This window comes from Pedobacter heparinus (assembly GCF_032678725.1).
Classification (GTDB): domain Bacteria; phylum Bacteroidota; class Bacteroidia; order Sphingobacteriales; family Sphingobacteriaceae; genus Pedobacter; species Pedobacter heparinus_A.
In genome coordinates this window covers 1-230,686 of record NZ_JAVTSC010000003.1, presented here as the reverse complement: position 1 = coordinate 230,686, position 230,686 = coordinate 1, and the positions used below count along the sequence as shown (strand labels likewise).

The 230,686-nt window shown below is 42.6% G+C and carries 206 protein-coding genes, 2 tRNA genes, 1 other RNA gene and 1 pseudogene (1 of these 210 cut by a window edge); 118 read left to right on the top strand and 92 right to left on the bottom strand.

Going from position 1 to position 230,686, the window contains the following annotated elements; all coding sequences use genetic code 11:
* The 4 genes from R2Q85_RS06450 to R2Q85_RS06435 form a co-directional block, all read right to left on the bottom strand.
* Positions 1-367 carry the beginning of an efflux RND transporter permease subunit gene (locus R2Q85_RS06450; RefSeq protein ID WP_316810931.1) on the bottom strand. Its footprint begins 2,912 nt before the window's first position, so 367 of the gene's 3,279 nt are visible here — the first part of the coding sequence; it begins with the start codon at positions 365-367; its stop codon lies beyond the left edge, outside the window.
* An 11-nt stretch (positions 368-378) separates the two neighbouring features.
* Positions 379-1,776 (bottom strand): TolC family protein, encoded by a 1,398-nt coding sequence (locus tag R2Q85_RS06445; RefSeq protein ID WP_316810930.1) that lies wholly within the window; start codon positions 1,774-1,776, stop codon positions 379-381.
* 524 nt (positions 1,777-2,300) lie between these two features.
* Positions 2,301-3,164 (bottom strand): alpha/beta hydrolase, encoded by an 864-nt coding sequence (locus tag R2Q85_RS06440; RefSeq protein ID WP_316810929.1) that lies wholly within the window; start codon positions 3,162-3,164, stop codon positions 2,301-2,303.
* A gap of 126 nt (positions 3,165-3,290) precedes the next feature.
* Positions 3,291-3,812, bottom strand: coding sequence for a GNAT family N-acetyltransferase (locus R2Q85_RS06435; RefSeq protein ID WP_316810928.1), 522 nt, complete (start codon positions 3,810-3,812; stop codon positions 3,291-3,293).
* 187 nt (positions 3,813-3,999) lie between these two features.
* Here R2Q85_RS06435 and R2Q85_RS06430 point away from each other — a divergent pair, with 187 nt between their 5' ends.
* Positions 4,000-4,380, top strand: a complete 381-nt coding sequence (locus tag R2Q85_RS06430) for a PH domain-containing protein (RefSeq protein WP_316810927.1) — start codon at positions 4,000-4,002, stop codon at positions 4,378-4,380.
* 64 nt (positions 4,381-4,444) lie between these two features.
* Here the strand turns inward: R2Q85_RS06430 and R2Q85_RS06425 are convergent, their stop codons facing one another.
* The 5 genes from R2Q85_RS06425 to R2Q85_RS06405 all read right to left on the bottom strand — a co-directional run bounded on the left by R2Q85_RS06425 (position 4,445) and on the right by R2Q85_RS06405 (position 9,922).
* Entirely contained in the window at positions 4,445-6,064 is a 1,620-nt protein-coding gene (locus R2Q85_RS06425) for a sialidase family protein (protein WP_316810926.1), read from the bottom strand.
* Positions 6,065-6,196: 132 nt separating this feature from the next.
* Positions 6,197-7,369 carry a sialidase family protein gene (locus R2Q85_RS06420; RefSeq protein ID WP_316810925.1) on the bottom strand — a complete coding sequence of 391 codons (1,173 nt, stop codon included), beginning with the start codon at positions 7,367-7,369 and terminating at the stop codon, positions 6,197-6,199.
* Positions 7,370-7,375: 6 nt separating this feature from the next.
* On the bottom strand, positions 7,376-8,101 hold the full coding sequence (locus R2Q85_RS06415) for an SGNH/GDSL hydrolase family protein (protein ID WP_316810924.1): 726 nt from the start codon (positions 8,099-8,101) through the stop codon (positions 7,376-7,378).
* 17 nt (positions 8,102-8,118) lie between these two features.
* Positions 8,119-8,979 (bottom strand): dihydrodipicolinate synthase family protein, encoded by an 861-nt coding sequence (locus tag R2Q85_RS06410; protein ID WP_316810923.1) that lies wholly within the window; start codon positions 8,977-8,979, stop codon positions 8,119-8,121.
* Between the two features lie 247 nt (positions 8,980-9,226).
* On the bottom strand, positions 9,227-9,922 hold the full coding sequence (locus R2Q85_RS06405; RefSeq protein WP_316810922.1) for a FadR/GntR family transcriptional regulator: 696 nt from the start codon (positions 9,920-9,922) through the stop codon (positions 9,227-9,229).
* A 146-nt stretch (positions 9,923-10,068) separates the two neighbouring features.
* Here R2Q85_RS06405 and R2Q85_RS06400 point away from each other — a divergent pair, with 146 nt between their 5' ends.
* The 16 genes from R2Q85_RS06400 to R2Q85_RS06325 all read left to right on the top strand — a co-directional run bounded on the left by R2Q85_RS06400 (position 10,069) and on the right by R2Q85_RS06325 (position 28,744).
* Positions 10,069-13,248 carry a TonB-dependent receptor gene (locus tag R2Q85_RS06400; protein WP_316810921.1) on the top strand — a complete coding sequence of 1,060 codons (3,180 nt, stop codon included), beginning with the start codon at positions 10,069-10,071 and terminating at the stop codon, positions 13,246-13,248.
* A gap of 23 nt (positions 13,249-13,271) precedes the next feature.
* Positions 13,272-14,741, top strand: a complete 1,470-nt coding sequence (locus R2Q85_RS06395; protein ID WP_316810920.1) for a RagB/SusD family nutrient uptake outer membrane protein — start codon at positions 13,272-13,274, stop codon at positions 14,739-14,741.
* Between the two features lie 29 nt (positions 14,742-14,770).
* The gene (locus R2Q85_RS06390; protein ID WP_316810919.1) at positions 14,771-15,922 is read left to right on the top strand and encodes a sialidase family protein; all 1,152 of its coding nucleotides are present in this window, start codon (positions 14,771-14,773) and stop codon (positions 15,920-15,922) included.
* Positions 15,912-16,847 (top strand): M14 family metallopeptidase, encoded by a 936-nt coding sequence (locus R2Q85_RS06385; protein ID WP_316810918.1) that lies wholly within the window; start codon positions 15,912-15,914, stop codon positions 16,845-16,847. The genes R2Q85_RS06390 and R2Q85_RS06385 overlap by 11 nt, the downstream gene beginning before the upstream one ends.
* On the top strand, positions 16,837-17,652 hold the full coding sequence (locus R2Q85_RS06380; protein WP_316810917.1) for an SDR family oxidoreductase: 816 nt from the start codon (positions 16,837-16,839) through the stop codon (positions 17,650-17,652). The genes R2Q85_RS06385 and R2Q85_RS06380 overlap by 11 nt, the downstream gene beginning before the upstream one ends.
* Before the next feature lies 1 nt (position 17,653).
* The gene (locus tag R2Q85_RS06375; protein ID WP_316810916.1) at positions 17,654-18,757 is read left to right on the top strand and encodes a pyridoxal-phosphate dependent enzyme; all 1,104 of its coding nucleotides are present in this window, start codon (positions 17,654-17,656) and stop codon (positions 18,755-18,757) included.
* 7 nt (positions 18,758-18,764) lie between these two features.
* A complete protein-coding gene (locus R2Q85_RS06370) occupies positions 18,765-19,679 on the top strand; it encodes a dihydrodipicolinate synthase family protein (protein WP_316810915.1) in 915 nt (304 codons plus the stop codon).
* A gap of 10 nt (positions 19,680-19,689) precedes the next feature.
* Positions 19,690-20,070 (top strand): RidA family protein, encoded by a 381-nt coding sequence (locus R2Q85_RS06365; protein WP_316810914.1) that lies wholly within the window; start codon positions 19,690-19,692, stop codon positions 20,068-20,070.
* A gap of 3 nt (positions 20,071-20,073) precedes the next feature.
* Positions 20,074-21,540, top strand: a complete 1,467-nt coding sequence (locus R2Q85_RS06360; protein WP_316810913.1) for a M81 family metallopeptidase — start codon at positions 20,074-20,076, stop codon at positions 21,538-21,540.
* Between the two features lie 16 nt (positions 21,541-21,556).
* Complete coding sequence (locus tag R2Q85_RS06355) at positions 21,557-22,363, top strand: SMP-30/gluconolactonase/LRE family protein (protein WP_316810912.1); 807 nt, start codon at positions 21,557-21,559, stop codon at positions 22,361-22,363.
* Between the two features lie 66 nt (positions 22,364-22,429).
* A complete protein-coding gene (locus tag R2Q85_RS06350) occupies positions 22,430-23,458 on the top strand; it encodes a hypothetical protein (RefSeq protein WP_316810911.1) in 1,029 nt (342 codons plus the stop codon).
* 10 nt (positions 23,459-23,468) lie between these two features.
* Positions 23,469-24,410 carry an aldo/keto reductase gene (locus tag R2Q85_RS06345; protein WP_316810910.1) on the top strand — a complete coding sequence of 314 codons (942 nt, stop codon included), beginning with the start codon at positions 23,469-23,471 and terminating at the stop codon, positions 24,408-24,410.
* Between the two features lie 11 nt (positions 24,411-24,421).
* The gene (locus R2Q85_RS06340) at positions 24,422-25,210 is read left to right on the top strand and encodes an SDR family oxidoreductase (RefSeq protein WP_316810909.1); all 789 of its coding nucleotides are present in this window, start codon (positions 24,422-24,424) and stop codon (positions 25,208-25,210) included.
* A gap of 32 nt (positions 25,211-25,242) precedes the next feature.
* Positions 25,243-26,505, top strand: a complete 1,263-nt coding sequence (locus R2Q85_RS06335) for an MFS transporter (RefSeq protein WP_316810908.1) — start codon at positions 25,243-25,245, stop codon at positions 26,503-26,505.
* A gap of 33 nt (positions 26,506-26,538) precedes the next feature.
* Positions 26,539-27,849: an aspartate aminotransferase family protein gene (locus tag R2Q85_RS06330; protein WP_316810907.1), complete on the top strand. Its 1,311-nt coding sequence runs from the start codon at positions 26,539-26,541 to the stop codon at positions 27,847-27,849.
* A 10-nt stretch (positions 27,850-27,859) separates the two neighbouring features.
* Positions 27,860-28,744 (top strand): aldo/keto reductase, encoded by an 885-nt coding sequence (locus R2Q85_RS06325; RefSeq protein WP_316810906.1) that lies wholly within the window; start codon positions 27,860-27,862, stop codon positions 28,742-28,744.
* A gap of 161 nt (positions 28,745-28,905) precedes the next feature.
* Here R2Q85_RS06325 and R2Q85_RS06320 read toward each other — a convergent pair whose 3' ends face one another.
* The 4 genes from R2Q85_RS06320 to R2Q85_RS06305 form a co-directional block, all read right to left on the bottom strand.
* A complete protein-coding gene (locus R2Q85_RS06320) occupies positions 28,906-29,727 on the bottom strand; it encodes a glycerophosphodiester phosphodiesterase (RefSeq protein WP_316810905.1) in 822 nt (273 codons plus the stop codon).
* 105 nt (positions 29,728-29,832) lie between these two features.
* Positions 29,833-30,240 carry a VOC family protein gene (locus R2Q85_RS06315; protein WP_316810904.1) on the bottom strand — a complete coding sequence of 136 codons (408 nt, stop codon included), beginning with the start codon at positions 30,238-30,240 and terminating at the stop codon, positions 29,833-29,835.
* Positions 30,241-30,337: 97 nt separating this feature from the next.
* Positions 30,338-31,240, bottom strand: a complete 903-nt coding sequence (locus R2Q85_RS06310; protein ID WP_316810903.1) for a helix-turn-helix domain-containing protein — start codon at positions 31,238-31,240, stop codon at positions 30,338-30,340.
* An 89-nt stretch (positions 31,241-31,329) separates the two neighbouring features.
* Positions 31,330-32,910 (bottom strand): Na+/H+ antiporter, encoded by a 1,581-nt coding sequence (locus R2Q85_RS06305; RefSeq protein WP_316810902.1) that lies wholly within the window; start codon positions 32,908-32,910, stop codon positions 31,330-31,332.
* A 149-nt stretch (positions 32,911-33,059) separates the two neighbouring features.
* Between R2Q85_RS06305 and R2Q85_RS06300 the strand changes: the two genes are divergently transcribed.
* The gene (locus R2Q85_RS06300; protein WP_316810901.1) at positions 33,060-34,001 is read left to right on the top strand and encodes a hypothetical protein; all 942 of its coding nucleotides are present in this window, start codon (positions 33,060-33,062) and stop codon (positions 33,999-34,001) included.
* A gap of 42 nt (positions 34,002-34,043) precedes the next feature.
* On the opposite strand, the gene R2Q85_RS06295 is transcribed toward R2Q85_RS06300, so the two are convergent.
* Both R2Q85_RS06295 and R2Q85_RS06290 read right to left on the bottom strand, forming a co-directional pair.
* On the bottom strand, positions 34,044-34,517 hold the full coding sequence (locus R2Q85_RS06295) for a hypothetical protein (RefSeq protein WP_316810900.1): 474 nt from the start codon (positions 34,515-34,517) through the stop codon (positions 34,044-34,046).
* A 28-nt stretch (positions 34,518-34,545) separates the two neighbouring features.
* The gene (locus R2Q85_RS06290; protein WP_316810899.1) at positions 34,546-35,115 is read right to left on the bottom strand and encodes a ferritin-like domain-containing protein; all 570 of its coding nucleotides are present in this window, start codon (positions 35,113-35,115) and stop codon (positions 34,546-34,548) included.
* A gap of 162 nt (positions 35,116-35,277) precedes the next feature.
* On the opposite strand from R2Q85_RS06290, the gene R2Q85_RS06285 reads away from it, so the two are divergent.
* A complete protein-coding gene (locus R2Q85_RS06285) occupies positions 35,278-35,574 on the top strand; it encodes a hypothetical protein (RefSeq protein ID WP_316810898.1) in 297 nt (98 codons plus the stop codon).
* A 29-nt stretch (positions 35,575-35,603) separates the two neighbouring features.
* Here the strand turns inward: R2Q85_RS06285 and R2Q85_RS06280 are convergent, their stop codons facing one another.
* Both R2Q85_RS06280 and R2Q85_RS06275 read right to left on the bottom strand, forming a co-directional pair.
* Entirely contained in the window at positions 35,604-37,814 is a 2,211-nt protein-coding gene (locus R2Q85_RS06280) for a glycosyl hydrolase 115 family protein (RefSeq protein ID WP_316810897.1), read from the bottom strand.
* Between the two features lie 12 nt (positions 37,815-37,826).
* Positions 37,827-39,182: a hypothetical protein gene (locus R2Q85_RS06275; protein WP_316810896.1), complete on the bottom strand. Its 1,356-nt coding sequence runs from the start codon at positions 39,180-39,182 to the stop codon at positions 37,827-37,829.
* Between the two features lie 183 nt (positions 39,183-39,365).
* Between R2Q85_RS06275 and uxuA the strand changes: the two genes are divergently transcribed.
* Positions 39,366-40,568: a mannonate dehydratase gene (uxuA, locus tag R2Q85_RS06270; RefSeq protein ID WP_316810895.1), complete on the top strand. Its 1,203-nt coding sequence runs from the start codon at positions 39,366-39,368 to the stop codon at positions 40,566-40,568.
* A gap of 64 nt (positions 40,569-40,632) precedes the next feature.
* Positions 40,633-42,729 carry a glycosyl hydrolase 115 family protein gene (locus tag R2Q85_RS06265; protein ID WP_316810894.1) on the top strand — a complete coding sequence of 699 codons (2,097 nt, stop codon included), beginning with the start codon at positions 40,633-40,635 and terminating at the stop codon, positions 42,727-42,729.
* Here the strand turns inward: R2Q85_RS06265 and R2Q85_RS06260 are convergent.
* Positions 42,726-46,853: a two-component regulator propeller domain-containing protein gene (locus R2Q85_RS06260; protein ID WP_316810893.1), complete on the bottom strand. Its 4,128-nt coding sequence runs from the start codon at positions 46,851-46,853 to the stop codon at positions 42,726-42,728. The two genes, R2Q85_RS06265 and R2Q85_RS06260, sit on opposite strands and share 4 nt — an antisense overlap.
* 334 nt (positions 46,854-47,187) lie before the next feature.
* Positions 47,188-47,820 carry a hypothetical protein gene (locus R2Q85_RS06255; protein WP_316810892.1) on the bottom strand — a complete coding sequence of 211 codons (633 nt, stop codon included), beginning with the start codon at positions 47,818-47,820 and terminating at the stop codon, positions 47,188-47,190.
* A gap of 225 nt (positions 47,821-48,045) precedes the next feature.
* On the opposite strand from R2Q85_RS06255, the gene mgtE reads away from it, so the two are divergent.
* Together mgtE and R2Q85_RS06245 are read left to right on the top strand one after the other, a co-directional pair.
* Positions 48,046-49,419 (top strand): magnesium transporter, encoded by a 1,374-nt coding sequence (gene mgtE / locus R2Q85_RS06250; protein WP_316811121.1) that lies wholly within the window; start codon positions 48,046-48,048, stop codon positions 49,417-49,419.
* 127 nt (positions 49,420-49,546) lie between these two features.
* Positions 49,547-50,884, top strand: a complete 1,338-nt coding sequence (locus tag R2Q85_RS06245; protein WP_316810891.1) for a S8 family peptidase — start codon at positions 49,547-49,549, stop codon at positions 50,882-50,884.
* Here the strand turns inward: R2Q85_RS06245 and ychF are convergent.
* Complete coding sequence (gene ychF / locus R2Q85_RS06240) at positions 50,874-51,968, bottom strand: redox-regulated ATPase YchF (protein ID WP_316810890.1); 1,095 nt, start codon at positions 51,966-51,968, stop codon at positions 50,874-50,876. The two genes, R2Q85_RS06245 and ychF, sit on opposite strands and share 11 nt — an antisense overlap.
* Positions 51,969-52,069: 101 nt before the next feature.
* Between ychF and R2Q85_RS06235 the strand changes: the two genes are divergently transcribed.
* Complete coding sequence (locus R2Q85_RS06235; RefSeq protein WP_316810889.1) at positions 52,070-52,549, top strand: hypothetical protein; 480 nt, start codon at positions 52,070-52,072, stop codon at positions 52,547-52,549.
* On the opposite strand, the gene R2Q85_RS06230 is transcribed toward R2Q85_RS06235, so the two are convergent.
* Together R2Q85_RS06230 and R2Q85_RS06225 are read right to left on the bottom strand one after the other, a co-directional pair.
* Positions 52,546-53,259, bottom strand: a complete 714-nt coding sequence (locus R2Q85_RS06230; RefSeq protein WP_316810888.1) for an SRPBCC family protein — start codon at positions 53,257-53,259, stop codon at positions 52,546-52,548. The two genes, R2Q85_RS06235 and R2Q85_RS06230, sit on opposite strands and share 4 nt — an antisense overlap.
* A 23-nt stretch (positions 53,260-53,282) precedes the next feature.
* Entirely contained in the window at positions 53,283-53,534 is a 252-nt protein-coding gene (locus R2Q85_RS06225; RefSeq protein ID WP_316810887.1) for a hypothetical protein, read from the bottom strand.
* Between the two features lie 144 nt (positions 53,535-53,678).
* Between R2Q85_RS06225 and R2Q85_RS06220 the strand changes: the two genes are divergently transcribed.
* The 6 genes and pseudogenes from R2Q85_RS06220 to R2Q85_RS06195 all read left to right on the top strand — a co-directional run bounded on the left by R2Q85_RS06220 (position 53,679) and on the right by R2Q85_RS06195 (position 61,464).
* Positions 53,679-54,134: a hypothetical protein gene (locus R2Q85_RS06220; protein ID WP_316810886.1), complete on the top strand. Its 456-nt coding sequence runs from the start codon at positions 53,679-53,681 to the stop codon at positions 54,132-54,134.
* Positions 54,135-54,407: 273 nt separating this feature from the next.
* Positions 54,408-55,262 carry a sigma-70 family RNA polymerase sigma factor gene (locus R2Q85_RS06215; RefSeq protein WP_316810885.1) on the top strand — a complete coding sequence of 285 codons (855 nt, stop codon included), beginning with the start codon at positions 54,408-54,410 and terminating at the stop codon, positions 55,260-55,262.
* A 52-nt stretch (positions 55,263-55,314) separates the two neighbouring features.
* Positions 55,315-55,767 carry a carboxymuconolactone decarboxylase family protein gene (locus R2Q85_RS06210; protein ID WP_316810884.1) on the top strand — a complete coding sequence of 151 codons (453 nt, stop codon included), beginning with the start codon at positions 55,315-55,317 and terminating at the stop codon, positions 55,765-55,767.
* Between the two features lie 420 nt (positions 55,768-56,187).
* A complete protein-coding gene (locus R2Q85_RS06205) occupies positions 56,188-58,671 on the top strand; it encodes a PAS domain S-box protein (RefSeq protein WP_316810883.1) in 2,484 nt (827 codons plus the stop codon).
* Positions 58,672-58,852: 181 nt separating this feature from the next.
* Positions 58,853-60,498: pseudogene (gene hutH, locus R2Q85_RS06200) on the top strand (histidine ammonia-lyase).
* Positions 60,499-60,570: 72 nt separating this feature from the next.
* Positions 60,571-61,464, top strand: a complete 894-nt coding sequence (locus R2Q85_RS06195; protein WP_316810882.1) for a cation diffusion facilitator family transporter — start codon at positions 60,571-60,573, stop codon at positions 61,462-61,464.
* Here R2Q85_RS06195 and R2Q85_RS06190 read toward each other — a convergent pair.
* The gene (locus R2Q85_RS06190) at positions 61,448-62,314 is read right to left on the bottom strand and encodes a glycerophosphodiester phosphodiesterase (RefSeq protein ID WP_316810881.1); all 867 of its coding nucleotides are present in this window, start codon (positions 62,312-62,314) and stop codon (positions 61,448-61,450) included. The genes R2Q85_RS06195 and R2Q85_RS06190 overlap by 17 nt on opposite strands.
* 199 nt (positions 62,315-62,513) lie before the next feature.
* Between R2Q85_RS06190 and R2Q85_RS06185 the strand changes: the two genes are divergently transcribed.
* Both R2Q85_RS06185 and R2Q85_RS06180 read left to right on the top strand, forming a co-directional pair.
* Entirely contained in the window at positions 62,514-63,326 is an 813-nt protein-coding gene (locus R2Q85_RS06185) for an SDR family NAD(P)-dependent oxidoreductase (RefSeq protein ID WP_316810880.1), read from the top strand.
* Between the two features lie 72 nt (positions 63,327-63,398).
* Entirely contained in the window at positions 63,399-64,145 is a 747-nt protein-coding gene (locus R2Q85_RS06180) for a phosphatase PAP2 family protein (protein ID WP_316810879.1), read from the top strand.
* A 129-nt stretch (positions 64,146-64,274) separates the two neighbouring features.
* Here R2Q85_RS06180 and R2Q85_RS06175 read toward each other — a convergent pair whose 3' ends face one another.
* Positions 64,275-65,180: a sugar phosphate isomerase/epimerase gene (locus tag R2Q85_RS06175; protein ID WP_316810878.1), complete on the bottom strand. Its 906-nt coding sequence runs from the start codon at positions 65,178-65,180 to the stop codon at positions 64,275-64,277.
* 43 nt (positions 65,181-65,223) lie between these two features.
* Here R2Q85_RS06175 and R2Q85_RS06170 point away from each other — a divergent pair, with 43 nt between their 5' ends.
* Together R2Q85_RS06170 and R2Q85_RS06165 are read left to right on the top strand one after the other, a co-directional pair.
* Positions 65,224-65,670, top strand: coding sequence for a KTSC domain-containing protein (locus tag R2Q85_RS06170; protein WP_316810877.1), 447 nt, complete (start codon positions 65,224-65,226; stop codon positions 65,668-65,670).
* Between the two features lie 78 nt (positions 65,671-65,748).
* Positions 65,749-67,278 (top strand): glycoside hydrolase family 10 protein, encoded by a 1,530-nt coding sequence (locus R2Q85_RS06165; RefSeq protein ID WP_316810876.1) that lies wholly within the window; start codon positions 65,749-65,751, stop codon positions 67,276-67,278.
* A 452-nt stretch (positions 67,279-67,730) separates the two neighbouring features.
* Here the strand turns inward: R2Q85_RS06165 and R2Q85_RS06160 are convergent, their stop codons facing one another.
* A complete protein-coding gene (locus R2Q85_RS06160) occupies positions 67,731-68,123 on the bottom strand; it encodes an acyl-CoA thioesterase (RefSeq protein WP_316810875.1) in 393 nt (130 codons plus the stop codon).
* Positions 68,124-68,194: 71 nt separating this feature from the next.
* Between R2Q85_RS06160 and R2Q85_RS06155 the strand changes: the two genes are divergently transcribed.
* Positions 68,195-69,370: an MFS transporter gene (locus tag R2Q85_RS06155; protein ID WP_316810874.1), complete on the top strand. Its 1,176-nt coding sequence runs from the start codon at positions 68,195-68,197 to the stop codon at positions 69,368-69,370.
* Between the two features lie 73 nt (positions 69,371-69,443).
* Here the strand turns inward: R2Q85_RS06155 and R2Q85_RS06150 are convergent, their stop codons facing one another.
* Positions 69,444-69,989 carry a hypothetical protein gene (locus tag R2Q85_RS06150; protein ID WP_316810873.1) on the bottom strand — a complete coding sequence of 182 codons (546 nt, stop codon included), beginning with the start codon at positions 69,987-69,989 and terminating at the stop codon, positions 69,444-69,446.
* Positions 69,990-70,171: 182 nt separating this feature from the next.
* On the opposite strand from R2Q85_RS06150, the gene R2Q85_RS06145 reads away from it, so the two are divergent.
* From R2Q85_RS06145 to dnaE, 4 genes are all read left to right on the top strand, one after another.
* Complete coding sequence (locus tag R2Q85_RS06145; protein ID WP_316810872.1) at positions 70,172-70,363, top strand: hypothetical protein; 192 nt, start codon at positions 70,172-70,174, stop codon at positions 70,361-70,363.
* A 208-nt stretch (positions 70,364-70,571) separates the two neighbouring features.
* Entirely contained in the window at positions 70,572-71,000 is a 429-nt protein-coding gene (locus tag R2Q85_RS06140) for a hypothetical protein (protein ID WP_316810871.1), read from the top strand.
* 85 nt (positions 71,001-71,085) lie between these two features.
* Entirely contained in the window at positions 71,086-72,243 is a 1,158-nt protein-coding gene (dinB, locus tag R2Q85_RS06135; RefSeq protein WP_316810870.1) for a DNA polymerase IV, read from the top strand.
* A 4-nt stretch (positions 72,244-72,247) separates the two neighbouring features.
* On the top strand, positions 72,248-75,217 hold the full coding sequence (dnaE, locus tag R2Q85_RS06130; RefSeq protein WP_316810869.1) for a DNA polymerase III subunit alpha: 2,970 nt from the start codon (positions 72,248-72,250) through the stop codon (positions 75,215-75,217).
* On the opposite strand, the gene R2Q85_RS06125 is transcribed toward dnaE, so the two are convergent.
* Positions 75,214-75,681, bottom strand: coding sequence for an Lrp/AsnC family transcriptional regulator (locus tag R2Q85_RS06125; protein ID WP_316810868.1), 468 nt, complete (start codon positions 75,679-75,681; stop codon positions 75,214-75,216). The two genes, dnaE and R2Q85_RS06125, sit on opposite strands and share 4 nt — an antisense overlap.
* Before the next feature lie 179 nt (positions 75,682-75,860).
* On the opposite strand from R2Q85_RS06125, the gene R2Q85_RS06120 reads away from it, so the two are divergent.
* The 8 genes from R2Q85_RS06120 to R2Q85_RS06085 all read left to right on the top strand — a co-directional run bounded on the left by R2Q85_RS06120 (position 75,861) and on the right by R2Q85_RS06085 (position 83,578).
* Positions 75,861-76,721: an RNA polymerase sigma factor RpoD/SigA gene (locus tag R2Q85_RS06120; RefSeq protein ID WP_316810867.1), complete on the top strand. Its 861-nt coding sequence runs from the start codon at positions 75,861-75,863 to the stop codon at positions 76,719-76,721.
* 12 nt (positions 76,722-76,733) lie between these two features.
* A complete protein-coding gene (locus R2Q85_RS06115; RefSeq protein WP_316810866.1) occupies positions 76,734-77,336 on the top strand; it encodes an alpha-ketoglutarate-dependent dioxygenase AlkB in 603 nt (200 codons plus the stop codon).
* 93 nt (positions 77,337-77,429) lie between these two features.
* A complete protein-coding gene (locus R2Q85_RS06110; protein WP_316810865.1) occupies positions 77,430-78,032 on the top strand; it encodes a TetR/AcrR family transcriptional regulator in 603 nt (200 codons plus the stop codon).
* A 52-nt stretch (positions 78,033-78,084) separates the two neighbouring features.
* Entirely contained in the window at positions 78,085-78,516 is a 432-nt protein-coding gene (locus R2Q85_RS06105; RefSeq protein WP_316810864.1) for a DoxX family protein, read from the top strand.
* A gap of 43 nt (positions 78,517-78,559) precedes the next feature.
* On the top strand, positions 78,560-79,159 hold the full coding sequence (locus R2Q85_RS06100; RefSeq protein ID WP_316810863.1) for an LEA type 2 family protein: 600 nt from the start codon (positions 78,560-78,562) through the stop codon (positions 79,157-79,159).
* 125 nt (positions 79,160-79,284) lie between these two features.
* Positions 79,285-81,723, top strand: coding sequence for a PIG-L family deacetylase (locus R2Q85_RS06095; RefSeq protein WP_316810862.1), 2,439 nt, complete (start codon positions 79,285-79,287; stop codon positions 81,721-81,723).
* Between the two features lie 14 nt (positions 81,724-81,737).
* Positions 81,738-81,884 carry a hypothetical protein gene (locus R2Q85_RS06090; protein ID WP_316810861.1) on the top strand — a complete coding sequence of 49 codons (147 nt, stop codon included), beginning with the start codon at positions 81,738-81,740 and terminating at the stop codon, positions 81,882-81,884.
* Positions 81,881-83,578 carry a sodium:solute symporter gene (locus R2Q85_RS06085; protein WP_316810860.1) on the top strand — a complete coding sequence of 566 codons (1,698 nt, stop codon included), beginning with the start codon at positions 81,881-81,883 and terminating at the stop codon, positions 83,576-83,578. Before R2Q85_RS06090 ends, R2Q85_RS06085 begins: the two co-directional genes overlap by 4 nt.
* 117 nt (positions 83,579-83,695) lie before the next feature.
* On the opposite strand, the gene R2Q85_RS06080 is transcribed toward R2Q85_RS06085, so the two are convergent.
* Together R2Q85_RS06080 and R2Q85_RS06075 are read right to left on the bottom strand one after the other, a co-directional pair.
* On the bottom strand, positions 83,696-84,544 hold the full coding sequence (locus tag R2Q85_RS06080) for a DUF2911 domain-containing protein (RefSeq protein ID WP_316810859.1): 849 nt from the start codon (positions 84,542-84,544) through the stop codon (positions 83,696-83,698).
* 109 nt (positions 84,545-84,653) lie between these two features.
* Complete coding sequence (locus R2Q85_RS06075) at positions 84,654-85,472, bottom strand: hypothetical protein (RefSeq protein ID WP_316810858.1); 819 nt, start codon at positions 85,470-85,472, stop codon at positions 84,654-84,656.
* 213 nt (positions 85,473-85,685) lie between these two features.
* Here R2Q85_RS06075 and R2Q85_RS06070 point away from each other — a divergent pair, with 213 nt between their 5' ends.
* The 6 genes from R2Q85_RS06070 (at position 85,686) to R2Q85_RS06045 (ending at position 93,468) form a co-directional block, all read left to right on the top strand.
* Complete coding sequence (locus R2Q85_RS06070; protein WP_316810857.1) at positions 85,686-86,291, top strand: hypothetical protein; 606 nt, start codon at positions 85,686-85,688, stop codon at positions 86,289-86,291.
* Between the two features lie 109 nt (positions 86,292-86,400).
* Positions 86,401-87,729: a cytochrome ubiquinol oxidase subunit I gene (locus tag R2Q85_RS06065; RefSeq protein ID WP_316810856.1), complete on the top strand. Its 1,329-nt coding sequence runs from the start codon at positions 86,401-86,403 to the stop codon at positions 87,727-87,729.
* Between the two features lie 4 nt (positions 87,730-87,733).
* A complete protein-coding gene (locus tag R2Q85_RS06060; protein WP_316810855.1) occupies positions 87,734-88,753 on the top strand; it encodes a cytochrome d ubiquinol oxidase subunit II in 1,020 nt (339 codons plus the stop codon).
* 20 nt (positions 88,754-88,773) lie between these two features.
* Positions 88,774-89,382 carry an HAD family phosphatase gene (locus R2Q85_RS06055; protein WP_316810854.1) on the top strand — a complete coding sequence of 203 codons (609 nt, stop codon included), beginning with the start codon at positions 88,774-88,776 and terminating at the stop codon, positions 89,380-89,382.
* 174 nt (positions 89,383-89,556) lie between these two features.
* Positions 89,557-90,438, top strand: coding sequence for a hypothetical protein (locus R2Q85_RS06050; protein ID WP_316810853.1), 882 nt, complete (start codon positions 89,557-89,559; stop codon positions 90,436-90,438).
* Positions 90,439-90,489: 51 nt separating this feature from the next.
* The gene (locus R2Q85_RS06045) at positions 90,490-93,468 is read left to right on the top strand and encodes an outer membrane beta-barrel protein (RefSeq protein ID WP_316810852.1); all 2,979 of its coding nucleotides are present in this window, start codon (positions 90,490-90,492) and stop codon (positions 93,466-93,468) included.
* 75 nt (positions 93,469-93,543) lie between these two features.
* On the opposite strand, the gene R2Q85_RS06040 is transcribed toward R2Q85_RS06045, so the two are convergent.
* Together R2Q85_RS06040 and R2Q85_RS06035 are read right to left on the bottom strand one after the other, a co-directional pair.
* On the bottom strand, positions 93,544-93,870 hold the full coding sequence (locus R2Q85_RS06040; RefSeq protein WP_012781556.1) for a DUF3276 family protein: 327 nt from the start codon (positions 93,868-93,870) through the stop codon (positions 93,544-93,546).
* 69 nt (positions 93,871-93,939) lie between these two features.
* Positions 93,940-95,730, bottom strand: a complete 1,791-nt coding sequence (locus R2Q85_RS06035; RefSeq protein ID WP_316810851.1) for an ABC transporter ATP-binding protein — start codon at positions 95,728-95,730, stop codon at positions 93,940-93,942.
* 111 nt (positions 95,731-95,841) lie between these two features.
* Here R2Q85_RS06035 and R2Q85_RS06030 point away from each other — a divergent pair, with 111 nt between their 5' ends.
* The 9 genes from R2Q85_RS06030 to R2Q85_RS05990 all read left to right on the top strand — a co-directional run bounded on the left by R2Q85_RS06030 (position 95,842) and on the right by R2Q85_RS05990 (position 101,895).
* Positions 95,842-96,930, top strand: a complete 1,089-nt coding sequence (locus tag R2Q85_RS06030) for a Glu/Leu/Phe/Val family dehydrogenase (protein ID WP_316810850.1) — start codon at positions 95,842-95,844, stop codon at positions 96,928-96,930.
* A 33-nt stretch (positions 96,931-96,963) separates the two neighbouring features.
* The gene (gene nusB / locus R2Q85_RS06025; protein ID WP_316810849.1) at positions 96,964-97,914 is read left to right on the top strand and encodes a transcription antitermination factor NusB; all 951 of its coding nucleotides are present in this window, start codon (positions 96,964-96,966) and stop codon (positions 97,912-97,914) included.
* 1 nt (position 97,915) lies between these two features.
* The gene (locus R2Q85_RS06020) at positions 97,916-98,365 is read left to right on the top strand and encodes a DUF1573 domain-containing protein (protein ID WP_316810848.1); all 450 of its coding nucleotides are present in this window, start codon (positions 97,916-97,918) and stop codon (positions 98,363-98,365) included.
* 22 nt (positions 98,366-98,387) lie between these two features.
* Positions 98,388-98,717 (top strand): preprotein translocase subunit YajC, encoded by a 330-nt coding sequence (gene yajC, locus R2Q85_RS06015; RefSeq protein WP_316810847.1) that lies wholly within the window; start codon positions 98,388-98,390, stop codon positions 98,715-98,717.
* Positions 98,718-98,851: 134 nt separating this feature from the next.
* Positions 98,852-99,739: a YbbR-like domain-containing protein gene (locus R2Q85_RS06010; protein ID WP_316810846.1), complete on the top strand. Its 888-nt coding sequence runs from the start codon at positions 98,852-98,854 to the stop codon at positions 99,737-99,739.
* Positions 99,739-100,332, top strand: a complete 594-nt coding sequence (gene coaE / locus R2Q85_RS06005; protein WP_316810845.1) for a dephospho-CoA kinase — start codon at positions 99,739-99,741, stop codon at positions 100,330-100,332. Before R2Q85_RS06010 ends, coaE begins: the two co-directional genes overlap by 1 nt.
* Positions 100,332-101,273, top strand: a complete 942-nt coding sequence (locus tag R2Q85_RS06000) for an exonuclease (protein ID WP_316810844.1) — start codon at positions 100,332-100,334, stop codon at positions 101,271-101,273. The genes coaE and R2Q85_RS06000 overlap by 1 nt, the downstream gene beginning before the upstream one ends.
* Positions 101,273-101,434, top strand: a complete 162-nt coding sequence (locus tag R2Q85_RS05995; RefSeq protein ID WP_316810843.1) for a DUF5522 domain-containing protein — start codon at positions 101,273-101,275, stop codon at positions 101,432-101,434. The genes R2Q85_RS06000 and R2Q85_RS05995 overlap by 1 nt, the downstream gene beginning before the upstream one ends.
* Positions 101,435-101,445: 11 nt before the next feature.
* On the top strand, positions 101,446-101,895 hold the full coding sequence (locus tag R2Q85_RS05990; protein WP_316810842.1) for a MarR family winged helix-turn-helix transcriptional regulator: 450 nt from the start codon (positions 101,446-101,448) through the stop codon (positions 101,893-101,895).
* Here R2Q85_RS05990 and R2Q85_RS05985 read toward each other — a convergent pair.
* From R2Q85_RS05985 to R2Q85_RS05975, 3 genes are read right to left on the bottom strand one after another with little or no spacing between them, the layout of a single operon-like run.
* Positions 101,892-102,626 (bottom strand): ZIP family metal transporter, encoded by a 735-nt coding sequence (locus tag R2Q85_RS05985; protein WP_316810841.1) that lies wholly within the window; start codon positions 102,624-102,626, stop codon positions 101,892-101,894. The genes R2Q85_RS05990 and R2Q85_RS05985 overlap by 4 nt on opposite strands.
* Positions 102,626-103,189, bottom strand: coding sequence for a phosphatase PAP2 family protein (locus R2Q85_RS05980; protein ID WP_316810840.1), 564 nt, complete (start codon positions 103,187-103,189; stop codon positions 102,626-102,628). The genes R2Q85_RS05985 and R2Q85_RS05980 overlap by 1 nt, the downstream gene beginning before the upstream one ends.
* Entirely contained in the window at positions 103,186-103,917 is a 732-nt protein-coding gene (locus tag R2Q85_RS05975) for a class I SAM-dependent methyltransferase (RefSeq protein WP_316810839.1), read from the bottom strand. Before R2Q85_RS05975 ends, R2Q85_RS05980 begins: the two co-directional genes overlap by 4 nt.
* A gap of 156 nt (positions 103,918-104,073) precedes the next feature.
* On the opposite strand from R2Q85_RS05975, the gene glmM reads away from it, so the two are divergent.
* Complete coding sequence (glmM, locus tag R2Q85_RS05970) at positions 104,074-105,462, top strand: phosphoglucosamine mutase (RefSeq protein WP_316810838.1); 1,389 nt, start codon at positions 104,074-104,076, stop codon at positions 105,460-105,462.
* Positions 105,463-105,480: 18 nt separating this feature from the next.
* Positions 105,481-106,626, top strand: coding sequence for a cysteine desulfurase family protein (locus R2Q85_RS05965; RefSeq protein WP_316810837.1), 1,146 nt, complete (start codon positions 105,481-105,483; stop codon positions 106,624-106,626).
* A 55-nt stretch (positions 106,627-106,681) separates the two neighbouring features.
* Here the strand turns inward: R2Q85_RS05965 and accD are convergent, their stop codons facing one another.
* Positions 106,682-107,527, bottom strand: a complete 846-nt coding sequence (gene accD / locus R2Q85_RS05960; RefSeq protein WP_316810836.1) for an acetyl-CoA carboxylase, carboxyltransferase subunit beta — start codon at positions 107,525-107,527, stop codon at positions 106,682-106,684.
* 129 nt (positions 107,528-107,656) lie between these two features.
* Here accD and fbaA point away from each other — a divergent pair, with 129 nt between their 5' ends.
* From fbaA to R2Q85_RS05945, 3 genes are all read left to right on the top strand, one after another.
* Positions 107,657-108,736: a class II fructose-bisphosphate aldolase gene (gene fbaA, locus R2Q85_RS05955; protein ID WP_316810835.1), complete on the top strand. Its 1,080-nt coding sequence runs from the start codon at positions 107,657-107,659 to the stop codon at positions 108,734-108,736.
* 148 nt (positions 108,737-108,884) lie between these two features.
* Positions 108,885-109,388 (top strand): low affinity iron permease family protein, encoded by a 504-nt coding sequence (locus R2Q85_RS05950; RefSeq protein ID WP_316810834.1) that lies wholly within the window; start codon positions 108,885-108,887, stop codon positions 109,386-109,388.
* Positions 109,354-109,779, top strand: coding sequence for a GNAT family N-acetyltransferase (locus R2Q85_RS05945; RefSeq protein WP_316810833.1), 426 nt, complete (start codon positions 109,354-109,356; stop codon positions 109,777-109,779). The genes R2Q85_RS05950 and R2Q85_RS05945 overlap by 35 nt, the downstream gene beginning before the upstream one ends.
* A gap of 2 nt (positions 109,780-109,781) precedes the next feature.
* Here R2Q85_RS05945 and R2Q85_RS05940 read toward each other — a convergent pair whose 3' ends face one another.
* From R2Q85_RS05940 to R2Q85_RS05920, 5 genes are all read right to left on the bottom strand, one after another.
* Positions 109,782-110,642, bottom strand: coding sequence for a hydroxymethylglutaryl-CoA lyase (locus tag R2Q85_RS05940; protein ID WP_316810832.1), 861 nt, complete (start codon positions 110,640-110,642; stop codon positions 109,782-109,784).
* On the bottom strand, positions 110,623-111,948 hold the full coding sequence (locus tag R2Q85_RS05935; RefSeq protein WP_316810831.1) for an NAD(P)/FAD-dependent oxidoreductase: 1,326 nt from the start codon (positions 111,946-111,948) through the stop codon (positions 110,623-110,625). Before R2Q85_RS05935 ends, R2Q85_RS05940 begins: the two co-directional genes overlap by 20 nt.
* 102 nt (positions 111,949-112,050) lie before the next feature.
* Positions 112,051-115,023 carry a protein translocase subunit SecDF gene (secDF, locus tag R2Q85_RS05930; protein WP_316810830.1) on the bottom strand — a complete coding sequence of 991 codons (2,973 nt, stop codon included), beginning with the start codon at positions 115,021-115,023 and terminating at the stop codon, positions 112,051-112,053.
* 113 nt (positions 115,024-115,136) lie between these two features.
* A complete protein-coding gene (locus R2Q85_RS05925; RefSeq protein ID WP_316810829.1) occupies positions 115,137-115,622 on the bottom strand; it encodes a dihydrofolate reductase in 486 nt (161 codons plus the stop codon).
* Positions 115,619-116,413 (bottom strand): thymidylate synthase, encoded by a 795-nt coding sequence (locus R2Q85_RS05920; RefSeq protein WP_316810828.1) that lies wholly within the window; start codon positions 116,411-116,413, stop codon positions 115,619-115,621. The genes R2Q85_RS05925 and R2Q85_RS05920 overlap by 4 nt, the downstream gene beginning before the upstream one ends.
* Before the next feature lie 152 nt (positions 116,414-116,565).
* Between R2Q85_RS05920 and R2Q85_RS05915 the strand changes: the two genes are divergently transcribed.
* From R2Q85_RS05915 to R2Q85_RS05905, 3 genes are all read left to right on the top strand, one after another.
* On the top strand, positions 116,566-116,769 hold the full coding sequence (locus R2Q85_RS05915) for a hypothetical protein (protein WP_316810827.1): 204 nt from the start codon (positions 116,566-116,568) through the stop codon (positions 116,767-116,769).
* A 62-nt stretch (positions 116,770-116,831) separates the two neighbouring features.
* Complete coding sequence (ispE, locus tag R2Q85_RS05910) at positions 116,832-117,635, top strand: 4-(cytidine 5'-diphospho)-2-C-methyl-D-erythritol kinase (RefSeq protein WP_316810826.1); 804 nt, start codon at positions 116,832-116,834, stop codon at positions 117,633-117,635.
* A 44-nt stretch (positions 117,636-117,679) separates the two neighbouring features.
* The gene (locus tag R2Q85_RS05905) at positions 117,680-118,846 is read left to right on the top strand and encodes an O-succinylhomoserine sulfhydrylase (protein ID WP_316810825.1); all 1,167 of its coding nucleotides are present in this window, start codon (positions 117,680-117,682) and stop codon (positions 118,844-118,846) included.
* A gap of 60 nt (positions 118,847-118,906) precedes the next feature.
* On the opposite strand, the gene R2Q85_RS05900 is transcribed toward R2Q85_RS05905, so the two are convergent.
* From R2Q85_RS05900 to tgt, 5 genes are all read right to left on the bottom strand, one after another.
* Positions 118,907-119,176: a hypothetical protein gene (locus R2Q85_RS05900; protein ID WP_316810824.1), complete on the bottom strand. Its 270-nt coding sequence runs from the start codon at positions 119,174-119,176 to the stop codon at positions 118,907-118,909.
* Positions 119,177-119,179: 3 nt separating this feature from the next.
* Entirely contained in the window at positions 119,180-121,990 is a 2,811-nt protein-coding gene (locus R2Q85_RS05895) for a hypothetical protein (RefSeq protein WP_316810823.1), read from the bottom strand.
* A gap of 467 nt (positions 121,991-122,457) precedes the next feature.
* Entirely contained in the window at positions 122,458-123,348 is an 891-nt protein-coding gene (locus R2Q85_RS05890; RefSeq protein ID WP_316810822.1) for a DMT family transporter, read from the bottom strand.
* Positions 123,348-124,451 carry an LptF/LptG family permease gene (locus R2Q85_RS05885; RefSeq protein ID WP_316810821.1) on the bottom strand — a complete coding sequence of 368 codons (1,104 nt, stop codon included), beginning with the start codon at positions 124,449-124,451 and terminating at the stop codon, positions 123,348-123,350. The genes R2Q85_RS05890 and R2Q85_RS05885 overlap by 1 nt, the downstream gene beginning before the upstream one ends.
* Complete coding sequence (gene tgt, locus R2Q85_RS05880) at positions 124,452-125,582, bottom strand: tRNA guanosine(34) transglycosylase Tgt (RefSeq protein ID WP_316810820.1); 1,131 nt, start codon at positions 125,580-125,582, stop codon at positions 124,452-124,454.
* 186 nt (positions 125,583-125,768) lie between these two features.
* Here tgt and R2Q85_RS05875 point away from each other — a divergent pair, with 186 nt between their 5' ends.
* The 4 genes from R2Q85_RS05875 (at position 125,769) to R2Q85_RS05860 (ending at position 130,250) form a co-directional block, all read left to right on the top strand.
* A complete protein-coding gene (locus R2Q85_RS05875) occupies positions 125,769-126,899 on the top strand; it encodes a glycosyltransferase (protein WP_316810819.1) in 1,131 nt (376 codons plus the stop codon).
* Complete coding sequence (gene rsmG / locus R2Q85_RS05870; RefSeq protein ID WP_316810818.1) at positions 126,890-127,522, top strand: 16S rRNA (guanine(527)-N(7))-methyltransferase RsmG; 633 nt, start codon at positions 126,890-126,892, stop codon at positions 127,520-127,522. Before R2Q85_RS05875 ends, rsmG begins: the two co-directional genes overlap by 10 nt.
* A 101-nt stretch (positions 127,523-127,623) precedes the next feature.
* A complete protein-coding gene (gene dprA, locus R2Q85_RS05865; RefSeq protein ID WP_316810817.1) occupies positions 127,624-128,715 on the top strand; it encodes a DNA-processing protein DprA in 1,092 nt (363 codons plus the stop codon).
* Positions 128,716-128,888: 173 nt separating this feature from the next.
* The gene (locus R2Q85_RS05860) at positions 128,889-130,250 is read left to right on the top strand and encodes a pyridoxal-phosphate dependent enzyme (protein WP_316810816.1); all 1,362 of its coding nucleotides are present in this window, start codon (positions 128,889-128,891) and stop codon (positions 130,248-130,250) included.
* A gap of 95 nt (positions 130,251-130,345) precedes the next feature.
* On the opposite strand, the gene murA is transcribed toward R2Q85_RS05860, so the two are convergent.
* From murA to R2Q85_RS05835, 5 genes are all read right to left on the bottom strand, one after another.
* Positions 130,346-131,671, bottom strand: a complete 1,326-nt coding sequence (gene murA, locus R2Q85_RS05855) for a UDP-N-acetylglucosamine 1-carboxyvinyltransferase (RefSeq protein ID WP_316810815.1) — start codon at positions 131,669-131,671, stop codon at positions 130,346-130,348.
* A gap of 33 nt (positions 131,672-131,704) precedes the next feature.
* Complete coding sequence (locus R2Q85_RS05850) at positions 131,705-132,376, bottom strand: DUF4290 domain-containing protein (protein ID WP_316810814.1); 672 nt, start codon at positions 132,374-132,376, stop codon at positions 131,705-131,707.
* 132 nt (positions 132,377-132,508) lie between these two features.
* Positions 132,509-134,818 carry an ATP-dependent helicase gene (locus R2Q85_RS05845; protein ID WP_316810813.1) on the bottom strand — a complete coding sequence of 770 codons (2,310 nt, stop codon included), beginning with the start codon at positions 134,816-134,818 and terminating at the stop codon, positions 132,509-132,511.
* Positions 134,819-134,941: 123 nt separating this feature from the next.
* Positions 134,942-136,477 (bottom strand): PH domain-containing protein, encoded by a 1,536-nt coding sequence (locus tag R2Q85_RS05840; RefSeq protein WP_316810812.1) that lies wholly within the window; start codon positions 136,475-136,477, stop codon positions 134,942-134,944.
* Positions 136,477-136,992, bottom strand: coding sequence for a PH domain-containing protein (locus tag R2Q85_RS05835; protein WP_316810811.1), 516 nt, complete (start codon positions 136,990-136,992; stop codon positions 136,477-136,479). The genes R2Q85_RS05840 and R2Q85_RS05835 overlap by 1 nt, the downstream gene beginning before the upstream one ends.
* Positions 136,993-137,124: 132 nt before the next feature.
* Here R2Q85_RS05835 and R2Q85_RS05830 point away from each other — a divergent pair, with 132 nt between their 5' ends.
* The 4 genes from R2Q85_RS05830 (at position 137,125) to R2Q85_RS05815 (ending at position 140,015) form a co-directional block, all read left to right on the top strand.
* Positions 137,125-138,495, top strand: a complete 1,371-nt coding sequence (locus R2Q85_RS05830) for a dipeptidase (protein ID WP_316810810.1) — start codon at positions 137,125-137,127, stop codon at positions 138,493-138,495.
* Between the two features lie 145 nt (positions 138,496-138,640).
* Complete coding sequence (locus tag R2Q85_RS05825) at positions 138,641-139,561, top strand: glycoside hydrolase family 25 protein (protein ID WP_316810809.1); 921 nt, start codon at positions 138,641-138,643, stop codon at positions 139,559-139,561.
* 109 nt (positions 139,562-139,670) lie between these two features.
* Positions 139,671-139,754: transfer RNA gene (locus R2Q85_RS05820), tRNA-Leu, on the top strand.
* Between the two features lie 78 nt (positions 139,755-139,832).
* Positions 139,833-140,015 carry a hypothetical protein gene (locus R2Q85_RS05815; protein WP_316810808.1) on the top strand — a complete coding sequence of 61 codons (183 nt, stop codon included), beginning with the start codon at positions 139,833-139,835 and terminating at the stop codon, positions 140,013-140,015.
* A gap of 3 nt (positions 140,016-140,018) precedes the next feature.
* On the opposite strand, the gene R2Q85_RS05810 is transcribed toward R2Q85_RS05815, so the two are convergent.
* The 3 genes from R2Q85_RS05810 to cls form a co-directional block, all read right to left on the bottom strand.
* Positions 140,019-140,783 (bottom strand): SDR family NAD(P)-dependent oxidoreductase, encoded by a 765-nt coding sequence (locus R2Q85_RS05810; RefSeq protein WP_316810807.1) that lies wholly within the window; start codon positions 140,781-140,783, stop codon positions 140,019-140,021.
* Between the two features lie 127 nt (positions 140,784-140,910).
* Complete coding sequence (locus tag R2Q85_RS05805; RefSeq protein WP_316810806.1) at positions 140,911-141,816, bottom strand: helix-turn-helix transcriptional regulator; 906 nt, start codon at positions 141,814-141,816, stop codon at positions 140,911-140,913.
* Between the two features lie 45 nt (positions 141,817-141,861).
* Entirely contained in the window at positions 141,862-143,376 is a 1,515-nt protein-coding gene (cls, locus tag R2Q85_RS05800; RefSeq protein ID WP_316810805.1) for a cardiolipin synthase, read from the bottom strand.
* A gap of 104 nt (positions 143,377-143,480) precedes the next feature.
* Here cls and R2Q85_RS05795 point away from each other — a divergent pair, with 104 nt between their 5' ends.
* On the top strand, positions 143,481-143,933 hold the full coding sequence (locus tag R2Q85_RS05795) for a hypothetical protein (RefSeq protein WP_316810804.1): 453 nt from the start codon (positions 143,481-143,483) through the stop codon (positions 143,931-143,933).
* 31 nt (positions 143,934-143,964) lie between these two features.
* Here the strand turns inward: R2Q85_RS05795 and R2Q85_RS05790 are convergent, their stop codons facing one another.
* The gene (locus tag R2Q85_RS05790) at positions 143,965-144,240 is read right to left on the bottom strand and encodes a hypothetical protein (protein WP_316810803.1); all 276 of its coding nucleotides are present in this window, start codon (positions 144,238-144,240) and stop codon (positions 143,965-143,967) included.
* Between the two features lie 197 nt (positions 144,241-144,437).
* On the opposite strand from R2Q85_RS05790, the gene R2Q85_RS05785 reads away from it, so the two are divergent.
* Complete coding sequence (locus R2Q85_RS05785; RefSeq protein ID WP_316810802.1) at positions 144,438-144,881, top strand: GNAT family N-acetyltransferase; 444 nt, start codon at positions 144,438-144,440, stop codon at positions 144,879-144,881.
* A gap of 68 nt (positions 144,882-144,949) precedes the next feature.
* Here the strand turns inward: R2Q85_RS05785 and R2Q85_RS05780 are convergent, their stop codons facing one another.
* Both R2Q85_RS05780 and R2Q85_RS05775 read right to left on the bottom strand, forming a co-directional pair.
* Positions 144,950-145,303, bottom strand: a complete 354-nt coding sequence (locus tag R2Q85_RS05780; protein ID WP_316810801.1) for a VOC family protein — start codon at positions 145,301-145,303, stop codon at positions 144,950-144,952.
* Positions 145,304-145,329: 26 nt separating this feature from the next.
* Entirely contained in the window at positions 145,330-146,427 is a 1,098-nt protein-coding gene (locus R2Q85_RS05775) for a dipeptide epimerase (protein WP_316810800.1), read from the bottom strand.
* A gap of 49 nt (positions 146,428-146,476) precedes the next feature.
* Here R2Q85_RS05775 and R2Q85_RS05770 point away from each other — a divergent pair, with 49 nt between their 5' ends.
* Positions 146,477-148,489, top strand: a complete 2,013-nt coding sequence (locus R2Q85_RS05770) for a thioredoxin domain-containing protein (protein ID WP_316810799.1) — start codon at positions 146,477-146,479, stop codon at positions 148,487-148,489.
* A gap of 10 nt (positions 148,490-148,499) precedes the next feature.
* The gene (locus R2Q85_RS05765) at positions 148,500-149,000 is read left to right on the top strand and encodes a peptidylprolyl isomerase (protein ID WP_316810798.1); all 501 of its coding nucleotides are present in this window, start codon (positions 148,500-148,502) and stop codon (positions 148,998-149,000) included.
* Here R2Q85_RS05765 and R2Q85_RS05760 read toward each other — a convergent pair.
* From R2Q85_RS05760 to R2Q85_RS05740, 5 genes are all read right to left on the bottom strand, one after another.
* Positions 148,997-149,410: a Fur family transcriptional regulator gene (locus tag R2Q85_RS05760; protein ID WP_316810797.1), complete on the bottom strand. Its 414-nt coding sequence runs from the start codon at positions 149,408-149,410 to the stop codon at positions 148,997-148,999. The two genes, R2Q85_RS05765 and R2Q85_RS05760, sit on opposite strands and share 4 nt — an antisense overlap.
* Before the next feature lie 15 nt (positions 149,411-149,425).
* The gene (locus R2Q85_RS05755; RefSeq protein WP_316810796.1) at positions 149,426-149,869 is read right to left on the bottom strand and encodes a hypothetical protein; all 444 of its coding nucleotides are present in this window, start codon (positions 149,867-149,869) and stop codon (positions 149,426-149,428) included.
* A 27-nt stretch (positions 149,870-149,896) separates the two neighbouring features.
* Entirely contained in the window at positions 149,897-151,069 is a 1,173-nt protein-coding gene (locus R2Q85_RS05750) for an ABC transporter permease (RefSeq protein WP_316810795.1), read from the bottom strand.
* Positions 151,066-151,695 carry an ABC transporter ATP-binding protein gene (locus R2Q85_RS05745; protein ID WP_316810794.1) on the bottom strand — a complete coding sequence of 210 codons (630 nt, stop codon included), beginning with the start codon at positions 151,693-151,695 and terminating at the stop codon, positions 151,066-151,068. Before R2Q85_RS05745 ends, R2Q85_RS05750 begins: the two co-directional genes overlap by 4 nt.
* A 91-nt stretch (positions 151,696-151,786) precedes the next feature.
* Complete coding sequence (locus tag R2Q85_RS05740) at positions 151,787-153,412, bottom strand: ABC-F family ATP-binding cassette domain-containing protein (RefSeq protein WP_316810793.1); 1,626 nt, start codon at positions 153,410-153,412, stop codon at positions 151,787-151,789.
* Between the two features lie 84 nt (positions 153,413-153,496).
* Between R2Q85_RS05740 and R2Q85_RS05735 the strand changes: the two genes are divergently transcribed.
* Genes R2Q85_RS05735 through R2Q85_RS05725 form a run of 3 tightly spaced genes read left to right on the top strand, consistent with a single transcriptional unit; the run spans position 153,497 to position 155,136 of the window.
* Complete coding sequence (locus tag R2Q85_RS05735) at positions 153,497-154,054, top strand: hypothetical protein (protein WP_316810792.1); 558 nt, start codon at positions 153,497-153,499, stop codon at positions 154,052-154,054.
* 53 nt (positions 154,055-154,107) lie between these two features.
* Positions 154,108-154,686, top strand: a complete 579-nt coding sequence (locus R2Q85_RS05730; protein WP_316810791.1) for a nitroreductase — start codon at positions 154,108-154,110, stop codon at positions 154,684-154,686.
* Positions 154,687-154,689: 3 nt separating this feature from the next.
* Positions 154,690-155,136, top strand: a complete 447-nt coding sequence (locus R2Q85_RS05725; RefSeq protein WP_316810790.1) for a 3-oxoacyl-ACP synthase — start codon at positions 154,690-154,692, stop codon at positions 155,134-155,136.
* A 5-nt stretch (positions 155,137-155,141) separates the two neighbouring features.
* On the opposite strand, the gene R2Q85_RS05720 is transcribed toward R2Q85_RS05725, so the two are convergent.
* Complete coding sequence (locus tag R2Q85_RS05720; RefSeq protein WP_316810789.1) at positions 155,142-156,041, bottom strand: polysaccharide deacetylase family protein; 900 nt, start codon at positions 156,039-156,041, stop codon at positions 155,142-155,144.
* Between the two features lie 153 nt (positions 156,042-156,194).
* On the bottom strand, positions 156,195-156,800 hold the full coding sequence (locus R2Q85_RS05715; protein WP_316810788.1) for an outer membrane beta-barrel protein: 606 nt from the start codon (positions 156,798-156,800) through the stop codon (positions 156,195-156,197).
* 375 nt (positions 156,801-157,175) lie between these two features.
* Between R2Q85_RS05715 and R2Q85_RS05710 the strand changes: the two genes are divergently transcribed.
* Positions 157,176-158,663, top strand: a complete 1,488-nt coding sequence (locus R2Q85_RS05710; protein WP_316810787.1) for a glycoside hydrolase family 130 protein — start codon at positions 157,176-157,178, stop codon at positions 158,661-158,663.
* A gap of 22 nt (positions 158,664-158,685) precedes the next feature.
* Here the strand turns inward: R2Q85_RS05710 and R2Q85_RS05705 are convergent, their stop codons facing one another.
* The 4 genes from R2Q85_RS05705 to R2Q85_RS05690 all read right to left on the bottom strand — a co-directional run bounded on the left by R2Q85_RS05705 (position 158,686) and on the right by R2Q85_RS05690 (position 165,109).
* Positions 158,686-159,687, bottom strand: coding sequence for a glycosyltransferase family 4 protein (locus R2Q85_RS05705; protein WP_316810786.1), 1,002 nt, complete (start codon positions 159,685-159,687; stop codon positions 158,686-158,688).
* A gap of 16 nt (positions 159,688-159,703) precedes the next feature.
* The gene (locus tag R2Q85_RS05700) at positions 159,704-161,986 is read right to left on the bottom strand and encodes a glycosyltransferase family 4 protein (protein WP_316810785.1); all 2,283 of its coding nucleotides are present in this window, start codon (positions 161,984-161,986) and stop codon (positions 159,704-159,706) included.
* 206 nt (positions 161,987-162,192) lie between these two features.
* Positions 162,193-164,787 (bottom strand): ATP-dependent chaperone ClpB, encoded by a 2,595-nt coding sequence (clpB, locus tag R2Q85_RS05695; RefSeq protein WP_316810784.1) that lies wholly within the window; start codon positions 164,785-164,787, stop codon positions 162,193-162,195.
* Positions 164,788-164,983: 196 nt separating this feature from the next.
* Positions 164,984-165,109 carry a hypothetical protein gene (locus R2Q85_RS05690; RefSeq protein ID WP_316810783.1) on the bottom strand — a complete coding sequence of 42 codons (126 nt, stop codon included), beginning with the start codon at positions 165,107-165,109 and terminating at the stop codon, positions 164,984-164,986.
* A 99-nt stretch (positions 165,110-165,208) separates the two neighbouring features.
* On the opposite strand from R2Q85_RS05690, the gene R2Q85_RS05685 reads away from it, so the two are divergent.
* Positions 165,209-165,493 (top strand): DUF1801 domain-containing protein, encoded by a 285-nt coding sequence (locus R2Q85_RS05685; RefSeq protein ID WP_316810782.1) that lies wholly within the window; start codon positions 165,209-165,211, stop codon positions 165,491-165,493.
* A 4-nt stretch (positions 165,494-165,497) separates the two neighbouring features.
* The gene (locus R2Q85_RS05680) at positions 165,498-166,709 is read left to right on the top strand and encodes an MFS transporter (RefSeq protein WP_316810781.1); all 1,212 of its coding nucleotides are present in this window, start codon (positions 165,498-165,500) and stop codon (positions 166,707-166,709) included.
* On the opposite strand, the gene R2Q85_RS05675 is transcribed toward R2Q85_RS05680, so the two are convergent.
* Positions 166,663-168,549 (bottom strand): heparinase II/III family protein, encoded by a 1,887-nt coding sequence (locus tag R2Q85_RS05675; protein ID WP_316810780.1) that lies wholly within the window; start codon positions 168,547-168,549, stop codon positions 166,663-166,665. The two genes, R2Q85_RS05680 and R2Q85_RS05675, sit on opposite strands and share 47 nt — an antisense overlap.
* A gap of 94 nt (positions 168,550-168,643) precedes the next feature.
* On the opposite strand from R2Q85_RS05675, the gene R2Q85_RS05670 reads away from it, so the two are divergent.
* Positions 168,644-168,946, top strand: a complete 303-nt coding sequence (locus R2Q85_RS05670; protein ID WP_316810779.1) for a metalloregulator ArsR/SmtB family transcription factor — start codon at positions 168,644-168,646, stop codon at positions 168,944-168,946.
* Between the two features lie 11 nt (positions 168,947-168,957).
* On the top strand, positions 168,958-170,058 hold the full coding sequence (locus R2Q85_RS05665) for an NADH:flavin oxidoreductase (RefSeq protein ID WP_316810778.1): 1,101 nt from the start codon (positions 168,958-168,960) through the stop codon (positions 170,056-170,058).
* A gap of 54 nt (positions 170,059-170,112) precedes the next feature.
* Here the strand turns inward: R2Q85_RS05665 and R2Q85_RS05660 are convergent, their stop codons facing one another.
* Both R2Q85_RS05660 and pyrE read right to left on the bottom strand, forming a co-directional pair.
* The gene (locus tag R2Q85_RS05660; RefSeq protein WP_316810777.1) at positions 170,113-170,511 is read right to left on the bottom strand and encodes an SRPBCC family protein; all 399 of its coding nucleotides are present in this window, start codon (positions 170,509-170,511) and stop codon (positions 170,113-170,115) included.
* Complete coding sequence (gene pyrE / locus R2Q85_RS05655) at positions 170,511-171,176, bottom strand: orotate phosphoribosyltransferase (RefSeq protein ID WP_316810776.1); 666 nt, start codon at positions 171,174-171,176, stop codon at positions 170,511-170,513. The genes R2Q85_RS05660 and pyrE overlap by 1 nt, the downstream gene beginning before the upstream one ends.
* 333 nt (positions 171,177-171,509) lie before the next feature.
* Between pyrE and R2Q85_RS05650 the strand changes: the two genes are divergently transcribed.
* Entirely contained in the window at positions 171,510-172,373 is an 864-nt protein-coding gene (locus R2Q85_RS05650; protein ID WP_316810775.1) for an RNA polymerase sigma factor RpoD/SigA, read from the top strand.
* Between the two features lie 65 nt (positions 172,374-172,438).
* Positions 172,439-173,062: an NUDIX hydrolase gene (locus R2Q85_RS05645; protein WP_316810774.1), complete on the top strand. Its 624-nt coding sequence runs from the start codon at positions 172,439-172,441 to the stop codon at positions 173,060-173,062.
* Here R2Q85_RS05645 and coaD read toward each other — a convergent pair.
* Genes coaD through R2Q85_RS05630 form a run of 3 tightly spaced genes read right to left on the bottom strand, consistent with a single transcriptional unit; the run spans position 173,057 to position 174,890 of the window.
* Positions 173,057-173,518 (bottom strand): pantetheine-phosphate adenylyltransferase, encoded by a 462-nt coding sequence (gene coaD / locus R2Q85_RS05640; RefSeq protein ID WP_316811120.1) that lies wholly within the window; start codon positions 173,516-173,518, stop codon positions 173,057-173,059. The two genes, R2Q85_RS05645 and coaD, sit on opposite strands and share 6 nt — an antisense overlap.
* A gap of 11 nt (positions 173,519-173,529) precedes the next feature.
* Positions 173,530-174,069 (bottom strand): RsmD family RNA methyltransferase, encoded by a 540-nt coding sequence (locus R2Q85_RS05635; RefSeq protein ID WP_316810773.1) that lies wholly within the window; start codon positions 174,067-174,069, stop codon positions 173,530-173,532.
* On the bottom strand, positions 174,060-174,890 hold the full coding sequence (locus R2Q85_RS05630; RefSeq protein ID WP_316810772.1) for a DUF3822 family protein: 831 nt from the start codon (positions 174,888-174,890) through the stop codon (positions 174,060-174,062). The genes R2Q85_RS05635 and R2Q85_RS05630 overlap by 10 nt, the downstream gene beginning before the upstream one ends.
* A 52-nt stretch (positions 174,891-174,942) precedes the next feature.
* Between R2Q85_RS05630 and R2Q85_RS05625 the strand changes: the two genes are divergently transcribed.
* On the top strand, positions 174,943-176,385 hold the full coding sequence (locus tag R2Q85_RS05625) for an ATP-dependent RecD-like DNA helicase (RefSeq protein WP_316810771.1): 1,443 nt from the start codon (positions 174,943-174,945) through the stop codon (positions 176,383-176,385).
* A gap of 16 nt (positions 176,386-176,401) precedes the next feature.
* Complete coding sequence (locus tag R2Q85_RS05620; protein ID WP_316810770.1) at positions 176,402-177,088, top strand: MCP four helix bundle domain-containing protein; 687 nt, start codon at positions 176,402-176,404, stop codon at positions 177,086-177,088.
* Here the strand turns inward: R2Q85_RS05620 and R2Q85_RS05615 are convergent.
* Positions 177,085-178,407 (bottom strand): ATP-binding protein, encoded by a 1,323-nt coding sequence (locus tag R2Q85_RS05615; RefSeq protein ID WP_316810769.1) that lies wholly within the window; start codon positions 178,405-178,407, stop codon positions 177,085-177,087. The genes R2Q85_RS05620 and R2Q85_RS05615 overlap by 4 nt on opposite strands.
* Before the next feature lie 80 nt (positions 178,408-178,487).
* On the opposite strand from R2Q85_RS05615, the gene R2Q85_RS05610 reads away from it, so the two are divergent.
* Positions 178,488-178,898 carry a GtrA family protein gene (locus tag R2Q85_RS05610; RefSeq protein ID WP_316810768.1) on the top strand — a complete coding sequence of 137 codons (411 nt, stop codon included), beginning with the start codon at positions 178,488-178,490 and terminating at the stop codon, positions 178,896-178,898.
* Between the two features lie 5 nt (positions 178,899-178,903).
* Here R2Q85_RS05610 and R2Q85_RS05605 read toward each other — a convergent pair whose 3' ends face one another.
* Complete coding sequence (locus R2Q85_RS05605; protein ID WP_316810767.1) at positions 178,904-179,812, bottom strand: AraC family transcriptional regulator; 909 nt, start codon at positions 179,810-179,812, stop codon at positions 178,904-178,906.
* Positions 179,813-180,046: 234 nt separating this feature from the next.
* On the opposite strand from R2Q85_RS05605, the gene R2Q85_RS05600 reads away from it, so the two are divergent.
* From R2Q85_RS05600 to R2Q85_RS05540, 13 genes are all read left to right on the top strand, one after another.
* Positions 180,047-182,323 carry an excinuclease ABC subunit UvrA gene (locus R2Q85_RS05600; protein WP_316810766.1) on the top strand — a complete coding sequence of 759 codons (2,277 nt, stop codon included), beginning with the start codon at positions 180,047-180,049 and terminating at the stop codon, positions 182,321-182,323.
* Positions 182,313-183,662: a TolC family protein gene (locus R2Q85_RS05595; RefSeq protein ID WP_316810765.1), complete on the top strand. Its 1,350-nt coding sequence runs from the start codon at positions 182,313-182,315 to the stop codon at positions 183,660-183,662. Before R2Q85_RS05600 ends, R2Q85_RS05595 begins: the two co-directional genes overlap by 11 nt.
* Positions 183,663-183,681: 19 nt before the next feature.
* Complete coding sequence (locus R2Q85_RS05590; protein WP_316810764.1) at positions 183,682-184,782, top strand: efflux RND transporter periplasmic adaptor subunit; 1,101 nt, start codon at positions 183,682-183,684, stop codon at positions 184,780-184,782.
* 31 nt (positions 184,783-184,813) lie between these two features.
* Positions 184,814-188,236 carry an efflux RND transporter permease subunit gene (locus tag R2Q85_RS05585; RefSeq protein ID WP_316810763.1) on the top strand — a complete coding sequence of 1,141 codons (3,423 nt, stop codon included), beginning with the start codon at positions 184,814-184,816 and terminating at the stop codon, positions 188,234-188,236.
* A gap of 120 nt (positions 188,237-188,356) precedes the next feature.
* A complete protein-coding gene (locus R2Q85_RS05580; protein WP_316810762.1) occupies positions 188,357-189,418 on the top strand; it encodes a glycoside hydrolase family protein in 1,062 nt (353 codons plus the stop codon).
* Between the two features lie 219 nt (positions 189,419-189,637).
* A complete protein-coding gene (locus R2Q85_RS05575; RefSeq protein ID WP_410478854.1) occupies positions 189,638-190,600 on the top strand; it encodes an AAA family ATPase in 963 nt (320 codons plus the stop codon).
* Positions 190,601-190,615: 15 nt separating this feature from the next.
* Complete coding sequence (locus tag R2Q85_RS05570) at positions 190,616-191,491, top strand: DUF58 domain-containing protein (protein ID WP_316810760.1); 876 nt, start codon at positions 190,616-190,618, stop codon at positions 191,489-191,491.
* A 4-nt stretch (positions 191,492-191,495) separates the two neighbouring features.
* Entirely contained in the window at positions 191,496-192,479 is a 984-nt protein-coding gene (locus tag R2Q85_RS05565; protein WP_316810759.1) for a hypothetical protein, read from the top strand.
* On the top strand, positions 192,466-193,470 hold the full coding sequence (locus R2Q85_RS05560) for a VWA domain-containing protein (RefSeq protein WP_316810758.1): 1,005 nt from the start codon (positions 192,466-192,468) through the stop codon (positions 193,468-193,470). The genes R2Q85_RS05565 and R2Q85_RS05560 overlap by 14 nt, the downstream gene beginning before the upstream one ends.
* Positions 193,471-193,474: 4 nt before the next feature.
* A complete protein-coding gene (locus R2Q85_RS05555) occupies positions 193,475-194,515 on the top strand; it encodes a VWA domain-containing protein (protein ID WP_316810757.1) in 1,041 nt (346 codons plus the stop codon).
* Complete coding sequence (locus R2Q85_RS05550) at positions 194,512-195,267, top strand: tetratricopeptide repeat protein (RefSeq protein WP_316810756.1); 756 nt, start codon at positions 194,512-194,514, stop codon at positions 195,265-195,267. Before R2Q85_RS05555 ends, R2Q85_RS05550 begins: the two co-directional genes overlap by 4 nt.
* 20 nt (positions 195,268-195,287) lie before the next feature.
* Complete coding sequence (locus R2Q85_RS05545; RefSeq protein WP_316810755.1) at positions 195,288-197,126, top strand: BatD family protein; 1,839 nt, start codon at positions 195,288-195,290, stop codon at positions 197,124-197,126.
* Complete coding sequence (locus R2Q85_RS05540) at positions 197,104-197,892, top strand: SH3 domain-containing protein (RefSeq protein ID WP_316810754.1); 789 nt, start codon at positions 197,104-197,106, stop codon at positions 197,890-197,892. Before R2Q85_RS05545 ends, R2Q85_RS05540 begins: the two co-directional genes overlap by 23 nt.
* A gap of 159 nt (positions 197,893-198,051) precedes the next feature.
* On the opposite strand, the gene R2Q85_RS05535 is transcribed toward R2Q85_RS05540, so the two are convergent.
* A complete protein-coding gene (locus R2Q85_RS05535) occupies positions 198,052-198,918 on the bottom strand; it encodes an AraC family transcriptional regulator (protein WP_316810753.1) in 867 nt (288 codons plus the stop codon).
* A gap of 129 nt (positions 198,919-199,047) precedes the next feature.
* On the opposite strand from R2Q85_RS05535, the gene R2Q85_RS05530 reads away from it, so the two are divergent.
* The 3 genes from R2Q85_RS05530 to R2Q85_RS05520 are packed head-to-tail and all read left to right on the top strand — an operon-like array spanning position 199,048 to position 203,557.
* The gene (locus R2Q85_RS05530; RefSeq protein WP_316810752.1) at positions 199,048-199,863 is read left to right on the top strand and encodes a phytanoyl-CoA dioxygenase family protein; all 816 of its coding nucleotides are present in this window, start codon (positions 199,048-199,050) and stop codon (positions 199,861-199,863) included.
* 2 nt (positions 199,864-199,865) lie between these two features.
* Entirely contained in the window at positions 199,866-200,714 is an 849-nt protein-coding gene (locus R2Q85_RS05525; RefSeq protein WP_316810751.1) for a sugar phosphate isomerase/epimerase, read from the top strand.
* On the top strand, positions 200,711-203,557 hold the full coding sequence (locus R2Q85_RS05520) for a glycosyl hydrolase (protein WP_316810750.1): 2,847 nt from the start codon (positions 200,711-200,713) through the stop codon (positions 203,555-203,557). Before R2Q85_RS05525 ends, R2Q85_RS05520 begins: the two co-directional genes overlap by 4 nt.
* 124 nt (positions 203,558-203,681) lie before the next feature.
* Here R2Q85_RS05520 and R2Q85_RS05515 read toward each other — a convergent pair whose 3' ends face one another.
* From R2Q85_RS05515 to R2Q85_RS05490, 6 genes are all read right to left on the bottom strand, one after another.
* On the bottom strand, positions 203,682-205,193 hold the full coding sequence (locus tag R2Q85_RS05515; protein ID WP_316810749.1) for a metallophosphoesterase: 1,512 nt from the start codon (positions 205,191-205,193) through the stop codon (positions 203,682-203,684).
* On the bottom strand, positions 205,190-206,128 hold the full coding sequence (locus R2Q85_RS05510) for a DUF5017 domain-containing protein (RefSeq protein WP_316810748.1): 939 nt from the start codon (positions 206,126-206,128) through the stop codon (positions 205,190-205,192). The genes R2Q85_RS05515 and R2Q85_RS05510 overlap by 4 nt, the downstream gene beginning before the upstream one ends.
* A 14-nt stretch (positions 206,129-206,142) precedes the next feature.
* On the bottom strand, positions 206,143-207,702 hold the full coding sequence (locus R2Q85_RS05505) for a RagB/SusD family nutrient uptake outer membrane protein (protein WP_316810747.1): 1,560 nt from the start codon (positions 207,700-207,702) through the stop codon (positions 206,143-206,145).
* A 9-nt stretch (positions 207,703-207,711) separates the two neighbouring features.
* Positions 207,712-211,089, bottom strand: coding sequence for a TonB-dependent receptor (locus R2Q85_RS05500; RefSeq protein ID WP_316810746.1), 3,378 nt, complete (start codon positions 211,087-211,089; stop codon positions 207,712-207,714).
* A gap of 239 nt (positions 211,090-211,328) precedes the next feature.
* Positions 211,329-212,456, bottom strand: coding sequence for a FecR family protein (locus R2Q85_RS05495; protein ID WP_316810745.1), 1,128 nt, complete (start codon positions 212,454-212,456; stop codon positions 211,329-211,331).
* Between the two features lie 83 nt (positions 212,457-212,539).
* Positions 212,540-213,121, bottom strand: a complete 582-nt coding sequence (locus R2Q85_RS05490; protein WP_316810744.1) for an RNA polymerase sigma-70 factor — start codon at positions 213,119-213,121, stop codon at positions 212,540-212,542.
* A gap of 231 nt (positions 213,122-213,352) precedes the next feature.
* On the opposite strand from R2Q85_RS05490, the gene R2Q85_RS05485 reads away from it, so the two are divergent.
* From R2Q85_RS05485 to R2Q85_RS05475, 3 genes are read left to right on the top strand one after another with little or no spacing between them, the layout of a single operon-like run.
* Positions 213,353-214,396, top strand: coding sequence for an MBL fold metallo-hydrolase (locus R2Q85_RS05485; RefSeq protein WP_316810743.1), 1,044 nt, complete (start codon positions 213,353-213,355; stop codon positions 214,394-214,396).
* Between the two features lie 4 nt (positions 214,397-214,400).
* On the top strand, positions 214,401-215,489 hold the full coding sequence (locus R2Q85_RS05480; protein ID WP_316810742.1) for an SGNH/GDSL hydrolase family protein: 1,089 nt from the start codon (positions 214,401-214,403) through the stop codon (positions 215,487-215,489).
* Positions 215,490-215,498: 9 nt separating this feature from the next.
* A complete protein-coding gene (locus tag R2Q85_RS05475) occupies positions 215,499-216,575 on the top strand; it encodes an acetylxylan esterase (protein ID WP_316810741.1) in 1,077 nt (358 codons plus the stop codon).
* A 277-nt stretch (positions 216,576-216,852) separates the two neighbouring features.
* Here the strand turns inward: R2Q85_RS05475 and ssrA are convergent.
* The 3 genes from ssrA to R2Q85_RS05460 all read right to left on the bottom strand — a co-directional run bounded on the left by ssrA (position 216,853) and on the right by R2Q85_RS05460 (position 219,013).
* Positions 216,853-217,218, bottom strand: a transfer-messenger RNA (tmRNA) gene (ssrA, locus tag R2Q85_RS05470).
* A gap of 65 nt (positions 217,219-217,283) precedes the next feature.
* Complete coding sequence (locus R2Q85_RS05465; protein ID WP_316810740.1) at positions 217,284-218,486, bottom strand: pyridoxal phosphate-dependent aminotransferase; 1,203 nt, start codon at positions 218,484-218,486, stop codon at positions 217,284-217,286.
* A 134-nt stretch (positions 218,487-218,620) separates the two neighbouring features.
* Positions 218,621-219,013 carry a DUF1573 domain-containing protein gene (locus tag R2Q85_RS05460; protein ID WP_316810739.1) on the bottom strand — a complete coding sequence of 131 codons (393 nt, stop codon included), beginning with the start codon at positions 219,011-219,013 and terminating at the stop codon, positions 218,621-218,623.
* Between the two features lie 131 nt (positions 219,014-219,144).
* Between R2Q85_RS05460 and R2Q85_RS05455 the strand changes: the two genes are divergently transcribed.
* Positions 219,145-221,568: a thiamine pyrophosphate-dependent enzyme gene (locus tag R2Q85_RS05455; RefSeq protein ID WP_316810738.1), complete on the top strand. Its 2,424-nt coding sequence runs from the start codon at positions 219,145-219,147 to the stop codon at positions 221,566-221,568.
* 18 nt (positions 221,569-221,586) lie between these two features.
* Here R2Q85_RS05455 and aroC read toward each other — a convergent pair whose 3' ends face one another.
* From aroC to R2Q85_RS05425, 6 genes are all read right to left on the bottom strand, one after another.
* Complete coding sequence (gene aroC / locus R2Q85_RS05450; RefSeq protein WP_316810737.1) at positions 221,587-222,675, bottom strand: chorismate synthase; 1,089 nt, start codon at positions 222,673-222,675, stop codon at positions 221,587-221,589.
* Between the two features lie 54 nt (positions 222,676-222,729).
* The gene (aroA, locus tag R2Q85_RS05445; RefSeq protein ID WP_316810736.1) at positions 222,730-223,989 is read right to left on the bottom strand and encodes a 3-phosphoshikimate 1-carboxyvinyltransferase; all 1,260 of its coding nucleotides are present in this window, start codon (positions 223,987-223,989) and stop codon (positions 222,730-222,732) included.
* Positions 223,990-223,991: 2 nt separating this feature from the next.
* Positions 223,992-225,131, bottom strand: coding sequence for a chorismate mutase (locus R2Q85_RS05440; RefSeq protein ID WP_316810735.1), 1,140 nt, complete (start codon positions 225,129-225,131; stop codon positions 223,992-223,994).
* Between the two features lie 55 nt (positions 225,132-225,186).
* The gene (locus tag R2Q85_RS05435; RefSeq protein WP_316810734.1) at positions 225,187-226,020 is read right to left on the bottom strand and encodes a prephenate dehydratase; all 834 of its coding nucleotides are present in this window, start codon (positions 226,018-226,020) and stop codon (positions 225,187-225,189) included.
* A gap of 302 nt (positions 226,021-226,322) precedes the next feature.
* Positions 226,323-227,411 (bottom strand): 3-dehydroquinate synthase, encoded by a 1,089-nt coding sequence (gene aroB / locus R2Q85_RS05430; RefSeq protein WP_316810733.1) that lies wholly within the window; start codon positions 227,409-227,411, stop codon positions 226,323-226,325.
* A complete protein-coding gene (locus R2Q85_RS05425) occupies positions 227,411-227,617 on the bottom strand; it encodes an RNA-binding S4 domain-containing protein (RefSeq protein WP_316810732.1) in 207 nt (68 codons plus the stop codon). Before R2Q85_RS05425 ends, aroB begins: the two co-directional genes overlap by 1 nt.
* A gap of 96 nt (positions 227,618-227,713) precedes the next feature.
* Between R2Q85_RS05425 and R2Q85_RS05420 the strand changes: the two genes are divergently transcribed.
* Positions 227,714-228,901 (top strand): proline dehydrogenase family protein, encoded by a 1,188-nt coding sequence (locus tag R2Q85_RS05420; RefSeq protein WP_316810731.1) that lies wholly within the window; start codon positions 227,714-227,716, stop codon positions 228,899-228,901.
* Positions 228,902-228,907: 6 nt separating this feature from the next.
* On the opposite strand, the gene R2Q85_RS05415 is transcribed toward R2Q85_RS05420, so the two are convergent.
* Positions 228,908-229,558 (bottom strand): HAD family phosphatase, encoded by a 651-nt coding sequence (locus tag R2Q85_RS05415; RefSeq protein ID WP_316810730.1) that lies wholly within the window; start codon positions 229,556-229,558, stop codon positions 228,908-228,910.
* Between the two features lie 54 nt (positions 229,559-229,612).
* Between R2Q85_RS05415 and R2Q85_RS05410 the strand changes: the two genes are divergently transcribed.
* Both R2Q85_RS05410 and R2Q85_RS05405 read left to right on the top strand, forming a co-directional pair.
* Positions 229,613-229,686 (top strand) — tRNA-Ile (locus R2Q85_RS05410).
* Between the two features lie 480 nt (positions 229,687-230,166).
* The coding region (locus tag R2Q85_RS05405) for a hypothetical protein (protein ID WP_316810729.1) at positions 230,167-230,686 on the top strand (520 nt) is incomplete at its 3' end.

The following is a 230,686-nucleotide window of genomic DNA, read 5'->3' as shown; positions in this document are numbered from 1 at the left end:
AACCCGGCGGGAAAATGGCCTGGGCACGGTTAGATAAGGCACTAAGCTCTGAAGCCGCCTGGGCCATATTTGTACCTTCATAATAGGTTAGCTTCATCAACATTAAGCCCTGTATATTTTTGGTCTCAATGGTTTTGATCCCATTGGCAAATAGCAGAATGTTGACATATTGCTTGCCAAAATAAGCTTCCATCTGGTTGGGGGTATAACCACCAAAGGGATGGGCAATATAAATTACCGGCAGGTTCATTTTTGGCAAAATATCTACCTTAATACTGGTGATTGCACCAATGCCAAAGAAGAACAGTCCGGCAACCAGGACAAGGATAGAGATAGGTTTTCTAAGCGCGAAGCGGATCAGGTTCATGGATAGGCTAATTAAAATTCATTGATGAAAAGGTCGAAATTTCCAAGTGCGGCAGATTTTAACAGCAGGGCTTGCCATACATTGTTGTAAGCAATATCCCTGTCAGTCTCGGCGCGGTTAAGCGTGTACAAAGCCTGGGTAAGGTCTACGATGGTAGTGAGCCCATTCTTGTATAAAGTACTTTTTTGCCAATAGGCTTCTGAAGCTGCCTTGACCTGTACCGGTGCTTCGTTATAATTATCAAGAGCATTTTTAAGTTTTGCATTGGCAAGTGCCAGTTGGGCCTGAAGCTGCTGACCGGTAAGGTCGTATTCGTTTTGCAGGCCTCTGGTTACAAACTGCTGTGCCCGTACCTGTGGTTGGCTGCGCAGGATACTGGTCAGGTTCCAGACCATACCAACTCCTGCAAGGTAATTGCTCCTGGTGGGGTTTATCCCATCTGTATAGCTACGGGTAAAGGCAGTTTGATCTTGCGCATAGCCGGGGCCAAACCCCGATCCCCGTCCCTGTATCACGCCGAAAAGAGAAAAGCTGGGGTAGTAGGATTTCCGGAAAAGTTTTAGCTGTTCGTTGCCAACATCCACCCTTGCTTTGTAGAATTGCAGAAGCGGATGACTGTGCTCATTGATTAAGCTATCCGGATAGATTTGCGTAGGTATCCTGGTGATGGAGGCGGTGTCCAGTGTGGTATTGATGCTGGTGACCCCCATCAGTATGCCTAAACGGTTCGCTTGTTCCTGTTCCAGATCTATAGCCCTGGTCAGTGCAATTTTTGCGCTGGAAACTTCGGCACCGGCCAGTGAGGAATCCACCCCGGCAATGAGGCCGTTGCGTGCCCTGATGACTGCCGTGTTTTTAAAAGTAAGTGCCCGTTGCAGGTTGTTTTTCTGGGACCTGGTTAATCTTTGAGCGGCCAGGAGGTTCAGGTAAGCTGCCGATACTTTAATCTCGTGCTGAAACTTTTCCTGTTCCAGATCGCTTTGATCCCTTTTCAGGATGCTGCCTGCTACATTGATTTTTTCCCTGATCCTGCCGAAGGTGAAAAAATCCCAGTTCATGTTGGCAAGGTACAAGCCTCCAAATGCGGCATTCCAGTTTTGTTTTTCAAAGGCCGGCCCGCTGGAGGCAGCCCCCAGGCCTCCCAACCCGTAAGAGGGGCCGTTTTGTCCATTAATGGTTCCGTAATCCTGCTGGGCGGATAAACTCAGGTTGGGCAGGTATTCTGTTTTTGCCTGCTGCAGCGTTGCTATTGCAGCATAGGCATAGTTGAGCTTGGCTTTAATAGTGCCATAATTATTAAGCGCAGTATCTACCGCCGCCTTTAGACTCAGTGCTTGCGCACTTGCTGTCCCGGGCCTGGTAATCATAAAACTGAAGAAACAGGTAAAGTAGAGAAGGGTTTTAAACATAGTGTAGTTGTTACACTACAAATTTATTTCTCTGCATGAAGCACAAAGTATGCGCGTCAAATCATTTATTATGAAATTCAAACAATTGTTTGAATTTTATTTTAATGACTTAGCCATTACATTACAATCATAAGCGCAATTGCTATAGAAAAGACAAGGAACTTTGCGGCCCTTGTAAATGTTAGGCATGATCACGGGTAGTTTCACGCATATTATTAAAAAGGTGCTCTTCCAGCGTCTGGTGATGATTTTGTTGGGCGGAATTGAGTTTTTCATTCCGCAGTTTTCTGGATTCACGTCCGGATATTTTGACAAATAACACCGTGATTACAGCACCTGCTGCAAGTCCGGCGAGTAGTGCAAAAGCCGTTAGGCTATTGTCTTGTTGTGTCCGGATAGCATTTTTAAGGTTTTTTTTTTATAATTCACAAGAGTGGGTTTAAATACGCTGCGGTGGGCTGCTTTTTTTAATGCGGTAGGTTCTTTGGGTAGAGCTGGCGTATTCTGTAATTCACTAGTATTTGTTATGAATTTAGAAAATTGCTGATGAGTTCCAACACCTCTTCAAAGTTTGTCTCGAGTACCATGTGGGAACCATCAATGATATGGATTTGGGCATTAGGTAAATCCCTCTTGTAACAATGGGCCTCTTTCACATCATAATATGGATCATGCTTTCCCCATACAACAAGGGCTGGAGGCTGGTGTGTGCGGAAATATTCCTGAAAGACAGGGAACAGCTCAATATTGCTTTTATAGGTGCAGTTCAACTCAAACTGTACGTCGAGATTACCGGGCCTGCTCATCCGCTCCCAGTCCAATATCCAGGTTTCAGGGCTGACGCGGGGAAGGTGCTCTTCAGGTAATCCGGCATAATACTGATCTTTTGTGCCTTCTTTACTTAAAAAAGCATACACCTCTTTCTTCTTTTCTTCGGTAGGATTGTCCCAGTACGACCTAATTTCATCCCAGATAGGTTCGATACCTTCAAGATAGGCATTGCCGTTTTGGACAATGATCCTTTCTATTTTTTCTGGATTACTTACGCAGATGCGAAGCCCGATTGGGCATCCATAATCATGAAGATAGATAGTAAAACGGTTCAACTCTATTGTATCGGTAAATTTATTCATATAAGCAGATACATTCTTAAAGGAATATTCAAACAGGTCTTTGTCTGGAAAAGCACTAAAACCAAATCCGGGGTAATCTGGGGCGACGAGATAAAACCTGTCGGCCAGGACTGTCATCAGATTTTTAAACATGACCGATGAAGTCGGAAACCCATGTAAAAGTAACAAGGCTGGGTTCTTCCTGTCACCAGCTTCCCGATAGAAAATATCAATGCCGTCAACTTTAATTGATTTGTTTGTTATTTGTCTTGTCATATTTGTTGTAATTGATTGATCAAAAAATAGACTTTCAATTATTAAAACGATTTTTTGTTTGATTTGTTCGCAATCAAATTTTACGGTCTCAGCCAGATTTTGACTGGGCATATGACCCGTTGAATTTTATATCAGTACTTTCTCGTATGCCCTGCGGGATGCACCTTGATACAAAACTTCACCACAGTAGGTATACCCAAGTTTATTTAATATTTTAAGCATTGGCTCATTGTCAAAATTTGTATCTATTTTGATGCTGTATATTTTATTGTCAGCAGCCAGCTGCTCAATAAGGGTAAGTAGTCTTGTTGCAACCCCCTTTCCCTTCGCTGAGGCAGAAACGGCAATACGATGTATATTCACGTAATCGCCATCATTGGTAAGCCATTTTCCTTCGATCACTTCGTAGGCAGGCTCTATGTCAAAAATGATGGCTGCATAGGCAACAACAACTTCGTCAATTAAAAAGATATATCCATATCCCTTTTCAATATCATTGATGATTGTGTTTTCGTTTGGATATCCATTTTGCCATTGTGCACTTCCTTCTTGTCGTCTTTGTTCAATTGCCTGCTGGATAATTTCCCAAATAACCGGCAATTGGTTAATATGTGCCTTACGTAAAATCATGGTTTTGTTGTGTATCATATTATTACTTCAGGCCATCAGCCTGATTGCAAATTTACTATAATTTGCTATTTGCAGGGTTATGTGGATTGATTTTAGGGAATGCCAATCGTCTTTGATCAATTGCAGGGTGGGGGAAATGAAGGAGGGACTGTAACTTTATTCCTTCTGTTGACTCTAATCTTAAATTAGAAAAATTATATTCAGTATGGGATTATTTTCAGCTTTAATGGGCAATGCAGGTGCGGTAAGTCAGGATGACCTGAGGAAGAACTACGGGACACTGCTTATAGATAATGAAGAGATTGAACTTGGTTTTAAATTGATCCGGGATACTTTCATCTTTACCAATAAGCGGCTCATCATTGTTGATGTTCAGGGATTGACGGGCAGCAAGACTGAGTATGTTTCTATTGCTTATAAAGCCATTTCCAGGTTTAGTGTGGAAACTGCCGGTACTTTTGACCTTGATGCGGAATTAAAGATCTGGGTGTCAAGTGAAACTACTCCAAGCATCAGGAAGAAGTTCAATAAATCGGTAAATGTGTTTGAGGTACAGAAAGTACTTGCACATCATGTGCTGGGATAGTACCCATTTTATAACTTGGATTTCTCTGATGGTTAGACCGGAAGCTTTAGCATGTCTGCTATTGTCACAAATTGCTTGATCTGGAAGAGGACATTTTTACATCCCTGATCAATAAACCATTGTGGTCCTGTAGGTTTCCTGGTATTCCCAGGCGTAAATAATTAAGGCCAAAATATGGGTTGCGCTCAAATGGTTTTTCGCTTATAAGACGATTGCCTGCATATAGCCTGGATTTTCTTTTTAGCATATCCCATGTCAGTTTAATTTTAAATGGTTTATTTATAGATGGCATGTCTTGTGGTTTTAAGGTATGATAAAGTACCGCGCTTTTGGATGCCAATGAATCGTAAGAAACCGAAAAATTGTCGGTTAACGCCAGTATAATTCCCTTATTTCCGGGTTTACTGATAACATCGATAAGCAGCTTACCTTTTGCGGTTATTGGGAAATTCCAGATGGCATCCTGAGTTCCATTAGTTTTGCGGATCAGCAATCCTTTTTGGCTTAAAGAAAATACAGATCCCATATTTGTCAAACTATCGTTGTTAAAAAACGTCCATTTGGCTAAACCCTCAGAAAAATTATCAGTTTGAGTGCTTTGCTCAAGCCAGTTTGGATCAAACTTAACAATAGCTCTTTCTTCTGCCTGGCCCGAAACAAATACAATTTTTCCATCTGCAGATTGTGTAGCAGATGGATAGGCCGTTCCCCTGTCACCTTTTTCTATCTGTTTTGTAGATGGGCTGGTAAGTACTTCTCTAAATCCTTTCCATGTTTTTCCTTCATCAGATGAGATAGCAGCATGTAGCGTTTCTCTGCCTCCAAGTGCATATGTTCTTTTATTGTCCCATCGCTGGTCACTGTTCAAAAATAGAACAATCCGGTTGTCTGCAAGTCGCAAGGTGGCCGCCGGGGAGTCTGACGAGACCAGCTTTGTAGCTTCCGGTTGTTGCCAGTTTATACCTGAATCATTAGAAAAAGACTGATAGAAAACCCCTTTGTTGGTACGGATCAGCATCCATATTTTACCGTCAGATAGTTCTATAATATTCGGTTCAACACCGCCGTACCGGGTGGTTTGCGATGATTCTATGGGTATCCTTAAGTCATTTTTAGAAGATTGCCAGCTTTTCCCCATATCGTCAGAATAAAGGGCACTAATGTCATGCAAGCCATAATCAGTACTATTGTTACTGGGTTTCTGGCTCCTTTCAGGTATTGCCTTAGCAAAAACCAATAAGAGTCTTTTGTTCTTTAACTGAATGAAACCCCTGATAGACCCCACATAACCATGGTAAATTTCCGTTGGTTCAGACCATTCTTTGCCGTTGTTCCGGGTATGGCAATACCACAAATTGAGATGCCTGCCCCGATAACCATTGTTACCTTCGCCGAAGATGTGGAAGACACAATGCAGGTTGCCTTCAGCATCTTTAATGATGGCATTGGCATAATAAGCCTGTCCTGGCAGGTCAAATTCTTTTCGTGCTGCAGTCCAGGATAATCCATTGTCTGTAGAAGACACCGACATGAGTTTATTAGCATCTCCTGGTCTGTTTACAAAAAAAACCTTAATCTCGTTTTGCGAAGTACGTAATATGGTTGCTTCATTGCCAGGTCCCTTAGCCACAATAACGGGCTGATGAACACTACCTGCTTTTTTAGGCACTTTTCTTACCCGCATTCCAAATGAGTTTTCTTGCGGGAGTGAATCTTTTAATACAGCTATTCCAATATCATAATTTATGTCACTTGAGAATGATATTAATCCAATGGATAATAGAAAGACAGATAGTTTCATAAATTAAATTATTATTCAGTTTCTATTTGCTACAAAGTCCTTTTCATTTAGCCTAACTCTAAGTTCACCAAACATGGTTGTAATCCACAACTCACCAGGACTTCGTTCTAAAAGGTAAGGATAGGATATTTGGGCCCCTTTTTTTGTAGTTTTTGCAAAAACAATAGGTTGCGTCCAGGTTTTTCCGTCATCCTCAGAAAACTTGATGGTCAATTCCTCCCGATGGTTACTTACAGGTACTTCAGACCATTGGTTATCACCACCTCTTAGAGGATATTCGGTTTTACCCTGAGGATAATATCTGTTCCATATGAGTACAAGCCTGCCACTCTTTAATCGCTTTAACATACCTGGAGCAGAACTGGCATCAAAATCCGTTGCTTTATAAGAGCCCCAATTCATACCGTTGTCATTGGAATAGGTTTCCCAGAACTTTCCCCAATTGGTACGCAGTAACATCCAAAGGCGCCCATCACGGAGCTGTTCCAATGTGGATTCTGTTACTCCGCCATGGTTCCCTACGCCACCAAGGTCTATGATATTGCTCCTTTGCCAGGTTTTGCCATCATCACCGCTGGTATAAGTTACCACAGCGTGTCTGCCGGGATTGTGGCGCATCATCATAGAAGTGAAAATAACTTTGCCATCGTTGGTTTCTATAATATCCCGTATGGCTCCGGTCCAATCGTCATGAAGTTTCTGAAGGTTAGTCCAGGTTTTACCTCCATCCAGACTTCTTACTGCGTAGGTTGGCAAGATTGCACCCGGAGAGTCTCTGATATCTTTCCGCCAGTTCCAGTTTGCCTTTTCTTTGTCATTTGCGAAAGCGAGTATGATGGAACCACTTTTGGTATATACCAGCGCTCTTTCAATCCGGATGGCAAATTTATCCGGTTCATTAAAAATAGGGTACGATTTCCATGTTTTTCCATTGTCTTTACTAATGAAACTGGATATGCTGTCTACAGTAAGCAGGCTACCATCGGGTAAATTTATAAAAGGGCCCATCTTTAAGCCACTTATTTCTTTCACATTTTTGGCAATCCATACTCCATTTGTGGTCAGCTTTCCGCCCTTTGTGTTGACGGTATCTGCAAATACGAAGTTGAGGGCAGCATTACTTTTTAGGGGCTTTAAACCGTAAGATGCAATGATCAGAACGGATGCCAGGATAAGTTTTGTTTTCATACCATGTTATTTTTGTTGATTAATGATTTTTATCAATGTGTCAGACATTATTTTCTGCCCGGCATCATTGGGGTGCATGCCATCAAGCAGCAAGGCGTCTACGCCGTTAGATTGATGGTTTGTATTTTTATAAAACAAGGCCCATACGTCCACCAGCGGTATTTCTTGTTGCTTAGCCAGGCGTTTGGTTACCCTCATGTATTTTTTTATCCTTTTGTGGCGCCAGCTTTCATATTTTTTTCCAATTGGGTTGGGTGTCATCAGGATGGACCTGATCTTACTTTTCCTTGCCTGGGCAATAAAATAGGACAAGTTATTGCAGTACTGTTCTATAGATAGTCTGGAAGGACTTTGTTTACCATTATCCTGCCAGGCATCGTTGATCCCAAAACTGATGACCAACCAGTTGGGTACGTTGGCTAATACATCTTTTTCAAATCTATCCATTCCATGAGCTACCTTGTGGAGGTTATTGTCTTTTACGGAACCCGAATGGCTGCCAGGTACACCAGCATTGATTACGCGTGCTGTTATACCCAAATGAGATAAAGTATCCTGAAGTCTGACTGCGTACACTTTGCTGACGGCCTTTCTGGGCGCAGTGGTAGAATTGCCGAAAGCTACAATTTTCAAGGTGTCTTGTGCCTGAGCCTTAGTCCACACAGTAGCTATCAGTAATAATGAGATACTGAAAAGGACTTTTTTTACAAAATGGGATTCAATTCTTACCATCGCTTTGACATTATGGGTTAGCTTAAAAAAGGTGCGGTTACATAGGGATTGGTTATTATATTTTCATCAGCAAGTCGTTTCTTAATATTGTAAACCCAGTTGCGCTGGGGGCTTGGTGACAATAGTTCAAGTAATTGGGTTGTGAAATTATTTTGGTGTTTCATCGCATTTATCCTGTTGCCGGTGGAGCCTGCTGTGTAGAGCTGCTTTAGTAACCTGATAAACGCGACACCTCCGCCAGAAACAATGCCATCAGCACCAAATAGCAGGCTGGAATCGAATACAGATTCATCTCCCTGCATAATGGTCCCTGGTCTTTGGCTTTTGTCAGGATAGTTTCTCAACAACTGGATGAAATTTGAATAGTTACAACTGGAATCTTTAATACCCACCACATTTTTCATGTTCAGGATCTTCTCCAGCAGGTCTGTGCTGACAGGGTTGCCGGTAAATATTGGTGCGTTGTAAAAGATCAAGGGCTTTTCAACAGCGTCGTTAACTCTTTCCATGTGTGATAACAAACTTTCCGGATCTGGATATTTATAATAGAAGGGACTGGTACATACAATGTAGTCTGCGCCACTGCGGTCAATTTCAATGGCTTGCTGAATGGTTTTTCTGGTAGAAACTGCAGAAGCAGTTGCTAAAATGGGGATTCTGCCGCTAACTTGTTCCACTGTGGTATCGATTAAAATCCTTCTTTCCTTATCTAATAAGGCGGCACCTTCCCCCATGGTACCAAGGATCATAATCCCGTTTGCGCCTTCACCTACGCAATATTCCAACAGATTTTTTAAGGAGCTGACATCAATATCTTCTTCTTTTGTGAGCGGGGTAGGAATGGCTATAATTACACCTTCAAGTTTTTCTGATCTCATTTGGTTATGTTGATTATATAATATATGTCGTACAAGTTTGTTTAGCCAGTAATAAATTTCTCTTGTCAGCTTAATTGTTTTTTGAATAAACTTCAATATCAATGTAAATATATAAACTTTAATAAGTAATACATATTTAATTATTAAAATTTATAATTCAATATTATTGTGTACAACAAGATTTACTATGGCATAAAAAAAGGCAGCTAACTTTACTTAGCTGCCTTTTTAAGGTGAGGAGGTAATGTTATACCTTTTCGAAATAATTGTACAGGTGTTTTCGCATTTTGTTTCTAAATTCTTCTGGCGTGCCGTTCTTTAAAACATTTAACAAAACCCTGTGTGATGCATATTCAGCATCCTGAACCTGACTTTTTATGTGTAATCCATTATCTACATATTCAAAAATCGGCAGCAGCATTTTTTGGAAACGCTGGATGGTCTCGTTCTGAGATATTTCATATAACATGGAATGGAATTCTACGTCATATTTCAACCTTTCGATTTTATTGTCTGTTTGTTCTTCTTTAGCCACAATCTCTTCCAGTTTAATCAAGCTTGATTCAGTTTTTCTAAAGAAAAGTATGTCTGCAAGTCCCATTTCAATAACTAATCTCATTTCAAAGATTTCCTTCATGGTTTCACCATCTAGCAATTTAGGGTCCATTACCCTCTGCATGTTGGTCAAAATATCCGGACGCGTAATGATCATGCCCCTGTTTTTACGGGACTCAATTATGCCCAGAATTTTAAACCTGGATAAGGCTTCTCTGATAGCGGTACGGCTAACCCGCATCGCCAGTGCAAGTTCTGTTTCTTTAGGGATGGCATCACCTGGCGAGAAATTTCCATTTTTAAAATACTCCTGTAGATTGATCTCAATCTTATCAACTTGTGTCAGGTTCTCAACGGGTCTTAATTTTGGAGCTACTATCTTTTTCACTTTTCAATTTTTGTCCAAATGTAGTCATTCCTTATGAAAATTAATATGTAATACTTTTTTTAATATCGTTTGTATTTTATGTTATAATTTGTATTATTGTAATATGTAAGACATATTTAAAATATTGAATCACTAAACCAATTATTATGAAAAAGCTTTTACTCTGTTGGTTGCTATTAATTCTCTTTCCTTTTTTTAAAGGATACGCTCAGGTTCCTGTTTCCGGAACCGTTAAAGATACGCAGGGTGGTGTTCTACCCGGTGTAAGTATTAAGCTAAAGGGTACTACTACCGGAGTAACTACGACTTCGTCCGGTACGTACAGTATTAGCGTACCTGATGCCAGTGCTGTGCTGGTATTTACATTTATTGGGATGGAAAGCCAGGAAATCCAGGTGTCTGGAAGGAAAGTTATTGACGTTATACTTGCCGAGCAGATGGCAGCGCTAAAGGAAGTGCTGGTGATTGGTTATGGTTCTCAATCCAGGGAGACGGTTACTACCTCGGTGACAAAGCTGGACAATAAGGTGTTGGAAAATGTGCCTTATGCCAATTTAACATCTGCCATGCAGGGTACCTTGTCGGGTGTTCGCGTACAAAGTACATCTGGGCAGCCTGGAGATGCCTCTCGTGTGGTAATCAGAGGAGGGACCTCTATTAATAATCCGAATGGTGCCGCACCGCTTTATATTGTAGATGGGGTAATCAAACCAAATATAAATGATATCAATTCACAGGATATAGAATCTATGCAGGTGCTGAAGGATGCGGCGGCTACTGCTATTTATGGGGCCAGAGGTTCGAATGGGGTTGTTATCCTGGTAACCAAGTCAGGTAAGTCTGGGATAGCCAGGATCAGTTATAACTATGATCTGACGATTTCTGATCTGGGCAAGGGCTACGATATGCTGTCTGCCAGAGATTATATTTATTTTCAAAGGTTGGGAATCGGGGCGAGGGGTACAGCCGATCCTAGTCAGTTAACAAAGCTGGGGCTTGCGAGTAGTGCGGGTACGGGTAATGATCTGAGCAATAATACAGCATTTACACCACAGTACTTATCTGATGCGAATCGCCATAAACTCGATGAGGGTTGGGAAAGTATGCCCGACCCGATAGATCCTTCTAAGACCATTATTTTTAAAAATACTGATTTCCAGGATGTTGTTTATCAAACTGCGCTTTCCAACAACCATACCCTGTCGGGCTCAGGAGGGACGGACAAAGCTACTTTTAGTGCGAGCCTGGGGTACCAGTCGAATGAAGGAATTGCTATTTATACGGATTACAAAAGGCTTTCATTTAATTTAAATGGTGATTTTAAGGTAAATGAAAAGGTTAAGATTTTTGGCAGGTTAATGTACTCCAATTCCTCCGGAAGAACGGTTACGGATGCCGGAAGTAGTGTGAGTAATGTATTTGCCAGGTCTGCCACTATACCAGCAACTACTAAGTATAAATTTGAGGATGGAACATTGGCTCCTGGTTTAAATTCAAGTTTAGGCAACCTGGAATACTTTTTTGATACACAGGATTTGAAAAACAACCTCGAAAACCTGACTATGGTTACTGGTGCCCATTTTGATATCTTGCCGGGCTTAAGTTTTGACCCGCAAATCTCTTTATATAAAGTTACTTCCGACGGACGGTTTTTCCAAAAAGCGTACCTTAACGGGCCGGGGCAACTCGTGAATTCAAGGAATGCCACGGGTAGCTATGCTAAACAGATTCAGGAACAGGCGGATGCGGTTTTTACCTATAAAAAGACTTTTAAAGATGCTCACCATTTAGAAGCAAAACTTGGGTTTTCTGCTTTCTGGAGAACGACTTCGGGATTAAATGCAAGCGGACGGGGGGCGTCTACAGACTTGATCCCAACTTTAAATGCTTCCGCTTTACCCGTATCGGTTGGCGGGGACGAAACGAAACAATTGATTTTGGGCTACTTTTCCAGAATTAATTATGATTATAAAGAGAAATACCTGCTTTCGCTAAATGCCAGATATGATGGGGCCTCTAACCTGGGGACTACGCATAAATGGGGTTTTTTTCCAGGGGTGTCTGTAGGCTGGAATATTCATAAAGAAGATTTTTGGACCGCATTGCCTGAGCATTTATTGACACTGAAACTTCGTGGAAGCTATGGTGTAAACGGAAATATCAGTGGTTTGGGCCCTTATCAGGCACAAGGGCAGTATAGTGTAGGTGCTCAATACAATGGAATAGCCGCAGTGCAAAATACTACGCTGGCTAATGCAGATCTGCGTTGGGAGCAATCAAAGACCTTCGATCTGGGATTTGATCTGGGGATTTTGAGTAACAGAATTAATGTTTTATTTGATTATTACAGACGCAGAACTGATAACCTGCTGACCAATTTCAGTTTACCACAATCTACGGGCTTTGCCAGTGTGCTAACCAATTTGGGTAGCCTGGAAAACAAAGGTATAGAACTGGAGGTAAGTGCGAAGATCCTTCCGGAGAAGTCTGATTTCCAATGGAGTTTATCTTTGAATGCATCCAGGGTTAAGAATAAAATACTAAAACTTCCAGATAATGGTATCGAGAACAACCGGATTGGGGGTGTATATGTTTGGGATTCCTCCAGAAATGATTACGCCTGGTTAGGAGGATTACAGGAGGGTGGAGAAATTGGTGATTTGTATGCTTATAAGCAGCTAGGTATCTATGCCACCGATGCGGAAGCCCAAAAAGGTCCTAAAGATATGTTGGTGGTGGGAACAGCCAAAACAAAATTCGGTGGTGACGTAAACTGGCAAGATGCAGACAATAATGGGGTAATAGATGAAAGGGACCGTGTGTTTGTGGGTAATATTTATCCAAAATGGACTGGTGGTATGGCTAGTACCATGACTTACAAAAATTTCGATTTATATGTGAGGATGGATTATACTGCTGGGCACACCATTTATAATTATACCCGGGCGATGATGATAGGACAGTTTGTTGGAGAAAATGGTTTTGTTTCTGATGTACTCCGATCCTGGCAAACTCAGGGACAACAGACAGACATTCCAAGAATTTACTGGGCTGACCAACAGGCGCAAAATAATTTATTCAGGGGCAATTCAGCATATTATGAAGCAGGTGACTTCCTTGCTTTAAGAGAAGTAACACTCAGTTATAGTTTCTCTCCTGAATTTTTGAAGAAGATAAAAATAGCGAACCTGAGACTAAATGCTACCGGTAGCAATCTTCATTATTTCACCAAATTTAAAGGACTCAATCCTGAAGAGGGCGGAGATGACCGGGGCCGATACCCAATTCCCAGAAACATCATCTTCGGAGCAAACATCACATTTTAATTCATTCTTTAACTGAGATAATCATGAAAAATTTATATAGAATATCGCTGTTCTCACTAATTATTTCCTGTTCAATGTTATCCTGTACCAAGGATTTGAACCTTGACCCGATTAGTCAGATTTCGAATGCTTCTTTCTGGAAAACAGAAAATGATGCTAACGGAGGGTTGTATGGGATGTATGTAAGGTTTAGGGGGCAGGCGCAAAATAACCTTTTTTTATGGGGAGAAGCGAGAAGCGAGGTGATGAACCGTAGCCTTGCCGCATTAAACGGATACAATTATTATTATGACAATGCTTTGGACAGAACCAATTCTGGCCCAACCTGGCAGGGGATGTATACTGTTGTTCATGACGCCAACTTGTTGCTAAAGTATGTACCTGGAATTAAATTTAGTTCTGAGGCCAGTAAGAATGCTATTTTGGCGCAAGCATATACCATGCGTGCCTATGTGTATTTTGTTATGGTGAAGACCTGGGGAGATTTGCCACTGGTTACGGAGCCTATTGAAGGATTTAGTGCTGACGCTATTCAGAAGGAAAGAACGGCAAAGACTGAGCTGTTTAAATTTATCAAACAGGATCTGGACGCAGCTTTAAACCTCTATCCGGCAAACACATTCAGTACGGGCCGTAGTATCTGGTCAAAGCCGGCCGCAAATGCATTGAAGGCTGATGTTTATTTGTGGACAGCAAAGCGGGAAAATGGAGGCCGGCCCGATTTGACCACCGCTTTAGCTGCACTCAACGATGCTCAAACCGGAGATGTTGGATTGCTGGATAATTACGCCAGCATATTTGATTATGGAAATAAGGGGAACAGGGAAATTCTAATGTCTGTACGCTTTCAGGATGTAGAGGCAACGTCAACCATTTTTTCTGATATGTACATGTCCAGCGCTTTTATGACCAATAATACAGATGCTGCAACCAAAATGCTGATTGGTGCATTTGGGGGCAATCCTTACTGGACGGTTTCTAATGGCGTAAGGGCCCAGTTTACTGTTGATGATTTACGTAAGCAACCCTCATTTGTGGAAATTTACGCTACTACGGGTACTTATTATGGCTCTATAGTTTATAAATTTAAGGGAACGGTGATTGGAGGGGCCAGGCAATTTCTGGATGATGTGATCTTGTATCGGTATGCAGATGTACTGCTGATGAAGGCTGAAGCGAAAAATGCATTGGGACAAGATCCGGGCGAGGAGATCAATTTGGTTAGGAAGCGGGCTTATGGAGCAAAATACAATGATCACATTTTTGTTAATGGAACTGGTGTGCAAAACGATGAAGCCATTTTAAAAGAAAGACTTTTGGAACTCGCATTTGAAGGGAAAAGGTGGTGGGACCTTGTGAGGTTTGGAAAGGCGTTTGAAAAAGTACCTTCACTTGGGGACAGGGCCGGACAGAATGACTTGTTGTTATTCCCAATTTCGGAAACCACCTTAAGTTTGGAACCAAAGGTAAAACAGAATCCAGGTTACAAATAATATTTTTTAATTATTCTAAAACTTAACTCATGAAAAAAGGAAAAAATTACCCGCTTACCAGGTTCAGTTTAAAAACTGTATGGCTGTTATGTATGCTGTTTTGTGGACTGAACGGAAGCCTGCTGGCACAAACCGGTCCGGGAAAGGAAACGGTTCTGACTTTAAATCCGGGAAATGATAATCCCCGAAACAGCGAAGGAGATTTTGTAACGTTAAAGGACGGCCGCATCATGTTTGTATATAGTCATTACACAGGAACATCTTCCAGTGATCATGCCTCAGCTTACCTGGCTGCCCGCTATTCTGCCGATGGTGGTAAAACCTGGACCAAAAGCGACAAGGTGATTGTAGAAAAAGAAGGTACGATGAACGTAATGTCTGTTTCCCTGTTGAGGTTAAAAAATGGAAAAATCGCTTTGTTTTATCTGAAAAAGAATTCTACTTCAGATTGTATTCCTATGGTTCGTTTTTCAAGTGATGAAGCTAAAACCTGGACAGAACCAATAGCCTGTATTACAGATAGGAAGGGCTATTTTGTACTGAACAACAGCAGGGTAATTCAATTAAAAAGCGGAAGAATACTTTTGGCGGTAGCATTACACCAGACGCCTGAACAAGCTAACTGGTCTAACAGTGGTAGCTTATGGAGTTATTACTCAGACGATAACGGGAAAACCTGGAAACCAGGACAACAAGTGGCTAACCCAGATCAGGTGGTAACACAGGAGCCTGGTGTAGTGGAACTGAAAAACGGAAATGTTTTGATGTTCATCAGGACAGACGCCGGAGTTCAATATTTTTCCTATTCAAAAGATAAGGGACAAAGCTGGAGCCCTGCAGCACCTTCTACGATTAAATCCCCCGTTTCTCCGGCTAGTATCAAAAGGATCCCGTCAACCGGTGACCTTATATTGATATGGAATAATAACGGGGGCGATAACCCGCTGATTAAGGGAAAAAGGACGCCGCTTAATGCCGCCATCTCAAAAGATGAGGGGAAGACCTGGCAAAATGTTAAAACAGTAGAAGATGATCCTAATGGATGGTACTGTTATATCGCGATCCATTTTTCGGGTAAGCATGTGCTTTTGAGTTACTGTAGTGGTGTGCAACCCAGGTTTTCGCACCTAACGGTGACAGATATCAAACGTTTAAACCTGGATTGGGTTTATGGAAAATAAAGGGCATAAGCAGATCCTTTTTATTGACTCCGGGCAACCGGGGCCGAGGGTACTGATATCTGCAGGGGTTCATGGTGATGAGTATGAGCCTATGCTTGCGGTTATGGAGCTGGTTGCGGAAGTTTCATCGTTATTGCGATCTGGAAGTGTAACCCTTATTCCGGTAGTAAATGTTACGGCTTATGAGACAAACAGCCGCTATGGAGTAGATGGTCTTGACCTGGCCAGAATTTGTCCAGGCCGGGCAGATGGTAGCAGTTCGGAAACTGCAGCAGCCATGATCAGCAGTTATATAGAAAAGGCCGATTATTATATAGATATGCATACCGGGGGCCGATTGTTTAATATTTATCCATTAGCAGGCTATATGTTACATCCGCTTGCAGCTGTCTTAAAAAAACAGCAGAATATGGCTAAGGCATTTAATTTACCACTGATCTGGGGCACCGAAGGCTCGCCAGGTGGCAGAACCTTATCTATTGCCAGGGATGCAAATGTGCCTGCAATATATGTAGAATATGGGGGCGGAAATGCTGTGAAAAAGGAAATTGTTGCACTGCTTAAGGAAGGATGCCTAAATGTACTGAACACTCTTTCTATGATCAGTTTGAAGGCTCTGAGTTCCTCCTGCCTGAAGTATTGGGTAGAAGATTATACACCAGGTGGCGGATACCTGCAGGGTAAACTTCCCTCCGCGGCAACAGGTATTTTTATTGCAGCAGTTGTACCCGGTGCAAGTGTAAAAAAAGGACAGTTGTGGGGTGTTGTAGTTAATCCGGTTACACATCAGCGAACTGAAATTATAGCCGGTGAGGCCGGAATGGCACTTTTTGTAAGGGATGCTGCCTATGTAAAAGAAGGAGAAGCGCTGGGAGGCATATTGCCTGTTTCAGCATCAGGAAAATTGATCATCCATGAAAAATAAAAGAGTGGTAATTGTAACAGGGGCTTCGCGCGGTATTGGACGTGCAACAGCCTTGAAATTTGCAGAAGAAGGTTGTAGACTGGTCTTGGTTGACCTGGAACATGGGGTTCTGGAAGCTGTGGCCAGGGAGCTCACTGCGCTTTATAATGCGGAATGCCTGATCTGCGCCGGCGATCTGGCAGAAGGAGATTTTTTAAATGCGATCGCAGAACAGACGGTAGCCAAATGGGGACGTGTGGATGTATTGATTAATAATGCTGCCTGGCGAACTTTGGAAACCATGCGCAGCATCAGCAGAGCGGTATGGGAAAAGACCCTGATGGTTTGCCTGACGGCGCCCGCATTTCTGTCGCGCCAGTGTGCAGAAGTTATGGAGCGCATACAAGAGGGGGGGGTAATCGTAAATGTGTCAAGTGTGATGTCTGCCAGGACAGGAGGGAGTAGTCCGGCCTATATTGCAGCAAAAGGTGCATTAGACAGCTTAACCTATGAGCTGGCAGTTACCTACGGAAGAAGTAATATCAGGGTTGTGGGGGTACAGCCGGGATTTATTGAAACCGAATTGAGCAGTGATTATCTGGACCCGGAAGGCGCCAACATCAGCAATACAATGACCGCCGAAATGATAGACATGACGCCATTGGCCAGGGGTGGTACAGCTGCTGAAATAGCAGCGGCTATTTTTTGGTTAAGTTCCGAAAGCGCCGCTTTTATCAGCGGAACAACCTTGCTTATTGATGGTGGATTTAAGCACAATATGAACAGTTATAACATCAAAAAACTTCAATTTCCAAAGGAATATTAACATGTGGAAGTACCAATCTTTTTTGCCTCCGGTAAGTAAGGCCAATCGTATCAGTATGGGCGAGGGGCAAACGCCGCTTGTTAAATCCAGATCTATAGGCCCTGCACTGGGCATACCAGACCTGTATTTTAAATTGGAAAATCTTAATCCAACGGGTTCTTATAAAGATCGTTTTGCTTCCACTTTTGTGAGCATGATGAAAAGCCGGAACCAGGATTTTTGTATAGCAACATCAAGTGGCAATACTGGAGCAGCATTAGCGGCTTATTGTGCCGCTGCCAATATCCGATGCATGATAACTGTGGTTGACGGAGCCCCTGAAGCCAAGATCAAACAGATGCAGGTATATGGCGCATCTATGTTCATGGTAAAAGATTTCGGCAAAGATCCGGAACTGAGTACTGAAGTATTTTCTTTACTGAACAGCTTCGCGCTTTCTGTAGGTCTGCCCTTACCTGTAAGTGCCTATTGCTATTGCCCGGAAGGGATGCAGGGTGTTCAGACCATAGCTTATGAAATATTTGAACAAACTGCCAACACCGTGGATCATATTTTCTGTCCGGCAGGTGGTGGTGGGCTTACCTTGTCATTGGCTAGGGGAGTAAAGGAATATGGACATAAATATCAGCTTTCAGCTTTGCCCAGGGTACATTGTGTCCAGCCGGAAGGCAACGATACAATGGTCAGCCCACTAAGAAATAAAGAGGATGTCGCTGTTCAAAAAGAACGTTCTACCACAATCATCAGTGGCTTGCAGGTGCCAAATGTATTAGATGGCAACGAGGTAATCACAGCTTGTCGCTCGCTTGGCGGAACAGGCTACGCTGTGGCTGATGATGAGGTGTTTAACTGGCATAAAAAAATGGCCCAGCAGGAAGGTATATTTTGTGAGCCGGCTGGGGCCGTAGCACTGGCAGGCCTGGCCCTTGCAATAGAAAAAGGAGAAGTAGCTGGCGGAGAACAAGTCGTTTGTCTGGTTACGGGCAGTGGCTTTAAAGATATGTTAGCGGTAGAAAGGCAATTTGCGCTGCCTGGTTTAGCGGCTATTGATAAAGCCGCTTTTGCCTTGTGGATTGAAAAGATCAAAAATGAAAAATCTAAATGAAAACACTATGATAAATCACGACAATAGTATGTTCGGAGGGGTATGGCCGGCAATGTTCAGTCCTGTAAATGCCAATGGAGAACTGGCCCCGCGGGAACTGGAGAAGTTAATAGAAATGCTTATCTCAGAGGGGGTAGATGGACTTTACTTATTGGGTTCAACAGGACAGGGATTTCTTTTTAATGAGCAGCAAAGAAAAGAAATTGCAGCATTAACGCTTGAAATTAACAATAAACGTTTACCTGTTATTGTTCAGGTAGGTGCACTGAGCACTGACGAGTCAGTCAGGCTAGCAAAACATGCTGCACAGCATGGGGCAGATGGGATTTCTTCGGTTGGCCCTATTTATTATGCAGCATCTGCTGCGATGGGCATTGCGCATTACACAAAAATTGCAGGTGCTACTGACCTTCCCTTCTTTCCTTACCAGATTGGCAATGCCATTATGAATGATGAAGTGGTTAATAAGCTGATGCAGATCCCAAATATCATGGGCTTAAAGCTAACAACAGCCAATTTGCTGGATATCAGTTCCATTCACCATAAGTCGGCTGGTGTATGGAAGCTCTTTAGTGGTGCCGATGAATTGTTGTGCCAGGCAGCGATGTGTGGCACAGCTGGTGCTATTGGCACAACATATAACCTGGCTGGAAGCACTTGTAAATATGTCAGGCAGGAGTTTTTGAATGGTAATGTTGCATTGGGGATCGAGTTTATGCTGTACTTGCAAAACCTGATTGAAAAGATAATCCCGGTAATATGGTCTTTTTTCAACAAAGCAATGCAACTTAAGTATGGCATCACGATTGGTGATCCGAAAGCGCCATTACTGGCTCCGGCTTTGCCATGGAGTGATGATGAAATATTGGCCATGGTAAATGGCCTGGACGATTTTAAAAATAAAGTTAAATCTAATTTATAAAAGCATTATCATGGAAAAAAAAGTAATCAGGGGGGAAAATGTACCTCAGAGCTTTCTGCCTTTTTCGCCCGGCTTAAAGTGCGGTGATTTTGTGTTTATCTCGGGACAGGCATCGGTAGACAGCTCAGGTAATATTGTTAAGGATACCTTTGCTGCTGAATGCAGGAGGTCTTTTGAAAACCTAAGGCTCATTTTACAGGCTGCAGGGCTTGGATTTGAGGATGTAGTTCAGGTAAGGAACTATGTAGGCAAAGAAGAATACCTTGCAGAATTTAATGCCATTTATAAGGAATTTTTTAATGATCCTTATCCCGCAAGGACAACTTTAATCGGATGCCTGGGTGAGCTGTTAAAGTTTGAAGTGGATGTGGTAGCCTACGATAAAAGGTAACAAATGGGATTAAAAGTAGCCGTGCTGGGAATTACCCACGAGTCAAATACGTTTGTAAAGGAGCATACGACGCTTTGTCAGTTTAGAGAAGGGCATTGGATGAAGGGCGAAACTTTGCTGAATGAATACCGTAGTGCGTTTCATGAACTGGGCGGTATGATTGAGGTGCTGGAAGAGGAGGGGATGGAGATTGTTCCGGTGATGTATGCGGAAGCGACACCTGGTGGTATGGTTTCGAAGGTTACTTACGAGACCTTGTTGCAGGAGTTGTTTACAGCATTAGATTCTGCACTTCCGGTGGATGGCTGCCTCGTGGTTCCTCACGGTGCGGGGGTATCCGAATTGTTTCGGGATATGGATGGGCATTGGTTAAGCCTTGTCCGGGAAAAGTTAGGAGATCGTATACCCGTTATTGGAACACTAGATCCCCACGGTAATGTGAGCAACCAGATGGTTACATCGACCAATGCATTGGTTGCTTACAAAACCAATCCGCACATAGACCAGCGCGAAACGGGCCGTTTGGCAGCAAAATTATTGGTAAATACGTTAAAGAAAAAAATAAAACCCCTTCAGCATTTAATTCAGCTTCCGCTGGCCATAAGTATAGAGCAGCAGTTTACGGGCAAAGCGCCGTGTAAAAATTTATATGCTTTGGCTGATGCGCTTAGCCAGCAGCAAGGTGTTTTGTCGATCAGTATCATGTTGGGGTTTCCTTATGCTGATGTAGAAGAAATGGGTTCGTCAGTAATTGTGGTTACTGATGACGAGGAGCAACTGGCCATAAGTACTGGTAAAATGCTGGAAGCTTATATGATGGCACATAAGCAAGAATTTGTAGGGCTTAAGCAGGATATACAGGATTTGTTTCCGACGATTGAAAAGAGTGAAAAACCTGTTTTATTACTCGATATGGGTGATAATGTTGGAGGGGGAGCTCCGGCAAACAGCGCCTATCTGTTGAAAGCACTGGAAGGGTATGGGAGGTTCAGGTCATTCATATGTCTTTATGATCCTGCAGCAGTGCAGCTTGCAATCAGTCATACAGCAGGGGACATTTTCGATATGGTTACAGGAAATCCTGAGGACATCACCATGAGTTATACCGGCAGGGTAAAACTGCTTTATACGGGCGATGGAAAGTTTAAGGAAACGGCCCCCAGGCATGGGGGACAGGTCAATTTCGATATGGGTAAAATTGCCCTGGTGGTTACATCCGGAGGAAATACAATAATGCTCACCTCCTTGCGTGTTCCTCCTTTTAGTTTGAAGCAACTGACCGCTTTTAACGTAATACCCGAGGATTTTGATGTGCTTGTAGCCAAAGGGGTAAATGCACCCATTGCCGCTTATACTACCGTTTGCAAGACCTTGCTGCAGGTTAATACGCCTGGGGTTACCTGTGCAGATATGACCCGTTTTAATTATAACAACAGAAGGAAGCCTATATTTCCTTTTGAAGAGATCTGATAAAAAGATATAAACTATGGAGCTTGTAAAAATTACTGATTTACCCTTTTATACTGAAGGCCCGGTTGTGGACAAGCAGGGAGATTTTTATTGCACCACACTTAACGGAGGATTGGTGCTTAAAGTGGACAGCCGAAACAAGCCTGTTGAATGGGCAAGATGCGCTTGTCCAAATGGCCAGTTTATCTTACCCGATGGTGACCATCTGATTTGTGACAGTGAACTTGGGGCAGTATTAAGGTTTAATGCAGAGGGAACTTTGTTAAGAAATGAAATTGAAGGATTTTGTGCAGATGAACGCATTTTTACACCAAATGATCTGGTAGTGGATAGCCAGGGCAATTTATATTTTACTGATTCTGTAAGGCATACGGGTAAAGTCTTTTTTATTGGTATCGGAGGAGAACAAAAGGTGCTGATCGCTGATCTTGATTATCCCAATGGGTTGGTATTGTCGCACGATGAACGATATTTATATGTTGCAGAAAGTTACCGTAACAGAATTATAAAGCTGAAATTGAAAATGCCTGGTCTGGGAAAGGGGAGTTATGAAGTTTTTGCTGACCTTCCTGTTCATGTTTCGGGAGATCAGCATAAAAACCTGCCGGATGGATTGGCTTTAAGTAAAAATGGTGAACTTCTGGTGGCGCATTACGGAATGCAGGCTGTTCAAATGCTTTCCGCAAAAGGAGTTTTGGAAGTCTCTGTTGAATCGGGAATGCCTTTAACCAGTAACCTCTGTTTTTTAACTGAAGACAGCTTGCTGGTAACCGGAGGCTATGGTGAACCTGGGCCCGGAGGACTGTTTAAAATCTATTTTTAAATTTTTCATATGATCAATTATCAATTGAAACTGCTATCTGTCTGTTTATTCTTATTTGGAAATATCATGTTGATTACTATAAAATCAGAAGGCCAGGTTATGCCGGTATTTACTGAACTTGACTCTTTACCCGATACAGAGGGCTACGCGGGGATGTTTGCCGGGGTCAGCAAAGGCAGGTTATTTTGTTTTGGTGGTGCCAATTTTCCCGGCAAACGACCCTGGGAGGGTGGCAAAAAAAAATGGTATAAGGAAATTTATATGCTTCAGGAAGGTAAAGGCTGGTTAAAGCTGGCAGATACACTCCCTTCAGCACTTGGTTATGGCATAACTGTTAGCTATAAAAACCAATTCATAGTAATTGGTGGCAACAATGAGACTGGATATTCGGATAAGGTGTTTGGGTACGAATGGGCAGGTGGAAGGTTAAAAACGATTCATTATCCTCCGTTACCTGCTCCGATGGCCAATATGGCGGGAGCACTGGTTGGCCAGCTAATCATCCTGGCAGGCGGAAATAGTTCTGCTACAGGACAGGCAGGCAAGCAGTTTTATATGCTGGATCTTGACGCGATTGACAGTGGCTGGTCTGCATTGCCTTCCTGGCCGGGAAGGGAGCGGATGTTACCCATGTGTGCCGTGCATAACGGGATGTTTTATCTGTTTGGTGGGGAAACTACAGAAATTAATTCCTTAAATCAAAATTACCGGCTTATCCTGGATGATGCCTACCGTTTTAAACCAGAGAAGCTGAATGGAAAATGGACCGGCACCTGGACAACGCTTAACCCCATGCCTAAAGGTTTGTCGGCTGCTGGCAGTCCACTACCAGTATTGGAAAATGGTAACCTCCTGTTTTGGGGTGGTGTTGATGCGTTAACCGCTTTGCATGTCGATCCGCTTACGCATCCCGGAATATCGGCAGATGTGCAGTTGTACAACCTTAATGCCGATATGTGGATATATGCTGGTAAAAAACAGGGAATTGCAGCTCCTGTTACCTTGCCTGTTGTAAACTGGAACGGGCGCTGGCTTTACATTAGCGGCGAAATAAAACCTGGCATAAGGACCAATAAAATTTACGAGCTGAAATAGAAGAAAAAACATGGAATACGAGGAACTAAGGGGTTATAGATTTTCGAAACTGGCGTTGGGAACGGTGGCTTTAGGCCTGGATTATGGCATATCCAACCAGAAGGGTAAACCTGGCAAAACAGTGAGTTCAGATATAATCGCAACGGCTTTAAGTTCAGGTATCAATACTTTGGATACAGCCAGGGATTATGGAGATGCGGAGCTATTGATAGGTAACTTCTTAAAACAGAGCGCGAATACAACAAATGTAAACCTGGTAACGAAGTTTAGAATTGGTAAAGAGAATTTGTCAAATCCGGATCGCGTGAGGGTCCAGGTATACGACAGCGTTACCTCATCATTAAATTTCCTTGGGCTTAAGCGTATTCCCATTTGCTTGCTTCATAAAACTATAGACGAGCCAATGGATCAGGTAATGAAGGTGTTGCCCGGGGTTTTTGAAAGTTTAAAAGAGGATGGACTTATTGATCTGGCCGGAATCTCGGTAAATCATCCCGATGAGGCAGAAGAATTCCTTCAGCACCCTGTAATGGATGTCATTCAGGTGCCGGTAAATGTATTTGACCAGCGGATAATTCGTAATGGATTGCTGGCACGTATGCAAAAAGAAAAAAAAATTGTTTTTGCACGCAGTGTGTTTTTACAGGGGTTGTTTTTTATGGAAACAGAAAATTTAAGTGGTAAAATGGCTATTGCCGGCCCTTTTATAGAGAAACTCAGAGAACTGGCCTTGCAGGCAGACAGGAGTGTAGCAGAATTGGCTTTTTCTTATGTTAATGGACTTAATGGGATTACCAGTATGGTGTTTGGAGCGGTAAGCCCTCAACAGGTATTGCAAAATGTTCAGTTTTTAAAGGGAATGCCTGTACCGCATGAGGTTGAAAAATTAATTAATGAATTATTTACAGATGTGCCTGAACTGGTGATTACGCCGGGACTTTGGAACAATTGAAATCATAAATTATGAAAATATTTAAGCTGGATGGTAAAGTAGCCATCGTAACAGGCGGAGCAGGATTGTATGGGAAGCCTATTTCATTAGCACTGGCCGAAGCCGGTGCATTGGTTATTGTGGCTTCCCGTGACCTGGAAAAATGTGAGGCCTATGCAATGGTACTTAAGCAACAAGGCTTTAAAGCGGAGGGAATGTTTCTGGATATGGGGGATGAACAAAGCATTCAGAATTTTACCAGAAAGATTATCGAAAGGCATGGACAAATAGATATTTTGGTGAACAATGCGGTTTCCAGGGAAGGGTTTAAAGATTTAGAGCAAGTCACCAAGACAGAATGGGAACGCTCGCAGCAAATCAACTCTACTGGCCTGATGTTGATAACTCAGGCTGTGGTTTTGGAAATGAAGGTACGGGGCTCTGGTAACATCATCAATATTGGCTCTATACAGGGGGTTGTAGGGCCAAACTTTGGGATTTATGGCGACACTGGAATGACAAGTCCTTTAAATTATACGTATGACAAATGGGGAATGGTTGGTTTTACCAAATGGCTGGCAAATTTTTACGGCAAGTTCAATATTAGGGCCAATTGCATCAGTCCAGGCGGATACGGGCCTGGAGTGGCAGAACTTATTGGTAAAAATGAATTTGTAGATAACTATAAGAAAATGACACCGTTAGGTAGGTTTGCGGAAGATGATGACATCAAAGGTCCTGTCATTTTTCTAGCTTCAGAAGCCTCAGCCTATATCACAGGACATAATTTGCTGGTAGACGGTGGATGGACCAGTTGGTAAGTTTAAACTTTTTAAGAAATAAATACATGAATATGGCAACAGAAATAACAGGCAACGAATCTAAACTGCCACCAAGAGCATGGCTCATTGTAGCATTGCTATGCATAGTTGGATGTTTAAACTATCTGGACCGTACTGTTATTACCACAATGCGTTCTTCCATTATAGATGATCTTCCGATGACTGATGCCCAGTTTGGGCTGTTAACATCCGTGTTTTTATGGGTTTACGGTTTCGCAAGTCCGGTGGCGGGTTACCTGGCAGACCGGTTTAACAGAAGCCTGGTTATTATGCTGAGCCTGTTTGTATGGTCTGCCGTAACCTGGCTTACTTCGCACGCCACTACCTTCGATCAGTTGCTGGCTACAAGGGCCTTAATGGGAATTAGCGAAGCTTGTTACATTCCTGCTGCGTTGGCTTTAATTACCGACTATCACAGGGGCCCAACCAGATCGCTGGCAACAGGTTTTCATATGGCGGGTATTATGATTGGGCAGAGCCTGGGGTTTTTGGGTGGCTGGATTGCTGAAAAATATGCCTGGACCACTGCATTTACTATTTTAGGGGGCGCCGGGATCGTATACACGTTTGTCTTGTTATTTATATTAAGAGATGTGCCAAAGGAAAGCGCGGTGATGCCAAAGCCGCTGGCAGTGATAAATACAAATGTTAATTTCTTTAAGGGAATCAAGGCTTTATTTGCGGGTAGAGCATTTAATATTCTGCTGGCTTACTGGAGTTTGCTGGGTGTGGTTAGCTGGAGCGTTATGGGCTGGCTTCCTACTTATTATAAGGAACATTTTAACTTGTCGCAGGCGGTTGCAGGTCTTTATGCCACTGGTTATTTGTACCCTGCTTCTCTGGTAGGTGTATTGCTTGGTGGCTACCTTGCAGACAAATGGGGCAGGGTAAATCCCCGCGCACGAATTTATGTGCCGCTTATTGGTCTCTGCATATCTGCGCCTTGTATCTTTTTTGCAAGCAGTACTACGGTGTTGTCACTTGCGATTTTATTCTTCGTGTTTTATGCGTTAACCAGGGCATTTTGCGATACCAATATGATGCCGATACTTTGTATGGTTGTAGATGACCGCTACCGCGCAACAGGCTACGGTATCTTTAATATGTTTAGCTGTATTGTTGGCGGTATAGGCTTGTTTGCCGGAGGTGCCTTACGCGATTCGGATGTAAACCTGAGCTCTGTGTATCAATTTGCTGCGTTAACGATGCTGGTATGCGCAGGTCTTTTATTTATGGCAAGGCCAAAGCAGATAAATTCAAGCGAAAATAATTAAATACCTGATCAGATAATTTGAAATTTTAACTCAATGGAAAATAAAAAGTATAGCGAATCTGGCGCATTATTAGCGAGGGCAAAAAAGGTTTTGGCCGGAGGAGTTTCCTCAGAATTCAGAAAGTACAATCATCCACATGCTTTATTTTATACCCATGGAAAGGGGACAAAGGTTTATGATGCAGATGGGAACGAGTATCTTGATTTTACCTTAAGCCAGGGGCCACTTATTTTAGGTCATTCCCATCCGGAGGTACTGCATGCAATAAATGATTATTCGGAGCAAGGGCAGCTTTTCGCGGGTCAGCATATCCGTGAATTAGAACTGGCTGAAAAAATCCAGGAGCTGATACCTTCGGCCGAGTTGATGAGGTTTTGTCTGGATGGTTCGGAAGCAGTTCAGACCGCTTTTCGTGTGGCCAGGGCCAAAACAGGTAAACAAAAATTTTTGCGATTTGAGGGACATTACCATGGCTGGCTGGATAATGTAAGCTGGGGTATATCTGCCGGTCCTGATGGATTTTTAGGCAGTAGGGAAAACCCAGAGGTATATCCCTGGACTGAAGGCTTGCCAGCCCGCAGCCGGGAAGATTTTTTGATCATCCCCTGGAACGATCTTGAATTATTGACAGCAACTGTAGAGGAGCATCAGCATGAACTGGCTGCAATCATCACAGAACCGGTAATGTGTAATAATGGTTGCATCGTTGCAGATGATGGGTTTTTACAGGGTATGCGGGACCTATGTGACAAGTTTGGCCTTGCGCTTATTTTTGATGAAGTAATCACTGGCTTTCGGTTGTCATTAGGTGGGGCGCAGCGTTATTTTAACATCAGCCCGGACCTGTCTATTTTTGCCAAAGCAATGGGTAGCGGTTATCCCATTAGTGTGGTGGCGGGAAAAAGCGAGTGGATGGGATTGGTTGCCGAATCGCGTGTAATACATGCCGGCACCATGAACTCGGGCAATGCCCCTGTAGCCGCTGCCTTAGCTACAATCCAGGTACTGGAACGGGAAAATCCATACGAAAATATGTTTTTTTTAGGGCAGAAATTAATGCAAGGCTTGCGTAAAGTGGCAGATGATACGGGCCATCCCTTACTTGTCCAGGGGCCCGGACCTATGTTTAGCATAGCCTTTACGCAATTGGATCAGATAAAGGATTATCGGGATACACTTCAATCTGACCGCGTAAAATTAGGAAAATTCATTTCGGGTATGCATGATGAAGGAGTAAGAATTATTGGCCGTGGACTATGGTATATCAGCGCAGTTCATCTGGAAGCGGATATAGAATTTGCGTTGAGTAAAGCCCGGAGAGTACTTAAGGAAATACAGTGCTGACTTTTGAAGGATGATTGAGGATAAAAAAGTTGCTATCGGATTAGGGTGTGTAACATTTGGCCGGGAGATTGATCAGCAGTGTGCTTTTAGTATGATGGATTATGCACTGAGTTGTGACATTAAACTTTTTGATACCGCTTCAGCTTATCATCATGGGGCATCTGAATCTATTATAGGAAGCTGGCTGGCATCGCGGCAGCCAGCTCAAAGTCAGGTACTGGTAGCTACGAAAGTTTCTCCACCTTATTCTTCTGAAAGTATTATCGGGTCAATAGACGAAAGCCTCAAGCGTTTAGGAAGAGATACACTCGACATATTTTATCTGCATTCCTGGGATGACTCTGCTAAAAATTTGGAGGTGTTAAGAACACTTGACCGCTGTGTAAAACAAGGGAAAGCAATTGCGCTTGGTGCCAGTAATTTTACTGCTGATCAGCTGGAAGAAGTCATTCAATTACAGCAATTAAATGGGCTGATGTCATTTAAATATATTCAGAATAATCATAATTTTGCCGTTAGCGACATAACTACAAAGTTAATCAATATTTGTAGCATAAATCAAATTGAGATTGTTACGTACAGTCCACTTGGCGCGGGTTTTCTTACCGGGAAATACACGAATGGTGTACCTGAAGACTCCCGTTTCAGTGTAGTTACCGGGCATCAGGATATCTATTTCACTGATCAGGCTTTAAAAAAATGTGAATGGCTTAGAAAAGTTTCTCATCTTACCGGTTATAGTATGGGGTTTCTTGCGATGTCATGGGCTTTGCATCAATCAGAGGTTAAATATGTGCTGGTAGGAGGACGGTCGCCGGAGCAACTTGAAATGGCTGTTATTGCACAAGAATTTTATGATAAGGATATTTTTAAGGCTTTAAATATCTATTTTTAAACAATAAGTAGTGTAGTGGCTTATCTTGGTCAGCCATACCGACGATGCTTCATTCATCATCTTGATCAAACCCCGCTATTAATCCTGCCATTACGGTAATTCTCCGTTTGCGGATCAATATTTACCTTAGTTGGGTACGGTGAGTTCCCGGGTAGACGGAATTAGAGGGATTCCTTATAAAGAAGGATCAGCAGCGCCGGATCGTCGGTATAAATTCTGTCAAGCCCGAGTTTTATCATCTTTAGTAAGGTATCTTTATCACTTACCGTCCAGGTACCCACCTGAAGGCCGGCTGCCTTTACCAAGCGTACTTTTTCGGGTGTGATTCCTTTAAAGTTGATCACGAGCGTTTCGAATCCCATTGCTTTGGCGGTTAAGATATCCTCATTGATGGCTGTCTCTGGTCCTCGATCCCAAAAAACCGGAATTCTGGGCGCGAATTGTTTAACCTGCGACATATACTTAAGGCTGGCATCATTGAATCCGACCCTATTTTCTGCACCCAATTTCCTGACGATACCAATTGCCTCAGCTACACAATCGGCCTTTGGCTGGATAGACAGCTTTGTTGCTTTTTGCTTTAAGATCAGCTTTACTGCTTCTTCTAATAAGGGCATTTTTTCGGCCGGACATTCTTTTTGCGAGAGCCCCCTGGATTTACGAAATGCTGTGGCGACATCCAGTTTTTGAAGTTCCTGGTAGCTTGCCTGGGCTATGATCAGGCTTTTGTCTGCCACTCTGCCAGTTGATGCATCGTGACTCACTACTATTTTTCCGTCCTTTGTTTTATGGATATCAAGTTCCACCCAATCTGCACCAGCGTCAATGCCGGCCTGGAATGCAGTTAAGGTGTTTTCAGGGTATGCTGCTGAAAAACCTCTGTGTGCTGTAACTCCCTTGACAGGTATCGTATGTTGGGAAAATGCAGAAAGGGAAATTGCACAGATCAACAGTAGCGTATTTAAGGACTTAAAAATAATCATATACAAATTTACATTAGCTGTGTTAATTTAATCTTAAATTGAGCAATGAATTTCAATTCGTGATTCAATAGCGTGAAGTAATTATGCGATGAAGAATATAGATGTTTACGAAGCCGGAAACTGGGTAACATCCATGTAGGCCAATTCCCATTGATGTCCGTCCAGATCTGCAAAACTGTGCTGGTACATCCATCCATGATCTGCTGGTTCTTTATAAATGACAGCGCCCAGTTCTTTTGCTTTTGCTACCAGTTGCTGGACCTCTTCCCTGGATGTGGCATCAAGAGCGATCAGTACTTCCGTACTTGTATGTGCGTCGCAAATTTTTTTATTGGTAAACGTGCTGAAATAAGATTCTGTTAACAGCATCGCATAGATCGTCTCGCTAATGATCATGCAAGCTGCATTTTCATCGCTGAACTGAGGATTAAAGCTGAAGCCGAGACCTTCAAAAAATGCTTTTGAACGGTTAAGGTCCTTTACGGGAAGATTTACAAAAATTTTTGTTGCCATTGTTTTCTTTTTAAACGATTAATGATTGATTACTGATACAAAGAAAAGCGATCGGAAACAATCTGACTGGTTAAAAAATTGGATGTAATGGTGAATTTTAGTTCCTTCTGGTTTTCCTGAAAGCTAAAGGAGTTATTTGTTCTTGCTTCTTGAAAAAGTTGCCAAAATTAGCCGGATCGGAAAAACCAAGCTGATACGCGATTTCTGCGATATCGATATCCGTATAAAGTAATAAAGACTTTGCTTCGGTAAGCAGCCGCGCTGATATGTAGGAAAGTGCATTCTGACCAGAGACGGATTTAACCGATTGTGAAAGATGGTTGGGAGTTACCGAAAGCATAGCTGCATATGCTGTTACTGTTCTTTTATCTATATAGTGGTTGTTAACCAAACGTATGTATTTGCTTAGCAGCATTTGCTGAGGTGTGGCAAACCTGGTGATTTTCTTTCTTTCATTGACAAATGTTTTCATGTAATAAAGAAGAGTAAGTAGTCTGGCGCGGGCCTCCATGTGATGTTCCCTGGCGGATCTTTCATAGGCCATTACGACCTCCCCGAATTGTGGCGCAAGCTGTTTAAAAGTTGCCCGGTCTAGTTTAAAGAGGTTGGTATGTAAGCGGCTAAAGAATGGGAATTCTTCATGAAAATCCGGTTTGAAAAACGAAAAACACTCGGGTTTAAAGTAGATCACATATCCTTCCAGGGTTTCATCATGAGAAAAGCTGTAGACTAAATCCGGTGAATGGAAAACCAGATAAGATTCCGGATCTCTGATGGTTTTGTCGTCATAATCGACTTGAACCCTGCCGGGACTGAAGAATAATGCGAAAAAATAAAAGGACCTTTTAAAAGGAGGTTTATAAATCTCCGCCGGATGTTCCAGCTTCTTTAACCGGTTACAATAGAAAAATGGATTTGTGGTGTTGCCTGTTGCAGGGATGGATGCCAGGAAAGCATTGATGTCTGTATAATATGGAATGGTATTTTTTGTCTTTCCCATAGAAAAATTCAGGCAAAATGTCAACGGTCGCCAGCCTGGTGATGATGCTCAAATATACTTATCTGTTTTTATCCAGCCAAACCAGGCACTTACATGATCTTCAATCGCTCCTCTTCAAGGTCGATCTGATACAATTGGTGACGAATTAATTCTTCATCAATTGCTGGATCTTTATTCAGTTCCGAAAGATATTTCCGCTGGCTTTCCAGCAGTTCAATAAAAATTGACTTTGTCTTTTCATTCATCCAGCTGTCATCCGAGGCATCTGTTCTTTCTTCCCAATGCTTCAGAAACTTTTCCATAACTGCATGACCGTTCAGTTCATTGTCGTATTTATTTTTAAGGGTCTTGTACACATGTTGTTTTAAACCATGCTTTATACTTTTCCTGGCTAGTTCTTCTTTTTTTTCACTAAATATATCATCAAAAAAATGTGTACGTTGGATTAAATACGGGAGGGTAAGCCCTTGCACCAGAAGCGTAAGCAATATCACAACAAAAGTGATGAACAATATCAGATCCCGGTGCGGAAACGCTTGTCCACTCAAGCTAACCGGAATAGCCAGTGCAGCAGCCAGCGAAACTACACCACGCATTCCCGTCCAGCCAAGAAGCAGCGGCATCAGCCATCGCCTTCTTTTCGATGAAGCATGAGGCGTAGCAATTGGCCGAAAAATCAGCGTTGCAATTAAGGCAGCGTAAGCGCTGATCATTCTGGCTGCTATCAAAACACCTGTTACGAGTAAGCCGTAGCCAATAGCCGTGGACAGAGGTATACCTTCAGAACGTAATCCTGCTACAATTTCCGGAAGCTGAAGGCCAATGATTAGAAATACAATGCCGTTTAGTATAAATACAAAACTCTCCCATACACTGTAGCCTTTAATCCGGCTGGTACTGTTTAAAAAGATCAGCCGCTTTGCCGACATAAATAACCCACCGCTTACCACTGCCAGAACCCCGGAACTATGCAGCTGTTCCGCTATCCAATACATAAAATACGGTTCTATAAGTGTCAGCGCTATATCAGAAGGCGCATCGGTAGGCAAGCGTTTGTGTGCCTGCACAAATAGCCAGGCCAACAACAAGCCAATACCTGCTCCACCACCTACCATCCATAGAAAATTCAGGGTCGCTTCCTGCCAGATAAACTGCCCTGTGCCTACTGCAACCAGGGCAAAGCGAAAAATGATCAGCGAAGAAGCATCATTCAGCAGGCTTTCTCCTTCCAGGATGGCTGAAGTAGACCTTGGAATTTTCACAAATTTGGTAATGGCGCCAGTACTGACCGCATCTGGGGGTGATACTATGCCTCCCAATAAAAAACCTAAAGCAATGGTAAATCCGGGAATGAAATGATTAGAGACCAATGCCACAGATAGTGCGGTGAAAAACACCACCAGGAAAGCAAAACTGCCAATGATGCGCCACCATTTTTTCATTTCTTTAAAAGAGATAGACCAGGCCGCTTCAAACAACAATGGTGGAAGAAACAGAAAAAAGATCAGGTCAGGATCAATTTTTACGACCGGTAATCCGGGGATAAAGCTGATCAGCAATCCGGCAACAACCAATAGAATAGGGTAGGCAATTTTGAGTTTGACGGCCCACATATTCAGTAATACAATTGCGGCTATCATAGCCAGCAGAAAGGGTAGAAGTGTATGCATCAGTTTAAATATAAGTAAAATTATAAAATGATAAATTATATCTTTATTGATAGCATATTTGGGCTATGGTTTTAGACATTTTTATATTTTTAGGATGATCCGATTATATTTGATAATGGCAATTCTAAAGATGGGAAAGGAGGTTTTAGTTGAAAAAAGTACTTTTATTATTTGTTGTAATAATTGTCGGATTAGCAGCAAACGCGCAGCATTTAGGTAATTCGTATCGCTTAAAAAAAGTGATGCCGGTATCGGGACGCCAGGGAATTGCAATTGATAAGGAGTATTATTACGTCTCAGACACCAGGGCACTTTACAAATACGATAAAGGAGGTAATATGGTGATGAAGAATCTCCAACCTTTCCAGCATCCGGAAATAGCAAACCATTTTGGCGATATTGATATCTTTAACGGTGAAATCTATTGCGGCATTGAAAAGTTTGAGTATGGGCGTGGTCAAAACATAGCCGTTTCGGTTTACGATGCAAAAACATTAGGTTGGAAACGAGACATCAACTGGGAACCAGGTTCTGGACAGGTTGAAGTATCAGGGATTGCAATTGACCGTGAAAAAAAAATGGTTTGGATGTCCGACTGGGTCGATAGTCGCTATGTATATGGCTACAGTCTTGCAACTGGCAAGTATTGCACCAAGATGCAATGCCGTCCTGCACCTTTTTGGTGCCAGGGGATATTCATCACAGATGGAAAGATGCTTTTTGCTGCCGATGATGGTGAAGCTACGTACCAGATTGCCGACAATATTTATATCGCAGATCTATCCGAAGTTCCGTGTTCTGGTTTGAAGGACGGTGAACATATGGCGATGGTAGATCATCAACTGGTCAAAACACCAGGCAAGATTGCCGCCGGAGCTATTGCCGGCCGTTTGACCCTGTTTCGTGAAATGGCCGATTTTCGACGTACTGGAGAAATAGAAGGCCTTTCTATAGATCCTGTTAATAATGATCTGGTTGTTTTGAACAATCGGGGTACGCAAATTATTCTTGGCATGTCCCAGGGCCCGCTAACAGCTGAAGGCTATACAGAAGAAATCCATGAATTATATATTTACGAGAAAGTTAAATAGAAACCGAATTCTTTCGTTCTAAATATGATAATCGCAGCAGAGTTATTGCATATCAGAGACAACATTTTCATAACTGTTTAGATGCTTTACTATAAGTGTGACAATTTCTGATGGTATTTCGTTACCTGCTGTATTTTCAAGATGGTGCTGTGCCTGTGTCTCTTTAGAAATAAATATGCCTTTTTCTGAATCAAACTTCAAGTAACCCAGGTCGAAGAAACGTTCTTCAATTGCATGTGAAGAATCCATTGATTGGAAACGCAGCTCTTTGATAACCGCTGTTTTTTTGTTGATCATCAGCCATTTGAACCTGTCTTTTTTTAGCGCGTAAATGGGTAATTCTGTTCGTTTTATTTCGACAATACAGAACATATCACTATCCAGAAAGTAAAGGCATTCAAAATTGGCTGTCATTATATTGGTTTGTACGAGCCATAAATATGCATGAATATCACGAGCTTTTTTAACATTGTTGAAAAAAAGCTGACAGCTTCTCTGATGAAACACAGGGCTCATCAGAGAAGCTGTTTTTAGGAGCAACGTGTTATTCAGCCGCCGCCTGTTCGTTAATGAAACTTACCGCAATTTCGGTTAAAGCTACATCCGTCGCCTTTTCATTGTCAAGGGTAAATTGCAGTAATTCTGCCACATCGGTATGGCCCATATTCTGTGCAAATACCACCAATGTGCCATAGGTAGCAATTTCATAATGCTCTACTTTTTGTGCAGCCAGGATCAATCCTGCATCACGGATCATCGTACCGGAATCGGTATCTTCAATAATTCCGGTAGCTTCTTCGAGCAGACCAGCCATGGCATCACATTTTTTTGCCTGTGGTTTTTCCTCCAGTAAAGTAAACACCTGCTCCAAAGTGGCAATGTGGGTATTGGTTTCTTCGGTGTGTTTTTCAAAAGCTGCTGCCAGTTCCGGGCTTGTTGCTGCCTTTTTCATTTTAGGCAAAGCTTTTACGAGGTGTTTTTCTGCCCAGTAAATGTCTTTCAGCTCATCTACAAAGAATTCGTGGAACTCCGAGTCTTCCATTTTTCCGGTTTTGATAGAAACACTTGAGGTTTTAGCAGCTGTCTTTGCGCCGCCGGTTTTTGTTGTTGCCATAATGTAGTTTTTAATAGATGTGAATTGTTAGTAGCGAGTAATAAACCTATGGCTTGTGTTTTTGTTTAGAAAATTTTAATAAATAATAAACAAAACATTTTCTGTTCATGCTTGTTATTGCATGTCAGGTACTTATCTATTATTATTAAACGCTAAAAGCAAATGGACGGAGCATTTAACATCAGAATTGGCTATGGCAAAAAAGAGGTCACGCTGACCATTTTGCCGGTAAAAGAAAATTATTATAAGGTAATTTATTATGGAGGTGTGATGGGGGCCGTATGTTATAATGGCGATGAATGGGACCTGATAGAAAAGGAAGACGTGGAGCCTGGCGATTTACCTTTTTATGAGCCGGATCTAAATGGCGAAAGACTGGAACTGATACTCAACGAAACCGCTGTTGATGCCATTGGTGAAGAGATAGAACTCTATTTCTTTCGAGAGGAAACGGGATAATTATCTGCTCAGTAAACTCATATTATAGATCAATAGGTGGATTTTATCCTGGTTGATTCCTCTATAAAATCACTCCATAAGCGGGCACCCTCAATGTTGTGCCCAAAGGTCATTCGGGGCTTGATGGGTGTTTCAGCTCCGTTATTGGTAATGAATTCCCGCAACTGCGTATAAGACCTGTGGATGTTGAATGGGGCTACTGGCGTCCTGATCCAGGTTGGGATATACCATTTGTCAAAAGGTGGGCGTTCTGCCCTGAGGATGTCCACTTCCAGTTTTTCAAGTGGTGTCATTGCTTCGGCAACCAGGTCCCAGGCCCTGGCTTCATCAGGCTCTGCCAATGCTTTTAACAAGAGCAGCGCCGATTGGCCGGGCCGCTGGTCTATTCTTAAACCCAGTTCAACATGTTCAAAAAAGAATTGTTTTTGTTCCCTGTCCAATTGGGGGAGCAGTAAATCAATCCGCTTAAAAACATTCTCATATTGCTCATCCCTACTTTTCAGTTCCTTAATTTTAGCGGGCTCTAAAACACCCGCTTTCTTTTTTGTAAATCTCCTGTACAGCTGGTCCAGAATCAGTTCAAACTGTGTAGCCGCAAAATAAGTTTTCTCAGAACTGTCAATCAGGGCATAATAATCCTGGTAAGCACGCGTCACCGCAGTTGCATTTGCAACCCCAAAATATTCCCGGGCCCACCATTGCAGGTAGTTTTCAGCCGCGTTCTTCTGATTTAGTAGTGCAGGTGCATCCCAGCAAATGTCCGCAATCATCCTCGCTTCCATGACATGTTCCCGCATTTCAGATACATTCACCAGCATAAACTCAGTCGCCCCGGCGGCCACAATGGCCTTAAACTGTTCGGCAACACGGGCAGGTGTAATCACATGCGTTCCCTGTTTGGTAGGTGCGCCGCCAAAATAAGCCAGGTGATAATATACCCCATGCTTCCATTTGTCGGGCCCATTGGGCAGATCGCGCATAGTGCCATCATTGTTGTCCGGCCATACCAGGATTACATCTTCCGGCACATTAAAATCCTCCGGGTGTTTTCTATATTTTTCGAGCATTTCGGTATACAACGTAAAATGAAAAGCAGGATTCTCCTTGTCAGGACTTAATTCCTTCACCATTTTTACCTGGGCATCAATCGCATCCCTGAATACTTTTGCCTGTTCCTTTTCCGGTGTATCTTTTGGAAATTCATAGGCGTGGTCATCTGTTCCACGCAAGCCTACAGGCCATATGGCATTTACCCCTTTGTTATCTTCAATCCCGCCGCGCCAGTATTTAACCATGTTTTCTTTGTGCTTAAACCAATCCCATTCCGTACTTACCCCTCTTTTATCGGCCAGGTGAAAACGTTCAATGCCAAAAGGGTTAGACAGTAAAATGTCATAATGATGCGAGGTATAATACAGCCCCCAGTCGCTAGCACACTTCTGCACCTCATAACGTCTGTGTACACGTACATAAGGTGCCGTCATGTTCATTTTCAGGCGCAGGGCAGTTTCAAAATACCGTTGGTACCATACCAAAGATACATCACCTATCCGCAAAGGGAAGCCGTATTTGTCAAAAGGCCTTGGCAGCACATCTTCATCGTCATGAAAAAAGCCCCGGTATTTTACAGTGGGTGAGCCGGCAAAGAAATCTGTCTGCTTCATGATTAAAGTAGTGTTGCGCAGGGGCTGATAACCCGTCCATAAATAAAGCGGGTCTATGCCAAGACGTTCAGAAAGGGTATATGCTGCATAAGCCGTTCCGCGGAAATCCGAACCAAGCAACCAAACTGTATTTTCCGCTGTCAGTACAGTAAAAGCTTCGCGCTTATTTTTCAGACGGTTTAGTGCTGCTTTTGGTGCAGGGCCATTTCCGGTGGTCAGCAAAACAATATTTACATTGTCCTTTGCGACAGTTTCCTGTATGGGCGGGCGGTAGCCACTGATCTTTTCAATATCGGCAGCCAGGAACAAGGCTGCCTGATGTACCGCTGAATGTTCATTTTTGGCCACTATAATTGTACTTTTCTGTAAGGCAACATCTCCTTTTTGAGCCGTACCCCTTCTTACCCAGGAACCCCTTAATACAGCTGCTCCGTCCTGTTTCTGTGCCTGTCCTTTGTAAAAGGAAGGTTTGCTACCGTGACCAGCCGCTTTTAAATTGTCTAAACCAGCAGCCATTAAGCCGAGTGTGGCGGAAAAGCTTCTTATAAAATTTTTACGGGAGATAGGATACTTCATATATTTCCTGAATTAAAATTCGTAAGCACCTAAGGCCGGTTTTGTTACTTTAACCGGATAACCATCCAGGTCGTAGTTGTAGCCGGTTTTTGTTCCTTTGCCCAGCGCAGGGCTTTTGGCACTTGGCCTGAAATTTCTGTTTGCTACATCAATAAACAAGGGATCGGCTATCAAATCCCCCTTGGCAGCAGTTATCCCTATCGGATTTGCATTGCCGGGCGAATAATACAGGTTTTGCTCCCTTGGCTGTTCGCCAACGGCCACCCGCACATGACCGGTCACTTTTTTTACCGGGCCAAATACGCCCAGGTCTGAAGCAATATAAAAGATATTGTTGCGTACATTAAAAAAAGTAAGCTCCGGATTAAAGGTCCAGAACACATAACGATCCACATTTGGTTCCCGCGTCCGCACTACGGTATTGTTAAATACATTCACTTTATAACCTCCGCCGCCAATAAACTGGTTACGGTCATCACTTAAGTTATAAGCCACCGTAACGCTGTCTACGTTCCGGGCTGCAATTTCCAGGAAACCATGGTTGTTTATCGAGGTATTGTGGTGGATGTGGATGTTGTTCGCCTTAAAATTATCGTCCACTCCATCCAGTTCTATCACGCCGCCATCAGAACCATAGGGCCCGCCGTATGCGCCATAGTTTTCAACTCTGTTGTGCGAGATCTCGTTGTTGCTGGAAACCACCATAATGGCAATTGGGCCCCAGGAATAAGCCATCATGGCCGATGCATCGTGCAGGTAATTCCGGCTGATCAGGCTATGCGTGCTTTTAACTTTAATGCCCACCGGTGTATGGAAAAACTCGCAGTTTTTCACCACCTGGTGATGCGTGCCTAAAGCCAGGTAAACTGCACCCAGCTTCTGTACATTTTTGGTGGTCTTGTCGCTGCCTGGGGGATTGGTGTTGTCGTGGAAATAAAGTCCGTCTATTACCACGTAGCTACCTGCTATCCGGAATATATTTCCGTTCAGTACATTCCAGTCCGGATTGCTGAAAGCAGGAGCAGGGCCTGCCCCGTATTTTTCAAATATAGGACTTAGCTCTGTTCTGGGTGTACTTTTGATCACATCGGCACCCACACTATAATGAGAAATGACAATTGGTTGTGTGGCACTGCCCGAGCTGGTAAATATCACCCCGCCGATATAAGCTGAGCCCCTGGCAAACAAAATGCTGTCACCGGGTATAAATTTGTTTTTACCCAGGTTAACGAGCGTTTTCCAGGCCTGCGCTTTACTATTGCCCGCATTTGTATCGCTGCCGCTATTGCTGTTGATGTAATAATTGGCCGCAGCAGCGGGGACCGCCGCCAGCATAAGGATATAAAAAAGTAAACTTTTAAAATTCATACCTGGTTTTATTTGGTTGGTTCAGGAAAGCTAAGTTAAAGTTTGCTGGTTTGTATTAAACAGGGACATCGTACAAATGTGCAGGCCTATTGTAACATGGCTATATGAAACATCTATCATGGCTGCAATACTGGGGAACTGTCTATCTTGCTGTATTGAAATTACAACCAAATAAAACCTTTGATGAAGAAATTAATGCAAACCTTTAGGTGGTTTGGCCCAAACGATGAAGTTACCTTAGCCGATATCCGGCAAACCGGTGCTACCGGAATTGTTACTGCCCTGCATCATATCCCATGCGGCGAAGAATGGAGTGTGGAGGAGATCAGCCATAGAAAAGACCTGATTGCCAGTTCCGGGCTAAGCTGGGAAGTAGTAGAAAGTGTGAACATCCACGAAAGCATTAAAACCGGGGAACCGGAACGAGACCATTACATTGAACTGTATAAACGTTCCCTGCAAAACCTGGCCACCTGTGGCTTAAAAATAGTATGCTATAACTTTATGCCCGTCCTGGACTGGACACGTACACACCTGGATTTCAGACTGCCGGACAATGCCAGTGCGCTGCGCTACAGTGCCCCCGCACTCGCCGCTTTTGAACTGTTCATTTTACAGCGACAGGAAGCATTTAACGAATACAGTGCCGAACAGCAGGAGGCTGCCAGGCAATACTTTGACGGCATTACGGAAGCCGAAAAGGGCCTGCTCAGCAATACCATAATGGCCGGGCTTCCCGGAACAGATGAAGTGTTCAGCGTAGCAGAATTTCGTCAGCACTTACAGCGTTATGAACAGGTAGGCCCGGCACAGCTAAAAGAAAACCTGGCCTATTTTTTAAGGGCCATCATCCCTGTGGCAGAAACACTGGGCATCAAAATGTGTATTCATCCAGACGATCCACCCTTTCCGATCCTGGGGCTGCCACGTGTGGTATCCACCGAAGAAGACCTGCTGGATGTGGTCAATTTCATCCCTTCAGCAAGCAACGGTATTACCTTCTGTACCGGTTCACTGGGAGCCAATCCTGAAAACAACCTGCCTGCCATGCTGGAGCGCCTGGGACCAGACATCCATTTCATTCACCTCAGAAATGTACAGAGAGAAGCTGATGGCAGCTTTTACGAAGCGGAGCATCTGGATGGAAGTACCGATATGTTTGCTGTGATGCAGCAAATCATCAAAGAACAAAAAAGACGTGAACATGCCGGACGTACAGATATCGCCATTCCGATGCGGCCAGATCATGGGCATAAAATACTGGATGATGTACACCGGAATACCTATCCGGGATATTCCGTAATCGGCCGGATGAAAGGCCTGGCAGAATTAAGGGGGCTGGAACTGGGCATCCGCAGGTCTTTGTATGAACAGATCAATCTTTAAATTCGCAGCATTGATGATAAAGAGATTTACCTTGATAATGATACTTTGTTGTTTAAACATTTCTTTGTTAACAGCAGCGATAGCAACGGTTTCAGAACAGGACAGACCAGCCGTAACAATAAACAACAGTACCGTAATTTTACTGGACCAAACCGAAAATATCGCCATAAAACGTGCCGTCGCAGACCTGCAGCGGGATATGAAAAAAGTATTGGGTACTGCGCCAAAAATTATCTCGTCCCTTGCAGCAGCAGCTAAAAACGAAAACCTGATCGTGGTGAGCTGCAAAGGAACAACTACAAAGGCTTTCCGGGAACAGGGCATTACAGATTTTGAAGCCCACCTTTTAACCACTGCACAATATGCCGGGCACAAAGCCGTCCTGTTACAGGGCGCCGATACCAGGGGCACCATTTATGCTGTATACACCTTTTCAGAAAAGTTTCTGGAAATCCCGCCCTTATGGATCTGGACCTCTTTTGAACCTGTTAAAAAGCAGCTGGTCCAATTGCCTGCAAATACCCGTCTGTATTTTCCGCCGGCCATGGTCAAATACAGGGCCTGGTTTCCCAATGACAAAGACCTGTTAACTCCATGGCAGGCAAAAAACGCCGAAAATTACGATGCCGTTTTTGAGACCATGCTCAGGCTGAAGCTCAATACCCGCGAAGGTTATTTAATCGATTCGGCAGGCTGGACAAACCCTTACCAGGCCAGTAAGGAGGCTCGGTATGCCCGCGACCGGGGCCTGAAACTCAGCTTTACCCATACCGCACCTTTCGGGGCCACCTTTACCAACTGGGAAAGGTACTGGAAAAACATCAGGCATCAGAAAATGCCCCTGCTGCTCAAAAACGTAAACGGTTTAAAAGAATTCTGGACTTACCATATCGAAACCATTAAAAGAGAAAGACTGGATGTCATCTGGCAGATCGGTTTCAGGGGCCTGGGGGACAAACCTTTCTGGCGCCGTACATTTGCCGATGCCAAAGATGAACCGAAGGAAGATAAAGACCGCGCTGCCATCATTAATTCTATGCTGGCCCTGCAGGTAGCCCTGTTAAAAGAAGAAACCGGTGAAAGCCAGCCCTTAATGAAAATCACCATTTACAATGAAGCCTCCGATTTTTTAGCTAAAGGCTTGCTGGTATTGCCCGATGAACCCAACCTGATCCTCAACTACTCCAATGTAAGGGGAGACCATTACCCACCCCGGGAATTGCAGCAATTTAAGCCGGAACTGGCCGCAAGACCCATAGGTTATTATTTAAATTTCCAGTTTACCGGTACAGGCTCGCACCTGGTAGCAGGAGAGGGCCCCTGGAAAATGGAACAGAACTTTCGTTACCTGGCCAAAAAAATTGGAAAGGTACCCACATTTTCGGTGGTAAATACCGGCAATGTGCGCGAACATATTTTAGAGCTCAGCGCCAATGCTGCCATGATGCAGGATTTCAAGACCTATCAAACGGACGAATACTTAAAAAACTATTGCAATACCTATTACGGAAAAGGCCAGGATCTACAGCTGGTTAACCTGTACCGAAACTATTATAATGCCTATTGGCAACCCCGAAAAAGTGATATTCCCGGTTTCGATCGCCAGTACGTTTTTCAGGACCTGCGCTATGCCCGGGGCCTGACACAGATTTACACACTATGGAACAGGCCTTACCTGGAAAACCCTTTTAACGATAAAAATAAAGGCATAGGAGGAGCCATGGCCACAGAAGGCCGGCAGTTTAGCATTGTGCCTGCCGATAACAGCAGCAATAACCAGGTAGATGCCGCCATTAGCGGCCTGCAAAATTCTGAAAGAAATTTTAAGGCCCTTGCGCTGAACGCCGATTCCCTTTACCACCTGTTACCGGCAGCTAAAAAGGCTTTTTTTAACGATGATCTGTATGTACCCATCCGTTTTATGGCCGCTGCAAACCAGGCTTTAGCTCATCTGGTAACAGGTTATAAAGCCAAACATCTGGGTAAAACAGACAAAGCAAAGTTAAATGTTCAAAACACGCTGAAGGCCCTGGTAACCTTAAAAGCAACAAAAGCAGAGGTTAATCATGGGCGTTTTTCCAGCTGGTCGCTGCCGGAAAAGAACTTTGGCATAGATAGCATCCAAAATGATATACAGGACCTGTTGAATAGCATAAATTAACTATTTCTCTCACCTGCATTGCTGGCATATTCTTTTGGTGTATAACCGAACTGCTCCTTAAAACAGCGCCTGAAATAATCGATATCCTGGAAACCCACCATATAAGCCACCTCGTTCACATTGAGCTTGTTCTGTTCCAGCAATTGTGCCGCACGTTTCAGGCGTACACTCCGGATAAATTCAATGGCGGTCTGGTCTGTTAAAGCCTTGATTTTCCGGTATAGCGTAACCCGGCTCATACCTACTTCTTTGCCCAGTTCCTCTACGCTTAACGAAGCCTCGCTGATGTTCTGTTCGATATAGGCCATGGCCCGTTCCAGGAATTTCTCATCCGGCGAGGTAATGGCCACATTTTTAGGTTGTAAACTGATCTCTTTGCGGTAACGCTCGCGCAGTTTTAAGCGTGAATCCAGCAGGTTCCATACCCTGGCTTCCAGCATGTTTAAGTTAAAAGGTTTGGTAATGTAATCGTCCGCGCCTGTTTCATAACCTTCAATTTTATACACCAGAGGCGTACGTGCGGTTAGTAAAATCACCGGAATATGGCTGCTGCGTGTATCCGATTTAATCTTGCTGCACAAAGTGATGCCATCCATTTCCGGCATCATTACGTCACTGATGATGATATCCGGGATAAGTTCAGTGGCCAGTTCCAGCCCTTTCAATCCATTTTCGGCCTGGTGGATCTCGAACTCAGCCTCAAAATGCGACGCAATAAACTGGCGTACATCCAGGTTGTCCTCCACAATCAGCAAGATCAGCCGTTCCTTATCCATAGCCGTCAATACATGCTGCTTCCGCTTTTCAATGGTCTGTTTGGCAATGGCCGAAATCTCGGTATCCTTATAGCCATCAATATTTTCGCTGTCCTTGTAATTGGCAATCATTTCTTCTTCGCTCAGGTGTGCATTGCCCAGTGGCAGCGAAATGGTAAATATGGTCAAACCCTGCTGTTGCGGTGTGGCCACAGTGCTTTGCACAGTGATTTTGCCATGGTGCAGTTCTATAAGGCCCTTAGAGAAAGCCAGGCCAATTCCGGTGCCATTGATATTGGCATTGCTGTCGTCAAAGTGGTTAAACTGTTCAAATATCTTGTCAATATGCTGAGGAGAAATCCCGATCCCGTTGTCTTCGACTTCAATCATCAGGCGTCCGTTATCCGCTTCCGTTTTTTTCAGGCTTACAGTTACCTGCCCACCTTCGGCTGTAAATTTTAAAGAATTGGATAACAGGTTGTACATTACCTTTTCCAGCTTATCGCGGTCAAACCAGGCCCTGATACTTTGCTGCCCGGTAACCAGTTTTAAACGGATGCGGCGGTGGCTGGCATAAGATTCAAAAGCAATCAGGATCTCTTTCATAAAACGGACCACATTGCCCTCGGCCGATTGGAGCTGCATGCTACCCGATTCAAACTTGCGGAAATCCAGCAGCTGGTTAATCAGGCGCAGCAGGCGTTCGCCATTGCGCTGCATCAGCATCAGCTGGTTCTGGATCTTGTTGTTGCCTTCGTTTAAACCCAGTAATTTATCAATAGGTGCCAGGATCAGCGTAAGCGGGGTTTTGATCTCATGCGAGATATTGGTAAAAAAGCTCAGTTTGCGCTGGGCCAGTTCCTGGTCTTTTTCATGGCTCTGGTGCTCAAAGGCGAGGTCGTTTTTCAGCTTGCCCGTTTTTACCGAATAATAATAAAAGGCATACAGCAGCAGCCCGATAATGGAAGCGTAGATCAGGTAGGCCCACCAGGTTTCCCACCATGGCGGCAAAACAGTGATCTGCAGGGTTTTTACCTCATTGTTCCATATCCCATCATTGTTGGCCGCCTTAATCATAAAGGTGTATTTTCCTGCATCCAGGTTGGTATAGGTAGCCGTACGCTGGTTGCCTACAAAGTGCCAGTCGTCATCGTAAAAACCATCCAGCTTGTAGGCATACTGGTTTTTCTCCGGGTTTACAAAGTTAAGTGCGGCAAATTTAAAGGTGATAAAAGCCTGATCGTGCGTCAGGGTGATTTTGTCTGTTTCGCCGATAGCCTTTTTCAGCGGGGAATGATCTTCGTCAATGGCAACCGGGTTATTCTTGATCAGGAAATCAGTGATCACTACCTTAGGCTTAAAGCTGTTCCTGATGATCTTATCGGGAAAAAAAGTAGTTAACCCGTTGATCCCACCGAACAACAATTCTCCGTTGTCACCGGTTTCGGCAGCACCGGAAGCAAACTGGTTGCTTTGTAACCCATCTGCGACTGTATAATTCATCACCTGTATCATTTCAGGCGCTATGGGTAACTTCAGGTTTTTGAGGATGATTTTGGACAAGCCTTTATTGGTACTTACCCAGATGGCTCCAGACTGATCCTCACGAATGCCATGGATCACTGAATTGGCCAACCCGTTTTTATTGCTGATGGCGTAAAATTTCCCAGAAGCTTTGTCGAAAAGGTTTAGCCCTCCACCTTCGGTACCTATCCATAATCTTTGCTGACGATCTGTAAATAGGGCCAGAATGGTGTTATGGCTTAAACTGTTCGGGTTATCGGGCTGGTTTAAAAACTGCCTGAAGGTATTCTTGCTTTTGTCAAAATAACTTAAGCCAGTTTCTGTTCCAATCCAAAGGTTGCCTCCCGGTGCTTTCTGCAGGGCAATGATGATATTCCCGCTAACGCTTTGCTTATTTTTAGGATTGTTTACGTAAGTAGTGATCCTGCCGTTTGCATCCCTGAATTTTAGTCCCCGCCCATCGGTGCCCAGCCACAGGCCATTGTTATCCAGGGCCAGGGCGTATACCTGCTTGTTTTCAGGTTTGGCATCATTTTCCGTAATCTCATAACTGCTAAATTGTCCGGTGCTGGTGTTCAGGTAACTCAGGCCATCATAATTACCAATCCACAGGTTTCCTTTCCCGTCGCCGGCCAGCGATTTAACAATGTTCTGTTGCCTGCTGTTGATCACATAGCTGTTGTAAATACCTTTTTTACGGTCTACATAATTCAGGCCTCCACCCTCAGTGCCAATCCATAATGCGCCATTCTCGGCTTTAAGGATAGAGCTCACCACCCGATGGCTCAGTCCTGGTTTTTTGCCCGCCTGTTCTCCGATGTAGGAGAAATTGTTACTGCTGGAACTGAATAGGTTTAAGCCCCCGGCATAGGTGCCAACCCACATGTTCCCTGCGCGGTCCCGGACGATATCCCTGATAGAATTGTGGCTCAGGGTTTTCGGATCGTAGGGGTCATAACGATAATTGGTAAAGCGGTTGGTTTGCAGGTTTAATACGCTCAGCCCGTCTCGGGTACCTATCCAAAGCTGGTCTTTGGCATAAGCAAACAGCGACCTTACCACATTTACAGGCAAGCTGTTTTCCTCACTGGTATTGTGCCGGTAATTGATTACACTGCTGTTGGCAGGGCTGAATTTGTACAGCCCGGATGATTCTGTTCCAAACCAGTAATTGCCATAGGCATCCTGTTTAATTACCCGTACATTGCTTTTGCGGAGTGCCATATTCTGTTGTATGCCTTCCGGCAGGGGTAAAAACTTTTTTCCGGCCGGATCAAAACATTTCAGGTCATTGCCCATGCTGATCCAGAGCATTTTGTGCTGGTCTTCAAAAATGGTTTGCACCCTGTTTCCGCCATTGGCATTGTTTCCGGATAGTTTGTAGGTCACTATTTTTTTTGTGGCATAATCATAGCGTTTAAGCCCGTCAAAAGTGCCTATCCATAAATTGCCCCTGCTGTCGTACAACAGGGTAGTGACAAAGTCATTAGATTGAAGGTTAAAACTTGCCTTATCGCGGTCAAACAAGTTCAGGCCTTTTGAGGTACCCACCCAAAGATTTTCTTTAGGGTCTTCGCAAAGTGCATTTACCTGGCTATTGCTCAGGCTGTTTTTATTGTTGTTTTCGTGCTTGTAAATCGTGAAATCGTAACCATCATATTTGTTTAAACCATCTTCTGTACCAATCCATATAAAACCGGTCTTGTCCTGCAAAATGCAGAAGGCGGTATTTTGCGACAGGCCTTCGTTTATGGTAAGCCGTTTAAAACTAAGCTCTTGTGCAAGGGTGGCGTTGGTGGTTAAAGCTAGAAAGGTCAGGAAAATCCCGATCAGGGTATTGCGCATTTTTTCTCTGGTTAAAGCAAGATAAGGTTTTCTATTTGGTGGTTTAAAGTTACGAAATTTAAGGAGAAAAAAGAAAGAAAAGGGCTTTGGTATAGCCTTAAGATGATATTTGTAAAATCAATAGCAGAAAGAAATCAACAGCAAGTTTAAGAAGTAGTATGGTATTGAAAATGCCTTCGCACCAGGCAGTATAAATTTTAGGAATTTCATAGGCGTATCATAGGAATATGATAGGAAATAAAAAAGATCAGCAGGCCTGGCTTACTCCTTATAAAGTCAATTGTAGGTCTTGGAGAAAAAATTGTAAAGTACAGGACTGCAGGAGGCTTATTCGTCATTTAAAAAGCTTGCTCAGGTTAGGCTTGATGCCGATCGAAATTGGAACAGCTGCAAAATGTCTGTTCTGAATTTTTCCTAAGCCATTCATGTAACTGCTTTCCAGAAAGAGGTTTGCCCCGCCAATATTGTACTCAATGCCCAGGCCAGGTTCGATAATGCCCAGGTAATTGGTTTTATTACTTAAGGTGGCCTGGTTATTAACCGGGTCTATCACTACTCTTGGGCTAAGGATGAAACCGCCACCGCCACCAAGAAATCCATAAAATGCAAACTTGTTGACGATTTTTCGATAGCCTAAGGCAATATTTAAAAGGTAAGTGGTAGACCTTCCTGTTTTTAAAGCTGAGGGATATCCCGGTTCGGTATCGATTTTATCGTATCCAAAAACGTGCAGACTTACTTTAGGGTAAAGAAACAGGCCACCCTGACCTAAGCCCAGGTTTGCGCCTAGTGTGGTAGAGAATTTTGGCCGCATGAAATCGCTGTTTTCGCCAACAGGGAAGGAAAAACCGGCACCACTCATGGTATAGAATTTGTCTGGCCGGCCGCTCGTCTGCTGGGCAATGCACAGGTTAAAACTGCTCAGCAGACACAGTAATGACAAGAGAGGCAGGGATAGGTTTTTCATGGTTTTTTATATAACAACATTGCCGGGAGATAAATGTTTAACAATGCGCTCAGTTTTTGCCTGTTCCATTTTATATGGGTTCATGTAGTGTATACAATGGTGCCGAAAGTATGGATAATGGAATGTCAATTAATCGCATAAAAAAGCATTATTTTGAAAAATAAAAGGCACTTTTGCAAAACTGAAAATCAATGGGATGATGATGTAAAAACTGAACGCATATTTATGGAAGAGGAAGTTGTTGACGAAATCGTTAAACTGATAGAACAGGATGACGATGCACAATTAAAAGTTTACCTGGATGACTTAAACATTTCGGATGTTGAGCACCTGATAGATGAGCTTCCTCAGCATGCGGTAAGGATCATCGATACACTTTCTGTAAAAAGGGCAGTAAATGTATTCAGGATCCTGGATTTCCCGACCCAGGAAAGGATCATTAAAAAACTTCCCGGAAATAAACTGGCTGAGCTGATTAACCTACTGCCTCCAGATGACCGTACTGCGCTTTTTAGCGAACTGAAAGGTGATGCGGTTAAAAAACTCATCATCCTGTTACCTGCAAAGGACAGGATTGAGGCACTTTCCTTGCTGGGTTACAAAGAGGATAGTGTTGGCCGTTTGATGACACCGGATTATGTGGCGGTAAAAAAAGACTGGACGGTTAGCCGGGTCCTGTCGCACATCAGGCGCTATGGCAAAAACTCGGAAACGATTGATGTGGTTTATGTAATTGACAAAGACGGGGTATTGCTGGATGATATCAGGATCAGGGAGGTCCTGCTGGCAGATCCTGATGCCAAGATCGGAGAACTGACCGATCACCGCCTGATCGCTTTAAAGGTAAACGATCCACAGGAAGAAGCCATCAATGTTTTCCGGATGAACAACAGGGTAGCTTTACCGGTTGTAGATGACCACAATGTGCTGCTGGGTATTGTAACCGTGGATGATATCCTTTGGATTGCGAATGAGGAATATACCGAGGATATGCATAAAATCGGGGGTACCCAGGCATTGGACGAACCTTATCTGGATATGCCCATCTTTGGCTTATTTAGAAGAAGGATTGGCTGGCTGGTGGTTTTATTCCTCGGAGAGATGCTTACAGCTACGGCAATGGCACACTTTGAAGCCGACATTGCAAAAGCCGTTATACTGGCTATGTTTGTGCCCTTAATTATATCAAGCGGTGGTAATAGCGGCTCTCAGGCCTCCACATTGATCATTCAGGCCATGGCGCTTGGCGAGATCACGATTGGAGACTGGTGGCGGGTAATGAGAAGAGAGCTGATTTCGGGTCTGATGCTGGGGATCGTATTGGGCTCCATAGGTTTTTTAAGGATATTTGTGTGGACTTTTTTTACCGATATGTACGGCCCTCACTGGGCATTGATCGGCATAACAGTTGGTGTGGCACTGGTAGGTGTGGTGTTATGGGGCTCTCTGGCCGGATCAATGTTGCCTTTATTATTGAAGAAATTAGGTGCTGACCCTGCAACTTCTTCAGCTCCTTTTGTGGCAACCTTGGTTGATGTGACCGGATTGATCATCTATTTCTCTGTCGCGGTACTGTTCCTGACAGGAGTCTTGCTTTAACAGTTTTTCTTCCTATTTCAATGGGTTTTCTTCCCGGCCGTCTGTCATTTTATGGATAGATAAGCCTGTAGTACTAGTAGATATAGCAGAATATTTGTAAGTTGCAGCCAACTAACTGAAAAATTATATGAAGAAGACGATAGGCTTAATGGCTTGCCTGCTCCTGCCATTTTTAAGTTTTGCGCAACAACAGCCGCAAGCACAAGACTGGCATTTAAAATCTATAGCTGAAGATAAAATTTATGGTACTGGTGTAATAAAAGCCTATGCAGAACTGCTAAAAGGTAAAACGCCCAAAAAAGTAGTGGTAGCTGTTCTGGACGGGGGCATAGATACCCTGCATGAAGACCTGAAGGCGAATTTATGGAGAAATGTAAAGGAACAGCCCGGTGAACTGGATGTGGATGGTAATGGGTATAAAGGTGATGTGCTGGGCTGGAATTTTTTGGGCGGAGCTACCGGACAGGTTACTGCGGAAGCCACAGAGCAGCAACGTATTTATTTTAAATACAAATCCTTGTTCGAAAAGGTGCAAAATGAACACGGGTTAAAAAAGAAAGACAGGCAGCTTTACCAGATATGGTTAAAGAGCAAGAGTTTGCTGACCAAAAAAGACAGCATTGCACCGGTAAATTACCGGGCCCTCCAGGTGAAAGACGATTACCTGAATATCAAAGACCGTTTTTATGGCAATTCTAACTTAATGGGTGATCCTTATTTTCATGGTACACATGTGGCAGGTATCATAGGTGCCGTCCGCGGAAATGATAAAGGAATGGATGGCATCGCTGATGCCGTAGAGCTAATGGGAATCCGCGTAGTACCCAATGGAGATGAATACGATAAGGATGTGGCGCTGGGCATCAGGTATGCAGTGGATAATGGGGCTCAGATCATCAACATGAGCTTTGGTAAAAAGCTTTCACCAGAGCGTAAAATGGTAGAAGATGCCATTAAATATGCTGAAAAGAAGGGCGTGCTGCTGATCAATGCAGCCGGAAATGATGGGGTAGATGTAGATAGCCTGCCACATTATCCAACTCCTTTTTATATCAAGGGCAACAAAAAATTTTCCAATATGATCACCGTAGGTGCCAGCGGTGCAACAGCCGCCGCATTGATTGCTCCTTTCAGTAACTACGGAGATCAGACGGTTGATGTATTTGCACCTGGCGTAGGAGTTTATTCAACTTTACCGGATAACAAATACAAGGCTTTGTCAGGTACCAGTATGGCCACGCCAGTGGTAGCTGGAATAGCAGCGCTGATCAAAAGCTATTATCCTGAACTTTCAGCAAAACGCATTAAATTCATCATTGAACAATCCGTAACCAAAATTGATTTCCCGGTGATCAGGCCGAAATCAAAGGGCCAGAAGGTAGCCATGACCGAACTTTGTACTACAGGTGGCATTGTAAATGCCTATAATGCCCTGCAAATGGCAGCGGGAATGACTAAACATTAAACCTGAAATGCATGATATCCCCATCCTCTACTACATAAGTCTTCCCCTCAACACCCAATTTCCCGGCATCCTTACAAGCATTTTCAGAACCCAAAGTTACAAAGTCATTGTATTTAATCACTTCGGCCCGGATAAATCCTTTCTCAAAATCGGTATGGATCACACCGGCAGCCTGAGGTGCAGTAAAGCCTTTGGTAATTGTCCAGGCCCTTACTTCCTGTACGCCGGCAGTAAAATAAGTATACAGATCGAGTAAACGATAAGCAGCAACAATAAGCTTGTTAACCCCTGATTCGGTCAAACCAAGGTCTGCTAAAAACTCCTGACGTTCTTCATAGCTTTCCAGTTCCGCAATCTCCGATTCTATTTTAGCAGAGATCACCAGTACTTCCGCATTTTCATCCTTTACCGCTTCCTTAACCCGGTCTACATATGCATTGCCGTCAATTACAGAACCTTCATCTACGTTACATACATACATTACCGGTTTTTGTGTCAGCAGGCCCAGGTCTTCGATGTATTCAAAATCTTCCGCAGAAATTGCTGCAGAACGTACCGATTTCCCGCTTTCCAGATGTGTTTTGACTACACTTAAGATGTCGAAAGTTCTTTTGGCATCCTTATCGGTTTTGGCCATTTTTTCTACCTTTTGAATACGTTTAACAACCGTATCCAGGTCTTTCAGCTGTAATTCCGTATCGATGATCTCTTTATCGCGAATGGGATCAACAGAACCATCCACGTGGATCACATTCCCGTCATCAAAACAACGCAATACGTGAATAATTGCATTGGTGGCCCTGATATTGCCCAGAAACTGGTTACCCAGGCCCTCGCCTTTGGAAGCGCCCTTTACCAGGCCGGCAATATCTACAATTTCAATGGTATTTGGAACGATGCGGTTGGGCTTAACCAGTTCGGCTAATTTTGTTAACCTTTCGTCCGGTACGGTAATTACACCTATATTGGGCTCGATAGTACAGAAAGGGAAATTAGCAGCCTGAGCTTTTGCGTTAGATAAACAGTTAAATAATGTAGATTTTCCAACATTTGGTAAACCAACGATACCACATTGTAATGCCATGAATGATTTTATTTCTTGATTTGGCGCAAAGGTATCAATTTTTTAAAAATATTTTTTATGTTTAGGGTAATAAACCCTATTGAACAATTAAGGATTAAACTATGGATAATTTTGAAGATACAACGCCGGTTGAAGAAGCAGGCCAGGAGCAGGAGAGTTTACAGGTAACTGAAGAGATCAGGAGTTATATTTATGAAACGTCAAAATGGACCAGGTTTCTTTCTATTGTAGGTTTAGTTTTTGCTGCTTTTTTGGCCCTGATGGCGCTGAGTGCAAACGGGCTTATGGAAACAATGACTGCTGTTGCACCAGGTAGTCCGCTGGTACAACTCGGAACAGCATTTTTAACAGTATATTTCCTCTGTATCTCGCTGATGTTGTTTTATCCCAGCTTTTTATTATTCAAATATTCCAATGCAGCAAATACTGCCGTATTGTATGCCGATCAGGAGAATTTTACGGTTGCCATGAAGAAGATGAAATCTGTATTTAAGTTCTGGGGCATCGTTACCATCGTTGTATTGGCTATCAATATGATCAGCATTTTGCTGGCAGTGATTGCTAAAGTAGGAACAGCTTAATAATTTGCGGTTCCGTTTATAGCGACAGGTTTACGCTCAATGACATGTTTAAAGCTTTTGATTTCTTTTTTGAGCAGGCTTTCAAAATATGGGTTCAGCAGTTTTGCCAGGCCCAAGCCTATTCCACCTGCAGGAGGGTGATAGGAGAGTACTACCTTTAGCAGGGTGCCCTGTTGATCTGGTGTGGCTTCAAATTCAACCCTGCCTACATGATGTATCATGGTGCCCGGTGCTGAGCGCCATCCTATCAGACGGCCAGGTTCATCTTTAACGATCTCTGCTTCCCAATCGATTGAAAATACATTACCCATTACATTCGATTTCCAGCGGGAAAGATTTTCATCAACCATTTCGACATTGAGCAGGTGTTTAATGCTGCCGGGAAGGTTCTTCAGGTTACGCCAATAGGTATAAACTTCATTTGCGGGCCGGTCGATCACAAATTCTCCCCTTATATTTATCGCGTGCGGCTTGCTGGCATCAATCCCCAGTTGCTCATATAGCAGGCACCTTCCTGTAAAAGCGCGGTAAGCCAGGTATGCACCGTATAGAAATGGTGCCCTGAATGGTCTTGTGATCCCTTTGCTGATGAGTATTCCTCCCAAAAACATAGATACCATGCGCTCGTTTAAGCCAATATTTTCATAATGGTGTTTTTCAATAGAGAATTTACCGGAGCGGAGTTTTAGATTGGTTTGATGTATGCTCATTATATTTTGGTTATTATCCGTAATTACACCTCGATTTTGGCAGTAATGGCTGCGCCAACTGTATTTACTTCTTGTGGGGTAAGATTTCCCCATATTTGTTCCCAGTTGCCATCTTTTTCCTTCCTTACCTGGGTGATGTTTTTATTATTTATGTTACAATTGAAGTATTCTACACCATCGGTAGTCTCTTTAATGCTTATTTTTAGGGTTTTTTTTGCCCCATTCAACTGAATAGTGATTTCAAAATCAGCTTGTTGTAAATTTGTTCTTTTCATTGTGGTAAATTTTCAACATATTGCGTACGTTATCCAATAATTACAGATCAGGGTACAGTGTTGATAGGAGAACAAATTGTAGGATAATTATGTTTTGTTTTTTTAATTTGTTACATCGAACAACCAAATAAATTGATCATTTCTATGGCATATGATAAAAACTATCCGGATGTTTACATGGGATATTTCAATTACAGAGATCCCTTTACCGAAAACCTGGAAAACATTTACCAAAATCCTGTAGTCATCCCTATTTACCACATTGACCAGTTGTTTAACGTTCAGGCAATGTCATCGATCTACAGACTGTGTGAAATAGCGGGAAATCCTGAGTATAAGGATGAGGTGGAGGTTTTAAATGCAGCTTTGCTGGAACGCGACAAGCATATCTTTAAATATTTCCATTTTATTGCAGCCCAGCGTCATGTGCTGGATGAGTTGAAAATGAAGTACCGTGATTTTTATGAACTGGAACACACTCTGAAACAGTTTGAGGCGATCGGTTACGATGTGAGTAAAGCCCGGGAAACGGATCTGGTTAAACGTAAAAGAGAGTTGCTGGAGTTTCAGGCGCGTTTGTGCGTTCATCAATACGCTTAGTATTAAAAATGATCGTTCTCTTCCGATGATGAAAAATGACCATTTTCTTCCGATTGCTGCATAACCGCGTCAGCGCTCTTGAGGTCCAAAATCAATAGGAGCTTCCGAAAAATTTCCTTTTTTCTTTAATAGAAAAAAGGAAAAGACGCTAGGCATCGTCTGAGAAGGTAATTTTTCTGTCAGGCAGGGGTTTTAAGATGATTACTTCCCCCAATTTTATTAGCTTTGCAGGGTAGTTTTCCTGTTATGAAACTGAGCTTTTAGTCTTCTTATATGATGCTTGCCGCATTGCTTGATCAACTCAGGCCAACTTTAAAAACCTATGCCTATAACATTTGCGGCTCTTTGGCAGAGGCGGAAGATGTGGTACAGGATGTATTGCTGAAGTTTCTGGAACTGGATCAGCGAAATATAGCTAATGTTAAGGCTTACCTGATCAGGATGGTGATCAATCATGCCATCAATCAAAAGAAAAAATTAAAGAAAGCGGCATTGAACTACCAGGGAGAGTGGCTTCCTGAACCTGTGGCTACGGAAAGAGCGGATACCGGGATTAACCGGAGAGAGCTGCTTTCCTATTCGATGATGGTGCTTCTGGAAAAATTAAACCCCAGGCAGCGTGCAGTTTTTATTTTAAAAGAAGCATTTGATTATGAGCATACTGAAATTGCAGATCTTTTGGCGATTAAACCTGAGCTTTCCAGGCAGCTGTTAACCAGGGCTAAGAAAAATATAGGCGATCCGAAGCAGTTGCAGGGTAGCCCTGTGCCGGCATCTTTTTTAAACCAGTACTTAAACGTGCTCCAATCCGGAGACATGCAACGTTTGGAGAACTTGCTGAATGAAGATATTGTTTCTGTTTCAGATGGTGGTGGTAAAGCTAAAGCAGCCATTAAACCGGTGTACGGCAAAAAGTCTGTAGCTGCACTTTTATTGGGGCTTTATGCTAAGTTCTATGAAACATCTGTAGTTAAAGAAGGCTATATTAACCAGGAGCCAGCTTTATTTTATTATGTAGCAGGCAGATTGGTTACCTGTATCACCTTTGCTTTTACTGCGGGGCTGATCAGCCGTACGTTCATCATCAGAAATCCGGATAAGCTGCGGGATTTGAATCGATTTCACTAAACTGTCACATCGGATATTGTTTTTTTGTCTGTAAGGAATAAAAAATATCATTATGGAAAGAATTAAAAACAGTGATGTTCCGCAAAGCCTGATGGCGGCATTAAGAGGTGTTCAGGATTATATAGATCATTGCGGTCTTGATCACGGTCTGCTGAGATTGATGGATGTTCGTGTTTCGCAGCTCAATGGCTGTGCATATTGCCTGGATATGCATTCTAAAGAGGCCTTGCATGCCGGAGAAACGGTTCAGCGTTTGATTTCGGTTTCGGCCTGGAGAGAGGCACCTTATTATACACCGCAGGAGCGTGTGGTACTTGAGTTTGCAGAACTGCTGACCATAATGGGGGAAGGGGTGGATATTGATCCGCTGCATAACGAGTTGCTAAAGTATTTTAACAAAGCAGAAATTGCGAACCTTACGGTTGCCATTGCCCAGATCAATTCCTGGAACCGGATCGTTAAATCAACCGGGATTGTTGCGGGGAGTTATCAGATTAAAAAATGACCGTTCTCTTCGGAGGCTGCATAATGGTGAAAAATTACCGTTCTCTTCATCGGCTGCATTAATTCAGATTTTTCTTAACGAAAAATCTAAACAAACGCGAGGCCGTTTCAGAGAAGGTAATTTTTCCTTCAGGCAGGGTGGCCAGGCGTGGGACTACCCTGCTTTTTTGTTGTCAGGTAAATCTTTCTCCAGGAAGGTGATCAGCATGTTGGTCAGCTATGAGGAGGTCATCAGACAGGCAATTGCTATGGTCGGACAGGTGACAAAAAATATTAAACCTATCAAAAATACAACTCTCTTTGGCTGAGTTGCTTATATTTTAATCTAATTGAAGCATATTAAATCAATATCACCAGCTATGTGTTTTTAACGTTAATAGTACTACATTTCGTTATCAAGAAGCGAAAGACAGGAGAAGAAATGAAAAAAGCACATCATAAGGAACAAATTGAAGAGGAGCATTGGTCGAAACTGCTGGAGTCAGTGGTGATCAATACTACGGACGGGGTGCTGATTACAGATGCCAGTTTTAATCCTGGTCCAAATATCATTTATGTAAACGATGCCCTGGTCAGGATGTCTGGCTATTCGAGGCAGGAGCTGATAGGAGTTGAACCAAGTATTTTTCATGGACATGACCTGTTGCAGGAAGGTTTACAAAAAATTGAATACGCCTTAAAGCATAAATTACCTTGTAACCTGGAACTGGTCAATTACACCAAAAATGGTAGGCCTTATGATGTCAGCATCAATATTTGTCCTGTTACCGATCATACCGGAACTGTAACACACTGGGTCTCTATTCAACGAGACATTACCGAAAACAGGAACTACATCAAAGAAATTGAGGGCAAAAATAAAAAACTTACGGATATTGCCTGGATGCATTCGCACCAGGTCAGGGCGCCACTATCCCGTATCATGTCCCTTGTTGATCTGTTGAAGAACCATTGTTCGGATATGGACCAGGATGTATTGCATGAGTATCTTTCGAAATCTGCTGCAGAACTGGATGACGTGATCTCCAATATTACCAATAATGCCGGAAAGATTGGTTTTGCCATGAATGAGCGGAGATTTTATGCCTTTATGGACGAATTGCCAGGACTCTGTTGGATTACCGATGATCAGAATGTGCTGCGGTATGCCAATAAGTGTTTTTTTGATACTTTGCATTTGCCGATGGACGTAGTTGGCAGAAAGCTGGAAGAAATTTTTGGCCAGGATATCGCCCGGAATGCCCATAAGAACAATCATGATGTGCTGCAATCCGGGGCAAACAAAGAATTTCATCAGATGTTGAGGGACCACAATGGGCATGCCCAGTATTATAAAACCTATAAATTCCCGTTTCAGGACGCAGGAGGAGAGGGTAATCTGGTTGGTGCAGTGGCATTTAATGTAACCAAGCGTGTTAAACTGGAAGAAGAACTGTACCAGAGTGAGGCCCAGTTTAAGCAGGCCTTTGAACATTCTTTAATCGGCATGGCACTCATCAGTCCTGAAGGTCGCTGGGAAAAGGTAAATAAAAGCCTGTGCCAGATTTTGGGATATACAGAAGCTGAAATGAAAGCGCTGACGATTCAGGACATTACTTATCCCGAAGATTTAAAAGGCAGTCTTGCTGTTCTAAATGACCTGGCCAAAGGTGAGATTGAAGAAGTGAAATATGAAAAAAGATATGTTCATAAGAACGGATCAGCCATATGGGTAGTTATCGCGGCCACCATGCTTTACGATAGCAATGGCCAACCTTTGCATTACGTGTCGCAGATTGAAGACATTACCAGGAGAAAGGAGATCGAGAATGACCTGGTGCTGAGCGAGAAAAAATACCGTACGATTTTTGAAAACGTACAGGATGTATTTTATCAAACCAATCAGGAAGGCATTGTTACGGAGATCAGTCCTTCAATAGCACAGCATTCCGGCTATTCCCGGACAGAGATCATTGGAATGCCGGTAGATCATTTTTATTATTATACACAGGACCGCGAACGTATCGTAGAGCAGCTGCGCATCAGCGGAGCGGTAATTGATTTTGAGGTACGGCTGAAAACGAAAGATGAAGAGCTGCGGTACGCCTCGGTGAATGCCAGATTAATTGTTGAAAATGGTGTGATTACCGGTACTGAAGGCAGCATGAGAGATGTGACCACCAGGAAATTCCATGAAAATGCCCTGCAGGCCTTAAACACCGAACTTACAGCTTCTAACGAACAGAAAAATAAATTGTTTTCGATTATTGGTCATGACCTGAGAAATCCCATATCGGGAAGCCTGCAATTGCTGGATATGACACTTAAGGATTTTGAATCCAGTTCGGCAGATGAAGTACATACCTATCTTTCTATGATGAAAACGGAATTGTCTAATGCCAATGTATTGCTGGAAGACCTGCTTACCTGGGCTAAATCGCAGTTCGACGCAGTTAGTTTTAACCCGGTTGAAATCATCAACCTGGCTGGCCTTGTTGATAAATGCATTCAGACGGTTTCGCCGATGGCGGTTAAAAAAAATATAGAAATTATTCCTTCTTTAACCGGTGAGCTGTTTTTTCATGCAGATATCAGAATGCTGGAAACGATTATCCGTAACCTCTTGTCTAATGCTGTTAAGTTTACCAATATAGGAGGATTAGTGATGATAAGGGCCAGGGGCAATGACAATGGAATACTTTTTTCAGTAAAAGATAACGGGCTTGGGATTCCTAAGGATAAAATCGCTGAGCTTTTCAATAAAAATTCGAATTACACCACTTATGGTACATTGGGAGAGAAAGGAACTGGTCTTGGCTTGAGCCTTTGTTATGATTTTGTGGCCAAGCACGGCGGAACATTGTGGGCAGAAAGTGAAGAGGGGGCCGGTACTACCTTTTATTTTACCATACCAAGCGAAAAATGACCGTTCTCTTCCGAGTCTGCATAACCGCGTCAGCGCTCTTGAGGTCCAAAATCAATAAGAGCTTCCGAAAAATTTTAGTTTTTTCTTTTGAAAAAACTAAAAAGACGCGATGCCTCGTCGGAGAAGGTAATTTTTCTTTCAAAGCAGGGTACTTATAGCAGTGTGGTTAAATGAGGTGTTGATGGATGGTGTAACTGGTCTTACCACCGGATCAGGTATAGGCGTTATATTTGCGTTAAAGATTGTCGATATGAGTGTTGAACAGGTTTTTAATTACGGAGCAGATTTTCTTACGGCCAGCAAGGCCCTGGCGATCAGCAGCGGAACGCTGAAAGGTATATTGAATGCCGATACCCGGCTGAAAGTGCGGCAAAGCAGTACAGTAGTGGAAAAAATTGCCCTTGCAGACAAAGCGGTCTATGGTATTAATACAGGCTTCGGGCCATTATGCACTACCATGATCTCTGCCGAAGATACCCGTAAACTTCAGGAGAACATATTAAAAAGTCATGCGGTGGGTATTGGTGAGCCCATAGCTGAGGAGATCTCGGGATTAATGCTCGTGCTTAAGTTACAGGCCCTTGCCAAAGGATACTCCGGTATTCAGGAAGCTACACTTGACCGGATGATATGGCACCTGGAAACTGGTGCCATACCCCTGGTGCCCAAACAGGGATCTGTGGGTGCTTCCGGTGATCTGGCACCTTTAGCCCATCTTTTTCTTCCGTTAATCGGGCTGGGAAAAGTGCATTATAAAGGCCACATCATTTCCACTGAAAAACTGTTAAACGACCATGGCATGAAACCCATAGCTTTGGCTGCAAAGGAAGGTCTGGCATTGATCAACGGTACCCAGTTTATTGCTGCGCACGCGGTAAAGGTAGTAGCGCGTTTTTACAATGTGCTGGCTACGGCAGATCTCACCGGGCTATGATGCTGGAAAGCTTACTGGGTTCGGCAAAACCTTTTGATGAGCAGTTGCACTTATTGAGGCCATATAAAGGAAACCAGCATGTTGCGGCAAATATCCGTAATCTGCTGGCAGGTTCTGAGCGCTTAAGTTCCCATCAGGATTGTGCAAAAGTGCAGGACCCCTACTCACTGCGCTGTATCCCGCAGGTACATGGGGCTTCAAGGAATGCCTGGCTGCACCTGAAAGAGACATTGGAAACAGAGATCAATTCGGTAACGGACAACCCGGTTATCTTCAGTGAAGAGCTAACCATAAGTGGTGGTAATTTTCATGGACAACCCATTGCCATGCCGCTGGATTATGTTTGTTTAGCAGCTTCAGAGATTGGAAACATTTCCGATCGCCGGATTTATCTTTCCCTGGAAGGGAATACTGCAGGTGTGCCTAAACTGCTGATGCGGGAAACCGGGCTGAACTCCGGATTTATGATCTTGCAGTATACTTCGGCTGCGTTGGCAAGTGAAAATAAGGGGCTTTGTTTTCCTGCAAGTGCCGATAGCATCCCCACTTCGCTGGGGCAGGAAGACCATGTCAGTATGGGCTCCATCAGCGGCCGTAAAGCTTTGCAGGTGATAGAGAATGTGGAGAAAATATTAGGAATAGAGCTTTTCTGTGCCGCGCAGGCGCTGGATTATCTCGCGCCCCTGAGGTCAGGCAAACTGATTGAGGCCGTACATGGTTTTGTGCGGTCAAAAGTTGCTCACCTGGAGCAGGACCAGATCATGTACGAAATGATGCAAACTGTAGTCGATATGGTGCAATCAGGAAGCATTGTAAAGTTGCTGGCCAAGACAGCGGTTAAAGAAAATGTCCTTTACGAAACTGCATTCCAAACCCAGTTTGAGACCTTTTAATATGGATTTATTGTAGGTGGTTTTTTATCCAAACAATTTTGCCAGGCACCTGTTTAATAGCCATAATAACCGATGGCCAACAATCAAAAATCAATTTATAGTGCGCTCGCTGCTAATCTGCTGATTGCAATAACAAAGTTTATTGCCGGGGCATTTACCAACAGTTCCTCTATGATTTCTGAAGGGATCCATTCTACAGTAGATACCACCAATCAGTTGTTGCTGTTATACGGATTAAAAAGAAGTAAGAAGCCAGCAGATCAATACCACCCCTTCGGCTATGGAAAGGAGCTTTATTTCTGGTCTTTTGTGGTTTCTATTCTCATCTTTGGTCTGGGCGGTGCTTTATCTATTTATCAGGGAATTGCGCACATCAGGGAGCCGGAATTGATGAAAGACCCTGGCTGGAACTATGTTGTCCTGATACTTTCGCTTATTTTTGAAGGAACTTCGTTGTTCATTGCAGTAAAAGAATTTAATAAAACCCGTAATGGAGTGGGCTGGTGGGACGCCATTATAAAAAGCAAGGACCCCTCCAGTTTTCTCGTTGTTTTCGAAGATGGCGCAGCTGTAGCAGGTTTGATTATTGTAATGATACTGATGGGCATCAGCCATGAGCTGCAAATTCCGGAGCTGGATGGATTGGCATCAGTAATCGTAGGTTTGTTGCTGGTTTTTGTTTCTTTTATCCTGGCAAGGGAAAGCAGAAGTTTGCTCATGGGAGAAGGGATAGCTCCTGAAACGAGGCAGAAGATCGCACAGCTGGCAGAAAAAGATGCTGCAGTACTGAAAGTAAAAAATATACTTTCTACTTATCAATCGCCCGAGGAAATCGTGTTAATGCTCATTATAGACTTTGAAGACCATCTGGATACGGAGGAGATCACTGGGGCCATAGAACGCATTCGCGAAAGCATAAAAAAAGAGTTTCAACTGGTTCACTTTGTACTTATTCAGCCGGAATAAGCGGATAAGGATAATCACTGCAAACCCTGGTTACGCCCAGTTTCAACATTGCATCTATCACTTTTTTACTGTTTGTATTTCCGCAGAGCAATTTTATTCCTTTTTGCTTACAAAAATCAATTACTTCCTTGTTGATCAGGTTTGGTGATGGTGCATAATAATCAGGAAGAAAGCTCAGTTTTTTCATATTATCTGTTAAATTACCCTTCACCGTAATGAGCATAACCGGAATTTTCGGATGATCCCTTTTTACGATTTCCAATGTCCGGGGGTCGAAAGATTGGATGATTACCCGATCCTGTACCTTAGCTTGATAAATCACTTTCATCAGACGTTTTACAAATTCTTCTGGTGCAGGCTGATAGATGCCATCTCTGGCCCTGGAAGTTTTGGTTTCTATATTGTAAACCGGTTTTTTATAGCCTTTTTCTGTGGCATAGCGTTCAACCGAATCCAATAATTCTTTTAACAGGGGCATATGGGCCTTATAATTCTTTTGCAGCGGAAAGTCCGGATGTTGCTTAGTCCCAATGTCATAAGTTTTAAGCTCTTTATAGCTCATTTGATAAATTGCCAGGTTTGCTGTTTTGGAAATTTCTTTGCCGTCCTTGTCTAATGTGATGAGGTAGTCGAGCTTTGGATCATGAGAAACTACTGCCTGCTTGTCTTTGGTAAATGTAATGTCGAATTCCAGTACATCTGCTTTAAGATCCATGGCATTTTTCATAGCCGGAATGGTACTCTCTGCCATCAGGCCTCTGAAACCACGATGCGCATGCCACTCTGGCTTCGATTGTCCGTGAGTGCAATACGTTAAAATACAGAAGATAAAGGAAATTAAAAGTTTCATTTTAAACATGACGGTTACATTGTGCGTGTGATAATCTGCTGCAATACTAGCTTTTTTTGGTGTTAAAAAATATTGTGTTTTGTTATTTTTTGTGTAAAATTCTGTTAATTGTCGCGAATCCCCCTCTTATTTGTCATGCTGAGACCGCATGGGCAACGAGGTTTGCACCTAAATTTGTAAGACATATAAAGCGTAATACATGACACTTCACAACAAAAATGCAGTAATTTATGGTGCGGGAGGATCAATAGGAGGAGCTGTTTCCACTGCGCTGGCCGCTGCAGGAGCAAAGGTGTTTCTTACAGGGCACCGGCTGGCGTCTCTTCAAAAGGTGGCAGAAAAGATCAAGGGCTTTGGCGGACAGACAGAAATAGCTGAAGTAAATGCCCTGGATCCGACAGCGGTCCATGATCATATCCTTAGCGTGGCCCGTACTGCGGGTAGTATCGATCTTTCCTTTAACCTGATCAACACCCAGGATACCCAGGATATTCCCCTGACAGAGATGTCACTGGATGATTTTACACGTCCCATCAATATCGCTATGGAAACCCACTTTTTAACCACAACGGCTGCGGCCAGGCTAATGATGAAACAGGGTTCAGGGGTGATCCTTTCTCTTACAGCGACACCTGGAGGGACAGCCTACCCATTGGTTGGTGGCTTTGGCCCTGCCTGCTGTGCGCTTGAAGGCTTTTCCAGAGACCTGGCTGCAGAGCTTGGGCCCTACGGTGTGCGGGTAGTGAACATCAGATCGGCCGGTTCACCGGATTCAAGACCATTCAGGGAAGCGCTTGCCAGCGGTGGAGCAGAAGTAGCTGACTTTATCAAAAAGCTGGAAAACGACACGATGCTTAAAAAGCTGCCCATGATGAATGACATCGCTAACGTAGCTGTATTTCTTGCTTCAGATCTGTCAGGAAAAATAACAGGGGTTACTATAGATGTAACCGCCGGTACCACAAACGCCTTAAATTATAAAGCGGAAAGAATCCCCTTTATTTTTAAATAGTTTTCAGGAGTTTAAAAAGAAACAGATTTCCTTCAAAATTGTATATTAGCTTTGAAATGATTTGTTTTGAAAATGATGAAATTGAAATGTGCCCTGCTGCTTGTGCTGTGCTTTCCCTTATTTACTATAGCCCAGCAATCCAGCGCGGATACCCTGACTAAGAAGCCAGCCTTTAAAATAGCCCCTTTTATTATCCCTGCCATTTTTCTGGGCTATGGAGCAATGGGTGGGGGGAATAATTTCGTACATGATCTTGATGTTACAACCAGGGACGAATTACAGGAAGATCATCCTTTGTTTTCTGTACATGCAGACAATTTTATGCAATACGCCCCGGCAGCAGCGGTTTATGCTTTAAATCTATCGGGCGTAAAAGGAAAGCATAGCCTGGTTGATGCAACAGGCATATATGCCATTTCTTACGGATTAATGAAAGCTTCCACCCTTATCGTTAAGTCGGCAACCGGGCGTATGCGCCCCGACGGGAGCAGCAATGATTCTTTTCCTTCCGGTCATACGGCAACATCATTCGCCGCCGCCGAATTTTTAAAACAGGAATATAAGGATGTTTCTCCATGGATTGGCTATGCCGGTTATGCCGTAGCAGGTGCAACTGGGATTTTCCGACTGTACAACAACAGACATTGGGTAAGCGATGTGGTTGCCGGAGCGGGTTTTGGCATCCTGTCTACAAAATTGAGCTACCTGGCCTATCCACACCTGAAAAAACTGGTCAGCGGTAATAGGACCAATGATTTTTCCCTTGTGCCTGTGTATCAGGACAAGGCCTTAGGCATTTCTTTCGCCAGCCGGTTTTAACGAGGCCAGTCCATCTTAAGGATTACTTCGGGGGATCTTGGGGCTTTTACGGGGTAAAGGGGTCTCCAGCCCGTAAAAGCCCCCGGAAAACCTCGCTAAATTCCCAGTCTGTCCGGTAGAAAGGAGGGTTTAAATCCTGATCTTGAGTTTGCTGGTTAAATAATCTTTGGTGATCTGACCGCTTTGCAATGGTGTCCGTCCTTTTACAGGAACGGCATCCAGTTCAACAATAGCGTATTTATGGTAATTAATTGCTTTTAATGCCGCAAATACTGCAGACAGGTCAACCCGTCCCTGTCCAAGTTCTACAAATATATAGCCTTTGGCATCGTCGGTATGCTTTACATCCTTAATGTGCAGGCACTCCAGGCGGTCTTTATATTTTTTTATTGCCGTCACCGGATCTCCGCCACCTTGCTGATAGTGCGCCACATCTAATAAGAGCTTTACATATTTTGGGTCTGTGTTTTTCAGGATCACCTCTACTTCTTCCGGTGTTTGCCCAAGCTGGCCCATATGGTTGTGGTAAGTTGTTTTTATGCCTATGGCAGCGGTACGTTTACCAATCTCATTTAGCAGGGCAGCATATTTAACCAGATCTTCATTGCTTACCTCACCAGTTTTAGGTCTTGATGAATTGGTAAGCTGGATGCTGGTACCGCCCAGGATTTTTACAAACCGCGCGCTTTCCACGTGTTTGGTAATTTCTGCCTCATCATTTCCAGTGTTGATATTGGCATTTCCGCTCGAATACATGGCCAGCTCCAGTTTTGCTGCTTTTAGCAACCGGATCAGCTCTTCTGGTTTCTGGCCAAACTCGGTAAAGGCATTGGCTCTGAGCTGTATGCCCTTAAAGCCAAGGGCAGATATATCGAGAATAGATTGTTTAATGTCATTGCCCCAGGTAATTGCTGCATAGCCATATTGGATTGCTGAAACGGGCAGGGTTGTAGCAAACAGATCAGCGCTTGCAAGCAATGGGCTGGCAGATAAGAGGCTAAGTTGAGTTAAAAAACTGCGGCGTGATTGTTTCATGCTTTCTAAGGTAAATAAAATACCTTACCTTTGCGCAAATTTTATGAAGAAAATCACTGATTACAGAAAACTATTGGGTGTACAAAAGGATGCCGAATTGAAAGAATTAAAAACCATATACCGGAATTTAATGAAAGACTGGCACCCTGATAAATTTCAGGACAGCGAAGCCGCTAAACTGGAAGCGGAAACCAAAAGCAAGGAGATCATAGAAGCTTATCATTTCCTGGTGAGCATTGCTCCCGAAACGCTGGAACTGTCGATAGAAGAATATACGCAGACCATTACAAATTGTGGTATTGCGGATTTCAACTGGGCTGGCCTGGTACTTACGGTACAATTCCTTGATGGCAGTGCTTACGAATATTTTGGCGTACCTAAGGCTATTTATGTGAAACTGGTAAATGCGGATTCCCCGGGCAGATTTGCACGTCGTCATATTTTTCCTGCTTTCCCCTACAGGAATATAGCGAAGCTGCAAACGGCTTAAATTCGATAGAGAATATTTTAATATAGGTTAGGGTCAATATTTTTTTAGCTTTGCTGTAGCTATAAAAACCAACAAATATTGAAAACGCTTGTTAACTTCTTTGAAAAAGGCTTGCTTGCACTTTGCTGCAGCGGCCTGTTTTTATTTTATTCCTGTGGTACCAGCAAGAAAGTAGTTTCTGCTGCGGATCCTAAAATCCAGTCGGCTAACCCTCAGGCAGCCAAAGAATTCAGGGCGGCTTGGGTGGCCTCCGTAGCCAACATCAACTGGCCTTCCAAACCAGGTTTAAGCACCGCTGAGCAACAAAAAGAAGCCATTTTTTTGCTCGACTTTCTGAAAAAAAACAATTTTAATGCAGTTATATTCCAGGTAAGGCCTCAGGCAGATGCACTTTATAAAAGTGGCCTGGAGCCCTGGTCCGCGTTTTTGACCGGTAAGCAGGGACAGGCTCCTGATCCTTATTATGATCCTTTGCAGTTCTGGGTTGAGGCAGCGCATGATCGCGGTCTGGAATTGCATGTTTGGCTGAACCCTTACCGTGCCCATCACCTGTCTGCCAAAGACATGAGCGAGCAGTCTATCGTTAAAAAGCGGCCCGACCTGGTGGTGAAACTGAAAGATGGACAATACTGGATGGATCCCTCCAACAAAGGAACGCAAGACCACGCTGCTGCTGTAGTTAAAGATATTGTTAAGCGATACGACATTGATGGGGTACATTTCGACGATTATTTCTATCCTTACGAGTCTTACAATGGTGGTGCAGATTTTCCTGACGAAGGCAGCTGGAGTACTTATCAAAAAATTGGCGGCAAGCTTAACCGTGGCGATTGGCGCAGGCAGAGTGTAAACCAGTTCATTGAGCGGGTGTACAAAGAGATCAAGGCTGAAAAGAAATATGTAAAATTTGGCCTGAGCCCTTTTGGTATCTGGAAGCCTGGTTATCCTGCATCCATCGAAGGGATGGATCAGTACAATAAATTGTATGCTGATGCTAAACTTTGGTTAAATAAAGGCTGGATTGATTATTTTACCCCACAGTTGTACTGGGGAGTAAATACGATAAAGCAGAGTTTTCCGGTATTACTCGGTTGGTGGGCCAGCGAGAATACCATGAACAGGCACCTGTGGCCCGGTATGAATGTAGGTTTAGGTGGCGACGATAAAAATGTAGATGAGGTAATTAACCAGATTATGATTACCCGCGGAATGTTGCCGAATAGCATGGGAGCGGTACACTGGAGTATTGCCGGACTGACCAAACACGAAAAAGTGATCAAGGGGATTTTAGAAGGCCCGTACAAAAAACAAGCGCTTGTGCCCCCAAGTTCCTGGCTGGATGATAAAGCGCCGGTAGCACCGGTACTGAGTACTGCTTTGCAGCAGGGACAGTTAAAGGTTAGCTGGAACCATGCTGATGCGAAAGATGTGTTCAGATGGGTAGTGTACTATCAGTACGGAAATACCTGGAGTTATGTGATATTGAACCGTCAGGACAGGTTTTTGGTGAAGCCTACAATGGAAGGCGGACTGAAGCTGAACAAAGTTGCGGTAAGCGCAGTGGATAGAACGGGGAATGAAAGTGAAAAAATGACCGTTCTTCTCTGAGGTGGAAAATTAACCGTTCTCTTCTAAGGCTGCATAATTTCAGTTTTTCTTTAACAGAAAAACTGAAAAGACGCTAAGCCTCTTCAGAGAAGGTAAATTTTCTTTCTAACACTACAATGAGTCGGCTATCAAACAACAAAGCTATAGCCGTATAACACACTATCCTGCTGCGCTGCTGTTGTACTCCTGCCATTGGCCTGCAAGGTTGGAGTTTGGTCGGTTCACGCTCGGTTCATGTTCGGTTCATGTAGGGCATTGCTTCGGCTGCAGCCGAAGGAGATATGACCCTGATGCGGCCAGTATAGGTGATTGAAGAAGAAGCATAGAGTTCTCGCACTGCGTTCGCAGTTGGAAATGTACGGTAAAATTGCCTACAAAATCAGATGTCGGGAAGAAAAACCCGTGCCATGCCTCAGAGAAGAACGGTCATTTTTCCATTTATGATGCAAACATTAAAAGCCTAAAGTATCAAAGATAGCGCCCCTGTTCAGCCGGCCATTGATCTGTGCAATGACTTCGACTTTTGCATTTAAGCAGAGGGCATGGTTTGAAAGGCGGTATATGTCCTGATAAAACAGGAGTTTTAGGCCGTCTCTTTCTGTCCGGAGTTTTACTGCAAAGGTATCTCCACTGGTCAGTGACCTTTTAAAGTCCATCTCTATTCGGGAAACCATAACCAGGATGCCTTTCGACGTTAGCTCTTTAAAGGAGATTGCTTTGGAAAGGAGGTATTCATGGCGCGCATGCTCCAAATAAGACTGGTATATGGCATTATTTACAATGCCCTGGATATCGCATTCGTAATCTCTTACTTTCAGTTCAATTTCAAACAGGTAATCTTGCATATGGTAAAGATCACAATAATATTATTGATGCTAAATAGAAATTGCATTTAGTTGCAATATCTTTGCCTTCAATGCAAGGGATTGAAAAAATAATAAAAGCGAGACGTGCCACAAAGGCCATATTTTTAGTTTGCGGCCTGGGCATATCCAGCTGGGCACCTATGGTTCCATATGCAAAGGAAAGGCTCCGGCTCAATGATGCAAGTTTAGGGCTGTTGCTTTTGTTACTGGGTACAGGGGCCATTTGTATGATGCCCCTAAGTGGCCTGCTGGCCAATAAATATGGCAGCAGGATCGTCATGCTTTGTTCCGGGCTGGTTATGGCCCTTATGCTTCCTTTACTTTTGATCATGAGTAATCCGTTATGGATGGGCCTGGTGCTGTTTGTATTCGGTTCTGCCGTTGGTACGATAGATGTGGCAATGAATTCACATGGGGTACAGGTACAAAACAAATATGGTAAACCCATCATGTCTTCCCTTCACGGGCTTTTTAGTGTGGGTGGATTGCTGGGAGCCTTGGGTTTGGGGTTTCTGATGAAGCTGGGCCTGGATCCGGTTACCGCTGCAATCGGCATTGCCCTCTTACTCATTGGCATTCTTTCCTGGAAATATAGCACATTACTGGATGTGCAGACAGAAAAGGCAATTATTAAGGAATTCGCTTTTGACCATCAAAGCGATAAAACCCGGTCATTCTCCTGGCTAACAGCTGGTGTTCTTTTCCTTGGCTGTATGTGTTTTGCTGTCTTCCTTGCAGAAGGATCCATGCTGGACTGGAGCGCTGTTTTTCTTACAGAGAACAGGAAAACTGATGAAGAACTGGCTGGTGTCGGTTACGCTGCCTTCTCCATAGCCATGGCAGTGATGCGTTTGTTGGGCGATAAACTGCTGGCCCATCTGGACAGCAGGAAGGTGGTCATCGGTGGGAGCCTGATTGCTGCGGCAGGTATGTTTTTAGCCATACTTACACCCTGGCTGCTTACGGCGCTATTGGGTTTTATATTACTGGGATTGGGTGCCGCCAATATTGTTCCGGTGTTTATCAGTGAAGGGGGACGGTTGAAAAATGTGCCTGCTTCGGCAGCTATCCCTGCCATTACTACCATCGGTTATGCAGGTCAGCTTGCGGGGCCGGCCATACTTGGCTTTATTGCGCATCGTTATTCTTTACCACTGGCACTGGGATTTAGTGGGTTTTTGCTGGTGCTGGTGGCTATTGCTTATCAAATGAAACGTAAATTTTAATCAGCAGATGAAGGACGTAAAATGTCGTTAGAATTAACCTGATGTTAAGCAAAAGGAATGATGCTTTGATCCGCTATTTTTCCCTCAGTTCTTTGGCAATTCCTTTAATGAACAGGTAATTTACGGTGCCGCCAATGATACCACCCACAACCGGCACCAAACGTCGGCTGGCTTTGGAACCTAAACTCATGACGATCTTTTCTGCAACTTCTTCCATGATGTTTTTACTGATGGCCAGTTTGGTGTCGGCTTTAACAGAGGAAGCTACGATCTTGAAGAAATCTTCAAAACGGATCTCATATTTACCTGTGTTATGGTATGAAATGGCCATCGTTACCCGGAATTGCTGGGTAATCAGGTTGATCACATCCAGGGGCGTCCCAATCAGCATGGTGCCAATGCCACCTACACCAGTGATGGCACCCGAACCGGCGGCCAGTAAGGCACATTGATTGATAAATTTATCAACACCCATGGTATCAACCCCTTTCTTGATCCCCAACTGGTCAATCTGGTTAAATATCTGCTTAAAGCCACCTTCAGCAAGGCTGGTAAAGCCATTCCTGACATCTTTTCTGATTTTCTTAAAGTTAATCTGCTTCCAGGAAGGTAAGTTCATCTTATTTAAATTTAATAAGAACTGTGCTACTTTCATGCCAGAACCTGGCTGCCGCGCTAAAGCCAGATTTCAACGATCCGATCTGCCTTTATACCGATCCTCCATTACTGGTTTTAATTTATCCCTGTACATTTAATGACCAATGCTAAAGAAGAGCTGTTATCGAAGGAGGAAAAAGGAAAATGAAGAAGTATAATCAATTTGATTGGGAAATCAGCGTGCTTTTTGACCGCTATCCCAATGGCTGTGGAAAAGAGTGTTATTGTACAAGTCCTGCAGACGATTGCGGATGTGAGGATTGCCAGAAAAGACATACCTACAGGGTTTATTACAGCCCCATGCTAAAGTCTTTTAAAGATTACCGCCTGAACTAAATACCGGAACAAAACAGAGGAACGGGTAGGGTATATAATTTGGTATAGACTCTGTTTTGTTGTTTTTTAGCAAATACTATTTTGAATTTATTTCCTGTTTTGATTAAACTTTCGGTATTCCCTGTAGTCCAATGTTATTTGAATGTCGCTCCAGATATTTGCATCCCGCTCCTGTTTTTTGTATAGCATGACATAATTTCATTGCCTTATGGACACAAGTTTTTTGTTGGATATTAAACGCCTTGATGATTATTATCGGAATTTAAGATTTCAAACCGGGATCTGGAGTCGCCTGGTATGGCTGGATAAGGGTAGGCAACTGGTTTTTATTCATTCCGGCATTGACCTGGACCCTCAGCAATTTTCTGAAGAGGGTTGGATTCTATCGTTTAATGAGCTTTTCTTACAGGATTTTTTGCAACGTTATCCAGAGCACTACAACCACAGTTTATTGCTGGAAAAGGGACCTGTTTACGCTACTATACCTTTAACCGAACCGCTGAAGAAGGAATTGAATGAACTTGCCGCCCTGTTAAGTCAGGCCATTAAAAATGGACAGTCCGGACTTTACCTGCAGTCCTATGCAGACCTCATTTTGCTGAATGCCAACAATACCTACGCAAAAGTAGATTCTTAAAGCAGTGCTGAACTAACAAAATTGGTATTTTATTTTGAAATGCTAAATATTTTAGTATAAATTTGTTGTGCTAAAGTTTAATGTTATGTCTTCAGATCAGCAGATTATCCATATGGATCAGGATGCGTTTTTTGTATCAGTAGAGGTGCGAAAAAACAGTGCCCTGGTCGGCAAGCCTGTCATCATTGGGGGTACATCCGATCGTGGGGTGGTGACTTCATGCAGCTATGAAGCCCGGAAGTTTGGCGTCCATTCGGCCATGCCGTCGCGTATGGCCAGGCAGCTGTGTCCGCATGCCGTATTCATCAAAGGCAATATGGATGCTTATTCCAAAGCCTCCCATGAAATTACGGCCATCATCAAAGAAAAGGTCCCGCTTTTTGAAAAAGCAAGCATTGATGAGCATTATATCGACATGACGGGAATGGACAGGTTTTATGGCAGTATGAAATTTGCCCGTGAATTGCGGGATAACATTATAAAAGAACTGCACCTGCCCATTTCATTTGGGCTTTCGGTCAATAAAACGGTTTCTAAAATGGCTACCAACGAGTGTAAACCCAATGGCGAGCTGGATGTAGAGGCTGCCGACGTCCAGTCTTTTTTAAACCCGCTTTCTATCCGGAAAATTCCCGGACTGGGTGAAAAGAGTTTTATCAGGCTAAGCGACATGGGCATTAAAAAGATCTTTACCCTGGCCCAGATTCATCCCGGTCACATGAATGCGCTGATGGGAAAAAGCGGTCTTTTCCTGCTTCGGAAAGCGAAGGGCATAGATTATTCTCCGGTTGTGCCTTATACGGAGCAAAAGAGTATTGGCACACAATGTACTTTTAAAGCCGATACAATTGATATCAATACGATCAACAACCTGCTGACCTCCATGGTGATGGATCTTGCCTTCCAGCTCAGGGATAAAAATAAGCTGGCATCTTGTATCACGGTGACGATCAGGTATTCCAATTTTGAAGATGTGACCAGGCAGGCCGTTATTCCCTATACTTCGCTGGACAGTACACTCATCCAAAAAACTAAGGACCTGTTTAAACAGGTTTATACCAGGCGCATGCTGCTCAGGCTGGTAGGGGTTCGTTTATCGGGCCTGGTCAGTGGTTTTGAGCAGATCGACCTGTATAGTGAATCAGCGGAACAATATAGTCTGGTACAAGCGATGGACAGGATTAAAAAGAAATATGGTGAAAAGTCGATCACGAGGGCCTCTGTTTTGAATCTGGAGATCTAAGCCTATGTACCTCAATGTCCACTCCAGTTACAGCCTGCGTTATGGCACTATGCCGGTCGAAAAACTTGTACAGGAAGCATTGCAGTGTGGTATAGCTCAAATGGCGCTTACAGACATCAACAACACTACGGGTGTGATGGCGTTTATGCGAGAATGTAACAAACAGGGCATTAAGCCGATCGGTGGCATTGAATTCAGAAGGGACAAAAAACTGCTGTATATAGGCATTGCCAAAAATAAAGAAGGCATGAAGGAACTGAATGATTTCCTGACCTGGCACAATTTAAATCAGAGGGAACTTCCGGACCGGCCTTCAGATTTCACAAATGCTGTGGTGATCTTTCCTTTTATTGCCCATGATCAGGTGATTTCTGATGATAAGAACCTAAGTCTTCGTGAAAATGAATTCCTGGGCATCCGTTTTGATGAACTGCATGTCCTGCACGGGAAAGGTATCGGTCTGTTGAAAAACAAGTTGGTTGTACTGCAGCCTGTGTTTGTGGCTGACCGGATTGAATACCGTTTGCATGAATATTTACGCGGAATAGACCTCAATACGCTGCTGACGATGGTAGACAAGGAAGACAAATGCAGCAATACAGATAGGTTTCTGCCGGCAGGAGAGCTGGAAGCCAGGTTTTCCAAATATGCTTTTATACTGGACAATACCCGTAAACTGATGGATGACTGTGTGATGGACTATGTGCAGGGAAAGGTCCGGCTGAACCGCAAGACATTTACGGGAAGCAGGGAGGATGATAAGGTACTGCTGGAAAAACTGGCCCTGGCGGGTGTAGTGTACCGCTATGGTAAGCACAATAAAAAGGCGCTGAAAAAGGTAAAGGATGAATTAAAGGTGATCTGGGACCTGGATTTTTGTGCTTATTTCCTCATTACCTGGGACATCATCAGGTATTCGATGTCTAAAGGATATTATCATTTGGGCAGGGGTTCGGGTGCCAACAGTACGGTGGCTTTTTGTCTGCGGATAACTGATGTTGACCCTATGGAGCTGGATCTTTATTTTGAGCGGTTTTTAAATGCAGAGCGTAGTTCTCCGCCTGATTTCGATATTGATTATTCCTGGGATGAGCGGGAGGATGTTCAGCAATATGTCTTTAAACGCTATGGCAGGGAACATACGGCATTGCTGGGTACCATGTCTACCTTCAAAGACCGCTCGGTAATCCGGGAGATCGGTAAAGTGATGGGTTTGCCGAAGGCGGAGATCGACAGCTTTACCGATCCTGCAAAGGTTGCGGAGAACCGGGACAATGTGACTTTTAAAAAGATAATGGCCATACAGGAAATGATGGCTTCTATGCCCAATCAGCGCAGTATCCATGCGGGGGGTGTGCTGATCTCCGAGGAGCCGATCACGTATTATACGGCGCTGGACCTGCCGCCAAAGGGGATGCCCACGGTGCAGTGGGACATGTACGAGGCGGAGGCCATTGGCTACGATAAATATGATATACTGAGCCAGCGGGGCATAGGGCATATCAAAGAAGCGGTGAGGCTGATAGCGCAGAACCAGCAGCGTAAGATAGACATTCACCAGGCTAAGGTATTTATGGAGGATCCGAAACTGAATGACCGGCTGAGGACGGGGAATAGTATTGGCTGTTTTTACATTGAATCGCCGGCTATGCGGCAGCTGCTCTGCAAGCTGGGTTGCGAGAATTACCTGACCCTCGTGGCTGCCAGCAGCATCATCAGACCGGGTGTGGCGCAGTCTGGGATGATGAAGATGTATATCCAAAATTACCACAATCCGGAAAATGTGCAATACCTGCATCCGGTGATGAAGGAGCAGCTGGAGGAGACTTTTGGGGTGATGGTATACCAGGAGGATGTGATCAAGGTCTGTATCCACTATGCGGGTATGGATGGGATGGATGCGGATATTTTGAGGCGCGGAATGAGTGGTAAATACTGGTCAAGAATTGAGTTTGACAGTCTGGTCAATAAATTTCATGAAGGAGCGAAGGTTTTAGGCCGACCGGAGGATGTGACCCGGGAGGTATGGCGGCAGGTTTCTTCTTTTGCCGGTTATAGTTTCAGTAAGGCACATTCGGCGAGTTTTGCGGTGGAGAGCTATCAGAGCTTGTTTTTAAAGACTTATTACCCAAAGGAGTTTATGGTAGCGGTGCTAAACAATTATGGTGGGTTTTACAACAGGGCTTTATATGTGCACCAGCTAAAAAAAACTGGTGCTGTTGTCCATCTTCCTTGTGTGAACCGCAGTTCGGACGTGGTTTCGATAAAGGGTAACGATGTGTTTCTGGGCTTTAATGGCATTCGGGGTCTGGATGGAAAATTTTTTACACTAATCCCTGATGAGGTAAGGCGGAACGGGGTGTTTGTTGATCTGGAGGATTTTGTAAAGCGAACGGGGATTGTTTTGGAACAGGTCGTTATGCTGATCAGAACGGGTGCGCTGCGGTTTACCGGTAAAAATAAGAAGGCACTACTCTGGGAAGTGCATATGTTGCTGGGCAATAAAGTGAAGCCTGTAAACCATGCGGAACTTTTTCATACGGAACGCAAACGTTATGTGCTTCCGGAATTAGTGAATACGCAGCTTGAGGATGCTTATCACGAACTTGAACTGCTGGATTTTCCGCTGAGTATGTCCATGTTTGATCTGCTGAAAACGGATTATCGCGGGGATTTGCTCGCAAAGGACCTGATAGGACATGTGGGGCAGGTTGTGAAAATGATGGGCCTGTATGTCTGTGAAAAAACGGTGCGTACCAAAAACAATAAGAAAATGTGGTTTGGGACTTTTCTGGATGTGAACGGGGATTTTTTTGATACGACGCATTTTTCTGTGAGTAGTCCGGTTTATCCTTTTAAGGGTACAGGATGTTACCTGATATTGGGAAAGGTGGTGGAAGATTTTGGTTTCCCGAGCCTGGAAGTATTCCGCTTTGCCAAACTGCCGATAGCAGATAATCCCGTGATGGCTTAAAGCGGATAGGCAGTTTCCGTCTTGATCTCCGACATGACAAAAAAGCTCTGCACTGTGCCGATATTGCTAAGCTGTGCCAGTTTGCTTCTTAAAAAATGGTGATAGGCATCCATATCAGAAATCACAATCCTCAGTATGAAATCAAAGGCTCCGGTCATGTGGTAGCATTCCATTACTTCCGGGAATTTCACCACCTCTTTTTCAAAACCACTTAAGGCACTATCCGTATGTTCCTTTAATTGTACCTGAGAATAAGCGATCAGGCTTTTGCCAATCTTTTTGCCGTCCAGAATGGCTACGGAGCGTTTGATGTAACCCTCTGTCTTTAACCTTCTTACCCTTTCGTGAATGGTGGCTGTTGATTTGTTGAGCTCCAGTGCCAGTTGTTTGTTGCTCAACAGGGCATCCTGCTGTAAAAGCCTTAAAATGCCAATATCTGTTTTGTCCAGGTCTGCCGTATTCATTACCAGTTTGTTAGATGAAAGTGTACCTGGTACACCGAGATTTCGAAATTAATAAAAAAATAAACGTTAAAACTTAATTTTCCGTAAAAAGTAAAAAAAATAGATCGTTTTTCCATAAAATAATCGGAAATAAAAGGTATCCATTGACCTAAATGTCATTTCTTCTGACCTTGCCCACGATGAGACAATTAAAGATAGAGCAGTCCATTACCAACCGGGATGCGGACTCGATAGAAAAATATTTGTATGACATTGCAAGAATTGACTTACTGAGCGTTGAAGAAGAGATCGCGCTGGCACAAAAGATCAGGAAAGGAGATCAATCGGCACTTGACCGGCTGGTAAAGGCTAACCTGCGTTTTGTAGTGTCTGTAGCCAAAAAATACCAGAACCAGGGTATGCGCCTCGCAGATCTGATCGCAGAAGGTAATCTGGGTCTGATTAAAGCAGCCCAGCGCTTTGATGAAACCAAGGGCTTTAAATTCATCTCTTTTGCGGTTTGGTGGATCCGTCAAAGCATTATGATTGCCATTGCGGAGCAGAAACGCATGGTGCGCCTGCCTGCAAATCAGATTGGTGGCATCATGAAGATCAACAAAGCCATGGGCGATCTGGAACAGAAGCTGGAACGGGTTCCGAGTTTGGAAGAAGTCTGTGAATTCATTGAGCTGCCGGAAGAAAAGGTGGTCGACTTTCTTCATCATGCACCGATGACCGCTTCTCTGGATGCGGTAATTGCAGAAGAATCTGGTTTTACACTGGCTGAAACCATAGCAGATCCCAATGTGGAGGAAGCCGATATGCCTGTACTGAAAAACTCTGTCTCGGTTGATGTAAAACGCCTGATGCGAAGGTTGCCGGAAAGGGAAAAAGAGATATTGTCTATGTTTTATGGCCTGGGGGGCTGTCCTGCCATTGGCCTGGATGAGATTGGAGGCAAGATGAATCTCGGCAAGGAACGGGTAAGACAGATTAAAGATAAAGCACTAAAAACATTAAGATCAGAACAACCCAGGGCATATATGATGGAATATATCTGATATATTTACAGCATGGACAAATCGCTGTATCTGGATCATCTAAATCTCCTGCCTATTCCCGGCGAAGCATTTTTTTACCCGGATTTTTTTACAAAAGAAGAAAGTGATCAGTATTTTGTTGATTTAAGCCATCAGGTGGCCTGGAAACAAGAGTCGATACAAGTATTTGGTAAAACAATTCTGCAGCCGAGGTTTACTGCATTTTATGGAGACAAAGGAACCAGTTACAGTTATTCGGGAATTACCATGGCGGCCATGCCCTGGATTACTGCCGTAAGTCAGATCAAAGAAAATATAGCCGCTAAATTTGATACGCAATTTAATACCTGTCTGCTCAACCACTATAGAGATGGAACAGATAGCATGGGCTGGCACCGCGACAATGAAAAAAAACTTGGGAAATATCCCTTCATTGCAGCCGTAAGCTTTGGCGCATCCAGGATATTTCAATTCCGCCATTATGTAAATAAATTACCCATCATTTCAGTCGAACTCAGTCATGGCAGTTTATTGATCATGAAAGCCGAAACCCAGCATTTGTGGGAACACAGGTTGCCTAAAACCGTAAAGCCTGTAGGACCCAGGATCAATTTGACTTTCCGCCTGGTTAAATGATATTGTTGGATTTAAGTCAGAAAAACAGCGATAGTTTTGTAAATATATTTAAGGTATTATATTTGCTAACACCGTTAATTAAAATTGCACCGTATGGGGATTGCAGAACGAAAACTCAGGCAGAAAGAAGAATTCAGGGCAAGTATCCTGGAAGCTGCATGGCTGCAGGTATTAACAGATGGCTGGCAATCTCTGTCTATCCGTAAAATAGCCGATGCCATCGAATACAGCATTCCTGTAATCTATAACCACTTTGAAAATAAGGAAGCCATATTGCTGGAATTTACCAAAGAAGGTTTCCAGAAACTTGCAGATGTGCTTCAGCTGGTTAAAGTCCAGCATAAAGATCCTGCAATGCAGCTGGAAGCTATGGCCAATGCTTACTGGGACTTTGCTTTTGACCATAAAGAATTTTATCAGCTGATGTTTGGGCTTGGGATTCCTGCCTGTGACAGGGTAAACCAGGTTGCAGAAATGAAGCATATGACCAGCATTATGATTTCCGGCATTGAGGAAGCCATCGCCGCCAGTACTCATAAAGAGGCAGAACTTTACCTGAAATATCATACCTATTTTTCTATTCTGCATGGCCTGGTATCTATACAGATGATTGAAAAGGATGGAAAACCTGCTGAGGAAAACCGGAGGATATTACAGGATGCGGTGTCCGGCTTTATTAAATCCCTCATTGCCTGATCAAATCCATAAATTTCGTTTATATTTAATTTTACAGACTCAATACTATTTTATGAAAAGATTATTCAATACCAATTTTAACAATGAAAGTGTACACTTTATGCTGCTTGTTTTACGTGTAGCTGTCGGTATTTTTATGCTTGTTCATGGCTATCAAAAACTGGGCTGGCTGCTGGCAGGTGGTGAAATACAATTTGGAGATCCTATAGGTGTAGGTCCGGTCCTTTCTCTTTATTTAGCTGTTTTTGCCGAATTTGTCTGTTCTATTTTGCTGATCCTGGGTCTGGCCACAAGGTTTGCCCTGATCCCACTGATCGTTACCATGCTGGTTGCCATATGTATTGTACACGGACCGGATGGTTTTGATAAAAAGGAAATGGGATTACATTATTTAGTGGCATACCTGTTTTTGCTGGTTGCCGGAGCGGGAAAATATAGCGTTGATAACCTGATCAGCAGAAACCTCAGTGGACGCAGAAGGTAAACGGGCATCAATTTTGATACTCATTACCTAAACACACCAAAAAATGAAAAAAATCTTCTTATTGTGCATTACTGCCCTGGTGATATCCAGCTGCGGTATCAACCAACAGGCCGCTCAGATCAAAGCACTCGAAAAGTGTACATACCGGATTACTTCTGCCGATCAGGTTACCATTGGCGGAGCTGATGTGAAAAAAATGCTCAGTAACGGCGACATCAACCTGGGCAGTTTACCAGGACTGGCTTTAGGTTTACTCAGAAAGGATGTTCCTTTAAGGGCTCGTTTAAATCTTGAAGTGAAAAACCCAACGGGCAGTGATGCGGCCATTAATGAATTTGAATATAAGATCCTCATCAACAGACAGGAACTGGCTACTGGTTTTGTAAACCAGGCATTGAATGTGGCAGCAGGACAATCTTCTACTGTTCCCGTTGATATGGAGGTAAATGTTTATCCTTTTGTTTCTAATAGTAAAGTTATGGGCGAGATCAGTGATTTCCTTAAAAGTAGCAAAGGCGGCCCTGAAAAAAAAGGTATACTCACGCTTAAAATCAGACCGAGCATTAAAGTAGGCAATACCCTGGTTAAATACCCGGGTTTCATTACTGTTGACAAAGAAATCAGCAGCAAAATTCTCCTATAAAAAGCGTAGTATATTTGCAGTATTGTTACGGTTTTAGTTTTGAATTTGAACTGCAGATTGATGATTTTTAATTAATTTCGGAGCATTGCCGGTTATTTATGAGCTCCTGTAATTAAAATCTGTATATGAAATTTCGTTTATACCTGCTGCTGTTCAGCGCAGTCATCCCTTTTTTTACCAAAGCGCAAAATATGCAGCAGCTCAATGCTGCTGAAATTAAACAAGGACTGGAAGCTTTGAACGTCACCGGAAGCGTCTTGTATATTGCGGCGCATCCGGATGATGAAAATACCCGGCTACTCGCTTACCTGGCAAAAGATAAAAAAGTAAGGACCGGTTATTTATCGCTAACCCGTGGAGATGGCGGACAAAATCTGATCGGAAATGAGCAGGCAGAGTTGCTGGGGCTCATCCGCACCCAGGAATTACTGGCTGCCAGGCGTACCGATGGGGCAGAACAATTTTTTACCCGGGCCAATGATTTTGGTTTTTCTAAGAACCCGGAAGAGAGTTTTAAGATCTGGGATAAGGCTAAAATACTGGCCGATGTGGTATGGGTGATCAGGAAGTTTCAGCCAGATGTGATCATTACCCGTTTCCCTGAAGACGGGCGTGCAGGACATGGTCACCATTCCGGTTCTGCAATCCTGGCACATGAGGCCTTTGCAGCAGCAGCTGATCCAAAACAATTTCCGGAACAATTGGCTTTCGTAAAGCCATGGCAGGCTAAGCGCCTGTTATGGAACACCTTTAATTTTGGAGGCAATAATACCACCTCAGATGATCAGCTAAAGCTGGATATTGGTCAGTATAATGCCTTGATTGGCAAAAGTTACGGGGAAATCGCTGCTGAAAGCAGGTCTAATCACCGGAGTCAGGGCTTTGGTTCGGCCAGGCAGCGCGGTTCCTCTACAGAATTTTTTACGCTTATAGCCGGAGAGAAGGCATCCCGAGACCTATTTGAAGGCATAGATTTTTCCCTGAACAGGATATCTGGCACTACTGCCGTACAGCAGTTGTTGGACGAGATCAATGCAGGTTACAACGTAGCCGATCCATCGGCATCGATAATTAAGCTCTTAAAATTAAGACAATTGGTAAAAGACAAGCCATTTAAACATGAATTGCTGGATAACCTGATCCTGGCCAGTGCAGGCATCTGGGTTGAAAGTGCTGCAGTAAATGCTGCTTATGCATTAAATGAGCCTGTCGATGTCAAGGTACAGGGAATTGCAAGGGTAAAACCAGGGTTTCCGCTGGCCATTAGCCTTGAAGAAAGCAAGAGTGGAGCTGCTTTTAGTTTAGTACCCAATAAATTCCTATCGGAAGATAAGACCGTCGCTACAAAAAATATTGGCCTTAGCCAACCCTATTGGCTCGAAAAGGCCCATCCGCTGGGTTCATTTGTAGTGGATTCCCTTGTTAAGATCGGTATGGCCGAAAACCTGCCTGGTCTGATGGCATTGTTTAAGATCAGGATCGGGGAGCAGGTCATTGAAAAAAAATGCCCGGTAGTTTATAAATATACCGATCAGGTTCGCGGCGAGGTTTATCAGCCATTGGTGATTGCGCCACCAGCTACCGCTACACTTGCCGAAAAGGCATTTGTTTTTAATGGCAATGAGGCTAAAAAGATCACGGTACAATTAAAGAGCTTTAAAAGCAATTTGACCGGTACACTGCAACCAAAGGTTCCGGCAGGATGGAAGCTAAGCCCGGAAAAGGCCGGTTTTACCTTAACCAGAAAAGGAGAGGAGCAGGTACTGGAATTTACTGTTACACCTGCAGGCAATATTTCCGGAGGTAACTTAAGCCTTCAGCTGAACATAGATGGCAAAATTTATGACAAAGGCTTGCGGGTGATCAGTTATGAACATATTCCGGTACAAACGCTTTTTCCGCCTGCAGAAGCCAGGGTAGATAAAGTGGAACTGAAATTGACAGGAAAACGTATCGGCTATATCAATGGCGCCGGCGACCTGGTGCCTGAATCGCTGAAACAGATTGGATATGAAGTCGTCAACCTCAGCGAGAACCAGGTGATCAATGCAGATCTGTCTGGTTTTGACGCCATTGTAACCGGAGTCAGGTTGTACAATGTGAACGATCAGATCCGGAGCATGCAGCCCAGACTGATGAAATACGTAGAAAACGGGGGCACCTTACTGGTGCAATATAATGTAAACAATCCGCTGAAACTGGAAAATATCGGGCCTTATCCTTTTAGCTTATCCAGAGACAGGGTTACAGAAGAAGATGCAAAAGTCAAGATCCTCAGCCCAGCAAACCCGGTTTTAAATTACCCGAATAAGATTACTGACAGAGATTTCGAAGGCTGGATACAGGAACGGGGATTGTATTTTGTTAGCAATGCAGATGAAAAATATACTGCTGTATTGGGCATGAACGATACCGGGGAAAGTGCTAAAACAGGGTCTTTAATTGTTGCTGATTATGGCAAAGGCAGGTTTGTATATACCGGTCTTTCATTTTTCAGACAATTGCCGGCAGGTGTGCCTGGTGCGTACCGCTTGTTTGTGAACCTGTTGTCCGGAAAAAAATAACCATCATTTGAGCTATGAAAGCAGAAGAACCACCAACAGATCAGCAAGAGCAGGAACTTCCTCCTTTTGTTAAAACCTGGAAACAGTTTTACCGCTTGCTGATTGGCTGGCTGGTATTCCTGATCTTAATATTTTACGCCTTTACCAAGTATTTCGAATGAGTGTTACAGACTGGTCCGTATTGATCCTGACGCTTGTTGTAATTGTTGCTTATGGCATTTATAAGAGCCGTGGTGCACAAAATATTCAGGGTTATCTACTCGGTAACCAGAGCTTACCCTGGTACCATGTATGTCTTTCCGTTATGGCTACACAAGCCAGTGCCATTACTTTTTTATCTGCCCCAGGGCTGGCCTATTCATCCGGGATGAGCTTTGTGCAATTTTACCTGGGCCTGCCATTAGCCATGATTGTCCTGTGTATCACTTTTGTGCCCATTTTTCACCGCTTAAAAGTTTACACGGCCTATGAATACCTGGAGCAGCGTTTTGACTTGAAAACAAGGGCTTTAACTGCTTTCCTATTTTTAATTCAGCGGGGGCTATCCACAGGGATCACCATTTATGCGCCGTCTATTATTTTATCGACTATATTGGATATCAATACCACCTATACTACTTTATTTATTGGCAGTCTGGTGATCTTTTACACCGTTTATGGCGGCACAAAGGCAGTTTCTTATACACAAATGCTGCAGATGAGTATCATATTTTGCGGTTTGTTTGCTGCGGGTATTATGGTGGTGCACCTGCTTCCCGGCGATATTGGTTTCAGCAGGGCCATCAGCATTGCCGGAAAAATGGGCCGTACAAATGCCATAGATTTTAAGCTGGATCTCAATAATCAATATACGGTATGGACCGGGCTAATAGGCGGTTTCTTTTTGCAGCTTTCCTATTTTGGAACTGATCAAAGCCAGGTGGGCAGGTATTTGTCGGGTGCCTCGGTTAGTCAGAGCCGCCTGGGATTGCTGATGAATGGATTGGTGAAAATACCCATGCAGTTCCTGATCCTGCTGATAGGGGTTTTGGTGTTTACTTTTTACCAGTACAACCGTCCACCGATTTTCTTCAACAGCTTTGAGCTGAATAAACTGGAAAAGAGCAGCTATGCGCCCGAACTGGATAAGATTAAGGCAGACTATAACCTGGCTTTTGAAAGGAAGCAAACCCAGGTAAACCAGATGAATGCTGCGCTTGAGACGGATGATAAAGTACTGATCGACATGCAGCGAAAGGCTTTGCAGGCCGCTGATGAACAGGAGAAAGCCATCCGTAAACAGGTGACAGACCTGATGGTAAAGAACGACGAGCATGCGAATATTAAAGATAACAATTATATCTTTTTGAGTTTTGTAACGCAGTATTTGCCAAAGGGACTGATCGGATTGTTAATTGCCATTATTTTCCTGGCATCCATGGGTTCAACAGCAAGCGCATTGAACTCCCTGGCTTCTACGACCGTAATAGACATTTACAAAAGACTGATCAAAAAAGACGCTTCAGATCATGAATACTTACAGGCATCGCGGCTGGCAACCGTTTTTTGGGGAATAGTATGTATTGTGATGGCTTTGTATGCCAGTAAAATTGGTAATTTGCTGGAAGCGGTAAACATATTGGGCTCTTATATTTATGGTACGATACTGGGTGTTTTTCTGGTTGCTTTTTATGTAAAACAGGTAAACGGAAGGGCTGTATTTATTGCAGCATTGCTAACTGAGGCCATTATCGTCCTGCTGGGTAGCCAGGATGTTGTTGCTTACCTGTGGTTAAACGTGATTGGCTGTGTATTGGTGGTATTGATTTCCCTGCTCATTCAGCAATTCATGCGTAAGGGCAAGCCGACAGCTTAGGCCAAGTTGCCCTTGGTGGTTTAAATTGTCAGATTGAGCCTTTGATATCGGGTGCACAAAAAAGCCTGATGTTAGGAGCAGGCTCAAAACATCAGGCTTTTGTCAGCATTCGAAGGCCTATTTCTTTGCCTCGTTCAATAATGCGGTATGTAAACGGATATATTCCGGGTTTTTGATTTCCGTAGCAATTTGCAAACCTTCCGTCGCAGTTTTGACAGCAGCAGCTTTATCACCCTTTTTTAATTGGATACGTCCTTTTAATAATTTTATCCATGGCGCTTTGGTATTGCCGGCATCTGCTGTAGTAGCCCATTCCAGTGCTTTGTTCAGGTCTTTGTCATTGGCATAGTAGTATTGAGCAGCCTGGAAATAAGGTTTCTTCTCGCCCTTCATGGCTTCGTCAATGCTTGCCATTACTGTTGCATCAACTTCAGTTGTTAAATCTAAATTCAGAGCTGTATTTTCCCACATTAACTGTAATTGTGCTGAAGTAGGAAATACATTGGTAAACTGTATGGTAAAAGTTTCAACTTTATCTTTTAGTTTAACAGGCTTAACCTTAATCCTCAGTACATCGTCGGATGCTTTGTACTCATAGGCGCCCCATTGTTTTGCACCTTTGTTGAAAATTACCGTCCATTCCTCTTTACCGGGAATGGTAAACAAGCCATAATCTCCGGCAGTCAGTTCTTTATCCCCGATTTTTACAGATTCAGTAAACGTAATTACCGTTGCAGAATTTGCGCCGGTACGCCATACGCTTCCATAGGGCTCCAGTTCCCCAAAAATTTTACGCCCTTTAACATTAGGGCGTGAATAGCTAAGTGTGATCTTGCCCAAACCAAACTCCTGCGTAATGGTTTGACTGCTGCTAGGCTGGGGCATTTTTAAGCCTTGCGCCTGAAGATCGGTAGTCAGTGTCGCTGCAATTGCCAGCACCAGCATTGTTTTAAACATTGTTCTCATTGGATTATAAGTTTTGTTGGACGCTAAATTACATTTATGATTGCGTATTCTATATTAAATCTGAGGTGTAGGGGCAAAATGACGAATAAATTAGAAAAACCTGTTTAAATTAACGCTGGTCCAGCAATACCTTATAGGTTATTTTAAAGGTCTGTGTTTTTTTATTGCTGCTGATGGTCATTTTTGAGGGATAGCCCTCGGCACTGTATTCGTAAGTAAAGCTGGAGTTTTCGGCCGGCATTTGCTGATTGGAATAGCTTAAAATGTTGTTGACTGAAGAAAGCAGGAAGGGATATTCCATTTCCAGGGCAAGATACTGACTTTCAGCAATGTGGCTTGCCATTCCTTTTTTATTGTCGAAATTGTAGCTCAGCAGATTGGTCTGGTTCGGGTAAATGGTTGAGGTATGTGCGGACAGGTTTTGGGAAGGGCCATAAGACCTGGTGCAGGCTTTAGTAAGGTTGTCTGTGCTGTTGCTGTTGTAGTACTTAAGCTCGGTAAATTGCCGGTAATCGTTATAGGCCAGGGTATAGAAACCTATAGGCGTAAAGCTGTCAAATGTTGGATCATGCTCAAACTGGTTGACCCGCTGGGCCAGCTTTTCTTCCTTGTATTCATAGTAGGCTGCATAATACAATTTATTATTCCTGTATTTTTCCAGCTTCGAAAGCTGCAACTTATTGTTGTAAGCCAAGGCTATTTTATTTCCCTCAGTGTCTTCTATTCCGTTAAGCAGCGCTGTATTTTCTTTATATTTTAAGGTGATTGCCAGGCCGGTAGTTTCCAGTTTGACAGGTACAAATAGTTGATCAGCCCGCTTTTCTTCCGGAGCAGGGTTTTCTGATGCAGCTTTATTTTTTTTACAGGCTGGCAGGAGCAATGTGGTTAAAAGTATCAAAACGCTTTGGTATTTTTTAAAACGATCCATGATGATTGGGTTTAAGATGAATACTGCTGTTAGTTGTTGTAAATCTATTTATAATTATCTTTAATATAAAATTATTTATCTAATAAATATTGTAATTATTTCTTTGTGTGAAATAAAATGTTTTTTGGGTTTTATGCAACATTTTGCTATATACTTCAAAATTTAGCATTAAGCAGAGTATATTTGATTACACACAAATAAACATTTACACCAATGAAAGCAGTAGTTTTATTAACCGCTTTGGCTTTTAGTTCCGTACTATCAGCCACTGCGCAGCAAAAGGAGAAAAAAGACGACGTTTATCCTGCGTCTGTACCCGAGAACCGGGAGCGCTTTGCTCCATTAAAAAGCACAGATTCTGATCAGGAGACCGGGTTTAAAATTGAAAATTACGAACTCGTCTGGCAAAAGGTATTTGATACCCGTATGCAGCCGGAACAGATAGAACGCTATTTTAGACGCTCAGGCATTTTTAAGCAGATTGATGCCGGTACCAATGAATTGAGGGGCTTTCTTTCTTATTTTAATGCAAAAGGGGCTGAGCTCTCAACGATATTGACGCCCTATACCAGGAATACGCTGTTTGCTGCTTTCGCGGTAATAGACTTTAAAACAGGAAAATACAGGGTGACTGTTAAAAAGATCATGATCAAGAATTATTACGCAGAACAAAACGTGAAATTCAGCTACGATGATCTGGCCTTCAAATCTAACCAGTATGAAATGAAACCCTCTTTTTTAAAAAAAGAAGCGAAGGTTATGGATGAAGTTTTGACCCGGATGTTCAGTTTAAATGTGGCCGGGCAAGACAACTGGTAAAATATGTGAAAACAGTGATAATAATTTGGCAGAAAAGACCCTTTCAAAGCAGATAAGCCGTACTTTTGTAAACGATTTCTTTTAGCATTAACGTTTATGGAATGAAATTATGGACGATTTTTTAGCTGCCCGCCTGCAAATGGCCTTCTCTCTTGGTTTTCACATTGTTTTCGCTTGTATTGGCATGGTTATGCCTTTCTTTATGTCGGTAGCGCATTTTTACTGGCTCAAAACCAAAAATGTGGTTTACCGCGATGTGACCAAGGCCTGGAGCAAGGGAGTAGCCATTTTTTTCGCTACGGGTGCGGTGTCTGGTACGGTACTCTCCTTTGAACTTGGTCTGCTTTGGCCCAAATTTATGGAGCATGCCGGACCTATATTTGGAATGCCGTTTTCTTTAGAGGGAACGGCATTTTTTATAGAAGCCATAGCCCTTGGCTTTTATTTATATGGCTGGAACAAGATCAACCCCTGGTTTCACTGGGCTACCGGTGTGGTTGTTGGGATCAGCGGACTGCTGTCGGGTATCCTTGTGGTTGCGGCAAATGCCTGGATGAACAGTCCGGCCGGATTTGATTATATCGACGGACAATATCTAAACATCGATCCGATAAAAGCGATGTTCAATGAGGCCTGGTTTTCACAGGCACTGCACATGAGTGTAGCTGCTTTTGTTTCCACGGGTTTTGCGGTTGCTGGTGTTCATGCACTCATGATCCTTAAAGGGAAAAATGTGGTTTTCCATAGGAAGGCTTTTAAAATTGCTGCGGTATTTGGTACCGTGGCTGCCTGTTTGCAGCCCATAAGTGGCGATATATCGGCTAAAGATGTAGCCAAAAGACAACCTGAAAAACTGGCGGCCATGGAAGCGCATTTCCATACCGAAAAGTTTGCCCCGCTCATTATCGGTGGCATACCCGATACAGCGAATAAAAAAGTGGATTATGCCCTTCGGATTCCTGGCTTGCTTAGCTTTATGGCAACCGGCGATTTTAATGGGGAAGTAAAAGGGCTGGATCAGGTACCTAAAGCAGACCAGCCGCCTGTTGCCATTACCCATTATGCATTCCAGATCATGGTTGGCCTGGGTATGGCCATGGTATTGATTTCCATTTTATACTTCATCGCTTTGTGGAAGAAAAAGCATTGGTTGAACAGCAAATGGCTGCTGAAACTGTTTATTGGGGCAACACCATTGGGCTTTATTGCTTTGGAAGCAGGCTGGACAGTAACAGAGGTGGGACGACAGCCCTGGATCATCCGCGGAGTGATGCGTACTGCCGACGCGGTAACACCTATGCCGGGTATTAAATACTCCTTTTACTTGTTTACGGCGGTGTACATTTCGCTTGCCATCATTGTATGTTTATTGCTGTATCGCCAGATCAGTATGGTGGGCAAATTATACGATTCCGAATCAGTTCAATCTAAAAACTAGCTTTATGATATATGTAGTTATTGTTTTCCTGTGGACGGCCATTTTGTTGTATATCTTGCTTGGCGGGGCTGATTTTGGCGCCGGGATCATAGAGCTGATGACGGCAAAATCCAATAAAGCGAAAACCCGAAAAACGATGTATAAGGCTATAGGGCCGATATGGGAAGCCAACCACATGTGGCTCATCATTGCAGTTGTGATCCTGTTTGTAGGTTTCCCTAAAATATACACAACCATTTCTGTTTACCTGCACATTCCGCTGGTTTGCATGCTTTTGGGCATCATTGCCCGGGGTACGGCTTTTGTGTTCAGAAATTATGATGCGGTAAAAGATGACATGCAAAAGGTGTATACGCCCATATTTGTGTATTCGAGCCTGATCACCCCGTTTTTTTTAGGCATTATTGCCGCCAGTTCGGTATCCGGGCAAATAGATCCGGAAGCGAATAACTTTTTATCGGCCTATGTATTTAGCTGGCTCAATTGGTTTTCGGTAGCGGTGGGCATTTTTACGGTCAGCATCTGTGGTTTTTTGGCTACCATTTTCATCATCGGTCAAACAGATAATGGTGGAGATAGGGAACATTTTGTCGGCAAAGCCCGTAGGACGATTTTTATTGTAATGTTTTGTGGCGCTTTGGTGTTCCTGGCAGCATATGCTGAGGGTATTCCGTTAGCGGAATGGATTTTTGGTGATACTCCTGGTTTAATTGCAATTATTGCGGCCAGTATTTCATTGGTCATGCTGTTTTATGCACTGAACAAGGATCAACCAATTTTGCTGCGCCTGCTCGCCGGTTTCCAGGTGACCATGATTTTATTTGCAGCTACTTACAGCCATTTCCCGGATATCGTGTTGCTTAAAAACGGTGAAAATCTTTCCCTGTTAACGCACCAGGGCCAGGCCAAAACAATAGCCTCATTGGGTTATGCCCTGCTTATCGGCAGTATATTTATCCTGCCCGCACTGGTTTATCTCATTTATAGCTTCCAAAAAAGAAAAGAAATAGCTACTGATCATTAATTCATTCAATTGCCATTACTATGGAGCTATCCAGATTTTTAAAACTCAGACAACTTTCTGAAGGCGATTATCAGGCATTTTTATACGATTGCGACGGTACGCTTGCCGATAACATGCCTGCGCATACCGCTACTTACATCGCTACTGCAAATGAGTACGGGGTCAGCATTGATCCGGCGATGATCAATGAACTGGCCGGCTGGCCGATAGCTGATGTGGTTACGGAAATGAACATCCGTTATCAAAGCAACATTGACCCGATAGCATTCAGGGCCAGGAAGGCGGAGTTGTATGCTGCGGAATATATGGAAAAGATTGTACCCATAGATTTTGTGTTACAGCACCTCAAAGCCAGTGCTGGTAAAGTGCGCATTGGAGTGGTTTCGGGTGGCGACAGGGAAGCCATTGAAAAAACATTGAAGGTATTGGGTGTGGACGATCTGGTAGAGGTGCTGATCTGTGCCGGTGATACGCTGAAAGGAAAGCCTTTTCCCGATCCTTTTTTAAAAGCAGCAGCATTGTTACATGTTGAACCCGGCAGGTGTCTGGTGTTTGAAGACGGGCTGCCAGGAGTGGAAGCCGCCAAATCTGCCGGAATGGCCTGGCTAAGGATTGACCAGATCGTTTAACAGTGTTTTTGTGTAACAAATTAGGTTAAAAAGAGTTAAATAAATTGTTTTTGTGCTTAATTCGCAGTCTTTTTATCATGAGTAAGGCATGTTGTTATTAAAATAGAAAAAAGCATTAAACCAAAATCATTTTATCAGGTCTTAATTAGATTGCAACTTAGTAGAACACCAGATATGAAACAAGGATATTTCAAAGCGCTATTCCAGATTTTCCTGCTTACAGGCTTTAGTACGGTAGTGAATGCGCAAAAAATTACTGAACTTCAAGAAGTTAGTGTGAAGGCTCCACATGCCGTTAAAATTGATGGTAAAAATTTTGAATGGCAGGATGCCAATTTTTCGGTAAATAAGCGGACCAATCTTGCTTATATCATGAGCAACGATGATAAGAACCTTTATCTCGTGATCAAATCTACGGATGTACCCAACAATATGAAAATACTTGCAGGTGGCATCACCTTATCTGTAAATCCTGATGGGAAGAAAAAAGAAAAAGAAAGCATCACGCTTACTTATCCCATCATCCACAGGGCCAGCAGGGGCGGACAGGGCGGTGGCAGAGGACAGTTCAGAACTATGGGAATGGCTGCTGGTGGTGGCGGACAGCCCAATACCAAACAAAGAGATTCTATGATGGCCGCCATGCAGAAAACACAGCTGGCACAGGCGAAGGAAATTAAGATAAAAGGCTTTAAAAATACAACAGACACCCTCGTTTCTATTTACAATGAATTTGGTATTAAAGCTTTTGCAAACATAGAAAAGGACAATTCTTTTTTTTATGAAATAGGTATTCCTTTGGAGGCCTTAGGTATCTCCGCTGATTCGGCTGCTGAGTTCGCTTATAATATTAAAGTAAACGGCTTGCAGTTGCCAGGTCTGGATGGTGGATTTGGCGGTGGCGGTGGTGGCGGCCGGGGAAACTTTGGAGGTGGCGGCGGCGGTATGAGAATCGGCGGCGGTGGTGGAGGCGGTGGCATGCGCAGCAGCATCAACTTCCAGGACATGATGAGCCCGACAGATTTCTGGGGCAAATATATCTTGGTTAAAAAATAATATTTCTTCCTATTCCTTACAAACACAATCCAACTAGACACAAACACACGAATGAAATATTACAACCAGGTTAACGCTGTGCACTTGCACTTTAATTCTCCTTATGTCCGCTACCTTAGTTTAATGCTCCGGGCCAGCATCCTGTTTTTTTTGTTGCTGTTCAGCGGGCTGAAAATTTTTGCACAAAATTCGAATGCACAAAGCCCCCCTCCACCACTTCCTGTAAGGGAAATCAGTGGTATTGTAAAAGACAGTACCGATCTGGGTGTAATTGGGGCAACAGTGAGTTTAACTTCTGACAAGGATACTTTAAAAACAAGTACCAATTCAGATGGTATATTTGTATTTAAAAATGTAAAATCGGCCACTTATATCCTTTTGGTACAAAGTATAGGCTATAGCTCCTCCAAACCCGCCCGGTACAAACAAAATGATGCGATACCCCGCATTGTGATGGATCCGATTGTGCTTAAAGAGCAAAAGAACACTTTAAATGAAGTGGTGATCAATGGGACGCCGTCCATTACCTATAAAACGGATACCGTAGAGTACAAGGCCAGCGATTATATTGTAAGGGCCAATTCGACCGTAGATGAGCTGCTTAAAAAAATGGAGGGTATGGAGGTTGGCAACGATGGTACATTGGTGCATCAGGGCCAGAATGTTACCAAGGCAAAATTAAATGGTAAAGAATACCAGGGAGGTGACATTGCAACTGCCATTAAAAACCTTCCCGCGGAAATTGTAGACAAAATCCAGATCGTGGACGACTATGGGGATCAGGCCGCGCGTACAGGGATTAAAGATGGTGATCCTGAAAAAGTACTGAACATTACTACCCGGGAAGATAAATCTGTGGGAAATATGGCTAACATTTTTGCAGGTGCCGGAAATAATGACCGTTATGAAGCGGGAATATTTGGAACACGTATAAATAAAAATCAAACGATTGGTATAAATGCAAGGATCAACAATACCGTAAACGGAGTAGCTGGCAGTGATAATAGCAGCAGTGGCGGAGGCGGTGGCCGTGGCGGACAAGGTAACCAAAACAACAACAGCAACCAGAGCTCTGGCAATAGTGGCAGTGGTGGTACCACTACTTCGAGCCGGGCCTCATTTAGCATTCGTGATAAAATAGGTAAAAAAGTTGAAATTAACCTGAACTATGATTTTAGCAATACCAATGTGAAGTCATTAAATGACAGCTATTCGGTTAGTCCGACCCGTCAGCGGATCCAGGTAATTAAAAATGGCGTTCCGGTAATGAGAGATACTACTTACTATACCTTTGCGAACAGCCTTAGCCAGGGAGACAACATGAATAAAAGCCATAATTTTAGGGCAGAAATAGAAATGGACCTGGACAGCAGTAATTTTTTACGCGTGGTCCCTACCTTGCGCTATAGTTCGGCCAATAATACCCGGTTTTCAAACATACAGCAAACCGGGTTTTATCACCAGAACCGTGAAGGAACGAATATCAGTAAAAATACCAGGCCCCAATTGGGTGCTTCTGTTTTTTATCAGCATCTTTTTGAGAAACCCCGAAGGAATCTATCCTTACAGGTGGATGCAAACAGCAATAACCTGGACCAGGAGCAGGAACAGGATGTGAAGATCATTTACTTTTTAAACGAGGCAGAAACAGAGCAAAGGGATTCGGCTGTAAACCGGATTGTTGCCAGGAAAAATCTGCAGAGCAATTACCGGGGGAGTTTTACGTTTGCAGAACCTTTGACGCTTAATACACAATTGGAATTAAATGCCCAGGTAAATTACAACGGATACGACAATACAGCTACCACTCAAAATATTATCAATGGAAACCCATCAGGGGTGATCGATTCTTTGAGCAATATTTACGACTATTCCTTTACACAGGGGCGTATTGCATTAAATTACCGTTATGGCTTAAGTAATATGTCTAAAGTACGTTTTTCGTTGGGTGTAACGGCAATTCCATCTTTACTGTCGGGTACCAAGGTAAGTTTGGGTACCACTACCAACAGGAGCAGTTTTAACCTGGTACCCATTGCCCGTTTTGAATATTTATGGTCAAGGCAGCATAAGATGTCGATCAATTATTCGGGAAATGCAGTAGAACCGACTTTCGACCAGATCCAGCCGGTACGCGATGTTACCAATCCACAAAATCCTATTGTAGGTAACCCAAACTTAAATGCGTCTTTTCAGCACACAGTCAGAGCAGGATATGACAATTACATTGCCAATTCTAAGCTGAATTACTCGTTTAACCTGAATGGATCATTAACAGATAATTCGGTGATCAGGAATAATGTGCAGATCATTGATCAGGTACTGACAGATCCTGTTACGAGCAGAAAAGATACCATTTACATTACAGAGACCCGTTTTTTAAATACAAATGGGGCGTATAAAGTGAATGGAAACTATTCCATCAGTAAACAACTGAGTAACCGCAGGTATAACCTGGCCCTTAGCGGATCAGCCAGTTATGACCACCGCATTTCTATGAGTGCATCGCAAAAGAACGTGAATACAGTAATGACTTTCATTGAGCGGTTTGGCCCGAGGATCAATCCGAACGACTGGTTCGAGATTAACCCGAACATATCTTATAACTATACGAAATCGACCAATACCTTACCTGGCTTCCGGGATACCAAGACCAATACGCTTGCGCTTAATGTGGACGGAAGAATGTATTTCCTGAACACCTGGCTTTTTGGTTACAGCGCCAGCAAAAACTATGTAAACGGAATTGATGCCAATGTAACCAGCAATCCTTTTGTGGTAAATGCCTATATAGAGAAAGAACTGTTTAACCGCAGGGGAAGGGTTACTTTCCAGGCATTCGATATTTTGAACCAGAACAATTTTGTAAGCCGGGACAACAGTGAGGATGGAGGGTATACCGATACCAAATCCAATGCGCTGAGCCGGTACTTTATGCTGCGTCTGAGCATGCGTTTACAAAAATGGACGGGTGCCCAGGGCCGGGGCGGCAGAGGCATGATGCGCAGGGGTGACGGAAGCTTTATGTAATCGGCTATTCCTCAGCAGGATTGCATTAAAAAAGCCCCTAAGTTATTAGGGGCTTTTTTTAATGCTTATATTTTTTTAGAAGGAAAAGTCATCGTCTTTTACTCTTGCTACTCCTTCGTGGTTCTCAGAATATTCGTAGCGTTTTTCTACCACATCCTGATGGTTCTTAATGTAGTCAACCGTTTCATTTAGTCCCTCTGTAAACTTCTCAAAATCTTCTTTGTATAAAAAGATTTTGTGTTTTACAAAAACACCATCTTCCAGCCTTTTCTTGCTTTCTGTTAGGGTTAGGTAGTAATCTCCTGATCTGGTCGCTTTTACGTCGAAAAAATAAGTTCTTTTACCGGCCCTTACTTTCTTCGAAAAAACCTCTTCTCTCTCTTTGTTGTCAAATTCTCCCATGGTTGGTATTGATCTTGGTTTTGGTTCGGGTAAATATAAAGTAATAATTACTAAAGTTCAAAATAGAAATTACAAGGATTGGCTTTCTTCTTCCAGCAATTGGTTCTGGTACATTTCTGAATAAGCCCCATTTAACCTCAATAATTGCTCATGATTGCCTTGTTCAATGATTTTTCCGCTGTCCAGCACAATAATCTTATCTGCATTTTTTATGGTAGAAATTCGGTGCGCGATCAAAATACTTGTCTTATCTTTCATTATTTTGCTCAGATTTCTTAAAATTTCTTCTTCTGTACGGGTGTCCACTGCAGAAAGACAGTCGTCAAATATCAACATACCCGGCTCCTTGATCAGGGCCCTGGCAATAGATACCCGCTGTTTTTGTCCGCCTGACAAAGTAATTCCCCTTTCGCCCAGCATGGTTTCAAATTTCTGCTCAAAATCGATAATATTGTGGTACACTGCCGCGTTTTTTGCCGCATTGCTCACTGCTTCGTCGGTAACCTGGTCTAAACCAAAAGCGATGTTGTTTTTAATGGTGTCTGAAAAAAGAAAAACTTCCTGGGGTACAAAGCCGATCTGGCTGCGGTAGTTGTTTAAATTGAGGCCTTTCAGTGGCTGTCCGTCAACAGAGATCATTCCGCTGTCTATATCATACATGCGCATGATCAGGTTGGCCAGGGTCGATTTTCCTGAACCTGTACGGCCGATTATAGCTACAAACTGCCCTTGTTCAATTTCGAAGCACACATCTTTTAAAGCCTGAATACCTGTATCTGGATAGGTAAAATTAACCTGCTCAAACTTAAGGTTACCTTTTAGCGGGGGTGTTTGCAGATTTGCTGAGGTAATGTCCGGGTTGAGCTGTAAAAACTCATTGATGCGCTTTTGGGAAGCAGAAGCACGCTGAATTAAAGTGGTAACCCAGCCCAGCATCGTAACAGGGAAAGTAAGCTGGTTTACATATACAATAAATTCGGCAATATTGCCTGGTGTGATGGCTCCTTCTATTACTTGCTTACCTCCAATATGGACAGTAAGGATGGTGCTTAAACCAACCAATAACAGCATAGTAGGATAAAAGAGGGCCTGTACCTTGACCAGTCCCATGGCATTGTCCTTATAACCCTGGCTTTCGGCAGCAAATACTTCCTGGGTATAATCTTCCCTGACATAGGATTTGATGACCCGGATACCGGAAAATCTTTCCTGTACAAAACTGGATAGTTTAGACAGCTGTTCCTGGATCTGTTCACTCTTCTGGTTGATGAGCGTGTTCACAAAATAAATGATCAGTACCAGTACCGGCAAGGGCATTAAACACCAAAGGGCCAGTGTTGCGTTTACAGAGAACATGGCGTAAATCACCAGGATAAACAGCACAGCAGTATTAATGGTATACATAATGGCAGGACCTACATACATGCGTACCCTGTTCACATCTTCGGTAGCCCGGTTCATCAGATCGCCGGTATTATTGCGCCGGTAAAATCCCAGGCTTAGTTTCTGGTAGTGTGCATAGATCTCATTCTTCATATCGAATTCGATATGTCTGGACATCAGGATGATGGTTTGCCGCATAAAAAAGAGGAAAAGCCCCCTGAGCAGGTACAGTACCAGTACCAGCATACCAAAATAGAATAAGCTGTAGCTAAATATATCGTAAATGACTGTTGCACGCTCAAAGCCGTCAAATAACCTATAGATCTGAATGTTTTCGGTGATCAGGTTAAAAGCATGGCCAATCACCTGGGCAGGGATTACGCCAAAAATATTGGAGATGATCACAAAGAAAATCCCTGGGATAATCCACCATTTATATTTATAGAAGTATTTGTTTAAAAAACGCAGGTGCTTCATCAGGATGTAAAGATATCCAAATGGAGGTGTTTTTTTAAACTCTTTGGTTAAAACAATGTAAATAATGTTTTTTTATGCTAGTTTTGCGAGATATCTGATAAATAAAATTATATGTCTGGTAATAGTTCTATTGTGAATTCAGTTTTAGATCAATTAAGTGCATCGGGGCACAAGAAAGTAGTTTATTGTAATGATCCCGATACCGGATTAAAAGCAATTATTGCCATTCACGATACCACTTTAGGTCCTGCATTAGGAGGTACCCGCATGTGGAGCTATGCTACAGAATCAGAGGCCCTGGAAGATGTACTCAGACTATCGAGTGCCATGACTTATAAAGCTGCAATTACCGGTCTTAATTTAGGTGGGGGCAAGGCTGTGATCATCGGCGATTCCAGAAAAGGAAAGTCTGAGGCGATGATGCGCAGTTACGGCAGATTCATTAAAAACCTGAACGGAGAATTTATTACCGCTGAAGATGTAGGTACTACTACTAAGGATATGGAATATATCCGTATGGAAACCACTCATGTTACCGGTGTTCCGGAATCATTGGGGGGGGCAGGTAACCCGGCGCCAACCACAGCGAAAGGTGTGTTTTTGGGGATAAAAGCCTGTGTAAAAGAAGTTTTTGGAACGGATATGCTTGCCGGACGTTCAGTAGTGGTACAGGGTATAGGAAATGTGGGTGAGCACCTGGTGGCATTATTGAGAGCAGAAAATGTAGAGGTTTACATCAGTGACATCAATGAAGAACGCCTGCAGCATGTAGCCCGTACTTATAAAGCTAAACCGATCGGCGCAGATAAGATCTTTGGTCTGGATGCCGATATTTATGCACCCTGCGCATTGGGGGCTACGGTGAACGACAAGACCATTCATAAAATGAAATTTGCCATTATAGCAGGTTCAGCGAACAACCAGCTGGCAGATGAAAATATACATGGGCAACTGCTGCTGGAAAAAGGCATTTTGTTTGCCCCGGATTACCTGATCAATGCGGGTGGGCTGATCAGCTGTTATTCTGAATTAACCGGCTTCGGAAAAAAACGGACCATGCAGCTTACAGAAAATATTTACAATGCCACAAGGGACGTAATAAAAATGTCTAAAGCAGATAACATTCCAACGATAATTGCAGCTAACCGTATTGCTGAACAAAGAATAATTGACATCAAAAAAATAAAATCATCATTTTAATAAACAGGTAATTTACCACTCGTTCTTACATTCATGTTAAATAGAAGGCACTTAAGAATTAAAGCTCTGCAAAACATTTTTGCTTGGCACATGACAGACAAAAAGGATCTGGCTTCCTCAAAGAAGGCGTTAATGCAAAGTATTGATAATGTATATGAAATGTACATCTGGATGCTTTCGTTATTGGTAGAGGTGACAGAGTATACAGGCATAGACGCTACTGAGCGTGCCAATAAGCATTTGCCTACGGCAGATGACCTGAATCCAAATTTAAAACTGCTGCACAATAAGTTTGCAGTAACGTTGAAACAGAATCCTGATTTTAGTGCTGCGGTACATAAGTACAGGATCAACTGGATGGCCGATCCGGAGATTGTAAAAGCGATTTTCAACACCTTGAAAGTGAGCCCCGAGTATGCGGCCTACCTGGCTGACGCAAATAACGATCTGGAGGAATCAAAAACAATCATCAAATTTATTTTCAGGAAGATCATTCTGAAAAGCCATAACATCATCCAGGCTTTTGAAGACAAATTTATCAACTGGTCAGTAGACAAGGAGGTGATGCAGGGAATGGTGGCTAAAACCATCAAGAACTTTACTTCGGAAGATCCGTTTAAAAATAAACTCACACCGATAAGCCAGGATTGGGCAGAAGACAGCAAGTTTGTAGAAGACCTGTTTGTACATACGCTGAAGAGTGATAAGGAGTATCAGGGTATGATAGCCGAAAGAACCAAGAACTGGGAGTCGGAACGTATTGCGCTAATGGATACCATTCTGATGAAAATGGCGATATGTGAATTGATGAATTTTCCTTCTATCCCTGTTAAGGTGACGATTAATGAGTACTTAGATCTGTCAAAAGATTACAGTACACCGAAAAGTAATTCGTTTATTAACGGTATCTTGGATAAAATTTTAGGTGATCTGAAAAGAACAAACAACATACATAAAATTGGTCGCGGACTAATAGAAGAATAATATGATGAAACAGATCTTTATACTGGCATTGGCTGCCATATCGTTTGCCTCCTGCCAAAACACTGCAAAAAACAGCACAACTTTGCCTGCGGAAACAGGTGTCACGGCTGCTGCACCTGCAACTGCTGATGCAGCAGTAATGCAATTTGAGAATGATAAATATGATTTCGGAAAGATCACTCAAGGTGAAAAAGTTTATTACAGCTACAAATTCAAAAATGCAGGTAAAAGCCCTTTGATCATTTTAGATGCTACCGCTACCTGTGGCTGCACCGTACCGGAAGTGCCAAAGGAACCTATTAAACCGGGTGCGGATGGGGAGATAAAGGTCGTTTTTGACAGCAATGGAAAATCTGGTATGCAGGATAAAGTAATTACCGTTACTTCTAATGCCCAGCCCAATATTGCCAGTTTACACCTGACAGGAGAAATTAAGGAAAAATCGAATTAATATACATTTATACAATAAGAATATGATATCAACAGTAATTTTGCAGGCCCAGGGAAACAATATGTTAAGCACCTTAATACCTATGGTTTTAATCATGGTCGTATTTTACTTCTTCATGATCAGGCCACAGGTTAAAAAAGCAAAAGACCTTAAAAAAATGGTTGAAGCTTTAAAAAAGGGCGATAAAATTGTAACCACTGCAGGTATACACGGTCGCATTGCCGATATGAACGAAACTACTTTTTTAATTGAAGTGGAAGGTGGTACCAAAATCCGTTTTGATAAAACTGCTGTCTCTTTAGATGCAACCAAAGCTGTCGCTCCGAAAGCTGAGGAAGCACCAAAAGCATAAGTTTTCAAGCTATAAATGCAAAAGCCGCATCCTTGTTTGGTGCGGCTTTTGCATTTGAGTATATTTGTTACGAAATGCCCTTTATCAAACTCACAAAAATAGAGCGAAAACGCTTCCTTGTTTTAATCACCTGTTTGTTAATCGCAATCGCAGCGTGGTTGTTTATGGCATTGAACAATAAATATGTGTATACGGCCAAAACGGTCTTAAAGTATAGCAGCATCCCTCAGAAAAAAGCTTTTCATCCCTTACAGCCTGATACAGTAGATTTACAGGTAGAGGGTACAGGCTGGCAACTGCTTTTTGCCCGGCTAAGGGTTAACCCCCAGTCCATCTCCATCAGCCTGGAAAAATTAAACAACAGAAATTTTATCCTGTTTTCTGAGCAATTGTATAACGTGAACAGGCAACTGGAAACCTCACAGAAGATCATCTCTGTAAAACCGGATACCCTGTATTTTGATTTTTCTGAAAAAACGGTAAAGCGGGTTCCGGTTAAGCTAACCTCAAAGTTTACTTTTGTAAAACAGTATGGGGTTTCAAATCCTATTGAAATTACGCCTGATTATGTAACCATCTCTGGTCCTGAACAGGAGCTGGCCAGGATTAAGGAATGGAAAACGGATTCGCTGAATCTTGATGATATACAGTATACCACTAAAAAAGTAGTGGCGATGAGGCAAAGCAGATTAAAAAACGTGAGTATTTTTCCCGCCAGTGTTGAGGTAAAAGTACCTGTTGATGAGTTTACAGAAAAGATACTGGAAGTGCCGCTGAAAATCATCAACAACAGTGCTTATTACAGCATAAAACTGTACCCTAAAAAAGTAAAGGTGACCTTTATGGTGGCCTTATCTAAATATAGCCAGGTGAACGAAGATTTTATAGAGGCAGTTGTGGATATGGATGAATGGAAAAATTTGCACCATGGCCGGTTAAGGGTGAAGATTGTGCGCTTTCCGGATTATTGCAGGTTGATCCAGGTTGTGCCGGGAAAAGTAGATTTTATTATTGAAAAGTAATGTTGAAGATAGGGATTACAGGAGGAATAGGTAGCGGAAAAACAACCGTCTGTAAGGTGTTTGAAACGATGGGTATTCCTGTTTTTTATGCAGATACCGTGGCCAGGCAAATTATGCTGACCGATGAGTTGTTGATCGCAGGTGTTAAAAATACTTTTGGAGCAGAAAGCTATACTGCCGGGGGACTGTTAAACAATAAATATATTGCCGGTATTGTATTTAACCATGCGGATGAGCTGGCTAAATTAAATGCATTGATACATCCCGCTGTGTTCCGGGCCTTTGATAAATGGGTAAAACAAATACCCGCAACTGTTCCCTATGTGCTTAAAGAAGCCGCCTTGTTATTTGAAAGCGGATCGTATAAAATGTGTGACCAGAATATTTTAGTGCTTGCACCGGCAGAGGTTAGGCTGCAGCGGGTAATGGAGCGGGATGGGTTGAGTGCGGAACAGGTGAAAGCCCGGATGGATAAACAATTGCCGGATGAAGAAAAGATCAAACTGGCCGATTATTCCATTCATAACAATGAAACAGATTCACTGATCATCCAGGTGAACAAATTGCACGAACTGTTTTTAAATAGACCTTAATGATACTGGATGATTTTATAGTAGTTACCAAAACAGGCTTGTTTTGTAAGTATGGGGATTTTTACCTGGACCCTAAAGAAATAGTTAAACAGGCGGTGATCTCTCATGCCCATGGCGACCATGCCATTGGTGGTAACCTTGCTGTTTATTGCACAGCAGCAACCGCATTGTTTATGAAACACCGCTATAAAAAGTTTGCAGCCGGGGAGTTCTATCTTAAAACATATTATTCTTCCTTTGACCTGAACGGGGTCAGGATCAGTTTTATTCCTGCGGGGCATATATTGGGCTCGGCCCAGGTTTTAATGGAGTATAAAGGCGTAAAATATCTTTATACAGGAGATTATAAGCTGCAGCCTGATAAAACCTGTGAACCTATGGAGTTTGTTGAGGCGGATGTATTGATCACGGAAACTACTTTTGCCGATCCGGGTACCCAGCATCCTGTGGCAGAAGAAGAAATCCTGAAGTTAAATGCTACGCAGAATAACATCATGCTGGGTGCTTATTCGCTGGGGAAATGCCAGCGACTGATTAGTTTAATGAATGACCATTGTATAGAAAAAAGGATATTGGTACACCACAGTATGCTCCCCTTTGTTAAAATATATGAGCAGATGGGAATAAACCTCGGAAGGTATGAGGCTTACGATCGTAAGGTGATGAAAAATAGCCCTGCCAATATGGTATACCTGGTGCCTCCAATGGTGTTTAGGAGTTATTTTAAGGCAATTAATGTGATCAGGGTATTTGCTACGGGTTGGAAACACCTGCAAAATAACCACGAAATTCAGCTGTACATCTCTGATCATGCAGACTGGAACGACATTCTTTTTACGGTAGGAAAAGTAAACCCTAGTCAGATATGGACCAATCACGGAAGCGGAATTCAATTGAAAAGCCATTTTGAAACAAGTTTGGTCGTTAAATTGCTTAACTGATGAAAGAAGGGGCAGACTACTATTTTAACGAAAATGGTTTGATGGTATTTACTGCTGCATACCACCTTAAACGTGGGTACTGTTGTAAGAATAAATGTAAACACTGCCCATGGGGTTTTGGTAAATCCAAATTAAAGAGCAGGCCGGACGCAGATAAATAAAGGAATAAAAAATGCAGTTGCAGAAAGAAACGCTGACTACCCGATTTGAGAGTATACATCACCAGGTGATTGTAAATGTACTTCATACAGGGAACTGGTGCAATGAAAAATTGAAGCAGGCCATATTGCCTTTTGAAGTAACTACCCAACAATTTAACATACTCAGGATTTTAAGGGGTCAGTATCCCAGTGCCTGTACTGTCAATTTCCTGAAAACAAGAATGCTGGATAAAATGTGCGATGTATCCAGAATCATAGACCGCCTGGTACAGAAAGGCCTGGTGATCAAGGCTTCCAATACCGAGGACAAAAGAGCTGTAGATATCCTGATCAGTGATAAGGGACTGGCCCTGCTGAAAGAAATGGATAAAGACGTGAGTTTATCGGTACTGATCTCCTCTAACTTAAGCGAAGCGGAAGCGCGGCAGCTGAATGACCTGCTGGACAAAATGAGGGGCTAGTGGGCGTGATGACTATGCCCGCTGGTATAAAAACCGATCAGGGCAATGGCTACACCACAGAGTACGGCAATCATTTTACGCCTGCTTACCTTATGGTCAACGCTTGATTCAAACAGAATGGTGGTAGAGATGTGCAGGAATATGCCGATCACAATACCCATGATTTTGTTAAAATAAGCTTCTACACCGCCGATACTTCCGTTGCTGATGCCATAGCTTACATAAAAACCCAATGGCGCCATAATGGCAAATACACTGATGTAAAATATGATGTTGTTCCTGTTGAATTTACTTTGTAAAAGAATACTGGCCAGGGCAAAGGCTGCAGGGATATGGTGCAGGGATATGCCATAAATGAGCGCATTGTGCTGATCTTTTGCCAAAGGCATACCTTCTAAAAAAGCATGCAGACAAAGGCTGATCATTATTCCGTAAGGGAATACCTGGTGGTCGTTATGCTTATGGATATGACCATGTTCAACGCCTTCTGAAAACTGTTCAAGTAGAATCTGTAACAAGAAGCCTATTAAAATGAATATTCCGATTTCTTCATGGTCAGGTCCGTTGTAAGCATCTGGTATTAAATGCAATACCGTGATGGCAAATAAATAGGCCCCACTGAAGGAAAGAATTAATTTCAGTAATTGAGATTTGTCACTTTTAACCAAAAAAATGGCTATGCCTCCTAAAAATGCACTGAGAAATAGAATGAGTAATTTCCAGATTTCCATTATAATTGCGGTTGTATTTTTTTGTAAATTTTGGCTGTACAAAAACCGATTGCAGTGCCCAGCAAAGCACCTGCCATGGTATCAATGGGGTAATGTACGCCTACATAGATCTGAGAAAAAGAAATGATAAAAGCCCATGAAAGGCCGATGGGCAATACGGGTTTCCATTTGTGATAAAAAACAAAAATCAGAAATATGGCGATAGCAAAATGATTGGTTGCATGGGCAGATGGAAAGCTATAGCCGCTTCCGCAAGGTACCCTGTGGAGGATCTGATCCACTAACGTCTGTTCGTTACAGGGTCTTACTCTTGCGACAAAGGGCTTGATCAGCCGGGAGGCAATCATGTCGCCCATGGCAAAAGTAACCAGCAGCATGCCAATGATATATCCTGCTCTTTTTTTGTATTCTACAAAGGAAAAGACAACGATAAAGAGGTAAAGCGGCGCCCAGAAATACCTGTTGCGCATTAAAGGCAGCAGCCAGTCAAAAAAAGGATTGGCAAGGCCCCTGTGTATCTTTAAAAACAGCTCTACATCAAATTGCTGCAAACTTTCTATCATGCTTTTTTACAGATTAAGATCAAACGCTCTGATTTGTTCTCGTCATAGGCTTCCAGCGCATAACTGCCGAATACTGCGCTGATCTGTAAGCCGCTTTTTTGAAACATCCTTTCAAAATCACTAAGTTCAAAAGCTTGTACACGCTCTTCAAATGCAAAGGGTTTGTCGCGGTGTTCGAAATTGATGTGCTTAATGATTTTGCCATTCGTCACAAATTTGCTCAGGTGAAATTCTATGCCTTCAACCGTTTTGGTTTCTTTATGGGTAAGGTTCTTGATAATCTTTTGAGTATTAAAGTAATCAATAACCAGTATGCCATCTGTTTTAAGGCTCTTCCGGAAAGATTTTAAGGCATTGACATGCTCTTTTTCAGTTTCGAAATAGCCAAAGCTGGTAAAAAGATTGAGGGCAATGTCGAAATAGTTGATGAAACACAACTTCCGCATGTCGTGCACAAAAAAATGAAGGTGCTTTTGCTCAAATTGCTGTGCATATTTAATGCTTTGTTCAGAAAGGTCTATGCCGGTTACATCGTATCCTTTTTTATGGAGATAAATGGCATGCCGGCCCCTTCCGCAGGCGATGTCAAGGATGCGTGATTCAGCTGCTGGTTTTAAATAGGCGGAGAGGTTGTCGATTAAAAATTCCGCCTCAGCATCATTACGTTGACTGTAAAGGATATGATAATAAGGGGAATTAAACCAGTATTGAAACCACTTGCGCTGCATAGTTAACCTTTAAAAAGTACAAATATAGTGTTTTGGTCTGCAACAGCTAAGTTTATTTAAACAGCAAATGCCAATTTAAAGCATTTGCTTATTTATGACCCAACTAAAATAATTGGTTCCCTGTTTTTTTCTTATTTTTGGAGAAAACTGAATAACTTGACACTTATAAAATCAATCTCCGGCATCAGGGGCACGATTGGCGGCATTGCCGGCAATGGTCTAACCCCTATAGACATCGTAAAATTTACAGCAGCTTATGGCTCCTGGGTAATCAACAGAACCAACATTAAAAAAATTGTTCTTGGCCGCGACGCCAGGATCTCGGGTGAAATGCTGAACAATCTGGTCATCGGGACGTTACAAGGATTGGGCATTGAAGTGATAGACCTTGGGCTGTCCACAACACCAACTGTTGAAATTGCAGTTCCTATGGAAAAGGCAGGCGGCGGGATCATCCTGACGGCAAGCCACAATCCGAAACAATGGAACGCGTTGAAATTATTAAATGACAAAGGTGAATTTATCAGTGATGCAGATGGAAAAGAAGTGTTGGATATTGCGGAAAAGGCAGCATTTGAATTTGCCGATGTAGACAATCTGGGCAAAGTGCTTAGTGATGATACTTACCTGCAAAAGCACATTGGCATTATCCTGGCATTGCCACTGGTTGATGTGGACGCGATTAAAAAAGCAAACTTTAAAATAGCAATTGACTGTGTAAACTCTACAGGTGGCATTTTTGTTCCGGCCTTATTGAAAGCGCTTGGCGTGGAAACAGTTTACGAATTATACTGTGAGCCAGATGGACATTTTCCACATAATCCGGAACCGTTGCCTGAGAATTTAACTGAAATCGCTAAGGTGGTGCAAAGTAAAAAAGCAGATCTGGGAATTGTAGTTGATCCTGATGTTGACCGCCTTTGTTTTGTTTGTGAAGATGGGGAAATGTTTGGGGAAGAATATACCCTGGTTGCAGTAGCAGATTATATCCTTAAAAATAAACCAGGCAATACGGTATCAAATTTGTCCTCTACGAGGGCCTTAAGGGATGTAACGGAAGCATCGGGTGGACAATACCATGCTTCTGCTGTAGGTGAAGTAAATGTAGTGAACCAGATGAAGGCGACAAATGCCATCATTGGTGGTGAAGGGAATGGGGGAATTATCTATCCTGAATTGCACTATGGCCGGGATGCTTTGGTAGGTATCGCGTTGTTTCTTACCCACCTTGCAAAATTTGGTAAGTCTATTTCTTTACTGCGCAGCAGCTACCCTGAATACCATATCTCTAAAAATAAAATCACGCTTACACCGGAGATGGACATCGATGCTTTATTGATCAAAGTACAGGAGAAATATAAGGATCAGCCCAACAGCACGATAGATGGATTAAAGATTGAATTTGATAAGGAATGGGTACACCTGCGCAGGTCTAACACTGAACCAATCATCCGCATTTACAGTGAGGCTGGTACCGAAACGGTAGCGGAGGGCCTTGCGGCAAAGATCATTTCAGACATCAAAGAAATTTTAAAACTGAATTAACAGAAAAAGAATATTATCATGGAACGGGTTTATTTAGACAATGCCGCCACCACACCTTTAGACAAGGAAGTGATGACGGAGATGGTAAACGTGATGAGCAATTATTACGGAAACCCATCTTCAATTCATGCGCAGGGACGTGAGGTGCGCACCTTGATTGAAAAGGCGCGTAAAACGGTTGCCGGTTTGTTAAATGCTACCCCTGCCGAGATATTTTTTACTTCTGGTGGTACGGAGGCAGACAATACCGCCATCCGTTGTGGCATTGCTGCTTATCAGATTAAACATGTCATTACTTCTAAAATAGAGCATCATGCGGTAGAGCACACCTTAAATATGTTATTAAAACAAGGAGTAATTGATAAGCTGAGTTTTGTTGATATAGATGGAAAGGGCAATGTGAACTATGCGCACCTGGAAGAATTGCTGCAAAACAATGAGCGTTCATTTGTATCGTTAATGCATGCGAACAATGAGCTGGGCACGTTAACAGATATAGAAAGGGTAGGGAATATCTGTGAGCGGTATGATGCCATTTATCATTGTGATACTGTTCAAACCATGGGGCATTACATCCACGATGTAAGAAGATTAAAAGCCCATTTTATCGTGTGTGCTGCTCATAAGCTGCATGGCCCTAAAGGAGCAGGTTTCTTGTTTGTGAACCATAACATCAAAATCAGCCCCATGATCTTTGGTGGTGCCCAGGAACGGAACATGCGTGGAGGTACAGAAAATGTTTACGGAATTGTGGGGCTGGCAAAAGCCCTCGAAATTGCTTATGCCAAGATGGAAAGCCATCAGCAATATATCCAGGATTTGAAGGATTACCTGATGCTTAAATTGAAAGAGATTCCTGATGTTTATTTTAATGGGGAAACCGATGCCGATAAAAGTTTGTACACCATATTGAGTGCTTCCTTTCCAGCAACGGACATGGCTGATATGCTGTTGTTTAACCTGGATATCAACGGCATTTCCGCATCGGGTGGAAGTGCCTGCTCTTCGGGTTCAAATATTGGTTCGCATGTGCTTACGGGGATCCAGGCTGATCCTGGCCGCCCTTCGGTACGTTTTTCTTTCAGTAAATACAATACCAAAGCTGAATTGGACTTTGTGGTAGAAAAAGTAAAAGAAATTGTAGATAAAAACGTTGTGGTTTAAAATAACCTGATATTAATGAAAAGGCCTTGAATTGTTCAAGGCCTTTTTTATGGATTTAGTTCTTCATCATTTTTAGGAAAGCTGCAAGTTTGGCTTTCATGGCCCTGCGGTCTACTATAAAGTCCAGGAAGCCGTGCTCCAATACAAATTCGGCTGTTTGAAAGCCTTTTGGTAAATCTTTTTTAATGGTTTCTTTAATTACTCTTGGACCTGCGAAACCAATTAGAGCACCTGGTTCGGCGATATTGATGTCGCCCAACATGGCATAGGAGGCGGTTACACCACCAGTTGTAGGATCGGTTAATAAAGAGATATAGGGAATTTTAGCCTGGCTTAACAGGGCCAGCTTGGCGGATGTTTTTGCCATTTGCATCAATGAAAATGCGGCTTCCATCATCCTGGCACCTCCCGATTTGGAAATCATCAAAAAAGGAATTTTGTGTTTAATGCTGTAATCGATAGAACGGGCAATTTTTTCACCTACCACTGATCCCATCGATCCGCCAATGAAATTAAAGTCCATGCAGGCCACTACCAGGTCTTCGCCTTCTATTTTACCGTGAGCTGCTCTTATGGCATCTTTTAAGCCGGTTTTAGTCATGCTTTCCACCAGTCTTTCTGTATAGGGTTTGCTGTCCGTGAAATTTAAAGGGTCGCCCGAGGTGAGGTTGGGGAATAATTCTGTAAAATGATTGTTGTCAAATAATACCTGAAAATATTCTTTAGAACCAACGCGCAAATGGTAATTGCAGTATTGGCAAACATATTTATTCTCTAGCAGGTCAGCACTATGCAAGGCCTTTTTACAATTCGGGCACTTGTTCCATAAACCATCCGGTGCTTCTTTCTTTTCTTCTGTTGATGTACTGATACCTTTTTTTTCTCTCTTAAACCAAGCCATGTTATTTGTTGAAAAATGCGAGTACAAAGAAACAAAAAAAAATTAGAACACGCCCAGCTAGTTTAGCATAAATTAATTTGCCCATAGCTATATTTTTCATAACTTCGGCGTATCTAAAAATTAAAAATAATGAGTTTAAAAGGCTATAAAGGCGTAATTTACGGAGATGCCGTTCAGGAATTGTTTGAACAGGCTAAAAAACATCAGTTTGCATTGCCAGCTGTTAATGTTACCGGAACAAATACCATCAACGCTGTAATGGAAACTGCAAAGGCGGTCAATTCGCCGGTTATGATCCAACTTTCTAACGGTGGAGCGCAGTTTTATGCAGGAAAAACATTAAACAACGATAACTTAAAGGCCTGTGTATTGGGCGCAGTATCTGCAGCTAAACATGTTCATTTATTGGCTGAACACTATGGTGTGGCAGTTGTATTGCATACCGATCATGCGGCTAAAAAGTTATTGCCATGGATAGACGGATTGCTTGATCATGGCGAAAAATTCTTTGCAGAACATGGTAAGCCATTGTTTTCTTCACACATGCTTGACCTTTCAGAAGAGTCAATAGAAGAAAATATGGAAATCTCTGCCAAATATTTAGCGCGTATGGCTAAAATGGGTATGACCATTGAAATTGAGCTTGGGGTTACCGGTGGTGAAGAAGATGGGGTAGACAACAGTGATGTAGATAGCTCTAAACTATATACGCAACCTTCTGAAGTAGCTTATGCTTATGAAGAACTGAGCAAAGTAAGCGATAAATTTACGGTAGCTGCTGCATTTGGTAACGTTCATGGCGTATACAAACCAGGTAATGTTAAGTTACAACCCGTTATCCTTAAAAACTCACAGGATTACATCAAAGAGAAATTTGGCCTGACTGCTGAAAAACCGATCAATTTTGTATTCCATGGTGGTTCTGGTTCCTCTCAGGAGGAAATCAGGGAAGCCATTTCTTATGGCGCCATTAAAATGAATATTGACACCGATATGCAATGGGCATTCTGGGAAGGTATACTGGATTATTATAAAGCCAATGAAGCTTATCTACAAGGTCAGATCGGTAATCCGGACGGCGAGGATAAACCGAATAAAAAATATTATGATCCGCGTGTTTGGTTACGTAAAGGTGAAGAGCAATTTGTGGCCCGCTTAACGCAGGCTTTTGAAGATCTGAACTGTAAAGACGCAAGCGATAAATTATAAGTATCATTATAAGCGATTTAAAGCGCCAGGAGGTCAAACCTTATGGCGCTTTTTTTGTAGTTTTAATATGCAGGCTTGTTTTTTTAATGTTGTCAACTCTTATAAGATAAATCTGGATAAATCAACCAATAGAAAATAAAATATACTGATGAATAAGAAAAAAGGAAATAACAGCAGTTTATTTGAACGTTTTGCCAACGGGGCAACTAAATTTACAGGCAGCTCTCCGGCCTTTTTGATGGCCACGGCCATTGTGCTGGTATGGGCCTTAACAGGTCCGCTTTTCAATTATTCTGAAACCTGGCAGCTGGTGATCAACACGGGAACAACCATCGTCACTTTTCTAATGGTTTTTTTAATACAGAAGGCACAGAATAAGGATGGAAAGGCAATACAGTTGAAATTAAATGAACTGATTGCAGCTCATGAGCGGGCAAGTAACCGGATGGTGGATATTGAAGACCTGACCGAAACCGAGCTCGATCAGCTGCACAAATTCTATGTTACGCTTTCTGCCCTGGCAAAGAAAGAAATAGACATTCATTCCTCACATTCTATAGACGCTGCAGTGGAGCTGAATGAAATTAAGAAAATGATAAAATCAAAAAATAGAAAACATGGAAGCGCTGCTGGTAAACAAGATCAGGAATAAAGAAGAACTGGAAAAAGCATTTGTGGTACGGAAAAAAGTATTTGTTGAGGAGCAGCACTGTCCACCAGAACTGGAGTGGGAGCATGAAGAAGAGTCTACTCACTTTCTCGCTGAGATCAACGGAGAAGCCTGCGGGGCCTGCCGCTGGCGTAAAACAGATGCGGGCTATAAACTGGAACGTTTTGCTGTTTTAAAAGAGTTCAGGGGCAAAAGAATAGGGCAGGCCCTGGTAGCAGCTGCGCTGGCCGATTTGCCGGAAAGTGCACATTACATTTACCTCCATGCGCAACTGAATGCCATGCGGCTGTATTCAAGATTTGGTTTTATGGCCGAAGGTGAACAATTTGAAGAAGCAGGTATACCCCATTTTAAAATGGTAAAAAAGGCGTAATTTCACAAAAATACCTTGCCAGAAAAGTGAAGGGCTTCCTGCCATTTCTCCATATCCAGTTTCAGCGGTTCATCTTTGGCCAGCAAATAACTGATCAGTTCTTCGGTGGCCATGTTACCTGTTAAATCATCAGCAGCCATCGGACAGCCTCCAAAACCTTTTAAGGCGCTGTCAAAGCGTCTGCAACCACTCTCATATGCAGCCTGGATCTTTTCATAACGGGTGTTTGGCGTACTGTGCAAATGCAAGCCAATTTCCACATCAGGATAGCGTGCGATCAGGCCTGGTACTATTGCATTGATCTTTTCTGGCGATGAGACGCCTGTAGTATCGGATAACGCCAGGATCTTTGCGCCATGGCTGACCAGTTCATCTGCCCATTTTTCCACGATTTCCAGGTTCCATTCGTCCCCATACGGATTACCGAAACCCATCGATAAATAAATCACAGCTGTTTTTTGCGCTTTGTCACACAGTTCGAGCATTTGTTTAACGGTAGTTACCGCTTGTGCAGTGCTGGAATTGGTATTGCGTTGCTGGAAAGTCTCAGAGATAGAAAAAGGAAAACCAAGGTAACTGATCTCTGTATGTGAAGCTGCAGCTTCAGCGCCCCTTAAATTGGCAATTATGGCCAATAGTTTTGTGCTTGTGGTATGCAGTTCAAGTTTTGCTAAAACTTCAGCGGTATCTCGCAATTGAGGAATAGCTTTCGGCGATACAAAACTACCGAAATCTATGGTGTCAAAGCCAACCTGCAGCAGCAGGTTGATGTAGGCAGCTTTAATGTCGGTATCTATAAAATCATGTATGCCCTGCATGGCATCTCTCGGACATTCAATCAGTTTAACTGGTTTTTGTTTCATTTGGTACAGTTAATTCCTCGGTTATACTTTTTTCTTTAAAAAAGGGGCGGATGATTAGCCTTGTACCCCTGTCGTAACTAAAATAGCTCCATACCCAGTTTACAAATACCACGAGCTTATTTCTAAAGCCGACTAAGGTCATCAAATGTACGAACATCCAGGTAAACCAGGCAAATACGCCTTGAAACCTGATCTTGTGGAGGTCTACCACGGCTCTGTTTCTGCCCACAGTAGCCATTGCACCTTTGTCAAAATATTTAAATTTCTCTACCGGTTTTTTTTCAATAATGTTGAGCAGGTTTTTAGCCAGCAGTTTCCCCTGCTGTATCGCAGCAGGAGCAACACCGGGATGGCCATTGGGGAATTCATCCGTAATCATTGCTGCCACATCCCCAACCGCGTAAATATTTGGGTAACCTTCAACCAAATTAATTTCGTTAACCTTCAGACGGTTTCCCCTTACTATTTTTTCGGCGTCTAACCCTGGCAATACCACACCTTTAACACCTGCCGACCAGATCACCGTTGAAGATGGGATGTGTTGTCCGTCCATCAGGCTAAGCATTCCGCCATCGTAAGCAGAAACACGGGCGTTGTTCATAATAGTGACACCAAGTTCTTCAAGAAATGCTGCAGATTTTTGCTGTGCCTGTACAGACATGGCGCCAAGTAATTCCGGCGAACCTTCAATCAGATAAATATTTACATCATCGATATTAAGGTCAGGATAATCATTTTTAAGTACGTGTTTTTTTAGCTCGGCGAGTGCCCCGGCAGTTTCAACACCTGTAGGACCACCGCCAACCACCACAAAATTCAGCAGCTGCGCGCGTAGCAGCGGGTCTGCGGCTATTTGTGCAGCTTCCAGGTTCTGTAAAATTAGGCTTCGCAGGTTCAATGCTTCAGGAATGGATTTCATGGGCATGGCATTGTGCTCAATCTCTGCCTGTCCGAAAAAATTACTGGTTGATCCTGTAGCAAGTACCAGATGGTCATATTCAATAATGCCGATTGAAGTTTCAATGGTGTTTTCAGCAGCATTGACCTGCTGCACCTCAGTTACCCTGAAGGTCAGATTTTTCTGCCCTTTAAATATTTTTCGCAATGGAAATGCAATCGAGTCTGCTTCTAAACCACCTGTCGCTACCTGGTACAGCAGTGGCTGGAAGGTATGGTAATTGTGCTTATCCAGCATCATCACATCTACGTCTTTATTGCGCAGTTTTTTAGCCAGTTCAATGCCTCCAAATCCACCACCCACAATAACAATTCTTGGTTTGCTGCCTTTTGGAAAATGTTGCTCCATAATCTTGGTTTCAGTAAATATACATAATACTTAAATAACTAATATAACAACAAAAGGCATCCCAAAAAGGATGCCTTTAATTATCATGTTGATGTAATTTACTTATTTCTGTTTTTTCACGTTAACTTCACCTAAATCCAATACAATTGGTGTAGAGATGCATAATGAAGAATAGGTACCGATAATACGACCAATTAGCAGGGCGAATATAAAGCCGCGTATACTTGCACCACCGAAGATAAAGATCACCAGCAATACGAAGAATACAGTTAATGAAGTCAAAATAGTACGGCTCAGTGTGCTGTTCAGTGCAAAGTTGATCAGTGTTTCTTTTTCTTTTCCATGAAGGTCGTCTTTACCTGCTTCAGCGAGTTTCTCACGGATCCTGTCAAATACCACTACTGTTTCTGTCATGGTATAACCCATAACTGTCAGAATAGCAGCAATAAAGTCCTGACCAATTTCCAGAGAGAATGGCAACACACCGTCTAATATGGTATAAAAAGAAAGTACCAGTAACACATCGTGGAACAATGCGATTACCGCACCTAAACCATAGTTCAGTTTCTTAAACCTGACTACGATATAAATGAACATCACCAGGCAAGAGAACAGGATCGCACCATAAGCACTATATACAATGTCGCTCGCAATGATCGGACCTACCTTTTCGTTACTTTCAATAGTGTACCTGACACCGGTTTTAGCCAAACCAGCTTTTAAGGCATTTTCTACAATTTTATCCGCCTGAATATCAGAATCGGTGATGTGGAAAGTAGTGGTGATCTTTAATTCATTGTCTGCACCTGCAGTTTTAACGATGGTTTCCGATTCAGGGAAAACGCCGGCCAGTTGTGCTTTCACATCTTCCGTGTGCATGCCTTTATCGAAGTGAACGATATAAGTTCTGCCCCCCTTAAAGTCGATACCCAGGTTTAAACCGCCATGTTTAAAATAGAAGATAAAACCTAAAACAATGATTATTGAAGATATGGTATAATAAAGCTTTCTGTGTCCGACAAAGTTGAAAGCTATATTTTTAAATGCATGGATGGTGTATTTGTTGCCAAAAGTAATGTTGGCTTTTTTATCCAGCAAAGTATCGAAGATCAAACGGGAGATCAGTACCGCGCAGAATAAAGAAGAGAGGATACCAATACACAGTGTAGTGGCAAAACCCTGAACCGGGCCGCTACCGAATACATAAAGGATGACGCCCAGTACCAATACAGTTACGTTTGAATCGATGATAGACGACATGGCATGTTTAAAACCTTCTTTGATGGCTACCGGAGTAGATTTGCCTAAAGTCAATTCTTCCCTTACACGCTCAAAGATCAGGATGTTCGCATCCACCGATAAACCGATTACCAATACGATACCGGCAATACCAGGTAACGTTAATACCGCACCCAGCGAAACCAGAATACCCATGATGAAGAACAGGTTGATCACCAGGGCCAGATTAGCTACCCATCCTGCTTTGTTATAATACAAAGCCATAAAGATCAGGATTACCACAAAGGCCAGAACAAATGACAGTAAGCCATTGTGTATGGCAACTTCACCAAGAGAAGGACCTACAACGAACTCCCCAACAATTCTTGCCGGTGCAGGTAGTTTACCTGCTTTTAAGATGTTGGCTAAATCCTGGGTGTCGTTTACCGTAAAGTTACCGGTAATGGAAGAAATACCATTAGGGATTTCATTTTGTACAGTTGGCGCAGAATAAACCGTATTGTCCAGTACAATAGCGATTGCTTTTTTATTGTTAGGGTCTGATGAAGCTTCTGCAGTGATCTTTTTCCATTTGGCAGCACCATCACCAGTCATGTACATGGTTACTTCAGGTTTGCCTTTCTGGTCATAATCATGACGGGCATCGCTGATGGCCTCACCACCAAGATCTGGTTTGCCATCCAGTGAAGTAACTTTGATGGCATACAGTTCAAATATTTTATTGGTATTGGCCACACCCAGATCAGCAGGTTTGGCACTCCATATCAACTTATAGGTCTGTGGAATGATCGCAGCAATTTCCGGTCTTTTAAAGAACGCGTTTACTTTAGCTGTATCTTTTTGCGCAGTCCAGCCTACAACTGGTCCGGGACGTAATGCCGGCTGGCCGTTTTCTGCCTGGTAGGTAGGAGGGGTTAATATGGCAAATAGTGGATTAGATTTTGCGGCTTCGTTGGTTTTTAAGCTTAAAGAATCTTTAGCATCTGCTGTTTTAGCTAAGCCTGCAAGCTTACTTCCGCTTTTTGCAGTAGTATCTTTAGCCACACCTGCAGTAGTTGTCGTGTCTTTTAGCGTAAGGGCCAGTGTTTTGTTGATGTTTTCCAGTACGGGATATACTTCCTCGTTCTGGTAAACCTGCCAGAACTGGAGTTCGGCAGAACCCTGTAACAATTTATGGACACGTTCTTTGTCCTGCACACCCGGCATTTCAATCAGGATACGGTTGGTACCTTCTTGTTTCTGCATGTTCGGGCTCACTACACCGAAACCATCAATACGGCTTCTGATGATAATGAACGAGCGGTCAATAGCGCTGGTCGCTTCTTTAGATAAAAAGCTTTTTACTTCATTATTGCTTGCATTGGGCTTTAACAGTTTGGCATTGTCCTGATTAGAGAAAAAATCTACCAGGTTTTTACCTGGTGCCAGTTTTTCATATTCATTAACAAACAAGCTGATGAAATCTTTTCCACCGGCATTCAATTGTTGCTGGGCATTGGAAAGTGCTTTGTTAAAATTAACATCATCTGTATTGCTGGCTAACGATTTCACCAGTTCACCTAATGATATCTCCATCGTTACATTCATACCGCCCTTAAGATCCAGCCCCAGTTTAATTTCTTTTGATTTGCAGAACTGATAATTAAATCCAAAAAGGGGATAAACAGGCACGGTGGCCATGGAGTCTAGATATGCCTTTTCTTTTTCTCCGTCCCCTTTAGCGTAAGCTTTTGCGTCTTTTTCAACTTTAGCTGTAACGAAGTTGAACGAGAGATAATACACACAGACAATACCTAAAAGTATTGCCAAAAATTTAATTAAACCTTTACCCTGCATTTGTTTGTAATTATTAGTCTATATATGCTATATATTTTTTTAACAAGTCGGCAAATCTAATTATTTTTTTAATTAATAGACCACCTTATTGATTTTTTATTATAGGTGCTCAGCTATTTGCGTAATAGTGTTGAAAATGTGTAGGCAAGGTTGTTTTTTTCATCGGGCTGATGTGGCTCAGTATCAACTTCGTCCCAGTTTTTTTGATCAATTTCAGGGAAAAAAGCATCGGCGGCATACTGTGCATGTACCCTGGTCAGGTAAATCTTATCAGTTTTGTCTATAGCCTGCCTGTATATCTCCGCGCCGCCAACGATAAAGACCTCCTCTTCGGCTATGCACAGGGCTAAAGCCTGGTCTAAGGTGTTGACTACTTCGGTACCTGGTATTTCCATCCCGGCTGATCGGGTAATCACAATGTTACGCCTGTTTGGAAGTGGCTTGCCAATGGAATCAAAGGTTTTACGGCCCATGATAATGGTGCGTCCGCTGGTGAGTTGCTTAAAATGTTTCAGATCAGTAGGCAGGTACCATAATAATTCGTTGTTTTTACCAATGGCATTGTTTTCGGCAATGGCCACTACTATAGATACGGTCATACGGCTACTGCTCCTTTAATGTGTGGATGAGGATCGTAGCCTTTCAGGGTAAAATCTTCATATTTAAAGCTGAATATATCCTTTACCTCCGGATTGATTTCCATTACCGGTAATTTTTTTGGTTCACGGCTCAATTGTAACCTGGTTTGTTCAATATGGTTATTGTACAAATGGGCATCACCCAGTGTATGGATGAAATCTCCGTATTGCAATCCGCATACCTGGGCCACCATCATCGTTAATAAGGCATAAGATGCAATGTTGAAAGGAACACCTAAAAATATATCTGCGCTGCGCTGATACAGCTGACAGCTCAGTTTGCCATCGGCTACATAAAATTGAAAAAATGCATGACAAGGTGGAAGGGCCATATTTTCAACTTCCGCAACATTCCATGCCGAAACAATAATCCTTCTGGAATCCGGATTACTTTTAATACTGTTTATAATTTGGGCAATCTGGTCAATATGTCCACCATCGGGTTTAGGCCAGGAACGCCATTGCGAACCATAGACAGGTCCCAGGTCGCCATTTTCATCCGCCCATTCGTCCCAGATGCGCACGCCATTATCTTTCAGGTACCTGATATTAGTATCACCACTTAAAAACCAGATCAGTTCATGGATGATCGATTTCAGGTGTAGTTTTTTAGTGGTCACCATAGGAAAACCTTCCTGCAGGTTAAAGCGCATCTGGTAGCCAAATACGCTGATGGTTCCGGTTCCGGTACGGTCGTGTTTTTGTGTGCCATGATCCAGCACATGCTGCATCAGCTCTAAATATTGTTTCATTTACTTATTTACGGGATACGTGCCATGCAAAAATACATATTAATGTGTAGATATAAAAAAGGGGAAATGTGGATAAGTTGATAACCTTTATTTTTCTAATCTGAAGTTCTTTGTAGTTTTCGTCCATGAAGATCGGATTTTACGTAATTCTTATGGCCGTACTCCTAACCGGATCATACTTTGCCGGCACTACAATGGACAATCCGCTACCAGCTTATGCCGCGGGGGCTACACTTACATTGAGCCTGTTTTTATGGAACATGTCCAGGTATGCAAAAAAAACTGCACAGCGAAAATACAGAGAACGCATGTTTCAGCAGCACATGCGAATGACTTTGCGCAACCAATGGCATTAATACAGGTTAAGCTGTTTGTCTTTTTTTGTAAGTTTACGGCCTGAACAAAAAAAGAATCGCTGATGCTTGCATTTGCCAATGCTAAAATAAATCTTGGTTTAAACGTTACCCGAAAAAGAGCCGATGGTTATCACGATATTGAAACGGTTTTTTATCCTGTAAAACTGAATGATGTTGTCGAGATTACTGATGCTGAAAAGACAGTCTGTATTGTAACAGGGATTGATGTGCCGGGAAACCTGCAGGATAACCTTTGTTTAAAGGCATTTAATATGCTGAAGAAGGATTTTGACCTTCCGGCGCAGCAAATCACCTTGCTGAAAAATATACCTGTAGGAGCGGGTTTAGGTGGAGGCTCATCTGATGCCGCTCAGGTGATCAAACTGGTGAATGATAAATTTAAACTTGGGCTTTCTGCGTTAAAGATGCAAAACTATGCCAGGCAATTGGGGGCTGATTGCGCTTTCTTTATCGAAAACCAACCTGTGTATGCCTTCGGTAAGGGCGATGAGTTCCAGCCGATCGCAATAGATTTGTCAAATTATTATATGGTTGTAGTAAAACCCCCTGTTCATAGCTCTACAACAGTTGCTTATGCTGGAATAAAGCCTGTTATTCCTAGCAGATCGGTAAAAGATTTAATACATTTGCCATTGAAAACATGGAGGGAACATCTTCAAAATGATTTTGAATCAACTGTGTTTTTAAAATATCCGGAAATTGAACAGGTCAAAACTAAACTGTACCAATCGGGGGCCCTCTTTTCTTTAATGAGCGGAAGTGGGGCCAGTGTTTTTGCAATTTTTGAACAGCAGGTCAGTTTACCGGAACTGGAAAAGGGGAATACAGTGTATTATTACGTTTAATTCCTTTTAAAAACAACAGATTTACCATTCATCAATAACATAAAATGCAAGAAGATAATTTCGAAACACTGGCCATACGTTTACAAGCCGAAAGAACCCAATTTAAAGAACATTCGGTACCCTTGTACCTTACTTCAAGTTATAAATTTGACGATGCAGAAGACATGCGTGCCCTTTTTGCCAATGAGAAGGAAGGGAATGTATACAGCCGCTATGCAAACCCAAATACAGACGAGCTGATCCAGAAAATGGCCGTACTGGAAGGATCGGAAGCAGGTTGGGCTACTGCAAGTGGTATGGCCGCAATATTTACTACTTTTTTAACTTTTTTGCAATCGGGTGATCATGTGTTGTCCAGCCGTTCTGTTTTTGGTTCTACGCATCAGCTTTTAAATAATATTTTCCCAAAATGGGGCATCAGTTATACTTATGCCGATCTGGATAAACTGGAAGAGTGGGAAAAAGGCATCAAGCCAAATACGAAAATGATCTTCGTAGAAACACCTTCCAATCCGGGAATTGACATCATTGACCTGGAATGGCTTGCTAGCCTGGCAAAGAAAAATAACATCATGCTGGTGGTAGACAACTGTTTTGCTACGCCTTATTTACAGCAGCCTATAAAATTGGGTGCTGATGTATCTATCCATTCCGCAACAAAGTTCATTGACGGACAGGGGCGTACCCTTGGTGGAATTATCCTTGGCTCTGCAAAACACATGAAAGAGATTGAAGGTTTTGCAAGACACAGTGGTCCGGCTATGTCACCATTCAATGCCTGGCTGCTTTCTAAAAGTTTAGAAACACTGGCAGTACGGATGGACAGGCATTGTGAAAATGCAATGAAGGTGGCAGAATTTTTAGAAGCACACAGCGGCATTAAAAAGGTGATGTATCCGTTTTTACCTTCGCACCCTCAGTATGAAATTGCTAAAAAACAGATGAAACAGGGGGGCGGCATTGTTACTTTGGTAATAGAAGGAGGCGTGGAAGCCGCAAGCCGGTTTATGAACAAATTAAAAATGTTCTCCATCTCGGCTAATCTTGGTGATACACGTTCTATCGCCACACATCCAGCAACCAGTACGCACTCCAAATTGACAGAAGCGGAACGTTTGCAGGTGGGCATTGAGCAGGGGACCATTCGGCTGTCTATCGGTTTAGAACACATCGATGACATCATTGGCGATATCGCAAAGGCTTTGGCATAATTCCTGATTTTAAAATAATAAAAAGCCCCGTATCTTCTTGATACGGGGCTTTTTATTATTTTATTGGATGTAATCCCGGTCCTCATCACTCAGACCACCCTTACTACCCTTATCATCAATTTCCCTGTCATAGGTGCTTACCGTAGTTTTAGGCCGCCCTGCCCAAAAACCAAGTACAAAACCCACAAAAGTGCATACGCCCACAACCAGGAGTTTAGAAATGTCTCTCTTTAAAAAAATGAAATTAAATTCTACCGCATCGGTATTGATCATTAAAAAAATGGTAATCAGAGCGGTGAAAATGATGATAAAGACGGTCTTAGTGCGCATAATCTAAAAGCTATAGTTTAAAATTAACTCTAATATAGGGTTTTGATGATAAATTTTGTTTACGAATACAAATCTGGCGCCTAAATCAATAATCGGCTGATAGCGCAGTACATTCATACTGGTATGCAATTCAAAACCATAGGTTTTGGGTTGGGCTAATGTAGTGCCGGTCCCAATATTCTCATAATGACAAAATAAGCCACCCCTAAAATTCCGGATATAGGCCAGTGGTCCTAATTCTGCATCAGGAAAGGCAATAGGGAGCCTGTAGTTTAATAATAAAGTGTTTTTGAGCATACTGACTGCCCGGATGTTGTTGTAGCCGTATACAGCGTTAATTTCCCTGTCGTACTTTCTTACCCCGGTAGCTGTCTGGTAATTGAAATTAGCCAGAAAGGAATGGTTTTTAAAGAAGCCCGGAAAATAAAGGAAACTTTCGACAGCAAATAAACGACCGTCCAGCTGTTTGTCAAATGGCTGGTGCTGGTAAGTAAACCTTAAAATCTGTGCCCATTTAGGGGCGATGTCGCGCTCAGCCTGGCGTATCGAGTGGCTGAAAGTAAATCCATATTCCATAGGGAACCTGAGGATGGAAATGTAATTGGCAGGCATGTTCTGTGCAGCATAGCGCTGGGTATAACTGGTGGCTGTTTTTAATGAAAAGCTGTAAGTGTCACCAAGGGCGTTCAGGCTGATCGGTAACAAAGCCTGCAACTGGATGTTGTTTTCGCGCCAGTCACCCTGATAGATGCCTTTATTGGTGCTGTAAAATGTTCTTCTGGGCCTGTTGCGGTAAGTCGCACTAAGGATAGGGTAAAAGCTTTTCAGGCTAAAACCCGCATTGTATTCAAAGCGGTCGAGATCTCTATGGTATTCAGCTCCTGCAAAAGCACTGAAGGTATTGAGCAGGTTGTTGGAGTTGAGCTGCAGCCCAAACTGGTATTCATCTTCAATGATGGGGATAATGCTGTGGACATTGAGCAAATTTCCTAAAGCAGCAAAAGGCCTGGACTTGTAAATACTGTCCGGGATCTTTGAAAACACATTTCCTGTATTTTCCTGTTTTTGTGCGGCTTCACCAAAATAGACAAAACTGTTGTTTTCCGGCTGATGGGCTTTAAAAGGGATTTCTGCGATTTCATAACCGGAAGGCATATAATTGTTAAAGGTGATGACTGGTGATCCTTTTTGAACTGATGGATTAAAAGCGCCATATTTTGCGTCGCTTAGCGCGCTTATTTTTTTGGAGTTGATGTCGACGCTGTAAATATTGTCAACTCCGCTGTAATGCGCGTTAAATGCGATTTGCTGGTTAATGAATATGGGTCTTGTGATCTGCTGTTGTGACGGGCTGATGATCTGCCGGCTTTGACCGGACCTGTTGCTGATCCACATTGCTTTTCCCTGCTCGCTAACACTGACGTAGGCTATGGTATTTCCTTCTTCATTAAAGGCAGGCGTTTGCAGGATCAGATTTTCGGGATTTGGGTAAGTGTAAATGATCTTCCCATTTGTCGCATCCAGTTCAACAAGGTTACACTGATTACTGAGGTCGAACCTTACTGCTATGATTTTTTTTCCATCGGCAGAGAGGGAAGGCGAGAAGAGCCTGCTTTTACTGCTTAATTTTTTTACACGCTTATTTTTAATGTTATAGCTGCAGATCACGTTGTAGCTGCGCTGACGGTATCTTGGATCATAACGGACCTCATCCCAGACAATAAGTCCGTTTGCATAACTGAACCAGGGTTGGTCCTGGGGGCCTATGTTCAGTAGCGAAGTTTCATTCTGCTCTTTATCAATAATGGCAAAATGAGGCACATCTGCTTTGCTTTGCTTTAAAGTTAATATGGTGTTTTCCGTTAATCTTACCGGAAGAAAATAGTTGCTTGCATAACTGACCCGTCTGGTTAAAGCGGTGTAGTCTGCTGCCGGAGATGCTCCGGCCTGCGCTGTCCATTTTTCTTTCAGCATGCTGTTGGTCTGCTTAAACCATTTGTGGCTGCCTTTGCCCGTAAATTTTTTTAGGGTATTGGAGAAAGGATAGGGGCGAAATGGGCGACGGCGGATATCGGTAAGCACGCTATCGAAAATTCCTTTGCCTTGTTCTTGCCGGATGTTGGATGCCAGGAGATAGCCAAGCTGGTAATAACCAGGGGTGATGTCTTTGTCGGAACCGAAACTGGCTTTGCTGTAAGAGAAGTTTTTTCCTTCAAGCAACGCCGCCCGATAGGGCATGACCCATGAAGGCTGCCTTCCCCGGCCGGCCTTGGTCAGTGCAGTTTCTATGCTCACTGCATCACCTTCAAAAAACCAGATCGGGATGCTCGCACCAAACCAGGCCAGGTGAACTTCTTCTGGAAAAGGCCGGGCCTTTCCTCCGGTTAGTTTGTCAAATTGAGCTACGTGTCTGAGTTCATGAACAGCCAGGTTGTTGAGCCAGTCCTGACTGTCGAACTGCTGCGGGGGAGTGGTGTAAAATTCTGACTTTTTAGGGCCCAACTGAACGAAGCCGTTCGATATGACTCCACGGTTTTGAAGGAGTACCGGAATGCTTGTTTTTTGCTGGCCCAGACTGCCCCCGACATAAGGATAAATATAGGGTAGCGTATTGGCCATCCGCTGGGCTTCTTTTTCCAGTTCTTCAGGATAGATCACTTTAAAACCGGCCGCGTTGATCTGACGCCATTTTACACTAAGTGGGTTTTGTTCCTGGTTAAAAATCTGCGAAAAAGAGTAATGTGAAATAAAACTTAATATGATTGTTATTTTTAAACTGATTATCAAGTGTTTATTATGTTTAATTTGCTTCATTTAGGGTGTATGCTAAAATTATTAGTATTTTAAAATTTTTAGGGCTCTTTTTACCTTGTCTATTATTTTAATTGATATTATTATTTTATTGATATTCAGTTTGTTAAATTTTTTTGTATTTGTGTAGTTAGGTTGTTTTGTTTGTTTGTTTTTTGGTGTTTATCCCTGTTTTTTTGCATTTGCCTATGCGTTGTTATCTCAACTCAGATTTTGCAATTAAGGTACACTATTTAGCCGAGAAATAAAATTAAATTTGCGAGGTATTTTTTCATTTTGTATGTAAAATGGAGATTTCTTCCGGAAGATTTGTGAGGAGAAATCCATGATTTTCCGGGCCGCAAAGGCTTACATTTTGCGCCATTTTTAGCTGTATTTTTATTGCTGTAAGGTACTTCCCTGTGCGGGTGTTTTTCTACCCTGCCCTATCGCGAAATCCTGGCTTAGTCAATGAAAATGCTCAGGGGTTTTCAGTTGCGGCTCTTGTATTTTTTGTAAACCGGATACCCGAATACAGCTGCCAGGATCAGGCTGGCGCCAAGGTAAAATCCGGGCGACATGGTCTCCTTTGTGCCGAAGAGAATGAAGGCCAGAAGACTGCCATATATAGGTTCCAGATTGGTAACCAGGGCTACCCGGAAAGCCGACAAGGTGCGCATGACAGCTACTGCTGCAATGTAGGCCAGAGCTGTACAGACAGTACCCAGAAAGAGCAGGTATAGCCAGTCCTGAACGTTTAAACTGAAGCGCTCCAGGAGCAGTGTACCATCAGCCAGACGGTATACAGTGACCCAGAAAAAGGCACCGGAGATCTCATAAAAACCAATGATTACGGGGTTGCTTTTTTGCACCAGCGTGGAATTCAGGGTACTGAAAAGGCTTGCGGTAAGGGCTGCTGAGAGACCAAAAATGATGCCTATGGTATATCTGGATTCAAATTTAAAGATGAGATAAATACCTGAAATGATGACCAGACCAATCACAATATCGGCCATCTGTATGCTTTGTTTCTTGATCAGCGGCTCTAATATGGCGGTAAAAAGCGTAATTGAGGACAGGCACACCAGGGTAACCGATACGGTAGAAATCTTGATGGCCTGGAAGAAAAGGATCCAATGGAGCGCAACAATGCTGCCTATAAAAAAGAATTGTAAAAACTGTTTTTTTGTAACCCGTAAACTGGTTTTACTGAGTTTGAAATAGGCAAAAAGGGTGATGCTGGCGATGAGTACCCGGTACCAGACCATGTGCACGGCACTAACTGAAATTAAGTTGCCCAGTATTCCTGTAAAACCCCAGACGAATACGGTAAAGTGTAAGATCAAAAGGTTTTTATTGGAATTTTCTATTTTTCCCGGCATTATTTAGGTGCTTTTCTGAGCAAATAATAGCCCAGTAAACCAAAAAATAAAGTAGGAGCTATTACTGCCAGTAGGGGGGGCATGCCTCCTTTTAGCGAAAACATTTTTGCGAATTGGTTAAATACGATATAAGCAAAACTTAGCAAAATACCGATACCTAAAGGTAGTCCAACACCCCCACGTACCTTCCTGGAAGATAAGGCAACACCTATAAGTGTTAAAACAAAAGCAGACAAGGGATGTAAATAGCGTTTGTATTGCTCAAACAGAAGGTCATTCCATATCCCTGAACCCCTTATCTTCTCTTTTCTGATTTTTTCAGACAGCTCTTTATTGGTTAAGTTCTCGAAAATATTGTCATAAGCAGAGAAATCATCAGGCCGCATGTCCAGTACAGTATCTTTGGTCATGGATGTACCACTTACAAAGGTTTCCTTCAGGCCGTTTACATATCTTATCGAATAGTTGGTTAGCTTCCAGGAGCGTTTTAAAGAGTCCCATTTGATTTCGTCAGCAACCAGCTTCTTGGTCATTACATCTCCTTTGAAGTTGTCTAAAGAGAATCGTGTGCCCGTTTTGCTTTTGTTGTCAAAATTATCCATAAAAATATAGGTATTGTCGTCCAGCTTCATATGGATGTTACTTTTGCTGGATGGGTCATTTTTCTTTACATAAGTGTTCTCAAAGCTGTTTTTGAGCTGATTGGTATAGGGAAGGATGTATAAATTGGAGGCCAGGTTAAGCGAAAATATAACAAAGGCAGAAATAAAATAGGGGACAAGGAATCGGTTAAAACTCACTCCTCCACTTAAAATAGGCACAATTTCTGTCTGGTCGGCCATTTTTGCAGTAAAAAATATAACCGCAATAAAATTGATGAGCGGCGATAACATGTTCACATAATAGGGGATGGAACCAGCGTAATAAAGCGATATCACTTGCCAGAAGGTAAGATTGGCACTTAAAAAATCATCCAGTTTCTCCGACAGATCAAAAATAATGATGATCACCACAAATAACGTAAGCGTATATAAAAACGTGCCTAGGTATTTGCTGATGATGTACCAATCGAGAATTTTGACCCTGTCTTTGATAAAATCCATTTACAATTTATTCCCTAAGATAGTAACCATTTTGTTTTTCCATGCGTAAAATTCGCCGGACATAATTTTCTCACGGGCAGTTTTAACCAGCCATAGGTAAAAGTGCAGGTTGTGTAAAGTGGCAATTTGAGCACCCAGCATTTCTTTCGAATGCATGAGGTGTCTTAAATAAGCTTTAGAGTATACCTGGTCTGCAATCAGATCGCTATCTGCTTCTATGGCAGAAAAATCATCGGCCCACTTTTTATTGCTGATGTTGATGATGCCATTTTTAGTAAAAAGCATGCCGTTTCTGGCATTTCTGGTTGGCATTACGCAGTCAAACATGTCTACTCCCAATGCAATATTTTCCAATATATTAACAGGAGTGCCAACACCCATTAAATAACGCGGTTTTTCGTAAGGCAGTATATCGCATACTACTTCGGTCATGCCGTACATTTCTTCAGCAGGCTCTCCCACGGAGAGTCCGCCTATGGCGTTTCCTTCCCGGTCCATTGAAGCAATAAACTCAGCAGATTTTACCCGCAGGTCTTTGTATACGGAGCCCTGGACAATAGGAAACAGCGTCTGGTTAAAACCATATTTCGGAGTTGTGGTGTCAAATCGCGTGCAGCAGCGTTTTAACCACCTGTGGGTCATGTTGATGGAATTTGCTGCATATTTGTAATCACAAGGATAAGGTGTACATTCATCAAAGGCCATGATGATATCGGCACCGATGGTACGCTGGATATCCATGGCATATTCCGGCGTAAACAAGTGTTTGGAGCCATCAATATGCGAGCGAAAGGTTACACCTTCTTCTTTTATCTTCCGTACCTTGCTTAAAGAATATACCTGATAGCCGCCACTATCTGTAAGGATCGGCCTGTCCCAGCCAATAAACTGATGTAGACCTCCTGCCCGTTCCAGAATATCCAGGCCGGGTCTTAAGTATAGGTGGTAAGTGTTTCCTAAGATGATTTTAGCGTCGATATCAGTTTTAAGTTGTTGCTGGTTAATTGATTTAACCGTTCCGGCAGTACCAACGGGCATGAAAATAGGTGTCTGTATTTCGCCATGATCTGTGGTAATGGTGCCTGCTCTTGCTTTCGAATGTATATCTTTTGCTGCTAAATTGAATTTCATTGATGAGTATTTAGACCTTTAATTGGTTTACCGGCAAAAGTTGTCCGTTTTTTTGATTTTTCAACCGCCAATTAAAATCCCGGCAAAAATAGCAAAAAACAAGCTATAAAAAGGTTAAATTTTTTATCAACATAAAGGAACATTACAGATTAAAAACCAGAAATTTGACCCTTTCAAAAGTATATCGTGGAATTAACCTTATCAATGAGCCCCGAGACCTGTCTGCTCGGCATATTATTTTTTTGTTTGCTGATACAGCTATATTTTAGCCTGTTTGTTCACCTTAAACTGGGGCTCGCAAAAGTGGATGAAATTCCGGATAAAGCTGTAAAACCTTTAAGTGTGGTCATCTGCGCACGCAATGAAGTGGAGAACTTAAAGCAATATCTTCCGGTAGTGCTGAACCAGAATTTTACTGATTACGAGGTTGTTGTTGTGAATGACCGCTCCTGGGACGGGACAAAAGAACTACTTGAAGAATTTGCAAAACAGTATAATCATTTAAAGATTGTTACGGTTAACGAGGGAAGTAAATTTATTGCGGGTAAAAAGTTTGCAGTAACTATGGGCATTAAGGCGGCTTCCAACGAATGGCTGGTATTTACTGATGCAGACTGTGTGCCTGCCTCGTCAAATTGGCTGCTGGGCATGCAGCAACCTGATAAAGATCAGACAGAGATCCTTTTGGGTTTTTCTCCTTATTTGAAAAAAAAGGGACTTTTAAATGCGCTGATTCGTTTTGAAACTTTTTTTACCGCCGTTAACTACTTATCTTTTGCCTTAAAGGGAATGCCTTATATGGGCGTAGGTCGGAACATGGCCTATAAAAAGTCACTTTTCTTTAACAATAAAGGCTTTGCAGCACATATGCATATCCCTTCGGGAGATGATGATCTTTTTGTAAATGCACATGCCAACCACAAGAATACAGCTATAAGGATCAATAAAGATACACAAGTCTGGAGCGAGCCAAACACCAGTTTCAGTGCTTATTTACGGCAAAAAAAACGTCATTTTGGTGCAGGTAAACTGTATAAATCCAGGCACAAGTTCATCTTATCGGCCCAGATTGTGATACAATTCCTTTTTTATGTACTGTTTGCCGTGCTCCTGTGCTTCAAAGCAACCCTATGCCCGGCAATGATCCTATTTGTTTTGAGCATTTTGATCCGGTGCTTTATCTATCCCAAGCTATTGAAGCGGCTTAGTTATGGCGATTTAAGCTGGTGGTTTCCGATTCTGGACATACTATTATTCATTTTTTTAGTCTTTAATGGCATTCTGTCTATATTTGTTAAAAAAGTACAGTGGAAATAAAATCGACGTTAATACAGGAATACTTTAAAGATCTCACTGAAAAGCAAATTGCTCAGTTTGATCTGTTGTATAGTTTATATAGTTTTTGGAATGCGCAGATCAATGTAATTTCAAGAAAAGATATAGAGGAACTTTATGAACGCCACATTTTACATTCTTTGGGAATTGCTAAGTTCTGTACCTTTAAACCTGGCGAAAAAGTACTTGATGTAGGTACAGGGGGTGGTTTTCCAGGAATTCCACTGGCGGTTTTATTTCCTGAAACGCAGTTTCACCTGGTAGATTCTATAGGGAAAAAGATCAAAGTAGTCACGGAAGTGGCTTCAGCTTTGGGTCTGGAGAACGTGAAGGCCAGTCATCTGCGGGCTGAGCAGGTTACTGATAAATATGATTTTGTGGTTTCGAGGGCAGTAACGCGGCTGATTGATTTTTATCCATGGATTAAAGGAAAGTTCAATAAGGAATCCAAAAATGCGATACCAAATGGTATTCTATACTTAAAAGGAGGGGACCTGGCTGAAGAGATTGCTGAATCAGGCCTGAAAGCGGAACTATATCCGCTTTCCGCTTACTTTAAGGAAGCCTTCTTCGAAACAAAGTACGTGGTTTACATTCCGCAGTAAGATATTTTAAAGTTTATCCTGTTTTTATTTTAAGTGTCTGTTAATTAGATATTTATTTTTAACCGTGTGGTTTGTTACGGCTAAACTATCTAGCTTAGCCTATGAGTTTAATCCACAAAATAGGCCTTACACTGCTTAAAAGTGTAGGAGATGTGACCGCAAGAAATTTGCTGGATCATTTTGGTAGTGCAGAGGCTATCTTTAAAGCAGATAAACAGCAGTTGATGGAGATTTCCGGCATAGGCGATGTCATCGCCGGGCAAATTTTAAATCATCATGTATTTGGAATTGCCGAAAAGCAACTTGGATTTATCCGGAAACATCGCATACAGGTTCTTTTTTATACCGATAAAAATTATCCCTGGCGATTGAAGAACTGCCACGACGCACCCGTTTTACTCTATTATAAGGGCAATGCAGATCTAAATCACCCCCGTATCATCAGTGTTGTAGGCAGCAGAAGGGCTACAGAATATGGACGCAGGCTATGCCGCGAGTTGATAGCACACCTGGTACCTTATGGGGTAATTATTGTGAGCGGACTGGCTTATGGCATAGATGCAGCGTCACATCAGGAAAGCCTGGAGCATCAAATACCCACAGTAGGGGTGCTGGCACATGGTCTGGATCGTATTTATCCGGCCTTACATAAGCCAATAGCTCAAAAAATGCTGCTGAATGGTGGTTTATTAACCGAGTTTTTACCGGATACCATTCCAGATAAAGAGAATTTTCCAAAGCGGAACCGCATTATTGCAGGTATAGCCGATGCGATCGTAGTTGTGGAAGCTGCAGCAAAAGGGGGTGCCCTGATTACAGCTGATATCGCAAACTCGTACAACAAAGATGTATATGCCTATCCCGGACGAACAACTGACCAATATTCTGCCGGATGCAATTTTTTGATAAAAACCAATAGGGCCTCCCTGATCAGTCATGCCAAAGACCTGACTTACTTCCTCGGCTGGGATGAAGTCGCTGTAGATAAAAGCAGTTCACAGCTAGAATTTCCACTAGCCCTGTCTAAGGAGGAACAAGAGGTATTGTATCTGTTAAAAGATACAGTTATGGGGATTGATGAGCTTAGGGTGAGAACGGGTTTTAACCAGAGCCAGTTGGCTATGCACTTGCTCAACCTGGAAATGCAAGGTGTTTTACAGGCTTTACCCGGTAAAATTTACAGGTTGAGCTGAGATATTTTTTATCGGTTTTTAATTATATTCCATTTGCCCTTATTATCATCTGTTTGTAAATCTATTGGAATACTAGGGTAAAATATAATTCTGTTTATTTTATTTAAGTAATATTATATTGTGAATTTTTATTTGTACGTAAAATTCCAATCTTCAATCTGTATTTTTGTATCATGTGGTACAATAATATTTTGGAAACCATTGGCAATACGCCATTGGTAAAATTGAATAACATTACTAAGGATATCCCTGCAACCGTATTGGCAAAGATCGAAACTACAAATCCTGGAAATTCGATCAAAGACCGTATGGCAGTAAAGATGATCGAGGATGCGGAAAAAAGCGGAAAACTAAAACCAGGAGGCACGATCATTGAAGGGACGTCTGGCAATACGGGCATGGGGCTGGCTATGGCCGCCATCATTAAAGGCTACAAATGTATTTTTACAACCACAGACAAGCAGTCTAAAGAAAAAGTAGATGCCTTGCGTGCTTTTGGAGCTGAGGTGATTGTTTGTCCAACCAATGTAGAACCTGAAGATCCCCGTTCTTATTATTCTGTATCCTCACGTTTGGAACGCGAGGTTCCCAATTCGTGGAAGCCAAACCAATATGATAATTTATCCAATACACAGGCTCATTATGAGCAGACCGGTCCTGAAATCTGGGCGCAGACGGAGGGTAAGATTACCCACCTGGTAGTAGGAGTAGGCACTGGTGGTACCATTTCCGGTACGGGAAAATATCTGAAAGAGCAGAACCCGGATATTAAGGTTTGGGGTATAGATACTTATGGTTCAGTATTTAAGAAATATAAGGAAACTGGTATTCTGGATAAAAATGAGATCTATCCATATATCACAGAAGGCATAGGGGAAGATTTTCTTCCCAAAAATGTAGATTTTGATATCATAGACCTTTTTGAAAAAGTAACAGATAAAGATGCAGCCTTGATGACGCGTGAGATTGCGCGCAAAGAGGGCATATTTGTAGGTAATTCTGCTGGTTCTGCCATTGCGGGCTTGTTGCAATTAAAAGATAAACTAAAGCCTGAAGATGTTGTGGTTGTTATATTTCATGACCATGGCAGTCGCTATATGGGTAAAATGTATAATGAAGACTGGTTAAGGGAGCGAGGTTTCCTTAAAGATGAAAAACTTACTGCCAGATCTATCATAAAAAAGAAAGAAAATGCAGAAATTATCACGATAGACTGTGAGAAAACAATCCTTGAGGCTATCAACAACATGAATACGCTTAATATTTCGCAAATACCTGTTACGCAGAAAGGTATGGTGGTAGGCAAACTGGCAGAAGGTGATATATTGAAAGCGCTTTTAGAAAATCCGTCCCTGAAATCTGCGCCTGTTCAGCAGATCATGTCAACAGGTTTCCCTTTTGTAGATCTGAACACATCGATAGATCGCATCTCCTCCCTGATCAATAAGGAAAACAGTGCGGTTCTGGTTGAAGACGAGCAGGGTAAAATTGAGATCATCACACAGTACGATATCATCAATGCAATTTCAGGATAGGACATTAAAATATACCGAGACAAAAACAAAAAACAACACCCAACAAAAAAGCCCCTAATTGGGGCTTTTTTGTAATCCTAAGTATTAAATAAGTGTTAATGTGTCGGTGCCGAAGCTTCTACACGTTTGATCTGTGCACCCAGGGCACGCAAACGGGTATCAATATCCTGGTAGCCGCGCTCAATTTGTTCTATATTAAAGATGGTCGATTTTCCTTCCGCTGATAACGCGGCGATCAGCAGGGAAACGCCGGCACGGATATCCGGAGAAGTCATGCTGATCCCCCTTAATTTATACTTTTTGTCGATACCATTTACTGATGCCCTGTGCGGATCACAAAGGATGATCTGCGCACCCATATCGATCAGTTTATCCACAAAAAATAACCTGCTTTCAAACATTTTCTGGTGGATCAGTACATTTCCGCGGGCTTGCGTGGCTACCACTAAAATAATACTCAACAAATCTGGTGTAAAACCAGGCCATGGTGCATCGGCGATAGTCAGCATGGAGCCGTCTATAAACGATTCAATTACATAATGCTTTTGCGAAGGAATGTAAATGTCATCTCCTTTCAGTTCAAACCTGATCCCCAGCTTTTTAAAAACATCCGGTATTACACCCAGTTCAGAATAGCATACATTTTTTATGGTGATTTCTGATTCTGTCATGGCAGCCAGACCAATAAAGGAGCCGATTTCTATCATGTCCGGTAACATGCGGTGTTCTGTGCCACCCAGTTTTTTCACACCCTCTATCGTTAACAAGTTAGAGCCAACGCCCGATATCCTGGCACCCATACGGTTTAACATTTTACACAACTGCTGTAAATAGGGTTCACAGGCCGCATTATAAATGGTGGTTGTTCCTTTGGCCAGCACGGCTGCCATCACAATGTTGGCAGTACCCGTTACAGAGGCTTCGTCTAGCAGGATATAAGCTCCCCTTAAATTCGTTGCATCAACGTTAAAGAACTCTTTTTTAGCGTTGTATACAAATTTAGCGCCCAGTTTCTCAAAACCGATAAAATGTGTGTCCAACCTTCTGCGGCCAATTTTGTCACCTCCGGGTTTAGGTATTGCGGCTTTACCAAAGCGGCCAAGCAAAGGACCAACAATCATAATTGAACCTCTTAAACCTCCACCTTTTGTTTTAAAAACATCCGACTGGAAAAAATCCAGGTTAATGTGTTTGGCTTCAAAAGTATAAATGTCTTTATTCAGGCGCTCAATGGCAACACCCATATCACCCAGCAATTCAATCAGTTTATTTACATCTTTAATATCGGGTATGTTGCTGATGGTTATTTTCTGATCTGTCAATAAAACAGCAGAGATGATTTGTAAGGCTTCGTTTTTTGCCCCCTGGGGTTGAATTTCACCCTTTAATTTCTTTCCGCCAATTATTTCAAATGCGTTCATGTTATTCGTAAGATGTATGGTAAACGGATAAAATTAGTGTCGCTGCTTGGCGTTGTTGTTGCGTTGCGGACGGTTGTTGTTGTTATTGTTTTGTCTGCCCTTACCATTATTTCTTCCACGGTTGTTGTTGGACGGTCTGGTTACAACAGGAGGTTTAAATTCAACTTTATTTAAGTTGACATTCTCATCCAGTTGCAGTAGCCCTCCAGATAGTTCCCGCAGGTTCTTTAAAATCGTTTCATCAGCAACACTATCTTTGTTCCAGGTAACGTAGGCCATTTTCATGAAATTGGCGATACCCTGCACCATAGCAGCCCTGCGTTCCGGTTCATCAACTGCTTTGGCTTTTTCAATCATCATCTCCACAGTTTTACCATAATGTTTATAGGTAATTTTTTGTTGAGGATAGCCGATATGCTGCGGTTTTACCAGGGCAGCTTCAGGAGTTGGCTTAGGATAGGGGCTGTCTACGTCAATTTTATAGCCCGAAATGATGTGCAAATGGTCCCATAGTTTGTGCTTAAAGTCGGCCACATCACGTAAATGCGGGTTCAGAAAGCCCATTAAATCAATTACTGCCTGGGCGTACTTATTGCGTTCTTCAAGATCCTCAAGTTCTATAATGTACTTCACCATGTTTTGCACATTACGGCCATATTCGGCTAATATCAACTCGTTTCTTGTGGTATTATATTCGAAATTCATTTATATACGTTTCATTTTTAGATTAGTATGCGCCAGTATGTTGTTCATCGGCCCATTTACGTCAGCGTATGCTCAGTTTTTTTATTTGTTCGGGAAGCGTGGTGCTTTCCTTTATGGTTGTAAATATAAGGCTTATTTCACAATTCGCAACTTAGCAAATTTTAGTAACAATTGTTTATTGCCCAGACCTTGAAAAAACACAGTTGCTTTTACATCAGGCAAAGTTCCCTCAAGGCTGATGATTTTTCCAAAACCAAACTTTTCATGTTCTACATCCATGCCATTCTGAAAGGCGCTGGCCGCATCAGGTGCAAAACCCGGGCTCGGTACGTGTGCTTTGGGCAACATTGATGTTGTTTTTGGCCTTTGTGCAGCTGCACTTACCGTTCCGGTGCTGCCTGAAGCTGGTTTGGATTTGCTGAAAGTATCGCGTTGCTGTGTCCAGCTGCGTCTTTCCTCCCCGAAGCTGTTCTCTCCAAGGCTGCTTTTGGCAGGCTTTACAACTTCAATTTCCAGAAAACGGGCGTTGATCTCGTCAATGAACCGGCTGGGCTCGCAATTGGTCAGCGTTCCCCAACGGTAGCGCGAGGTGGAATAGGTAAGGGTCAGTTTCTTTTCAGCACGGGTCACAGCTACATAGAACAGCCTGCGTTCCTCTTCCAGATCATTGCGCGAGTTTAAGGACATCTGCGATGGGAACAGGTTCTCTTCCAGGCCAACTACAAAAACATTTTTAAACTCCAGACCTTTGGAAGAATGAATGGTCATTAAAGAAACTGTATCTTTATTCTTGTCATCGGCCTTATCGTCGTTGGTCAGCAATGCAATATCCTGCATAAAAACAGCCAGACTGCGGTCTTCAATATCTTCCCGCTCTCCAAACTCCTTAATACCGTTTAACAATTCCTGTATATTTTCATGTCTGCCACGCCCTTCTTCCGACTGGTCAGTATGCAATTCTTTCAGAATTCCCGAATGCTGGGCAATATATAAGGCTGTTTCATAAGCATCCAGTTTCTTCGCTTCTACAGCAAAACTTTGTACCATTACTGCAAAATCATTCAGCTGATTGGCAATTCTGCCCGGTATATATTGTTGTGGATTACAGATCACCTGCCACATGGTGATGTTGTGCTGATCGGCGGCAACCATAATTTTCTCCACCGTAGTATCGCCCAATCCCCTGCGCGGATAATTAATCACCCTTTTTATTGCTTCTTCATCCGCAGGATTAAAGGTTAACCTGAAATAAGCAATTAAATCCTTTACCTCCTTGCGCTGATAAAAGGAAAGGCCGCCATATATCTTATAAGGTACATTTAATTTCCGTAAGGCCTCCTCCATGGCACGTGACTGGGCATTTGTCCGGTAAAGGATGGCAAAATCATGGTAGTCGTAACCTTTTGATGAACGTTCCTGTACAATGGCTTCAGCAACCATTTTACCTTCTTCATTATCGGTAAAGGCACGCTGTACTTTAATCCGGTCGCCTTCCTCATTATCAGAAAAGACATTCTTTTCGAGCTGATTTTTATTATTGGCAATAATGCTGTTGGCCACTTCCACAATATTTTGTGTAGAACGGTAATTCTGTTCCAGTTTATAAACCTGTAAGTCTGGGTAATCCCGCTCAAAGTTTAGTATGTTCTGGATGTTTGCACCCCTGAAGGCATAAATACTCTGGGCATCATCCCCCACGACACAGATGTTCTGATAGGCAGCAGCCAGTTTTTTAACAATGGTATATTGTGAAAAGTTGGTATCCTGGTACTCATCCACCATCAGGTATTTAAATTTCTGCTGGTATTTATTCAGTACATCAGGATGTGTTTTAAGCAAAACATTGGTTTTGAACAACAAATCGTCAAAATCCATTGCTCCGGCCTTAAAACAACGTTTGGTATAAGTTTCATAAATCACCCCAATTAAAGGGCGTTTATTGCTTACATCCTCGGCCTGGATCTCCGGGTTTTGCATATACTCAGTGTAAGAGACCAGGTTATTCTTGGCCGATGAGATCCTGTTGTACACAAAGTTGGCATTGTACAGCTTATCATCCAGCTGCATTTCTCTAAGGATCGTCCGGATCAGGCTTTTGCTATCGTCGGTATCGTAAATTGTAAAATTGGAAGGATAGCCTATTTTTTCTGCTTCAACTCTTAATATTTTGGCAAAAACAGAGTGAAATGTACCCATCCAGATGTTCTTTGCTTCTGTACCTACCACTTTCATGATCCGCTCGCGCATGTCTTTGGAGGCCTTATTGGTAAAGGTAAGTACCAGGATATTAAATGCATCCACTCCTTTTTCAATCAAATGGGCCACCCTGTAAGTGATCACCCTTGTTTTTCCAGAGCCTGCACCTGCAACAATCATTGCCGGGCCTTGTGTGTTCTCTACTGCTGCGCGTTGTTGGGGGTTTAAACCTGCTAAATAATCCAAAATCCGTTTCTGCTGTTTATATTATGCTATTGAATGCTATACGCTTAATTAAAGTACAAATTTAAGAAATTATACGCTGTTAATGATATATATATTGGTAAAATACTGAACCGGGATATCAGGCTAGTTCCAGTCCTTTTTGGTACTTTCTATCTTATAGGTCCAGAAGTTGACCATACGGTTAATCTTTGTGTAATTGCCATATTTGAAATGGATTAATCCGGCGGCTGTATGTAGGATCAGATGTCCTACATCGGCTTTTTTATGCCAGAAATACTGTTTCGCTGTGATGGCTTGTATTTTATGAGGTTCAATGATTTCATGTTCCACATCCCATATTCCACTTCGTTTAATGATGAAATCCTCATTTACATAAAGGCGATGGCGTTTAAACTCGAAGTAAAGCATGGTTGAAACCACAATAATGTATGGTATGATGAGTGTCAGATACTGTCGGAGAGATGGATAAAAAACTAAACTTAAGCTAAGGAAAACCAGTGCCGGAATAACAATCCAAAGCATTATTTGCAGAAAAATAAATCTGTAATTGGGTAATAAACTAATGCCTGCTAAAGGAAGCTGATGGTAGATCATTCTAAGAATCTCATCACGTTCGTTTGCATCGCATCCCGGAATCTCTATTGCTGTTTTTTTATTTTCTTCCTTATCGGCTGTTTCATAGGTTGCCTGTTTGATCTTAATGTTCAGCAAATTGAATCTTTTCTGAAAAAAGTTCTGGCTATAAGCGCTGAGCTGAACTTTGTTTGGCCTGAGCAATACATTTTTCCGCGTAAAAAGGCCGGAACTAATGGCGAGTGCATTTTTTTGCCGGACTATCTGGAAATTAAAATATTTAATCAGGGTTCTGATGACATTAGTAGCCAGAACCAGGAGCAGGGCAAGTAAGATAAGTACACCTATGGAAAAGAACGAAAACCCACTGCTCAATACCTGGTCAATCCTGCTGTTCTCAATTTTAAACGCTGAGGTGTAATCTTTAAAAAGTTGAATTAAACCCAGGACGAAACCACCCAGCAACACAAAACTTGCACCATAATTAGTGGTTATACCTACTTTCAATAGGGTAGAGACACTTAAGTTTAAAAAAGGAGCAGTCACTAGATCCGTCCCTCCGGAACTTTCAAATTCCTGTGGAATCCCTTCATGAGTTGACGCTGCATTCAAGAGTTTCTGCTTTAACGCGATTGCCGTTACCTGGTCAATAGCCTTAATATTGGCTTCCTTCTTTTCAGTTCCGGCGGTATCTATTTCCAGGCTGTACACGCCCACTACTTGCTGTAACAGCGACTGATTGATATTTACCTGCTGGATTTTACTGAGTTGAATGCTGAGTGTACTCTTGTTAAAAACACCATCATTGATCACAAATTCCTGTTTTTCTTCATCGAGGAAAAATGTGAACTTCTGATACCTGATATAAGTGACAATAGCTAAAACAAGCAGCAGCAATATAGACCCGGTAATGATGATGCCAGCCAGATAACCAGAATCTTTGGATCTGATGATGATCAGCAGGATGGGTATAAAAATTGCCCTTATTGTTTTTTGAAGGTTGTTGACGAACAGAACGATGATACCGGATGCAGATTGCTTTTGAGGTATGGAAAAATCACGCTGTGTAATATTTTCTTTGTTCATTATTCAGCAAGGTTGATCTGTTTCATCAATATTTCCTTGATCTGTCGGGCCTGTCCAATCTCAATGCCGGGAATATGCAGACTGCCGGAGCTGCCACCAGCAGTAAAAATCCTCAACTGGCCCAAATCGTACATCCTGGAAAACAGCCCCTCATCCAAAGCAATGTGCTGAATCCTTGAAAAGGGGATAATGATAGTAGAAATGGCAATGATGCCGCTCCTGTACAAAATATCCTTTTCCCTTACCACATAGCCCCTCCGGCTAATATCTGTTTTGTAGAGCAGGAATAAAATAATTGCTAAAACGATGTACCCGGTGGCTATCACATATAGATAAGGTCTGAATGCTGCAGTAAAATAGAATAGTGCCATTAAGCCGGCTGCCAGGAAAAGCAGAAAGATAAGCAGGTTCAGTACCACCACCTTCCAGTATTTTTTACTCACTGCATTTAAAGGTACTTCTTCGTACTTTGGCAAATTGCCAATATCCAGTGTGTCGTTTGTAAAATCCAGCATTTAATATATTTGACGTAATGATAGGGGCCAAGTTACAAAAAAGAGGTGTAACTGGTTACCACCAAGCAGGATAATTTACCTAGTTTTGCAGTATAAAATAGATGAGTTTTTCCTGGTAAATAATAACCTGATATGCAAGAGATCAAAAAATATGTCGAAGACAACAAGCAGCGATTTTTAGACGAACTGTTTGAATTGTTGCGCTTTCCGTCGGTTAGTGCCGATCCGAAATATAAAGCAGATGTACTTAAAACTGCTGATTTTGTAGCGCAGAAACTGAAAGACGCGGGTGCAGATAAGGTGGAGATCTGCAAAACTGCAGGTTATCCCATCGTTTATGGCGAAAAGATCATTGATGAAAAATTGCCTACAGTTTTAATTTACGGACATTATGATGTGCAGCCTGCGGATCCGCTCGAACTTTGGAAAACACCTCCTTTTGAGCCTACTGTCCGCGACGGTAAAATCTATGCGCGTGGTGCCTGTGATGATAAAGGACAGTTTTACATGCATGTGAAGGCTTTTGAACTGATGATGAAAACCAATACACTGGCTTGTAATGTGAAATTCATGATCGAAGGCGAGGAAGAAGTAGGATCTGCAAACCTGGGTATTTTCGTAAATGCAAATGTAGATCGTCTTAAAGCCGATGTGGTGCTGATTTCTGATACCTCTATGATCAGTATGGAAAATCCTTCCATTGAAACGGGTTTACGTGGCCTTGCATATATGGAAGTGGAAGTGGTTGGACCTAACCGAGACCTGCATTCAGGGGTTTACGGCGGTGCAGTGGCTAATCCTGCAACCATCCTTTGTAAAATGATTGCTTCATTGCATGACGAGAACAACCACGTTGCCATTCCAGGGTTTTATGATAAAGTGCTGGAGCTTACTGATGCAGAGAAAAAAGCATTAAATGCTGCTCCATTTGATTTAGAAGAATACAAGGAAGATCTTGATATCCGGGTGGAATGGGGAGAAAAAGGGTATTCGACACTGGAACGTACCGGAACCAGGCCAACTTTAGAGGTTAATGGCATTTGGAGCGGTTATATTGGTGAAGGCGCTAAAACTGTACTTCCTGCTAAAGCCAACGCTAAAATTTCGATGCGCCTGGTGCCTAACCAAAGTTCTGAAGAGATCTCTGCGATCTTTACCAAACATTTTGAAAGTATCGCCCCTGATTATGTAAAGGTTAAGGTGACTACGCACCATGGTGGTGAACCTGTGGTTACGCCAACTGATAGTATAGCTTATCGTGCAGCTGAGCGGGCCATAGTAGATTCTTTTGGTAAAGCGCCTATTCCTACGCGTGGCGGTGGAAGTATTCCTATTGTGGCCCTGTTTGAAAGTGCATTAGGCATTAAATCGGTCCTTTTTGGTTTTGGTTTGGATAGTGATGCTTTGCATTCGCCAAATGAGAAGTATGATATTTTTAACTATTATAAGGGAATAGAGACTTTGCCTTTGTTCCATAAATACTTTGCAGAACTGAGTAAATAGCACATTAAAATTTGTAAAAACACCAATATTCCTTCTCTCCGCGGATTCTGAGGAAGAATCTGAATTCGATCAGGAACATTGGTGTTTTTATTTTGGAAGCATACCTGTATGGAGCATTCAGAGATTATTGTATTTTTGCAGCATCATGCCGCCAGCACCTAAAAAAACAACCGTTTCCAGAAAACCTACTTTTCGCCAAATCTATGAATCAGATGCGTCTGGCCGTCCACGCAGAAAAACTGTAACCAGAAAACCTTCGAAACGAAAAAAGAAAGGCCTGTCCCGGGAGTGGAAGTTTGTGATTGCGATATTGCTGATTATACTGCTCTCCCCATTCTACTATGCCTATATCATTAAAGGTTTTTCTTCTACCTGGCGATGGATTAAAGACCTGGGCGAAGACCCCAGTTATCGTACTTACAGCAGTTTTGACATCCGTATTCCCAGGGGATATGACATTCATGGCATAGACGTTTCTTACTACCAGGGAAAGATTGACTGGAAAAAGGTAAAGGCCATGCAGGAGGATGAAGTAAAAGTTGATTTTGCCTTTATTAAAGCAACCGAAGGATTGTTTATGGTAGATCCCTATTTTCAGCGCAACTGGCGGGAGGCCCCAAAATCGGGGCTTATTTGCGGGGCCTATCATTTCTTCAGGGCGCATAAACGGGGTTTATGGCAGGCAAAGTTTTTTTTGCAGACGGTTAATTTTGAAGCGGGTGATCTTCCACCCGTGGTGGATATTGAAGTGCTAAATGGGGTGCCGGCCGCTGAAATGCGTAAACAGTTAAAGGACTTTGTAAACCATATAGAACGAAAAACAAAAGTAAGACCGATCATTTATACAGGTCTTTCCTTTTATACCGACTACCTTAAAGGATATTTTGAAGATTATCCTTTATGGATAGCCCATTACCATCAGCAAAAATTAAAGATCAGCGCCGCAACAAAATGGTATTTCTGGCAGCATTCTGATAAAGCTAAAATCTCAGGCATCAATCATGTAGTTGATTTTAATGCGTTTAATGGAGATAGCCTGGCATTTGACCGGCTATTGATTAGATAAATAGAACATCTTTCGAAAAAATCTCATTAAATAATTCAATAGATATTCGTAAAAATTAGCAATAATGCTATATTTGCGCCAAGTAAGGATTTTTCTTTAGTATGTCAATGCCCGGATGGCGAAATTGGTAAACGTTGCGGTCTCAGAAGCCGTTGGAGTACAATCCTTGAGAGTTCGAGTCTCTCTTCGGGCACATCGAAACTTAAAAGCCTGTAAAACATAGTTTTGCAGGCTTTTATTATGATATGCATATTGTAAAAACGAATTAGCCATGATCAGATTAAACAATGAAACCCCTTCAGAAATATTGCAGGAAGTAAAGAAAGGCGATCTGGTTACAGATACCTTCAGTAAAACCGGCCTGGTAGAAAGTGTAGACACTTCTGATGACGGATTGTATAAGATCTATACCTTTAACCTGGTTACAGGCCGTACCATTATCATAAAAAGATAAGTCTTAAACGTGTATTCCACCTGATACTTCAATGCGTTGTCCGTTTATCCAGCGGGCATCTTCGGTACATAAAAACGCAACCACCCCACCGATATCATCAGGTAAACCCACGCGGCCCAAAGGGGTCAAACCGGCTATGTTCGTATTTGTGGCTTCATCATCCCTCACGTGACCACCGCCAAAGTCTGTAGCGATCGCTCCCGGAGCAACAACATTTGCGGCAATACGCCTCGGGCCCAGTTCCCTGGCCAGGTAGCGGGTAAGTACTTCAACAGCTCCTTTCATAGCAGCATAAGCCGAAGATCCCGGGTAAGAAAAACGCGCAAGCCCTGAAGAAATATTAATGATGCGACCGCCATCGCTGATAAAAGCTAATGCCTTTTGCGTAAGAAAAAATACGCCTTTATAGTGGATGTTTAATGCTGTGTCAAACTGCTCTTCTGTAGTTTCAGCAAAGGGAGCATACAGTGCGGTTCCTGCATTGTTGATCAGAAAGTCAAAATGGCTGGTATCAAAGGTGTTTTTTAAGATCTGCTGTACCTGTACCATGAACTGATCAAAACTGCTGATCTCGCCTGCATTAAATTGAAGTGCTGCAGCTTTCTGCCCCAAGGCTTCAATTTCTGCAACAACCCGCATTGCCTCTTCCTGTTTGCTGTTGTAGGTCAGGATCACATTGATACCCTTTTTAGCCAGGTTTAATGCCATGTTTTTGCCTAATCCCCGGCTGCCGCCGGTTACCAGGGCTATTTTTGTGTGATTTGTCATTGTAATTTTCTTTATTGAATTAGTAAGACAAATATCAGGGCTATTGTGTGCTGTATGTTTGCACGCATCAATCCAATAGTTGCAAAATTCAAACCGTCATCAGCAAAATAAAATGGCCCGTACGTCCTCAGGACCTGAAGGCAACAGGTGTCAGTGTGGTTTGTTTTCTGAAGAAATTTGAAAAATGGGCGAGCTCCTCAAACCCAAGACAGTACGCGATTTCTGAAATGTTCCAGTCGGTTTGTTTCAAAAGGATCTTAGCTTCCTGTAAAACCCTGCTGCTAATAATGTCTGTAGTAGTTTTCCCCGTATGCTCTTTTAATACTTTATTGAGGTGGTTTACATGAACAGCAAGTCTTTCCGCATAATCTTTTGCCGTACGCAGTCCAATCTTCTGGTGTGGAGATTCTATTGGGAACTGCCTTTCCAGGAGTTCGATAAACAATGAGGAAACCCTTGCTGATGCGGTATGTGAGGGATATAATGCAGTGGCCGGCTGAAGTTTTTGCCCGTAGTGGATCAGTTCCAGCACGTAGTTCCGGAGCAGGTCGTATTTATATACATAAGCTGAAGATAACTCTTTATGCATTTTCTTAAAAATGAAGGTAATGTCCTCTGCTTCTTCATCTGAAAGCTGGAAGACCGGGTAACCTCCGGGTTGAAAGATGGGCAGTTGCTCCAGCTGCACACCACTTTTGTTTTGAACCAGGAAATCGGGAGTGAAGATGCAGAAATTGCCAGATTGATTGTCATCCTGTGGCAGCCAGTTGTATGGGATTTTTGGGGTAGCAAACAGCAAACAGTTTTTTTCGATATCAATTACCTTATCTGCATATTCAGCCTGATTACGGCCACTGATCATGCTGATCTTATAATAAGCCCTGCGGTTATATGGCATGACCATTTTATCCTTCTTCCTGGCAAGCAGCTCGTCCAGCTTAAATACATTGAAATGACCAATTTCCTTGTTGATCCCATCAGGGATGAGCAACGCGGTTTGCTGATAAAATTCTTCCAGTGAGGTTGCTGCCATAATCAAAAGGATTTGCAAAAATCAAATTTAAGCATTTGAATCCGTTTATAATAGAGGCGATAAAAGCCGGGCAGCCTTTTCCAGTAAATGTTTATACAAAGGACGTTCAGCCCATTTTACCGGATCAATTTTTCTGGCATCCTTAAGATCTTCGTAAAATACTAAGCTCAGTTCCGCTGCAATTGCGGTGTCGTATACAATGGCATTCACCTCAAAATTGAGGTCAAAGCTTCTGAAATCCATATTTGCAGTACCAACGATTGCTACTTTTTTGTCGGTAACCATAGTTTTGGCGTGTACAAAACCCTTTTGGTACTGATGGATTTCCACGCCGGCGCTGAGCAGATCATTATAATACGATCTGGCAGCTGCATTCACCAGGATAGAATCAGATTGTCCGGGAACCAGCAGCTTTACAGAAATCCCACTCAATGACGCGATAGTCAAGGCATCAAGCAGACTTTCACCAGGGATAAAATACGGGCTGGTGATGAGTATTTCGCTGGTGGCAAGATTTATGGCCTGGAGAATGGAGAATAAAATGGTGGGCGATTCAGAATCCGGGCCGCTCGCTGCAATCTGCACAATTTTGTTGTCTGTTCCTGTTTGTGCGGGCTCTGCCGGGAAAAAGTTGCTGTCTGGCTGCAAGACCTCATTGGCACAGAAATTCCAGTCGCACAAAAACAGGTATTGCAGATATTGCGTGCCTGGTCCGTCAATACGTAAATGGGTATCACGCCAGAAAACTTGTTTAGGATTGCGGCCATTGTTAATGTACCTGTCGCTCACATTGATACCGCCTACAAAAGCAGTTTGCCCGTCTATTACAATGATCTTCCTGTGGTTGCGGTAGTTTAGCCTGTTGGCAAAAAGCATGAAATGGACCTTCAGGAACGGAAAAGCCGATATCCCATTTGCTTTCAGACGTGGTACAAGTTTTTTCCGGATATCCCGGCTCCCAAAATCATCATAAATAAAACGGACAGTTATGCCTGCTCTTGCCTTGTCAATCAGTGCAGCTTCAATAGCCTTACCAACCTCATCATCCTCATAAATATAGTACTCTATATGAATATGATGTTTCGCATCCTTAATGGCCAGGAGTACTTCCGGAAACTTCTGTTCCCCGTTGATGAGCAGCTTTACCGCATTATCCGCAGTTAGAGGGCTCATAGAATCTTTCAGGACCATAAATGCCAATTCTTTGTTACTGATTACCGTGGCATGGTTTTGCCGGAAAGTCTGCTCCGAATAATGAAGTATCCTTTGCTGAAATTTAACAGCCAGGTCATCATTTTGATAAAGCTTTTTACTGTACATCTTTCTGTGACGGTAATTGATACCGAAAGAAAAATAAAAGATCATTCCAAAAACAGGTACAAATATGGCAAACAGGAGGTAAGCAAGTGTTTTTGTAGTACTCCTGGTATCGTAGATAATACGCAGGCAAACTAAAATCAGGACAATTACATACGCGATCTCCGCAATCAGCAGCCAGTTCATAGATTTATATTCATAAGTACAGCTAATATAATCTTTTCCTATGCTTTTCCTCTGCATTTGCCGTGGTTTGCTCTGGTACCGTTCCATGGGGGGTAACAATTTTCCCTTGTACTTGATGTATAAATAACCAACCAATATTTAACCTTTAAAAAAGCAAGATCATGAAAACTTATACTTTAATTTTCGCCTTATCATTTATCAGTTCAATAACTTTCGGACAAGCAAACGAAGTGTCCGGTATCGGTAAACGTGCAGGAATAGGGGCTGGCGCAGCAGCATCTTATGCCGCCACCGGCAAAACCATTTTGCCAGACACGCCTAAAACAAATTTTACGACTCCGCGAGAGGCTGGTTTATTAAGTGCTGAAATCCCCGGCGCTTCGGTAATCAGCAGTGCAAAACAAACACAGGGGTCAAGCTTTGGTGAAAAAGTAAACCAGGGGTTGCATGCCGCCGGATCAGCAGTAGTTTCCGGTGAAGCAAAAACAGAAAACCCCTTGTATCAGGGAAGTGGTAGGGCACAAAACAACCCGATGCATAAATCTGAAGCCAGCGTAGCTAGCCCTGGCAACCCTATTGGTGGTATCATTATAAAGGGTGGTAAAAACCGGTAATGGTGTAAAACTAGCAATTGGAAGTTTATGGTTAACGAGATAAATGCTCACCATAGTCATTAAGTGGTGGCAGGTATTCGGTACCAGGATTTGTTCCAATGGAATGGATACTCAGATTTTGATCTTCGTGTCCAGGCACACCATCCCTTTTTAATCCGTCTTCAAAGCCCGCAGAGCCAATAGCCGGACCCGCAGGCGGCAGGTCATCCTTAGTTTTGGAAGCTCCCGGTGCTTCGTTTTGCTGATCATGATGCTGAGCTGTGATTCCCGGGTGGTCAGCATGTTGATTTTCATTTAATGTATTCATGACATAGGGATATATTATTTAACTGATAATAGCAAAAACATACAGATCGTGGAAAGGTTTTAAAAGGATCGAACATTAAAACAAAGATTATCAAACCGGACAAACTTTTAATATGGATGTAAAATGGGATAGAATTAATGGTAATTACCGATCTTTGAGGCTTTTATATATTTCAATTAGGATAATATTAATTTATTATGAGTATAAGAATTGCGAAAGCAGAGGATGCAACAATAATTGGCCAGTTGCTTACGCAGCTTGGCTATAAAACAGGGAAGAACTTCTTAATCGATAAAATTAGTCAGCTGATTCATCATCCTGATCATTTACTGGTGGTTTACGAAGACAATAAGGTGGAAGCTGTAATGTCGGTTCATTTTATGCCACAATTGGCATTGACTGGAGAATTTGCTATTATCAGTTACCTGGTAGTTGATGAAAATATCAGGAGCAAGGGAATAGGTAAGGAACTCGAAGCCTACTGTGTGGAACAAGCCAAGGCAAGAGGATGCGATAGGATACAGCTGCATAGCAGTTTGAAAAGAACCGGTGCACATAAATTTTATGAGCGGGAAGGATATCAAGAGTCGCCAAAATATTTTAGTAAGAGCTTGATTGTTTCCGGTGATCCCCGTAGCTGAAATCCATACACAGGAGGTTGCTCATACGGCCCAAGGTGTTTATAAGTGTTATCCCATATACAGCTAAGCTATGGTGTGTGACATAAAATATTAATGAGCTTACCGAAAGGATCGCGGGTGTAAAATCTTTTCACACCCCAGGGCTCAATTACGGGGCCGTACTCTATAGCAAATCCAGCTTCCTTTATATGGTTTAAAGTTTCTTCGAAATTATCTACCTCAATTGAAAGGTCTGGCGTTAAGGTTCCAGAACCACCTTCTGAAGCGAAACTGATCTGGACATTCATTTTTTGATTTTCAGTTCCATAGGTTGTAATCCAACCATGGTCCATTAAAAGTTCCAGGCCTAATATAGTTTTATAAAAGACTTCGGCTTTAGCGATGTTTTCAGTATGAATATTTGCAACAATTCTTTTGACCATAGAATAAATTTGAACAGTACTTAGGGCTAAACCACCCATTTATCGCAACTCAATAAAAAATGCGGATCCGCATCAGCGCCTATGCCTGGTGTATCAGGAACATCCAGAAAATAACCATCATAAGTTAATCCGCCTAAAACCGGATCTGCCAGATGCCCAAGTAAGCAGGTATCCAGATCAAAAAAGACCACGTTGGCACTTGCTAAAGCAAAATGCAGATTGGCACTAAGGGCAATCCGGCTTTCCAGCATACTGCCGATCATGCATTTAATACCAGATTGCAAAGCAATTTCATGGATCTTCTGTGCTTCCAGGATGCCGCCGGATTTGGAAAACTTGATGTTCAGGTATTCGCAAGACTGGCTGTTGATGAGTTTGCGGGCATCATGATGGTTATAACAACTCTCATCAGCCATGATTTTAATCGGCGAGTTCAGGTTCAGTTCGGGGAGCTTGTCGTCATACCAGGTACGCATGGGTTGTTCACAAAATTCAATGTTTAAGGATTCCAGCTCACCAAGGGCAAAAAGCGCATCGTCAAAGCTCCATCCCTGGTTGGCATCCAGACGCAGCACCATCGTTTCACCGACTGCTTTCCTGATCTGCTTTACACGTTCAATATCCTCATGTATTTTTTTGCCCAGTTTTATTTTGATAATCCGGCATCCCTGGTTTTGATATTTTATTGCGGAAAGGGCCATGTTTTCTGGCGTATCAATGCCAATGGTCATGTCAGTTTCAATGCTGCGTTTTTTTCCGCCTAAAAACTGGTAAAGCGGCAGGTTGGCGTTTTTTGCCGCAATGTCAAACAAGGCCATGTCAAAGGCACTTTTAATGGTGCTGTTGTGTGCGGCGTAGCCCAGCAGATCATTCATTCTTTCCGGTATATCCAATGGATCTTTACCGATCAGGATCTTTGCAAAATCCTGTGCCATGGTCAGGCAGGTTTCCTGCGTTTCGCCAACGATCATTGGAAAGGCGGAGCATTCACCTACGCCATACATACTGGCGTCGGTATATATCCTGATCAGTACGTTTTGCGCAAAATGCATCGTTCCGGTGGCAATCACAAAGGGTTCCATAGGAATGCTGAAGCGGTAAATTTCGGTATGGGTGATCTTCATTAGCGTATACTTTAAGTAAAAGTACAAATTAACTTTTTACCTTTATCATATGAATACAGAACCCAACAGCTTAATCCATGCTTCTTCGCCATATTTACTGCAGCATGCCTATAATCCGGTTAACTGGTATGAGTGGGGCGCAGCGGCTTTAGAAAAAGCCAAAGCAGAAAATAAGCTGATATTGGTCAGTATTGGTTATTCTGCCTGCCATTGGTGCCATGTAATGGAGCGGGAAAGCTTTGAAAACCATGAGGTTGCTGAAGTGATGAACCGGAATTTTGTGTGCATAAAAGTGGATAGGGAGGAACGTCCGGATATTGACCAGATCTATATGCTGGCCATACAGCTGATGACCGGGAGCGGAGGCTGGCCGTTAAATTGCATATGCCTGCCGGATCAGCGTCCTATTTACGGTGGCACCTATTTCAGAAAAGCCGATTGGATCAATGTACTGGAAAGTGTTGCGGGGATGTGGGCTAAGGAGCCAGGTAAAGCCCGGGCTTATGCCGACAGGCTGACCGAGGGGATTCACAATGCGGAGAAAATTATCCCCAACATTAAGGTTGATGATTATACCAAAGCAAATCTAACCGCAATCACTGATCCCTGGAAACGCCATTTTGACATCACCGAAGGTGGGTATAACCGTGCGCCTAAATTTCCATTGCCCAACAACTGGCAGTTTATGCTGCGCTACAGTCACCTGATGAAAGATGATGCCACGCATGTATCGGCTTTGCTAACACTGGAGAAAATGGCTATGGGAGGGATTTATGATCATGTAGGTGGTGGTTTTGCCCGTTATTCTGTAGATGGAAACTGGCATGTACCCCATTTTGAAAAAATGCTTTACGACAACGGACAGCTGATCAGTTTGTATGCCGAGGCTTATCAGTATTCCAGGTCATTGCTGTTTAAAGAGGTGACTGAGGAAAGCATCCAATGGCTGGAAAGAGAAATGATGTCCCCTGAGGGCTTGTTTTACTCAGCCCTGGATGCCGATAGTGAAGGGGTTGAGGGAAAATTTTATGTATGGGATAAAGCCGAATTTGATGCGCTGCTTGGAGATGATGCCCATTTGCTGGCCGATTATTTTAACATTACAGCTGATGGAAACTGGGAAGAGGAACAGACCAATATCCTGCTCAGAAAGTTTACAGAAGAAGATTATGCTGAAGTAAAAGGGGTTTCTGTGGTAGAATTGCTCAAAAAGATAAAAGCTGCAAAAGCCAGGCTATTGCAGGAAAGAAGTAAAAGAATCAGACCCGGGTTAGACGATAAATGCCTGACTGCCTGGAATGCCATGGCCATTAAAGGTCTCGCAGAAAGTGCGGGGATATTTAATCAAGCTCATTATTATGAAATGGGCAGAAATGCCGCTTCCTTTATACTTTCCACTTTAAAAATGACGGATGGAGGCCTGTACCGTAATTATAAAAACAATAAAGCGAGCATTCCGGGCTTTCTGGATGACTATGCTTTTTTTATTGAGGCTTTAATTGCGCTTTATCAGTCTGATTTTGAGGAGCACTGGCTGCAGGAGGCCAGGCGCTTGACAGCTTATGTACTGGAAAATTTTGCAGATTCGGACAGCCCTATGCTTTTCTATACCTCAGCCACCGGGGAACCTTTAATTGCCAGAAAGCACGAGATTATGGACAATGTAGTGCCGGCATCAAACTCTGTTATGGCGCAGAATCTGCATAAACTCGGTCTGTTTTTTGACGAGGATACTTATATTCTTAAAGCAGAAAGTATGCTTGCTGCTGTTCATTCCCAGATTAAAACTTATGGTTCTGCTTATTCGAACTGGGCTATACAGCTTTTGAATGAAGTATTTGGGCTAAATGAAATTGCTTTAACCGGCAAAACGGTCGATAAAATCAAGATGGAGCTCAATACACATTATATACCAAATAAAATTACATTGGGAGGAACAAAATCCGGACTACCATTGTTAAAAGATAAGCAAAGCATTGAAACAAAAATCTATATTTGCCGAAATAAAGTGTGCCAGTTGCCAGTAGCTACTGTTGATGAAGCATTAAAATTGATAAATTAAAAAAATCACAATGAGTATTAAACCCAATACAGTAGTATCATTAACGTACGAGTTGCATACGACTAATGAAGAAGGACAGCAAGTTTTTGTAGAAAAAGCGGATAAAGAAAATGCACTCGTTTTTTTATATGGTACAGGAATGATGCTTCCAAAATTTGAAGAGCATTTAAACGGTTTAAACGTTGGCGATGAGTACAGTTTTGAGCTTTCTGCAGCCGATGGCTACGGAGAAATTGATCCGGGTGCTTTTGCTGATCTTCCAAAAGATATGTTTAAGGATGTTGAACTGCCAGCTGTTGGCGATGTAATTCCTTTGCAGGACAATCAGGGAAACCATTTCAGGGCTGGCGTTACCGCTGTTCATGAAGATGTTGTTGCGGTCGATCTAAACCATCCTATGGCTGGTAAGAACCTGATCTTCGCAGGCGAAATTTTGAGTGTCCGTGAAGCTACCCAGGAAGAGTTAAGCCACGGTCATGCACATGGCGCTGATGGTCACTCCGGCCACTAAATAAAGTTACATTTTTCGCAAATGCCGTAAGCAATGGTGCTTACGGCATTTGCGGTAAATCCTTTGGGCATCTTAATCCCGGGAACTTCTATCTCCAGACAATAAATTTTAAAGCACCTGGTGCAATTGAAGTGCACATGCTCATCATGGTGGTGGTGTGCAGAACATGCCGGTGAACAAATGGCATAGTTAGCCGTACCGTTCAGATCCATCACCCGATGCAGGATTCCCTTGTCTTCATAAGTATTCAATATCCGGTAAAGGGTAACCCTGTCAATTTCTTTCCCTAACCTTTTCTCCAGTTCAGGTTGGGAAATAGCGACGTTATCCATAGCGATTTCCTCCAAAACACGTACCCTTTGTCTGGTGTGTTTTAAATCGTGTGCTTTCAACAGCTTTATCGGATCCATTCGCATCATAAGTATTTATATGGCTTTGGCGCCTATTATGGAAATTGGCGGATTGTCCATCGCATTGCCAGTGTTTAATTTAAGGGTGCCTTTAACTACTACCGTTTTATATGTAAATTTAATAGGTGCCGTCATTTCAACTAATACCATAACGGGAACCCCGTTTTTTCCGCAGTAAAAGCATTGGTTGATTGGCAGGGTGGACAGCATGAACTTGGTTTGTTTCATGCCATCCTTAATAGGCACGATATAACCTTCCAATTCAAAAGGTTTATTGGCATATTTCTTTATTTCCGGCGTAAATATGGCCTGCATCTCTGTGTCTTTAACAATCTTGAAGTCTACCCCACCAATGACTTCCCAGTTATCAGAATTGATCTGATCATCAGGATTATGCTGCGCTTTTGTTGCAAAACCTGTAAAAAGCAGGGCTATCCATATCATTCGCTTTATCATCATTGTCTGTCTTTTTAAACTTTGTTTCCTTTAGTTTTTAGCTAATATTTTTGAAATGTTTGACCTGTAGGCCTGTATAGCAGGTAGTATAGCTGCAAATATACCAATTGCAAGGCCGGTAAAAAACAGGTATATCTCATCATAAAGTAAAACAAAACCTGTTAGCTGTGCCTGGCTGCTTTCCTGATTTTTGCCAATAAATTCCAGTGCAAGGTGCCCCAGTGTTATCCCAATTATTGTGCCGGCTAATGTAAGCATCATGCCTTCTGCAATAACAATCAGGAAAAGCTTTGTACGGGAAGCGCCTAAGGTGCGCATAATGGCCAGGTCATAATTGCGTTCTTTTAATGAATTATAAAGGTTTACGAACACGCTGATGGCCGAAATAAGCATAATCAGCACCGCAAACCATTGCAGGGTGTCTACACCAACACCGATCAGTGAAAACAAACGTGTACTTTCCTGCGCCGGAGAGGCGGCCTGCATATTTGTAGTTTCATTTACCATTCTGGGAAACATTGCGACAGACATTGGTGAACGGTATTGGATTAACAGGGAAGTAAGTTCGCGGGGGATGTCATTTTCGTGTTCATCATGCATTTTCCATACGCTGGCTATATTGGTCAGGATCAGGTTATCGGTAACATTTCCCTGAGTTTCAAGAATGCCGGTAACCTTGTAATGATGGCTTTCATGTATATCTGAGCTGCCCGTTAAGCCATGGGCACCATTGAAGGTATCACCAACTTTCAGCTTTTCAGCTTTGGCAACGGCGGATCCTACGGTCGCCTCAAAATCCTGCTGCCAGAATTTTCCTTGTTTTGTTTGGAGGTGGTACAGGCTTACAAAATTGCTGTCGGTACCCACTATCCTTATACCATTGTAATTATCGCCCAATGCCAATGGCACCGCACGTTTTACAAAGGGACTCCGGGCGAGTTCCATCGCTTCTTTTAAGGGGATATTTCCGGTAGGGAAATCTATGTAATAAATGCTGCTGAGTATCAACTGAAGGGGGCTGCCTTTGGCTCCAACTACCAGGTCAATGTCTTTAGCATTGTTTTCCAGTTTATCACCAATTTGCTTAGAAGCCAGCAGCAAAATGGTTAAAATGCCCGTACCAAAAGCAACAAGCATTATGTTAAGTGCTGCAGATAAGGGTTTAGACCATAAGCTTTTCCAGCTGATTTTTAATGGGCTCATGCTAATTGATAGGTATTTATAAATACATCTTTTACTCTTTTGTCGTGGGTAGCCACAATTAAGGTGGCCTGGTTGATACCGGATTGCTGCAACAGCAGATCTAATACTGCCCTTGCATTCTTGTCGTCCAGACTGGAAGTAGGCTCATCTGCGATCAGCAGGGTAGGCTTGTTGATTACCGCACGGGCAATAGAAACACGCTGCAATTGACCCTGGCTCAGCTGATCAGGATAGGCATGCAGTTTATTGGCTATCCCTAAAGAATTTAAAACTTCCTGTACCCGGTTTAGATCAGTAGGCAAACCAGCCAGACTTTGCGCTAGTATCAGGTTATCAGAAATACTCAAGCTTTTAATCAGGTGTGGACGCTGAAATATAATACCGATGTTCCTGCCCCTGAACTGGTCCAGTTTTTTAGACGACAAACCGTAAATGGAAGTTTCATTGATGTTAACCTCTCCGGCTTCCGGTTTCAGTATCCCGGTCAATATATGCAATAGTGTCGTTTTTCCACTGCCGGATTCACCAAGTAACAGCCATTGCTCACCTTTATTGATTCGCCAGTCTTTAAATGCAATGGCCTGTCCTCCTGGATAATGATGAGAAACGGAGTTTATAGCGATCATATTCGGTTTCTTAATTAATTGGTTGTACACAAAAATAGCACAAGCAAATTAATTGCCTATGCTATTCATGTAAAGTATTCGCTACTGCCTTCTATTTTGAATACATTTTTGCCCTCAATTCCGCAACATCCGGACTGCTGATGTACTCATCATAACTCATCATTTTATCAATTACACCCTTAGGTGTCAATTCAATAATACGTGTGGCAACAGATTCCGTCAATGCATGATCCCTCGAAGTAAACAATGCAGTACCTTTAAAATCTTTCAATCCATTGTTTAAAGCCGTAATAGACTCCAGATCCAGGTGATTGGTAGGCTCATCAAACAGCAACAGGTTCGCGTGTTTCAGCATCATCTGCGAAAACATGCAGCGCATCTTTTCACCACCAGACAATACCTTTACATTTTTCAATACCTCTTCGCCAGAAAACAACATCCTGCCGAGGAAGCTGCGGACAAACTGCTCGTCCTGATCGGTACCAGAATACTCACGTAACCAATCTACCAGGTTCTCGTCTTTGTTTTCAAAGTAAACAGAGTTGTCATTAGGAATGTCAGCTACATTGATGGTTACCCCAAACTTAAATTCCCCGGTATAATTCTTTTCACGCCCGGTAAGTACATTGTAAAAAGCAGTGGTAGCTAAACTGTTCTGAGAAAGAACGGCAATCTTATCTCCCTTGTTCACCATGAAGCTGACGTTCTTAAACATCACGTCGCCGTTTAGGGTACAGGATAAATTTTCTACCTGCAGGATCTGATCACCTGCTTCTCTGCCCAGGTTATTGAACAAAATGGCCGGATATTTTCTGCTGGAAGCTTTGATCTCAGAAATGTCGATCTTGTCCAGCGCTTTTTTACGTGAAGTAGCCTGTTTGGATTTAGACGCATTGGCACTAAAGCGCTGAATAAATTCCTGCAATTCCTTAACTTTCTCTTCCAGTTTTTTGTTCTGGTCGCTGCGTTGTTTCAGGGCCAGCTGGCTCGATTCGTACCAGAAGGTATAGTTACCCGAATAAGTACTCATTTTGCTGAAATCAATGTCAACAATATGCGTACAAACTGCATCTAAAAAGTGCCTGTCGTGAGATACCACCAATACAATGTTCTGATAATCCGCCAGGAAATTCTCTAACCAGGCAATGGTATCAATATCTAAATCGTTGGTCGGTTCATCCAGCAACAGGATGTCCGGATTGCCAAATAAGGCCTGAGCAAGCAACACGCGTACTTTTTGCGTACCATCCAGCTCTTTTAGCTGCTTATAGTGGTATTCTTCTTTTATGCCCAGGTTGCTCAGCATGGTAGCTGCATTGCTTTCCATGTTCCAGCCATCCATTTCCGCAAATCTGTTTTCCAGTTCGCCCGCGCGCTCTCCGTCCTTGTCTGTAAAATCCTCTTTCAGGTAAATGGCATCCTTTTCTTTCATGATGTCATACAATTCCTTGTGGCCCATCATCACCGTTTCAATTACACTGAATTCGTCGAACTCATAATGGTTTTGTTTCAAAACCGCCATGCGTTCCCCGGGTGTAAAAGCTACACTGCCAGTGGTCTGGTTCACTTCACCTGATAAAATTTTAAGAAAAGTGGATTTACCTGCACCATTGGCCCCAATTACGCCATAGCAGTTGCCATGTGTGAATTTTAAGTTGACATCTTCAAATAAAGTTCTTTTTCCGTAACGGAGTGATAAATTAGAAACTGAGATCATATTGCTGAAAAATAAGCCGCAAAGGTAGGTAAAAAGGTTGAGGCTGGAAAGCTAAAGACTTAGGATTGAATAAAATGTTTATTTTTGGATATGCAACATGACCACCTCCTGGATATACTGAAAAACCCACTGCATAAAACAAAAGTAGAACAGCTGGCCGAAACCGCATCGGCTGAAAGCTTTTCCCTGAAAGAACTGATCGATTTGACTTTTCATGCTGAAGAACAGGTTGCGTTCAGGGCAGCCTGGATTTTAGAATATGTGTATTGTCGCAGCTCCGAGAGATTACTGGCGGATGCAGGTTATTTCTTAAACCGCTTTCATTTGCAGGATAACCTTTCTGCCCGCCGGCATTATGGAAAAATTCTGGCACTCATGACCAAAAAGAGTGCGCCCCATGCTGTAAAACAATTTATTGAGGGGTATAAAACTGAACAGTTGGTTGACATCGCTTTTTCCTGGTTAATTGATGATAATGTGCCTGTTGCCATAAAATCACATTGTTTAAATATCCTCGCAAACTTAAGCACCAAGCACAACTGGATACGGGAAGAGTTATTACAAACGATGGACTTTTTGGTGGATAAGGAAAGTGTGGCTTTCTATGCGAAAGTGAAGCAGATTAGAAAACAGTTGAAATAGCATTTTACAGACGCTCAACATTTGAGTGTAAATAAAAGCATACTTTTGGTTTTATGGATAATGAATATGAAGTTTTAACCAAGATCATCAAACAAAGGCGAAGCATTTTTCCGGTGAGTTATACCAAACAGGAAGTGCCTGTAGCAGTGATCGAACAGATATTGGAAAGTGCGAACTATGCACCAACACATAAACTCACTGAGCCCTGGCGTTTCATTGTATTCAGAAAGGAAGGGAAACTAAAATTAGGTGCTGAACTTGCACGCCTGTACAAAGCAGGTACTCCAGCCAATCAGTTTTTACAGAAGAAATATGACAGCATCATGGAGAAAGCAGAACAGGCCAGTTGTGTGATCACTTTAAACGTACAACTGCATACCGATAAGGTACCGGAATGGGAAGAGCTGGCTGCATTGGCCTGTGCTGTGCAAAACATGGCGCTTACTGCCGGAGCCTTACAGGTAGGTGCTTACTGGAGTTCTCCGGGGATGATTGCAGATTTGAAAGAATACCTTAACTTAGGTGAGCAGGAAAAATGTTTTGGACTTTTCTATATGGGTTATCATGAAGAAATGCCGAGGGAAGCCAAACGTACACCTATGGCAGATAAAATTAAATGGGTAACCTCATAAACAATGGATAAAGGAAATTTATACCAGCATTGCCTGGATTTCATAGCACAAAGGATCCAGACTGCAGAGACCGCCTTGGCACAAGCCAGAGAAGCCAGTAACGACGATACCAAAAGCAGTGCCGGGGATAAATATGAAACCAGCAGGGAAATGATGCAGCAGGATATAGACCGCAATAAACGATTGCTGATAGATGCGCAGGAAAATATGAAGATCCTGGAAGCGATAGCACATGTACCCCCATCAGACACTGCCAGGGCCGGGAGTTTAATTTATACCAGCCAGGGCATATTTTACATCAGCATCAGTGCCGGGCAATTGAATACAGATGCAGGGCCGGTGTTTGCCATTTCTGCTGTTTCGCCCATTGGTAAATTGCTTTTGGGCAAAAAAAAAGGAGATGACTTTTCCTTTAATGGTAAAAAGTATCTCCTTAATGAAGTATTGTGAGCTGATCAAAAGCTCTTCACAATACTGTTGTGTAAAGTTCTGGGACTCCAGTATCCGCTGGCAATAATCCTTCTTACGGTAAACAGCGGATCATTCTGGTCACGTTTGTCTGCCAGGGAAAAAGCCATTCTGAAACCGCGTTTCTTAAGTTCCGGGATGCCTTCGGCATTCCATAGCCCAAAAGGATAGGCAAATTCTGTCATTTTTTTACCGGTGATCTCTTCCAGTTTTTTTGTTGGTTTATCCAGCTGTTCTTCCCAGTCTTTACCCTGGTATTTCTTAAAGTTCTTATGGTCATAAGTATGGCTGCCAATCACGTTTCCTGCGTCAGAAAGTTGTTTGATCTGGTCGCTCGTCATGTAATCGACAAATTTACCTTTCTTGCCAATTGTAACGGTCATGATAAAATATACCGCTTTAAAGCCATATTTTTTTAAGGTAGGGGCTGCAATGGTGAACTGATCCATGTCCGTATCGTCAAAAGTGAACATGATCGGCTTCGAAGGCAAGGGGGCACCGGTATTTAAGTAAGCATACAACTGGTCCGGTAAAATGGAATGGTAACCACTATCGGCCAGCATTTTAACCTGATCTTTGAAATTTTGTATCTCAACGATATAATCTTTGCCTACTTTTCCATCTGTAGGTTTCCAGTTCCGTACCTGGTGGTAACACAATATCGGCACCTGTTTCCGGGCAAGGATGCTCTTGGCGTCGGCAACTTTTATTTTAGAAACGTCCACCTGGACGGCCTGTCCGTTTTCAGGATCCGCTGCTGTTTCAGCTGTAGCAATAGAAATGCTGTCTTTTGCATCCGAACCTGCGGCAGCTGTTTGTGATTTTGACTGGCAGCCGGCTGCAAAAACTACAGCTGCGGCCATTAATGTTAAAAAGTGATGTTTCATATAAGGTATTTGATGCAAAACTATAAAATCAAATCCAATAAAGTAGCTAAAGCAACAGGAGTTTTCAACAAAAAAACAGGTATAATAAAAAGCCCCTGCTTATGCAAGGGGCCTTTTATCTAACCAAAATAATTTTTTATATAAACCTTGTGCTTAGAAGTGGAACATCACACCCAGTTTAGGGGTAATGGTGCTTGCATCTAAACCAAATGTGTTTACTTTTGCTTTTTCACCGGTTGCTTCTTCTTTAATGGTGGTATTTTGATAGCCTAAACCGTCAACCGAAACTTCAATGCCGATTCTTTTAGTTGGGAAGAAGGCAAATCCAGGGCTCAGTTTTACACCAATTTGGGTAGTGGTACCTAATTTATCACCAACATCGCCAGTAGTTTCATCTACATCTTTAACATTTCCGAAGTTCATAGGAACAGACAATTGTCCGAAGAATTTGAACTGATCAGATAAACCTACATAGTAACGGCCAAAAGGCGCAACTTCAAATGATTGAACTAAAGATCCCTCACTTACCTGTTTGTTGTAATTGTATCCGACACCGGTACCTACAGCAAAATTGTCGCTTACAAAATAACCTGCAGAAGGAACTACGTTAAACCTGAAGTCAGCTTTATCCGCACCGTCAACTTTTGTACTGTTCAAACCAACACTACCACCTAATATGAATTTTCCTTTTTCTGTTTGAGCCTGAGTGCTGAAAGCTAAACCTGCAACTGCAACTAACGATAATAATAATTTTTTCATCTTCTTAATTTTAATTTATAATCTGGTCCTTCTTGTTTTTATTTTTTGACCATTTACGTTATATAGTCAATGTGTATGCCAATTAAATGTTGCGCTGATTATGCTAAAAAAGCATTTTATGTAAGTGCTTATTGCATAGGAGAATAGATTTGATAACCATTTTCATTATTATTTTGCAATGACAATTGCGTTTAAATTATGACAAATCTGAAGAGGTTCCGGTTCGTCAAACTGACTTTTATTGTAATATTGTCAGTTGGTGTCCTGTCGGTTTTGGCATACATGTTAACAAATATCTGCCATGCTCATGACGTTTTCTTCAAAAAAACTATAAATTCATAAATCTTTGTATCCATTTAAAGCGTTATACATATCATGAGATTATTAATAGAACGAAAACCGGTTAAAGTATACCCCGATTCGAAGCGGGTAATAGCAAGATTTTTTTTTAATGGAGATGAAAGAGCGGTAGAGGTGGTTAAGCATGTAATGGCACTTTCTGATAAAGATGTGTTTGGATTGATTTCTCCATTGTTACAGGAATATTCCAAGAGACACAGAAATATTACTAAGATTCTTACCCGTCACTGTAAAAAGATAAAACATTGTATAGAAATAGCAGGCTATGATTTTGAAGCACTGGATAAATATCAGAAATTGTTGCTGGGGTCGTATTTTACGCACGAATACTCCATAGAATCAGCTGCGTTTTTTAACCCTTCAGTGGTAGAAGACCCAGACCAGTCTGACCTGGTTGAAGGAGAAAAAAGACTCATCATCAGTTTCAGGGCAGTAGGCGAGGGGCACATTTCTTCTGTGGTGTTCAGGCGCGCTTTGATAGACCGGAACCATAACATTACTGTAATACCAGTTGGAAATTATATTGATGAGGCGGAGATCATTAAAAATGCGATTTATAATAAAAAGCTGTTCCTGAAAAAAGCCGCAGATTCCAGGATAGACATCGAAGTTTTAGACGAGGTGGGGCTTAAGCTCGAGGATAAATTTGATTACGCAACGCTGAGAAAGATCATTCTGGACAGTAAGAACCTGCAGGAAGATGACCTGAAAAAACTGCAGTATGACAAGATACTCTGGCTTTCGGACACCTATCATGAGATCAGTTTTTCAAGAGATACCGACATTTCTGACCGGGTGATCTTTCCGATCTCGGAATTTGAGCGTAAGGGTATTGAGGACGCCAGGTTTGTACGTTTCGTAAAGGATGATGGTAATGTGGTATTCTACGCTACTTATACCGCATTTGACGGGGCTATGATTATGCCTAAGCTGCTGCAGACCACAGATTTTTATGATTTTAAGATCAGTCCCCTGCATGGCATTGGTGCCCAGAATAAAAACCTGGCGCTGTTTCCGCGTAAGATTAACGGCAAATATGCGATGATGTCGCGGATAGATGGCTGGAATAATTATTTGATGTACTCAGATAAACTCACCGTTTGGGATAACCCGGTAAAACTGCAGGCCCCGCAATTTCCATGGGAGTTTATACAGATTGGCAATTGCGGTTCACCCATAGAAACAGAAGCTGGCTGGCTGGTGATTACCCATGGTGTTGGTCCGATGCGCCGTTATTGCCTTGGCGCCAGTTTATTTGATCTGGATGATCCATCCATAGAAATAGGCAGGTTAAATGAGCCCCTGGTGATCCCTAACACTGATGAACGTGAAGGCTATGTGCCAAATGTATTGTATTCCTGCGGCTCCATCATTCACGACGGGGAACTGGTCATCCCATACGGACTTTCCGATTATTGTTCCTCATTTGCTACCGTTAAAATCGAACTGCTCCTGAATAAACTGAAAAATTCGGGTTTCGCAGCTTCTTCGACAGGAGTTTAAGCACAAGGTATTCCGGAAGGAATTATAAAATCTGCTGATAAAGGCTGAGGTAATCGGCTACCATTTTTTCTTTGGAGAACCTGGTAGCTGACCATTCCCTGCAATGCAGTCTGTTCAGCAATCCGACATTTCCAACGGCCTCAACCGCTTCTGCTATGTTCTTGACCAGAAATCCTGTCTTTTCATTCAGGATCAGCTCGGGCATAGCCCCTTTATCGTATGCGATAACCGGAGTTCCACAAAGCATGGCTTCTGCAACGCTTAAGCCAAATGGTTCCGCAAAGCCAATGGGGTGGAGCAAAGCCGCTGCTTTTCCTAACAATTCATTTCTTTGTTCGGGGCCGGCAGCACCCATAAAAACAATCTGGTCACATAAATGTGGCTTAACCTGTTCTGCATAATAGGTTTCATCTTGTATAATACCCGCAATTAAAAGGCGGCGATTGCTGGTCAGTGCAATTTGTATCGCTTCAGCTGCTCCCTTATCGGGATGGATCCTCCCAAAAAAAAGCAGGTAATCATCCGGTACAGCTGTAAAAGTAAAATCCTCCGTTTGCAAGCCATTATATACGGTGCCGAGGTAGCTGAGGTCCGGATGCCGGTTTGCGTCACTGATCGCAACATAATGGGCCGAAGCATCATACTTTTTATATACGGCTAAAATCTTTTCTGAGGAAAAGCCATGGATGGTGGTGATCAGCGGCGTTTGGATTAACCGGGAATAAGTAAGTGGCAAAAAATCAAAATGATTGTGTATCAGGTCAAACTTGTCCGCTTTTTCCATCAGGTTGCTGATGTGCAGGCATTCTACAACCTTGGCATCCTGGTTTTTATCTTCCTCATATCCTTTAACGACCACAGCATCTAATGCAGCCCTGGTCAGGGAATCCCCGGTAGCAAAAAGGGTCACCTCCAATCCCGCATTAACCAGGCCCTCTGTAAGGTTAGCTGCCATTTGTTCCCATGGACCATAGTGGCGTGGAGGGGTTCTCCACGCCACGGGTGATAATACGGCTATTTTCATCTCAGAACGGCGGCTGTCAGTTTAAAATTTCTTTTTTAACATCAGCCAGGTCGTTGTTGCGTACATATTCATATTCAAACTCCAGACCTTTCAGCACGATTAAATGCGAAATCCAATAGGCCAGGGTGCTTTCTGCACCCTGATTACGGTTTACGCCATGTGGCTGCAGGCCATCACCACAACCTTTAGTCTCATGATCATATAATGGGACCTTCAGGCTATTTTCGCCTAAGAACCATTGATAGCAAAGGTACATCTGTTTAATGTACACCAGGTCGTGGGTGATTTCGTAGGCTTTAAAATACATCAGCACCATGGCCATAGTTTCTATAGCCTGCTGATCGTAAATGGCCATTTCTCCACCTTCGTATAGCCAGCCATTATTTCCTACAGGGTTTAAGTACCCTTGTATAAGAGTTTTTTGGCTCATGAATTCCATGCTTTCCAAAGCAATATCAAAAGACTCGGCATCTTTGCTAACCTGATAATGACAAAGCAAGGCTAAAGGTAAAAGGGCATTGTCATAAGTCATTTTTTCTTCAAACCAGTGCCAGCGACCATTCTTATGGTTGTGATAGGCCTGTTTTAAAGGTATGGCCAGGGTATCGAATTCGTGTTTTACATGCTCATCATTAGGGTTGGCCTTTAAATAGTTAGACAGACCGATCATGGTATTGGCTATTCCCCGCAAATGTTTCAATGCTTTGAAATGGGGGATTGATTTGTTGAAAAGTTCCCTGGCAAATTCGCGGTAAGAGTTGTTGGGAGCATTGTTAATCAGGTAACCCAAAGCCCATATGGTGCGCCCGAAAGAGTCTTCAGTGCCTACTTCATCCAGGTATTCCCTGGTAAAGCTCAGAAAGTTACGGAAATTGCCATCATCGCATTGCATATACTGAATGTAGCTGAGGTAAATAGGCAGCAGTTCCAGGGCAACTTTACTTTTTGTTTGCTGATAGGCCAGAATTGCCAGAATCAGTGCCCTCGAATTGTCATCCAGGCAATAGCCCTCTTTAAGGTTTGGGATCCCATATTTAGCATGCTGTACAATACCCGTGTCATCCGTTAAGCGTTTAATGTGTGCCATACTAAAGGAAGGCATGGCATCAGGATCGATAATCTGTTTATTGTTGTCTTCTTTTTCTGCAAGTGATTTGTATATAGCCTCATCCAGTACGTCAACAAATACCTGTCCCGTATTTGGCCATCGCAGGTGAAGGCCATATTCATAGGCATTAGATTTTAATGAAGCAAGTTTATTCTCATCTGCAAATAGCTCATTTACAATATCGGCAAGCGTGTCAGTGTCCTTAAAGTCAAATAAGCGCCCGCGGTTGTCTGACAAAAGTTCCTGAGCATGCCAGTAGGGGGTAGAAATTACCGCTGCCCCGGCACCTACTGCATAAGAAAGTGTACCACTAGTGATCTGGGCCTCATTTAGATAAGGTGTAATGTACATGTCGCAGGCAGTTAAATAATCAAATAACTGCTCTTCCGACACAAATTTATTGATAAAGGTCAGGTTATCCTCTACATGGAGTTGTTTAGCCAGTTTTTTGAGGCTTTCCCGGTATTCTTCACCAGAATTACGGATTACTCCTGGATGGGTAGTGCCCAATATGACATACATCACATCCGGATTTTTAGCTACAATTTTAGGTAGGGCTTCAATTACAGTCTCCAATCCCTTGTTTCTACTGATCAGGCCGAAAGTAAACAGCACCTTTTTACCTTTGAAGGCTAGTGATTCTTTAACCGGGTTATCTGCTTTCGCTTCCAGATCCGGCACACCATGTTCTATGAGCTGTATTTTATTAAATGGAATTCCATATATGCTGGTCAGAAAGCCTACAGCCCTATGGCTCATCACCACGATACGGGAAGAATACTTGGCAATTTCCCGGATGATGGTCAGTTGCATGTAACTGGGATCTTTCAGAATAGTATGCAAAATGGTAACCAATGGCTTTTGAAGCCTGGCAATCAGCGGGAGGATATATACACCATTTTCGCCACCATAAATACCGAATTCATGTTCCATTATACAAGCATCAACCAAACTGGTATTGATATAATCCGCTGCGCGGATGTAGTCTTTTTGATTTTCTTGTCTGATCTTATATTGAACTTCTTTTGGATATTCATACTGATCTAAATCTTCAGAGTCATTGAGGGCTACTACATAACTGTCTTCAGAAACAGCGGTTTTGTTATAGCCGATGGCACGGAGCAGATTGTGGTTAAAAGTTGCGATACCACATTCACGTGGCGGATAAGTTGATATATAAGCAATTTTCATAATTCTAAAAAGATCTTTACAATGATATCAACAGTTTTTAAACGGAATTGTTCTGTTTATATTGATTTTATTCATGAAAAATTGTTAAAAATTAAACAAAATGACAATACGGATAAAAATTGTTCAACAGATCGATAAAAAAAGCCTTAACGATAGCTCATTAAGGCTTAAGAAATTAATTAAACTGCTGAAACCAGAAATAAATGTTATTTATTATTCAGGAACACAAATTTATGGTCAAACATGTCTAGTTTGATCTTACTATCTTTATCTACTTTTCCAGCCAGGATCTCTTTAGACAGCTCATTCAGGATACGTTTCTGAATCACACGTTTTAACGGACGGGCACCAAACTGCGGGTCATAACCCAATTCTGCAAGCCAGTCCAAAGCATCTTCAGAAGCTTCTATTGCGATACCCATTTCTGCCAGTGTATCCTGCACATGTTTAAATTGCAGGCTTACAATATTTCTCAGCTCAGCGCGGTTCAATGGTGTAAACATGATCAGTTCATCAATCCTGTTTAAAAATTCGGGCCTGATGGTTTGTTTTAACAATTCAAACAGCTCATTTTTAGTTTTGGCAATTACTTCATCCCTGTTCTCTTCTGTCAGTGATTTAAAATTATCCTGGATCAGGTGAGAACCAATATTGGAAGTCATAATGATGATGGTATTCTTAAAATTCACCACCCGGCCTTTGTTGTCTGTTAGCCTGCCATCGTCCAGTACCTGTAATAAAATGTTGAATACATCAGGATGCGCTTTTTCTATCTCATCCAGCAGTACTACCGAATAAGGCTTGCGGCGTACAGCCTCAGTTAACTGCCCCCCTTCATCATAACCCACATATCCCGGAGGGGCACCGATCAGCCGCGAAACAGCGTGGCGTTCCTGGTATTCACTCATGTCTATACGGGTCATGGCATTTTCATCGTTGAACAGGAATTCTGCCAGTGCTTTGGCCAGCTCCGTTTTACCTACCCCCGTTGTACCCAGAAATATGAAAGAGCCAATGGGTTTGCGTTTGTCCTGCAAGCCTGCTCTTGAGCGTCGGATGGCATCAGATATGGCTTCTATAGCTTCATCCTGTCCGGCTACACGTTTGTGTAATTCATTTTCCAGGTTCAATAGTTTTTCACGCTCGCTCGACACCAGTTTGGTTACCGGTATGCCTGTCCATCTGCCTACTACGCCGGCAATGTCATCTGCCGTTACCTCTTCCTTCAGCATCCGGCCTTCAGCCTGCTGGCCTTCCAGCTGTGCTTTTAACTGTTCAACTTTGTCCTGGGCCTCTTTGATCTTTCCATAGCGTATTTCCGCTACTTTACCATAGTCTCCTGCACGTTCCGCCTGGTCAGCTTCCAGCTTATAGTTTTCTATCTGCTCAATTTCATTGTTGATGTTGTCAACCAGGTCTTTTTCCCCTTGCCATTTGGCTTTTATTTCATCCCTTTCGGCCGATATATTGGCAATTTCTTCCGCCAAGGACTTCACTTTTTTACTATCATTTTCCCTTTTGATGGCCTCACGTTCAATTTCCAGCTGCATGATCTTTCGGTTCAGCTCATCCACTTCTTCTGGTACACTGTCCATCTCCAAACGCAGCTTAGAAGCGGCCTCATCCATTAAATCTATCGCTTTATCAGGTAAAAAACGATCTGCAATATAGCGTTGCGATAGCTCTACAGCCGCAATAATGGCCTCATCTTTAATCCTGACCTTATGGTGGGTCTCGTATCTTTCTTTTAAACCCCGTAGTATAGAAATGGCATCCTGTGTGTCAGGTTCATTCACCATTACTTTCTGAAAACGACGTTCGAGTGCTTTATCCTTTTCCAGGTATTTCTGGTATTCATCCAGGGTAGTGGCACCGATGGCGCGGAGTTCACCACGGGCAAGGGCAGGTTTTAAAATATTTGCCGCATCCATCGCCCCTTCACCTCCACCTGCACCAACCAGGGTATGGATCTCATCAATAAACAGGATGATGTCACCATCACTTTGGGTTACTTCTTTAACCACCGCTTTTAAACGCTCTTCAAACTCGCCTTTGTATTTTGCGCCTGCTATCAGTGCACCCATATCCAGGGAGTAAACCGTTTTTGTTTTCAGGTTGGTAGGCACGTCACCTTTAATGATCCTATGCGCAATACCTTCTGCAATAGCAGTTTTACCAACTCCGGGTTCACCAATCAGGATGGGATTATTTTTTGTACGTCTGGACAGGATCTGGATCACCCTCCTGATCTCCTCGTCACGACCGATCACAGGATCAAGCTTACCAGATTCTGCATATTCGTTTAAGTTACGCGCATATTTGTTCAGTGCATTATAGGTAGCTTCTGCATTTTGCCCGGTTACGTGATTGTCGCCCCGTAAAGCGATGATCGCTTTTTTCAGATCCTTTTCTGTAACACCCTGATCTTTGAGGTGTTTGGCTGTGTCGTCGTTTACAGAGAGTAAGCCAAGCAATACATGTTCTACAGAAACAAATTCATCCTTAAACTCTTTCAGATAAGAATTGGCTTTTTGCAAAGCGGAATTGCTGCCCGAGGTCAGATAAGGGTTGCTGCCGGTAACTTTCGGGAATTTTTCAATCTGTGCATCCAGTTGCTGGTTTAGCACATTTAAATTTACATTCAGTTTCTTCAACACATAAGAAACTACATTCTCGTCAACAGTAAGCAAACCCTTAAGGATATGTGCTGTTTCAATAGCCTGCTGCTGATTGCCTGTGGCTATTTCAGAAGCCTGTTGAATTGCTTCCTGGGCCTTTATGGTAAAGTTGTTGAAATTCATATCGATAAATAAACAAAGCAGGTGCCATCTTGTTTTTTTGTTCAGGAACGGAAATTTTGTCGGTGATTTTCTCCTTTAAATGACGATATTGCTGATGATATTGTTTTAATCGGAAAAAATGTCTTGTTTGGATTAATAATCTTTACTCCTTTAAATACGCCCAGTTCTAGATTGAGGTAATGGCAGGACTGAATTTTTAATGAGTCCGCCATGAGTCCGCCTTTTTACCGAAAAAAGACGGACTCATGGCCTTGTCATTTCTTAGACAATGCGCATACATAGCAGCCACTGTACCTGGTTTACCGGCATTTGCTGTACGCATTTTTTATGGATATATTTGCCCCATCTGTTTATCTGTGCTATGTTAACTCCGCTTGAAAATTTCTATTTAGACCAGGAAGAGCCCTTTAGAGGTTGTTTAATGGCATTAAGGGCGTTTATTTTAAAGCAAGACGAGCACCTGACGGAAGAGTGGAAGTATAAGCTTCCTTTTTTTTACCATAAAGGAAAAATGTTCTGTTACCTCTGGATTCATAAAAAATACCGTCAGCCCTATATCGGAATTGTGGAAGGGAAGAGGATCGATCATCCGGACCTCCTGACAGAAAAGCGGGCGAGGATGAAAATATTATTGATAGATCCGGAAAAGGATTTGCCGGTAAAAAAGATCGGGCAGATACTGGGAACAGCGCTGAGCCTATATTAAGAAGATGAAAGAATTTTTTAGATTATACCTGGGTGCCTACAGAGGGCTCTCGACCCCTGCATGGATGCTGGCGCTGGTGATGCTGATCAACAGGAGTGGTGCAATGGTTATTCCTTTTTTAGGGGTTTACATGATCAACCATTTAAATTTTAGCCTGGAAGATACCGGGACCGTGCTCAGCTGTTTTGGCATTGGCGCAGTGTCAGGTTCTTTTTTAGGTGGCTGGTTGACAGACAAGGTAGGACATTTTAAAGTCCAGCTGTGCAGCCTGATACTGACTGTACCAATGTTTTTTTTGCTGCCAGAGTTGAATACTGTTTTAAAACTTGCCGTTGGCGTATTTATACTGAGCATCATTTCAGAAACCTTCAGACCGGCAAATTCGGTTTCCATTGCCTATTATTCCAAACCCGATAACATCATCCGTTCTTTTTCTTTAAACCGGATGGCAGTAAATCTTGGCTTTTCTATTGGTCCGGCACTGGGTGGTTTTTTGGCTGCGGTATCTTATACTTTCTTATTTTATGGAAATGCCGTTGCGGCTTTTTTATCTGCGCTGCTTTTCTTTCTTTATTTTCGCAACCGCAAAGGTAATGAAAGAAAAGCAGTGGCTGATGAGACTGTTGCTGATCATCATGTGGCAAACGGCTCTCCATATAAAGACACATTGTTTGTCGTGTTCAGTATCCTCAGCTGTGTATTTGCGGTCTGTTTTTTTCAGCTCCTGAGTACACTGCCCCTATACTACCGGACGGTATATCAATTGAGTGAGGCGGATATCGGCATCATCTTGGCCTTTAGTGGAATGGTTGTTTTTTTGTTGGAAATGCTGCTGGTGCATATTGCCGAGAAAAGAATGACGGCCAGGAGAGTGATTGTGCTTGGGACCATACTTTGTGGTTTGTCTTTCTTTGTTTTAAACCTGGCCAATGGCATATGGGTATTGTATGTGGCCATGTTTGTGCTTTGTATTGCGGAGATCCTGGCTATGCCATTTATGGCTACGGTAACCCTGCAGCGTTCCTCTTTAAAAACCAGGGGCGCCTATATGGGTGTCAATGCCCTGTCTTTTTCTTTGGCGCATGTGTTCTCTCCATTCGTAGGAACCAGGATTGCTGCTGCTTATGGGTTTGAGACACTTTGGTACGGCAGCACAACGTTATTACTGCTTACTGCTCTTGGGTTTTTACTGGTGATGAAAAAAATGAAGGTTTAGTTTGTGGCATTACTTTGTTTTTCCGTCCTTGCGGAATTAACAATACGTTTAGCACAGTTGAAGATTTTGCAGGCAGCGCTGTTTCAAAACCTAACATCAGGGTACCTGGATTTGGTGCATCATAAGCTGTTGTTGGAGCAGTAGACCATGTTTTAAGCTGAACTTTAAGCGGTTCCTGTATCCTTAAAATTAGTTTTTTGCCATTTTTACTCAATTCGGCCTCCCTGGGATTGATTATCTTTACATTGGCTGAGGTCAGTATCGCCCAGCGTACCGTACTTTCTGTCGTGTTGCTCTGGAGTTCATCCCGGACAATTACATAATCATTGTTCACCATGGCGATTCCCCTTATTGCTTTTGTAACCTGCGCCTGGTATACAGAGCTGATGTCTATAACTGCATTTTTAAAGGAAGGCTGGTTCGAATAACTGATGATTGGCGCATTACCTTCAACATGTTGAAATGCATTATTGAAACTCAGGGTGTTGTGGTACAAGTTGTTGTATCTTAATACCTGCCAGCGTTGAGAAGTTTGCTTCATGTTCCAGAGGTCAATACCTTTAGATTCTAAAGATTCGTAACTCTGCATTCCGAAATCGCTGGCCCAGCGTATCCCACCGGCTTCCATCACAAATGATCCCGCATCCATATGCCCGTGATTAATTGCAGGAGAACCTCCTTTCATGCCAATATATAAGGCATCAGGGTCTGTCCATGAACTGCGCATCATCACTACCGGATTGATGCCTTTTCCCACCCACATAGTTTCCTTTGGGACTGGGATCCGGTTTAAATGCAATCCCATACTCCAAATGAACATAGTAGGTAACAAACGGTCTTCTGTAAGCTGTTTTCCCGGTTTTGACAGATAGCCCAGTTCATTAAATAATAAGGACGGGTTTTTTAGTTTTGCGGCAAACCAGAACATGGCCGGGTTACTTTCCCCTTTTGTACCGGAATCAAAATAATTGAAAGGCTGTGTTGTAGGGCCTGTCATGTGCAACATAAATTCTGCGGTTTTTAAGAAACCCGGCTTTTCTGATAAGCCAAAATCATTTCCAAAAGCCTTTTGAAAAGCATCGATCAGCATGACATTAAAAGTTGTGCCATAATTCCAGTAGCCGTAACCTTCAGGATATGCCCCGTCAGGTTCATATATTTTCATGGGAAGTTCGATGGTATTGATGGCCCGGTTGATGATATTGCGGGCAAGATCCGGCTGGTCTTCATATACTGCCAGGGCACCAAAGGAAAGTCCTGCATTGCAAACCTGGTTCCAGTTGTGTGCTGCTTTAATCCAGAACATATTGGTGCCGCTCAGCATGGAAGGCTCAAGGCCTTTGGTTATGATGGCTGTTTTTATAAGCTTTCTCGACTGTTCAGACAGGTCCTGGTACAGCCAGTCATAGCCGATGGCGAGAGCCATGGTCATCTCTGCAACATCCAGAAAATGGTCGGAGTTCCAGTCTTCAAATGCAGCAGCGGCGAGCATTTCTTTTTCGGCCCGTTTCAGGTATTTTTGCTGACGGGTCATTCTCCAGGCATAGGAGAGGTAAAAAACCCGTTGCAGGCATGTTCTTGATTTATCGAGCAAGCGCCTTCCGATCTTGATTCGCTCTACTGGGGCGACATCCAGAAACTGATCGCATTTAGCCAGTATGCCGAGCTGTAATTGCTCCAGTAAGGGGTTAGATTGCAGTGTTTTTTTGATCTTTTCTTCTTCACCTTTTAATAATAATAACCTGGGATGTGCCGGAAGCACTGGTTTTTCGCTCAGTTTGTTTTGTGCCCCTGCATAAAACCCCAGGAATAAGAAGAGGGTTGTAAAAAAAGTTTTCATTGCTGTCAATATACAAATATTTATATTCATCAGCTCCAGGTCATTTATTTTCAATTAATAGGTATATCGGGAAAAGTCGATATACCTTTGTGTCATGGATCAGCTCGAAGTTTTTAAAGCACTTTCTAATAAGACCAGGTTGCAAATTCTGTATTGGCTTAAAACGCCTGAAAAATATTTTCCTGCACAGGAACATGCCGATTTTGGAGAGGTAGGGGTATGTGTAGGCCAGATACAGCAAAAGGCGGGTTTAACGCAGTCTACGGTGTCGGAGTATTTGTCAATACTGCAAAAATCCGGTTTGCTGGAATCAACCAGATTGGGCCAGTGGACTTATTATAAAAGAAATGAGCAGGCTTTTGCTGAATTGAGTGGAATCATCAGATCAGAAATTTAATAATTTATCATATGAGTACAGCAAATTTATTCAGGCCATTCAGTCTGAAATCTTTAAATATAAAAAACAGAATTGTCATGGCACCAATGACACGTTCGTTTTCACCGGGTGGTGTTCCTACAGCTGATGTAGCTGCTTATTATTCCAGGAGGGCTGCTGCGGAGGTAGGGTTGATCCTTTCAGAAGGGACCGTAATAGACCGTGTTTCTTCCTCAAATGACCCGAATATTCCGCATTTTTATGGGGATAAGGCACTGGCAGGCTGGAAAGAGGTGATCAATAGCGTTCATCATGCGGGAGGAAGCATGGGACCGCAGATCTGGCACATGGGCATCATGGACAACCACCAGTCAGGCTGGCTTCCGTCGGCGCCATTTGAAGGTCCTTCTGACCTGAACAGACCTGGTTTTTCAAACGGGGTAGCCATGACACCGGCGGATATTGAGGAAGCCATTAAAGCCTATGGAAAAGCTGCAGCTGCGGCAAAAAGACTCGGTTTTGATTGTGTTGAAGTGCATGGCGCGCATGGTTACCTGATAGACCAGTTTTTTTGGCAAGAAACAAACAACCGTACCGATAATTATGGAGGCAAAACCCTGGCTGAACGCACCCGGTTTGCTATGGAAGTCATTAAAGAAGTGCGGAAGCAGGTAGGAGCCGATTTTACCATCATTTTGAGGTTGTCCCAATGGAAACCTGCCGATTATACCTTCCAGTTGGCTAAAACACCTCAGGATATGGATTCCTGGCTGCAACCATTGGTTGATGCGGGTGTAGATATTTTTCATTGTTCACAGCGTCGCTTCTGGGAACCCGAATTTGAAGGTTCAGACTTGAATTTTGCAGGTTGGGCCAAGAAAATAACGGGAAAACCAACCATAACTGTTGGTTCTGTGGGACTGTCTGGTGAGTTTCTGGCCGCATTTAAGGGAGAAAGTTCCGAACCAAGTTCGCTGGAAGAGCTGATGAGAAGAATGGACAGGGGAGATTTTGACCTGGTGGCTGTGGGCAGACCATTGCTGGCAGATTCAAAGTGGGTTCAGAAAATACGTGAGGAACGCAATGCCGAGTTAAAGGGTTTTTCGAGAGCCGCATTGATGCAGTTATTATAAATAAAAAGAGCGCCAGGTAAATTTACCTGGCGCTCTTTATACCATTAAAAAATACTATTTCAATAGCTCTGCTAATTTTTCTGTCTGGTGATTGGCCAGTTTTTGTAAAGGGCCTGCGGCAAGCATTTTCATCATCATATTCAGGTCTGCACTGATGACATGAGTGGCTATGGTGCCGCCTTTTCCATCATCAGCTACTTTCCATTTTAATTCTATGTCAAAAGGTGCTTTTTCGGTAGGAACTGCTGTCAATTCCTGGTTTTCTACACGATTGGATATTTTTATGGCCAGTTTAGCCATGTTTTGTATGGTAAAACTGGCTTCATCTGCGGTGGAAGACCAGTTGTAAATGTTCTCTGGCATCAATTGCTGATGGTTGTTCAGGTCCGCCAGAAATGCATACACTTTTTCTACAGGCAAATGAATTGCTGCCATGCTTTCGATAACTGTCATTAGCTGTTATTTAATTGTTCTAATTCTTTTCCCCATTCAGCTGGGTTTCTGCGCCATTTGGCTAAAAGATCTACATCTTTTTGAGCAATAAAGCTATGTTCTGCTGCGTATTCGATCAAAGTATTGTAATTGGAAAGGGTAGCATAGCGGCATTTTGCAGCGGCAAAGTTCTCATCGGCCTGGTCAAAACCGTAAGTAAATATAGCAACCAGCCCGGCTACAGATAATCCTGCCTTTCTTAAGGCATCAACAGCTTGTAAACTGCTTTTTCCGGTAGAGATCAGGTCTTCTATTACTACAACACGTTGTCCTTCCACAATCTCGCCTTCTATCAGGCTGCCGGTACCGTGTTCTTTTGCCTTAGCTCTTACGTAGGCAAATGGTAAACCCAACTCCTGGGCTACTAATGCACCCTGAGGAATACCTGCAGTGGCTACGCCAGCGATGAGGTCTACAGAGCCAAACTCTTCCTGTATCAATTGAGAAAGTTTCTGTCTGATGTAAGTTCTTACAGATGGGTGGGAAAGTGTGATCCTATTGTCACAATAAATAGGGGATTTCCAACCAGACGCCCAGGTAAAGGGATTGCCCGGCTGTAACTTTATTGCTTTTATTTGTAATAAAAATTCAGCTACCTTTAATTCAATATCACTTTTATTATACATGGTTCAAAAATACGGAATTCTTTACATTTGTGCGAACTCTACCGCAAACTATGTGACGGGCATACCTTAAAAAATCACAAAAAAAACTGATTATCAATGTAATAAAGAATTTATCTGGTTTTGAACCCAAGGAAGCTCTGTTGCTGTACACCTGCCATGACGCCCGAACGAATACTGTAATTAAATTTGGCTGGACCTTGTCCTATTTCTCTGTTTTGAAATTTTATTCTGTTTTATGCTGTTTTTTTAGTGAATCGAGCTGTAATTGACAGATTATTAGGCTTTTTCATTCTTGCTGATGAACTTTGTGGCATCACCTAATGTGCTAAACTCATGATGAAGCAAATTAAGATTGAAAAATCAATTACCCACAGGAATCAGGAATCCCTGCTTCGTTACCTGCAGGAAATCTCAAAATATCCGTTACTGACTGCGGCTGAGGAAATTGCCCTGGCAAAAAAGATCAAAGCAGGGGATCTGCCGGCCCTTAAGCGACTGGTGAATTGTAACCTACGCTTTGTGGTCACAGTGGCTAAGAAATATGAAACATCAGGACTGTTATTGGCCGATCTGGTCTCGGATGGGAATATCGGACTGATCACTGCTGCCGAACGTTTTGACGAAAAAAGGGGATTTAAATTCATTTCCTATGCCGTATGGTGGATTCGCCAATCGATATTACAAGGTATAAATATGCACAAACGCATGATACATTTGCCGATGAACCAGATTCAGGGCCTGCGTGAAATAGGGAAATCAGAAATGATACTGGAACAGGAACTTCAGCGAATGCCAACCAGGCAAGAACTTGCTGTATTTATGAATATTCCTGAAGACGTACTTTATGATAGCCTGTTTATTTGCAGTACCCCATTTTCTTTAGACACCCCGGTGGAAGACAAGGAAGGGGAAATGATATCCGGTATGGTGCAATACGCAAGGGGTACTGCACCTGATGCAAGCCTGGAAAGCGCCTCGCTTCAAAAGGATATCAGGCGGATGATGACTGTACTTACGCCCCGCGAAAGAAATATTCTTTTGCTGGCTTATGGCATGAATAACAGCAGACCATTGCAAAATGACGACATCAGTAATGTACTTGGTTTAAGTAAGGAGACCATTCGCCGGTCTAAAAGTAAAGCACTGAACAGGCTGCGGGGTTTAAAAGAAATAAAAATGATGCGGCATTACCTTTAATTCCTGTCATTGTGTACTTTTGAAACCATCATGAGCTTATACGCAAAAAACAGAGAGACCTCATTATGAAAAGATACAGGATCTATATCAACGACAACACTTTATATATTGCGGCAACTGCGCCCGAACTTGCAACGGAAATTCAGCAACTGGAAGTGCAAGAGTTTAATTTTCAGTCATTTTATAAAAAAATAAGTAAGGTATCAGGCAAATCTTTTCTTTTAATGGACGCAGACCCCAAGGCCCTGTTTCAGAAAATTAAAAAAAGCTGCCTCATTATTAAAGCTGCAGGTGGCCTGGTTAGCAGCGCCAAATCAAACTACCTGTTTATTTTCAGGAATAAAAAATGGGATCTGCCTAAGGGAAAAGTGGAGAAAGGAGAGAAAATGAAACAGGCTGCCCTTCGTGAAGTAGAAGAAGAGTGTGGGGTAAAGATCTATACCAATGAGGAGAAGCTCTGTAAAACGTATCATGTGTATACCCTGGGTGCCAAAATTGTGCTGAAAAAGACCAACTGGTACCGCATGACAGTTAAAGGAGAACCAAAGCTGATCCCTCAAAAGGAAGAAGGCATTACAAAAGCCATTTGGTTAAGTAAAGCTGACCTTGCACCAATAGTAGCCAACACTTATCCTTCTATTATGGACGTGCTGGAAGCGGGCAGACTTTTAGAACAACGTATTTTATAGGTGAGAGATCGCCTCCTGGGGTAGAAATTTACTCACATCTCCATTGTTGCGCAAAATATCACGTACGATGGTAGAGCTGATCGCAGAATATTCTGGTTTGCTTAAAATAAAAATAGTTTCCATTTCAGGCATCATGGTCTGATTAATCTGGGCTATGGCCCTTTCATACTCAAAATCGCCTACAGAGCGAATGCCCCTTACCATGTATCTGGCGTTTATTTTTTTACAGAAATCTACAGTTAAACCTTCGTATAACTGTACATCTACGGCAGAAATGTCAGCAAATACCGTTTTTACAATTTCTTCGCGTTTCTGGGCGGATAAAAAGCTCTGTTTTGAGCTGTTTAAACCAATGCCGACCACAATTTTATCAAAGAGCGGCAGGGCCCGTTTCAGGATGTCAACGTGGGCGATGGTAATTGGATCAAAAGAGCCGGGAAAAAGTGCGATCTTCATCATAAAATGGATTAATTCGTTTTTTCAAAAAAACTAAATGAGGAATTACCGTAACGCCTGGTTTCGGTATAACCGGGTTGATCATTTAGTTTTAACAAAGATGGATGTTCTACTATTAACATACCGTTATCACTGAGTAAGTTATTTTTCATCACCAGCTGCGGAATCAATGGAATGTTGGGAATGTTATAAGGTGGATCTGCAAAAATGATCTGATAAGTTTCCCCCTGTTGTTCCAGAAATTTAAAAACATCAGCTTTATGTACTTCTATTTCCTGCAGGTTGTGCTTTTCTACCAGGGATTTTACCCAGTATATACATCCCGAATGCTTGTCTACCGCTCTTACCTGCTTTATACCCCTTGAGGCAAATTCGATACTGATGTTACCTGTTCCGCAAAAGAGATCAAGTACGCTGCAGTTTTCAAAATCGTAGGTATTGTACAGGATATTGAACAGCGCTTCTTTAGCCATGTCTGTTGTAGGTCTTACCGGCAGGCTTGCAGGGGCATTAAAGCGGATCCCTTTTAATCTTCCTCCTATTATTCGCATACATCAAGGGCTAGCAGGCTGCTGTAATAATGTGCAGGCATATCATCGAGAATGCTGTGATCTGTTTCCTTTACCGGCGGTAAATTGAAGCAGATGGTCTTAAAGTATTTTTCAATACATCGGTAATGGTTGTTCCCTTCGTGTATAATTCCACTCAGCTGCAGCTCTGTATTGCCGGGCTCCAGCTGAAGCTGACTGATAATGAGGAGGAGGTAATAATTGAACTCTTCTGCATTTTCTATCTGGTAATGGTTCTGAAAGATCAGCTTATCATTTATAATATATGCTGCATTGAAGGAAGCTGCGGTAAAATCAAGTAATAAAGTTGCAGTGTCGCTCTTTGCTGCAAGTGCCAGAACTGTGGAATGCTGTGTGTATAATTTGTAATTATTTAATGATGCACTCAGTGTTTCTTCTGTAAATTGTTGTAGGGTAAAAATGGATGTAAAGCCGAATGCAGGGAATGGCCTTGTATAGAGGTTTTCGGACTGTTCTTCGGTGAAAAATCTGGCATATTGAGCTAATTGCTGCGGGTCAAACAGCTCACTTGGGATATTTATGTTGTTTTCAGTATGTACAGCAATCTTTATTTCTTTGAATATCAGCGTTAAATAAATGTCGTTTTTTAACCTGTCAGCCAGGGTTTGGGATACATTTTCACACTCCTGCTCATCGTAAACTGCCTTTAACTGATCGCTGCTTTTATCTATGATCGCATAAGAAAAACTATCTGCTGTTATTTTTAACAACAGATCACAATTCGCCGTGGTATTGGGGTCAAATTCCTGATCAACCAATAGTATGCTGTTTTTATTATCCATATTAGCAAAATTAATCCTTTTTTCTATAACATCACCATCGCATATTTGTTAAATGGATAAAGCAGCAATTATAGCCCGTTCGTACACCTTTACACCAACAGCTGAACAGCTTGATTTTTGCAAGGAAATGGCCGCCTTTTTAACACATGGCCTGGATAACCAATGTTTTGTATTAAGGGGCTACGCGGGTACAGGTAAAACCACTTCGGTAGCTGCCCTGGTAAAAGCCTTGCCTCAATTTAAACTTCGTGCGGTATTGCTGGCACCCACGGGCAGAGCTGCAAAAGTAATGAGCAATTATACCGGGAAAAAAGCACTTACCATTCATAAAAAAATATACAGAAAACGCTCCTCAGTATCCAATGATCTGTCCTTTCAGCTTGCACCAAACCTGGCAGAACATACGTTGTTTATCGTCGATGAGGCCTCTATGGTGGCTGACGAGTGGATTACGCATACGGGTTCCTCATTTTTAAAAGATTTAATGGAATTTGTATACAATGGTAAAAACTGTGCACTGGTTTTTGTGGGTGATACTGCACAATTGCCGCCGGTTGGCAGCATGGACAGCCCTGCTTTAAACCAAATGTACCTGGCCTCAAATTTTGGTAAACTGCTTAAGACTGTTGAACTTAAGGAAGTGGTGCGGCAGGAGAAGAGGTCAGGTATTCTCGCCAATGCCACCATGTTGCGCAAGCTGATCAATGAGCTGGAGGTGGAAAACGAAGGAAATGTGTTGTTGCCTAAATTCATCACTAAAAACTATAAAGATATTTTCAGGATGACTGGCCTTAAACTGGTTGAAGGGCTGGAATACGCTTATAGTAAGTTTGGTATCGAAAATTCGCTGGTGGTATGCAGGTCAAATAAGTCTGCTAATGTGTATAACCAGCAGATCAGGGCCAGGTTGCTGTATCGGGAAGAGGAGCTTACCGGTGGAGATCAGATCATGGTGGTCAGGAACAATTATTTCTGGTTACCGGAAAATGAATCTGCAGCTTTTATTGCCAATGGAGATATGGCTAAAATTATGCGGGTAAGACGGATAGAGGAGCGCTATGGTTTTCGTTTTGCAGAAGTGCAGCTTGAATTTCTGGATTTTCCGGAACTGGGATCAATTACTTGTAAAGTGATGCTGGATACATTGACTGTAGAAGCGCCGAATTTATCCTATGAACAAAATAATAAGCTGTTTGAGGAGTTAAATGTTGACTATGAACACATTAAAAATAAGAGAGAGCGGTTTAACGCCATCAAAGAAGATCCATATTACAATGCCCTGCAAATTAAGTTTGCCTATGCGGTAACTTGTCATAAGGCCCAGGGTGGACAATGGGATGCCGTATTTGTCGACCAGGGCTATTTAACTGATGAAATGGTGGACATGGATTTTTTAAGATGGCTGTATACAGGCGTGACAAGAGCAAAAAGAGAATTATTTTTAGTAAATTTTGCAGCAAACCTTTTTTCCGGTCCTGCGGAAGACCAGTTTTAATTAAATGATGTACACTATGAAGTTCGCATACTCTGTTAAACAAAAAATGAAAATTGCAGTGCTGCTGTTCTGCATTATGGGCTGTACCCTGCTTATCCGCTTTTTGGAAGACAAGAGTGTGAAAGATATGAATGAATCCTTTGTATCCATGTACAACGACAGGCTGATCCCGGCCACTGATTTATTCTATGTAGCTGAAAATGCCTATTTAAAAAAATCTTTGTTTGAAGAGGTTTTGTATGAACCCGATCATCTTTTTAATCCAGATGAATTAAAGGATACTTTAGGTAAGCTCAACAATGCCATAGATTCTTTAATCACGAAATACGGAAGAACATTTCTGGTAAAACAGGAAAAAGAACAGCTATCGGAATTGAAAAAGGGGCTTTTGACTACGATCGGGATTGAAAATAAAATACTAGCGGCTGCGGCATCCGGAGGGATTGCAGAGGCCAGAAAGCTTTATGAGGCAGAAGGAAGGGAGTCTTCCAGAAGAACCATTGGAAAGTTATCTGCCTTAATGAGTATTCAGAAGCAGATTGGGGAAGAACTGATCAAAGATTCTGCTTTTATGGTATCGGGCAATAAGATCTATTCTGCTTTCCAGGTGGCGCTGGCTGTTGTTATAGGCATTTTAATAGTCGGAATTGTATTTACTTCTAATGTGGTAAAGATCAGTAACGATAAGTTTAACCTCAATTAGGCTGCCAAAGGAATGGCAATCTGAAAAGTAGTGCCTTCATTTTCCGTGCTTTCTACTGTTAAGGTGCCGCCGTGCTGTTCAATGATTTGTTTGGAAATGTGTAATCCGAGGCCAATAGACTTTTCTCCTTTGAGTCCCGGGCGTCCGGCTTTCGAAAACTGATCGAAAAGCAGGGCCAGTAAATGTTGTGGTATGCCAATGCCAAAATCAGTGATCTTGATGATACATAAATCAGACGATTTGGAAATTCCGATGTTGATTGGTGTTTCGGGTCTGGAAAATTTAAGGCCGTTTGCAATAAGGTTATCTATTACACGTGTAAGTTTGGAAGGGTTTACAGCTACATTAAGTGCCAGTTCCTGCTCAGTTTGAAAATTAATCAGCCTTTCTTTGTTCAGGTTTTTTTGCCAGTTCTCGCAAATTCCATTCATGAAGGTAATCATGTTTGTGGTTTGAAGCTGGAAGGGCCTCCGGTCATTTTGGGCCACTTCTATCAGGTCATTGATGATGTTTTTGGCCTGGCGTGTAGAAGTGAGGATCAGTTGCATCTCCGGACTGTTCTGGTTCGTGTCTTCCTCCAGCAGGATTCTGGTCAATGCTTCTATATTGTTGAGCGGATTTCTAAGGTCATGTGCCACAAAGCCTAATATCTCGCTTTTCTGATGATTCAATAGTTGCACCTCTGCATTTTTTTCTTCGAGCTGTCTGACTTTTGTAAATTGTTCAGATTTAAAATAATAGCTATAACGGGAACAGGCAAAAAAGAAAAAGATCAGTATACCTGCCGCAATGATGTTAAACAGTTTTTCGTGCATATTCAGGGCCGGAAAGATCATCCCAACGCTGAACAGGAGCAGGATAAATAAAGAGACGGTTACGGTTTGTTTAAAATCAATGGCAAAGAAAATACTAACGAATAAAATGCCAATAAGAAAGACGGTTAAGGTGTTTTTAGGATTATGAAGGGAGTAAATGTAGCTTACTGCAAAGGAGACCAACAAGGCGAACAGGCAAAAGGAGGTAGTAAGCAGCTTACGCCTTGAGATAGTCCAGCGCCCTGGTTTCATCGCATTGTTACTTAAAAACAGGAAAATTGTAGAGCCTATAATGGATACCCAGTTGTTGATGTTGTACTCCATGAAATTGGGTAGCGCGGCAATTACGTCATAATTCAAAAAAGAAATGAGACGTACAGAGAGGGCAATAAAGAGGTATAGACCGCTTAAAATTTTAATTTGCCTACTGTTTTGATAACTGTAGGTCTCCTTAAATTCTGCAGCGTACTTCGGATGCGTTTTATAGTTGTATAAATGAAACAATTTCTGGTTTTGGACGTAAAAATAACGAAAGGAAATGAAGTTGTCTTATAATTATGCTAATTTTGCTAAAAGAAATTTATATGACCCCAATTGCCGTAATTGAATATAATTACGCTTTTTTTTTAAAGCTGATAAAGTTTGGTCTGGTAGGGGTTGTGGGGCTTACTATAGACTTTAGCATTACCTATCTTTGCAAGGAGAAATTAAAAATTCACAAATACCTGTCCAGTTCGCTTGGTTTTACCATTGCCACGGCCGCCAATTACCGGTTAAACCGCTATTGGACCTTTGATAGCCATGATGCTGCAAGTATGACCCAGTTTGGAAAGTACTTTATGATTTGCATAGTTGGGCTGGCTGTAAGCAATATCCTGATTTACCTGCTCAATGATAAACTGAAATGGAATTTCTACCTGGCCAAAGGATGTGCGATCGTGATCGTTTCCCTATGGAATTTTTTTGCCAATTATCTCTACACCTTTACCAATTAACTTTTCTACTTTTTCAACTCACCAGGCAGGTAGCCAAAGTGCTTTTTAAATGCCTTTGAAAAATTATAAGGCTCATTATAACCCATGGTATATGCTGCTTCATATACAGTACATTGCGATTCCAGCAACATTTGCCGTGCATAGTTCATTTTCAGCTCATTTAAATAGCCAAAAACAGTTAAGCCGAATAGTTCTTTGAAGCCTTTTTTGAGTATAAATTCATTCAACCCGGCATCGCGGGCAATCCCGCTTAAGCTGAGGGGGTCAAACATGTGCTTTTGAATGTATAGTCTTGCCGCATGAAGTTTATCAATATTGCGGCTTTCTATTTTTATAGGCTTCAGTCCATTTAAGGCCTCGGCTTGTTCGGCCTGGAGCAGAAAGAGTTCAGTGATCTTGGATTCATAGAACAACTGCTTCATATTACCTGTATATACACATTGGTGCATGTCGTTGATCACTGATTGCTGCTTGGGGGTAATGGGTAGGGCATGTTCAGAGATATCCGCTATTTTTCCGGCACTCACTTTATCCCAGAATCGTTTTAAACATTCCAGGTCAGTAGAATAGAGCCTGCTGAAGAAGGGTTCGTAAAGTGCAATACCAAAATTGCGTACCTCGGGGCTGCTTAAAGCGTAGTAACCGTCAAAACCAGGTGCAAAAGTAGCGGCATGCTGGTTGTCCTTTAATACATATTTATCTTTGCTGTCTGCTTCCCAGGCAGAGCTTATGCCCTGTATGGAAAAGTACATGTTTAAAGTGGGGGTTTCTGTCTGTTCGCGCATGGTGATTTCATGCTCCAGTCGGCTATTGCCGGAGAAGATGTCAGCACCATTAATTTTTACCTCACTGAAGTTCATAATGCCCGTATTACCCAAATAGTCAGCATATTCAGCTTTATCTACTTCTGACATTTCGGTGCATAAAATCAAATTCAATTCATTGTCGATCATAGGGTTATCTTGTAATGAGGTTTTGAGTTCGAATTAACGAATTTAGTAAAATTTTACTTTTTAAAAGAAATAGTCAGGAAATAAATCCTTTTAACATGGTTATTGCTCCGTATTGAAGGGGTATCCGTATTTAATTTTTATTCAAATTTGAACTGAGCAGAAAATGACTAACTTAAATGAATAATCGGCACCAGAATGAAGCAGGAATATATCGTTATAAAAGGAGCTCGTGAAAATAACCTGAAGAACATTTCACTTTCCATACCCAAGCGTAGGATAACAGTTTTCACTGGCGTTTCAGGTTCAGGTAAGTCCTCTATTGTATTTGAGACGATCGGGGCAGAGGCGCAGCGGCAACTGAACGAAACTTTTTCAAGTTTTGTGCGCAACAGGCTGCCGAAGCATGGTCAGCCGGATGCTGATGTGATTGAAAATCTTTCGACGGCTATCGTAATAGACCAGAAGCGTTTGGGTGGAAATTCACGTTCTACTGTAGGTACAATTACGGATATCTACGCGGTATTGCGCCTGCTTTTTTCCCGCATCGGTAAACCTTTCATCGGTTATTCCAATGCTTTTTCCTTTAATGATCCTTCGGGTATGTGTCCGGAGTGTAAGGGTATCGGCGATACGGTAAGACTGGACCTAAACAACTTTATTGACAAATCCAAATCCCTGAACGAGGGTGCAATTCTATTTCCGGTATTTGCTGTTGGCAGCTGGTACCTCAACACCTATCTTTATTCCGGGCTTTTTGATAACGATAAAAAACTGAAGGATTACACGGAAAAAGAATGGGATACCCTGCTGCATGGCAAAAAGATGAAAGTGCCGATGAAGCACAACAATGATATGCCGATTAATGGTCAGTATGAGGGGCTTGTAGACAAATTCAACAGGCTCTACATCCAGCGTGATACCAGTGTAATGTCTGAATCACTCCGCTCAACCCTGGAGCGTTTTATCAGATTTGAACATTGTTCACTATGCCAGGGTACCAGGCTTAGTCAGGCTGCACTAAGTTGCTGCATAAATGGAGCTAACATTGCGGAGATGTCGGCCATGCAGATTGACGAGCTGATTAAAGTGATTTCGGTAATTGACGATAAAATAGCCGCTCCTATGATCGCAGCGCTTAGCGAAAGGCTGCAGCACCTGGCGGATATCGGATTGGATTACCTGAGTCTGGACAGGGAAACAGGCAGCTTGTCGGGCGGAGAGTCGCAACGCATTAAAATGGTCCGGCACCTTGGCTCGAGTCTTACCGATATGATCTATATTTTTGATGAACCCAGTATAGGCTTACACCCACGTGATGTGCATCGCCTTAATGAGTTGCTGCTTCGTCTGCGTGATAAGGGCAATACCATACTTGTGGTAGAACATGATCCGGAGGTAATGGCGATTGCCGATCATATTGTCGATGTTGGTCCGCAAGCAGGTATCCATGGCGGCGAAATTGTTTACCAGGGAACCTTCGCTGGCCTACCCTATGCGGAAACCCTTACTGGCCGTTTTATAGAACGCCGGTTAGCTTTTAAAAAGAGGTTCCGGCAGCCAACAGGTTACTATAGAATTGAGCATGCCAGTTTGCATAACCTAAAGAATCTTAGTATTTCTATTCCTGCTGGTGTTTTTACGGTTGTTACAGGTGTTGCCGGTTCAGGCAAAAGTTCACTCATAAATGGTGTTTTTGTAAAACGTTATCCCGAAGCGATCGTTATAGACCAGTCGGCCGTGAGCACTTCCATCAGGTCTAATCCGGCTACTTATACGGGAATTATGGATGATATCCGTAAATTATTTGCCCAGGCCAATAAGGTCAGTGCTTCTTTATTTAGCTTCAATTCCAAAGGGGCATGTCCCAACTGCCAGGGCACTGGGTTTATCCTGACAGACCTGGCCTTTCTGGAGCCGGTAAAAACGGTTTGTGAAATATGCGGTGGCAAGCGCTTCAGGGAAGAAGTGCTGGAATATAAGCTCAATGGTAAATCTATAAGCGAGGTGCTGGAGATGACCGCTGAAGAAGCTGTGGGATTCTTTGAGAAAGGAGACCTGAAAAAGAAACTGCAGGCCATACATGATGTGGGACTGGACTACCTTACGCTTGGTCAGCCGCTCAGTACCTTATCCGGAGGAGAGTGTCAGCGCATTAAGCTTGCCAGTAATTTGTATAAAGAAGGCAGCATTTATGTACTGGACGAACCTACAACAGGTTTGCACCTATCCGACATCGGACACCTGCTGGAAATTATGGACCGGCTGGTGGATAGCGGTAACTCAGTAATCGTAATTGAACATAATGTAGATGTCATTAAAAATGCAGATTGGGTGATAGACATGGGGCCGGAAGGTGGCAAAAACGGAGGAGAGATCATCTTTACCGGAACCCCTGCTGATCTGGTCAACGAAACAAAATCTTTAACAGGAAAATATCTTAGAAAAAGCAATGAATATACCTATGAAACCTAAAATTTATCTCATCATCGTACTGCTGCTTACAGCTAATGCTATGGTTAGGGCCCAGGGAACTGATTCCTTAAACTATAAATTTAGCCTGAAGGCCGCGATCGATTATGCATTGACCCATCAGTCGGCTGTATTAAACGCTATAGTTGACGAAGAAATAGCCCGGAACACGGTAAAGCAAACTGTAGGCATTGGTTTGCCGCAGGTTTCTACGAGTTACAGTTTTCAGGATTTTTTAAAATTACCAACAACCCTGCTGCCAGGAGAATTTGCCGATCCGCCTTCCAGTACACCTATACCGGTTAAATTTGGTACAAAGTACAATTCTACGGCAGGCATAGAACTGAGCCAGCTGATATTTGATGGCAGTTATATTGTTGGGCTTCAGGCTTCTAAAACTTATAAAGAGTTGTCGGTCAGGAATAGTAAACGTACCAAAATTGAAACCGCTGTTGCGGTGAGCAAGGCTTACTATGCTGTATTGGTCAGTAGGGAACAGCTTGGGCTGATTGATGCGAACCTTGCACAACTGACTAAATCTTTAAATGATACTGAAGCGATGTTTAAAAACGGTTTCTCAGAAAAGATCGATGTGGACAGGCTGCAGGTTTTAAAAAATAACCTGGAAACAGAGCGTGAGAATGTAACCCGCCTATTGCAGATGAATATAGATATGCTGAAATTTCAGATGGGCATGCCTGTTCAGGCGAGACTTGTACTTACCGATAAAATCAGTGATGTAAGGGCAGAACCCGTGGCTGTACTGGCAGTAGATACTACGGTTTACAAAGCGAGAATTGAGTATTCTTTGCTGGAAACACAGAAAAAGCTGAATGAACTGGATTTAAAAAGACAGAAAAGCTTGTTTCTACCAACGTTAAAGGGCTTTGCCAGTGCATCTAAGAATTTCCAATCGGATGAATTCTCCAGGCACTTCGACCAGAGTTTCCCTACTTCAGTGATCGGCTTTACACTTTCATGGAACCTGATCAATGGCGGACAGCGTATTTATCAGGTAAGGAATGCGAAACTTGCGATTAAGAAATCGGAAAACGATATGCTGAATTTAAAAAACGGCATAACGAATGAAATCTCGGCCAGTCAGAAAGTGTATCTAAACAGCTCACGTTCTATAGAAAACCAGGAGCGTAATTTGACACTGGCCAAAGAAATCCTGAGAGTAACCCGGATCAAGTATGAGCAGGGGATCGGTTCAAGTCTGGAAGTGACTACAGCCGAAACCTCGTTGAAGGAAGCACAAAACAATTACATTACTGCTTTATATGACCTGCTGATCAGCAAAGTAGATCTCGACAAAGCAGCAGGACGAATCAATTATTAACCTCAAAATAACCACAACAATGAAAACATCATTATATATCCTTACACTGGCAGTTCTTTTTGCTTCCTGCTCGTCAGATCAGCCAAAAGACAAAAAAGCAGAACTGGAGCAGCTTAAAAAGCAGCGGACCGAACTGAATGGTAAAATAGAAAAATTGGAAGGCGAACTAGGACAGAATAAAACAAAAGCCGATTTCAAAGATGTTGTTGTATCTGAACTTACAGAAACGCATTTCAGGAATTACGTGGAAGTACAGGGAAAGGTGGATGCAGAAGACAATGTAGAGATCATGCCGGAATCGCCTGGGACCGTAACTGCCATTTATGTAAAAGTAGGGCAACATGTGAACAAAGGTCAGGTGCTGGCTCAGCTGGATGATAAAGTACTGCGTCAGAGTGTTGCGCAAATGCAGACACAGCTGGATCTGGCCACTACGGTTTTTACGCGCCAGAAAAACCTTTGGGATCAGAAAATCGGAACGGAAGTTCAATACCTGACGGCTAAAAGCCAGAAGGAAGGATTGGAAAAACAATTGGCCGGATTGAAATCACAGGCTGCGATGAACAAGGTTAAAAGTCCGGTTTCCGGAACGGTAGATGCGATGGAACTGAAGCTTGGCCAATCTGTAGCTCCGGGCAATCCAACTGGTGTCAGGGTGGTGAATGCCAGCAGGCTTAAGGTAAAAGCACTGGTTTCTGAAAACTATGGCGGAAAGGTAAATCAGGGTGATGAAGTTACAGTTTCTTTACCCGATGTGCCAGTTAACCTGAATGCCCATATTTCTTTTGCAAGTAAGGTGATTGATCCGGTTTCGAGGGGCTTCAATGTAGAAGTGAAATTACCTTCCAATAAGAGCTATCGTCCAAACATGCTGGCGATATTAAAAATTGTAGATTATAAAAACGATAAAGCATTGGTTGTTCCGGTTAATGCCATACAGAAATCGGAAACCAGTGAATATGTTTTTACAGCTGTAAATGGTAAGGCTAAAAAAGTGGATGTGAAGACAGGAAAAATATCGGATGGAAAAGCTGAAGTCTTGTCGGGTCTGAAAGCTGGAGACAAAGTAATCACTACTGGTTTTCAGGAGCTGAACGACGGAGACAATGTAAAGTTATAATATAAGAATTCATAATAATCTTAATAGTAAGATGAAGGATATTAATAAAGAATTTGGCCCATCTAGCTGGGCTATAGATAACAGGACTGCTATATATGTTTTCACATGTATATTGGTACTTATGGGATATGTCTCCTATCAGGGACTCCCTAAGGAAAGTTTTCCTGAGGTAATTATCCCCAAAATATTTGTGCAAACGGTTTATCCGGGCACTTCGCCTGCAAATATGGAAAACCTGGTTACAAAACAACTTGAAAAGGAACTGCGTGGAACCCAGGGTCTAAAGAAGATCACTTCAAACTCTTTTCAGGATTTTTCGTTCATTACAGCTGAATTCAATACAGGTGTTGACATTAAAGATGCGAAGCAACGTGTAAAAGACGCTGTAGATAAGGCTAAACCCGATTTGCCTTCTGATTTGCCGGACGACCCTGTAATAATAGATGTCAACCTTTCCGATCTTCCTATCATGTACATCAACATCTCTGGAGACTATGACTTGAAAAAATTGAAAGAATATGCCGATGACATAGAAGATAAAGTTGAAGCTTTAAAAGAAATTTCCGGAGTGGATATTGTTGGAGCGCTTGATCCGGAGATCCAGATTAATGTTGACCTCCGCAAAATGGAAGCTGCAGAACTTTCATTTAATGATATTGCAGCGGCTGTTGGTAAAGAAAATAAAACCATTTCCGGTGGTTCGGTAAAGATGGATGGCATGTTGCGGACTTTAAATGTTAAAAAAGAGTTCAAAAATGCTGAAGAGCTTGGCAGTATGGTTGTCAAGACTCCGACAGGTGGTTCTGTTTATTTAAAAGATATTGCTGAAGTTAAAGATTCCTTTAAAGAGCAAAACAGTTATGCCCGTTTATATGGTAAGAATGTAATTACTTTAAATGTAAGGAAACGTAGTGGGGAGAACCTGATTGAAGCATCTGATAAAATAAATGCATTGTTAAAGGAAATGAAAGGCACAGTAATTCCTGAGAAACTAAACATTACTATTACCGGAGACCAGAGTGATCAAACAAGGGTTACCCTTCATGATCTGATCAATACGATTATCATAGGTTTTATCCTGGTTACGTTGATCCTGATGTTCTTCATGGGAGTGACTAATGCCCTGTTCGTGGCCATGTCTGTACCGTTGTCGATGTTTATTGCTTTTATTGCTATGCCGGCATTAGGTGGCATATTCGATTTCAATTTTACCATGAATATGATGGTGTTGTTCTCTTTTCTTTTAGGTTTAGGAATAGTGGTGGATGATGCCATTGTGGTGGTCGAAAATACGCACCGAATTTTTAATAATGGAAAGGTACCCATTGTGCAGGCAGCTAAAATGGCTACAGGAGAAGTGTTTTTACCGGTGCTCTCAGGGACTTTAACCACGCTCGCCCCATTTGTTCCTTTACTTTTCTGGCCGGGGATTATAGGTGAGTTTATGTATTTTCTTCCTGTTACGCTTATTGTAACCCTTTCTGCATCTTTAATTGTGGCTTATATCATCAATCCTGTGTTTGCAGCTGATTTTATGAAACCGCATCATGATGATGAAAACAAAAAGCCAACTTTTAATAAAGCGGTCAGACGGATGGTACTGATCTTTCTTGGTCTGGCTTTATTGGGGTATGTGATCAACTTTGGCTTTGGTAATTTTATTGTGTTGCTTGCCTTGCTTTATTTGTTAAATCATTTCTTCCTTGTAGGAGCTATTAAGAAATTTCAGACCGTCATCTGGCCGAAAGCTATAGATAAGTATCATACTTTGCTGGTATGGGCGCTTAAACGCCCACGTACCATGATATGGAGCACGGTAGGTCTGTTCTTTTTTACACTGATTTTAGTGAGCGTAAAACCTCCAAGAGTTGTATTTTTTCCATCTGCTGATCCAAACTTCGTTTATGTTTATATAGAGTTGCCGGTCGGTACGGATCAGGCTTTTACAAATAAGGTGGTAGAGGATGTAGAGAAAAGGGTAACAAAAGTAGTTGGCAGGAACAATGATGATGTTTCCTCTATTATCTCGAATGTGACAGTTGGTGTTACAGATCCCCAGGGAGAAGATATGGGTGAATATACGAATAAAGGAAAAGTTACGGTAGCTTTTGTTCCTTTTGGTCAAAGAACGGGCGAAAGAACGGCAACTTATCTCGATAAGGTACGCGAGGCAGTGAAGGGAATACCAGGGGCACAGATTACTGTTGCCCAGGAACAAGGCGGACCTCCAACAGCTAAACAAATCAGCATTGAAATTACCGGCGATAACCTGGATTCTATTGCCCTAACTTCTGATAAGCTAAAAAAATATCTGGATAGCAAACAGATCGCAGGGGTTGAAGATCTTAAATCGGACTTTCAAAACAATAAGCCGGAAATTATCTTTGATATCGACAGGGAACGAGCCAATCGTGAAGGCATTTCCACACAAGATGTAGGTAGTTCTTTGCGCGCAGCACTTTATGGTTTTGAGGTTTCTAAATATAGAGATGTAAACGATGATTATGAGATAAATGTAAGGGCCAAAGAAGATCAGCGAAATAGCATCGAAGCCTTAAGGAATATGAAAATGACGTACCGGGATATGGGAATGAATGGTATTATTCGTCAGGTGCCAATATCTTCTTTTGCCAATATTGATTATGTGAATACTTATGGGGGCATTAAACGTAAACAGCAGAAAAGGATTATCATTTTATCTTCTAATGTACTTTCAGAATATAATCCAAATGAGGTTGTTGCCAACATTCAGAGTGAGATAAATGAATTTAAGGCACCGACCGGAATTGAAATAAAAATGGCTGGAGAACAGGAAGAGCAAATGGAAACGATGAACTTTCTTCTTAAAGCATTGTTTAGTGCATTATTTATTATCCTCATTATATTGGTCATGCAATTCAACTCTATCAGTAAGCCAATAGTCATCCTCAGTGAAATTGTATTTAGTATCATTGGCGTGCTGTTGGGTATTACAATCTTTGGAATGGATTTGTCTATTGTAATGAGTGGGCTGGGAATTGTCGCTCTTGCAGGTATTGTAGTGCGAAACGGGATTCTTCTGGTTGAATTTACTGAGTTAATGATTAGCCAGGGTATGGAAGTTCGGGAGGCAGTGATTGAGGCTGGCCGTACCCGGATGACCCCGGTGCTGTTGACTGCAACAGCTACCATGCTTGGACTGATTCCACTGGCGGTAGGCTTAAACATCGATTTCGTAACCATGTTTACGGAGCTTCATCCGCACCTTTATTTTGGGGGTGATAATGTTGCCTTCTGGGGGCCTTTATCCTGGACCATTATTTTTGGCTTAAGTTTTGCAACTTTCTTAACGCTGGTACTGGTACCTTGTATGTACCTGGTGGCCGACAGCAATTCGAAAAAGATCAAAAAAGCACTTTCAGGAAAAAAAGACAATGATTTAAAAGACGGTCTTCCTGAAACCGGAAAAGCCTAAAATTTCAAAGCTGCAAAGACGTTTTCGGACCTTTGCAGCTTTGTTACAGGATGCTATAGGTTGCAGCTTTTAAAAATTAGGTGTATCTCGCATTTGCTATCAACCCTTAAGCAGCATATCATGAAGAGAAGAACCTTTATAATCCAGCTACCTTTACTCTTTTCCCTGCCCCAAATTGCCGGTGCAACCTGGCCACAGCCTGCCAAACCACATCAGCTTCCCTGGAAGTTAAGTCCCGTTGGCAGGGCGCTGGAAATGGAAGGCTGGTACGTATGGTGCAATAGTCCAATCGAAGCTCCCGATGGAAAGATCCATGTGTTTTTTTCGAGATGGCCTGCTGTCAAAGGGATGGGCGGATGGATCAATAGCTCAGAAATTGCACATGCGGTTGCTGATGGTCCGGAAAAGCCCTTTGTATACCAGGAAACGGTTTTGTCGCCAAGAGGGCCTGGTCACTGGGATGCCACAACCTGCCATAATCCGCATATTAAATTTACAGACGGCAAATACTGTTTATTTTATATGGGGAATTCGAACGGAAAAACCAATACCAAGCGCATCGGACTGGCAATTTCGGATTCCTTAAACGGGCCATGGCAAAGACCTGATAGGCCTTTGCTTGAAGCTGGTGTTACGGGGGCATGGGATGATCATTGCACTACCAATCCCGCATTTTTAAAACATCCCAACGGGCAATATTGGTTGTATTATAAATCCTGGAACAGCAATGACTATTACAATTCGCCGGATCCGCTGATCCGCGGCAATCGAAAGTACGGGCTGGCCATAGCCGATCAACTGGAAGGGCCTTATAAAAGATATTCCGGCAACCCGGTAATCGATTATTCTGGCAAAGGCGGCAACAGGCAGTTTGAGGATGCCTTTATCTGGTATGAGGATAAACAGTTTAAAATGCTGGCCCGGGATATGGGCGTGTATAACCACGATGTCGGCCTGTATATCACCTCTAAGGATGGGGTTTCCTGGAATGAACCAGAAATTGCCTATCAGAAATTATCGGAATATATCACGGAACCACCGGCCCCTAAATGGCTGAAAAGATACGGTCGCCTGGAAAGACCACAGTTGCTGTTTCTCAAAAACAAGCCTGCTTACCTGTTTGGAACGGCCCAGGGTGGCAAATACATGACCGCTTCGTCCTTTATCTTTAAAATTGATTAAGCCTTTAATCTTCCTTCTTTTTAGATATCTTGCCGACGATGTAGGCAGCTTATTTTAAATTTTAACATATTTTAACATTAAACCTCCTCGGAGGCCTTGTGAAAAAATGAAGCTTTGTCTAATTTTCGCAGCGAATAAAAAAATGGGTATTAAATGGAAGAAGTAACGAATACTACTGCACATTCATCGTATGGAACGGACATCCGTGCACTGAATGAAATGATACAAAAGGAAAGTGCATTTATCGATCTCCTGTTTATGGAAATGGATAAGGTGATTGTAGGACAAAGGTATATGGTAGAGCGCCTGATGATCGGACTACTGGCCGATGGGCATATTTTGCTGGAAGGTGTACCTGGTCTTGCTAAAACTCTGGCGATCAATACGCTGTCTAAAGCCATTGACGCAGGATTCAGCAGGGTCCAGTTTACGCCCGACCTGCTTCCGGCAGATTTACTGGGTACGATGATCTATAACCAGAAGAAGGAAGAGTTTATTGTCAGGAAAGGGCCTTTATTTTCTAATTTTATCCTTGCTGATGAGATCAACAGGGCACCGGCTAAGGTACAGAGTGCTTTACTGGAGGCCATGCAGGAGCGGCAGGTAACCATTGGCGACAATACCTTTGAGCTGCCCAAACCTTTCCTGGTATTGGCTACCCAGAATCCCATCGAACAGGAAGGGACTTATCCGCTGCCTGAAGCGCAGGTAGACAGGTTTATGCTGAAGGTGGTGATCGGTTATCCCAATAAAGAAGATGAGAAAAAGATCATGCGGGCCAATATTGCACCTCAGGGTATGCCAAAACCAAATGTAGTACTCCATCCCGATGAAATTTTAAGGGCCAGAAAAGTGGTAAGGGAGGTGTATATGGACGAAAAGATTGAACAGTATATCATCGATATCGTTTTTGCAACCCGTTTCCCCGAGCAGTATAAACTTGCTGATTATAAAAATCTGATCAGCTTTGGTGCTTCACCAAGGGCAAGCATTAACCTGGCACTGGCGGCCAAAGCCTATGCTTTCATTAAAAGAAGGGGTTATGTAATTCCGGAAGATGTACGGGCGATTTGTCATGATGTATTGCGGCACCGTATTGGTTTAACTTATGAAGCTGAAGCGGAAGACATCAATACAGAAACCATCATTACCGGAATATTGAATGCGATTGAAGTGCCCTAATAATTCCGACCCATTATGGATACCAAAGATCTCTTAAAAAAAGTAAGGAAAATTGAAATCAAAACCCGTGGGTTAAGCAACCAGATCTTTTCTGGTGAATACCAGTCGGCGTTTAAGGGGCGTGGTATGGCCTTTAGTGAGGTTCGGGAATACCAGGTGGGCGATGAGATCCGTACTATTGACTGGAACGTAACAGCCCGTTTTAACCATCCTTATGTAAAGGTATTTGACGAGGAGCGGGAGATGACCGTGATGTTGCTGGTTGATGTAAGCGGTTCTAAAAACTTTGGGACACAGCTGCAGCTGAAACAGGAACTGGCCACAGAGGTATGTGCTGTAATTGCTTTTTCGGCGATACAGAATAACGATAAGGTGGGCGTACTTTTTTTTAGTGATAAAGTAGAGAAATTTATTCCGCCTAAAAAGGGCAGGAGCCATATTCTAATGATCATCAGGGAGCTGATCGATTTTAAACCGCAAAATAAAGGTACCCATGTGGCAGAAGGCTTACGCTATTTTACCAGTGCCATCAAAAAAAGATGTACTGCTTTTCTGATCTCTGATTTTATGAGCAGCCCCTTTGAAAATGAACTGAAGATCGCCAACAGGAAACACGACCTGATTGCCCTGAGGTTGTATGATATCCATGAGGAAGAGTTCCCAGATTTAGGTTTGATCCCGGTTAAGGATGAAGAAACGGGCCTGGTGGAATGGATCAATACCGGGGATAAGAAAGTAAGGCATGCCTTTAAAGTGGCAGCACTGGAAAGAAAGGGAAGGCTGGAAGATCTGTTCAGAAGATCGGGAGTAGATTTTACAAAAATCGGTACACATGAATCTTACATCAAACCACTCATGACATTATTTAAGAAAAGAGAAGCCAGAAGATAAGAATATGAAGCAGTATTTTAATTTCAGCTGGTGTTTACTGTTGTTTTTAGCAGGTATTTCTTTTAAGGGAGCCGCGCAGGATATCAGGGTAGAAGCCAGACTGGATCAAAACATCATCGCACTTGGCGATCAGACCAGATTGCATTTGATTGTTCATTTGCCGGTTAAAGCGCACATAGATTTCCCTGCCCTTTCGGATACCATTTCTTCAAAAGTCCAAATAGTGGAAATGGGTAAAACAGATACTGTAGCAGATAAAAATAATCCGGGGAGCAGGACCATCAGCAGGCAGTATACCATTACTTCTTTTGATGCCGGTTTGCACGTGATCCCGGCTTATGTATTTCATAGCAAAAATGCCGGTTTCAGTACGCAGGCACTTCCTCTGGAAGTTAAAGCTGTTAAGGTGGATACGACTAAGGCGATATACGACATTAAAGAACCTCTGGCCGTGTCTTATTCTTTTATGGATTGGTTAAGGGACCACTGGCAATGGGTACTGTTTCCGGTACTTGGTGTTTTAATCCTTGTGGCCCTGTTGTATTATCTGATCAAAAAACACAAAAACAAACCTGTTCAGGTGCGGGAAGTTCAGCCGCTTATCCCCATACATACCATTGCCCTGGATAAACTCCAGGCCCTAAAAGGCAAAAAGCTATGGCAGCAGGGGCAGGTTAAACAATATTACAGCGAACTGAGCGACATTATCAGGGAATACCTGGAAAAGAGATACCCCATCCATGCGTTGGAACAAACCTCAGCTGAGATTCTTTCGGGGTTAAGAAACCTGAACATTGCAGCTGAAAATATGGACAGATTAGGGCAACTGCTGATCTTATCAGATCTGGTTAAGTTTGCAAAGGAAAAACCGTTGCCTGCAGATCATGAACAGAGTATGGAAAATGCCATTGGTTTTGTGATGCACACGATAGCGGCCCCTTCCTCAAACGAAGATCAAACGGAAAATAGGAGCAATGGATATGTTTAGTGGAATTGAATTCGCCAACCGGGGGTTTTTCTGGCTTTTGCTCCTTATTCCTATAATGCTGGCCTGGTACATCTGGAGAAACCGTAAGCTGCAGGGTACTTTAAGCATGTCGGCCGTAAAAGGATTTTCACTGGGAAAAAGAAACAAATATACCACCTTAAGACATTATGGTATCGTATTGAGGGTACTGGCTTTAATCACACTGATCATAGCAATGGCCAGGCCACAATCGGCGTTTAGCTGGCAAAACTCGACAACGGAAGGGATAGATATTGTAATTGCAACAGATATTTCGGGCAGTATGCTTGCCGAAGACCTCAAGCCAAACCGCCTGGAGGCTGGAAAGAACATTGCTATTGATTTCATTAAAGGCCGTCCTGAGGATAGGATAGGCCTGGTCATCTTTAGCGGGGAGAGTTTTACCCAGTGTCCGCTGACGATAGATCATAATGTACTGATCAATTTATTCAGCGACATCAGCAATGGAATGGTAGAGGATGGAACTGCAATCGGAATGGGCCTGGCTACCGCAGTTAACCGCTTAAAAGACAGTGAAGCCAAAAGTAAAGTGGTGATTTTGCTTACTGACGGATCAAATACAACCGGCTCCATCCCGCCTTTAACTGCGGCTGAAATAGCGAAGCAAATGAAAGTCAGGGTGTACACCATTGGTGTAGGCACCAAGGGCTATGCACCTTATCCAGTAAAAACACCTTTTGGCACGCAGTACCAGCAAGTGCCTGTAACGATTGATGAAGCTGTACTTTCCAAGATTGCGGATGTTACGGGGGGTAAATATTTTCGTGCCACCAATAATGAGAAACTCAAACAGATTTATCAGCAGATAGATAAACTAGAAAGAGCTAAGATTGCGGTTACCCAATACCATAAAAAAACAGAGCGCTTTTTACCTTTTGCCTTGATTGCCCTGGTATTATTGCTTTTAGAGTTTTCATTGAGAAATACAGTTTTTAAAGGAGCCTTAACTTAAAGAGATGTTACGTTTTGAACATATAGAATATTTATGGGGACTGGCATTAATCCCTTTGCTGATCCTTGTTTTTTTTATGGTATACAGATGGAAAAGAAAAGTCCTGGCTAAACTGGGGGATCCGTATACTGTAAAAAAAATGATGCCTGAGGTTTCTTTTAGCCGGCCGGGATTAAAATTTGTCTTTTTTTTACTGGCTTATGCTTCACTGGTAGTGGGTGCTGCAAATCCGCAGATTGGTACCAAGGTAGAGGAAGCTAAACGTAGTGGTTCTGACCTGATGATCCTGCTGGATGTTTCTAACAGTATGCTGGCCGGAGATCTGGCGCCAAACCGCCTGGAAAATGCCAAACGTGCGATTGCCCAGCTGATCGATAATTTACATAATGACCGCATAGGGATCATCATTTTTGCCGGAGAGGCCTATGTGCAATTGCCCATTACAACGGATTACTCAGCTGCAAAACTTTTCCTGAACAACATCACTACAGATATCGTACCCACACAGGGTACGGCTATTGGTGCCGCCATTGACATGGGGATGAAATCTTTTAATTTTGTGAATGGAACAAGTAAAGCGATGATTTTAATGACCGATGGGGAAAACCATGAAGATGATGCAGTTTCGGCTGCAAAAAATGCCAGTGCAAAAGACGTGGCCATACATGTTATAGGCGTAGGCTCGGAAGCAGGGGCACCGGTACCCATTTACAAAAATGGTAAACCAGTTAGTTTTCATACCGATGAAGCAGGAAAAACGGTGGTGAGTAAACTGAATGAACAAATGTGTAAAGAAATTTCAGCAGCCGGCGATGGCGTATATGTAAGGGCCAGCAATGCCAACAGTGGATTGGGCATTGTGATGGACCAGGTGAATAAAATGCAGAAGAAAACCTATGAAAGCAAAGCCTTTAAAAACTATGAAGACAGGTTCCAGTTTTTTCTGGGATTGTCCTTATTGCTGCTTTTACTGGAATTCTTCATTTCCAACCGGAAAAATTTAAAATTAAGTGAATTGAATTTGTTTGAACCGAGATCGTCATGAAGCAGCTGATCATAACAACCTATCTGGTATTATCCGGGATTGCGGCTTTTGCACAGCAGGAAAAGAAATATATACATCAGGGGAACGAATGGTATAAGCAGAGGAAGTATGCGGAAGCGGAAGCCAGCTACCGGAACTCTGTTGAAAAAGCCAAATCCTCTATCGCAGGGAATTTTAACCTGGGAGATGCTTTGTATAAGCAAAAGAAGTTTGACAACGCTGCACAGAAGTTTACCGAAATTGCGGCGTCATCTGGTAATAAGCAAGTTAGGGCCCAGGCTTACCACAACCTTGGCAATTCGTTACTGGAAGCCAAAAAACTGGAGGAAAGTATTGAAGCGTATAAAAAATCATTGCTCAATAATCCTAAGGACGATCAGACCAGATACAACCTGGCTTACGCCCAGGAGAAGCTGAAGCAACAGCAGCAACAAGATAAAAACGATAAGAACAAGGATAAAGACAAGAAGAACCAGGACAAAAATAAAGATCAGCGAAACAAGGATCAGAAAGATCAAGATAAGCAGGATCAGAAAGACCAGGATAAAAAAGATAAGGACAAGCAGGACCAGGATAAAAAGGACCAGGATCAGAAAGATCAGCAGGGGCAGCAACCTCAGCCCAATCAACTGTCTAAAGAAGATGCAGAGCGGATGCTGGAAGCCTTAAAAAATGAAGAGAAGAATACCCAGGACAAGCTGAAAAACAAAAAAGCAAAAGGGGTAAAAGGCCGTATTGTTAAAGACTGGTAATGGTATTTTAAAAAATGAAGATGAAACGCTATATAGGATTGGTACTTTTATTTTGGACAGGCACAGTGCTTGCGTCCGGAACAAGAAATGCTGATGACATTAAAGTTACCGCATCCGTTAGTAAAAGCCAGGTGGCCACAGGAGAGCAATTTGAGCTCGTCTTTTCGATCAGTGGTAACGGAAATATCGAATCTTTAAACCCGCCTTCACTAAACGGATTCCAGGTGTTGGGTGGTCCTAATCAGTCTTCCAGCTTTACTTCTGTAAACGGAAGAACATCATCAAGCATGACTTTAAGCTATGACCTGATGGCTGTTAAGGAGGGAGAGTACACCATTGGTGCTGCCGTTCTGGTCATAAGTGGGAAGCAGTACAGAACCAATACCGTAAAAATAAAAGTCATTAAAGGCAGTGCCGCCCCTCAGGCTGCGCAGGGAAATTCCGCAGGCCGCAGACAGGAGCCGCGGGTTGAAGGCAATGCCAGTAATATAGCCAAACGGCTATTTATAAGGGCTGTTGCCAATAAAACCAATGTTTACCAGGGAGAAGCGCTTGCGGTAACCTATAAATTGTATACCAATATTGAGCTGGTAGACAATGCATTGGATAGATTGCCTGATTTTAATGGGTTTTGGAGTCAGGAAATTAAAAATAATGATCCCAATGTGCGCTGGGAAACAGAAACCTTTCAGGGGAGCCGCTATAATGTAGCTGTTTTAAAAGAGATCATTTTGTTTCCGGAACGTTCAGGTAAACTCACGCTTGACCCTCTGGCCATGACTTTTTTGGTCAGACAACAGGTTTCGTCCGGGGATAGCAATGATCCTTTTGATATGTTCTTTGGATCGTATAAAGATGTCAAATACAAAATAAAAAGTTCGCCGGTCAGCATCCAGGTAAAACCACTCCCGGAAGCCGGCAAACCTGAAGGTTTTGAAGGGGCAGTTGGTAATTTTTCTATTGCCGCTATAGTGGATAAATCTGAGTTAAAGGCAAATGAAGCACTGAATTATACCTTAAAAATAACAGGGTCGGGTAATTTAAAATTGTTGAAAGCTCCGACAGTGAATTTTCCGGCAGATCTTGAAAAATATGATCCTAAAATAACCGATCACCTGACGGAAAGCCTGAGCGGGGTGTCAGGAACGAGAGAATATGGTTATTTACTGATCCCAAGACATGAAGGTAATTACACCATTGAACCTTTAAAATTCTCTTACTTTAATCCTTCAACACAACGTTATGTTACCCTGTCTGCAGGCTCATTTGGCCTGAAGGTAGCAAAGGGAGCTCCTGGGTCGAACGTTACGGCTTATTCATCTGCAAATCAGCAGGACATCAAGATGCTGGCTAAAGACATTACGTACATTAAGACGAATATTACCGGGCTATCTAAAAAAGGGAATACTTTTTATGGTTCTGCAGCCTATTATGCATTGCTGCTCAGCGGACCGCTGCTGTTTCTTGTGGCCCTGGCCTATCGGAAAAGGTACAGGGAAAATAATCGGGACCAGGTGGCAGTACGTGGAAGAAATGCCAATAAAATTGCAGCAAAACACCTGGCCAGTGCCAAAAGACAATTGATAGGGGGCCAAACCAAGCTGTTTTATCAAGATGTTTACAAGGGTTTGTATCAATACCTGGGCGATAAATTTAACATTGAGACCGCGGCATTGAATAAAGACAACATCCGGATGCAGTTGCTTGCCAGGGGCATAAAAGAAAGTCTGATCAATCAGCTGGAGGAAACGCTGGATTTGTGTGAAATGGCCAGGTATGCCCCTGTATCAGGAATATCAGAGCAGGAAGTGTTTGACAAAGCAAAAAATACCATCAATGAAATCGAAACCAATGCCTAAAAATCTAATATATATGTGGAGCGTTTGGCTTTTATTTTTGGCCATGCCACTGCTTTCGCTTGCAAATGAACAGCCGGAAGCATTACTGAAAAAGGGAAATGCAGCTTATGCAAAAGAGCAGTATAAGGAAGCCCTTGCTGCTTATCAGCAGGCATTGGATGCCGGTTATGAGTCTGTTTCGCTATATTTTAACACAGCCAATGCTCATTATAAACTGGCTGATATGCCTCAGGCAATTTTGAACTACGAAAAGGCTGCCAAACTGGCTCCAGGAGATGAAGACATCAAACTCAACCTGAAGCTGGCCAATTTAAAAATAACAGACCGCATAGAAGAGGTGCCTGAATTTTTTCTAACCACCTGGTGGAAGGCCTTTGTTTTTTTCTTTTCTGCCAATGCTTTGTCTGTGTTTACTGTCATCAGTTTTATTCTTGGTTTTGTTTTGCTCATTGCTTACCTGTTTTTAAGGGATCTATTGCCTAAAAAGGCAGCATTTTATACAGGTATCGTTATCCTGTCGCTGGGTCTGGTCAGTTTGGTAGTGGTCAGCGTGCAGTCAGGTTATCTGAATGGTCATCCGCAGGCCATTGTTTTCAGTGGTGCAGCAGATGTAAAAAGCGGGCCGGACCTGAAACAAAAAACTTTATTTGTGATCCATGCAGGCACGAAAGTAACGATTAAAGAAAATAGTAATGGCTGGATTAACATTGAGCTCTCCAATGGCAATTCAGGGTGGATTTCCGCTGCTGATGTAAACGAAATATAATATATTTCTGGCTGTCTCCCACTTCATTCTTTTAGCAGATTGAACAAATTTTTTAGAAGAACATAAGAAATGAGATCCAGAACTTAAAATTTGACCGGTAATCAGGGCTTGAAGTCTGTATTCGCAATTAACAATGAGCGTATTGGAATTCTGCTGTTGCTATAACCGGTAAGCCCTGGGCGATAGACTATATTTTTTTGTAAAGGTTTTGGACAAGTGTGAAACCGAATCAAATCCGGTCTGATAGGCAATTTCACTTACGCTTAATCTGGTGATTGAAAGCAATTCTTTTACTTTCTCCAGCCTCAGGTTTAGCTGGTATTGGTTAGGAGACTGTCCGGTGATCCTTTTAAAGTCTTTTCTGAATTTAGAATAACTGACCGGCAAATCCTTTATAATGTTTTCTAACCTATCGGGTTCACGCAGACTTTCCCTTAATAAAAACTTTGCAGTTAATACAAGTTGCTCTGCTGGGCTGGCGTTTGTTTGGTCAAGGTTAGACATGGCATTCAGCAAGCCCAGCATCTGATGTGTTATCCCGGCAATTTCCTGGTGGTATCCTGGTTTTGCATCTTTTATTTTCATCAGAACCGATTGATACAGGCGCAGCATATCTTCGTTCAGACCGGTGTATAGGACGGGTTTTTTCTTATCGAAAAAACGCCTGATCAATTCATCTGCATAAAAACCCCTGAAACCTATCCAGTACTCTTCCCATCCTGTATTGAGATCTGGCTTATACCGGTGCCAGGTTCCGGGAAACAATACAAAACAGGAACCTTCTGAAATGCGAAAAGGCTTTGCAGCTTCAGTTTCAAAAATACCTTCCCCTTTTGATATAAATATCAGATAATAGCCGTTCAGGATTCTTCCATTATCCCAGTCAAATGCATGTGTTGTAGGATGCTGTCTGTTGTCGGGATAAGCCTGGTTGCTTTCAATTCTGGAAAATCCAGCTGTAGTTATGTAAAATCCCCATTTTTCTTCAAGTTCTGAAGTGGTCAGGTATTTATTGAAATTTTCCATTTTGATGCAGGTGATAAATGATTGTCATTACGAATGTCAAAAAGTACAAAAAATAGATCAGAAATTGCAAGTTAAAAAATGAAAATCAGCCTAAATTGTACTAACCAAATAATTTAAAATTAGACAATTATGAAATCAGTGATCAGTCCGGATCAGATCATTTTTTACAAAGAAAATGGTTATGTGATTATCGAAGACTTCTTGAATACAGCAGAACTGGAGGAGTGGCGCAGTAGCGTAACTGCGGCCTTAATAGAAAGAAACGGTCAGAAGATGCCAGGCAAGGCCATTAAAATTGATGAGGCAGACGGTATAAATAAAGATGCAGATTATTTTAATAATGTATTTGACCAGCTATTAAACCTATGGCAAACCAATGACCGGGTTAAAAAGCTGATGCTGGATGAACGTATAGGGAAAATGGCAGCCGATTTATCAGGTTCTGATGGGATAAGGATCTGGCACGATCAGGCGCTGATTAAAAAGCCCTGGGCAAACCCTACTTCCTGGCATCTGGATACCCCATTCTGGTCCTTTTCAGACCGGAATGCCTTGTCTATCTGGGTGGCTTTGGATGATGCCACATTAGAAAACGGATGCCTGTTTTTTATTCCGGGTACCCATCGGCAAACAACTTTCGAGAATCCTGGAATTGGAAAGAACATGGGCGCAATATTTGATTTTTATCCGCAGTTCAAAACACTCAACTCTGTTCCTGCTGTTATGAAAGCGGGCAGCTGTTCCTTTCATAACGGGCTTACAGTTCATGGTGCGCATGCAAATATGACCCCCGGCTTCAGGAGGGCAATGACATGTGCGTATATGCCCGATGGCAATACGTTTAATGGCGAACCAAATATCCTTCCGGATGAATATGTGAATTCCATGAAGGTAGGTGATCTGCTGAATAACGATCTTCAAAATCCATTGATATATAAACGATAGCCATGGATATCAGGTTTTATGCACCCAGGTGGGGCTCGGAGCAGCTTGGCTGGAAAAGTTTTGTAGACCTTGTTGTAAAACATGCCTATCAGGGCGTGGAAGTTTTCCCTTTGCAAAGTTTGTCTGAAAAAACGGAAATGCTGCATGCTATTGAAGACCAGGGATTAGATATGGTGCTGATCCATGCTGAGCTGACAGAAGGGAAAAATTTTGAGGCTTACAAGAATGCACTGAACAGGAACCTATATACCCTGGCCGAATATCAGACCAGCCGGCTGAAACCCAAATTTATAAATTCTCAGACGGGAAGGGAGTATTATACTGAAGATCAAATGGCCCAATGTTTTGCCATTTGTGATAAGATAAGTGAAGAAACCGGAATCAAAATTATCCATGAAACGCACCGTAATAAATGGTCTTATGCGGCCCATGTGGTTTACCGTTATTTGCAGCAATTTTCATCAATCAGACTTGCACTCGATATTTCCCATTGGGTTTGCGTTTCTGAAAGTTATCTGGAAGACCAGTTTGAAGCGGTGCAGACTGCAATAGCCCATTCAGATCACCTGCATGCGAGGGTAGGTAGTATAGAAGGCCCGCAGGTAACCGATCCGCGGGCACCTGAAAATAGTGAGGCCTTACAACATCATTTAAGATTTTGGGACCAGTGGGTTAAACAACAATATGAAAATAAGGTAAGGGAATGCAGCATTACCACCGAATTTGGGCCGCATCCATATATGAGCTATAAATGTTTCAGCAATGAACCAGTAGCAGATCAATGGGAAATAAATGTTTACATGAAAGATCTGCTCAGACAACGATATCAAAATTTTCAATCATTTTTATGACTATGAATATCTCCAGAAGAAAGTTTGTTAAGCTGGGTTCCCTGGCACCCCTATTTTATATTGGTCCATTTCCTGGGCTGTTAAATGCGATGGAAATACCTGTGGGTAAAAGCCCGCTGTATCAAAGTTTTCTAAACCCTCCTGCCCAGGCCAGGCCATTTGTGCGCTGGTGGTGGAATGGCGGAAGGATTAATGAACAGGAACTGGTACGCGAGCTCGATATGCTCAAAGAAAAGGGTATCTCGGGGGTAGAGATCAATCCAATTGCATTTCCGTCGGGAAATAAGCCAATGGGCCATCAGGTGCATACCTGGCTGGGTGATGACTGGCTGGATATCCTCCAGAAAACACTGGCCGCCGCAAAAGAGCGGGGCATTACCTGTGACATCATTGTGGGTTCTGGCTGGCCTTTTGGGGGCGATTTCCTGGAAAAAGATGAACAGATACAACTGCTTGCGCTGGGAACCAGAAAGCTGACTGGCAACCAGAATTACCACATAAAAAAAGAAGAATTGCTGGCTGATATGGATTTTCTCCTGTCGCACAAAACAGGCACTAAAGAACTGTATGAAGTGCGGCTGGCTCCAGCATATATGGCATCTTTTGATGCGGGAACAACACTTCAGATCGATACCAATGAGTTTAGTGTAAATGTTCCGGAAGGTGACCATATTTTACATTACCTGGTAAAACTGACCGGTTATACAGCAGTTACCCATGGTGCACCAGGCGCTTCCGGACCTGTACTTAACCATTACAACAAAGCGGCCGTCCAGCGGTATTTAAATAGGATGTCGGATGCCATAACCGGAAAAATCGGCCCAATGGGCGATCATTTTCGTTCGGTTTTTGTAGACAGCCTGGAATTAAGGGGCGCTAACTGGTGCAATGACTTGTTGCAGGAATTTAAAAAAAGACGGGGATACGATGTTGCTCCATATCTGCCCTATATTCTGTTTAAAATAAACAAGGCCAGCACTTATAACGGCGGTCAGGTGATCGGAGGGGAAGATGTTACTAAATTTTCCGGGCAGGCACAAGATGATATTGAACGTGTGCGCTACGATTTTGAAATTACCCGTCTCGAACTTTTTGATGAACGCTTTCTGAAAACTTTTGTAGACTGGTGCAAAAAAAACAAAGTCAAATCCAGGGTCCAGGCATATGGACGCGAATACTATACCCTTAAATCTGCCATGCAACTGGATATTCCGGAATGCGAAACCTGGCTTCGGGCAGATGTGGGAACAGATCTGAAAGAAAAACTTTTTGCCAGTGGAAGAGGATATCGGCCGGTTAATAAATTTGTGGCTTCTGCGGCATGGCTTACCGGTAAACGCATGGTGAGCTGCGAGGAGATTACCAATACCTCGCTGGTGTTTAACGACACACTGGAGCGCATTAAAATTACGGGCGATCAAAGTAACCTGTCTGGTGTTACGCATTCCATCCTGCATGGTTTCAATTACAGCCCTAAGGAAATTCCTTTTCCTGGATGGGTACGCTACGGCTCATATTTTAACGAAAGAAATACCTGGTGGCCTTACCTCAAGACCTGGATCGATTACAAAGCCCGGCTTTCGGCTGTTTTCCAGGCTTCAGAAATGCAGTCGGATATTGCAATTATGTTCCCTTCAGCCGATATGTGGTCTAAAGTAGGCCTTCAATACCAGCAGTGGCCGCAGGTAATCCAGCCTGATTATGCCAATAACGTGTGGGAAGCCATTCATCAAAATGGTGGCGGGTGCGACTATATTGATGAGCAGATCCTGGCAACTGGTAAATTCAGCAATGGACAGCTGCATTACGGACCAAGGAGTTACAAGACACTGATGATGCTGGAAATGGAATCGATAGCGCCCGAGACAACAGCCGCGCTTAAAAAATTTGCTGCTGCTGGAGGGCGCGTCATTTTTATCGGCAAAGATCCGGTAAAAACGTTTGGTCTGGCTAACCATAAGCAGCAAGATCAGCAGATAGCTATAGAAATCCAGTCCCTTAAAAAGGCCTATCCTAATCATATCATTTCTTATCCTGCACCAGCACCAACACAATCTATGATAAGCTGGTATAAAGAATTGCTGGCTAAACTTCGCATTCCTGTCTATGTAAACATCGACAAACCTGTTTCGCATGTGAACCAGGTATATTATAAACATCAGGAAGGGGATGTGTTTTTTATCAGCAATTACAACCTGAAAAGCGCACATGAGTTCACTGCTACTTTCCATATCCCAGGGAAGACAGCCTGGGTATGGGACCCGCAAACCGGTAAAAAATACCTGTACCCAACCCAGGGTGCCAAAAACAAATTAAAAATTAGTCTTGACCCGGCTGAATCCTTGCTCATTGTTTTTAACAACGAAACCAATGGCGAGCTTTACCCGGTCAGAAAAGCAATCCATACAAATCCGCAGGCCATCACCGGTACCTGGAAAGTTACCCTCGAAAAAGTGTATGATAGCCCCAGAAAACTGGAAATGCAGCAACTCATAGACTTTAAAGAAGATCCCGGTCTTCAGTCCTTTGGAGGTGTTGTGTATTATGAGAACCAGTTTATGGTCAGCAATCCGGGGCAGTACAATTATCTTGACCTGGGTGCAGTACATGGCATTTCAGCAGTTGAGCTGAATGGCCAGCCTCTGGGTTTCAAGTGGTATGGAAAACATATTTACGACATAAAAAAAGAATTAAAATCAGGCCAGAACACCATAAAAATAAAGGTTACTACAACGCTTGGGAATTATGCCAAATCACTCAAAGATAATGTGACTGCACAGCAATGGACCAAAGCACAGCCCTTGTATTCAATGGGTATGGTTGGACCAGTACGGCTGGTTTAACTTGTTCTTCAGCGCAATAAATGACAATACATTATTATTCCGGATAGAGTAATCATGTATTGTCATTTATTGCTAATCAAGTTCCGCACCAATTATCAATGGAATAGAGCCAATGATGTTGGAACTATTTTCCTGGTTTGATGCTTACTTTTTTGCTGGTTACTGCATTTACATCTGTATCCACATCAACTATGGAGAATTTACCACTGTCAAAAGCTTGACGTATCCTGCCCCCTGTAACTGCATAATGTCCTTTCTTCATCACAAAACGAATCCGGCAGCCAGGGAGGTTCTCCGGCAGTTTATTAGCTATGACAGCTTCATTTGATGTGCTTTTGCCAGTATTGTCACCATTAAAGCTGAGGGTCAGATTCAGCTTGATCTTGTCGTAAGCCTCAATGGGGTTTGAACAGAACCGCAAGGGCTCTGTAAAAGTAAAGGAGTCACGATCGATGCGGATAATCCGGAAAAGACCTAGTATGAGTTCCCAGCGATGTGCCTCACCGCTGCGGCAAACCACACCAGGGCGCATTCTGATGGTTGGGGTGTTGCCTAACGTATCTACGTGTGGTGTATGGATATGGCCGTTGACGATAAGTTTTACTTTTTGTTGGTTTAGAAAAGCTGTATCCGCACGGTTTTGCTTGTGTTGTGCGATGATCCGGAGCTCACCTTTTCCATGGCTTGCCAGAAACTTCAAAAGCTGTTTGCCCTGAAGGCCTGACAAAGGCTTTTTGTCTGGTATGTCAACAACAGGGTCACCCAGGTAGTCGTCCATAAAAAGAAAACGCGTGCCGGCAAAGGCCATTCCAAATACGCGCATGCCGCATAAGGCATTCCATTGCGCGGCTTTTGCCGGATAATCGGTTTCTTTCATGCCATAAAAATCATGGTTACCTGGAACGGAAAATACCGGTGCATTGATGTGCTGCACCCCTCTGTATCCTTTGGCACCTTCAAAATAGTTTCTGAACTTTTCTTCTATGGTAGGCAGTTTAGTGTAGCTCTTCACAGTATCGCCACCCCATCCTCTGGCATCTTTGTTGAACCGGGTGTAATCGTGGATGAGATCACCGGTGACAATCACAAAATCGGGTGCGATGATGTTGGCGACAGTGATAAATTTGTCCAGCAACTGAAGTTCTTCGGCATAACCATCTTTGGCAGACCCCACCCAGTTGCGCGATACGTGTGTATCAGAGATATGGATAAAGCTGTGCTTTGAAGGGAAGGTTTTAACCAGCTTAACGGAACGTCTGGAAATATTGACTTCTCCTGCCGAGTAGACCAAAAGATCATACATGTCTTCCGGACTGTTGACCGGGATACTGACCCAGATCTTGTTATTGGTATACATATGGGTATAGGAGTCGTACTCAAACCGGCCCTTTAATACCGAATCGATTTTAACTTTGATCCGGCTGTAAGGACCTTTGAGTACAATGGAATCAATAATTCTTTCCCCCCGATTGTTATACAGGATGTGAAACTGGCTGCCGGTTTGTGCAATGAGGGGTGAGGCACGGAAAGGATAAACAATGCTTCCGGCCGGTAGAAAAGACTGTGCGCCGACGCTGAGACTGAACAGGCAAAATAAAGTGGATAACAGCTTTCTGATTGAATTTTTTGAGCTCATGGTTCTATGGTGATGTTTGCTTCTTTAGTGATAGATTTCTCTCCGTATAGTCTTGAATTAGCTGCAGAAAATACAACTTTATAAGTTCCCGGAGTTGTATAAGTAAAATTATAAACAGAAGGAACGGGGTCTGATATGCCTTTAACCGGCGTACCTCTGTCGGGGCCCAGGTCAATAGCGTTCAGATTAACTGGTTTACTGATGGCCCATATTTCTGTTTGGACGAGTTTTCCTGCTGCAGTGATGTTACCCCGAAGGGTGATCAATCCGCTGCTCGCATTTACTGAATTTCTACCCGATTCCAGAATCGGGCCGTCTTCTAACAAGAACCATCCAGCTGATAGTTGATCCATGGCTATACTGGTACCTGCATCCGTTTTCGTATGGAACAAGAAGTTACGTACTGCCGTGTTTCTATACACTCCATTTGCTGTGGTTTGCGCTAAGGTGACATAACGAAATGCTACATAAAGGGGCTTAGTTTTATCGTTAACGACAGACGACAGGTCTGCTTCTCCAGAACTGAAGTAATCCAGAGTGGTCAAAGAGAATGAAAATGAACTGGTCAGGTCAGTCCAGGTAGCTGCCTTAATGGCTGCAATGTTTTTTTCTCCGTTATAATTTGAAGAGATAAGGACGGAAAGCTGTTTGTTTTGTCCGCCTGCCTGCAGCCGTGTCTGGAATGACATACTGAAGGTTTTGATGTCCATAATCCTGCCGCTGCTGAAGGCATAGTCATTGCCAACTTGCCCGGAATAAAAAGAGATAAAATCCGGATTCCCATTAAATGTAAATGATACAGGTTCACCAACTTTATATGTGCTTTTTGGAACCTTTACATCAAAGGTTGGTTGCGGTACTTCATTCTTTTTGCAGCTTATCGTAAATAAGGCCAAAAGAAGTACTAATTTTCCTTTTAACTGATTGTGTTTCATTTGATACGGTATTATTAAAATCCTGGGTTTTGTCTCATACTGTTGTTTAAGCTTAGCTCTATTGATGGTATCGGGAGCAGGAGGTTCCGCGCCTTCACGTTGGTGTAGCCATAGGCGCTATATTGCATGTTGCTTGGCGCATTGTTGAGTATGTCGGCCTCAACGTCTTTCATTACGTCCATGAAGATACCCCATCTGATCAGGTCGAATTTACGCAGACCTTCATAGCACAGTTCTCTGCTACGTTCATCCTGAATGATGTGCCTTAAGGCTTCTTTGGAAGGGGCATCTGTGGAAAGGAAGTTTCTAGCCTTGGCTCTTGCTCTTACCAGATTGACTGCGTCAAGTGCAATCTGTGTGGGGCCGTTCACCTCATTTTCTGCTTCTGCGAACATCAACAGCACGTCTGAATAGCGCAACAGCGGGAAGTTTGTTGGACCAAAGTCAGGACTGCGCTGTGTACTGATCTCGTCCTGGATCCGCCATTTACCTGTTTCCCGGGCATAAATAGCGGTTGGAGCGTATTGTAGTGTGTCAGACAGCACAGTGCTTCCATTGGTCCTGAAATAGTAAGTGGCAATGTTCCGGTTTTTACGGACATCATGGATGTCGTCATATTTCAGGTATAGGGTAGCAGTTGTACCAATTTCCCCATAACCATAGAGTTCAGAAGTAGTATTCCTGACTGAGAATTTTTTGGCGAACCAGCCACCTGTTTTCGTTGGATCTGTCAATCCGTTGCCTGTAAACTCAACTTCCCAAATATTTTCGTCAATGTCATACAGGTCTTGTGTATGGTTAATGAAGATTTGTGCATAACCGGAAGCTAATTTATGCTCACCTGATTTGATAACCTTGTCAGCCCATTCTTTCGCCTCCGTAAATTTGGTTACATCTTTTAATGGTTCACCGGCCATTTTCAGGCATACCCTGGCCAAGATACCCTGAACTGCTGTTTTGCTTACCCTCCCTGGAAAACCAAAGTCTTTTATATTCCCTACCAGTCCTTCTGCGGTGGTCATATCTGATAAGATCTGGTCATATATTACTTTTTGTGGCGTTCGGGGATTATTGACATTTTCGCCTGAAAGGGTAGGCGTTAAGACCAAAGGTACATCACCCCAGAGGTGCACAAGTTGAAAATAAAGGAAAGCGCGTAAAAACAGGGCTTCCCCACGGATGCGGCCACGGGTTTTTTCTTCCATTTTCGGTCGGTCGATATTGGCAAGAAGGAGATTGGCATTGTTGATACCGGCATACAAGGCAGACCAGGTTTCAGCAACGAGTGCATTTGAGGCATCATGGTTATACACCCTCGGGTTTACTGCTTCAGCAGAACGTTTGTAAAAACCTTCGTCTGAGCCATGTGCAAATTCGTAGACCAGGTTGCGGCTAAAGGTACCTCTGTTATTCAAAGCACTGTAAACGCCGGTGAGCGCCTGGTCCAGGTCTTTTTCCGTATTGTAATAGGTTTCGGGTGTAGTAAAATCTGTAGGTTTTACATCCAGGTAACGCTTGCAGGAAGCAAGGGTTGTAAGGATAGCGATGAGCGATAGTAAATATTTTGTTTTCATCACGTGAGGTTATAAAGTAAGGTTAAGACCGAATGTTAATGTTCTTGCGCGGGGGTATACCGACCAGTCGAAGCCCGGCGTGAGTGCCGAATCGTAGGCGGAAACTTCGGGGTCATAGCCCTGGTATCTGGTCCAGGTATAGATATTCTGAGCGGAGCAGTACACCCTTAAGCCTTTGATGCTATACTTGTTTAATAATTTTGAAGGGAATTTGTAGCCGAGGGATACTGTTTTCAGGCGCAGGTATGATCCATCTTCAACAACCCTGCTGGAATAAGCTGCAGGTCCGTATCCCAGTGTCCTGTAATAGGTGTTGTTTTGATTTTCTGGTGTCCAGCGGTTGATATAGGTTGCGAACATGTTCTGTGAAGCACGGCCAAAACCTTCAAACACCAACCTGTTGGTGTTCATGATGTCGACACCATAGGCTCCCTGCAGAAAAACACCGAGATCGAAGCCTTTATACGCAAAGTTATTGGAAAAGCCGAAATTGAAATCGGGGTTAGGATTTCCGATAATGGTATAGTCGGACAAATCGGCAACGCCGTCGCCATTAAGGTCTTTGTATTTGATATCGCCCGGTTGTATGTCTTCGCGGGGATTACCGTTGGTTGGGATCTCTGACCTCAGGATATATTTACCGGATGGAAGTTTATCAAAATCTGCGTATTGATAGTTGCCTTCCCAGATCAGTCCGTAAAACATGCCGATAGGCTGACCGATTTTAGCCATATATGGGGGAAGGGATTTATAGCTGGTTTCCCAGTTGATCATGCTGACCAGTGCTTCCTGGTTCTCTGTGAGTTCGAGTACCTTATTGCGGTTGAAAGAGATGTTGAACTGACTGGACCAGGTAAACTTGCTGCTGGAGATGTTGCTGGTTTCAAGACTGACTTCCAATCCATCGTTACGCACCCTGCCTACATTTTTATAAGACCTGGCAAATCCGAGTGAAGGCGGTAAATTGGCATTGAGCAGCAGGTCCCTGGTCGTTTTCCGATATAGATCGACAGTGAGCATCGCCCTGTTTTTGAACAGGCTCAGATCGAGCCCAAGGTCGCTCTGGACGGTGGTTTCCCAGATCAGGTTGATGTTGCCCAATGCGGTCGGGATTAAACCCTTAACCGATGCGTTGTTAAATGCATATATAGCCGAATTTGGCAGGTTAAGGGTAGACATATAGGCGAAATCGGATACCCTGTTGTTTCCGGTTGCCCCTATACTTGCCCTTAATTTGGCGTCGGAAATGAATTTAAGAGGCTTCATAAATTCCTCTTCACTGATGCGCCAGGAGAGAGCCCCTGAAGGGAAATATCCCCATTTATTTCCTGGAGCAAATTTAGAGGAGCCATCAGCCCTGAAAGAGAAGGTGGCCAGGTATCTGGAGCTATAACTATAGTTTACCCTTCCAAGGAAAGAGGCCAGTGTATTGGAAGTGGAATTGGAGGCGATACTTTTTGGCGATCCTTCATCCAGTCCGGATACGCCCAGCAGCTCATTGGGCACCAGCGTTGCATAGGCCCCGAAGCCGTTTGAGCTTCTGCCCTGAATGGTAAATCCGGCAACGGCCGACACTTTGTGGCGCTTTGCAACAGTTTTATTGTAGCTTAAGGTGTTTTCATTCAGGTAGTTGTTGGTTTCCAGATAAGATACTCCGCCATTTACGCCATTGGCAATTCCCTGGGGTGTTAAAGGGCTTCCTGAGCCGGTGAGTGAATTGTCAAATGAATCAGAGCGCCTTGTTGAGCGCGTTACACCACCAGAGATCTTTAATTTAAAGGCGCTCCATTTGTATTCGGCATAGGCATTTGCATTTAAGATATTGGTGTACTGCTCACGAAGCTGATTTTGATAATTCTGAAGAGGGTTGAAACGTTTATCATTAACCAGGTCAATGTCCTGATCTATACTTTCCTCTTCGATGTCGACGTTGGGATTGCCGACTACCGGACGATAGCCCCAAACGCTGTACATGAGTGCGCTGGACTGGAAGCTGCCGCTTTCCGGGACTGGTGAGCCGCCGAATTTTTTAAGGGCGCTGTAGTTCACATTACCACTTACGGTCAACTTATCACTTACTTTCTGATCCAGACGAAAGCGTCCCTGGTAACGATTGTAGCCGGAACTGACCATTACGCCATCCTGACTGAGGATATTGCCAGAGATGGAGTACTTTGTTTTTGCAGTGCCTCCCAAAACTGCCAGGCTGTGGTTCTGCATAGGAGCTACCCTGAACAATTTACTTTGCCAGTCTACCGCCGGTACCGATCTGTAAGACTCAAGGTTTGGCCTTGCACTGTTAAAATATGACTCTTCAACCGTATTTGGATAGCGTTCGGACTGGTATTTGACAAATTCGTAGGAGTCGAAAAGTTCCATTCGTTCCAATACCTCCTGTTGTCCATAGTAACCGTTGTAAGTAATGGAGGAGCTTCCTTCCTTACCGGTTTTAGTGGTAATAATGATGACGCCATTGGCACCGCGTGCACCATAGATGGCAGTAGCGGAAGCATCTTTCAATACCTCGATAGATTCGATATCATCGGGATTGAGGGCATTGTTATCCGAATCTTCCAGAGGAAAACCATCAATAACATATAGGGGGGCATTGGTGCCGGTGATAGAGTTTGCGCCCCTGATGACGATGTTGATGTTTGAACCAGGCTGACCATCGACAGAGTTTACCTGAACACCTGCTACGCGACCCGCAAGGGCCTCATCAAATGACCGTACGGGTGCTTGTTGTATGTCAGACATGTTGACGGAACCCACAGCGCCTGTCAGGTCCTTGCGGCTGACTTCGCCATAACCTACCACCAGTACCTCGTCTAATCTGGTCTGCTCTTCTTTCAATGTGACGTTCAGTTCTGTTTTTCCGTTAATGTCCAGCTCGCGGGACACAAATCCCACATAGGAAAACAGGAGGGTACCATTGGCGTCGGGAACTTTGATGACGTAATTCCCAGTATTCCCAGTTGTTGCTCCTATGCTGCTTCCTTTTAGCTTAACGCTTACCCCGGGGAGCGGCTGACCACCGGTATCTGTTACCCTTCCTTTAATCTCAACAGCCAAAATCCGGCCGCTTGTTGTTTTTGGTTTTATGATCACCGTGTTTTCTTCAATCAGAAAGGTGAGGGGCTGATTGGCAAAGCATTTTTCGAGAACTGCTGTTAACTCTTGGTTTTTCACCTCTATATCTATATGCGGCAGCTTGCTGAGCATGTCTATATTGTACAGAAAGTTATAACCTGTCTGTTGTTTTATACTGGATAAAACATTGGCTAATGTGGTGTTTTTTAGTGATAAACTTACTTTCTGTGCAAAGCTTGCTGCACTTACCTGTATCAACCCGAGTAACAGTAAATAGCATGTTAGTTTAATTCTCATAACCCATTTTGTTTTGTTTGCTTGGCTGAATTTAACGGGAGAAGAGCCACTCCCGGGCAGACCTGCAAGTGAAGCATACGGTGTGATATGCTTCAATAGCTTGTAAAATTTCATATATTTGGATTGTTTGGTTGGTTAATTTTGTTGTAACAGATCAAGGAGACTATTCCCAAACTTTTGCCGGTGGGTGGTTGCAAGCACTCCCGGCTTTTTTATGGGAACAGGTAAATAAAGTATAGCTATGGCATTACGACAATCCTCCTTCCTTCGGTCTTAAAATGAACGGAACCAGTAAGCTCGAGCATCCGGAGAACTTTAGAGACTTCTTCAAACCTGGATATTGTGCCTGAAAATCTTTGATTGACAAAATCTTTATGATAAACTACTTCTATATTATACCAGCGTGCGATTTTGCGCATGATCATACCGATGTCTTCGCCACTGAACTGAAAATAGCCGTTTTTCCAGGCGATAGCTTCTTCCTGATGAACGGAAGCGGTGCTGAATGTTCCTTTGTGTAAGATTGACTGCTGACCTGGCTTAAGGATAATTCCAGAGGCATCGCCCGGTTGGCTTACTTTTACGGAACCTTCCAGCAGGGTAGTTTTTGTACTTTCTTCGTCTGTATAGGCATTGACATTGAAATGCGTGCCCAATACTTCTATGAGCTGACTGGTAGTTTGTACTTTAAAAGGGAGCTGTCTGTTTTTAAATACTTCAAAATAAGCTTCTCCGGTAACTTCAACAAGGCGCTCAGCCGGACTGAATATGGTTGGGAACTTTATGGATGAGGATGCGTTTAACCAGACCCTGGTGCCATCTGGCAGGTTCAGCTGAAATTGTCCGCCTTTAGGGGTGACCAATGTATTGTAAGACCCCGCAGAAGCATCGGCTGCGGCAGGGAGAATCTCATAAACGAGCTGGCCACCGGCTGCTTTGGTAATGCTTACACCGGCCTGTTTACGGAGCAGTCCGGATTTAGCATCATTAAGGTCGATCTCCGAACCGTCTGCCAGCACAAGCACGGCTTTATTAGTGCCCGGAATGATTTTGTTCTGGCTGTAAGTAGTTTTGGACGACCTGATGCTGCCGAAATCTGAAAAATAAAGGACAGAGAAGATCAGGCTGATCACAGCGGCTGCTGCGGCATAACGGTACCATGCAGGTCTTGATTGTTTCTTATTTCTTTTCTTCAGTTCAGTCCATATTTCATCTTCCAGGCTCAGGTAGTCTGTCCCGTTATCCGGGACAGCTATTTTGTTCTGAATTTCTTTTTCGTACCAGCTCTCTATGATCGCTTTCTCATCGGGCGTACAGGTTCCTTCGAGGTATTTTTTGAGGAGTTTATCTGCGTTTTTATTTTCCATCTATACATTACTGTATTTGCACTGTTGCTATAGCTATAAATAGGTTAGCTATGGCATAGGTGGTAGATGAAAAAAATATTTTTTTAATTGGTACTAAAAAACCGGAGGATGAGCAGGAGTAGGCCGAATTTTGGACGAAGAATTTTGATGGCGTTATAGATCTGTTTTTTAACAGTCTGATCAGAAATCCCCATTTTTTTGGCAATTTCTTTATGGGAGAGGTTGCTTTTGCGGCTCAGTTCAAAGACCTCTCTCATTTTCACCGGTAAGCCGGCGATTTCTTTTTCAATTAAAACCGCGAGTTGTTTTTCCCGGATGCCATCTTCAGAGGAACACTGGCCCTCATGTATAAAACTTTCCAGTGAAGCCAGGTATTGGCTACGTACCTTATGTTTATCGATGAGGTCAAAAATTTTATACCTTGTGGCCGAATAGAGGTAGGAGGAAAGTGAGCTGTTGAGGTTTATTTGCCTTCTTTTGGTCCAAAGCGCAGTAAATAGATCCTGTATGACATCTTTGGCTTCATCTTCATTGTGTAGTATTTTGCAGGCATGGCGAAACAATATAGCCCAGTACCGTTTATATATTTCTTCATAGGCATTATCATCAGCTGATTTTAACAGCTCAACCAGGTCATGATCTGAAAGATTTCTATATAAATTCATTAAATGGTTCTATTGTGCCCGTACCCGAATTTACTTAATTCCCTGAAACGCACAAAGTAATTTATAACATTTAATATTGCCATTGTCCTGAATTGAATTGTATTTGTGGCTAAGCATAATTGCTGTATGACGCAAAGGTACCCAGGGTATGTTAATTTATAATTATTAAATTTTTACGAAATCTCTACCACCAGGACCCGAGTACCCCGACATAGAATGTAAAAAATAAATATGAGGATAAACCGAATTACAGGATTTATACTATTGATGCTTTTTTTTGGCTTAAAGGGGTTTTCACAATCTGCGCCGAAAAATTATTTTGGCAACATTCCGGGAATGCTGGAAGAACAGACCGATTCTTTGAGCGCAATGATCCAACAGGTGTTGAAAAAATATCCCCCGAGGATAAATAAAGCTTCATCGGAAAGGAGGCTGGCGCTGTATGCTATCGACGGTGTAATGCATGATACGCGGCTGGATTCGACTAAGGCGCTAAGGGGATTTATAAAAGATCGGTATGAACTGGCGCTGATAGAACTTCGGAAGCCAGCTCCTAAAAAGGGAGCTCAGATCATTAAGTTGTACAACCATGGTTTTGTGATCAGAACGGCTGCTGTTACCATCGGTTTTGACCTGGTGCTGCGCAATATCAGGGCATTGGCCAAAACTCCCGAAGGAGCGGTGGTAAACGCTATACAGATGAAGGAAATTGCAGATCATTGCGATGTATTATTTGTGAGCCACCAACATCCGGACCATGCCGATCTTCGGGTAGCCAAGCTGTTTGCTGCACAACAAAAAGCTGTTTATACCCCTCCAGGACTGTGGGAGGGAGAGTCGCCCTATATCAAAGTGCTTAGAGATACTATCTTGCTGCGCGCGAAGCTGAAATTAAAAAATGGCCGGATGCTGGCAGTGAATGTTTACCCTGGACACCAGGGAGAGGTCTTAAACAATCTTTATGCAGTAACTACGCCGGAGGGATATACGATTATGCATACCGGCGACCAGCACGCCAAGCGGGACTTGCCCTGGTTACGAAAAGTGCATGAGTTGCAAAAGACAGACGTTTTGCTGGTGAATTCCTTTATAGATAATTTTCAGCAGACGGTGGATGAAAGTATCCGTCCAAAGCTCGTGATCAGCAGTCACCAGAATGAACTCGGTCATACCGTTGATCACCGGGGACCATACTGGTTACACTTCAGACTTATTAAAAAATTTAAAACTCCCACGCTGATGATCACCTGGGGTGAGCACTATTTATATCCATAGCCTTATGAGAATACTCCTATACCTTATACTCATCCTATTCAACATAGCTGCGGTAAGCGCAGTTTCCGCACAGACAAAGGCGACGAAAGCGACTTATGTATATACTGATGCGCAAACACTCACAAAAAACGGGCAATGGCCTTTAAATACCAGCGACTATCAGCGGGTGGATACTGTTGGCCGGATGTCCCTGCCTGCAACAGTGCAGGTCCTGGCGCATTGGTCGTCGGGCATAAACATCATGTTTCAGACCAATTCGAAAAGCATTGCGGTGAAGTGGAAAATTGCTAAGTATAGAACGATACCAACCATGACCGCTGTATCGTCCTGCGGGCTGGACTTATATGGCTGGAATGGCACATACTGGCAGTATGTAGGAATCGGAATACCCAGATCGGAAGCTAATACCGATGTGATTATAAAGGCGATGGCCGGGAAGATGACGCACTACAGGCTTTATTTACCTATAGGATCGGAGCCTACCCAGGTGGAAATTGGCATTGATCCCCTGGCCTCGATCAAGCCTGCCGATGAGCATTTCATCCCTAAAAAACGGATAGTTATTTATGGATCTAGTATCACACAGGGCACAGCTGCTTCCCGTCCGGGTATGACTTATACCTCAATTTTATCTAGAAAGCTCGAGGTGGAGACGATTAACTTAGGCTTTAATGGAAGTGGTAAAATCGAAATTGAACTGGCCGAAGCGGTAGCCAGGATTCCGGCAGATGTATACGTGCTGGACTGTGTGCCAAATCCTAGCCCTCAGGAAATAAAGGAAAGAACCTATCCATTTGTAAAAAAACTGCGTAGATTGAGGCCCAATACACCAATTGTGATGATGGAAAGCGTTACCCGTGAAAGGGCTTTCTGGGATTTAGAGTCGCAGGCCAAGGTGAAACAACAAAATGCGGAATTTAAAACTGCCTATAACAGGTTGCTTAAAGATGGAGAGAAGCAGTTGTATTATTTACCCACTGAAACTTTGAACGGGAACGACCATGAATCGTCTGTTGATGGAACCCATCTTACTGATCTGGGTTTCATGCGGCTTGCCGAAACACTGGCGAGGACATTAAAAACAATTTTATAATTTATAGCAATGAAATACACAATTATTATATTCCTTAGCTGCTTCCAGGTGTCTTTTTGTCTGGGGCAAACAAAAAAAGATTATCTTCAGGACGAAAGCAAAGTGGAAAAGTATACGCTTCCGGCATTGCTGAAACTAAACAATGATAAGCAGGTCAAAACCATAAATGAATGGGAAAATAGCAGGCGCCCAGAGCTTTTAAAAATTTTTTCAGAAGAAGTATACGGCCAAACAATGGCCAGTTCAGCAGCGCTCCCTTATCGGATAGTTAGTGTAAACAAAAAGGCACTAAATGGCATTGCAACACGAAAAGAAGTACAGATCTTGCTTTCAAGAGGTAAAAGTGCGAGGCAATTGAACCTCATTATATATACCCCTAATCAGATCAAAGAACCGGTTCCCGTGTTTTTAGGCCTCAATTTTTCCGGCAACCAGGAAATGAATGCAGACACTGGGATAACCATTACTAAATACTGGACCAGATTTGCTAATGAACCTGGCTTTAATTCAGCGGGTATAGCCAATGAAAAAAGTAGGGCAAGATCTGAAGGGCGCTGGAATGTTGAACTCATTCTATCCCGCGGATATGGTGTGGCAACAGCTTATTGTGGAGACTTGCAGCTGGATAGAAAAGACATTTATTCGCTGCCTGATGATTTTAACAAATGGTACGATCCTCAAAAAGAACTCAGACCAGATAGCTCGCAATGGGGGGCAATCGGAATTTGGGCCTGGGGTTTGAGCAGAGCACTGGATTATTTGGAAAAAGACCCCTCAGTCAATGCCAAAAAAGTTGCGGTAATTGGTCATTCCAGGTTAGGTAAATCTGCACTTTGGGCCGGGGCGCAGGACAAGCGGTTTGCAATGGTAATTTCTAACGATTCCGGTGAAGGCGGAGCCGCAATTACCAGGCGGAAATTTGGTGAGACCATTAAAGAAATCAATACTTCCTTTCCACATTGGTTTGCTGATAATTTTAAAAAATATAATGATAAGGAAGAGTCATTGCCGATAGATTTCCACGAATTGATGGCCTTAATTGCACCTAGACCACTCTATGTAGCAAGTGCATCAGAAGATTTATGAGCAGATCCGGTAGGAGAATATACAGCACTTTTTCATGCAGGTGAAATTTATAGATTGTATGGTTTTGATACTTTTAAAAATAGTAATCCACCGGCAGTTGATACCCCTATAAGGACAGGAGTACTAGGTTACCATAAAAGAACAGGTAAGCATGATATTACTAAGTACGATTGGGAGCAATACATCAGCTTCGCCGACCAACATTTGAAAGGTAGGAAATAGTGAATGGTTTATTATTGTCAATAAAAAACGGGGAAACGCTAAGTTTCCCCGTTTTTTGTGGAGCCGAAGGGGTTCGAACCCTTGTCCAGTTGTGTGATAAATTATGCCTTCTACATGCTTATTTTCCAATTAATTGTAGGGATCTGGCGGGCTGGAAACCGACCTAACCGTTCACCTTAGGTACTTTATCTCGCAACTGTATCATACCTTACAATTGCCAGCGTTGTTATTTCGATGCCCCATATTCTAACCTAACATCGCAGCAGTCAGAGGGACAAAAGCAAACTAATTCTAAATTAGGCTGCTAAGGCGTAGTTATTTTCGCCAATCAAAGTGTGAACGTTCTCTTTTAAGTGCTCTCCGTACAACGCACTGCATGCTAACATACTTAGCTTCACCCTGTCAAATCCAAAACGGCCCCGTATGTCCCGATGGTGTGTGGTTAACTAATCCTTTCCAACCATCAGGATGACAAATATACGAAAATTATGCCAGTTTTCTACCAGGATACTGCTTTAAAGCCATGTCAAGGCAGTCCATAGCTTTGTTAAGGTCTTTAGTATTAAGCACATAAGCCATTCTGACTTCGTTTTTTCCTGAGCCTTCTGTAGAATAAAACCCGGTAGCAGGTGCCATCATGACTGTTTCACCTTCATGATCAAAACATTCCAGTATCCATTGGCAGAACTGGTCGGCATCATCAATTGGCAATTTGGCCACTACGTAAAAAGCCCCCCCCGGATTTGGACAAAAAACTCCATCTATGGCATTCAATCTTTTTACCAGGGTATCTCTGCGCAGTGTATATTCCTTATTTACCGCCTCAAAGTAGCTGTCAGGTGTGTCAACGGCAGCGGTTCCTGCAATTTGCTCCACCATTCCAGGGCTTAACCTGGCCTGTGCAAACTTTAATCCGGACTGGATGACTGCTTTGTTTTTAGTAATCAGGCAGCCCAGTCTGGCGCCGCAGGCACTGTAACGTTTAGAAACCGTATCCAATACCACCACATGCTGGTCTAAGCCGGCTAAGTGTGCAGGAGAAATGAATTCACGCCCGTCGTAACAGAACTCCCGGTAAGCTTCATCAGAAAAAAGAAACAGGTCATATTTTAAACACAATGCTTTCAGGGCTTCCAGTTCTTCCCTTGAATATAAATATCCGGTAGGATTATTTGGGTTACATATAATGATGGCCTTGGTTTTTTCAGTGATCAGTTTTTCAAAATCTGCAATAGGCGGAAGTGCAAAGCCATTTTCTATGTGTGACAGTATTGGTTTTACTACAACGTTGCTCATGCAGGCAAAACCATTATAATTTGCATAAAATGGTTCAGGAATGATGATCTCATCACCTTCGTCAACACAGGTAAGCATTGCGATGGTGATCGCTTCCGAACCGCCAACTGTAACCAGTATATCTTCGGGTGTAATGTTATAGCCCAGTTTGTTATAGTATTCTGCAAGTTTGGTCCTGTAACTCAACGTGCCTTCCGATGCTGTATAGGCCCAAACATTAAAATCTATATTTTTTATGGCATTTAACATTCCTTCAGGCGTTTCAATGTCTGGCTGTCCAATATTTAAGTGGTATACCTTTTTGCCTTCTTTCTTTGCTTTATCAGCAAAAGGGGTTAGTTTTCTTATGGGTGAAGCGGGCATTACATGCCCTTTTTCTGAGATGTCTGGCATTGTACAAATTAAAATTCAGTCCAAAATTTGTCACCCTGTTAAAGGTGGATTAATAAGTTAGTTTTTTTAAGAAGGCACAAAATTAAAAAACCTCGTTGATTAACGAGGTTTTAATCAAATATATTTTTGAAAGACTATTTACTCGCGGCAGCTACAGTTTCTCCTTTAATGTATAAAACTTTAGTAGTAGTTTTTGCATTTGAAGTAATGGTAATGCTTTTGCTGAAAGGAAGCGCTGCTCCTGTCGGATTGTAAGTAACTTTAATTACACCTGAGTCTCCTTTTTTAACGGGTGTTTGCGTATACTCAGGAACTGTACATCCACAGGTAGTTTCAACTTTGCTGATAATCAAAGGTTGATCCCCAATGTTAGTGAATTTAAATTCTATTGTCGCAGGCTTGTTAAGCGGGATTTTTCCAAAGTCATAAGTCTCTTTATCAAACTTGAATTCGGCAGGTTTTGACTGGGCCTTAGTAGCAACACTTATACCTAAGATTAACGTAAATAACAGAATTAGCTTTTTCATTTTAATGTTGTTTTAAAACAAATTTAATGTTTTCATTGATAAAACAAAAAGTATTCCATGATATAAATTACGATACACAGTTAAGTCATACTTTAGATTTTATGTATCTTTGCCGCATAATTGAATTGCTTATGATGCCAAATAGTAAACTTACCACAAACCCTATCGACGCTTCGGAGTTAAGTTTTGATGATTTCAAAACCATTGTTATTAATGATTATAAAATAGCTGTAGAGAGCAGACAAGCTAGTTTATTAGGCCGAAAGGAAGTGTTGACAGGAAAGGCAAAGTTTGGAATTTTTGGCGATGGTAAAGAACTTCCGCAGATCGCAATGGCCAAGGCTTTTAAGAAGGGCGACTGGCGTTCGGGTTACTACAGGGACCAGACATTTGCCTTTGCTGCGGGTATTTGTACAATTAAAGAGTTTTTTGCCCAGTTATATGCCAATCCCAGTGTAGAGGCTGATCCTGCATCGGCAGGCAGACAGATGAACTGTCATTTTGCTACCCGTTCCTTAAACGGGGATGGCAGCTGGAAAGACCTCACAGAAATTAAAAATTCCTCTTCGGACATTGCGCCTACAGGCGGGCAAATGCCCAGGCTGGTAGGACTGGCTTATGCGTCAAAACTCTACAGACAGAATCCGGAACTGGAATATTTAAAGAATTTTTCAGTAAACGGTAATGAAGTTGCCTTTGGCACCATAGGCAATGCCTCTACTTCTGAAGGCGTATTTTTTGAAGCCATTAATGCCGCGGGTGTTTTACAGATACCTATGGCCATGTCTATCTGGGATGATGCTTATGGCATTTCTGTTCCGGCAAAATACCAGACCACCAAAGAAGATATCTCTGAAATTTTAAAAGGCTTCCAGCGTGACGAAAAAGGCGAGGGCTACGAAATATATAAAGTAAGGGGCTGGGATTATCCCGCACTTTGCGAAACCTATCAGCGTGCAATTGATGTTTGCCGGAGCGAACACATCCCGGTACTCATCCATGTTACTGAAGTTACCCAACCTCAGGGACATTCTACCTCAGGCTCTCATGAACGTTATAAGGATAAAGACCGCTTAGAGTGGGAGAAAGAATATGATTGCATACTTCAGATGCGCAAGTGGATGCTGGAATCGGCCATTATCTCTGAGGAAGAAATACTGGAACTTGAAAATGCCGCCAAAAAATTTGTACGTGAAACTCAAAAGGAAGCCTGGAATGAGTTTTTAGCTTCTATAAAGGCGGAAAAAGACCTTGTTGTTGCTGCCATAAATAAGGTTGCCAATGGTGATCCTGTACTGGTGAAAATTGCCAGTGTCCTGGCCGGTACGCCGGATGCCCAGAGAAGAGAAGTCATTTCTTCGGTAAGAAAGACCTTGCGTTTGTCAATTCACCAATCTTCTGCTGCGAGGAATGATTTACAGACCTGGTATAATGATCAGGCCGGACTGAACGAGGACCGTTACCATTCGAAATTATTTACAGATGGGATTGAAAGCCCGCTGCTGATCACTGAGCTGAAACCTGTATATGAAGAACAAAGCAAAATGGTTGATGGGCGGGAATTGTTAAATGCTTGCTTTGATGCTAATTTTGCCCGTGACCCGCGTTTGGTTGCTTTTGGAGAGGATCTGGGAGCTATTGGAGATGTAAATCAGGGTTTTGCCGGTTTACAGGCAAAGTATGGAGAGTTGAGGATAACCGATACCGGAATACGGGAAATGACTATAGTAGGGCAGGGTATTGGCCTGGCATTGCGGGGCTTGCGCCCTATTGCTGAAATCCAATACCTGGACTATCTGCTGTATGCGCTAAATATCCTGAGTGATGACCTTGCAAGCTTGTCTTACCGGACCAAAGCCGGACAGAAAGCACCCGTAATCATCAGAACACGTGGCCACCGCCTGGAAGGGGTATGGCATTCCGGTTCTCCAATGGGCATGATCCTGGGCTCACTAAGGGGTTTACATATCTGCGTTCCCAGAAATATGACCCAGGCAGCAGGGATATACAACACCTTATTCAGATCGGACGAACCCGCCTTGCTTATTGAATGTCTGAACGGTTATCGCTTAAAAGAAAAAATGCCTGAAAATATTGGCGAATATACAGTTCCCTTAGGCAAGGCCGAGATCATCAAAGCAGGTACTGATGTCACCGTTGTTTCTTATGGTGCTACTTTAAGAATCGTGGAGGAAGCTGCAGAAGAACTTGCAGCTCTTGGAATTGCTATTGAAATTGTTGATCCGCAAACCTTATTGCCTTTTGATACCGATCAGGTTTGTGTACAATCTTTAGCGAAAACAAACAAATTGCTGGTAGTTGATGAAGATGTACCTGGAGGCGGAACGGCATTTCTGCTACAGCAAATCCTGGAGGCACAAAAAGGTTATTACCATTTGGACGGACAACCGAAAACACTGAGTGCAAAAGCACACCGTCCGCCGTATGGTTCGGATGGTGATTATTTCAGTAAACCTTCGGTTGACGATGTCATAGAAGCTGTGTACAGCATGATGAACGAAAGTAATCCGGCTAAATATCCGGCTATATATTAAAAGAACAAAACGGTCAGGTTATAACCCGACCGTTTTGTTTCTCAGCAAATGATCTGCCAGTACCAATGCAGCCATTGCTTCAACAATAACTACTGCTCTTGGTACCACACAAGGATCATGTCTGCCTTTACCTTTAATTTCTGCGGCTTCGCCAGCAGCATTAATGGTTTGCTGGTTATGCATTATGGTGGCAACCGGTTTAAAGGCTACCGTAAAATTAATTTCCATCCCATTAGAAATGCCGCCCTGGATTCCACCCGAAAAATTAGTTAATGTTTTAGGTTGTCCTTCATTGGCCAGGAAAATATCATTGTGTGCTGATCCTCTCATTTCGCTGCCGCTAAAACCCGAACCATATTCAAAGCCATGTACAGCATTAATACTCAGCATTGCTTTGCCCAGGTCGGCATGAAGCTTGTCAAAAACTGGTTCTCCAAGCCCTACCGGGCAGTTTTTAATGATGCAACTCACTTTTCCGCCAACAGTATCTCCGTCTTTTCTTATCCCATCAATAAATTCAATCATCTGATGGGCAGTAGCCGGATCCGCACACCGGGCAATATTATCTTCCCTTATGGCCAGTAATGCCGGGATGTCATCCTGATCTAAATTGGGAGCCTGGATCTGACCCACTGCAGATACATGCGCGAAAATATCAATGCCATGATGTTTCAGCAATAGTTTTGCAATTGCACCTGCTGCTACACGGGCCGCTGTTTCTCTGGCCGATGAACGGCCACCGCCCCGATGGTCACGGATACCGTACTTGGCATCGTAAGTATAGTCTGCATGTGATGGACGGTAAACATCGGTATTGTGGCTGTAGTCTTTGCTCCGCTGGTCTTCATTTGGAATCAGCATTGCAATAGGCGTACCTGTACTTTTCCCTTCAAATGTTCCGGAAAGGATCTGTACGGTGTCGCTCTCTTTTCTTTGCGTAGTAATTTTTGATTGTCCCGGTCTGCGCTTATCTAATTCTGATTGGATAAAATCCAGGTCGATAGGTAACTGGGCCGGGCAACCATCTAAAATAACACCAATGGCTACTCCATGTGATTCACCAAAAGTGGTAATGCGAAATAATTGACCGAATGTATTGCCTGCCATATTGATTTTAGATTTATGATTTTAAATTTACCATTTAGAATAACGTTTACTCAGCTAAACTTCTTTTACTGTAAAACCTGCTTTTTCAAGATCCTTCCAGTAATCCGGGTATGATTTTTCCACTACCTGGTAGTCTTCCATTTCTATTTCTTTGATAAACAAGCTTAACGGTGCAAATGCCATGGCCATGCGGTGGTCATCATAAGTAGCAAAGGTTATCTTTTCCGGAAAACTTAGCTGATCGCAGTTTAAAGTATAGACCTCATTTTCTTCCTTTAAAACCACACCAATTTTAGCCAGCTCCTGTTGCAGGGCAAGTATCCTGTTGGTTTCTTTTATTTTAAGGGTTTCCAGCCCGGTAAAAGAAAGGTTCAATCCTTTTGCGGCTGCACATACAATAATGGTCTGGGCCAAATCAGGACAGTCCTTTAAATCCAATACTTCCTGTATAGCAACCGATGTGCCTGATTTTAAAGTAATACCGTTCGGAACACTTGATGTACGTACACCAAACGGGACCATGATTTCCCTGATCTTACTGTCACCCTGAAGGCTTTTTTCCTTTAAATTAGGCAAGATAACTGTTGCCTGATCGGCCAGGGCCGCAATACTATACCAATAAGAGGCAGCACTCCAATCCGGCTCAACAATCAGGTTACTTTCTTTAAAATCCTGGTTTTCAATATGGATGGTATTGCCTTCCCATCGGTGCCTGATGCCTGCTTCTTCCAGCATGCTCAATGTCATTTCCAGGTATGGCCTTGAAGTCAGTTCGCCGGTTATTTCTAAAGATAAACCCTGTGGTAAAGAGGGTGCGATCATTAAAAGCGCAGATAAATACTGGCTGCTGATGTTTCCCTGGATCTTAATATTCCTGGTTGCCTGTTTAAAATCATTGCTGATATTCAAAGGAGGGTAACCACTCTGGCCCGCATAGGTAATGCCGGCTCCTAATTGCTGTAGTGCTTCAACCAGCAGCTTTACTGGCCTTTCTTTCATCCGTCCAGAACCTGTTAAGTTAAACAGTCCGTTAGCAATGGATAAATATGCCGTAAGAAAACGCATGGCAGTACCGGCATGACCAACATCTACAGTAAGACAGCTGGCTGTATCCTGATGGCCACTCACCTGATTAAGAATGTTATTCAGGATTACGGTATCAGCAGCATCAGATAAGTTATTTACTTTAACCAGGCCTTTAGACAGGGCGCCGATGATCAGCGCCCTGTTGCTTTCGCTTTTTGAGCCGGTTAAGGCTATTTCAGCATTTATATCTTTAATCCCTTTAAAAGAAACAATTGCGTTTTTACTCATTGTTAAGATTTAACTTCTGTGTGTGCTTCAGCAGCAATGCCTTTTTCTGCTTTGCCTGCATTCATGATCTCAGTTTGTTTGCGGATAGACTCTCCGTGTACCAGTTCGAGGAATTTCTCTGTAAAGTTTAAATCTAATTTTAATGCTTTTGCGAACGAAGCACCTTTTTTAATGATGGCATCCCAACGGTTTACCTGTAAAATGGTTACCTGGTTATCGCGTTTGTATTCTCCGATTTTACCAACAATAGCCATGCGTTCGCCTAATTTTTGCAACAACAGATCATCGATTTTGTCAATTTGCTTGCGGAATTCAGCCAGCTCATCTGTAATGGTTTCATTTTTAGATTCTGGTTCACGAACGGTTAAGCGGTCAGCAAGTTCGGCTAAAGCAGCAGGAGTAACTTGTTGTTTGGCATCTGTCCAGGCTACTGAAGGATCTACGTGAGATTCGATCATTAAGCCTTGCATATCTAAATCAAGCGCTTTTTGAGAAATGTAAGGGATCAGTTCGCGGTTACCGCAGATATGGCTCGGATCGTTGATGATCGGCAATTCAGGGCATAAAGTCTTTAACTGGATCGCAAGTTCCCACATCGGTTCGTTACGGAACGAGCTTTTTTCGAATGAGGAGAAACCACGGTGAATGGCACCTAATTTAGTGATGCCAGCGCCATTGATACGCTCCAAAGCACCGATCCACAACTGAAGGTCTGGGTTTACCGGGTTCTTTACCAATACCGGGATGTCCACTCCTTTTAAAGCATCTGCAATTTCCTGAACGGTAAAAGGGTTAACTGTTGAACGGGCGCCGATCCATAAGATATCTACTCCGGCAGCTAAAGCTTCTTCCACGTGTTTGGCATTAGCAACTTCTACTGCTGTTGGCAATCCTGTTTCTGCTTTTGCCTTTTTTAACCATTCCAGTCCAATGCTGCCAATGCCTTCAAATTCTCCCGGACGGGTGCGTGGTTTCCATATACCTGCTCTTAAAACAGATACTTTTCCTGTTGCTGCCAGCAAGTGTGCAGTAGTTAACAGTTGTTCTTCGGTTTCCGCGCTGCAGGGCCCGGAAATGATCAGGGGTTCGTTGTTGATGTTGAGCCAGGTATTTAACGGCTGGATGTTCAATTTGAGTTTCATTTTGTTGGGGTTTAAATTTTTGTTTTTATATTTTATGAAGACTTTTTACAGAAGGTTATACTTTATCGTTCTTCTGATATTCGCCCATAATGTTAAAGTTTACGGTATATTTTAATGCCTGGCGTACCGCCTTATCATAATTTTCCATGTTGTTCCATTCCATGTCTACATAGAAGTAATAATCGTTGCGTTTTCCCAAAACAGGCATACTTTGTATTTTTGTTAAGTTCACCTGCTGCTCTGCAAAAATATTCAGGACTTTAGACAGCGCACCTATATGGTTGCCCAGCTGAAAACAGATGGAAGCTTTGTTGATGTCTTTTACCTCTTCACTTCTGTCCAGTTTAAGGATCAAAAAACGGGTGAAATTCTTTTTGTTGGATTCTATTCTTCTTTCAATGATGTTCAGCCCGTACAATTCAGCTGCCAGTGTATTGGCAATGGCCACGGTATCGGTCAGTTGTTCATCTTTAATGCGTTTGGCACAGGCCGCTGTATCATTGCCCTCAATCACCTGGATATGTGGGTAATCGTAAAAGAAATCTACACATTGGCGAATTGCTATAGGGTGGGAGGTAGCATATTTTACATCTTCAAATTTAACTCCGGGCAATGCCATCAGGTGCAATTGAATGGGCAGGTATACCTCGCCAACAACCGCAAAGTTATATTCCCGGATTAAGGTGTAATTGGGTAAAAGGCTACCGGCAATAGAATTTTCTATGGCCATGATCACATAGTCTGCTTCTTTCTTCTCCAAACTTTCGCAGGTTTGTTTAAAAGAATTACATTCTACGGTCTGAATATCCTTCCCGAAAAATTTAAAGGCCGCTTCTTCGTGAAAAGATGCTTTGATTCCTTGAATTGCTACTCTTGTTCCTTTATTCATTGATTAATTTCCCTTTTTATCGTTCTGGTTGCGTTAAAACAAAAAAGTCCCGGCGTTGGGCCGGGACTTTCGTATACATTTATCTTGCTGATATCAGTGCATATTAGTCCCGGCTCTTACTAAAATAGTAGAAGTAACCAAACCAATATGTAGTGATACTATTTTTCATTGTTTTCTTTGTTTGAAGCTTGCATGAAATACGCAGGTCTCATTTTGTTTTGCCAAATGTACTAACAAAATTTTATTTGTCAATAGCTAATTTAAAAAAATATTTTTTTGTTACCCGCATACCATAAGCAGGTCTAGTTCAGAATTTTAGAATCCTGTTCATTGTAAGCCTTATTAAAGTAGGCAAAACTACTTAAAATATCATTTTCTGATACCCTGCAGTTGTAATCACATTTGCCAATACTGTTCAATAAGGAAAACATTATCTGTCCGTTCTCATTTTTCTTGTCGCTCTGCATGAATTCCATCAACTGCTTAAAACTCTCTTCTTTAATGTAATAAGCCGGATATGTCTTGCTGATATATGCCGTGATGTCATTTAACTCTTCGGAAGTCAGGGTGTTGTTTTTCGAGGAGAGAAAAGCCTCACAGATCATTCCTACAGCAATGGCTTCCCCATGAGTAAGCGGTTTTGCATCGTTGATCAACGAATAGGTTTCCACTGCATGTCCTATGGTGTGTCCATAATTCAGGATCTTGCGCAAGCCTTTTTCATGCGGATCTTCCGTAACTACTTCATTTTTGATTTCAACAGAACGGTAAATGGCCTGGGCCGAAACCTGAAGGTAATCGCTGTTTTTTAAATCGTTGTAATACGTACGATCTACGATCAGGCCATGTTTAATCATTTCTGCAAAACCCGAAAGTAATTCTCGTGGAGGCAATGTTTTTAAGAAAGCCGTTTCAATAAAAACAGATTGGGGTAGGGTAAATGTACCCACCATGTTTTTAACATTATCTACGTCAATACCGGTTTTGCCACCAACGGAAGCATCTACCTGGGACAGTAAAGTTGTTGGGATATTGATGAAATCGATACCTCTTTTATAAGTAGAAGCCACAAAGCCACCCATGTCTGTAATTACACCGCCACCCAGGTTAATCATTAAGCATTTGCGATCTGCACCAAAATCAAGTAAGGTTTTCCAAATGCCGATGCAGAAATCAATATTTTTGTTTTCTTCTCCGGGATCGGTTTCTATCAGGTCAAAACCACTAAAGTCAGCCATCATTTCGCGAAAAATGGGGAGGCATAGTTCCGAAGTATGCGTATCCGCAAAAACGAAGATCTTGCTGTATTTTTCAGTTTCAACAAGCTGTGTTAATGCAGCCAATTGTGTTTCAAAATAAATGCTATGGCCCGCGCTGTCTAACTTATTCATTAAATTACTGTTATTTTCTGTCCCATAAAATCAATTACATCACCAACCCTGACTTTTAGCCTTTTGCGGTAATCAACCTTTCCATTGTATTTCACCAAACCATCTTCTACAACGGTTTGTGCTTCTCCACCACTTTGCACCAAAGCAGTTGCTTTCAATAGTTGAATAAGGGGTATAAACTCGCCTTCTAATTTAAATTTTATCATTGCAACGCAAACTTACAATTAATTATAAAGTGTTTTACCACCAATAGCAAGGGAATTTATACTTTTGCATGCAAAACGACTAACTGATATTCTTAAATGGAAACTCCCCCCAATAAATCATTAAATTTTGATGATACGGAAATTGCTTTTCGCAATAAATCGAACGGCGAGCTCAATGCGGCTTACTGGCTGTTTAAAATCATCAGCAGTAACTTCCTTACAAAAATAGGTCCGCCCATCACCAATTTTTTTCTGAACATTGGATTGCCAATTAAAGGGATCATTAAAGCCACCATATTTGAACATTTTTGCGGCGGAGAGACCATTGCAGAATGTGAACATACCATTCAACAACTGGCATCAGGACATGTAGGCACCATTCTGGATTATTCTGTTGAGGGCGAGGACGAGGAAGCTGTTTTTGATTTTACCTGCGAAGAGATCATCAGGACCATTGAAAGGGCTTCGGGAGACCAGAGGATTCCCATCACGGTTTTTAAAGTAACGGGTATAGGCAGGTTTGGTTTATTGGAAAAGCTGGATACAAAAACAGCACTCAATACTGCAGAACTGGCTGAATTTGAAAAGGTGAAACATCGTTGCGAAAAAATCTGTAGAACAGCTTTTGATAAAAATGTACCCATTATGATCGATGCAGAAGAAAGCTGGATACAGGATACCATTGATGAGCTTGCCTTCGATATGATGCGTTTGTTCAATCAGAAAAACATTATTGTTTACAATACTTACCAGTTATACCGCCATGATAAGCTGGCAGATTTAAAAGCCGATCACCTGATTGCCAGGGCACAGGGTTTTATCCTGGGGGTAAAAATGGTCCGGGGCGCCTATATGGAAAAAGAACGCAAAAGGGCTGAAGAGCTGGGTTATCCATCGCCTATTCAACCAGACAAAGCCGCTGCCGACCGTGATTATAATGAATCATTAAACTATTGCATAGCTCATATTGATGACATTGCATTGGTTTGTGGCACACATAACGAAGAAAGCTGCCGCATCCTGGCACAGCTGTTAGATACCCATAGGCTTAAGCACGATCATCCGCATGTCTATTTTGCCCAGTTGTTAGGCATGAGTGACAATTTAAGCTTCAATTTATCTGACGCCGGTTATAATGTCACTAAATATGTGCCTTACGGACCAATTAAAGCTGTTATGCCCTATCTTTTCAGAAGAGCGCAGGAAAACACTTCCATTGCTGGTGCAACCAGCAGGGAATTGGGCCTGATCATTAAAGAAAAGCAGCGCAGAAGGCTGATATAACCTCGCTTATAAGAGGTGATGGTCAGTTAAAACCTGTTCCAGCTCTTTAGGATGCCTGGTCATCAGCAAAGTATGCAGGCCTGCCAGTTTAGCCCCCTCAATGTGCTGAGGACTGTCATCAATAAATAAAGTTTCGTTCGGATCTAGCGCATTCTCTTTAATCACCTGCTCAAATATCTCCACATTGGGTTTACGCAAAAACATTTGCTGAGAATAATAGGCTTTTTCAAACAGTTCGCTGTTATCATCCATGCCAAACTCTTTTTTAAGATAATCTACAATGTAATTGTAATGTGTTTCGTTATTGTTGCTCAGTAAAAATGTACGGTATTTTTGTTTTACCTTCAGCAACACATCGTGAATCCCCGGTGGAACTCCGATCAGTAAACTGTTCCATGCATCATCAATTTCCTGATCCGTAAGGTCATTGTTGCTTGCAGCTTTACGTATCCCGGCTCTGAATTCCGAAGGAGAGATTGCTGCCGTCTCAAAATCGTTAAAAAGTTGATGATGGCTTTTGTGTGCAAAGAACTCCGGGCTGTTGTCAATACCAAGTTGTAATAGAGCTTCTTGAGCCTTTTTAAAGTCAATTTCAAAGATCACATTGCCGTAATCAAAAATAATATTTTTTATTTTTTGTGCTAAAACTGTTTCCATAATTGGATACAAATATGTAACATTGCACTCGCAAAATCTAATTGATTTTAGCAGGGGCCATTAGCTCAGTTGGTTAGAGTAGAAGACTCATAATCTTTTGGTCGATGGTTCGAGCCCATCATGGCCCACAAAAAACCTCGGTAGTACAGAAAACTACTGAGGTTTTTTTTCCTTATAAGGTTCTCTAAAATATGGGATCAAGAAAAATTGATCAGATTATAGGTGAGTTCTCGATTTAATGCCCTGATTTGTCCTGACCAGTCTACTAAAGACATAGAAATCACATCTAATATAAAAGTAGAGGTCTGCTAACGTCGAGAATTTGCCGGAATTTATGAGTTAACATTAAAAATTTGACATTTTATGAGCGTTTTGTCTAGTTAGCATTAAAAATTTGTCAAATAGCATTGCGGTTTTGGGATTCAAATTAGGTAGCTTTTTGACGTAAAGAGTGTTTTCTGTTAATTTGGTAATTAAATTTTAGGTGTTCTCAAATTTTGAATTAGCATTAGAAATTTGTAGATTTAGCTATATTAGCATTAGATTTTTGACTTAAGTGGCAGTTTACCATTAATTAGCATTAAATTTTTTGCAATAAACATTTGACTATGGATAAATCAACGCCTTTACATCTACAGGATGTTATCTTTTCTTCCAGCAATTCTGTAATTAGCAGGGCGATTTCTAAATTGGAGAAATCAGGAGAAATCAAAAAGATAGCCCCAAGGGTTTATACGCCGGCGATAGACGAATCTCCAGAGATCATTATCAGGAGAAACCTATTCAAAATCATTGGCCATTTGTTCCCAGGAATTATGCTAAGCCATCGTACTGCTTTGGAGTTTAAGCCAACTAGTACCGGAGATATGTTTTTGACATCTTCTTCTGAACGAAAAGTGAGATTTCCTGGTATTACTTTGAATATTATGAAAGGTCCTGCTCCTATAGACGGAGATAATTTGAATACCGAATTGAGGGCTTCACAAGCTGAGCGGGCGATGCTGGAAAACCTTCAGGAATCTCGTAAACCAGGGCCGAAATCTAAAACGCTAACCATACCCGAAATTGAGGAACGTTTGGAAAGTATTGTCAGAGCCAGGGGTGAAAAGGGGCTAAATGAGTTTAGAG

Coding starts and splice junctions, on each gene's coding strand:
- R2Q85_RS05740 (WP_316810793.1), bottom strand. CDS start 153,412: ATGATCTCAGTTTCTAATTTATCACTCCGTTACGGAAAAAGAACTTTA.
- aroB (WP_316810733.1), bottom strand. CDS start 227,411: ATGAATAAGTTAGACAGCGCGGGCCATAGCATTTATTTTGAAACACAA.
- R2Q85_RS05980 (WP_316810840.1), bottom strand. CDS start 103,189: ATGATAGAAAGTTTGCAGCAATTTGATGTAGAGCTGTTTTTAAAGATA.
- R2Q85_RS05510 (WP_316810748.1), bottom strand. CDS start 206,128: ATGAAACACAATCAGTTAAAAGGAAAATTAGTACTTCTTTTGGCCTTA.
- R2Q85_RS05710 (WP_316810787.1), top strand. CDS start 157,176: ATGAGATTATTAATAGAACGAAAACCGGTTAAAGTATACCCCGATTCG.
- R2Q85_RS05585 (WP_316810763.1), top strand. CDS start 184,814: ATGAAGGATATTAATAAAGAATTTGGCCCATCTAGCTGGGCTATAGAT.
- R2Q85_RS06035 (WP_316810851.1), bottom strand. CDS start 95,730: ATGAAGCACCTGCGTTTTTTAAACAAATACTTCTATAAATATAAATGG.
- R2Q85_RS05515 (WP_316810749.1), bottom strand. CDS start 205,193: ATGAGCTCAAAAAATTCAATCAGAAAGCTGTTATCCACTTTATTTTGC.
- R2Q85_RS05600 (WP_316810766.1), top strand. CDS start 180,047: ATGAAGCAGGAATATATCGTTATAAAAGGAGCTCGTGAAAATAACCTG.
- yajC (WP_316810847.1), top strand. CDS start 98,388: ATGATATCAACAGTAATTTTGCAGGCCCAGGGAAACAATATGTTAAGC.
- murA (WP_316810815.1), bottom strand. CDS start 131,671: ATGAACGCATTTGAAATAATTGGCGGAAAGAAATTAAAGGGTGAAATT.
- R2Q85_RS05990 (WP_316810842.1), top strand. CDS start 101,446: ATGCAGTTGCAGAAAGAAACGCTGACTACCCGATTTGAGAGTATACAT.
- R2Q85_RS06150 (WP_316810873.1), bottom strand. CDS start 69,989: ATGAACTTACCTTCCTGGAAGCAGATTAACTTTAAGAAAATCAGAAAA.
- R2Q85_RS06205 (WP_316810883.1), top strand. CDS start 56,188: ATGAAAAAAGCACATCATAAGGAACAAATTGAAGAGGAGCATTGGTCG.
- R2Q85_RS06325 (WP_316810906.1), top strand. CDS start 27,860: ATGATTGAGGATAAAAAAGTTGCTATCGGATTAGGGTGTGTAACATTT.
- R2Q85_RS05680 (WP_316810781.1), top strand. CDS start 165,498: ATGAAAGAATTTTTTAGATTATACCTGGGTGCCTACAGAGGGCTCTCG.
- R2Q85_RS06245 (WP_316810891.1), top strand. CDS start 49,547: ATGAAGAAGACGATAGGCTTAATGGCTTGCCTGCTCCTGCCATTTTTA.
- tgt (WP_316810820.1), bottom strand. CDS start 125,582: ATGAAATTCAATTTAGCAGCAAAAGATATACATTCGAAAGCAAGAGCA.
- R2Q85_RS05830 (WP_316810810.1), top strand. CDS start 137,125: ATGCAAGAGATCAAAAAATATGTCGAAGACAACAAGCAGCGATTTTTA.
- R2Q85_RS06090 (WP_316810861.1), top strand. CDS start 81,738: ATGAAAGCAGAAGAACCACCAACAGATCAGCAAGAGCAGGAACTTCCT.
- clpB (WP_316810784.1), bottom strand. CDS start 164,787: ATGAATTTCAACAACTTTACCATAAAGGCCCAGGAAGCAATTCAACAG.
- R2Q85_RS06370 (WP_316810915.1), top strand. CDS start 18,765: ATGATAAATCACGACAATAGTATGTTCGGAGGGGTATGGCCGGCAATG.
- pyrE (WP_316810776.1), bottom strand. CDS start 171,176: ATGTATAATAAAAGTGATATTGAATTAAAGGTAGCTGAATTTTTATTA.
- R2Q85_RS06310 (WP_316810903.1), bottom strand. CDS start 31,240: ATGGGAAAGACAAAAAATACCATTCCATATTATACAGACATCAATGCT.
- R2Q85_RS05420 (WP_316810731.1), top strand. CDS start 227,714: ATGGAAACTCCCCCCAATAAATCATTAAATTTTGATGATACGGAAATT.
- R2Q85_RS06280 (WP_316810897.1), bottom strand. CDS start 37,814: ATGAAGTATCCTATCTCCCGTAAAAATTTTATAAGAAGCTTTTCCGCC.
- R2Q85_RS05560 (WP_316810758.1), top strand. CDS start 192,466: ATGGATATGTTTAGTGGAATTGAATTCGCCAACCGGGGGTTTTTCTGG.
- R2Q85_RS05490 (WP_316810744.1), bottom strand. CDS start 213,121: ATGAATTTATATAGAAATCTTTCAGATCATGACCTGGTTGAGCTGTTA.
- R2Q85_RS06290 (WP_316810899.1), bottom strand. CDS start 35,115: ATGGCAACAACAAAAACCGGCGGCGCAAAGACAGCTGCTAAAACCTCA.
- R2Q85_RS06285 (WP_316810898.1), top strand. CDS start 35,278: ATGGACGGAGCATTTAACATCAGAATTGGCTATGGCAAAAAAGAGGTC.
- R2Q85_RS05965 (WP_316810837.1), top strand. CDS start 105,481: ATGGAACGGGTTTATTTAGACAATGCCGCCACCACACCTTTAGACAAG.
- fbaA (WP_316810835.1), top strand. CDS start 107,657: ATGAGTTTAAAAGGCTATAAAGGCGTAATTTACGGAGATGCCGTTCAG.
- R2Q85_RS06235 (WP_316810889.1), top strand. CDS start 52,070: ATGGATAATTTTGAAGATACAACGCCGGTTGAAGAAGCAGGCCAGGAG.
- ychF (WP_316810890.1), bottom strand. CDS start 51,968: ATGGCATTACAATGTGGTATCGTTGGTTTACCAAATGTTGGAAAATCT.
- R2Q85_RS06360 (WP_316810913.1), top strand. CDS start 20,074: ATGGGATTAAAAGTAGCCGTGCTGGGAATTACCCACGAGTCAAATACG.
- R2Q85_RS05765 (WP_316810798.1), top strand. CDS start 148,500: ATGAGTATTAAACCCAATACAGTAGTATCATTAACGTACGAGTTGCAT.
- R2Q85_RS05415 (WP_316810730.1), bottom strand. CDS start 229,558: ATGGAAACAGTTTTAGCACAAAAAATAAAAAATATTATTTTTGATTAC.
- R2Q85_RS06435 (WP_316810928.1), bottom strand. CDS start 3,812: ATGATACACAACAAAACCATGATTTTACGTAAGGCACATATTAACCAA.
- R2Q85_RS06230 (WP_316810888.1), bottom strand. CDS start 53,259: ATGAGCATACATCAAACCAATCTAAAACTCCGCTCCGGTAAATTCTCT.
- R2Q85_RS05945 (WP_316810833.1), top strand. CDS start 109,354: ATGGAAGCGCTGCTGGTAAACAAGATCAGGAATAAAGAAGAACTGGAA.
- R2Q85_RS05625 (WP_316810771.1), top strand. CDS start 174,943: ATGGATAAAGCAGCAATTATAGCCCGTTCGTACACCTTTACACCAACA.
- R2Q85_RS05685 (WP_316810782.1), top strand. CDS start 165,209: ATGGCATTAAGGGCGTTTATTTTAAAGCAAGACGAGCACCTGACGGAA.
- R2Q85_RS06425 (WP_316810926.1), bottom strand. CDS start 6,064: ATGCGGGTAAGAAAAGTGCCTAAAAAAGCAGGTAGTGTTCATCAGCCC.
- R2Q85_RS05755 (WP_316810796.1), bottom strand. CDS start 149,869: ATGATGATAAAGCGAATGATATGGATAGCCCTGCTTTTTACAGGTTTT.
- R2Q85_RS05525 (WP_316810751.1), top strand. CDS start 199,866: ATGGATATCAGGTTTTATGCACCCAGGTGGGGCTCGGAGCAGCTTGGC.
- R2Q85_RS05950 (WP_316810834.1), top strand. CDS start 108,885: ATGAATAAGAAAAAAGGAAATAACAGCAGTTTATTTGAACGTTTTGCC.
- R2Q85_RS06330 (WP_316810907.1), top strand. CDS start 26,539: ATGGAAAATAAAAAGTATAGCGAATCTGGCGCATTATTAGCGAGGGCA.
- R2Q85_RS06050 (WP_316810853.1), top strand. CDS start 89,557: ATGAAACAAGGATATTTCAAAGCGCTATTCCAGATTTTCCTGCTTACA.
- R2Q85_RS06380 (WP_316810917.1), top strand. CDS start 16,837: ATGAAAAATAAAAGAGTGGTAATTGTAACAGGGGCTTCGCGCGGTATT.
- R2Q85_RS05825 (WP_316810809.1), top strand. CDS start 138,641: ATGCCGCCAGCACCTAAAAAAACAACCGTTTCCAGAAAACCTACTTTT.
- R2Q85_RS06155 (WP_316810874.1), top strand. CDS start 68,195: ATGCAAGGGATTGAAAAAATAATAAAAGCGAGACGTGCCACAAAGGCC.
- R2Q85_RS06445 (WP_316810930.1), bottom strand. CDS start 1,776: ATGTTTAAAACCCTTCTCTACTTTACCTGTTTCTTCAGTTTTATGATT.
- R2Q85_RS05505 (WP_316810747.1), bottom strand. CDS start 207,702: ATGAAAACAAAATATTTACTATCGCTCATCGCTATCCTTACAACCCTT.
- R2Q85_RS06400 (WP_316810921.1), top strand. CDS start 10,069: ATGAAAAAGCTTTTACTCTGTTGGTTGCTATTAATTCTCTTTCCTTTT.
- R2Q85_RS06080 (WP_316810859.1), bottom strand. CDS start 84,544: ATGAGAACAATGTTTAAAACAATGCTGGTGCTGGCAATTGCAGCGACA.
- R2Q85_RS06385 (WP_316810918.1), top strand. CDS start 15,912: ATGGAAAATAAAGGGCATAAGCAGATCCTTTTTATTGACTCCGGGCAA.
- R2Q85_RS05665 (WP_316810778.1), top strand. CDS start 168,958: ATGAGTACAGCAAATTTATTCAGGCCATTCAGTCTGAAATCTTTAAAT.
- R2Q85_RS05435 (WP_316810734.1), bottom strand. CDS start 226,020: ATGAATAAAGGAACAAGAGTAGCAATTCAAGGAATCAAAGCATCTTTT.
- R2Q85_RS06040 (WP_012781556.1), bottom strand. CDS start 93,870: ATGGGAGAATTTGACAACAAAGAGAGAGAAGAGGTTTTTTCGAAGAAA.
- uxuA (WP_316810895.1), top strand. CDS start 39,366: ATGAAGAAATTAATGCAAACCTTTAGGTGGTTTGGCCCAAACGATGAA.
- R2Q85_RS06255 (WP_316810892.1), bottom strand. CDS start 47,820: ATGAAAAACCTATCCCTGCCTCTCTTGTCATTACTGTGTCTGCTGAGC.
- R2Q85_RS05780 (WP_316810801.1), bottom strand. CDS start 145,303: ATGGTCAAAAGAATTGTTGCAAATATTCATACTGAAAACATCGCTAAA.
- R2Q85_RS05995 (WP_316810843.1), top strand. CDS start 101,273: ATGAAAGAAGGGGCAGACTACTATTTTAACGAAAATGGTTTGATGGTA.
- aroA (WP_316810736.1), bottom strand. CDS start 223,989: ATGAGTAAAAACGCAATTGTTTCTTTTAAAGGGATTAAAGATATAAAT.
- R2Q85_RS06095 (WP_316810862.1), top strand. CDS start 79,285: ATGAAATTTCGTTTATACCTGCTGCTGTTCAGCGCAGTCATCCCTTTT.
- R2Q85_RS06085 (WP_316810860.1), top strand. CDS start 81,881: ATGAGTGTTACAGACTGGTCCGTATTGATCCTGACGCTTGTTGTAATT.
- R2Q85_RS05635 (WP_316810773.1), bottom strand. CDS start 174,069: ATGCGAATAATAGGAGGAAGATTAAAAGGGATCCGCTTTAATGCCCCT.
- R2Q85_RS05985 (WP_316810841.1), bottom strand. CDS start 102,626: ATGGAAATCTGGAAATTACTCATTCTATTTCTCAGTGCATTTTTAGGA.
- dinB (WP_316810870.1), top strand. CDS start 71,086: ATGTCTTCAGATCAGCAGATTATCCATATGGATCAGGATGCGTTTTTT.
- accD (WP_316810836.1), bottom strand. CDS start 107,527: ATGGCTTGGTTTAAGAGAGAAAAAAAAGGTATCAGTACATCAACAGAA.
- R2Q85_RS06365 (WP_316810914.1), top strand. CDS start 19,690: ATGGAAAAAAAAGTAATCAGGGGGGAAAATGTACCTCAGAGCTTTCTG.
- R2Q85_RS05495 (WP_316810745.1), bottom strand. CDS start 212,456: ATGGAAAATAAAAACGCAGATAAACTCCTCAAAAAATACCTCGAAGGA.
- R2Q85_RS05890 (WP_316810822.1), bottom strand. CDS start 123,348: ATGCCGGGAAAAATAGAAAATTCCAATAAAAACCTTTTGATCTTACAC.
- R2Q85_RS05675 (WP_316810780.1), bottom strand. CDS start 168,549: ATGAAAACTTTTTTTACAACCCTCTTCTTATTCCTGGGGTTTTATGCA.
- secDF (WP_316810830.1), bottom strand. CDS start 115,023: ATGCAGGGTAAAGGTTTAATTAAATTTTTGGCAATACTTTTAGGTATT.
- R2Q85_RS06030 (WP_316810850.1), top strand. CDS start 95,842: ATGTCTGGTAATAGTTCTATTGTGAATTCAGTTTTAGATCAATTAAGT.
- R2Q85_RS05860 (WP_316810816.1), top strand. CDS start 128,889: ATGTGGTACAATAATATTTTGGAAACCATTGGCAATACGCCATTGGTA.
- R2Q85_RS06125 (WP_316810868.1), bottom strand. CDS start 75,681: ATGAATACGGCAGACCTGGACAAAACAGATATTGGCATTTTAAGGCTT.
- R2Q85_RS06390 (WP_316810919.1), top strand. CDS start 14,771: ATGAAAAAAGGAAAAAATTACCCGCTTACCAGGTTCAGTTTAAAAACT.
- R2Q85_RS06420 (WP_316810925.1), bottom strand. CDS start 7,369: ATGAAAACAAAACTTATCCTGGCATCCGTTCTGATCATTGCATCTTAC.
- coaD (WP_316811120.1), bottom strand. CDS start 173,518: ATGAAGATCGCACTTTTTCCCGGCTCTTTTGATCCAATTACCATCGCC.
- R2Q85_RS05475 (WP_316810741.1), top strand. CDS start 215,499: ATGAAATACACAATTATTATATTCCTTAGCTGCTTCCAGGTGTCTTTT.
- R2Q85_RS05555 (WP_316810757.1), top strand. CDS start 193,475: ATGTTACGTTTTGAACATATAGAATATTTATGGGGACTGGCATTAATC.
- R2Q85_RS05850 (WP_316810814.1), bottom strand. CDS start 132,376: ATGAATTTCGAATATAATACCACAAGAAACGAGTTGATATTAGCCGAA.
- R2Q85_RS05925 (WP_316810829.1), bottom strand. CDS start 115,622: ATGACCGTATCTATAGTAGTGGCCATTGCCGAAAACAATGCCATTGGT.
- R2Q85_RS06045 (WP_316810852.1), top strand. CDS start 90,490: ATGAAATATTACAACCAGGTTAACGCTGTGCACTTGCACTTTAATTCT.
- R2Q85_RS05725 (WP_316810790.1), top strand. CDS start 154,690: ATGGATAAAGGAAATTTATACCAGCATTGCCTGGATTTCATAGCACAA.
- R2Q85_RS06065 (WP_316810856.1), top strand. CDS start 86,401: ATGGACGATTTTTTAGCTGCCCGCCTGCAAATGGCCTTCTCTCTTGGT.
- dnaE (WP_316810869.1), top strand. CDS start 72,248: ATGTACCTCAATGTCCACTCCAGTTACAGCCTGCGTTATGGCACTATG.
- R2Q85_RS05550 (WP_316810756.1), top strand. CDS start 194,512: ATGAAGCAGCTGATCATAACAACCTATCTGGTATTATCCGGGATTGCG.
- R2Q85_RS06145 (WP_316810872.1), top strand. CDS start 70,172: ATGAAGAAGTATAATCAATTTGATTGGGAAATCAGCGTGCTTTTTGAC.
- R2Q85_RS05465 (WP_316810740.1), bottom strand. CDS start 218,486: ATGCCAGACATCTCAGAAAAAGGGCATGTAATGCCCGCTTCACCCATA.
- cls (WP_316810805.1), bottom strand. CDS start 143,376: ATGCAGAGGAAAAGCATAGGAAAAGATTATATTAGCTGTACTTATGAA.
- R2Q85_RS05425 (WP_316810732.1), bottom strand. CDS start 227,617: ATGATAAAATTTAAATTAGAAGGCGAGTTTATACCCCTTATTCAACTA.
- R2Q85_RS05455 (WP_316810738.1), top strand. CDS start 219,145: ATGATGCCAAATAGTAAACTTACCACAAACCCTATCGACGCTTCGGAG.
- R2Q85_RS06210 (WP_316810884.1), top strand. CDS start 55,315: ATGGAAAGAATTAAAAACAGTGATGTTCCGCAAAGCCTGATGGCGGCA.
- R2Q85_RS05885 (WP_316810821.1), bottom strand. CDS start 124,451: ATGGATTTTATCAAAGACAGGGTCAAAATTCTCGATTGGTACATCATC.
- R2Q85_RS05670 (WP_316810779.1), top strand. CDS start 168,644: ATGGATCAGCTCGAAGTTTTTAAAGCACTTTCTAATAAGACCAGGTTG.
- R2Q85_RS05660 (WP_316810777.1), bottom strand. CDS start 170,511: ATGACAGTTATCGAAAGCATGGCAGCAATTCATTTGCCTGTAGAAAAA.
- R2Q85_RS06140 (WP_316810871.1), top strand. CDS start 70,572: ATGGACACAAGTTTTTTGTTGGATATTAAACGCCTTGATGATTATTAT.
- R2Q85_RS05630 (WP_316810772.1), bottom strand. CDS start 174,890: ATGGATAATAAAAACAGCATACTATTGGTTGATCAGGAATTTGACCCC.
- R2Q85_RS06195 (WP_316810882.1), top strand. CDS start 60,571: ATGGCCAACAATCAAAAATCAATTTATAGTGCGCTCGCTGCTAATCTG.
- R2Q85_RS06335 (WP_316810908.1), top strand. CDS start 25,243: ATGGCAACAGAAATAACAGGCAACGAATCTAAACTGCCACCAAGAGCA.
- R2Q85_RS05805 (WP_316810806.1), bottom strand. CDS start 141,816: ATGGCAGCAACCTCACTGGAAGAATTTTATCAGCAAACCGCGTTGCTC.
- R2Q85_RS05815 (WP_316810808.1), top strand. CDS start 139,833: ATGATCAGATTAAACAATGAAACCCCTTCAGAAATATTGCAGGAAGTA.
- R2Q85_RS06295 (WP_316810900.1), bottom strand. CDS start 34,517: ATGAGCCCTGTGTTTCATCAGAGAAGCTGTCAGCTTTTTTTCAACAAT.
- R2Q85_RS05440 (WP_316810735.1), bottom strand. CDS start 225,131: ATGAAACTCAAATTGAACATCCAGCCGTTAAATACCTGGCTCAACATC.
- R2Q85_RS05975 (WP_316810839.1), bottom strand. CDS start 103,917: ATGCAGCGCAAGTGGTTTCAATACTGGTTTAATTCCCCTTATTATCAT.
- R2Q85_RS06395 (WP_316810920.1), top strand. CDS start 13,272: ATGAAAAATTTATATAGAATATCGCTGTTCTCACTAATTATTTCCTGT.
- R2Q85_RS05785 (WP_316810802.1), top strand. CDS start 144,438: ATGAGTATAAGAATTGCGAAAGCAGAGGATGCAACAATAATTGGCCAG.
- mgtE (WP_316811121.1), top strand. CDS start 48,046: ATGGAAGAGGAAGTTGTTGACGAAATCGTTAAACTGATAGAACAGGAT.
- R2Q85_RS06410 (WP_316810923.1), bottom strand. CDS start 8,979: ATGAGATCAGAAAAACTTGAAGGTGTAATTATAGCCATTCCTACCCCG.
- coaE (WP_316810845.1), top strand. CDS start 99,739: ATGTTGAAGATAGGGATTACAGGAGGAATAGGTAGCGGAAAAACAACC.
- R2Q85_RS05905 (WP_316810825.1), top strand. CDS start 117,680: ATGCAAGAAGATAATTTCGAAACACTGGCCATACGTTTACAAGCCGAA.
- R2Q85_RS05705 (WP_316810786.1), bottom strand. CDS start 159,687: ATGAAAATAGCCGTATTATCACCCGTGGCGTGGAGAACCCCTCCACGC.
- R2Q85_RS05940 (WP_316810832.1), bottom strand. CDS start 110,642: ATGAAACAAAAACCAGTTAAACTGATTGAATGTCCGAGAGATGCCATG.
- R2Q85_RS05645 (WP_316810774.1), top strand. CDS start 172,439: ATGAAAAGATACAGGATCTATATCAACGACAACACTTTATATATTGCG.
- R2Q85_RS06100 (WP_316810863.1), top strand. CDS start 78,560: ATGAAAAAAATCTTCTTATTGTGCATTACTGCCCTGGTGATATCCAGC.
- R2Q85_RS05715 (WP_316810788.1), bottom strand. CDS start 156,800: ATGAAAAAATTATTATTATCGTTAGTTGCAGTTGCAGGTTTAGCTTTC.
- R2Q85_RS05570 (WP_316810760.1), top strand. CDS start 190,616: ATGGATACCAAAGATCTCTTAAAAAAAGTAAGGAAAATTGAAATCAAA.
- R2Q85_RS06260 (WP_316810893.1), bottom strand. CDS start 46,853: ATGCGCAATACCCTGATCGGGATTTTCCTGACCTTTCTAGCTTTAACC.
- R2Q85_RS06190 (WP_316810881.1), bottom strand. CDS start 62,314: ATGAAACTTTTAATTTCCTTTATCTTCTGTATTTTAACGTATTGCACT.
- R2Q85_RS06070 (WP_316810857.1), top strand. CDS start 85,686: ATGAAAGCAGTAGTTTTATTAACCGCTTTGGCTTTTAGTTCCGTACTA.
- nusB (WP_316810849.1), top strand. CDS start 96,964: ATGTTAAATAGAAGGCACTTAAGAATTAAAGCTCTGCAAAACATTTTT.
- R2Q85_RS05920 (WP_316810828.1), bottom strand. CDS start 116,413: ATGAAACAATATTTAGAGCTGATGCAGCATGTGCTGGATCATGGCACA.
- R2Q85_RS05530 (WP_316810752.1), top strand. CDS start 199,048: ATGAAATCAGTGATCAGTCCGGATCAGATCATTTTTTACAAAGAAAAT.
- R2Q85_RS06315 (WP_316810904.1), bottom strand. CDS start 30,240: ATGGCAACAAAAATTTTTGTAAATCTTCCCGTAAAGGACCTTAACCGT.
- R2Q85_RS05810 (WP_316810807.1), bottom strand. CDS start 140,783: ATGACAAATCACACAAAAATAGCCCTGGTAACCGGCGGCAGCCGGGGA.
- R2Q85_RS06430 (WP_316810927.1), top strand. CDS start 4,000: ATGGGATTATTTTCAGCTTTAATGGGCAATGCAGGTGCGGTAAGTCAG.
- R2Q85_RS06415 (WP_316810924.1), bottom strand. CDS start 8,101: ATGGTAAGAATTGAATCCCATTTTGTAAAAAAAGTCCTTTTCAGTATC.
- R2Q85_RS05480 (WP_316810742.1), top strand. CDS start 214,401: ATGAGAATACTCCTATACCTTATACTCATCCTATTCAACATAGCTGCG.
- R2Q85_RS05545 (WP_316810755.1), top strand. CDS start 195,288: ATGAAACGCTATATAGGATTGGTACTTTTATTTTGGACAGGCACAGTG.
- R2Q85_RS05500 (WP_316810746.1), bottom strand. CDS start 211,089: ATGAGAATTAAACTAACATGCTATTTACTGTTACTCGGGTTGATACAG.
- R2Q85_RS06115 (WP_316810866.1), top strand. CDS start 76,734: ATGGACAAATCGCTGTATCTGGATCATCTAAATCTCCTGCCTATTCCC.
- ispE (WP_316810826.1), top strand. CDS start 116,832: ATGCTTGCATTTGCCAATGCTAAAATAAATCTTGGTTTAAACGTTACC.
- R2Q85_RS06120 (WP_316810867.1), top strand. CDS start 75,861: ATGAGACAATTAAAGATAGAGCAGTCCATTACCAACCGGGATGCGGAC.
- R2Q85_RS06350 (WP_316810911.1), top strand. CDS start 22,430: ATGTTGATTACTATAAAATCAGAAGGCCAGGTTATGCCGGTATTTACT.
- R2Q85_RS06375 (WP_316810916.1), top strand. CDS start 17,654: ATGTGGAAGTACCAATCTTTTTTGCCTCCGGTAAGTAAGGCCAATCGT.
- R2Q85_RS06345 (WP_316810910.1), top strand. CDS start 23,469: ATGGAATACGAGGAACTAAGGGGTTATAGATTTTCGAAACTGGCGTTG.
- R2Q85_RS06215 (WP_316810885.1), top strand. CDS start 54,408: ATGATGCTTGCCGCATTGCTTGATCAACTCAGGCCAACTTTAAAAACC.
- R2Q85_RS06055 (WP_316810854.1), top strand. CDS start 88,774: ATGGAGCTATCCAGATTTTTAAAACTCAGACAACTTTCTGAAGGCGAT.
- R2Q85_RS05760 (WP_316810797.1), bottom strand. CDS start 149,410: ATGGATCCGATAAAGCTGTTGAAAGCACACGATTTAAAACACACCAGA.
- R2Q85_RS05795 (WP_316810804.1), top strand. CDS start 143,481: ATGAAAACTTATACTTTAATTTTCGCCTTATCATTTATCAGTTCAATA.
- R2Q85_RS05580 (WP_316810762.1), top strand. CDS start 188,357: ATGAAGAGAAGAACCTTTATAATCCAGCTACCTTTACTCTTTTCCCTG.
- R2Q85_RS05595 (WP_316810765.1), top strand. CDS start 182,313: ATGAAACCTAAAATTTATCTCATCATCGTACTGCTGCTTACAGCTAAT.
- R2Q85_RS05520 (WP_316810750.1), top strand. CDS start 200,711: ATGACTATGAATATCTCCAGAAGAAAGTTTGTTAAGCTGGGTTCCCTG.
- R2Q85_RS05485 (WP_316810743.1), top strand. CDS start 213,353: ATGAGGATAAACCGAATTACAGGATTTATACTATTGATGCTTTTTTTT.
- R2Q85_RS06355 (WP_316810912.1), top strand. CDS start 21,557: ATGGAGCTTGTAAAAATTACTGATTTACCCTTTTATACTGAAGGCCCG.
- R2Q85_RS05605 (WP_316810767.1), bottom strand. CDS start 179,812: ATGTCAGAAGTAGATAAAGCTGAATATGCTGACTATTTGGGTAATACG.
- R2Q85_RS05900 (WP_316810824.1), bottom strand. CDS start 119,176: ATGCGCACTAAGACCGTCTTTATCATCATTTTCACCGCTCTGATTACC.
- R2Q85_RS05460 (WP_316810739.1), bottom strand. CDS start 219,013: ATGAAAAAGCTAATTCTGTTATTTACGTTAATCTTAGGTATAAGTGTT.
- R2Q85_RS05590 (WP_316810764.1), top strand. CDS start 183,682: ATGAAAACATCATTATATATCCTTACACTGGCAGTTCTTTTTGCTTCC.
- R2Q85_RS05770 (WP_316810799.1), top strand. CDS start 146,477: ATGAATACAGAACCCAACAGCTTAATCCATGCTTCTTCGCCATATTTA.
- R2Q85_RS06110 (WP_316810865.1), top strand. CDS start 77,430: ATGGGGATTGCAGAACGAAAACTCAGGCAGAAAGAAGAATTCAGGGCA.
- R2Q85_RS05620 (WP_316810770.1), top strand. CDS start 176,402: ATGAAGTTCGCATACTCTGTTAAACAAAAAATGAAAATTGCAGTGCTG.
- R2Q85_RS06180 (WP_316810879.1), top strand. CDS start 63,399: ATGATGAAATTGAAATGTGCCCTGCTGCTTGTGCTGTGCTTTCCCTTA.
- R2Q85_RS05565 (WP_316810759.1), top strand. CDS start 191,496: ATGAAGCAGTATTTTAATTTCAGCTGGTGTTTACTGTTGTTTTTAGCA.
- R2Q85_RS05745 (WP_316810794.1), bottom strand. CDS start 151,695: ATGATCGCTATAAACTCCGTTTCTCATCATTATCCAGGAGGACAGGCC.
- R2Q85_RS06160 (WP_316810875.1), bottom strand. CDS start 68,123: ATGCAAGATTACCTGTTTGAAATTGAACTGAAAGTAAGAGATTACGAA.
- dprA (WP_316810817.1), top strand. CDS start 127,624: ATGAGTTTAATCCACAAAATAGGCCTTACACTGCTTAAAAGTGTAGGA.
- R2Q85_RS05895 (WP_316810823.1), bottom strand. CDS start 121,990: ATGAAGCAAATTAAACATAATAAACACTTGATAATCAGTTTAAAAATA.
- R2Q85_RS06185 (WP_316810880.1), top strand. CDS start 62,514: ATGACACTTCACAACAAAAATGCAGTAATTTATGGTGCGGGAGGATCA.
- R2Q85_RS05690 (WP_316810783.1), bottom strand. CDS start 165,109: ATGCGTACAGCAAATGCCGGTAAACCAGGTACAGTGGCTGCTATGTAT.
- R2Q85_RS05540 (WP_316810754.1), top strand. CDS start 197,104: ATGAAATCGAAACCAATGCCTAAAAATCTAATATATATGTGGAGCGTT.
- R2Q85_RS06440 (WP_316810929.1), bottom strand. CDS start 3,164: ATGACAAGACAAATAACAAACAAATCAATTAAAGTTGACGGCATTGAT.
- R2Q85_RS05730 (WP_316810791.1), top strand. CDS start 154,108: ATGGATAATGAATATGAAGTTTTAACCAAGATCATCAAACAAAGGCGA.
- R2Q85_RS06305 (WP_316810902.1), bottom strand. CDS start 32,910: ATGCATACACTTCTACCCTTTCTGCTGGCTATGATAGCCGCAATTGTA.
- R2Q85_RS06105 (WP_316810864.1), top strand. CDS start 78,085: ATGAAAAGATTATTCAATACCAATTTTAACAATGAAAGTGTACACTTT.
- R2Q85_RS05935 (WP_316810831.1), bottom strand. CDS start 111,948: ATGGAGCAACATTTTCCAAAAGGCAGCAAACCAAGAATTGTTATTGTG.
- R2Q85_RS06220 (WP_316810886.1), top strand. CDS start 53,679: ATGGCATATGATAAAAACTATCCGGATGTTTACATGGGATATTTCAAT.
- R2Q85_RS06170 (WP_316810877.1), top strand. CDS start 65,224: ATGAAGAAAATCACTGATTACAGAAAACTATTGGGTGTACAAAAGGAT.
- R2Q85_RS05840 (WP_316810812.1), bottom strand. CDS start 136,477: ATGAACAAAGAAAATATTACACAGCGTGATTTTTCCATACCTCAAAAG.
- R2Q85_RS05650 (WP_316810775.1), top strand. CDS start 171,510: ATGATGAAGCAAATTAAGATTGAAAAATCAATTACCCACAGGAATCAG.
- R2Q85_RS06000 (WP_316810844.1), top strand. CDS start 100,332: ATGATACTGGATGATTTTATAGTAGTTACCAAAACAGGCTTGTTTTGT.
- R2Q85_RS06275 (WP_316810896.1), bottom strand. CDS start 39,182: ATGAATTTTAAAAGTTTACTTTTTTATATCCTTATGCTGGCGGCGGTC.
- R2Q85_RS05575 (WP_410478854.1), top strand. CDS start 189,638: ATGATACAAAAGGAAAGTGCATTTATCGATCTCCTGTTTATGGAAATG.
- R2Q85_RS05775 (WP_316810800.1), bottom strand. CDS start 146,427: ATGAAGATCACCCATACCGAAATTTACCGCTTCAGCATTCCTATGGAA.
- R2Q85_RS05790 (WP_316810803.1), bottom strand. CDS start 144,240: ATGAATACATTAAATGAAAATCAACATGCTGACCACCCGGGAATCACA.
- R2Q85_RS06175 (WP_316810878.1), bottom strand. CDS start 65,180: ATGAAACAATCACGCCGCAGTTTTTTAACTCAACTTAGCCTCTTATCT.
- R2Q85_RS06340 (WP_316810909.1), top strand. CDS start 24,422: ATGAAAATATTTAAGCTGGATGGTAAAGTAGCCATCGTAACAGGCGGA.
- aroC (WP_316810737.1), bottom strand. CDS start 222,675: ATGGCAGGCAATACATTCGGTCAATTATTTCGCATTACCACTTTTGGT.
- R2Q85_RS05835 (WP_316810811.1), bottom strand. CDS start 136,992: ATGCTGGATTTTACAAACGACACACTGGATATTGGCAATTTGCCAAAG.
- R2Q85_RS05610 (WP_316810768.1), top strand. CDS start 178,488: ATGACCCCAATTGCCGTAATTGAATATAATTACGCTTTTTTTTTAAAG.
- R2Q85_RS05915 (WP_316810827.1), top strand. CDS start 116,566: ATGGCCGTACTCCTAACCGGATCATACTTTGCCGGCACTACAATGGAC.
- R2Q85_RS06020 (WP_316810848.1), top strand. CDS start 97,916: ATGATGAAACAGATCTTTATACTGGCATTGGCTGCCATATCGTTTGCC.
- R2Q85_RS06075 (WP_316810858.1), bottom strand. CDS start 85,472: ATGGATCGTTTTAAAAAATACCAAAGCGTTTTGATACTTTTAACCACA.
- R2Q85_RS05750 (WP_316810795.1), bottom strand. CDS start 151,069: ATGAGCCCATTAAAAATCAGCTGGAAAAGCTTATGGTCTAAACCCTTA.
- R2Q85_RS06225 (WP_316810887.1), bottom strand. CDS start 53,534: ATGAAAAGAACAAATTTACAACAAGCTGATTTTGAAATCACTATTCAG.
- R2Q85_RS06060 (WP_316810855.1), top strand. CDS start 87,734: ATGATATATGTAGTTATTGTTTTCCTGTGGACGGCCATTTTGTTGTAT.
- R2Q85_RS06320 (WP_316810905.1), bottom strand. CDS start 29,727: ATGATTATTTTTAAGTCCTTAAATACGCTACTGTTGATCTGTGCAATT.
- R2Q85_RS05720 (WP_316810789.1), bottom strand. CDS start 156,041: ATGAAACATCACTTTTTAACATTAATGGCCGCAGCTGTAGTTTTTGCA.
- R2Q85_RS05535 (WP_316810753.1), bottom strand. CDS start 198,918: ATGGAAAATTTCAATAAATACCTGACCACTTCAGAACTTGAAGAAAAA.
- R2Q85_RS05700 (WP_316810785.1), bottom strand. CDS start 161,986: ATGAAAATTGCTTATATATCAACTTATCCGCCACGTGAATGTGGTATC.